This is a genomic window from Sporomusa sp. 246TCP1, from assembly GCF_057319775.1.
In genome coordinates this window covers 1,265,858-1,496,543 of the sequence record NZ_CM170492.1, presented here as the reverse complement: position 1 = coordinate 1,496,543, position 230,686 = coordinate 1,265,858, and the positions used below count along the sequence as shown (strand labels likewise).

Here is a 230,686-nt window from a genome sequence, read left to right as displayed (position 1 = left end):
TTATCATGCCACCCCTATGGAAGTGGTATTCCCGTTTTCCAACCCATGAAGGCGGCGGAACAGATGTTGGAAACCAGAAGTGATAGTCTTGCGACTCCAGTACTGCATTGGGAATGTATGTACTAGGCTTAAGCAACAACACCTTCTCATTGGCAAACCTTTTAACATTAGCCTTATAATGAGCCGGAATTTGATCCATAAAATGTCGAAAGACTGCTTCCAACAAACTTCCTCCTCCCTGGGCAAACAACGAGGGTCAGGCTTGCGTTATCTGTTTTTTTGATTTATTGCTACTTATTATCTTCGTAACCCCCGGCTTTTCAGCTTTTGGAGGCTTAGGGCCTAGACCTTTTGTTACTTTTAGGGCAATGCCAAAAGTAAACCCCTCTCCTTGTATTCCATTGACTCAACTTAAGACAAAGGACCGTGTTAGCGGTTTATCTTATTGCTCAGGGGCGGTAGGTAACAGGCTGGCAATAGCCGGCAAATCATCCAGACTTTTCAACCCAAAGCATTGCAAAAATTCGTTAGTTGTCCCATATAAAATAGGGCGTCCTATCGCCTCTTTGCGACCGATTTCCTTAATGAGAAAACGGTCAAGCAAGGTTGCAATTACTCTATCTGCGTTAACACCACGAATGCCTTCAATCTCCTGTCTGGTTACAGGCTGCTTAAAGGCCACGATTGCCAGTGTTTCCAATGCAGCTGCCGACAACCTGCTGTCTTGTATTTCAGCCAATTTACTGACAATAGAAAACCAAGTAGGCTTGGTACATAGTTGATATCCACCTGCTACCTCAACAATCGTTAATCCCCGTTTTTCATCAGCCATTGAAGCTGCCATGTCACTAGCTAGTGTATGGACATGCTCAATAGAAATGTTGAGTATCCCGGCAATTTTCTCTGGTGGAAGCGGTTGCCCGCTAGCAAACAATAGCGCCTCAATGGCTCCCCACAAATGCCGGTTCGACATATTATCCTGTCACTCCTTTAATGTAAGGCCAATAGGTGCAAACGGCTTCTGCTGATAAATGACTATCTGTTTCAAGCGGATTAGTTCCAGTAGTGCCAAAAAGGCAGCAATAAACTCCGACCGAGAACCTGTCCGGATAATAGTCCGGTTAAATTCCAACTGCCCATTGTTGTTTCGTAAGAGGGTAATAATATCTTGCATTTTATCTTTAACGCTAATTTGTTCAGGGGCAATTTCGGCAAATTCCGGGATAGAACTTTCCCATAGTGCGGCAAATGCCTTCAGGAGATCGTCAAGGCAAAGTCCTTCCGGCAGCGGGAATTGCTTGGCAAATTCCTGAGGAAAGCGGGTAACATACTGCTCCCGCTCGTGCCCTAATTTAGTAAGCAGTAATGAAATTTGTTTGAATTTACGGTATTCAATTAATCGTTCGACCAGTTCTTGCCGAGGATCAATACCTTCTTCGGTTGCTTCTAAAACAACTGGACGTGGTAATAGCATCCGCGATTTTATCTGTAACAGAGTAGCTGCCATAACCAAAAATTCGCTGGCCACATCAATGCTAAACTGTTCCATGGCCTTTAGATAATCTAAGTATTGCTCAGTTATTGTGGCTATGGGAATATCATAGATATCCACCTGATTTTTTTCAATCAGATGCATCAATAGGGCTAATGGCCCCTCGAAAGCGTCTAGCTTAATACTATAAGTCACAAGTTAGCTCAGATGCATAATTGACCGAACTTCTTCCATGGTTGCCGCTGCTATTTTCCGTGCGCGTTCAGCACCGTAAGCTAGTATTTCTTTTATCTTATCAGGTTTAGCGGCCATCTCTTTACGGCGACCGTGAACATCGGCAAGAGTAGTAATCATCTTTTGGGCTAACCGCTTTTTGCAGTCTACACAACCGATGCCGGCATTACGGCAATGGCCGGCAAGCTCACTGTGTTCAGGACTGAAAATTTTATGGAAGGTATATACTGTACAAATATCGGGGTCGCCAGGATCAGTTTTCTTGACCCGCTGGGGGTCGGTTATCATGAGTCTTACCCGGGCCTGCAGTTCATCCGGTTCAGCTGCATAAGGAATTTCATTACCGTAGGACTTGCTCATCTTGCGTCCATCAATACCTGGCAGCAGCGGACTTAAGATAGCCTGAGGTTCAGGAAACACCGGCTTGTACAAATTAGCAAACCGGCGAACAATCTCCCGTGTCAGCTCCAGGTGCGGTATTTGGTCTTCCGCTACTGGAACAGCATCAGCTTTATATAGCATGATATCGGCCGCCATCAGTTCAGGATACCCCAGGAAGCCGTAGGTATTAATTTCTTTACCCATTTCACCCAGTTGCTGTAATTTGTCTTTATAGGTGGGTACCCGTTCAAGCCAGGATAACGGGGTCATCATGGATAATAACAAATGCAATTCGGCATGTTCTTTTACATGTGATTGAACAAAGATAATATTTTTTTCCGGGTCAAGCCCCGCACTCAACCAGTCAAGTGCCATATGTTCGATGCGCTCAGGAATTCTGCTGGTATCTTCATACGAAGACGTAAGCGCATGCCAGTCTACTATCGCATATATACAATCATACTCTGCCTGCATGTTAATCCAATTGGCAAGCACCTGATAGTTCCCCATATGAAAATTTCCTGATGGCTGCATGCCACTAAAAATACGTTTTTTTGCCAAGTGTATCTCCTCCTGTTACAAAATTGTCATAACTATTGCATTAATTACATAAGACAAGCCTTTTTCCAGCGGATAAGTAATCATGCCAATAACGCCAAGATAGACAAGCCCCATTAATATAAATGGTCCATACTGTTCTATTTGTTCAAAAATTCGTCCCTGTTGACCAGGAAGTATGCTTGCCAATATTTTAGAGCCATCTAACGGTGGTATCGGTACCAGATTGAAAATGGCCAGGATGATGTTATAGGTATAGGTCATCCATAAAACCTTAACCCAGCTTCCGTCTAAAAGCTGCATTTTAGCCAAAATTCCAATAAGGAAAGCTGTTAACAGCGCAAGCAACATATTGGACACCGGACCGGCTAAGGACACGATTAACATATCCTGGCGATAATTCTTAAAGTAGCTGGGGTTGATAGGTACTGGTTTAGCCCAGCCAAATTTAAACAGCCAGAGCATAATAAGACCAATCGGATCAAGATGTGCGACCGGATTTAGCGTTAATCGTCCCAGAAGCCTTGGTGTCGGATCACCTAAAGTCACAGCGGCCCTCGCATGTGCATATTCGTGTACAGTCAGTGCAATCAATAGTGCCGGAATCCGAAATATCATATCTGCATCAAAACCAAACAATAGACAGCCTCCTTATAACTTTCGCTTAAACGTACTACTAAATTATACTAAAAAAGCAGTAAAAAGCAAAATGAAATAGACGATTATTTCTATACTAAAATGTGTAACACTTGTTCAGACTAAACATATGTGGCATAATGAATGAATTTTGCCTAAAAAAGAAGGAGGTATTTACTTAGATGCGGCTATCATTACCACTAAAATTTGGTATAATGTCTTTACTTTTCCTGACACTATTTCTAACCGGCTGTGGCTTTTTATCCGGATTGCTGTCTGAACCTGCTCCCAAACCAGAAATAGGTCCGGCAGGTAAACCAGTGGAGTCAAAACCAAACCCACCGTTTATCGAACGTTTTTTTTCAGCACCTGTTGAATTATATGACCTGGAAGCAACCGCCGGTGTTGTATTTGAGGGAATTAACAAGGAAGACTGGTCACAGGCTCAAGCAGGAGTTACTAATCTACAGGCTTTGTGGCAACAAGCTAAAGCCGCAGTCGGCGACAAAAAGGGCGTAAAAGAAGCCGATGCAGCGATGGAAGAATTATCGGCAGCCATCAATAGTAAAAAGGTAACCGGCGCCTACGAAAGTCTGATTAAGTTTATGGGTAGTGTTAGCGATATTGGTAAATCATATAAACTATCCCCGATTGCCGATATTATTGCTGTTAGCAATGGAATTCGTAATGTCAGCTTCTTTGTAGAAGATAAAAATTGGACAAAAGCTGCAGCTAAGGTAAAAGAATTACAGGGAACATGGGAAAAAGTAAAGCCAGGTATGGAAGAAATTGGTGTTTGGGGTGAGGTTACCAAGACACATGCAACAGTAAATCAAATGAAAGATGCTATTAATGCTGAAAACAAGGGAGCGTTTGAGGAACAAAAAGCTACTATCAATGAAAGCATGGGACGCATACGTCAATTTTTCCGAGGTAAGTGAATTCAACTTAAATGCCGCCCAGGGGGCGGCATTTTTTTATTTGTTTTTATTACCCTTATTCTTGTTAGTATCTTTTTGTTCGCCGGCACTTTTAAGTCGATCCTGATCTTGCGGTTTGAGCACCGCCGGACGTAGGATCTTGTTTGGTATCGGCAGACGAAATAATACATCTTTCATGGCACTAAAATTAAAAGGCAGCGCTGGCCATAAATAGGGAATATTGAAGGATTTTGTTGTTAGCATCAATAAGAAGACTGCTAATAACCCACCCAATAACCCTGGTATTTTAAACAGCATCACTAAAATGAGGATGATGACCCGGAAGAGACGTATTGCCATAGCAAATTCCATACTAGGAGTTGCAAAAGCACCGACTGCCGCTACGGCAGTATAAAAAATAGTTTCGTTGCCAAACAGCCCCACCTTGGTGGCAATGTCGCCTAGCATGAAGGCGCCGATAAAACCAAGTGCAGTAGACTGCGCTGTAGGAACATGCACAGTTGCCATTCTGACTAACTCCACGCCGAATTCTGCTAAGAGAAATTGGATACCGATAGGTATTATGCCAGGCTCCTGTGGGCCGAGAAACGCAAGCGACTCAGGCAATAACTGACGGCTTAATACGAATGCCAGCCATAAAGGCGGCAGAATTAATGACAATAACACACCAACTAATCTAATTAGCCGCAGGTAGGAACCAATAACCACATTTTGATGAAATTCCTCGACATGTTGTACATGATGCCACAGTGTTGTCGGCAAAATCATGATATTCGGCGAAGTATCCACAATTATGCATACATGACCTTCCAGCAAGTGGACTGCAGCTACATCAGGACGTTCGGTGTACCGCACTTTGGGTAACGGGTTCCACTTACTGCCACCGACAATGTATTCTTCGATAGCCTTTTCGGCCATCGGTATGCCATCAATATTGATATTGTTAAGCCTGTCTTTGACAGTAGTAATTAACTCTGTATTAGTAATATCTTTAATGTAGCAAACGGCAATGTCACACTGAGATCGCGTACCAACCTTAACAATTTCAAATCGTAGATTGGGGTCACGTAATCGTCTGCGGATTAGAGCCGTGTTAAATACGATCGTTTCGACAAAAGAATCACGCGAACCTCTGGTAACTTTTTCAATATTAGATTCGGCAGGAGCGCGGGCCGGGTAGGCACGAGCATCTAGAACTATAACTTGATCTGCACCATCAACAAAAAAGAGCATTTCTCCTGATAACAGACTGGTTATGGCATCATTCATAGTTGTTAATAGTTTGGCTTGGGAATGGGTTGCACGGGAATAAAATAATTTATCTAAGGTGTTAATCGTCATATCTTCCTGGTTATAGGCAGTCAATTCTTCAAGTACATTTGATAACACAACATCATTGGTCATGCCATTTATGGAAAAGGAAGCCGCACGTTTTCGACCTACTTTGTATTCACGGAAGACAATATCAAAGGTTTCGCCAACCCCCAGTTTGTCTTTAATATAATTTATATTGCTGTCAATCTCTTTGGCAATTTTTTTTTCATCAGCCATGAATAATGTCACTCCGTTTCAGTATCTCTTCAATCGCTCTCCGGGTGATTGGTGCACCCCGGCTAAGATCGTCATGTTTATCCATTTTTCCGATATCGCCTACACCGATAATAACCGGTATTTTGACATCATTAAGTACATCAACAGTATCACCCGTAATCATCGGATTGCAGTCACAATCCTTTTGTTTTTTTATTTCTCCTTTCTTATCAACTGACAGATCAATTACATGCCCCTGGCAGTCAATACAGGCATCCGCATGGACTCCGTCGATACCAGTAGTATTGGAGGCTACTGCTACTGCACCGAGTACTTCGATGTCAGGATGATTAGCAACATATTCAAGCGCCTGTTCTCCCTCCGCTTTTTCGCAGCGACCTTTATCATCAAACATAACTAACACCGGATCATAGGGGACGGTTTTCAAAAGCTCAACAATTTTTTTGCCGCTGATGGGTGTCGGATTGCCTGCTGAAGCTGAAATACATCGTAATCCCAAAGAGGCGCCAATCGCTTCAACTGCTTGCTGAGCTACTCTGTCACCATCGGTAACAAGAATAACACGGATTTTTTTATCAAGTTCAGTTACTTTCTCCAATTCAACACCTCATTGCTTTTGGTTATTTTCTTCTCCTAATAAATTGCTAATTTTATTAGCAATTTTTTCACTCTCACTTATTACTTGTTTGAGACTTTGCAGGCTTGCTTCTAATTCATTGGAAAGCTCATACTGTGCCTGGGATAGTACTTGTGCCGCTGTTTGTACAGCAATTGAGGAATTTTGGTTATTCTCCGTGGTGTTTTGTTCTTTTTGCTGAAGTTGTTGTTTTTGGCTGCTTGCATCTTCCGCTTGTTGATTGCCACCGGAGGCGGTTGCTTGTCCGCCAGTTGTAAGTAAAGTGCTAAATAATTTTTTTAATTCTTGTGACACCTCAGATTCAGCTGTTGAACTGGCAGTTGCTTGCGCGTTTTGCCCGGGTTGTATCTGTTGGCTGATTTGATTTTGCCCTGATTGCGGAATATTTTGCTGGGACTGATCATCGGCATCACTACTGGTAATAGAGCCTTGTAAACTTTCTAGTTTATTATTAATTTGGTGCAATAGACTTAGTACTTCCTGGGAATTATTCGTTTGCGGCTTAGGGTTATTTACCATATTAGCCTGTGTTTGCATAAAAATTTTGGCCATATCTTCGATAACACTCTCATCGATCTGTGAACGCTCCGGACTTTGCGATCGTAACTGGTTAGGCTTAACGTAACTTGCTATTTTAGAAACTCGCTTTGGCACACTTATCACCCCATCATTTACTAAAAAAAGACACTACCCCATAGTAATAGTGTTTACCCTTTCGGATCAAATACTAGTGCTATGGCCAGAGCGAAAACGATTGCAGCCGTTATTCCGGCTGCAGCTGCTTTAACAGCTCCGGTAAAGATTCCCCATAAACCTACTTTGTTTACTTCCTCAATCGTGCCAGATACCAGGGAATGACCAAACCCAGGCAACGGAACGGTTGCTCCGGCGCCACCAATATCAACTAACGGCTGATATAGACCTAAACCGCTGAGAACACCGCCTAAGACGACAAATAATACTAAGACATGAGCTGGTGTAAGCGGGGTGAGATCCATGAGTAGTTGCCCAAGTACACAAATCAAGCCGCCAATAACAAAGGCCATTAGATATGTTTGCAAATGTGGCTTACCTCCTTTACATTTCGAGTGCTACAGCATGCGCAATACAGGGTATAGATTCTTTTTGTTGATACGATGTCGTACTATGTAAACTGCCTGTTCCTACCAAAAGAACCCTATGCAGCTTTTGCTGCATAAGCTGCCGGTAAATATAGCCGGTAAATACTACAGCTGAACTGGCGCAGCCGCTGGCACCGGCATGGGCATCCTGATCTTCCTTGAAAATCATGCAGCCACAATCTTCGTAATTTACCGACAAATCAACACCCTTTGCTTTAAATAGATCAATCACCAGAGCTTTACCGACACTGCCAAGATCACCAGTGTATATCATGTCATAATAAGTAGGCTGGCGACCGGAGTCTTCAAAATGATGCCATAATGTATCAGCAGCGGCTGGGGCCATTGCCGGTCCCATAGCGTTAGGATCTTTTAGCCCCATATCTACTATTTTACCCACTGTTGCTGCTGTAATCCGTGGTCCATTACCAATGACAGAAATAACTGCAGCGCCTGAACCGGTCACTGTCCATTGTGATACCATTGGCCGTTGCACACCCTGTTCTGTTGGAAAACGGTACTGCCGTTCGGCTGCATCATGGTGGCTGGACGCAGCGGCAACAATCTTGTTGGCAAATCCTCCATCAATGAGCGTAGAACCAACTAGCATACCTTCCACCATTGTCGAGCAAGCGCCATACAACCCCAAAAAAGGGCGTCCAACGCCTCTTAGTGCAAAATGAGTACTCATTAACTGATTAAGCAAGTCGCCAGCAAGAACATAGTCAACATCATCAATGGCACTAGCTTCTTTAGTTACTGCTGTTTTTATCGCCCATTCCATCATGGCGGATTCACATTGTTCCCAGCTGGAATTATTATCAAGCGTATCACTAAGTATTCGATCATAAAACTCGGTTAAGAGGCCATCCCCTTCCATCGGCCCCACTATATTAGCTGTGCTTGTTATGACTGGTGGCGAGGCAAAAATAATACTTTGTTGTCCACGTTTTTTATTCATGCTGTTTCCCTCGCTTTTTATAATCGTAACCAATAAATAAAACCAATAAGTATGGCTGTTGAGATACCATATACGAGTACGGGTCCGGCAATGATAAACATCTTTGCGCCGATACCAAATACATAGCCCTCGCGTTTAAACTCCATAGCAGGAGCTACGATTGAATTGGCAAAACCGGTAATTGGCACAATAGAACCAGCTCCTGCCCTGCGGCCCAGTTCATCATAGATACCTAATCCAGTGAACAAAGCACTTAAAAAAATTAGTACAACAGAAGTGGGACCAGCAGCTTCTTTGTTACTAAACCCCAAACTCACAAAATAATTCACTAAAAATTGTCCTAACATACAAATTAACCCACCGACAATAAATGCCCAGATTACGTTTTTTAGGATCGGTGTTTTAGGTTTTAGTTGTTCAAATTTTTCCTGATATTGTTGTTGCTCAGCCTGACTGGCTTTACTCTTAAACATGTGCATGCACCTCCACTCGTGCGGGTACTTTTTAACAAGAAAAGACACCACAAGAGGTGTCTTTCTTGTATTTTATTTCTTAAAGAATCTTAGTGAACCTGAAAAGCAATTTTCACATCAGCTTTGTATTCTGCAATATGCCCCTTGCCTACATTCGCGGTAAAATTGGTGACTTCTACTCCCATAATGTCGTCGATCGTTTTAGAAGCTTCCATAACAGCATTGTCAACTGCCTCGGTCCAATTGTGGTGAGATGTTCCTACTAACTCAATGACTTTTACAACCATCGTATTACCCCCTATAATGATTATAGTTAATTAGCAATACTAGTTTGTGCATTATTATGATTGTTATGCCAAAGAAAAACTTGTTTAGCCCGCAGCGGAGTTTTCTTGGGAATGTCTGAACTAAAATAAAGCCAGGCGGCCGTGCTGGTGACCATCACTAAAAATACTATAAACAGGTAAATGAACCCTTTAATTTTGTAATTATCGATAATACGATCCATTATAATCACCTCTTATTTATTATGCCCGCAATTTTAAAAATAAAAACAGACCTCACTTATGAGGTCTGCAATAGTTTTCTAATTATTTTAAGTGCTTGCTTTTCTATTCGCGATACCTGTACCTGAGATAACCCAATTGTCGATGCAATTTCTGCCTGAGTTTTATCAGCAAAGAATCGTAAATAGATTACAGTGCGTTCCTTTACCGGCAGACGGGTTAATACCTCCCGCAAAGCTAATTTATCAAAATAACCACTATCCTGACCATCTGCTAATACGAGTTGGTCTAGCAGATGGATAGCATCGCCGCCATCACTACTTTGAAATGTCTGTTCATATAAAGATACTTGGGGCTGAACGGCTTCCAGTGCTGAAACAATTTCCTGCGGTGCGAGCGACAGTTCTTTGGCAATTTCAGTAATTGTTGGCTCACGTCCCAGGTTTCCCTGCAACTTTTCCTGTGTCTTATGGACCCGAAAAGCAAGTTCTTTTAACGGACGGCTGACTTTAACCGGATTATCATCTCTAATATATCGCCGGATTTCACCAATGATCATCGGCACAGCATAGGTAGAAAATTTCACATTAAAGCCCAGATCAAAACGCTCAATCGCTTTTAAGAGGCCAATACAGCCGATTTGGAACAAATCATCCCATTCATAGCCGCGATTGGTAAAGCGGTGCACAATGCTTCGTACTAGATTTAGATTGGTCTCAAGAATACGCTCTTTCGCTTGGTCACTTACCGATATGTCGGCAGATTGGGCCTTAGTTAGCAGTTCTTTAAATTCTTCTTCTTTGAGCATGCTCTTCACCTAATGCTCGGTACTTGGTACAAGCAGTTTAACCATTCTTATGGTTGTACCCTGACCGAGTTTAGACAGAACCTCCAGCTCATCCATAAAAGAATCCATAAAGATAAAACCCAGCCCCATGCGTTCCGGATCACTTGAAAATGAAGGTTGCCGCGCTTCTTCAATATTGGCAATTCCATGGCCATAGTCAATTATAATAAACTCAAGTTTATCTTGATACAAGTTCATTACTAATTCAATATAATTTTGCTTATGAGGATCACTACCATAACCATGAATGACGGCATTAGAGACCGCTTCTGAAACAGCGACTTTAATTTCATCAATTTCCGTGAGCGTCAAATCTGCCTGGGCTGAAAAAGCGGCGGTAGCGGCTCTGGCAAATCCCACATTTTCATTAATACTTAGGATTGCGAGCTTTATCTGATTTTTTATTTGGATTCCCACTGGCAAAGCCTCCTCATAGTAAATCTAATGCTTGCTCTTCTGATTGATAGGTTGTCAATATTTTCATTAATCCAGCCAATTCAAATATCCGCTTTATCTGTGGTTCAAGATGAACGACAAGTATTTTACCTCCAAGTTGAGCAATACGCTTGTACCGCCCAAGAACAACACCCAATCCTGAACTATCGATAAAACTAACGCCTTGCATATTAAGTAAGATATGTTTGGCACCTGTTGCAGCAAGCGCCTCGTCAACTGAAGTACGAAATTCGTTAGCCCCGCAAACATCCAACTCACCCTCAAGCCTTACAACAAGGATACCTTGCTTCATTAGTGTAACGACTTTCAACGATATAACCTCCTATGTTATCAGTATTCAATATAGTCAGTTCGATAAAAGGAAAAAATTTCCTGCTAAATAAAAATAAAAACTGCAGAAATTTTCCTGCAGTTCAAGAACAGCTAGATTACGAGCTAGTTAAATACAGTAAATAAATTCGTGATCATCGTCTGAAAAATGCGTATCAATCCAGCTTTAGGGATGGATTTTTCAGCAATCAGATTAACCTTGCCGACTTCTTTACCATCCTTGATTACAACAAGTTCGCCGCATTTTTGACCTTCGGTTATTGGTGCGTTAATACTTGAATCAGCTACTATTTTTTTCTGTAAGTTTTTACTTTGTCCTTTGGGGATAATTAGATTTAAGTCTTCAGAGGCTACCAATTGGATTTCCTTTTCAATACCCTTGTTGACTTTTAGCCGCTCTACTACTGTTCCCTGATTTACTATTGGTACAGCGGCAAAGTTAGCGAAACCCCAATCAAGTAATTTCATACTTTCTCTAAGGTGTGAGCGTGGTTCAGGTGTGGCAAAGACTGACGAAATAAGGCGGAGGCCATCCCGCTTGGCAGTTCCGACAAAACAATACTTTGCTTCTTCCGTCCAGCCGGTTTTTAAACCATCACCGCCTTTATACCACCACAGTAGTTTATTGGTATTAACAAGCCAATTCTTGCCGTCCCGCAGCCACGTTTCTTTAATGCCACACATGTCCATATATAATGGGTGTGTAACAGCCTCTTTAGCAATTAGCGCAGCATCATAAGCGCTCATATAGTGATCGGTTGTCGGTAATCCATTCACATTGTTAAAATGAGTATCAGCCAGACCAAGCGATTCAGCCCGGTTATTCATAGCTTCAACCGCTGACTGTTCACTGCCATAGATATGCTCCATCAGTGCTACGGCAGCATCGTTAGCACTCACAACAGCGATAGCTGACAGCAAATCCTTAACTGTCATCTTTTCTCCTGGTTCCAGCCAAATCTGCGAACCACCCTGACGCCAGGCAGTTTCACTGGTATACACATCGTCAACAAGATTAATGCGCCCTTGTTCAATGGCTTCAACAACTAAGAGTAAAGTCATAATCTTAGTTACACTGGCAGGTGGCAATCGCTTATGGGAGTCCTTCTCAAAAAGCAAAGTGCCATTTTCATCCATGAGAACAGCGGATACAGCACTTGTCTGTAACTGTGAATCTGCCGGTGGTTTTGCTGGTGCTGACGGAGCGCCAAGGACTGTGGTAACAGCAAATACAAATAATACTAATGTTGCCAGCAATGTTTTTCGAATCACTTTAGAACACTCCTTTCCTTTGAATTTATGATTTCCCGGATTAAAAAAGCTTAAACAAAATTAGAACAAAAAAAAATTGACTGGCGTTATATCAGTCAATTGCGAAATCCATGTTTATCAACAATTCCTATTAATAGTGGTAAAGGCACAGCTGGTTGGATATTAATCCGAACAGCCTGCTGAATCATTAAGCTAGCTTCTTCAATCCTTGATTTGTCATTCGTATAGATAGTTGCCAGGGGCTGCCCGCGCCTAATGGCTTGACCCAGCCGGCATTGCATAACAATACCTGCAGACAAGTCAATTGTTTGTCCTTTAAATTCCCGTCCTGCTCCAAGCCGCATTGCAGTATATCCAATCTGAGCAGCACTAATAGCTGTAACATAACCTTGTCCCAAGCTGCTTACTTCTTGAATAAAACGGGCCTGGGGTAATTTAGTATTGTCATGCACAATAGTGGAATCACCACTCTGAGCAGCAATGAATTCTTCAAACTTGGCTAAAGCCTGCCCATTATCGATCAAGGCGGCTAACTGCCGGTATCCATCTTCAGGGGTTGATGCTTTCTTACCTAACACCAGCATATGTGAGCCGAGTGTTAGGCAAATCTCTCTGAGCGCGAGTTCTCCCTGTCCTGATAATAATTTAATCGCTTCCTTAATCTCGAGGCTATTGCCAACAGCCATACCCAAGGGCTGCTCCATGTTTGTTACTATTGCTATTGTTTCCCGGTCAACAAATTGTCCTATACCAACCATCGTTTCAGCTAAGCGAATGGCATCTGTTTTATTTTTCATAAAGGCACCATTGCCGACTTTGACATCTAACACAATTTTGTCGGCGCCGGAGGCAATCTTTTTACTCATTATGGATGAGGCAATGAGCGGTATGCTTTCTATCGTGGCTGTAACATCCCGGAGCGAGTAAAGTTTACCATCTGCGGGAGCAATGGCAACTGACTGACCGGTTAAGGCAATATTATAAGTTAGCAGATTGGCAATAAATTCACGTTGCGTTAGTGTAGTCTTAAAGCCAGGAATCGCTTCCAGCTTATCAATGGTTCCGCCAGTAAAACCCAAACCCCGTCCGGACATTTTGGCTACAGGTACTCCGGCAGCAGCTACAAGGGGGGCAAGGATCAAAGTAGTACTATCGCCTACTCCACCTGTACTATGCTTGTCCACCTTTACCCCCGGTATTTGACTTAGATCAACCATATCCCCGGAAGTGGCCATCGCCATGGTAAGAGCAGCCGTTTCTTTGTCTGTCATGCCTTGAAAGAAGGCCGCCATCAGCCAGGCTGCCATTTGATAATCTGGTATCTCATTACTTGTATATGATTTTATCAACCACTCAATTTCATTATCTGAAAGTTCTGCGCCATCCCGTTTTTTGGTAATTATATCAGCAGCCCGCACTATTCATTCACCTCAGTAGGTCTTTTAGAAAACTTTGTCCATACACCAGCGGTGGTAACCCGAAATTATCAGCTATCGTTGCTCCCAGGTCGGCAAATGTTGATCGTACTCCCAGATTTGTCACCTGTCCCGGCAAGCGTTGGTGATAGGCTAAAAGCGGCACATATTCTCTGGTATGGTCAGTACCTGCCAGTGTAGGATCACACCCATGGTCTGCAGTTATACATAATAAATCATCCTCTGTGAGTGTAGCTTTGAAACCGGCTAAAGCAAGGTCAAACTCTTCCAGTGCCTGAGCATAGCCTGCTGCATCGTTGCGATGCCCGTAAACACTGTCAAATTCTACAAGGTTGGCCATTATCAGGCCATTTGTGAAATCTCTTGCAGCAAGGTCGGTAATAATTTCCATACCTTGCTTATTGGATTTAGTAGGATACGACTGAGTTAAGCCCCGATTGGCATAAATGTCGGCAATTTTACCAATACCAATCACTGATAAGCCGGATTGCTTCAGCATATCAAGCACTGTTGCTCCAGGTGGCTGTAAACTATAGTCATGACGATTAGCAGTGCGGGCAAAACTTCCCGGTTTACCAATAAAAGGTCTGGCAATAATCCGGCCAACAGCATGGTCACCAACGCAAACCTTTTCTCTGACTATTTTGCATAATTCATATAAACGTTCCAGAGGAATTACTTCTTCATGGGCAGCAATTTGAAAAACACTATCCGCTGAAGTATATACGATTGGTTGGCCTGTACGCAAATGTTCTTCGCCTAATTCCACGATAATTTCTGTACCTGATGCCGCTTTATTACCTAAGACATGCAGCCCGGTATAAGTGGTAAACTTTTCGATGACTTCAGATGGAAACCCGTTTGGGTACACGGGGAATGCGGTAAACAGCGGACAACCGGCCAATTCCCAATGGCCACTTGTCGTATCTTTACCAACAGAAATTTCAGCCATCTTCCCAAAAGCAGCAATAGGACGGGAAACTTCCGGAATACCAGCAATGGGTTCAATTAAACCTAACCCCATGCTAGCCAGTACCGGCAAATTCAGCCCGCCCTTATATTCAGCAATATGTACCAGCGTATTGGCTTTCGTATCGCCATAGTGAACAGCATCAGGCATAGCTCCAATTCCTACACTGTCAAGTACAATCACAAATATTCGTTTAAACAAATTTCTATAGCTCCTCTGTAAAGTAATATAGTACTATTATGCGCGCGGATGTGTTTTATCATATACTTCTTTCAAATGATTTTTAGTAACATGAGTATAGATTTGTGTTGTTGATATATCGGCATGACCAAGCATTTCCTGAACAGAACGCAAATCGGCGCCGTTTTCCAATAGGTGGGTAGCAAAGGAATGCCGAAGGGTATGAGGAGTAATGTCCTTGGTGATATTGGCTTCCAACGCGTATTTTTTAATAATTTTCCAGAAACCCTGACGAGTAAGCCGATTACCATGATGGTTGACAAACAAGGAAGACTCTTCATAGGTGCGAACCAGCTTAGGACGGCCTTTATTTATATATTCCTGTGCACATTTGGCAGCAATTGAGCCCAGCGGTACAATCCGTTCCTTAGCCCCTTTACCATAACATTTGATATACCCCATATCAAGATTTACATCAGATATATTGAGATTGATTAACTCTGAAACTCTGATACCTGTAGCATATAACAACTCCAGCATGGCTTTATCCCTAAGACCGGTAGGTTGAATGGTGTTGGGTTGTTTTAATAACTCTTCCACTTCAGCAATACTAAGAATCTTAGGTAATTTTTTCTCCAGTTTAGGAGACTCCAAGTTCACGGCCGGGTCTTTTTCCAGATGACGTTCGCGAACAAGATATTGATAAAATGATTTGATCGCCGCAAGATTGCGTGATATTGTGGAAACAGCCCGCCCCTTGCCTTGGAGATTGTTAAGATAACTTAGGATGGTGTCACGATTCGAGTTCCGTAAAAAATCTAATTGGCTATTTTGCAAAAACATCTGGTATTGCCTGAGATCCCGTCCGTAAGATTCTAGCGTATTTTGAGCTAATCCCCGCTCAACTGCAAGGTAGTTAATGAATTCATTAACATACGATTCCATTTTATTTACCACCCTTTTTTCTTCCCAGATTTCCGGCCAAGACATTACAAGTATCTGGTCTAGCTATTTTATTCAACACTAAGTTTACTTTTCCTTTATTTGTCTGCTATGTTTTGTATAGTTTTAGCATTTTTTTGTAAGAGCTGCTAATCTATGTCATGCCGTAAATGTCAACCAGACTAGAACTAGCCATAACCCGCAAAGGCTTTTCTAATAGATGCTGGTCGCGTATTTTCAGACCAGGACTGTTGTATTCCATTAGTAAGGTAATCAACGCAGGTAGAATATAGAAGATAATAAGCGTTAATAGAATAATCTTGATATATAATTTGGATCTTTTAAGGAAACTTCGCCAATAAAATGTTATTACCATGCGCCTTTACTCCCCTCCCACCGTAATTTGTTTACTCATTGCTGCTTAACTTAATAGTATAACTTATTCACCCCGTAGTAACTTTATTCTTATTTTGTAAATTCAATTATACTTATAAGAGGTAACAAAAAGGCTGAACATAGTTGTCAGCCTTTTTTCATGTACGGATAAGATGTGCTACCAGTTTCATAAATACCGGTGAAACAAATACTTCTATTAGTGCCGCGCCCAGCATTATCACAAGCATAGCTAAACAAAACACCGAATAGGCGATTGAGTTGTAAAGTAGATTATCTTTGCTATGATGCTTACGCCGCACTAACATTAAAGAAAAAGTTGTCGCCGCTACCCCTGTGGCTAAAATAGCGGGCACAGCTAAAAAATTGTGCGGCAACACAGCAACAATAGCAAATAATAACCCTTTCATTACATATTCGTTGACTAAGAACCCAACAGTAAACCCAATAACAAATCCTCGTAAACATACCATAAACAGAACAAATGGTATACCGACAATAGTAAAACCCAGCAACCACATAATACCAATTAATCTACTATTATTACCAATTACGCTAGTTAACAGGGATTGGGTATTACCGATTCCCACTGGTTGTTCCGTCAGACCTTGAAAGAATACTCGCAAATAGCCGACAAGTTCTATTTTTTGTTCATCAGGTAGTGTTTTTACAGCCATAGCTCCAATAACTATGCCGATAACAAAAATAAGTATCATAAAAAAATAAGCCACAATATTCGCGCGAATATAATCGGCGGCATTACGGCGAAAAAGTTTTAGCATGCATGTACCTCCCTGTCAGTACCTGCTACAATATATGTCTTGCTAAAACTGTTTAGACCTATTTGTCCACTATATTTAACATGCGACCATAAATGCCACCGCCGCCAGCACTAATTACTGCCGTTCCAACTCGTGCAGTCATAATAAAATTGGCAATTTTTGTACCAGCCACGGCAGACAAAGCTTCATACGTTACGTAGTGTAGAATATTCATTTCTGTGTCAAATTCTGTTAGCAGTTTAGCCATAACTTTTTTACCTAGTCCAGGGATAAATTCTAAAGGTATTTGATAGCAATACTGCGACCGGTGGGCAGGGGGATGTGGCTCAGCGTAATCGGCTATTTCATTAATACGTTCAAATACACCCTTAGTTAGGGCATTGCTGCAGCATTTTGGGCAGCAGGTATCAATTTTCAGACTAGCCTGGTTATCAGTAAAGCCACACTTGCGGCAAAAAGTACGGTGATACTTTCCTAAGCGGGGGTCAAGCCCATAGTTGGCTATAACCTGACGCTCTCCTGTACGGGATAAGGTTTTAGCTATCTCCTGAAATGACAAGGTTTCCATGGAAAAAATATTGTATTCACGGGCAATTTTATCGAGTGAGTGGGCATCTGAATTGGTTATAAACGTATAGCCGGCTAACTCACTGATTCTGTCGGCCATGTTGCTGTCAGCACTTAGTCCAAGTTCAATTGCCGCTACTTTACCCATATCCTGATCAGACAGAATATGAGATAATCTTTGGCAGCATACGCCAAAAAGGCTTTTGTGGGGAGTGAAAACATGAGCTGGGATGATAAGTGCCTCAAAACCGCCAGCAATCTGAATGAGCTGTTTTAGGGGAATATGGGCATTTTGTGAACTAAGATTAATGTTACGGATATATTGGCTCATATAAGCCGAGAAGGTCGTCATTGTTTTAAAATCAGGCACAAATATCAGGGTATGTGCCAAACCACCGTTTACTTCCCGGGTTTCAATCTCCGCCCCAAGTACAACGAGCGTATTATCCCGGTAGATATAACCACCACCACTAGCCGGCACAAGTACTTCTGCTTCGATAAGCATTTTTAAATCGTCAAGTACCAATGGCGATAAGGCATCGATAATACCGATAATATTCAAGCCTTTACGCTCAGTTGCTTCCTCTAAGATTCCGCTGACCGTTAACCGCCTAGATGTAGGAATTTTTACCCATTTACCGCTCTGGCTCATGCCTACGTGAATGTGCAGGTCAGTAAAATACTGATTTAACATAAATTTACATTCCTGCCAAACACAGTGCCACTAAGCTCTTGGCATCACATAGTTCACCACTGGTAATCATTTCCCGGATTTGTTCAGGTGTAAAGACCTCAGTATGAATAAACTCGTCTTCATCAGGCTGTTTATCTGATTCGATAAGATCTTCTGCCAAATAGATATGAATAATCTCATTGGAAAACCCCGGAGTTGTATACATGGATATCAACTTGCGCAATTTATTTGCCGTAAAACCAGTTTCTTCAGCTAATTCACGCACTGCACAATCTGCGGGGTCTTCACCTGGGTCAAGTTTTCCGGCAGGTACTTCGAGAATAATCCGGCCAATGGGATGACGAAATTGCCGTACCAGGATAATACTGCCATCAGTTGTTACCGGCACAATGGCAACTGCGCCAGGGTGTTCTACCACCTCCCGCATTCCAGTTCGGCCATTAGGAAGAAGTACCTCATCCCGACGTAGATTAATGACTTTACCCTCAAATAAACGTTCCGAGTTTGTTAACTTTTCATAAAGATCTATCTGGGTGTGTGACATATGATAGCCTCCTATTTTTATTAACATATTTGCAAAAATAGTTCAACTCTATTCATATACTTTCGCTTGCTCCTCACCACGCAATACCCGTAAAGCGCCTTCAACCAAAGCCTTAAGTTCGTCTTCTCCGGGATGGACGATCACCGGACCAATAAATTGCACACGACAGGTAATCATTTTGACCAGCATTTGTGAATAAGCCAAACCACCGGTAAGAACAATACCGTCCACCTGGCCGTATACGACAGCGGCCATAGCGCCAATCTCTTTTGCTACCTGATAAGCCATCGCCTCATAAATGAGAGCAGCTTTCGTATCGCCACTGGCAATACGGTTTTCCACTTCCCGGCCGTCACTAGTGCCGAGATGAGCCATCAAACCCGCATTGCCAATTAGCTTCTTCTTGATTTCATCAATGGTATACATACCGGAAAAACACAGGTTAAGCAAACCATAGGAAGGTACAGCACCAGCACGTTCCGGAGAAAACGGACCAAGATCATTAGGATTGGTTACATCAATCATTTTGCCATTTTGCTGCACACCAACAGAAATACCACCACCAAGATGAATTAGAATTAAGGTAAGTGCAGAATAGTCTTTATTTAAATCTTTGGCTACTCGATGGGCAACGGCTTTTAAATTGAGGGCATGAAACAAGCTGCGACGGGGTATCTCTGGCAAGCCGGTAATTCTGGCCAACGGTTCGAGCTCATCTACACTTACCGGATCTACAATAAAAGCCGGAATATTGTTCTGATCAGCGATGCCTCTTGCTAAAATGCCACCCAAGTTGGAGGCATGTTCAGTTTGTACTTCTTGTTTTAAATCATGGACCATTTTATCATTTACCGCATATGTGCCGCTGCCTAGCGGTTTTAACGGACCACCACGCCCGACAACAGCCGCTAAGCTATTCATGTTGATATGGTGGTCTGAGAGAGCTTTTTTCACTAACTGCAACCGGTAGTCATACTGATCATAGATTGTCGTAAAAGGCTTAAGCTCGTCAATACTATGACGGATAACTTGTTCAAAATCAATTACCTCATTAGTATAGACAGCGATTTTGGTTGAAGTTGAGCCAGGATTAATAGCAAGAATCTGATACTGCTGCATACTAAAGCCTCCGTAATGAGTTGAATAAAGATAAGCATGTTGTTATTTTATTCATTGCCTGGCTAAAAAATCCTGCAATAAATAAACAAACCCTCAAGACAATCGTCAAGAGGGTTTGCAATATTTGCTTAGCTAGCCCGCATTTCCATTCGCAGTTTATCGGCAATCATGGCCATGAATTCCGAATTAGTGGGTTTACCTTTATCCAGCTTGATAGTGTAACCAAAGATCTTATTAATCATCTCAATATTACCCCGGTTCCAGGCGACCTCAATAGCATGGCGAATGGCTCGTTCTACCCGGCTAGGGGTAGTCGAGTATTTCTCAGCAATCATGGGATAAAGAACTTTGGTTACAGCTCCTAATAACTCCACTTCTGCTACAATCATCATAATTGCGTCGCGAAGATACTGATAGCCCTTAATGTGGGCTGGAATGCCAATTTCTCTGATAATATTAGTAACTTCCACATCTATCGGGCGAGATTTGACTACAGGCATAGTGGCTGCAGCAGTAACCGGATGCGTCACACTTACCATACCGGCTAACTGCCTGATTCTACTAATAAGTACATCCATATTAAACGGTTTTAAAACATAATAGTCGGCACCTAGCTCGACCACTCGCTGAGTTATAGTCTCCTGACCAAATGCAGTCAGCATAATTATTTTAGGACGTTTCGTATTGTTAGAAAGATTAAGCCTCTCCAAAACGCCAAGTCCATCTAGATGTGGCATAATAATATCTAGAATAATAACATCTGGCATCTTTTCCTCAATAATGGACAATATTTGTTCGCCATTATAAGCTACACCGACTAATTCGATATCAGGTTCTCGGTTAAGACATTCTTGTAAAATATCCGAAAACTCTTTGTTGTCGTCAGCAATAGCTACTTTAATTGTTTCTCTCACCATTACTTCCCCATCCTCCCAGTACCTATTCTATGTATAATAAACACATTCGACAGCCATACGTCAATTCCTTCCTCCATTGGAAGAAAAAACCATATTATTTTAATTTGATCCAAAATACACCTTTAATTATATATGATTCAGATTGTATATGACAAGTAACAACTAATTCTTTAACTAAAAATAAAAAATACTGCCAGAAAAACTAAATAAATTTCTGGCAGCATGACGATCTTTTTTAGGAATTATACCACTCTCCATCAACATCCAATCTACAAAACAGCCATACCCGCTTGTTGGATCATGGACAAATACATGAGTTACAACACCAACAAGTTTACCATTTTGAATAATAGGACTACCACTCATACCTTGTACAATTCCACCAGTTTTTTCAATAAGTCTTTGGTCAGTAACCTTGATAACCAATCCTTTGCTTTCAGGGAATTCCTGGAGATTTATCTTTTGGATTTCGATACTAAACTTATCAATGGTTTGATCATCTACTACTGTTAACATTTCAGCCGGTCCTACTTGAATCTGGCTCATAGAAGCTATGGGAATTGATTCGGGGTATTTTTCATTTACTAATTTTGTATTTAACTCGCCATAAATTCCAAAGGGGGTATTTTTTCTGATGTTACCTAGTAATTGGTCTTCTTCAATAAAAATGCCAATTTTTTCACCGGGATGTCCTCTTTTGCCCTGTTGAATCCCTGATACTGTTGCCAGTACGATTTTCCCCTGATCACAATCGATAGGCTGGTTGGTGTCACTGTCGGTAATAATGTGACCTAAAGCACCATATGTTTTGGAGTCAGGTTCATAAAAAGACAAGGTTCCAACTCCTGCTGCACTATCACGCACAAATAATCCGATACGATAGCGTTTGGTATCATTACATAGAACAGGAGATACTGTGACATGCTGCTGCCCTTCGGTACGTTTAAGCAAAATATCAATATTACGGTTATTTTTACCACTTTCATCAATTATTTCGGCTACTTGGGCATCACTTTGCACAGCTATGCCATTAATGCTGATAATTACATCCCCTACCACTATGCCTGCATCTTTCGCCGGGGTGGTATATTGTCCCTGCATCGTTAATACCGGTGAGTTGCCAACAACGATGACACCTTGAGAACGAAGAACCACTCCAATAGAGTGTCCACCTGGAATCAGGCGGATAGGCGGTAATACATCGACCTGAACACTGCGAAATGGTATAATACCGAACAGTTTAAACTCCACGGTGGATTGTCCGAGCTTGATTGGTTGCAGTGATACGGAGCGTGATAGTGCCATAATTGGTAAAAATTCCGGAGTTTTTACCCGAATACTCTCGCTATCATGTCTAACAGTAACCGTAAGCGGAAAATTTACATCAAATAGCGCTGTTTCTCCTTCAATAATTCTGATTTGCAGGGGAAGACCGTAAATATTTCGGAATTGGGGAGAAAGACAAAATGCAAAGATTGCGCTGATAATCAACATTGCCCCAATTAGCCTGCTGTTGAATAACCGATTAAATCTTGTCATATTTTCCGCCATCACTCCCTTATTACATTCTTCCCCAAATTACTGTTTGACCGCTCACCTCTTAAATTATTTTAGTTTTAATTTACTGCAAAATTAGAGTTTCCCGAATTTAGAGGGGATTATTCCGGAATAATTAGCATTTATTGTCTTGGAAGCTGAATAGTAAGCATTTTTTCAATAAAAATAGCGCAAGCTCACGCTTACGCTTTATTTTTCCAATTTACTTTTTTTTGCTTAGCCATTTCTAGCATTTGAGCGGCATTATCCTTAGAAAGTTGTGTTATTTCACCGGAGGCCATCCTGGCCAATTCGGTTAACTCCTCATCTGGAGTAAGAGTAGTGACTCTGGTCATTGTTCGTTCCTCGGCGATAATTTTCTCAATATATATATGACAATCAGCCATTGCTGCAATTTGCGGCAGGTGGGTTATGCATAATACTTGCTTATCAACAGCAGCAATTCTAGCAATTTTTTCTGCTATTTTTTGGGCTGTTTGTCCGCCAATACCAGCATCGATTTCATCAAATACCATCGTCGGCGTTTCCTCACGCTGAGAACATACTGTTTTGATAGCCAGTGCTATCCGTGATAATTCGCCGCCTGATGCAATTTTTTGTAATAACTTAGGCTCCTCGCCCAGGTTTGCTGAAAACAAAAAAACAATGTCGTTAGCACCAGTAGCCGTGTAGTGTTGAGTCTGTTTAACATCTACTAAGAATTTGGCTTTAGGCATACCCAAATCAGCCAAATGGGCTGATATTTGCTCAGCCATTTCCTGACCTGCTGTCTTTCTCAGGTTAGTAAGTACCTCAGCCAATTGCTCAACTTCCCTGGCAAGGTTAATTTCTGCCTGTTCCAGCTGGGTTAGGCGTTCATCATAATTAGTGATAGCTGCCAGTTCCGCAGTAGCCTGTTCGTAATAAGCAAGTATGTCCGCAACGGTTGCACCATACTTTTTTTCAAGTTTGTGGATTATATCAAGCCGTTCTTCCAGTTTAGCTAACCTGGCTGGATTAAAATCAATAGTTTCCCGATAATCCCTGAGCGCTCCCATTGTTTCTTCCATCTGGTATAAAGAATCGGTCACGGCAACTAACTGCTCATTGATAGCAGTATCATAACGTACCGCCATTTCAAGATCGTGTTTAATATCGGCAAGGCAGGACACGACACCGCTGAACCCCTTATTTCCCTGGCTCAAAAGCATATAAGAACGCGATACGGCATTGATAATTTTTTCGGCATTAGCCAGAATTGTAATTTGACTTTCGAGCTTTTCCTCTTCGCCTACCGTCAAAGTGGCAGTGGCAATTTCCTGTGTTTGCCAGGCAAGCATTTCTTCGCGCTGCAGTCGTTCCCGCGAATCCTGGGTAAGTGAAGCTAGCTCTGTTTTAGTCTTGTGCCACTTTCTATAGGCTTGCCGGTATTCTTCAAGTTTGGGACTAATTTCCGGCACAAAGGTATCCGTGAGTGCCAGGTGGACATCAGGTCTCAACAAGGCTTGGTTTTCATGCTGCCCATGCATATCAACAAGTCTTTCACCGATTTTTCGCAAAGTGGTTAACGTTGCCTGACAGCCATTGATATGAATAGAATTTTTGCCATGCTTGGTGAGACGTCTTGTAAGGATTAATGTGCCGTCATCTTCCTGAGTAATGCCTTGTTCGTCGACAATATCGTTTATCGAATCAAGGTTAGCTATATCAAAAACAGCTTCGATACGAAAGTAATCAGCCCCAAAGCGAATGGAATCAGCGGAAGCTCTGCCGCCAACAATGATCGACAGGGCATCAATTAGAATCGATTTACCAGCCCCTGTTTCTCCAGTCAAAATATTGAGTCCTGGCACAAATTCAATATAGGCTTTATCAATAAGCGCAAAATTGTTGACTGTCAGCGATTTTAGCATCTCTTATCTCTCCTCAAAACGCTACATTCCACTGCCCATGAGTAATTGAAATTTAGCGATGACCGGCAAAACAGCTTCCAGCGGCTTAACCAAAACAAAGATCGTATCATCACCGGCTACTGTGCCGATAATTTCCGGCCATTTTACATAATCAATAGTATAGGCAACTGCCTGTGCAGTACCTGGCAGTGTACGCAAAACGACGATGTTTTGGCTGTAATCGATAGCTACGATAGAATCCCGAAACGTGCGTTCCAAACGGGCCTGGGAGAAAACAATAGTTTGCTCAGCTGGGAAAGCATAGCGATAGCGTCCATCGCCTGTAGGTACTTTAATCAGCATGAGTTCTTTAATATCTCTGGAAACAGTGGCCTGAGTAATAGCAATACCTTGTTTACTTAGTGCATCTGCCAATTCTTCCTGAGTTTCAATTATGTAGCGTTCAATAATTTCTTTGATTTTTGAGTGACGTAGAGCCTTCAAGCTATTCACTCCTTCTTTTTTCAATTACATAGAGAACTGGCGGACTGTTTGTCTGATTTACCATGCCCCAGCTGCCAATCGCAAATGTCTGTTGCCTTAAGCCTGTTAGATACTGGTGAACAGCCTGGCATTCACGCTTACCATGCTCATAACCGGGATACGCAGCGACAGTTAGTAAGCCACCAACAGCAAGCAATTGCAGGATCTGATTTATAGCCTCGATAGTGGTATCCGGACTAGTGCTTAGCGTGTGATCCCCGCCTGGCAAATAGCCAAGGTTAAACATAGCAACATCTACCGGCTGATCAATATAATTGGCAATATTGGCGTGACTATCTAAAATAAGCCGTATTTTATGTTGGAATTGATGTTGCTTTACTAATAGCTCTGTATTGGCAATCGCTTGTGGTTGGACATCGAAGGCAAAAATGGCAGTAGTCGCGGGAGTGTTCTTTGCCAAAAACAACGTGTCTTTACCATTGCCGGCAGTAGCATCAACTACGAGCTTAGCCGCTTGTAACCGGGAAATTATAAAATTATGAGCCATTTGAACGGCATTAACAACTACCATCCCGATCGCCTCGCCGTAGTTTAGTCCTTAGGGTTTCATAATAGCTTTTACCGGTAAATTTGATAAACCGTGCTCGAAAGGCTGAACGCCGCACAACTACGATATCATCAGGCCGCAAACTATATACCGTCTGGCCATCTACCGTAAGCACAATATCGTCATGAGTAGCCTGCATTCGTAATTTTATTTCCTCCCGTTCAGAAATGACCAAGGCGCGCGAATGCAGGGTATGCGGACAAATAGGGGTTATAACAATTACCTTTAATTCGGGGTTAATAATCGGTCCGCCCGAAGATAGTGAATAACCAGTCGAACCGGTTGAAGTAGCAATAATTAGTCCATCTGCCGGATATTCCGCCGTGAGCTCATCATCAATAAATAATTTTAATTTTATCATCCGGGAAAAACCGCCTTTGGCAACAACCACATCATTGAGTGCAGGCGAAATGTAGATGGGACTGCCATTACGGATAACAACAGCATCCAACATTAATCGTTCTTCGATATAGTAATCGCCTTTGACCAACCGGTCCAGGGCAACGCTCAATTCCGGCAACTCAATCTCTGTCAGAAAACCCAAATTCCCCATATTTATTCCACAAACCGGAATACCAACAGGAGCAATTTCCCGGGCCGTATTAAGGAGCGTACCATCTCCGCCTAAAGTAATACCAAAAGTAATTTCGTTTTTCATGCATTCCAGCTTTCCGGCTAGATGCATACAGTTAAGTTTTTGTGCCGCATCTTCCGGCAAAACCACTTTTACATTGCGTTCTTTAAAGTACTGTACAATCCAACCTAGTACAGTATTAATACTTTGCTTTTTCGTGTTAGGAAACAGCCCTACAGTCAACACACCTGTGTTCCTCCGTCATCCCGTTAAGTTGGTATGAGCCTCGGCGACCACCGCCGCAACACTTGACTCATCCATTATTTCCACGGCTGAATAATTAGCCAGATATAATAGGTATTCAATATTACCTTCCGGGCCTTTTACTGGTGAGTAAGTCAGTCCTAAAGGTGTAAGTAGTGTTAATTTAGCAGTTTTTATGACATTGTTAATAACTTCACGATGGATGGCCGGATCACGGACTACCCCTTTTTTGCCGACTTTATCCCGCCCTGCCTCAAATTGTGGTTTGATGAGTGCCACTACTGTCCCCTGAGGGCTCAGTAACGTTTTTACTACCGGCAATACTATATCAAGTGAGATAAAAGCCACATCAATAGAAACAAAATCCAGTAATTCGGCTAAATCTTCCGGACGCACATTACGAATATTCGTACGTTCCATATTTATTACTCGCTCATCTGTTCGCAGCGACCAGGCGAGCTGTCCATAGCCAACATCAATTGCATAGACTTTAGCTGCACCATTTTTTAAAGCGCAATCAGTGAAACCGCCTGTTGAAGCACCCACATCAGCCATAACTTTACCTGTTAAGTTAAGACCAAAATAAGTTATAGCTTTAGCTAGCTTGAGGCCCCCCCTGCTAACATACCCAATATTGTCACCATGAACAACAATATTGGCTTTTGTGGGGACAACAGTACCGGCCTTATCTATTTTTTGGCCATCAACAGTAACAAGGCCAGCCATTATATAGGCTTTGGCTCGTTCCCGGCTAGCAGCCAGCCCTTTTTCCATTACTAATATATCAAGGCGTTCTTTCGTACGCTCTCCAGTCATTTTCGCGCTCCAAACCGGCTGAGAAAAGTTTCAACACTAGCTGCAATGCCTTGTGCATGCAAGCCATATTTATTCAACAGGTAATTACGAGGTCCATGCTCAATAAATTTGTCAGGCAGTCCGAGTCGCAACACCTTTACCCAATTAAGGTGTTGTGAGTTAGTATATTCTAGTACGGCTGAACCAAACCCTCCTGTGATAACATTATCTTCAACCGTTACAATAATACCGGTATCACGGGCTATTTGACGGATCAACTGCCCATCAAGCGGTTTTATAAATCTACCGTTTACTACACCGGCCGCAATTCCCTTGTCAGCAAGTATTGCAGCAGCTTTTTGACAAGGTTCGACCAGCGCCCCGACTGCCAGTAATACTACATCTTTTCCTGAACTCAAATTCTCGGCCTTACCTATTTCGAGTTTAGTATATTCAGACTGTAACTCTACGCCAACACCGCTGCCTCGCGGAAAGCGAATGGCTACAGGGGCGTTAAGTTCAGTTGCCGTATATAACATATTTTGCAGTTCATTTTCATCTTTGGGAGCCATAATGACGATATTAGGAATATGCCGTAAGAAAGAGTAGTCAAATACACCGTGATGGGTGGCCCCGTCTTCACCGACAATACCGGCCCGATCCAGCATAAAAATAACCGGTAAATTTTGCAGACAGACATCATGAAGAATCTGGTCATAAGCACGCTGGATAAAGGTTGAATATACGGAAACTATTGGTATCTTTCCCTGGGTAGCCAGGCCGGCGGCCATAGTAACAGCATGTTGTTCAGCAATACCAACATCAAAAAAACGTTTAGGGAATTTTATGGCAAAATTTCTTAGGCCAGTGCCGTCAGGCATAGCCGCAGTTATGGCTACAATATTAGGATTGCGCTCTGCTAGCTTGACGATTGCATTACCAAATACCTGGGTATAGGAAAGCGGCGCTCCGCTTGGTTTTATTATTTCTCCAGTTTCTACACAAAAAGGTCCTACTCCGTGAAACTTATCAGGATTAATCTCTGCCGGTAAATAGCCTTTGCCTTTGTGGGTCACAAGGTGAACAATTACTGGCCCGTTAATACTCTTTGTTTTATCAAGTACATCCAAAATTAACGGAATGTTATGTCCATCAATGGGACCAAAATAAGTAAAACCTAGCTCTTCAAACAATATTCCCGGAACTAAAAGATATTTGAGGCTGCCTTTAAGGCGGTCAACCGCCTTAGCAACGCTTTCACCGATTGCCGGAATACTACGCAGCAAAAAATCAATATCACGTTTGACTTTTGAGTATGTCGGCGCTGTACGCATTTTGGCCAGGTATTCTGAAATGGCACCAACATTTTTGGCAATAGACATTTCATTATCATTTAGAATCACCGTAAGATTTACGCCAAGATGCCCGGTATGATTAAGTGCCTCATAAGCTTCTCCGCCTGTTAATGAGCCATCGCCGATTACGGCAACCACATTGTATTTCTCACCTGACATATCCCGCGCTAAAGCTATTCCCAAGGCCGCAGATATTGAGGTACTTGAATGCCCGGCACCAAAAGCATCATGCTCACTTTCAGCGCGTTTAGGAAAACCACTAATGCCGTCAGTAGTACGTAGTGTAGAAAAATTGGTCCGGCGTCCTGTTAAAATTTTATGTACATAGGATTGGTGTCCGACATCCCAAATGAATTTATCCTTAGGACTATCAAACATTTTATGTAAGGCCAGTGTAAGTTCTACAACCCCTAAATTAGGTGCCAAATGGCCGCCGGTAGTGGCAACTGTATGTATAAGAAGCTCGCGGATTTCTTCAGCGAGCTTTTCCAATTCGGCCAAGGAATAGTGTTTAATATCCTGTGGGCCATTAATACTGTCAAGCAGTCTACTCAAATTTGTTCCCCGCTTTCTCTGACTGGGGTCAGGTCTATCTTTACCACACATATTATAGCATATCTAAATATTAACATTCATCTATAAAATACATAAAATGCGTAGGCCACAAGTGTGCCATGAAGAGCTCCGGCCAATACTTCAAGCGGTGTATGGCCTAAAAGTTCTTTAAGACGGGTTTCTTTTACCTTATGTTCCACTCGCATCTCGTGTACCAATTTGTTAATTACCTTAGCCTGCCTGCCGGCCGCCCGCCGTACTCCTGCAGCATCATACATAACAATACCGGCCAATATTACCGCTACCGCAAACAGGTCTGATTTAATCCCTTCTCTAAGTGCGACACTGACAGCAAGGCTTACTACTAATGCCGTATGCGAACTGGGCATACCACCGGCACCAACAAGCCGTTCAGCATTAAAGGCACCATGCCGCCAGTATGCTGTCATGGTTTTTAATACTTGCGCTGTAAACCAAGCGGTCAAAGCTGTCATTAAAATAATGTTTTGTCCTATTCCGGCTAGGAACTCGGCCATTGACTACACCTCAGGCTTCCCGATTTATTAGATGTTCTACTAGTTCACGCAGTATAGCAGCTTCAGGTCCAAACCCGCGCAGACTGCTTAGAGCTTCGTTTACTGTTTGCTGAGCTAACTGTTTAGCTCCGGCAAGTGTGTAGAGCGTTACGTAAGTTGCTTTGTGATTTTTCACATCACTGCCTACAGGCTTGCCAATTTTATCCTGAGTGCCAACAATATCAAGAATATCGTCGGTTATTTGAAACGCTAAGCCAAATTGTAAAGCATAACTGGTCAAAGCAGCAAGCTGCTCCTGACTGCCACCGGCTAACAAAGCTCCTGAACGCAAAGCCGCTTTAAATAAGGCTCCGGTTTTAGCCTGATGGATATACTGCAGCGTTTTGGCATCAATGGTCTGACCTTCAGATATAAGATCAATGGCCTGACCGCCAACCATTCCCGCAGGCCCGGCGGCAGCAGCTATTTCATTAACCACTTGGATTAGTATTTGAGGTTCCACCTCGGTTTGTGACAACATCGTGCCAAAAGCAACTGTTAGCAGGCCATCACCAGCTAAAACCGCCATACCATCGCCATATACCTTATGGTTAGTAAGTTTTCCCCGCCGGTAGTCATCATTATCCATAGCCGGCAGATCATCATGAATAAGTGAATAGGTATGAATCATTTCCAAACCGCAAGCTACAGGCAAATAATCACTGCCTTTGCCGCCAACGGCATCTGCGGCTGCCATAAGCATAAGTGGCCGCAGCCTTTTTCCACCGGCAAGCAGGCTGTAACGCATTGCTTCATATATCGTGGGTTGATAGCTGTCAACCGGAATATATTGCGAAAGTGCGGCATCAATCAACTCTATTTTTTGCTGACAGTACTGTCCCAATGTTTCTGCTGTCATAGTTAGTTACCCTCCACGATTAACGGCTGCTCAACTAAACGACCTTGTTCTTGCTGCAAAATTTTATCAATTTGTGTTTCAGCAGCGTTCAATTGCTCAAAACATAACTTAGCGTTGGCTATACCTTCACCAAATTTATCTAACGCTTCTTCCAGCGGTAATTCACCTGCTTCTAATTGTTTTACAATTACTTCTAATTTACCAAGAGCTTCCTCAAAACATACATTATTTTGTTTGCTGCTTGTTTTAGCCATGAATATCCTCCTTTGCTTTACTAACCACAACAGTAAGGCGCCCTTGATGTAAAACTATTTCTAATGGTTGCTCAGGTTTTACCTGGCAGGTATTTGTTATAACTTGTCCCTCCAGAGTACGAACAAGACTGTAGCCCCGGGAAAGGACAGCCAAAGGATTCAATACTGCCAGTTTTTCCGTATTTATTTGTAAGACCTGTTGTTTAGCTGCAAGAATTTTTCGCATTGCTTGTCCCAACCGTTCGATATACGAATCAATACATTGTCTTTTATCAACAAAAAGTTTTTCCGGCTGAGTAAATACTTTGCTATCCCGCAATTGACAGACAGCCTGGCGGCGGTGCTTGATATATAACCGGATATTGTTTTCCAGCATGGATTGGAGTGTAGTAATGTATCTTTTGAGTTCGTAGACATCTGGTACCACAATTTCAGCTGCCTGTGACGGCGTTGCCGCCCGGCAGTCAGCAGCAAAATCAGCTAAGGTATAATCGGTTTGATGTCCGACGGCCGATACAATTGGGATGTGAGAAGCCGCTATTGCCCGCACCACTTGCTCATCATTAAAGGCCCACAATTCCTCGATAGAACCGCCACCGCGACCAACAATAAGTACATCTACACTTTTTAAACGGTTAAAGTCGCGGATAGCCTGTACAATCTGACCTGGTGCATCTATCCCCTGAACCAGAACCGGGTATAAGGTAAGCGGTATACCTGGGTGGCGACGTTTGGCAACTGTAATAATGTCACGCAGGGCAGCGCCGGTCGGCGAGGTGACAATACCGATTGCTTTTGGTAAAAGAGCTAACTTTTTCTTGCGGCTGTCATCAAACAGACCTTCTGCCGCTAATTTCTCTTTTAATTGATTAAACGCAATACTTAGTTCTCCTACACCGTCAGGGATTAGTTGCTCAGCATACAGCTGGTACTGCCCATCTCTTTCAAACACAGTAATCTGGCCAAAAGCTACTACTTTCATTCCATCACGGGGCTCAAATTTTAAGAATTGGGCCCGACTTTTGAACATGACTCCTTTAATCTGTGACCCAGCATCTTTAAGGGTAAAATAACAGTGACCAGAATAATGACTTTTGAAGTTGGAAATTTCACCTTTGACAAAAACGGAAATTAGTTTCGCATCCCGGTCAAATATACTTTTGATATATTTAGTTAGGTCACTAACGGTATAAATATTATTCATAAAAATACTCCATATTTTAATAGCTCTCTGCTGAGGAAAAAAAACCAGACATAAGTCTGGCTAAAGAGTTTTGAAAGCCTTCTGCCTGGCTTTTGTTTTTATTCCCTAAAAGCGGGTGCCAAAATAACGTTGCGCTGCATAGCCACCGACACTTCCCACCACGAACCAGAAAAAATACCCAGGGGGAATTAGATGTCCAATAACTGCACCAATTAACGCACCTGTCAGAATATAAGGTACCATAGTGTCACCTCCAGGCCTATAACCTTTTTGTATTCTATGCAAGAAAGGTGGCTATGGTGAGTTTATATGGTCACTAATCCTGGCTGGCTAAAGCAAAATAAGCAGCACCAGTTGCATTGTCAGGACTATAACTTGGCTCAGGAAAATACAATTTTGCCAGCAAGGATTCTTCAAGCTGATTGCTGAGATATTTTCTGATATATTGATTGGCAGTTACGCCGCCAACCAGCAATACATCAGTAAGTCCAGTGCTGGAGATAGCCTGTTTTATCATCGCTGTCACTGCCTTGGCAATACATAACTCGACGCTAGCGGCAATTATCGCTGGAGCTATACCTTGTGCTGCTAATTTGCGAATATGTGTCTCCGGGCCGGCAAAACTAACACAGGCTTTTCGTACCGTTATGGGAATTTTAATAGCCTGCTCATGGCTCTCTGCCGCTAAGGATTCCAGGTGAGGACCGGCCGGAAACTTTAAACCTAGAAGAACTCCGATACGATCGACCAGTTGGCCGGCATGAATGTCTAGCGTACCGCCCAGAATATCAATAGACAGACGCCGTGAGTCAGGTGCGCTTGCATCGTTAGCTACCCGGACAATTTCTGTTGTACCTCCCGATAAATGAACAGCTAAAAAGCTGGAAGCAACAGGGCCGCCAGCAGACCTGAGTCCGGCAAAAACATGATTTTCCTGATGGCTAATGCGATAAAGCGGTATATTCTGGATCAGAGCCAGCACTTTGGCATAGCCTTCACCTACCAGAAAAGCGGGCATATAGGAATCAGGCAATGGCCGTGGAAAAGCCGAGACCCCGATCGCTTTAAGGCATATAGGTTTGTCTAGCTTTTGGCAGGCCTGCAGAAAGAGTTCAGGCAGATTGCGCGTGTGCTGAAATACCATCTCTGATTGCTGCAGGCCGCGCTTTCCTGCTTTGACTGATAACATTCGCCGGCAATCAGCAACTAGCTGGGCATGTTCATCAAGTATTGCCACTGAAGTAGTATAACAGCTGGTATCTATCCCTAATACAACATTCGTCATAACTCTTTATTTTTTACAATTGACCCTAGAATACCATTAATAAAGCGGCTTGAGTCCTCAGTACCAAAGGTTTTAGCAAGTTCTACAGCTTCATTTATCGCAACCCCTGGCTGCATAGGTTCCGGACTATATTTCATTTCGTAAATAGCCATTCTGGCTATATTGCGGTCAACACCAGCCATACGGTCAATTTTCCATTCCCGTGACAAATCGGATATATATTCGTCAATTGCTGCAAGATTTTGCTTAGTCCCTTCCACCAATGACTGGGCATAAAGTCTGGTAGACTCATTGGTATCTTCCCGCTCACTCAATACAGAATTAAGTGCTTCATCACTGGTAGCACCAGAGTTAAAATCTAATTGAAATAGTGCTTGTACAGCCATCTCACGGGCTTTTCTGCGACTCATAATTTCCCTCTTTCTTTCAGCAACTACCGGTTATAACCTGGCGGCAGCAGCTTGTCCAGTATTTCCAGAATATCTTCTTTTTGATCAATGCGTTTACCAACAATATAACCAACTACAGCGCACAAAACTACAAATAGTGTACGGAAAAAGCCAAAAGATAGGACGAGGATGCCAAAGACGAAACCGAATACTACCCCTAGAAGTTTACCGCTGTGTTGTTGCCAGATTTCCTCCAAGAGTTTAGAATTCAATGCTGCCACCCCTATTCAACACGCTGCTTAGTTTTGAAATCATTGCTAATATTTTCTACCGTGACTTGCACATCGGCTAATTCAATACCAACCGTATTTTTTATGTATTCATGCACACGACTCTGAATGTCGCTGGCAACTGTTGGAACATGACTTTCCGGACTTACGACAGCGTTTAACTTCACCGTTATTTCCTGCTCAACTAGCGAAACTTTGACCTTAATGCCGCGTACGCCACGAATATGCCGTGCTACCTTCTCTACCAAATTTTCTACAGCTGTAAGAGAAATATGCACATCTCCTATGTCATTATGGTGAACAATGGTATCTTTCACTTTGCGGGAACGAAGACCAGCCAAAAGTAGTCTGATACTTACCAGAAAAAAAACGGCACCAACCAGCGAAGCTTCCCATTGACCATATACATAGGCAAGGCTCGTCCCCGCCATTTCCAAAGGAATAAGGCGTAAAGACAGGAGAATAACGACAATTGACAAGAATGCCAATAAAAATGTATAAATAGATAAAATGATGCGGTCAATGATTCCCATAGCGTCTCCTTTCTTTGGCCTTTCCTGATTATCTTACCCTAATATCTTCTTCTTTACCTTCTACGGCAAAACCTACGCCTTGAACATGAATGTTAACCTCAACAACATCAAGACCAGTCATAGACTCAATGCCGCGCTTAACATTTTCCTGGACCCGTAAGGCTACATCCGGTATGCGGACACCATATTCAACAATGATATATAGATCAACAGCTGCTTCCCGTTCGCCGACCTCAACCTTAACACCTTTGGAAAGGTTTTTCTTGCCCAGCATTTCAGCAATACCGCCAACTAAGCCAGCGCTCATGCCGGCAACACCAGCTACCTCTGTTGCTGCAAGTCCGGCAATTATGCCAACTACTTCATCAGCTATCCGAATAGAACCAACATCATTATGCTCAGTTTTTTCCAGGCGTTCTTTCTTTTCCACTCCAACCCCTAACGCTCAGCTACATACTACTAACTATTATATAAAGAGACAGATATCTTATAACTATATATTATACCAAGCTTTTTCCACTTTTACAATTTGGGTTAGAAAAATAAACCATAGCCATATGCTTTAGTTATGGTTTTGCACTAATCGTTATATCGCCAGGTTTAATCCCGGAAATACGACTGATTACTTCGGCCACCTGAACAACCTCTTCCTGGGTAAGTGCCGTTGTCTTAACTACTGCACTAACCGAATTGTCACGGACAAAGACCAGCGCATCAGCAAACCCTTTGGCTTTAATCAGGTTTTCCATTTCTACTTCCCGCTGTTTTTCCAAAGTCATTTTGAGAATTGTTTCCTGGGCCTGTTGTTTGGAATCCTGGGTGGGGGCATTCTGGATAATCTCTCGCAAAAGATCAGACCGTTCACTGCGTATTTTATCCCGTTCCAAACGATACTCGGTAAAAAAATCAGGAGCCATAACCGGTACAACTTGATCAGGAAATACCTGCTTTGTAACCTGCATCGCATTAGACCGGTTAGCCCTGACCTGAAGCATATCCTGGTAGTAGTTCCAGGCACCGCTGATTATCAGTAAAAGTATCCCTAAGGCTACGAGTAACGAGGCGAATTTTCCTAGTTTGTTTATGGAAAAAACGGATATTATTTTCATCTCTTTTAACCTCACTTTCTTTGGGGCAAAACAGTTATTTTATAGGCTGGAATTCCGAGGCCTGCTTCAATGGCTTTGGTTAAATTGGCTTTAACTACTGAGTCATAGGCACCCTCAGCCACTACCAGTACACCTTTAATGACCGGCTTATATTCCTGAACCATTACTGGTTTATCAGCTCCACTTTCTTTGCTTAATAACACTTGCTGCGATTCTTTCGTTTCCGTTGTAGTGCGGATACCACCGGTATTATCTTTTTCCTGAATTGTTTTTGTTTCCTTGGTGATATTTTGAGCATGCTCCTGCTTACCGCTTCTTTCGAGTGTTATACTTACAGATACCGCGCCTGCGCCTTTAATCTGCGCTAGTAAATTGCCTACCTTGCTCTCAAGAGCTTCTTCATAACTACGGTTCATCGCAGACGTATTTTTGACAGTTTCGACTGGAACAATCGGTTTGGGTGTCGCAATAAACGGTTCATAGACGCCGCCAAATACCAACAAGATAATTCCCAATAAGCCCAGCCATAGTAGCCTGGCGTTTACTACCCCAGCTTTTAGCAATTGGCTGGGTATAACTTTTTTTGCTCCTGATAGCCATTCCTTGAGAGAAGTTCCTTGCATACTCATAGCATTAACCTCCTTAATTCATCCACCTAACTTCAACTTGACCAGATCTTAGCTGATAGAGTTCTGTCACTACCCGGGTAACTTTATCTACTACCCCTGCAGGCAGTTTCTTTGCTTCAGGGGCCGCTTCAGATATAGAAACGCCAACAGTTACCTGGGAAATTTTTCGTTCACCGGCAGTAATTCCTGGTTCAAGATATACCACTACATGTTTTAATTTACCCATTGCTTTACTTGTTTTTTGGGGGCCAGTATCGCCATTATCAATAGTTACTACTACTTTAGCGTCAGCAACACCATCGACGGCCATGACAGTTGCTCTAATTTGTCTGGATAAATCTTTAACATATAAATCGCGGGCCAACTGCTCACGTTTTTCGGCAACATTGTTAGTGGCCTGTAAGACATCGGCAGCAGCTAAGTTACCGTCTACCCGTGCTGCCAGTACCGGCAATTGATCAGCCGTTAATTGATGCTCAATAACACCAATGATAGGATTTAATATCGCCAGCATTATGAATAAACCCATAATGACTCTAACAAAGCGTTGCATACTGTTATTAGGTAACAAAAGTTCGAGAAAGGAGGCAAACAATACTACAAATATAATGCCCTTTATCCAAACTGTAATGAAAGCTATCATATCCTATTTTACCAACCCCTATCGAAGCATCATGGCAACACTGCCCGCAGCAATAATCATGGTAATTACCAAAAAAAACATTAAGGCTACTGTAAGTAATGCGGCAAAAACTAATACTAGATTGTTTCCCATGGCATCAAGACACTTTGCCATTTTCTCGTCACCCATAGGCTGAATCAATGCTCCTGCTATCTTCATAACTACGATCAGCGAAAGAAGCTTAATAAGTGGTAGTGCACACAGTAAAGCAATGGCTACCACACCAAAGATACCTACAGCATTTTTTAGTAGCAGCGATGCTCCCATGACCAGTTCAACGGTATCAGCAAACATTTTGCCGACAACCGGTATAAATGTTGCTGTAGCATACTTGGCTGTCCGTAAAGTCAGACCATCAGCGATACTGCCGGCAACACCCTGAATACTAACGATGCCAATAAATACTACCAGCACAAATCCGAGAATCATCATTCCGGCCTGTTTAAGTACGCCGGTCAAATTACTGAGCCGATATGTGCCGGAAAGATAGTTTACACACTCCAACACAGCAGTTAAGAATAGTAACGGCAAAACAATATCTTTCACAATGACACTTGTTACACTAACAACCAGCAGCATAAGTGGAGTTAAGAGCGCCGCCGAGGTTAATGCTCCAACCCCGGCTAACAAGGATAATAAAAGCGGCAGCAGCGCCTCCATAAATCCGACCATGGTACCGACCGTTTCCCGGGCAAGTGTCAGCCCATTATAAAAAGCACTCAGGGAAATTACACATAAAAAAATAAAACACACACTATACGCTAATAACGAGATTGACGATTGTTCAAATGAATTTTGCAGATTTTGTAACAGTGCGCATAGTACCGCTAAAAATAACAACTTGCCCATAAGATGAATATTTGTTGCCAATTCTTTAAACAAACAAGAGAGAATGGTAGTACTCATTGTCTGCCAGTTAAAATTCAGACCTTTGGTGGCAATATCTTTAATTGTTGCCGCAGTTAAAAAAGGGATATCTTCATTCAGTTCCTTATTAATCGCCTGAATGAAATGGTTAATATCGGTAACTGATGAACCATCCAGCAGCTCAATAGGCAATTCCGGGGTGACATCAGGTGCCGCCCAGGCAATATTACTACATAAGATAAACAATAGTGCTAGTATACCTTTTTTCATGCGCATTCCACCTTAAGGAATGAGTCTTACGATGGTATCTAATACTAATGCAATGATCGGTACTGCCAGGACCATTACAAGAATTTTACCAGCAAACTCAATTTTGCCGGCAACTGCACCTTCACCAGCATCGCGACAAACTTGAGCACCAAATTCAGTTACATAAGCGATACCGATAATTTTAAGAATAGTATTCAGGTACATCTGACTGATATTGGCTTTTTCGGCTAAATCACGAAATAAATCAAGCACAACACTAAGCTTACTTAGTACCATTAAAAAAATAATTGCTGACAGTGTGAGCCCGAGCTGTACAGCCAGTTCGGGGCGTTGTTGTTTAATAATTAAAATCAACAAGGTAACAACAAGTCCCAACCCGATAATTTGGATGATTTCCATGGTGCTTACACCCCTTAGAACAACTTAAATACATCCTGTACAGTGGTAAACAATCGCCCCAACAATTGGACAACCCATAATAACACTAGCGCAAAACCGGCAAGCGTACATAAGTGAGCCATATCTTCTTTGCCGGCTTGTTTTAACGCTGTATGAAAAACAGAAATTAAGATACCTACCCCGGCAATTTTAAACAATACATCGATTCCCATTTCCAAGTCCCTCCGTTCTTGGTTACACTAAAATTATGACTATTGCTAAGCCACTGCAGAGCCCTAAGTATCTATACATCTTGACGTTTTGCTCACAGAGCTTTTCCGCCTCATATTGGATTCTGGATAATTGCTCCTGGACCAATTCCAGCGACTTATGCTGTTCCTCGCGGTCCATACTGCCAAGATTGGCACTAAATACCGTAAGAATTTCCCGTTCAGGCTGATTTAAAACAAGCTGTTTTGATTCCATTAGAGCCTGATCCATAGCAGCCTGCGGTGTTAACCAACCGTTATTGAGCAGCAATAATGACATCGTGTTAAAAAAGTCCGCTACTGGTCCGGCAATACCTGAGGTGCATTGCGACAATGCTTCCGGCAACGGTATTGCTGCATAATTAATGTGCGATTGTAAGGCCGACAAACAACTGATTAGCTGGCGGATTTGGCGGGGACGCTCAGCATAGCGTGCCGCAACACTAAAGCCCATAGCTGTACCGGCGACAACAATCAGCAGACTGCCCAAAATTTTCAGCCACATTCTCTCACCTCATTGGAACACGCATATACTGTCTTTTCCAACCGGGAATCAACTATTTCTTCAATTGTTCCCGGTCCAAAACGGTTGCTCAGGATAACATAGCGGTCAAACATTCTTTGTTGTACCAATTCACCAATATACGGACGTTCACGCAGTTCGTTTATTGTCCGGCTATGAACAGTGGCCAGCACACTTACACCGGCATGAATCGCTTCCCGCACTGCCGCAGCATCCTCTGCCCGGCCCAATTCGTCTGTTGCTATTACTTCCGGCGCCATTGAGCGGATAAGCATTAATAATCCGCTCGCCTTAGGACAAGCATCCAACACATCAACCCGGGGACCCAGGTCGATACTGGGAATACCATTTTCGCAGGCGGCAATTTCTGATCGTTCATCAACGAGACCAATTTGTACGCCCACAATGCCTAACGTCGCTTTACCAGTGCTCAACTGACGAATTAAATCCCGCAAAATTGTTGTTTTGCCACAGCGTGGCGGTGAAATAAGTAAAATATTATATATCCTTCGGCTAACACTATCAATGACAAAGGGCAAAATAATATCAGCGCAGCCAGGTATAGCTCTGGCTAAACGAATATTGAGTGAACTAATATGGGTAAGTGTTTTTACCGTTCCATTAAAAGCCGTTGCCTGTCCCGCCAGACCAACCCGGTGACCGCCCTTGATGGTCAGGTATCCTTGCCTTAATTCCGGCTCAAAAGCATATACGGAATTTTTACATAGTAGCTGAAAGGTTTTAAGCAAATCTTGAATGGTACAATAGTAAGCCTGAGCTTGGCTGGTTGCCTGTCCAAAGACATCAATCATAACGTCATGGTTACCTAATACTAATACTAACGGCTGATTTACTCTAATGCGGATTTCAGTTACTTTAGCCAGCAAGCTGACAGGTACTGCCATCAGTATTTGAGACAAATTGGGCGGCAGAAGCGGATAAATATGTTGCGTTAAGATATCTTGTGTATTTGTCATGCGTTTATCATTCCTTAGTTAATATTTCGGGATTGTATTCATCTCCACTATCTTTTCTTTACATAGATATGTTTTTAAAAATAATTTATGACAAAAAGAAAGACTTGGCTGCCAGGCCAAGTCAGTAAAGAGAATTAATTTTTCAAATAATAACTCTGGGGTTTTTCCGTGATTGTCAATGCTATCGGCTTAGAAGGTTTTTCAAATACCAGGATGCATAATATGGTTAGATTGCTCAGCCTGGAGGCTGTCGGTGGCAACAATATCTAAGGTGTTATCGTAGACTGTACCGCCGCAGTAAGGGCAAGTTACCTCAATATCATCATCTTCGTCAAGAATATCAGACTCAAAGGTAACTAGTTCATGACAGTCCGGACAACTTACTTCAACCATATCATCATCAAAAACATCTTCACAGCCGTCGTCGTCAAAAGCATCGTCTGCAGCGCTATCAAAGTCTTCATAAATCTGCTCTTCCAGGTCGGTCAAATCTTCGTCAATTGACTCCACATAATCCTCAAGGTCTACTTGTGCAACATTGACGCTTTGAACCTCATCAGCAAAAGAATCAAGTACATCAATAATATTGATTAAAAGTTTACCCTCAGAGGAATGTTCGCTAACATTAAGACCTTGTGTTAATCCATGTAAATAGGCCACTTTCTCCTTAAGATTTCTCATAAAAAAAACCCCCTTTAGCTATGTTCTGTTCTAAGCATTAGACACTATTTGTAGTATATCCAATGCTTATTAAAACATAACTTTTCGGAGGTTTCCTGGATTTAACTTTTAGGCGCGCTCGATATAGTCCCCGGTGCGGGTATCAATTCTCAGCACCTCACCAATGTTGATAAAGAGTGGTACACGCACAATATGCCCAGTCTCTAATTTAGCTGGTTTATTACCGCCAGTAGCAGTATCACCCCTGACACCAGGATCAGTTTCAACAACTGTCAGTTCAACCGACATTGGCAGATCAATACCGATAACAGTGCCTTGGAAAAACATTACGGCAATATTCATATTTTCTTTTAAGAATTTGGTAGCATCACCCATTTGCTCAGCTGACAATTCAATCTGTTCATAATTCTCATTATCCATCAAGTTGTACATACCGTCACTCATATAGAGATACTGCATTTCGCGGCGATCAACATGCGCTTTGGGTAATTTTTCACCAGCGTTGAAAGTGCGTTCAACGACAGCTCCAGTACGGCCATTTTTCAGTTTGGCCCTAACAAAAGCTGCACCTTTACCTGGTTTTACATGTTGGAAGTCAACTACGCTCCACACATCATTATCAATCTCAACTGTTACCCCTGTACGAAAATCATTAACTGAAATCATTAATATGCCTCCCCATGTTCGGTCAATTACTCTATTTCTAATAAGCTCTTGCTGCTGGCAGTAAGAACTGTGCAGCCGGCAGCAGAAACCACAACCAAATCTTCGATACGTACGCCACCCCAGTCGGGAAGATAAATTCCCGGTTCAACAGATACTACCATGCCTGCCGCCAGTTTACTGTCATTTGCAGGCGATAACCGGGGCTCTTCATGGATAGCAAGCCCAACTCCATGGCCTAGACTATGACCAAAGTACTCGCCATAGCCCTCGTCGGAGATTATTTGTCTGGCAGCCTGATCAATTTCTTTACCTGTTTTACCAGCTGCTACGGCTTTAATGCCTGCCAACTGAGCAGCTTGTACAATACTATATATTTTATGCTGTTTATCACTAGCCTTCCCTGCCACCACTGTTCGCGTCATGTCAGAATGATAGCCCTGATATACGGCACCGAAATCCATGGTAATAAAATCCCCCGCCTCAATGATTTTATCAGAAGCCTGACCATGCGGTAAAGCACTGCGATAACCGGAGGCTACGATAGTATCAAAAGCCGGTTTCTCTGAACCAAGCTTACGCATTTGGTATTCAAGGTCCAGTGCAATTTCCAGTTCAGTTATTCCAGGTCTAATGATGGTTACTACGTGATTGAAGGCGACATCGGCAATTTCAACAGCCTGGTGTAAGAGTGTAAGCTCAGACTGATCTTTAATTTCTCGCAAAGCATCTAATTGGACAGGTTGCCATTCCACCATAGTTAGCTGTGCAGCCTGCTTATGATAAGTGTCCCAGGTTATAAAGTCACTTTCAAAACCAATACGGGTAATTCCTAGTTTTTTAACTGTATCTGCCAGGGTAGCAAACATATCTGCTCCATGACGAACAATTTGATACTCTGGTGATTGTTTATTAGCTTGCTCAATATATCTAAAGTCAGTAAATAATAGCTGCCTTTGTTTATCAATTAAAAGTAATCCGGATGAACCGGTAAAACCACTAAAATATCGCCGGTTTTCCGGTTTGGTTACGATAATAGCATCAAGGCTATGTGTCGTCATAAGCTTACGCAAACCAGTTAAACGCTGTTGTATCATAGATTTGTACCCTTAATCAGATTCGCAGCCGCCTCTAGTGCCAGTAAATAGCTATTTGCCCCAAAGCCGGCTATTTGTCCAATGGCTACCGGTGAAATTACTGAATGATGACGAAATTCCTCTCTACGGTAAATATTGGATAAATGCACCTCAATTGCCGGCACATTTACGGCTGCCAACGCGTCACGCACCGCAATACTGTAATGAGTAAAGGCAGCTGGATTAATTATAATACAGGCATAGTTGCCCGGGGCTTGCTGGATGGCATCAATCAGTTTACCTTCATAGTTACTTTGAATAAAGACGAGTTCCAAACCCAGCTCTACTGCCCGTCCTGTTAACATATCATTAATATTCTCAAGCGTAGTCGTACCATATACTTCCGGCTCACGCTTTCCAAGCAAATTTAGGTTAGGCCCGTGGAGAACCAAAACTCGTTTTTTAAAAGCTTCCATCCCATTCATCTCCAGCGCTTACTTAATTCATGTGGGTACTTGTTGCTAGTAGCAAAAAACATCTTTGTGTACTAACTTTAACATTTTAGCATATATTTTGTATTTTGACTACAGAAAAACTATTTCATAGGTTAGATAGTTTGGTTAACTAGTTTTTAAGAATTTCGGTTGCTATGTCACGAAAGATGGGGGCGGCAACATTGCTTCCAGACATGCCTTCCTCTACAAAAATGACAATGACATACTTTGGATGCTCAAACGGCGTAAAACCAGCAAACCAAGCATGATTTATACCCTTCCCGGTGGTATTGGTTCGTCCTGTTTCAGCCGAACCAGTCTTACCTGCTGAACCAAAGACCTCCACATAAGCAGCTTGACCTGTACCATATTGTATAACAGCCAGCATCATGTTTCTTATTCTTTCCGCTGTTTGCCTGGATATTACCCGTATACCAGGATGGGGTTGAAACTTCTTAACAATAGTTCCATCTGGCGTTGTAAGGAGACTAACAATATATGGTTCAACCTTAAGGCCATCGTTTACAATTGTGGCTACCGTCTGCGCTACCTGCACTGGCGTAGCCTCACAAAAACCCTGACCGATAGCCAGATTAGCCAGATCACCCGGGTATAATTGATCAGCGGCTGGTAAGTTACCTTCACTCTCACCTAAAAAACCAAGATTTGTCCTAGAACCATATCCAAACTTTGCTGCCATATCAATGAGCTTTTCAGCGCCTAATTTCAAGGCAACCTCGATAAACACCGGGTTGCTGGAATGAGCCATGGCTTCCGTGATGGTAAGATACCCTTTGGGCGCCTCACCATAATCCCAGCCTTGAAAACGAACATTATTGACGTCAATATAGCCGGCGTCAAAAAGCACATCATTCATTTTTACTGTTTTGTTTTCAAGTGCGGCAGCAGCTACTACTAACTTAAACACGGAACCAGGCTGATAGGCCGAAATGGCACGGTTTAACAAAGGTGCACTGCTTTGCTCTAAATAACGACTAAGATTATTGGCATCAAATCCCGGCCTGGACGCCATAGCAAGTATTTCACCAGTACTTGGACGCATAACGACCACGGCACCCTTGACAATTGTGCGATCCATACAATTTTCGACCTTTTGCTGAATCTGTTTGTCAATAGTTAATACGATATTCGTTTCGTTATTACTAGCCGAAAGCTTTAGCCGTTTATAGCCCAGACCGGGGATGATTTGCTGACTTGCGTCAACAATGGCAGCAACATATTCAGGCTGATTGCCGCGCAGCAGCTCGTCATACATGCCTTCAATCCCGCTTACTCCCTTATTGTCAGCTGAATTAATGTAGCCTAGTATATGGGAGGCAAGCATTCCCTGTCCATACCGGGTTTTTTCGGCGATTGCTATAATACCTGGTATATGCAGATCATTAATTTTTTTTGCCGTATCACTGCTAATATCTTTAGCTAGTCTAAAGGGGTATTCACTGGTATGCTTACCTTGTAAGAAATACTCAAGCTGTTCGCTTGGTAAGCTTACAATAGCATTAAGTTTGCGCAATAATTGCAGCGGAGTATGTTCAACTTGTCCAGGAAAAACAACAAGACTATATTGTTGAGTGGTATTGGTTAGTGGTAGACGATTACAGTCCAGGATTTCACCCCTGGCAATCTCGACTGGTAATCCCTGAACACGAATATTAAGTCCTTCTAATGCCAATTGCTGCCCCTGGATAATCTGGAGATAAAATAATCGCATTACCAGCAGGCTGGACATGATCAAAAAAAATAAAACCAGTCGAAATATACGTGTACTGGAATAAGCCATACTGCCACCTTCTATTGTTGTTAGATAGGTATAGTATGGCTTACAAAGGCAGCCGGTTATTCAGAGCGTTCAACATAATGGATTTCAATCGGAATATGAGCTAATATGTCCCGAACTTCGTTAGCTGTATCAGGTGTTGCCCGGATTTGCAATATTCCCTCACGCCGGTCCCGAGTACTGACGACTCCTAAATACTCATATCCTTCCATAATTCGATTTACATAATTAACATATTTGGGTTCAACCTGGATATAAATCGGTTTATCTATTGTCGTTGTCATATTAATCGCTCCTGCCTTGCGGCCGCCTGAGCATAGCATAGGGCACCACCGGTTGCGACATTGGAAGGGTCACAATTTGCTGTGGATGAGGCGCTACACTGATCAAATTGCCTTCGGAATCAAACATTTGGCTAATTGTTTGTACAAAGTTGCTCTTACCCGGCTGCATAATTTCAATTTTTTCGCCAACCTTCATATTATTGCGTTGCTCTACTACTGCCATGCCGGTCGACGGGTTATATTCCTTAACAAGTCCGATAAAATTATGGGTTTGAATATAGCTGGAAGAAGTATAAATTTGATCTTGCTCTGTTGGCTTATTAAATGTAAAACCAGTTGTGTATTCCCGGTGCGATACTTTTTGTAGTTCATCAAGCCATTCCTGTTTGAGAGTAAAGAGTGCTGACGAACTGGCATAGCTGTCAATTGCCTCTCGATAAACCTTGATAACAGTAGCAACATAGTGAACACTTTTCATGCGGCCTTCTATTTTAAAACTATGTAAGCCGCTATCCATAAGTTCAGGTATATGGCCGATAAGACATAAATCTTTGGAATTAAATATGTATGTACCCCGTTCATCTTCCGCTACCGGCAAGTATACTCCCGGACGGCTTTCTTCCATGAGATGATATTTCCAACGGCAAGGCTGTGCACATTCTCCCCGATTAGCATCACGTCCGGTTAGATAGTTACTTATTAGACAGCGCCCTGAATAAGACATACACATCGCCCCATGGACAAAGGCTTCGAGTTCAATGTTAACCTTTTGCCTGATAAGTTTTATATCAGTAAGTGAAAGCTCTCGTGCTAACACTACCCGCGTTGCACCCAGTTCTTTCCAAAATTGGGCAGTGGACCAATTGGTGCTATTGGCCTGGGTACTAATATGAATAGGCAGCGAAGGTGCTACTTGCCGGGCAATGCGAAATACACCCAAGTCAGAAACCAGGATTGCATCAGCACCTATCTTGTCAAGACGCTTAATATACTCAGGCAAACCAAGCAAATCATCATTATGGGGAAATATATTAATGGTTATATATGCTTTTTTACCAAGACTATGAGCAAAATCAATCCCTTGCTCAAGTTCAGTATCATCAAAATTATCACCAAAAGCTCGTAAACCAAAAGCCTTTCCGCCCATATACACAGCATCGGCACCATAAATAAGTGCCATTTTAAGTTTTTCCAAGTTTCCGGCAGGAGCCAGAAGCTCTGGTTTAGTTATCATTTATTCGCCTCTCCCTGGTAACGCGATACGGCCATACCATCGCCGGTCTGGTGAACGACCGTGTCAAACCGCGCATCATTAGTAACAAAATCAAGATAAGCCTGTAGACGTTTAACAATTGTCCGAAAACGCCGGGGTGTTGCTTGGTTATCAAGCACCCAGCCTCTAAATAAAACATTATCAGCAATGACAATAGCTCCTGGAGAAAGTTTATCCATAACTTTATACAAATAATCAAGATATTGACCTTTCGCAGCGTCAATAAATACTAAATCAAAACTGTCAGTTAGTCCGGACACAACTTCGCCAGCATTGCCGGCAATAATTTCTATGTGGTCGAGGACACCTGCTTGCGCCAGAAAATGCCGGGCAACCAGTATCCGTTCTTCATCTTGCTCTAATGTCGTTATTTTTCCGCCAGGTGCGATATTGGCAGCCAGAAGTAATGTTGAATAACCAATTGCTGTACCTATCTCCAGGACAGACTTAGGGGTGGCAGTTGCGGTTACTGTCTGTAGCAACTGACCACTTTCCCGGTTGATGATTGGCACATTATGGGCAATAGCATACTCTTCCATTTCAGTTAACAGCGTAATAAAGTTGTCCCTCATAACTGCACCTGATTGATTGCCAGTAAATGTTCGGCATAGGAATTGCTAAAATGGTGCTTGCCTTGTTTATCGGCTACAAAATATAAATAATCGGTTTTGTTAGCCAAAAGCACAGCTTTGATAGCATCAGTCCCAGGATTGGCAATAGGCCCTGGTGGCAAGCCCATGATTTGATAGGTATTATAGGGCGAGACGATTTCAGTGTCCTGAATGGTAAGTTCAGCCTTAGGATAACCAAGAATATATTGAATTGTGGCACATGACTGCAAAGGCATGTTTTGCTTTATCCTATTGGCAAAAACTCCGGCAATGATTGGTTGTTCTTCATTGAGTTTGGCTTCTTTCTCCACAAGAGAAGCCATAATGATAACCTCCCGGACAGAAAGGCCAAGTTCTTCCGCCCGCTGCCTACTATCAGGAGTCATTTTTGCATCAAATTGTTTGACCATCATCGCCAGCAGCTCTTCTTCAGAAGTACCCCTGGCTAAACGGTAGGTGTCAGGAAACAGAAATCCTTCCACACTGTATTTGGTATCAGGATTAGCTGCCATATAGGGAAAAGGGGCAAAGTTTTTAGCCAATGCTTTAAATTTTTCAGGATTTGCCAGTTTCTTTTCGGCCAGCAGTTCAGCAATTTGGTCAACTGTATATCCTTCAGGAATTGTAAATTGTTGATAAGCAGTTTGTCCCTGAGACATCATCGTAAGCATTTGCCGCACAGGCATGGCCGGACTAATGGAATATTCTCCGGCCTGCAATGAATTCTCCAGTCCCTGCAGCTTAACTGCAACCCGAAATACAATCGCATTTTTTATTAATTTTTGATTCTCTAAATCTTCGGCTATAACTTTAGCTGGAGTACCTGCTTTAATACGTACAAGTATGGGTTCTCCTTTGCTGCTAACCGGCTCAGTCAGTGTCCAACCAACTAGTAGCGCGCCAAAGCTGAGAAAAGTGGCTGCCAAGATTCCAATTAGAATTTTTTTGGAAACCGAAATATTTAGTAGTAACATTCACTATCCCCTTTTTACATTCATCTAAGCTAGTACCATTATAATCGATAATGTCTTATGAGACAAATAACGCTGCCTATCCATCTGGAAAAAAAAGAAGCCTGGCGGCTTCTTTTACTCTTCCTCGTCTTCAATCAACTCTTCGTAGGCTTTACGAACTTCTTCAAATTCTTCATCAGTAGGGTCTACGTAAATTTCTTCGCCGCTTTCGTCAACGTCGATTCGGGCAATAAATACGTCAGTTTCTTCACCGCAGCCACAGTCGCAGCTTTCATCGTGGCAGCTACCATCGCACTCCTCTTCATCAACGTCAAATGGTACCAGTATAGCGAAGCGCTTGTCACCAACAGGTACGATCATGTCTTCACGGTAGTAGTATTCATTGCCTTCTTCATCAGTCATGACGACTACCGGCTCATCAAATTCCATACTTTCATCGTTTTCATTTTCAGTCATGTCTTTCACCTCTTTTTACACATACGCAACATAATTCTATCTTAGAAAACATATCCTGTCAAGGGACTCTCTGGAAAGTCAACTACCTCGTGGCAAACTGTCAAGATAGCCTTGTAAAATGAAGACAGCAGCCATTTTGTCAATAACCTGACGTCGCTTGGCCCGGCTGACATCAGCTGCTATCAGCGATTTTTGCGCAGCAACAGTAGACAAGCGCTCATCCCAGAATGTAATCTCAACATTGGGGATAGTCTGTATCAACATGCTGGCAAATTCCTTCACAAGTTCGCCTCTGGGGCCAATCGTGCCGTTCATATTTTTGGGTAACCCAATAACAACAAGCCCTACCTGATACATGGTTATCAGTTCATTGAGCCTAATGAAATCCTTAGTTGGCGATGTTCTTCGAATGACTTCGACCCCTTGTGCTGTTAGCTTAAGCTCATCGCAAACCGCTATCCCAATAGTTTTGTCCCCGACATCAAGTGCTAGTATGCGCATTTATCCTCCCCATTATCACAAAGAACTACTATTAATTAAGCTGTATCAATAAAATTGACCCCTGCATCAAGTGCTACCCGATAACGCTAGCAACCTTCAGCCAACGACCGGTTTGAATGCAAAGGGCCAATAGGAAGTCCGCCAAAACATAATCTCGATACAAAAAGACCTGTTTTCCAAGTAATGATAGTCCATCTTATTTGTCTTTTAGATAGGCACGTACCAATTCCTCAATAATCTCATCACGCTCTAACTTGCGAATCAGTCCACGGGCATTATTATAGCTGGTTATATAGGTCGGATCTCCGGATAAAAGATAGCCTACCAATTGATTTATTGGATTATAGCCTTTTTCCTTCAAGGATTGGTAAACAGTTGTCAGAATTACTTCGGCCGCGTTAGTCTCATCATTATTTACCTTAAACATCATTGTTTCTTGCGATATATTGGTCATGAAGCCTCCTCCTCTCTTATATTATCGACAAAGTATAGATCTATATATTCTACCTATCAGTATATTTTCCTGTTAGTTATGATAAATTTTTACAGGCAGGCCAAAAGCCTGCCTGTAAAATACACTATTTAATTTGTGATTTAATGATTTGCTCAGCCATTTTGAGAGCTTCGGACAATTTTTCCGGCTGTTTGCCACCAGCTTGTGCCATATCGGGGCGACCACCGCCGCCGCCGCCAGCTGCCGCCGCAGTTTCTTTAATTATCTTACCGGCATGAATGCCTTTAGCAACACAATCAGCAGTAGCCATAGCAACAAAGTTGACTTTGTCACCACTAATAGCGCCAAGTACCACAACTCCGGATTGCAAACGATCACGTACCATATCGCCGGTTGCCCGCAAATTCTCCATATCAGCAGCAGCTACCTGGCCCACTACTACCTGAATACCATTAATGGTGTTCGCAGCAGCTAAGAGATCCTGTACCTCATTTTTAGCGAGCTTGGTAGTTAAGCTACCAACTTCTTTTTCCAGTTCCCGGACACGTCCGTTGAGCGTATCAATTCTGGTAACGATTTCCTCAGGACGAGTCTTTAAAGCACTGGCTGCTTCTTTAATAAGTTCATTTTGCAGTTTTAAATACTCATGGGCACCATACCCGGTAACAGCCTCAATTCGGCGCATACCAGCGCCGATACCTGCTTCACTGACAATTTTAAATAGACCAATCTCTGCAGTTGATCCAACATGAGTACCACCACATAGTTCTTTACTAAAGCCATCTACGATGACTACCCGTACCCGTTCGCCATATTTTTCACCGAAGAGAGCCATTGCTCCCATTTCTTTGGCGACAGCTTGTGTTGTCTCAATAATGGCTAAAGTGGTATTACCTAAAATAACCTCATTTACCATTTGCTCAACCTCAGCCAACTGTTCGGCAGTAACAGGAGCAAAGTGGGTAAAGTCAAACCGCAGTCTACTGCTGTCAACAGATGATCCTGCCTGATTAACATGTCCGCCTAAAACCTGTTTTAAGGCAGCCTGTAATAAATGAGTAGCCGTATGGTTGCGGGCAATATGACGACGTCTGGTTATATCAACAGACAATTGTACAACTTCGCCGTTTTTCAAAGCTCCCTCACTAATATGGCCAATATGGTAGATGGTTCCATCTGGTAATTTGCGGGTATTATTGACTTCGATTTTACCAAGGGCGCCGGCAATGATACCAGTATCACCTACCTGTCCGCCGCCTTCGGCATGAAATGGTGTAACATCTAAAATTACAGCAACCTCGTCTCCGTCAAAGGCATCCTTAACTACTTTACCATCTTTCAAGATCAAAACGACCTTAGCACTTTCCGCTTCCGGATTACAGCTTAAGGTATCTATTACCAAACCGGATAAATCAGGTAAGGCCACACTTTCCTCACTGTCCTGGCGGGCGGCACGGGCCCGCTCGCGCTGCTCGGCCATAGCCTTCTCAAACCCCTGTTTATCCAAGGTCATAGTATGTTCACTTAATATTTCTTCAGTAAGCTCCCAAGGAAAGCCAAAGGTATCATAAAGTTTAAAAGCCATAGAACCATCAAGCACTGTTTGACCTGCCTGAGCAAGTTTCTGAACATGCTTGTTTAACAATTCAATTCCTTGTACCAAGGTAGTATGGAACCGTTCTTCCTCTAATTGAATTACTTTTTTTATGTAGTCTTTTTTGTCAGTGATATCAGGATAAGCCTGCGCAAAAATAGTGGCAGCAATATCAACAATATCAGTTAAAAACGGTTTTTCAATTCCCAGTAAGCGACCATGTCTGACAGCCCGCCGGAGAATCCGGCGTAAAACATAACCACGCCCCTCATTGGAGGGTAACACGCCGTCGCCAATCATAATCGTCATACTGCGGCCATGGTCGGCAATTACCTTTAATGAAACGTCATTTTTGGCTGACTGGCCGTAGGTAACACCGGCTACTTTAGCAGCATAGCCGATGATTGGGTACAATAAATCGGTTTCAAAATTAGAGGGTTTGTTTTGCAACACAGAAGCAATACGTTCAAGGCCGGCACCAGTGTCAATATTTTTCTTGGCAAGCGGGGTATAATTTCCAGCCTCGTCCCGGTCAAATTGAGTGAATACCAAGTTCCAAATCTCTAAATACCGGTCACAGTTACAGCCTACGGCACAATCCGGCTTACCACAACCGCGTTCTTCTCCTAAATCGATATGTATCTCTGAGCAGGGGCCGCAGGGGCCGGGACCAATTTCCCAGAAGTTTTCTTCCATTCTAATAATCCGGTCAGCGGGAACTTTTATATCGTTATGCCAGATATCAAAAGCTTCGTCATCATTCGTATAGATAGTAATCCAGAGTTTATCCTTTGGGAGCTCCAGATACTCGGTCAAAAATTCCCAAGCCCAGGCAATAGCATCTTTCTTGAAATAATCACCAAAGGAAAAATTACCCAGCATTTCAAAAAAAGTATGATGGCGTGCCGTCCGACCGACATTTTCAATATCACCAGTGCGAACACATTTCTGACTGGTAGTAATACGTGGGTGAGGCGGTTTCATTTTGCCGGTAAAAAAGGGTTTAAACGGAGCCATACCAGCGCCAATGAGCAGCAAGGTCGGGTCGTTTTCAGGAATAAGCGAAGAACTTGGTTGAATTAAATGATCTTTGCCAGCAAAAAAATCCAGAAACAGTTTTCTTAATTCGTTTCCGGTCAATTGTTTCAAATTAATCAGCTCCAATTATAAAAGTAATCCATTATTCTGGTGGAATTATACTACAATTTGAGATTTAGTGTCAATATTTGGTGTGAAGAGAACTATAATAAAAGCTTAATACTGTGTTGTAGCACTACCTTGCCCACTGCCGCAACCGGTACACCTAGCAGCATGCCCACAACGCCAAATAACTCACCGCCGGCAAATAAACAGAAAATCACAGTAAGCGGGTGCAGTCCTACGCTTTCTCCAAGAATTTTGGGACCAATTACGCTTCCTTCCAACTGATGAATTACAAAAAAAAGTAAAGCAACTTTCCCAGCAAGCAGCGGTGACTCCAAAAGCGCCAGGGTTATAGCCGGCGTGGCGCCAATAAATGCGCCAAAATAAGGAATGACATCAAGTAAACCGGCAGTAATGCCAATTAGTAAGGCAAACGGGACTTTAAAAAAGTATAAACCGACACTAACCAAAACACCGACAATTATGGCAACCGTAAGCTGCCCTCTAATTACACCATTTAATACTTTGTCAATATCTTTAAGTGCCAAAGTAAATTCCTGTCGTAAGTGGCATGGCACCAATAAAAGCAAGCCTTCTTTGATGGCTTGCCAGTCATGCAAGAAATAAAAGGCCAATATTGGTGTAATGGCAAAGCCAATGAAATAGGTGATAAGCCCCAGGATGCTGTTGGCTAAGTCACTGGCAAAGGACTGCCCTTCCTGTTGTAAGGATATTATTGAATTATCAATCGCCATGCGGATTGAGTAAGGTAAAACTGAATTTTGGTAGTGGCTCTGAATGAGATAAAATAATTCCTCACTTTTTCCCAGAATATGCGGTAATTCCTTGCCAAAACTTTCTAAATCTCTAATCAAAACCGGCAGCAGGCGAGTTCCGCCAAGAATAATAACAGTAAATAAAATTACATATAACAGCAGGATCGCTAACACTCTTGAAAAGCCTTTTTTCTCAAGATAACATACTGCAGGGTTGAGCAAATAGGCCAGCAGTAAAGCGATAATGAATGGGTACAAGCCACTGCGCACAAGCCAGAGAAAATATAAAGTTATAACCGCAAATATAAAAATAATAGTAAGTCTGAAATGTTTTTTTGTAAACTGCATATGTTCTCCTTGTCAATAATAAAAAAGCGCTATCGCGCCCTTGAGGATACGGCTCTAACCGCAGAGTACACTGAGAGCGCAGAGGGGAGATGTATATCGAGACATTCCCTCTGCGTACTCTGCGTCTCTGCGGTTCAAAAAACATAAACTTTCTTATCTTATAAGAAAAAGGAGCCTACATAGGCCCCCTATTACCGGACACTAATCCAGCTTTTTCATCAACCGCTTGCGCGCCCGGCGTGCATCCCGCATTAAATCACGGGTGGTATCAGCAACTGCATCAGCACTACATTCAAACAGCGGCTTTTTTTGTGGTTTAGCCCTGGGAACTATGATGGCGCCTAGTGCTGTTCCTACAAGTCCACCAAAAAACAATCCTTGCCAAAACCTGTTGCGCATCATATCACCCCTTTTGTACCTCTAAATTAACAGTACCCTGTGCCGTATCATCATATAGAGTTAACGTACCATCAACCTCAACATTATAGATTTTCAAATCCTGATTTCGTATCATAAACTCTACACAACAATCCCCGCAGTAGTACTGGTCGGCACCGACTTTACCTATATCCCGTTGCCCGCATATAGGACAAGTTGTCATAAACTACACCTCACACCTTATTCGATTCAGGTATAAGAAGATTGGTCATAGCATCGGGAATGATTAAGCGATCCTGACCAACGACTTGTGCTTGCGGCAGCGGCATAATTTTGCGGCCATATAACAAATCCGTAATAAGACCGTCAGAAATCTCATAAGCCTTTATCTCACCGGTAGTACTATCATAAAGAGCGTCCACCAAGATACCAAAGCTTAACCCTGCATCAGTATAAATTTGCTTATCCAGCAAATCACACAGATAATAAACAGTTCCCGGCATCCTAGCCTGTGTTAGCTCTTGTACAGCATATGTGGCCCGAAGCATTAAGGCATCTCTGCCAATCCTAAATACATCTTCAAACACAACGCCTTGATCATTAGTAAACCAATTAGCACCAGCAAGAACAATACCACGAACAGCAGCCTGCTCTAAGTCAAGAAGTACTTCTTTTACCTCGCCAATCTGCGCACCGGTTCCGGTAATTAACACCGGCAGGCCAAATAAATTACGCAGTTTTTGCATTAGTAGGCCTCCCTAACAGATTGTAATATTAGTATGGCCAAAAAAGTGACTGTTTATAGCAAGTATTGTCCTATATAAAAATTTATGGCCAGTTACTTTACTGTCTTTATTATAATTCCCCCGCCGACAACAATATCATCATGGTAAAATACAACAGATTGTCCAGGTGTAATAGCCCGCTGCGGTGTGGCAAATTTTACCTGAACCTGACCATTACCAAGTGGTGTTACCATAGCCTGGGCGGGAGATCCGCTATAGCGAATTTTAGCTTCCACGGCCAGCGGCTCTTCCAGTGTATCAATTGTAATAAAATTGAGGTCACCGGCAATAAGCTCTGAGGAAAAAACATCCCGGTCTGAGCCGACAACCACTTCATTACGTTCGGCGTCAAGTGCGATAACGTATAAGGGTTTACCAACTGCTAAACCAAGGCCTTTGCGCTGCCCAACCGTATAAAGCTGGACCCCCTGATGCTTACCTAGAATACTGCCGGTCAGATCTACAATATTACCCGGTTTCAGTAATTCAGGAATACGATTTTTTAAAAAAGCTTTATAATCATCATTAGGTACAAAACAGATCTCCTGACTGTCAGGTTTATCAGCAATCGATAAACCTAACTCTCTGGCCATTTTTCTGGTTTCAGTTTTCGCAAATTTCCCGAGCGGCATCAAAAAATGACTAAGCGTATGTTGATTCAGGTGGTATAAAGCATAAGACTGGTCTTTAGTGAGATCAATCCCTTTACGCAGAATATAGCGCTGGCGGTCTTTTGCATACATAATCTGTGCATAGTGTCCAGTAGCTACATATTGGGCCCCCAGTGCCAACGCTTTGCTTAGCAGACCCTCAAATTTTACATAGCGATTGCAGGCAATACATGGATTAGGTGTCCTGCCTGCTGAATATTCTGCTATGAAATAATTAACCACTGTGTCCTGGAACATATCCCGGAAGTTAAGCACATAGTAGGGGATTCCAATTTTATTAGCAACCCGCCGGGCATCATCAACAGCTGATAATGAACAGCAGCCTCTACTGTCAGGGTCATTATTTTCCTGATCCTTTTCCCATATTTGCATCGTAGCACCAATTACATCATAGCCTTGATGAACAAGAAGGGCGGCAGTTAAAGAACTGTCCACCCCTCCGCTCATGGCTACAAGCACTCTGGGCTTATCAGCCATTAATGAATCACTTTCCTTTTTTAGCAATATAGTCTTTAATCGCTTCATGCAACGCATCGGCTGCTAAATTAGAACAGTGCATTTTGGCTGGTGGTAAGCCACCTAAGGCTTCGGCGACTGCCTGGTTGGAGATTTCCAGAGCTTCATCTAAGTTTTTACCTTTAACCAGCTCAGTTACCATACTGCTGGTTGCAATGGCGGCACCACAGCCAAAGGTTTTAAACTTTACGTCGGTAATTATATCATTTTCTACTTGCAGATAAATTCGCATAATATCGCCGCATTTGGCATTACCTACTTCACCAACACCATCGGCATCTTTTATTTCGCCGACATTACGGGGATTGGAGAAATGATCCATAACTTTTTCATTATACATAGTTATTCTCTCCTCTAGTGCTAAATTAATGGTGATGACAGCTTGAGCATGGATTGGAAGGCTTGAGCTCAGCTGCACTACCATATAAAGGTGACATACTGCGCAGCTTTTCTACAATCTCTGGTAAGATTTCCAAAAAGTAATTAATATCTTCTTCGGTATTACCGCGTCCAAGTGTAACCCGCAGCGAACCGTGCGCTACCTCGTGAGTTAACCCCATAGCTAAAAGCACATGAGAGGGATCAAGTGATCCTGAGGTACAGGCAGAACCGCTCGAAGCAGCAATCCCCTTCATATCAAGATTCAAAAGTAAGGATTCGCCCTCAATGTAGAGAAAACTAAAGTTAACATTACCTGGTAATCTCAAATCCGGATGACCGTTAAGTTTTACATGCGGGATCTTTTCCATAATGGCAGCTATTACTTTATCGCGCAAACCTTTAATATAGGCATTCTTTTTTTCCATATCCCGCTTGGCAATTTCGGCAGCTTTTCCCAGACCAACGATTCCCGGTACATTTTCAGTACCTGCCCGTAGGTTGCGTTCATGACCGCCGCCATGCTGGATTTCCTCAATTTTTACACCACGACGGATATATAAGGCACCAACGCCTTTGCTGGCGTAGAATTTGTGTCCTGACATGGAAAGCAAATCTATATTTAATTCTTTTACATCAATTGGGCAGCTGCCAACAGCCTGTACCGCATCAGTGTGGAAATAAATTCCCTTCTCTTTGGCAAGTTGTCCAATTTCTTTTATCGGCTGGATTGTTCCTACTTCATTATTAGCGAACATAACGCTAATAAGTATTGTTTGATCTGTGATCGCATTTTTTAAGTCTTCCATACGTAGCATGGCATTTTCGTCAACAGGCAGATATGTAACTGTAAAACCATGTTTCTCAAGATATTCGCAAGTATGCAAAATAGCATGATGTTCAATGGCTGTTGTTATAATATGGTTGCCTTTCTTACGATTAGCAAAAGCCACACCCTTAAGTGCCAGGTTGTCACCTTCAGTGCCACCACTGGTAAAGAATATTTCATTAGGAGTGGCATTAATCAGCGCTGCAACTTTTTCCCGGGCTTCTTCCACTGCTTTGCGGGTTTCCCGGCCAAAAGCGTGGACGCTGGACGGATTACCGAATTTGTCAGTCATATACTCCAGCATCAGTTCGGCAACTTCCCGGTCAACCGGGGTAGTAGCCGAATGATCAAAATAAATACGTTTCATGCTACTCATCTCCTTATCACTTTTCTTTCTCTTCCTTGCATAAATCGGCAAGAGTAATTGAATCCAATACAGCAGTAATACTATCTCTTACCTTAGCCCATACACCACGGGTTACACAGATATCAACCCGTGAACAGAAAGTTCTGCTGGCATCATCAGCCAATAAACAGTCTACTGGGGCAATCGGACCTTCCATAACCCGGATAATATCACCCACCGAAATTTGCGCCGGTTCTTTAGTCAATGCATAACCGCCCTGGGCACCACGTACGCTTTTTACGTAGCCTGCCTTTTTTAGTGTACCCATTAACTGTTCAAGATAATGTTCAGATATTTCCTGACGCTGGGCGACACTTTTCAGTGAAATGGCACCTTGCCCATAATGGAGTGCCAAATCATACATCGCCGCTACACCATATCGACCTTTCGTTGACAGCTTCACAGCATCCTCCCGCCCCGGCTTTTCCATTCCCGACTATTATGATAGGTTTTCTTTAAAATAAATAATAGCAGAAACTAAAACCGTTGTCAAAGGATAATGTGCTAATTATTTTCCTATATATATATCATAAGCGCGAAAGATATCTATTATTTATATAATTGACAGTATATTGTACCCTGTGGTATTTTTTATATATTAAATCATAGGAGGTCTTATATGAGCAATACTAATGGCAACACACAATCGGTAAAAATCGTTACCGCTGATCCAGGTGGCTTAGGTCTGTTTGGGTTAGCAATGGTTACTCTGGTGGCTTCTTCACAAAAACTTGGTTGGACTACCGGCCTTGCTTTTGTCATTCCTTGGGCAGTATTTTTAGGTGCTTTTGCACAATTAATTGCCAGCTTCAATGATTTTAAACACAATAATACGTTTGGCGCAACAGCTTTTGCCGCGTATGGTCTGTTTTGGCTGGGGATAGCCACTAGCTGGTTGATTAAAATGGGGGTTTTTGGCGCAGCATTAGCCGCTGATGTTAATGGTGCACAACTTGGAATTGCATTCATAGGGTATTTCATTTTTACTGTCTTTATGACTATTGGGGCTATGGAAACGCATAAAGTTCTTTTTATTATTTTTTTCCTGATTGATATCCTTTTTCTCGGTTTGTCGGCAGATGCACTTGGTTTTGGGCATATCTGGCACACGATCGCCGCTTGGGCTGAATTTGCTATTGCGATTGTTAGCTTTTATGGCAGTGCCGCCGCTACTCTGAATACACATTTCGGCAAGAAATTTTTGCCGGTGGGCAAACCTTTTGGTATTTTTAAATAATTTACGTAGCAGTAAATAAACGAATGCCCTCGCAACTGCGGGGGCATTCGTTTATTTATTCGCTGTATAGCCCTTCGGGTTATGTTCACCTAAATGCCATTCATTGAAGATAATTTGGTTCGTTTGAATTTCTTCTGCTTTTTTCACCTTCTATTTTACTGTACATAGAATGAACTAGAGTTTATTTAGGAGGTAACTATTCTATGAGTCAATATCTTGATTCGGATTGTTCTTCCCCATACACTACTATACCATCATTAGAATATACGGTTGCTATACCAATTAACCTAGCCAAATCTCTGGAAGGAAAATATTTCGTAGGCTACGCCGATAACCTAACCTTTGGTCGCGGTACTAGCGCATGGGCTAGACTATACAATCCATGCAATTCCGGAGTAATTTTGCACGTGACCGTCTGGACTGTAAGCGATGTGTCTGAATCCACATTTCGAGCCCAAATCTGGTTTAACACCGATCCCCCCGAAAAACCCAAAAAATCCACACTAGTAACTCCCTCTAACATGGCTCTTTGTCCCCTTCCTCGTCCCAAAATAAATCTTCAGTATGCCTCACAGGTTGTTGGTGATCCAGAGGGCGGGGTTAAAGCCTTTGTTCGGCGTGGTCAGCCAGAAACTACGATAGTCGATGATGAACAGGGAAAATTCATGTTCTCACCTGGCGGCTCTTTTCTTATTTTCTTATCTAACCCTGAGTCACCAGAGCTAACAGCTGCCGGCAGAGTAGCTTTCGGCTGGTGGGAAGAGCCGATTGAGTAGTTATGTGAAAAGTGTTATTCAAATTTGATATTAATATCGACAATCTCTGGTTGATTACCAAGTCTTATTGGTGGGCCCCATGTACCAAAGCCGCAGGATACAATAAGTTGATATGCATCTTTTTTCAGATAGCCCCAGTCTTGTTCATATATTCCCTTGGTAATTAAATTGTTGGGAAAAAACTGACCCTTGTGCGTATGACCGGATACTTGAAGATCCACACCTTGTTGAGCCGCCTCATTGATACGTGATGGTTGATGATCTATTACTATTATTGGTTTCGTTTTATCAATACCTTGCATTATATCTGCGAGTGTCCCTGTTCCTCTGGAAGCGTATCGAATAGCAGATAGATCATCGCGGCCTACAATATAAATTGCGTCACCGATCATGGTCCATTGATCTTGAAGGACTGTAATACCGTTATTTTTTAATAATGAAACTGCCAATTCTGGTTGTCCGCTAATATATTCGTGATTGCCAAGAACTGCATATGATCCGAACCGCGCTTTTATATTTCGGAGTGGTTCTGCGATCTTGTTGTTTGCTACATATGCAGCGTCATCGTCAATTTGATCACCAGCATATATGACTATATCCGGACTCAGTTCATTTAAGGATTCTGCTAATCGTTCCACGCGATCAATTCCAACAACTCGCCCCATATGAATGTCTGACACCAAAACGATCTTCAAATGATCGATTCCTTCGGCCCTTTTATTGACTGATAGATCATAGCGGATTATTACTGGGTTGAGCGCATTCCAGGCACCATAAGCTAACATTCCCATAAGGATAAATAAAACTATATAACCCTGGTTGGTCATATCTTTAGCTATAACTGGCAAAAAATTCAATCGCTTATCAACGACTTTTATAATATCTACAATAAGCCACAATAGCACTGACCAATAGGTTATGGCTAACCACCAATCTCCAATAATAAATAAGCCTTCTGTCTTAGCTATACCCGCCCTTGCCAAAATACGTGCGAAGATAGGAGCGGTTGCTGCCAAAATAAAGATACCCCAGTAACATATTGGCGGAACAGATACTACTGTTCTTAACCAATAAAAAAAACGATTACCTATATATAAGTTGGCCAGTCCGTAGACCGCAAAGAAGGTTAGAAGAAATCCCATATTAGCCCCCCCTGAGAAATAATCACTTTTCCATAGTACAACAAATAAATAATAAAGACAAATATTTTAGGGAGTGCAAAAAATCATTACTTTGCTCCCCTTCGGGCTAGTGTCCCTAACGCGGGGGACGAGGGTACGGACGAAAGAAGCGCTATTAAATTGGGAGCGCCGTGCACAGCCTAGGGTGTCGAGGGGACGGGGTTATCGACATTGAAATAGTTGATAGATTGTTGTCAATAACTCCGTCCCCTCGACAACTACATTTAAGTTGCTCCAGCCTTTGAGCAGTCCCAAGGCTGGATACTACTGAGTGGCTGGCTAGGCCTTTTCAGGCGGGATTCACACCCACTACACTCCGTGCGCTTCTTGGCGCACGGGACGTTCCTTTTGGGTTTTGACTGTCTATCTACCGGGTGCGGTCGACGGCCAGCAGATCCATAAAAATGGCGACCGGAATCTCCAGCACCTCGCTACCGTCCCGGTAAAAAATCAGGCGGTATCCATCTGTTGCTACACTTCGGAACACATCCTGACTGCGCAGTAATCCGAACCGCACCGATTGCAGCCGCCGGTGCATATCCAGACGAACCGTGCTGCCGGATTCCATTTCCACCCAAAGGCAGCCGTCCTCCATGGGCGTCACTGCGCGAAAGATTCTGCTATTTTGCATGATAAGCCTCTTTTCCTCCGTTCTTCAGCATGGCGATGAAACACATTTCCAGCATACCGCGGCTTTTCGGCATGAGTATATCTCCCATCGGATATTTATTTTCAGATTTTCTTCGGCCCCAGCCAGTACCGCCTGCACAGAGCCGGCAGCACAGGCATGCCGGATTGCTTCTCCCGTGACTCTTCAGCAAGTGGGCAAGCGTCTCGCTATATTCGGCGCCGTCCGGAAGGGAAGCAAACACATATCTGTTTGTGCTCCTCCTCATAACTTATACATTTGTGTTTACAGTTTACAAGCTGATACCTCAATCCACCGAGACATTAATAGAAAACTCTTTTGTCCCGTCATCTACCGAGAGAGTTCCGGAAATCGTCGCCTTTCCAACTGCAACCGCCTTCACCATGCCTTTCTCATCGACCGAGACCACCGAAGGGTCGGAAGACTTTGCCGTCAGCGTATAGGGCAACTCCCAGGGCAGTACCGCAATAAGCGGACTTGATGAACCGATCGATAATGCCGTGCCGCTCTCCAGTTCTACCGAAGCCAACGGTTCATACGACCTCTCGGAGCTTACCCCGTCTTCCTCGGAACCTTTCGGTGCTTCCCAGCGGATTGTTTCTGCCTCCAGCATCGGTTGGGCGGAGCCAAAAATCAGCACCGGCGTGATGTCATCGTCCGCACGGTAAACAGCGCTAAGATCATTAGCGACCAGGAATTGTGCCAGTACCTTGCCGGTGTCATCAAAGGTCGCCTGTACTGGATAGAACCAGTCTGAGACCAGTGCTTCAGAGTACTGGATGGTGTAGGCGCCCACGTTGCTGTTCAGACTTGTTGCCGCTGTGGGCAGAGATTTGATAATCGAAGTCGCAGAGATATCAGAAACCTCCAGACTCGCATTCGTAAAGATATACACGCCGTCGGGTGAGATGTCCGTCTCACCTGTGTGGGTGACGTTCACCTGCTTCCCATCCTCCGACAGGACAAAGTTGATGGACAGGGGTTTCTCAGCGTCCGGATCGGATTCAAAGCGGCCCACGCAGTTATCGTCCACCAGCATCACAGCGGGAATCACCAGTTCACTCGACGAGGCCGCTGACTCACTGCCCTCCATCAGCCTAAACTCGAACATCACGCAGCTATCGGAGAGGTACTTCATCTGCAGAACGGCGTTTTTGTACTGGCTGGAATCCTGGCGGGTAAAACTACCGGATACCGCCTCCCAAATCTCCGAAGGGGCCCCTGAGGTAGGCTGTGACGACTGTCCGCAACCGACACAACATAGGAGAATAGGCAATAGGAGCCCGAAAATTCTTAATAATTTCTTCATCGTTCTTACCTCCTAGATAATTAGAGTATAGGTCTTTTGAATGCCGCTGGTACCACCCGTATAAAAAACCTCAACGGTATATTGGCCTGATTTGCATTTATGCTTTGAACCTACGTTCGCCCATCCGTCCCATTTAAGCCATCCGACCTCGTTGTCGGTTTTTCGCGCTGGTCCGGTGCCTGAGTAAACAACTTCCCCATTGCTGTCATAGATTTTAAAGGTCAGTTTTTGCCCTTTGAGATTTGTACATTGGATATTGAACCGCTGTCGCATCCCACCCTTTGAGTCTCTGATTTTTTCAAAGGATTTGAAGGAAATTGAGGGGGAGTACTTATGTCTAATCGTATACTTCCAACTCCATCTATCGTTATACTCGTTTTCGGCTGTCAGAATAAAGGTATACATACCTTTGGGAAGACTGGAATAATTGGCTCCGAAATTTCGGTTTTTACTTACTCCGGGCTGGTAGGTATAAGGAGACCATTTAGCTATAGTCTTTCCCGACGAGTTGACCACCTTGGCGCTGAATTTAATCGGCTCACCGTACGATCCTCCGTAGCCTGTCTTATTGGTGATATTTGCCAATTTGAAGCTCATCCAAAACTTGCCGTCTTTCGTATAGCTCTTATTTTGGCTCACAGTTACATGTTTTTTAGAGCTGCCTGAGGCCATTGCCGTTGCCGGTATGTACAAAGACATAGGCAGCGAAAATGTCACTATTAGCAATATAGAGAACATCAATATTTTTTTACAATACTTTTTCATCAAATTCCTCCATTTATTATGTTATTGCCCGATATCGGATCAACCAGGTCTCTTCATCTGATTTTATTAGTCAATACCGCCCAGCAACAGCATGGCGGATGCCAGATAAAACGCCGACAGCGCCGCCATCAGGCAGAAGGTAACGCAGGCTGCCACGGCTGAACCGGTTTGCCTATTTGCCTTTTTTTTCTTGCCGATGATCCAAAAACTGAAGGATGCGCCGGCCAGTCCCAACAGAAAAAGAATTGCTGCCATCCCTATCAGCATCATCTCCGCCTCCTGCTTATGTATTTATTCCTCCTACTATAATATGAATTATAGCAGTCGGGGTCGTATTCCCTTGATCGTTGAGCGTAATGGCGATTACCCTACAGCCAACGGCTCGTAGTATTATTGATAATATCCAGGATGTATATTTTACCATCGTCGGTTACGGCGTAATGTTCTTTCGCCGTAACCTTTTCCGCCGTATTTTTGCCAAAGGAAAAGGTCCAGCAATGTTGTCCCTCCAGATTGCCTTCGCCATTGGCGACAAGCGCTGTTCCTTCCATTATACGGTCGGTCAGCGCGGCGCTCAGCAAATCCATGGCCTTTTTTTTCGTCATGCCTGCGTTTGCATCAATCCCGGCCACGCTTTCGATATAAACAGCGCCCTCTTTCAGTGAATCATACCATCGGGAAGCTTCCTCGGAGCTGCTACATAGGATCTCTACATTGACAATCCAGTCTATATCCACCACCCAATATTGGGCGCAGGGGGTTAACGTCCCGGTTTCCTGATCCATGTCTTTGCTTTTAGCGATGACCACATTCCCTTCCAGTTCTTGTGATTCTTCAGCGCTGAGACGCTTGATAAATTCGGCGGAATTTTCTCCATAGGTGTTGGGTGTGACCCAATACAGCAGCGCCGAGCCATCCTGTTGGGCTGCAAAGCGAAGGATTCCCCTTTTATCCATCACTCCCTTGGCTGAGAACACATTGGGATAGGAGAGAAGAAGCTGGTTTTTCTCGTCTCTGTAAGTAAAATCAACGTCCTTATCGTCGCCCATGTTATCATTATGAGCAGAAAAGAACGTGCTTCCCTCATAGGGCTGATCCACCGGCAATTCCGCAAGCCCTGTCATATCCTTCAATGCAATCGGCTTGCCGCCATCCATGGAGTAATAGACCGTGCGAACCTTCAGGTTCTCCTTGATGGTTCGCGCCAGACTGTCCAGCATAAACCAGTTGAGGCTTTCCGCATCATGAAAATGGAACCCTTCTTTCTGTTTCCGGTCGTCCAGCCCGGCCAACAGGGTGGAGTTCGCCGCCCAGTCCACGGTCACGCTGTCCCCGGAAAGTTTTGCGCCGTTCAGCGCAAAGTCCAGCCCCGACCATTGGGAAAGTCGCTTCGCCAGCACCTCCACCGTCAGAGCACCCGAAACCGTCTGTTCCTCGCTCTTTATCAAACCCTGGTTTTCTGCATCTGCGGAGCCGGCGGAAAAATCGGCGTAAAGGGTGATCTTTGTTTCCACAGCCTGTGTACCTGAAGTGCTGTTCAAGGATGTTTCCTTCGTTCTCCCGTAGGTGCACAGCGCTACGGCAAGCACGAGTGTCACAGCAGTTAATAATAAAGTGCATTTTTTCATATTTGCGCTTAACATAACTCTACCTCCTCTGTTTTCTCTATTTTGGGGAAATGCGGTATCCCTCCTCGTATAATAGTTTTTGCAAGGAAATTAATAGATAGCGCAGGCTACACCTCATGTTCCGGCGCGAAGGGATTAGATTGCGTCCATGCTGGTCGCACATAAAAAAGACGCCGTACTATCAGTGTACGACGTCTTTTCAGCGTAAGGATATCCCCCACCGGGTATTTATTTTTAGATTTTCCCCTCATCCTTCAAGTCCTGAAGCTGCACACGTGAACGAGTGCCCAGCTTTTGAAAGATGCTTTTCATGGTTGTCTTGACCGTTTCCTGTGAGATAAGCAGCCGGGAGGCGATATCCCGGTTGGTCAGCCCTCCGGCGGCCAGCAGCGCGACCTCCCGCTCCCGCTGCGTCAACTGAACGAGCCGGGTGACTTTTCGGATTTTCTCCACTCCCAGCCTGTGCCGCCTGCACAGAGCAGACAGCCCGGTCATGCCGGATTGCTTCTCCCGTGCCTTTAGCAAAGGGGTAAGTGCCTCGCCGTATTCGGCAAAGGGGAGATGAACGCCGTCCGGCAGGGCAAGTGAAAGGGCGCGGTCCAGTGCCGACTCCGCCGCCTCTTGTTGTCCCAAGCGGTGGTGAGCAATGGAGCTGAACAGATGAAAATAGACCTGCGGCAAGATAAAGTGATGCTGCTCTGCCGCTGGAAGTGCTCCTTGCACGATCCCCAGCATCTTTGCGTCCTGTCCTTGGGACAGCAAGCAGCGCAGATACGTCAGCACTCCGAAAGAAACCGCCACATTATACAAAATCCCGGTGATCTGGTCCAAATCCGTGAGCCATTCGGGTACGGCATTCTCTCCAGTCAGGACAGAGACAAAGGACAGCGCCAGATCAGCCATTCTTTTTACCGCGGGTTCAACGCCGGTTTTGACCCGTCCCAGAATACTCTTTCTCACGTTCTCAAAGCCTTCCGCGTCCCCGCGAAGCAGGGCGATCCGCAAAAGGGTCATTTCGGCGGCAAGGCAGATGCTATCCTGCTCCTGGACGCCGGCAAGGTAAATCGCCTTATGGCACAGGGCTTCGGCGGTAGTGTCCTCTCCGCGCATCAAAAGAGCCTCCGCCCGCATGGCGCAGTCCGCCCCGGTCCCATGTCCCTCTGTCAGGCGGATATAGTAGGGCAGGCATTCGTCCATGCAGGCAAGCTCCCGATCAAGCGCCCCGCTCTCGCTCCAGAACAGATACAACACGGAGGGTTGGCCAAAGGTCCATGAATCGTTCCAGTCGGCACGGTTGGAGAAGGGGCCGCCCAGCACCTCCCACGCCCTGCGGTGCAGGGCGCTCATTTTTTCAATGTCGTTAAACGCAGCAAAGGATTGCAGCAGTGCAAGCTGCCCGGTCAGTATCCAGGTGTCCTCATCATGGAGCCCGTTCTGGTCCGGCTGGGAAATCATCCCCTCCATCAGAGAACAGCCTTTCTTGAACGCCGTATAGCTGCCCACCCGAAACATCTCGAAGGTAATCATGGACAATGTCTGAGGATGGCGAACGAGAATTTTCCTGTCACATTCCCTGAACACCCTCTCCAGTACTTCTGCACTGCCAGCCTCCGGATACAGAGAAAAATCCGCAACTTTGAGGGGCAGAGAAAGCAAGGCTTCCAGCTCGCCGGCCTCCAGATAGCCGCACAGGGCGTAGTAGTGCTCACCTACCGCCGCATAAGCGTCTGCGGCGAGTTTTTGCATCCCGCGTATTGCATCGGCAGACAGCCCCTTAAGCTCCTGTCTCAGAAAGCTTTGCAACAAACTGTGCAGCGTATAGGCACCGCTGTCCCGTTCATAATGGAGGAAGGAACCGCTGCCTAGCAACCGAACGATGCCGGCCGGAAGAGTATCCTTTCCTAACAGGATATACGCCTGCTCCACCGTGAAGCGTTCCAGCAGGGAAACGGCAATAAGGAAACTCTGCTCCTCCGGCTCTAGGCGCTTCCAGATGACGGCACGAATCAGGTTGTCCATGCTGTCGGTAGCCTCGAAATCTCCCGCCCGCAGGTAGCGGATCAACTGAAGGTTCAAGGCGGCCACCCATCCCTCGGACAGCATCTGAAGGCTGTTAAGCTCGTCCCGGCACAGTGCAATCTCATTGGCGCGGAAATAGGCGTCCGTATCCTCTTTCTGAAAAAAGAAGACGTCATTTTGAATGAGAACCGCCTGATCAGCCGGTATTGCGCCGACATCCATCGGGTCAATGGATTGGGTAATGACCACGAGATGCAGTCGTGGACAACCGTGGCGGGAGAGCGCATGGAGGATACACTCAGGCAATTCACCTTGTATGTATTGAAAATTGTCAAGGATGACCCATGCGTCCCCATCGACGTCGCACCCGCTCATGATCTCTGCGATATCCACGATGTTTTCCTGCGTCGGATATTCCAACGCCTCCAATTGCTTCGCCGCACTCCTGTCAATATGGGAGAAGGTCCTGCAAATGCCGTTCCATGCCTTGCGGACCGGCTCTCCCATACAGGTATACCAATAAACCTGATGCGCATCCAACTGGCGGAGATATTCACTGATGACCGTGGTTTTTCCAAAACCGGAGGGCGCCTGCAGGACGATAAGCGGATAGTTATGAATAGTTTCCAACCGCTTTAGCAACGCGGCTGGGATATATACAGTCGGTTTGAGTCTTTGGTTTTTATTCAGTGGCATAATTCCCCTCCCTCAATTGGATAGATTGACCCGTCCCCCGAAAAATACACAAGATTTATTTAGAGAAATCGAATAAAATGAGGCTAAGGGGGATAAGAAAACTCAACGACCCTGCACTGAAGTACAGGGGTTATTTTAGCGACTGGAAGTCGCATGTTACGGCTAAAGCCGTTTAAAATTGAGATTGAAAATCTAATGGAGACTAAAGTCTTTAATCTTATTAATCTTCGACCTTAAATATTTCTTTAATATCTTGTTTTTCTTGATTTTCTATATACTACTTTATCGTTTCTTCGGTTACCGCTCCAACAATTCCACAAAAGTAACCAGTTGCCCATAGATGCTGGCCCCAATATTTTTTTAAGTATTGGGAATTCTTCTTGTATTAATTCCCATTTGCTTTTCGTTTTTGCTAGAAGCTACCCGACTGGAAGTCGGGGGTTTTTACCTTGTGCATTGAAAATAATTTATTCCATAACACATCCAAGCTTCAGTGGTGATAAAATCATAGCTACTGAAGGTTTCTTCTTGAGATTAATGAAATACACAGAAAGCATGAACCATGTCATTCTACTTCAATTATGCGTGTAAATAACGTTCGTTTTTTAGACTTTTCCATCAGTGAGGAAATTTATATATTAAAATGAGCTAAATGGTGTCGCGGAGGCCTTTTTGTGCCCCCATAAGGTGGTCCCGGCACCCCCCGTAACTCCCGTAACCCTTCGGCCTTTGCCGGAAAAAGCGTTCCGCAGGAGAAAAGCCGGGTGGTATTCCGTTAAAAAATCCGTACTGTTTAAGCGTAGCGAGTTTACGGATTTTAGGAATATCGCCCGGCTTTTCAGCTTTTGGACGCTTAGGGCCTAGACCTTTTGTTACTTTTGGGGCAATGCCAAAAGTAAAACCCCTCTACTTTTACTTTTTTTGTTTAAGCTGCTTAAGCCGTTCAGCAAAACTAGCTTCAAAGCCATGGGCTGTAGGTTGATAGTAATCTCGCTCGCGTAATTTGTCAGGCAAATACTGTTGCTCAACAAACCCTTCTTCGTAGTTATGGGGATACAGATAACCTTTACCGCTGTCAAGCTTATGAGCGCCGGCATAGTGAGCATCACGAAGGTGCAAAGGTATACTGCCATAATCTATCTGGCGAACATCCTCAATCGCTTTGTCAATAGCTACATAGGCCGCATTGCTTTTGGGTGCGCAAGCTAAGTACGTTACAGCCTGGGCTAAGGGAATCCTGCCTTCCGGCATACCGATGAATTGAACAGCCTGAGCTGCCGCCATGGCTACTACAAGCGCTTGCGGGTCGGCATTGCCAATATCTTCTGCTGCACAAATGACCAGTCTGCGGGCAATAAATTTGACATCCTCGCCTGCTTCCAACATTCGCGCCAAATAATGTAAGGCGGCATTAGGGTCAGAGCCACGCATACTTTTGATAAAAGCCGATACTACGTCATAGTGATTGTCACCTTTTTTGTCATAAGCCTGCAGTTTTTCTCCGGCAACGGCTTCGATGATTGCAGCCGTTATTTCTTTAGGCTTCCCGGACTCAAGCATTGCTGACGCTTGTTCAAGAATATTAATAGCCGTTCGGGCATCCCCACCGGCAATTGCTGTAATCTTAAGCAGGCTATCTTGGTTGCAGGTAATCTCCTCTTGTCCCAGGCCGCGTTCTTTGTCAGTTAGCGTCTGTTGCAAAATACCGATAATTTCCTGTTCACCCAGGCGCTTTAACCGTACTACCCGCATTCGCGAAAGCAGCGGAGAATTTACTTCAAAATAGGGATTTTCGGTGGTCGCCCCAATCAAGATGACAGTGCCGTTTTCAACATAAGGCAGTAAGACATCTTGCTGTCCTTTATTGAATCTATGAATTTCGTCAACAAATAAAATGGTTCGACGCTGCTGCATTCGCAAGCGTTCTTTGGCACTTTCCACCACTTTCCGAATGTCTGCCGTACCGGCAGCTACCGCATTCAGTTTTTCAAAATGGCTGCCTGTTGTTTGGGCAACAATGTGAGCTAATGTTGTTTTTCCCGTTCCTGGTGGACCATACAGAATAATTGACGGTATGTTGTCAGCTTCAATCATTCGCCGTAAAAATTTCCCCGGGCCAAGAATATCTTCCTGGCCTTTGTATTCATCAAGCGTTCTTGGCCGCATTCGAACGGCTAATGGTCTATTATCCTTCAATTGGGGTTCAAATAAATTTTGCGAAAATAAGTCCACACTATCACCCTTTTATTCACTGCATATGTTCTCCTATAGTATTCTATGAAAAAACAAAAAATTCCTTGATGAACAATAAATTAAACATAAATAGACCATCACATCCGGTTATACACCAAAAATGATGGCCTATGCTGTAAATATAGACACTCATTCCCCACTATGCCGTATCGTCTCTGTTTTGAACCTGCCCTCGGCAGGTGGGTGCTCGCCTACTTATTTTGTGTGTCCCCTAAAACCAGGGCATACACGCCATAACCAGAGACAGGCTCCCGCAGTAAAAGTGTTGGCTCAAAACATTGACATTACACGCACACAGCAGGGGTATGAATGCATTTCTTAGTACGCTTTTATAGTATCAAATAAATCACGCAATTGCAATAGTTTCAATATTGGGATATTATTCCACTGTCGGAGTAATCTTATTTTTGGCAACAACAGCAGACTTAATATACAATTCCTTAAGCTGTTTCGAACCGACTTCCGACGGCGCTTGCATCATCATATCGGAAGCACTTTGTGTTTTGGGGAAGGCAATAACATCGCGGATGGAGGCCCGTTTAGCCATTAGCATAACCAAACGATCTAACCCAAAAGCAATGCCGCCATGGGGTGGAGTACCATACTCAAAAGCTTCAAGCAAGTAGCCAAATTTATCTACAGCCTCTTCCGGACTTAAGCCAATCGCTGTAAATACCTTTTCTTGAACGCTGCGATTATAAATACGAAGACTGCCACCACCCAGTTCAATACCGTTAAGTACCAGGTCATAGGCTTTGGCTTTAATCTTGCCGGAATCATTGCCTAAAAATTCTACGTCTTCATCGCGTGGTGAGGTAAACGGATGGTGCATAGCTACCCAGCGTTTGTCTTCTTCATCATATTCAAACATCGGGAAATCAATAACCCACAAGAAGGAGAGTTTATCGGGGTCGATTAAGTTAAGACGACGACCCATCTCTAAGCGAAGCTGTCCTAATGCAGCAGCTACAACTTTAGGTTTATCGGCGACAAACAAGATCAAATCACCAGATTCAGCTTGCGTGGCAGCCGTCATTTTATCAATCGTGTCTTGGCTGAAGAATTTAGTGATCGGCGATTTTAGACCCTCATCAGTGTAGCATATCCAAGCAAGGCCTTTAGCGCCATAGGTTGCAACAAAATTGACTAAACCATCAAGTTCGCGGCGCGGAGCATTGGCGTAGCCCTTGACATTAATAGCTTTAACCTGACCACCATTAGCTAATACTGTATCAAATACTTTGAAACCAGAATTCGTAAAAACACCTGACAAGTCAATTAGTTCCATACCGAAACGAAGATCTGGCTTATCAGAACCGTAGCGGGCCATAGCCTCGTCATAGCTTAAGCGAACAATTGGTGTGGTCACCTCTGCTCCAATACTCTCTTTAAAGATATAGGCAATCATTTCTTCTGTGAGGGATAAGATATCTTCCCGATCAATAAAGGACATTTCAATATCAAGCTGAGTAAACTCAGGCTGACGGTCAGCGCGGAGATCCTCATCACGGAAACAGCGGGCAATTTGGAAATAACGCTCCAGCCCGCCAACCATTAATAGTTGCTTATAAATTTGCGGCGATTGAGGCAGAGCATAAAACTTGCCCGGATTTACCCGGCTAGGGACGAGATAGTCTCTGGCACCTTCCGGCGAACTTTTGGTAAGTATTGGCGTTTCTACTTCGACAAAACAGTGCTTGTCTAAAAAATCCCGCATTGATTTGGTTACCCGGTGTCTAAGTATGAGGTCCTGCTGCATTTCCGGACGCCGTAAATCAAGATAACGATATTTCAATCGCAAAATTTCATCAACATCAATGTTGTCCTGGATATAAAAAGGTGGTGTTTTGGCTGAATTCAATATTCTTAACTCATTACCAAAAACTTCAATCGTACCTGTAGCCATATTAGGATTAATTGTACTTTCAGAACGAACCTTTACAATGCCGCGTACTGCGAGTACATATTCATTCCGAACAGCCTCAGCCTTACTAAAGGCGCCTTTATTAACATCAGGTGAAAATACCACCTGAACAATACCGGAACGGTCACGCAAATCAACAAAAATAAGTCCGCCATGATCACGCCGTCTTGAAACCCAGCCACACAGGGTAACTTCCTGTCCGGTATAATCCTGATTCAGAGCATTGCAAGCATGGGTTCGTTTTAAACCCTGCATGGTATCAAGTTTACTAGTAAGTTCATGATCAACTGTTTCCATTTGTGCCATTACTTCTCCATCTCCTCTAAAATCATCGGTACCAGTGCAGTCCTGGCTATTAGTTCCTGACTGCCTGTCTCCATATTTTTTACCATTACTTTCTGCGCTGCTAATTCATCTTCACCAAGAAGCGCCACAAATTTAGCGGGATATTTGTTAGCATACTTCATCTGCGCTTTCAAGCTGCGGTTCATAAAATCCATATCGGCAGCAATACCTGCATAGCGAAGTTCTGTTAGCAACTGAAAGGCCACAGCCCGGGCTTTAGTTCCCAAAGGGGCAACAAAAATATCAATTGCGGTATTTATTGACGGCAGTAATGCCTGTTTTTCCAAGGCTAACAGCACTCGCTCAATACCGGTAGCAAAGCCGATACCCGGTATTGGTTGTCCGCCGCATTCGGCAATAAGGCCGTCATAGCGTCCGCCGCCACACACTGCACTTTGTGCCCCTAAGGGTGAATACTGAATTTCAAAAGCAGTTTTTGTATAATAATCAAGCCCCCGCACTAAACGAGGATTTATCACAAAAGAAATTCCAGCTGCTGTCAGTAATTCTTGTAAGCCGGCAAAGTGACTGCCGCAGTCCTCACACAGGCAATCAAGCATATGAGGGGCGCCCTGGGAATACTCTGCACAGGTTTCATTTTTACAATCCAGGATACGCATAGGATTACGTTCATAGCGTGACTGGCAATCTGAACATAAATGAGAACGTTTTTCCTGAAAAAATTCTTGTAATTTAGCTCGATATACCGGACGGCACTGCGGGCAGCCAACAGAATTAATCAGTAATTTTAAATCACTTAATCCCAACTTATTGAGGAATGCTACCGCTAAGCTAATGACTTCAGCATCAATAGCCGGCCCCTGAGCGCCAATCGCTTCAATACCAAACTGATGGAATTGGCGGTAGCGGCCGGCTTGCGGCCGGTCATATCTAAACATCGGGCCAATATAATATAGCTTCGTGGGTTGAGGTCCACTATAAAGCTTGTTCTCAAGATACGAGCGAACAACAGACGCCGTATTTTCAGGCCGTAAAGTAATGCTGCGTTTAGCCCGGTCAGTAAACGTATACATTTCTTTTTCAACAATATCAGTTGTATCACCGATACCGCGCAGAAAAAGTTCAGTATGTTCAAAAACGGGCGTGCGAATTTCCTGATAAGCAAAATTAAAGCATACTTCACGAATTATTTTTTCAACATACTGCCAGTGTCCACTGCTGTCAGGCAATATATCTTTGGTCCCCCGGGGGCCGGTTGTCAGCATAGTTAATCCTCCTCATGGTCGCCATACAATCTTGAGAGCAAGGTATGTCTTTCGCTCAGATATATATCTAAATTTTTTATGTAAGAACCAACATCTTTGGCGTTATAGGAACTTTGCAACCGCCAGTTACTGGGGTTTACCGCCTTTGTACCAGCTGCTGGCCCAATGCCGATGATAGTCTGTCTTTCCTCCATAATTTGCATATTATACAGACAATCGGTATCCGGTTTGGCATAGCCAATGTTTTCAAGATTGCCTGTCATATACTTTTGACGATATAAATAATAAGGGTGCATATTCATATTGGCAGTATAATCTGCCGCCGTCTTAAGCATTGCCTGTGTAATTTCTTCATTAGGCAATGCTTGTCCGGTCATCGTACCAGAACTTAGTGATTCTTTGAGAATCGAACCACGTTTTAACGCCAAGGTATGGACCGTAATATTTTCCGGATTAAGCAGCACAATTTGCCGCATCGTATCTTCCATGTCAGCTTGGGTCTCTCCTGGCAGTCCGGCAATGACATCCATGTTTACTATCGGTATTCCTGCATGGCGAATTTTTGCGAATACGTCTATTATATCCTGAACAGTGTGTCGCCGTCCAATCTGTTTTAACGTTTTATCTTGCATTGTTTGTGGATTTATACTAACTCTATTTATGCCATATTGCCGTAAAACATCAATTTTTTCATCGTTAATACTGTCTGGCCGGCCAGCCTCAACGGTAAATTCTCTTGTTTGTGACCCACAAAGTTCTTGTCTTACCAAGGATAAAAGGGTGGACAAATCGGTTCCATCCAGACTGGTAGGCGTTCCGCCACCCACATATATATTCTCTACTGATAAATTAAATTTTGCTAGTAAACCAGCGGTACTTTCAATATCTTTAGTAATTGCCCGCAGAAAGACCTCAAGTTCGCGCCGGTCCGGCAGCACGTAAGCCGGGAATGAGCAATACAAACAACGGGACGGACAATAAGGTATGCCTACATAGATACTTACCTTTTTTCCGCCTGCAGGTTTATCAGGGGTAGCAATGAACGGACGTTGATGAATGGCTATGCCAGTAACAAGGTCAGCTTTCACCGGTGCTGCCGCATATTCTTTTATCAGCTTGGCAGCAATTTCAGAATGACTAAGACCTTGATCTAATAATCGATGAACAATTTTGGTCGGACGAACACCGCGTAGTATCCCCCACGGTCCGGGATTATGGCCGGTTATCTGTCGCATCAGCTTTAATACATTAAGGCGTACCAGTCGTTTTATAAGTCCTGTTAGGTCTTCCCCATCTTTATTTTTCATACTTTCCTGTGGCAGAGAACGACGTTCATATTCTGTCAGCTGATTCAATACGGCGTTGGAATTATAAAAGCTAATAGTTACTTTGACCTCTGTTGTATACTCATCAGATGTAACCGCACATTTTACTAACAAACTATCAGATTGCAGTTGGCTCAAAGAGGCTTCATCCTGCCAAATACCTGCCGCAGTAACATCAAATAGTGCCATAGTATCACGTATTGCGGCTAAAACATCAACATTCGTGCCAGTGGCAGCAGTAATCAAAAAATCCTTAATCATCACGTTTCATCTGGCATTCCTGACAATATCCATAAAACTTTACCTGATGATCTACGATGCTAAAATTGCTGTTTTGGGCGATGATGTTTTCCAGATCTTCCATTAAATCATCCGCAAATTCAATTACCCTGCCACAGGTAAGACAAATAAGATGGTGATGATGATGGGGGCTGCTGGTTTCATTAATTTCATAGCGGCTGCGCCCATCGCCAAAATCAATTTTTTGTAGGATTTCAAGTTCACTTAATAATTCAAGTGTCCGATATACTGTGGCCAAACCAATATCATTTGCCTGCTGACGCACAATGTTGTGAACATCTTCAGCACTTAAGTGTTTATCGCGATTATCGATAAACACCTGTAAAATGATTTGGCGTTGTGGTGTAAGCTTATAATCGCGGTCTTTAAACTTCTGGCGTAAGTTAGATAAATCAAAATTCATACATTTCACCTGTCTTTTTTATCATCATCAAGATACCAAAGGTGGCGAAGCAGCACTTTCAGGAGCGCTGCAACCGGTACTGCTAAAAACATGCCTGTAATACCATAGAATTGGCCGCCAATTAACAGGCTGATAATTATTAGTGAAGGGTGTAAATCTATAGTATGACCCATAATATGGGGAACAATGATGTTATTTTCAATTTGATGAATGATTAAATAAAAAGCAGCTACTTTTATTGCCAGTACCGGTGATACCAAAGAAGCCAATAATAAGGCTGGAATAGAGCCAATGATGGGACCAATGATCGGAATGGCTTCTGTCAGTGTGGCCAAGAGCCCTAAAACTAAGGGATAGTCCACTTTCAGAAAATACATACCGCTAAAGACCAAAAGCCCAATTATAACACTGATAACAACTTGTCCTCTGATATAGTTGCTTACAACGGCCGCCATTTCCTCAATTATATTAACAGCTTGTTGTTGTATGGAACCAGGAAAAAGAGTAACAACACCTTCCTTAAGACTCCGCCAATCTTTCAGAAAATAGTAAGCAAGCACAGGGACAATTAGTAGTTCTATCATCTGTGTTGCAAAAGAAAATACCGTATTAAAAGCATTACGGACCAAACTTACGGCATAGGAAGCTGCCCCTCCCAGTCCATTCTCGATAATCTGGCGGATATTATCAGGTATTTGTGCCAAATCTGCCTGTTGTTGTATCAGCATAATCAGGCTTTGGATTTTGGTCACAAGTCTGGGCAAATCACCAACAAACTTATTAAATTCATTGATAAACGGAAACAAAACAAAAGTTGTTATAAGAGTCAGCAGGAGGCCTGTCAGGAGAAATACTACCAGGATGGCAATGCCACGGGGTAAATGAACCTGCTTTGTTCCCAAGGGGATGGCAACTATGGCATTAACAAACGGATTAAGCACAAAGGTCACAATGATCGCTAGAATGAGGGGAAAAAAAATAGGTGTTATTTGGCTAAAAATATAGCAGCCTACTAGCAAAATAATAATTTTTATTACCACTGCAGGTGATTTAAGCATAGTAGTAATTCCCTTACTGAATAAAAGGGTTATGACTGCGTTCCCAGCCAATGCTGGTTTCCGGTCCATGACCTGGCAATACCCTGACGGTATCCGCAAGATTCATCAACTGACTTTTAATACTGTTGATGAGTTGACTATGAGAACCGCCAGGAAAATCACTGCGGCCAATTGATTCAGCAAACAAAGTATCACCTGCAAGCAGCACCTTATCAGTCAACAGACATATCCCGCCAGGAGTGTGTCCTGGTGTATGCAAGATTTTAAATTCAATATTGCCAATCGAAATTGTATCGCCAGCCTTGAGCAAGCGATCAGCCGACCGGCAACTAAAACTACCACCAATATATGTAGATAGGTTAAGCTCCGGATTTGTTAACATATCGGCATCTTCATGATGAATCAGAACTTTGGCGCCAGTTGCCTGTTGAATAGCATCATTAGCAGCAATATGATCAGCGTGCCCATGGGTATTGATAATATAATCAACAGTAAGTCTGGCCTTGTTAATTTCAGCAAGGATAGCCTCTGCACTTCCGCCAGGATCGATTACACCTGCTTGTAAGGTTTGCTCACAATATACTATGTAACAGTTAGTCCCCAACTGGCCTACTCCTAATTGAATTATTTTCACATCATCACTCTCCTATTAAAACAGCCGCTTACTATCCAGCAGCATTGTTACTGGTCCACGATTAGTCAGACGCACGATCATTTCAGCCTGAAACTGTCCGCAGGCTACCGTTATTCCCATGTTACGGCACAGTTGTACAAAGGTATCATAAAGTACAATTGCAGTTTGGGGCGGAGCGGCAGCATCAAAACTGGGACGGCGTCCTTTACGGCAATCGCCGTATAAAGTAAACTGAGAAACTACCAGCAAATCCCCACTTATATCTTTAAGTGATAGATTCATTTTTCCCGCATTATCCGGAAAAATCCGCAAATTTACAATTTTTTCCGCCAGGTAATTAACATCTGTTTCAGTATCTTCCGGACCTATCCCTAAGAAAACAGTTAAGCCTGTCCCAATTGCAGCAATTTCGTGCTCAGCGACCATTACGCTGGCACAATCGGTTAATTGAACAACAGCCCTCAATTAGACTCCTCCTATTTGAGTAGTGCGACGCACATTATAAACATCGGGAATCCGACGCATTTTATTGATAATGTGCTCCAACTGGCTTAGATTGCCAATATCAATATCCATATTAATGGTAGCGGTTTTATTTTTATGTACCCGGGCATTTAGAGAACCGACATTAATTTTGGCATCTGCCGCCACCATCATGACGTCGGAGAGCAGATTATGGCGATCCATGCCGGTGATTTCAATAGATACCCGATAAAGCGTATCACCAGGAACATCCCAATTGACTTCAATCATACGTTCATATTCTTCCGGATTATTCAGGATATTGAGGCAATCAGCACGGTGTACGGACACCCCCCGGCCTCTGGTAATATAACCCACAATAATATCACCAGGCAATGGATTACAGCAACGTGCTAATCTGACCATAAGTCCTGCTTCACCCTTAACTAAGATGCCATGGCTGACTTTGTTCTTGAGTCGTTTTGGTTTTAGTTCAGCCAGCATAGCCGAAACGTCAGGCGTCGTCGAACTTTTCAATTCCTTTTTATATAATTCAATCAGCTTGGCTATTACTCCATGTAAGGTAACTCCGCCATATCCCAGACCTTCAAAGAGGTCATCTTCACTTGAAATACTTAATTTTTTGGCAATCTCATTGAGGCGGTCACCTTTTACAAGATCACGCCATTCATAGCCGAGCTTTTTACTCTCGCGTTCGATCATTTCCCGGCCTTTGGCTATATTTTCTTCCCGTTTTTCTTTCTTAAACCATTGGCGAATTTTATTTCTTGTTTCCGATGAGCCAATAATATTCAGCCAGTCACGACTCGGTCCATTACCTTGCTTGGCGGTAATGATTTCAACAATATCACCATTAGTAAGCTTATATTCTAAGGGCACAAGTTTACCGTTAACTTTGGCACCGACACAGCGATGGCCTACATCGGTGTGAATGCGATAGGCAAAATCAATCGGAATCGATCCGGCAGGTAAATCAATAACATCACCGCGAGGTGTAAAAACAAACACTTCGTCGGCAAAAACATCCATTTTTACCGTCTCGATGAATTCGCGTGGATCCCGCAAATCGCGATGCCATTCTAAAAGCTGCCTAAGCCAGGCCAATTTTTGATCTGTATCTTTATGGGCAGCTTTACTGCCTTCCTTATAACGCCAGTGCGCAGCAATACCATATTCAGAAATCCGGTGCATATCGAGCGTCCGAATTTGAATCTCCAGTGGCTGTCCGGACTGTCCAATAACCGTAGTATGCAGTGACTGATAGCCGTTAGATTTCGGCATAGCAATATAATCCTTAAACCTGCCGGGTAAAGGCTTCCATAAAGTGTGAACAGTACCTAACGCCCCGTAACAGTCTTTCAATGACTGGACAACAATGCGGATGGCTGACAAATCATATATCTCACTGACATCCTGTTTGTGGTTTTTTTTCATTTTTTTATAGATACTGTAAAAGTGTTTGGGCCGCCCCTGGATTTCAGCGGTTATGCCGACAGATTCAAGACGTTCTTCCATCAACGCAATGGCGTCTGTAATAATCTTCTCACGTTCTTTGCGTTTTTGTTTTACCTGTTCCACAAGCCGGTAGTATTTTTCTGGTTCTAAGAATCGGAAAGACAGATCCTCTAATTCCCACTTTACGTTGGAAATACCTAAGCGGTGCGCCAGCGGGGCAAATATTTCCAGCGTTTCACGAGATATTTCCGCTTGTTTATGTGGAGCCATATATTTAAGAGTTCGCATGTTATGCAGTCTGTCCGCAAGCTTTATTAATACGACCCGAATATCTTTAGCCATAGCCAGGAACATCTTACGATAGTTCTCTAACTGCTGCTCTTCTTTAGATTTATACTCAATTCGATTTAATTTAGTGACTCCATCGACAAGCATGGCAATTTCCTTACCAAAATCTTTTTCCAATTGCTCTAAGGTAACTGACGTATCCTCTACTACGTCATGAAGCAAGCAGGCACTAATTGTGACAGCGTCAATTTGTAAATCAGCCAGTATAGTAGCAACCCCAATAGGATGACAGATATATGCTTCTCCTGATACCCTAAGTTGACCATCATGAGCACTATAAGCAAGTTGATAAGCTTTAGTAACTAATTGTAACGGCGCGTCAGGCTGGTAAGTTTTAATTTTGGCTATAATATTTTCTATAGTTGGTTTATTCCTTTTTGTAACCTGGATATCATTGTTGCTCATGACTCACCTCTTACACTAGTGCTGCTATAAATAGTTAACTATACTGACTCAAGTACTCTTCACGCATTTTTATACTTTCCTGAAAAGCAGGCGAGTTTATTAGGTCAAGCTTTTTCAGTGGTGATGGCGTAAGTTGAATAGTAAAAGTGTCTTGCTCTTTTGGTTCTTTTGTCAGTAAATGTAATTCAGCTAAAATGGTTAGAGCCATAGTAAGAACATGCTCTGATAAAACCACATTATAATTGCTCGAAATTTTATTTACGATAGTTTGCAAAGATAAATTATATTGTCCTAATTTATTATATTCTTTTAAAGTTAAATATACCTGCGCAATACAGGTACGATCAGGGGCAATTCTATTTAGCTCGGCTTGTGTCCGGCTATCTGGCGATTGGCGTACATCATGAGCGATCAATTGTACGTTTTTATGTCCCTGCCACTCATTGAATTTGGGAACAAACACTAAATCTATGGCTTTATCACAGGTAAGGATTGGCGACAGTTCAGCCATATTCCAGGCAATCACATCCTTAATTGCAGTATGTTTCAGTTTGAGTTTCAAATGGCGACTTTGCTGTCCTATGAGACGTTTTTCTTTCATTTCAATGTTATGACAAGCAAATACCGGACTGGGATTACCAAATCCATATGGTTCAAGACTGGCCAATTGTTCAAGAAATGAAGCACTGATCTCTTCGAGGGGCAGTATCGAATCAATAGTAAGAACAGGCACATAATCGACTGCGGATAGTGTTTCGGCTGCCAAGGAATTTAGCCGTTCCCGCAACAAAGGTATGTTTGACAGTGGTATGGACAATCCTGCTGCCTGGCGATGCCCCCCAAACTGAGTTAATAGATCAGAACAAGCAGTTAACGCTGTATACATGTCAAATGCGGGTATACTGCGACAAGAGCCCTTGCCTACTCCATCATGGATACTAATCATAACTACCGGTTTATAATATTTGTCAACTAACCGGGAAGCAACAATGCCAATTACGCCAGAATGCCATTCTTCACCAGCTAGTACCAGCACCTTGGCTGCACCTACATCTACTGTTTCAAGCTGTTCTTCCACTTTTGCCAAAATGCTCTTTTCTATATTTTGGCGGGCTAAATTTTCCCCATCCAGCAAGTTTGCCAGTTCGTGGGCATAATTAGCATCCTTAGTAATTAGCAGTTCCACTCCGGCAGCGGCCTGACTAACACGTCCTACAGCGTTAAGACGCGGCGCAATAACAAAACCGATACTGCCGCTGTCAATAACCTTGCCGCGTAAGCCGCATACCTCAAGCAAAGCTTCTATCCCTAAATTATCAGTAGTTTGCAGCTGTTTTAGACCTAGTTTCACCAGGACACGGTTTTCTCCAGTAAGCGGTACAATATCAGCAACTGTACCGATAGCTACAATATCAAGATAATCAAAAAATTTGGTTTCAAGTCCGTAAACATGTTGCCATAACCCCTGACATAACTTGAAGGCTACACCAACACCAGCCAAATTTTTTTCCGGATATAAACATCCCGGTTGTTTGGGATTAATTATGGCCACAGCAACAGGGAGTTCAACTGGCGGTTGATGGTGATCGGTTATAATAATAGCAAGCTGATCGCCGATAGCCGCAATCTCCTTAATGGCACTAATGCCACAGTCAACGGTAATAACTAATTTTGTCCCAGTATTTATTAGGTTATGTAAAGCCGCTGGATTAAGCCCATACCCCTCGCTTTGCCTGTCAGGGATATAAAACTCAACAATAGCACCCAGTCTGGTTAACGTCTTATAAAGGGTAGCACAAGCGGTAATTCCATCCACATCATAATCACCATAAATGGTAATCTTTTCTTTTATTTCAACAGCTTGAATAATTCTCTCAACAGCAGTCCTCATACCCTTTAGTGCATACGGATCGCCAATATGTTCAGCACCAGCGTATAAGAATTCGTCTGCCGCCTGTTCATTAGTAATGCCACGATTTATCAGTGCCTGCGCAATATACTCAGATATGTTTAGTTTCTGGCTGAGCTCGTTTGCCAATTGATGCCTAGCGGGAAACAATCTCCACTTTTTTTTTAGCTTAGCCATAATAACGTTATAGACCTCCAAAACAATGTACTAGAAACAATTGTAGTATACAGTGTAAATTTTTGCAACTTTACCTGAATTTTTCTCAGTTTTCCTGAGTTTCTGTTTGGTTTTCCGCATCAAATATGATCACACCCATAAAAAAAATATATATTGGATTACTATTCTCGCAAAAACTTCAATATTCCTTTAATATTATCGGCTGTAAAATAAATAAAGAAACCTTGGCTTCTGCCGAGCCTTCAGCGAAAGCCAAGGTTTTCAAAACCCATTATCGAAATATGTACAGATGTATAACGACAATCATAGTAATGCCGCAAACAAACCTAATAACAGCCACGCCGATCAGTCGGAGCAGTACCTGGAATACTGTATCTCTATGCGGCAAAAGTGTTTTACCGGCAACTAATTCCCATAGGAATAGCCCGAGAACAGATCCGAACAGGGCATCGCTTGCCAGTATACCGCCAAAATGACACACTGCACTATTGATGCTAAAATCGCGTGAAACCGGTAAGTTCTCAGTCAAATAGATTCGTAATATTCTTCCGCCTAACTCGCTTAATAGGGAAAGCAGTATCAATAACTTAATTGTTTCCGGAGTAAAATTCACGAAATTAGTTGATAAACCATAAATGACAGCCCCCAGCAGGATGATCAGCGTCCCCGAGAGCTTTACTGACATTGTACAAAAAAGACCTGCTATCATAATGAATGTTACTAAAAGTTCGACCCACAAAAGGCAATTACCCCGTTTCACCCGAATAGTACTGCTACTGTTATTGTAACTTGTTATCTCCTTGTTTATGTAGAAAGTAAGCTATCCAGCCAATGAAAACAATCATTAGTAAACCTGTTACACTCATAATCATGAGAATTAATTCTAAGCTGAACAAGCTGCCGCACCAGACTAATAGTCCTGCTAAGGCTAGCGCTGAGCTAAAATGCATTCTTGTAATTATACTGAGTTGTTTAGCATTGACCAGCATGGCTGGAACCATTGTGTTGAGTAATATACATACTAATATACTATTAAACCCGGCTGCCAGCCATGATCCAAAAACCTGATTGGCAACAATCGACAAAGGCATAAATCCGTATCCTCCGCCCAGTAAGACTATATGGGCCAGCAGCAAAGTAAAAAGCCCCTCAAAAAATTTTGCTAATACGGCTAGATAAATGCCGGCATAGTTTTGGTGGGCAAAATAAGTTCCCGCTTCTACCACCAGTACCGAATGCATGCCACCGGCATTATAGCCAATAAGAGCTAGTACCAGTGCCCAGCCGCTATAATCAAGTGATAGCAAGTTAGTAAAGGATATTGTTGTGAAAGTATCAGGCAGCATAAACACCATAACCCCTATTGCCGGGATAAGTAAGAGTGCTGCATAGTTAGAAATTATCAGTAGTTCCCTGCCATAACCGGCAGCCAACAAACAACATACCATTATACAGCAAGCAACAGTCACTACATAGGGGAGTCCTGTCAGGTGCTCTAGCAATTGTCCGGCAAAATAGCCGCCGGTTAATGCACTGGCTGGCAGTGATACAGCCAATATTGCCAGCGCCAGCAGTACTTTGCCGCGTATCCCAAACAGCCGCTTGACCACTGCGGTTAATTCGTGTCCGCTTTTTGTGCCTATCCAGGCTGACGTGCCGGCTACTATCGAGCCGAATATCATATACGCTAAAAATACTGTTGAATAAATACCTTGGCCGATTAGCGATGCCATAGCTGGAACAACAGCTACATTATCGCCGGCGATATGAACAAGTGCCAACGATAGTGCCGGTAGGATAACTCCCATATATATCGCCCCCTGCCTGCTTATAGGATATTGCAGCAGAGCCTTAATGGTGCAAAAAAGCCTGAAGCAATTTGCTTCAGGCTAAAAAACTAGTTTGCACCTTTGATTCGTTGTTCCATACGGCGTTTTTCGTCGTACTCTCTCCAGGTTATCCAGATTTGGCTGGCATTAAATATTGAAGAATAAGCACCACTGGCAAAACCAATCAACAGAGCCAGCGAAAAATTCTTGGTAGTCTCGCCGCCAAACACATAAAGCGCAGCAGTTGCAAAGATTACAGTAAGAACGGTATAAATGGAACGGGTCATTGTCTGCCAGATGCTGCGATTAACGAGCTCTGCCAGCCCCTCACTTTTCTTGTAGGTTTTCAGGTTTTCCCTGATCCGGTCAAAAATAACAATGGTATCGTTAATTGAATAGCCGATAATTGTCAAAATTGCTGCCACAAAAGTAGAGTCAATCTCCTTTTGCAAAATTGAAAATATACCCAAAACAATCAATATATCGTGCACAAGGGCGGCAATACCGGCAACGGCAAATTTAAACTCAAACCGGTAGGTAATATAGACAATTTCAAGCACCCAGGCCAGTAAAAGCGCGAGACCAGCCTGTTGTGCCAGTTCGGAGCCAATTACGGCACCGACCTTTTCGGCTCTCAAAACCTCAAAAGCTCCCAGTTTTGTTTCTAAGCCTTTAAGTACATTGCGGCGTTCCTCTTCACTGAGCACATGGGACCGGATTAATACATTGTTTGCCTTATCTTCCTGGCCTGTTAAAGCCAGTTGAATGGTACTACCTTCTAATTGATAATCTTTAAGTACCTCTCTTATTTCACTTACTGCCACCGGACGGGCAAATTTTAGGTCAAGCAACGTGCCACCGGTAAAGTCAATGCCTAAATTAAGGCCTTGCGTCGCCATAGATATCAAGCCAGGGATTATGATGAGCGCAGAGAGCAGAAACCACCAATAACGTTTAGCAACAATATCAAATTTCATGTTTTTCGCCCCCATAAACCCCATAAAACTTGCCATTTTTAAATACATTGGCGTTAATCAACATTTTGAGTACATATTTGGTAACCGTAATGGCGGTAAACATACTTAAAATTATCCCTAAGCCTAACGTAATAGCAAACCCCTTAATCGTACCAGTGCCCAAGAAAAATAGTACAGCCGCAGCAATTAAGGTTGTTATATTGGAGTCCAGAATAGTAGCAAAGGCCCGGCTAAAACCAGCATCCATAGCAGCCCTGAGCGTTTTTCCGTTCCGGTATTCTTCTTTAAACCGTTCAAAGATCAGCACGTTGGCATCAACGGCCATACCCACTGACAGAATAATACCGGCAATACCTGGTAAGGTCAATGTAGCGTTAAGCATTTTTAAACAAAATAACAACATCATTACATATAAGATAAGTGTTATAGTAGCGACAAAGCCAGAGGCCCGATAGAATAGCAGCATAAAGATAACAATGCCGGCAATGCCAATCACAAACGCTTGCATGCTCTTGGCTTTGGAATCTGCTCCCAAAGTCGGCCCAACAGTTCTTGTCTCCAAAACTTCAACTTTAACCGGCAAAGCACCTGAGCGAAGCAGTATTGCCAGCCGTTCCGCTTCTGCCATGTCCCGGTTACCGGAGATTACGGCCTTACCATTGGGAATGACTTCCTGAACAACAGGATTTGTTAATATCTGGTTGTCCAAAAGAATCGCAATATGTTTGCCAACACTCTTGGCAGTCAGGTCGGCAAACTTTTTGGCACCTTCATCAGTAAATTCGATCGCTACCAATTTCTGATTGCCTTTGTCAATTTGGGCTTTGGCATCTTTCAGGTCCTTACCTGTCAATACCACTGTACCACTTTCATCCTGAAATTCCATCAACGCCGTTTTACCAAGCATTTCAATGGCTTTTTCCGGATCTTTTACACCCGGAAGTTCGATAATAACCCGTCGTTCACCCTGGCGTTGGACAATGGGTTCAGTCAGTCCCAGTTCATTAATGCGGCGTTCCATAATTTGAACCACCCGCTGCATTGCATCATCATTTACTATTGCTTCAGGCGTATCTGAAGCTTCCATAACGACATGGGTTCCACCCTGCAGATCAAGCCCTTGCTTAATTGATAGAGACAGCGGCAACATATAAAAACCTGCAGCAACGAGAATTGCTAAAACAACCACCAAAAATTTGGCGAAATTATCCCACCTCAAGAAATTAGCCCCCCAATCTTGCATAATCCAATATTCACCTATTAGGACAACTACAATAGTTCATAATCATTAATTACCAACTTAAATTGGCAATCTAAAAATTCGGCTGCCCGCCGGCACATGACCATACGCAGTAAAAATATTTCAAAGTACTCCATGACAGGACAAATTGTCGTATCAATAGTAACAGCAAGCGTTATCTTACGCGATGCCCTGTCAATCAAGAGCTTGCTGCTCTCGGCAGCATAATTTACCCTGTCATGGATTTCAAATTTGGCAAAGTCGCGATTAGTAACCCGTGAGCGATGTACATCCGATTTATCTGCCAGAATGAGTGCTGACGCTACATGATTAACTGCATTACCACGTTCTTCCTCATGGTTACCAATAGCAGATATCACTAGTGCCACTTCTTCCGGGGGCATCCCCATCCGGGTCAGGATGGAAAATGTCATTATTGCACCTGAAACACCGTGATTGTACCGATTAATCATATTGGCGATATCATGCAGATAGCCGGCTATCGCCGCAAGCTCACAATCCCGTGTTGGGAAAGCTAGTTCCTGTAAAACCTTATAGGCCAGGGCCGAAACAATTCCGGCATGTCTGAGACCATGTTCGGTAAAACCAAGGCGACTAAGATATTTGGTACTACGGGTAAGGTAAACGGTTATTTCGTGATCTGCCTTTACTTGCACCAGGGTAATCGGTTGCTCAATAGTAGCTACTGACATTGACTAAACCTCCAGTTATCAAAAGTTAGCCTTTACTGTCAAATTCGTAGCACTATTACTAAGTGACAGCAGTAAGGCAAATGTAACTACTTACATTTTCCCTTACCTGCGTGTAAATATGCCATCTTCAGTAAGTAAATAATTTACTGGCCGGTCGTGGTCGTCAGTCGGTACTTTTTCAAGTATTTGTGCAGCCCAGGCTGCACCGATGAGCTCAGCTTTATTTGCTTGCGGTAAAAACCGGTCATAATAACCAGCACCCATCCCTAATCGCCGTCCGTCTTTGTCGAAAGCCACCCCAGGAACGATAATGAGATCCAATTCGCTGGGGTCCAGGAGTTTTAAGGTTGCCGGATTGGGAGTTAAGAGATTGAACTGCCCTACCACCAGATCGTCAAGATTAGCAATAATGGCAGCATCCATTAATCCCCGTGTCTCCCGCATATGCGGCACACAGATGGTTTTACCGGCACTTAGTGCATGGGAAATAACCTTGTCCAAATGAGGTTCATCAGGCATTGCCAGATAGAGCATAATAGTTTTAGCAGCTTGATATATGGGCCAAGAACATAAATGTTCGGCAAGCCGGGTGCTGCCGGCAGCCACTTCCTCCGGGCTCATTGACCGTCTTACAGCTAAAATATTTTTCCGCAATTCCTGTTTGGCATTTTTATTAGGTTCCATAATAGTTCCCCTCCCTATAAATACTCTCTTTTAACCAATGACGGCAGAAGCCGCCTGTACCTCAAAGGGGTATAGGCGGTAGCTGGTTATCTTTGAAAAGTTATTCAGGTTTCTGCTGATTTTGATTATGGCTTACAGCGGTACGAGCTATATCGACTTCTACTTTATCGGCAATTTTAATTGTAACAGTTTTTTCATTCAATGCCGTAATAGTACCGTACAAGCCACCAATAGTAACAATGCGTTCTCCCTTTTTGAGACTCTCCAAAAGTTCTTTACGACGTTGTTGTTCTTTTTTCTGTGGACGATATAGTAAAAAATAGAAGATTACGCCCATTAATACTATTGGCCATGAAGCCTGAATGGCTTGCATTATTTCGGGTGAAAGTGCTGGCATATATTTATCACCTCCTGTTTCTGTTACATTATATTCCACACGTTTATCATAAATCCTCTTATTATTTGCGGTAATGGGCCCAAAACTCTTCTCTGAAAGCTAAAAAGCGGTCATCAAGGATGGCTTTGCGCATCTCCTTCATAAAGTTCAATAAGAAATGTAAATTATGGGTAGTTGTCAGGCGCAAACCGAAGATTTCTTCTGTTTTAAGCAAATGACGGATGTAAGCGCGGGAGAAATTCCGGCAGGTATAACAGCCGCATTCGGGATCAATAGGACGAAAATCACGGGAAAATTCGGCATTTTTGATAACAAGACGACCACGACTGGTCATTACAGTACCATTACGCGCCACTCTTGTCGGGAAGACACAATCAAACATATCAATACCGTACATGACACCTTCCAGCAAACAATCTGGTGTACCAACGCCCATCAAATAACGTGGTTTATTTGACGGTAACAAAGGTACTGTATGATCAAGCATTTCATACATAAGTGGCTTTGGTTCGCCTACACTGAGGCCGCCAATAGCGTAACCGGAAAAGTCCAAAGCAATAAGATCCTGGACACTCATCGTTCTGAGGTCTTTATACATCCCGCCCTGAACAATACCAAACAGAGCCTGATCCTTACGGGTATGGGCTTTTTTACAGCGTTCGGCCCAGCGGGTAGTTCGCTGTGTTGATTGGCGGGCATATTCATGGTCTGCCGGATAAGGCACGCACTCGTCAAAGGCCATAATAATGTCAGCACCTAATGCCATTTGCACTTCAGTAGCCTTTTCTGGTGATAAAAAATGCTTAGAACCATCAATATGTGAACGAAACGTAACGCCTTCTTCGGTTATTTTGCGTAGAGGACCAAGACTAAATACCTGAAAACCACCGCTATCTGTTAAGATACCACGATCCCACTGCATAAATTTATGCAGCCCGCCTGCTTCGGCCACTAAATCATGACCTGGTCGCAAATACAAGTGATACGTATTACTGAGGATTATACCTGCTCCCATATCTTTAAGCTCATCAGGCGACATGGCCTTAACTGTGGCCTGCGTGCCTACCGGCATAAAAATAGGTGTATCAAATACACCATGTGGTGTATATAACCGCCCCACCCGCGCTCCGGTTTTCGAGCATTGTTTAATTAGTTCATATGTAATGGCCAATAGCTACACCTCTCGTATTAATAAAAATATACCTAGCGGATAAACATGGCATCGCCAAAACTGAAAAACCGGTAACGCTTATCCACAGCTTCCCGGTAGGCGTTAAAAATATGTTCTCTGCTGGCCAAAGCACTAACCAGCATTAACAGGGTGGATTTAGGAAGATGAAAATTAGTAATCAGTGCTTTGACAATTTTGAATTCATAGCCAGGATAGATAAATATCTGTGTCCAGCCACTTTTTGCCTCCAGTTGCCCGCTAGTACCTGCTGTCTCTAAGGTTCGTACTGCAGTAGTCCCTACTGCAATAACCCGGTTACCGGCTGCCAGAGTTTTATTGACAAGGGCAGCGGTCTCTTCAGGTACTGAATAATACTCGCGATGCATGACATGATCTGCTATGGTATCTACTGCTACAGGTCGAAAAGTCCCCAGCCCGACATGAAGAGTTACAAAGGAGAGATTCACTCCCATATGTTTACAGCTTTCCATAAGCTCCCGGGTAAAGTGCAGCCCTGCAGTAGGGGCTGCGGCTGAGCCACGTTCCCGGGCATACACCGTCTGATAGCGTTCCTTATCTGTTAATTTAGTTTTGATATAGGGTGGTAAGGGTGTCTCACCTAACGAATCAAGAATTTCTTCAAAAATCCCCTGATACTGAAAGCGTACTATCCTGCCGCCAAAATCCGTACTTTGCAGAACTTCACAGCGTAGGTTGTCGCTAAACTCAATAATAGTTCCCGGCTTAGCTTTTTTACCTGGCTTAACAAGTACTTCCCAATCATCATTAGTTATCCGGCTTAACAAAAAAACTTCCACTTTACCGCCAGTTTCCTGCTTAGCTCCAAATAACCTTGCAGGTATTACCCGGGTATCATTAAAAACCAGGGTATCCCCTGGTTTTAAATAGTGCAGCAGATTATGAAACTCATTATGCTCAATGCATCCAGTTTCCCGGTCAAGCACGAGCAGCCGTGACTGATCGCGTGGTTCTACCGGCTGTTGTGCTATTAATTCTTCAGGTAAATAATAATCAAAATCAGAAACCAGCATGGTACTCCCTCATTATGGCCTATCAGTAGGCTTTTTTTATTTCTACATCTTGGTAGTAGTGTTTCAAGATATCCTTGAAATATTCCGTGTTTCCGGGTGGAGCCTTTTCTGCCATGGCTTTTGCCCCCCATTGCGAAAGCCCTAAACCATGTCCCCAGCCAAAGCCGGTAATTACAACAAAATCAGTTGGTTTACCAGCGACAAGCGGAGTGTGACTTTTTTTTCTATCCTTACCAGCATAAACTGGCATAGCCAACTTGGGGTGTTCTTTACTTATAGTAATATCAAACAAGGTACTTTTTAAGTTTAGCATGTTTCTTACTTTTGTGCCTGCTAGCTGTATATTCCCGGTAGTTCCCTTGAAGTATACGCTTTTTACCCGTCCTGACACCCCGCGGTCAAAGCTTGCAACCGGCGGACTGGAAAGTGGTGATAATTCAACCGCTTGCAGATAACCAATGTTGTAACCGGCCTTACTGATAGCCTGATTTAGTTCAGCCAGCGTCAGCTTCTCTTCCCATTTATAATATGGGCTGTTTTGATCGAAATCAGCTACACCGCGAAGATACGGCTGCTTCACTGACCAAACATTTTCGCTATTTTCAGTGTAACCACCTGAACTGCTGTGAAAATAGGCGGAAATTAGTTTTCCTTTATAGGTAAGCACCAGTCCCCGTGTTGCATCAACTGCTTGGATTGCTTTAGGCGCTTCACTCTCCCGCCCGCCGTATACCTGGCAATCAGTAGTAGCACACAGTTCAAAACCATCAGCTGTATGTTTATTGTGGTTAGCCAACGCATAAGTACGTGCTGCTACCGCCTGAGCTTTAACTGCTTCCAATGGCCATTCAGGAGAAATTTCATTTTTAATGACCCCATATAGATATTGTTCAACCGGCAGGGTATTTATCACTGTCATCCCTGGCTTACCGATGGTGCGCTGAATACTCAGGCCACCTCGATACCGCCGTTTATTGGCATATAGATATTGTTCACTGTAAACTAAGGAATGCGCTTTTTTCATAACAACAGCCAGGCCAATAGCCTCTACTGGTCTGCCATTAATGGTAAAACCACTTTCGCGTACAGCAATTGTTACAGGTTCCTGGGCAGCAAAATCCCCCATTACTTTAGTGGTGCCGGTACTAACAATAGCAAATTTAGCATCAGCGGAAACTTCAATACTATGCTGGTTAGTTAAAATCCCCACCCGCAGGTTAGGTTCAAAAGCCGACACGACTCTATCGCCTGAATGGGCGTATCCAGATAAGGGAAAAATAAAAAAGGCAATTACCATTAACCATTTTACCATATGTCTACACACTCGCATACCTCCGGCGCCATTTTCCAGTCGGAAAGTACTACTATCTTATCTTGAAATCAGATTCAGGATTATTGTTAGAATAATGCTAAGAATAATTGATGTTACAATAGGAAAATGAAAGCTGAAGTTTCCCCATTCCATATGTATATCACCTGGCAACCGGCCCAGACTTAAGAATTTACCCCCAAAATGAAATATGGCTCCGGCAACCAAGAGGATGAGGCCAAACAGCATCAGTGTTTTACCTATGGAATCAAGTCCTCCGGGCATTAACCTTGCCCCTTTCCTGGCTTATAATAACGGTCTCGCTCGCTAAAAACACAGCCGCAATAAGGCTGCCGGTACATTTCCAGCTCTCTGCTTATCTTGACGCCTTCCTGCCAGCCGGGACGGAAGTCGATATAGCGGAACTCGATTTCTGCGGCAACAGCAGCCTTATTAGCAGCTACCCTTATCAAATCATGCTGCTGGTAAGGGCTTACTAATAGTGTGGTACTAAAACAGTCAAAGCCCTGTTCTTTGGCATAGCGTGCTGTTTGGTTCATTCGCAGGTCATAGCAGTGAGTACAGCGCCCACCTGGGGCAGCTAATGCTTGCCGCAAAAATTCTTCCAGGGTATAACTTTCATCAATGATTAGTCTGGTAAGACCAATTTTATCAGCAAACGTTTTGAGAGTATCCAGACGTTTGCGAAACTCTTTGTATGGGTGGATGTTCGGATTATAAAAATAGCCGGTAATTTCATACTCCGGATACTGTTCCTGCAAGTGCTTCAGGGGAAATACAGAACACGGGCCGCAACAGATATGCAGCAACATACGCATAATTTAGTCACCTACCATAATTTTTCTTGAACGCTGGCTTTATCTTCGTAAGATATATTGAGATGGGTATAAGCAGCCTGGGTAGCTACCCGCCCACGCGGCGTCCTGGCTATAAACCCCATTTGCAATAGAAAGGGTTCATATACATCTTCAATTGTTTCGGTCTCTTCACTGATTGAGGCAGCCAATGTATCCAGCCCCACAGGTCCGCCGTTAAACTTTTTAATAATCGCCGTAAGCATACTCCGGTCAGTTTTGTCCAGTCCGCGTTTGTCTACTTCTAACAGATCAAGAGCTTTATCAGCGATAGCAGCTGTAATTATCCCATCGGCTGTTACCTGAGCAAAATCCCGTACCCGCTTTAAAAGACGGTTAGCAATACGTGGCGTTCCCCGTGAACGTTTGGCAATTTCCAGTGCACCGCGGGGTTCAATGTCTACTTGCAAAATTTCAGCAGCCCGGTTTACAATACATTCCAAATGCTCTGTTTCGTAATATTCCAGACGGCAAATAACTCCAAAACGATCTCTAAGCGGTGCGGCTAGGGCACCAGCCTTGGTTGTTGCCCCTATCAGCGTGAACTTGGGTAAATCAAGACGAATAGAACGGGCAGACGGGCCTTTGCCGATGATAATATCAAGGGCATAGTCTTCCATTGCCGAATACAAGACTTCCTCTACCGCGCGCGACAAACGGTGAATTTCATCAATAAACAGCACGTCTTTTTCACCCAAATTAGTCAAAAGTGAGGCCAAATCGCCTGGTCGCTCAATGGCCGGACCTGATGTAATCCGAAAATTAGCGCCAAGTTCGTTGGCAACAATACCGGCTAATGTAGTTTTACCCAATCCAGGCGGGCCATATAATAAGACATGATCCAGCGCTTCCTCTCTGGCCATTGCTGCCTGAATAAATATAGAAAGATTATTTTTTACTTGATCTTGTCCAATATATTGAGCAAGACGACGCGGCCGCAGACTATATTGCCAGGAATCAACATCCTGTTCATCTGGTTCCACAATACGTTCTTCCACCAGTTAGTTACCTCCCAATTACCTCCGGCCAAACTCCTTTAACGTAAGTCTAATTAACTGTTCTAATGATATTTCTGTCTGAGTTGTACCTTCGTTTTGATAAATTTTCTTAATGACTGGCGTTATCTCGGCATGGTTATACCCTAATGCAATTAGCGCCTGAATGGCCTCTTGCCGGATATCTCCCGGCATAGTAATGTCTGCTGCCATCTGGCCTGAAACACTGGCGTCTAACTCTGTACCGATTCCCACTTTATCTTTTAGCTCAAGAATAATTCTTTCCGCCGTTTTTTTGCCAATACCTGGTAATTTTGTCAAGATAGCTGCATTATTGGCACTAATTGCTAAGCGGAAATTTGGGGGTGTGATGGCAGACAAAATGCCAGCCGCTACTTTGGGGCCAATCCCTGATACCGAAATAAGACTGAGAAAAAGATCATATTCTTCCTGCGTATAAAAACCGTGCAGCGTAAGTGCATCCTCACGTACATTCAGATAGGTAAACAAGGTAGCTGATTGACCAATTGCCAGCTTTTGCCTGGTAGAATTAGGTATGAATATCCGATAGCCGATTCCCTGAACATCCACAAAACAATAATCGGTAAATAGATGTGTAACTACGCCTTTAACATAACCTATCATTGGTTACCCTCATTCTATTTATACTTCCGCAATGTATGGTTGCAATAGCGATAGCTAAAGCATCGGCGGCATCATCGGGATGTGGTTTCTTCGGCAGGCTTAATAATCGTTGGGTCATATAGATAACTTGTTCTTTGGTTGCTTTGCCATACCCGGTTACCGCCTGTTTAACCTGTAGCGGTGTAAATTCATCAATGCTAAGTTCATTTTGAGCTGCCGCCAGTAGGATTACCCCTCTGGCTTGCCCTACAGCCATTACAGTACGAACATTTTTATTCATAAACAACATTTCAACACCCATAATATCTGGCTGATACTGCTTAATCAAAGCATCAATTTCCTGATGGACTTTTCTAAGCCGCATGGCAGCCTCCATGTCGGGGGTTGTCTCAATAACCCCATATATAATGGGCTTTAATCTGCTTCCTTGTGCTTCGACCAAACCATAACCGCATATTGCTGTGCCGGGGTCGATTCCTAATGCAATCATCTGTTTCCCCCTTTTTACTTCCTACTACTTTCGACAACTTTACCATATATTCCTGTTGCAAAAAACAAAAAGAGAGGTTGCCCTCTCCTTAACGTGCCTGCATTCCCTCTAGTGTTCGTAATAATTCCTCTTTAGACTGCACAATTAACCCTTGCTGTAACTCTTGCACATCCTGAGGCATTAAGCTACTCACAGGTATGTTAGTTACTTCTTTTACAATGGCCTTGGGACCAGGTACTCCATAGAATACAGTGACATAGTCGTTTTTGATACCAATAAACATATTATTAGAATGCTCGCGGCATAAGCTATCCACCGTTAATGTCATTTCTACTTCTTTGGTATCAAATTTTTCTATACTCCAACCTGAATAGATCTGCTGTACCTGATTAAAAGTAAGCCCAACTAAATTATCAGGTGGTTTGGTCCGGAATACTTCCTGGTCTTTGCACTTGGTGTAGGTGATTTTTTGTACTAAATCGGTATCTGCGGAAATCTTAATCTTGCTGTCTTTTTTAGCAACCTCACTGCCTTGATGTGGAAGTGGCAGTTTTACGTTCGGGTCTGCTAGCAAAGAATAATAACCGATACCAGACAGTAATAGAATTAGTCCACCAATAAGTACAGGTTTTACAACTATAGATTTACCACAGACTTTTTCCTGATACAGGGAAGACAATTTAGCAATAAGTTTGGAAAACATAGTGACAACACGCCTTTCTCTAGTGTTGTCACTATGTTTTCCAAATAATGCAAGTTTTATTCGTGCTGTTTATCTATTTACCGTTACTATCCAAAATAATACTAGCGGGTCTTTGCCTCCTGCTGCCTGAATAATAAAAATTCTTCCAATACCTCCCCAAATCTCCGGATAGTGTCTGTTGTATCTTTTCCCTCTTTATCCAGCCGATCAAGTTCTTCAGATAGTTCCCAAATTTCATCATACAGCTCAGTCTCTTGTTTCTTACAATCCAGGTGTCTGATATTCATAGTCAGTTAAATCCACCCCTCCTTATTTTATCTGGAGGCTTCTATGTCCTCCTGTAATCACCCATGAATGGGAATTTTACAGGAGGAAATTAAAAAGGATCACATCTGCAGGATTATTTCTACCCTACACATGCGATCCTAATCGATCTTTGCAACAGTATCAAGATACAGAAAGTAACCCAAATAACAGAACCCGTAAGCGTGTCCTGCCAAACCTGTATCAAGATATGATACCATCGAATATTGCATGCAGTCGCACAGCCCCTGCCTTAACGCGCCAATCATTACGCCCCAATTGTAAAAACTTGTAATCCAGCTCACAACCGGGTATAATAAGAGTGTCGTCGTGGACAGTTCGCTGTTACGTGTAGGTGTTGCTGCACCTGCTCGTGCCTATAGGTGTTCCACCACCTATGGGACACGGCGACCTTACTTTTTAATTTCCACCTATTACTAATATTAGTACTCTTTTACATGAATTGCAAGCGTATGAAGGTAAAAAGATTGGTTTTCTATTAAGAAATTTACACCGTCCTTGTCAAAAACTCAAACTGTTATTCCACCGTAAATAGAACAGCAAAAACGGGTCTAATATATATAACACTTGTTCACGCCATTCTATCGTGTCTAGTTTAGGCGCCGTTTCCTGCATAATTCTTTCCACATGCATTATCGTATTGGAAGTCACCAATGACGTAGGTAATTTTTCAGATTCATCAATAATTGTTGCAAACCTTGCTTTAATATCATCCATATGCAGGGATAGTACAGGAGGGTCAATACTGATACCTTTTAAAAACAGATGATAGATGTCCGCTTTTGTTTTATCCTTAAAGGTATATTGCGTTCTTTTATCCCGACCCTGTGCCGGTCCACGAAGAACTTTCTGCAAAATGACATCATAATGAGAATAATTAATCACCGTATCATGAAATGCTTTATGAACTAATTCAGTAGTTACAGCATTGGTTTCGACAACCGCTATTCGATCTGCTAAATTAAAACAGTTTTCCTGCATGAGCTGAGGTGATGCTATGCTTTCTTGTGCCAACAGATTTAAGTCATGTTCATCAATTTTATATCGTAATAAAGCGAAACCCTTGCGACCAATTTCGGTCAACTCCCCCATTGACCACGGCGCAATTTCAATAAAAGACGTTCTGCCAATCAAATCCGGATTATGGCGAATTGCATCATTGGCTCTGTGTGGCAGTGAAATAATAATTGCTTTCAAACCGTTGAACAACTCAGTCTTTAAGATGCGTGCAATATACATTTGCAGGTCATTGGCAAGATAATGAAAATCATCCAAAACCAAGACCTTATGATTGGCAATTAAGTATTCCATAATGGTCGTATTACTGCGAATTTCTTTTTCAGCAATATTTTGCCCTGTAGAGTGATCATAACCAGCCTGACCGCTCAAATCAGCCGCTGCCACAAAAGGAATCTTACCTGATGCGCCAGTTCTAGCATTTATACTCACTTTATTTGCTACCGTCTGCGTAACCTGTACTTCTAGCGGCAAACGGATTTTTTCAGCAATTTGATTCCAAAAATCTGCCTGCGATTGAATTTGCGCTCCGCTCAAATCAATAATGCTGCTTTTATCAATGACTTTATGACATAAAACCGTCTTACCGGATTTTGACGATCCGGTAATGGATATCAATCGTCCAGGGCTTCTAAGCGCCTTCTTCAGTCTTAATTCATAGGTATCATCTGTTGAAATTGCCCGATCAATATATGTATGCTGTGGAAATGAGGTAGGTCTAAATATTTCTTCTATTGCATATTTACTGTCACTCATTACATTACCTCCCACAGATATTTATTTTATTATAACATGGAAAAAAATAGTTGTAAAAGTAAGGCATCACACCTTTTGATGTGATGCTGTTTTTCTTAGTTTTCCCAAATAATGTTTTTCTAACCTGCACAGCAGCAGCCTTTTTTATCTTAGTACGCGAGTCAAGACTCCCGCCTCTACAGGCGGCGTTAATTCAGGTGGAGTAGACTTTCCACCTGAATCCCAATGTTTCAGCTATGCTGAAACGAGTTCACTGCTATAGTTATGGCTGCAGCCGATCCAATTTGTCTACTTAGGCATATGAGGAATAATTATGCCATCTAATGCACACCGTCAGTATCACTGAATACGCTTTATCGCTGAAGTAAGCTTTCTTACGGAGATAAAGCTGCCAAACAGACTAATTACAACCCCTAAAACTATCCAAACCGGAGAACCAATACTTCCCGTTGCTTCAGCTCGAAGCAGCTGATAGTTGATGATGGTAAACAAGAGCAATATAAATAGATTGATCATGCTGATAAAAACGGCACTAAGCAGCCTGATTTCCTTCTTTTTTTCTTCTGGCAACTTTAGCATCTTTGTTTTGTCTAGTGTCGGCAAATTGAGGTATGCCAGTGATCCTGGCGAATAGACGGACCAAAACGTTAAGGCAGCCATTAAGGCAAACACGCCTAGTTGAATCAGAGGCAGTTGTAGCACAGAAAAACGCGGGGACAGGGACTATGTTTCAGGCTTTCCACAGAAAAATGCGGGGACAGGGACTATGTTTCAGGCTTTCCACAGAAAAATGCGGGGACAGGGACTATGTTTCAGGCTTTCCATATCCTTGTGACTGATAACCCTGTTATGCGTGCTATCTGGCGTATATTTGTGCCAACAACCTTTTTCATTGCTTTCAAAATATCGTCTTGTTTTTCTTTCTTTTCATTGCAAATTTTCAGTGCGTCAATTCCGAATTCTTGTCTAACCCTTTGTTGAAGGTGGTCATCACTCACAGTTACTTTGATTCCCGGAATTTCAAGACAGACATCTCCGTTCACTTCTCTTGTGAATTTTGTAAATCGCATGACTGCTTCATCGGGTTTGTCGGAAAACATATTTAAGGCATATTCTTTATCAATAATCCGTCTGCTCTCTGTATATTCTCTATAGCTACTCCATTTATAATCGTTTACATCTTTTACGATTTTTGCCTTTACAGGGTTCTGGTGGATATATCTCAGTACGGTTAAGAAATAGCTGTCTGTTTCTACAGCCTCGCTTTTAAATCTCTCTTGAAATAAATGCCCGCATCGTTCGTGCTTACTATTATACCAGAGAACATAGCTAGAACTGAATCGTTGAATTATCATGCTAATGGGTTCTTGGGTTTCTTGTAATAAGATGTGCACATGATTATCCATTAAACAGTAGGCAAAAATCCGACATTGACTAATTTCTTTATATTTCGCCAAAACCTCGATTAGTTTCAGCCGGTCTTCATCATCTTCGAAAATGCTTTGCCGGTTGATCCCGCGTAATATGATATGATATATTCCACTTCTGCTTTTTTCTCTTGGTTTTCTTGCCACATCTTTCACCTCTTAATCTATTTTATCACCTCTTCTTTTGCGAAACAATGTCCCTGTCCCCATGTTTTCTCCAAAAAAACAAACAAACCCATCCTCATAGATCCCATAATACTTCGAGGCCAATATCAAAATACCTGTATTTCTTCCCATAAAAACGCGGGGACAGGGACTATGTTTCAGGCTTTCCATATCCTTGTGACTGATAACCCTGTTATGCGTGCTATCTGGCGTATATTTGTGCCAACAACCTTTTTCATTGCTTTCAAAATATCGTCTTGTTTTTCTTTCTTTTCATTGCAAATTTTCAGTGCGTCAATTCCGAATTCTTGTCTAACCCTTTGTTGAAGGTGGTCATCACTCACAGTTACTTTGATTCCCGGAATTTCAAGACAGACATCTCCGTTCACTTCTCTTGTGAATTTTGTAAATCGCATGACTGCTTCATCGGGTTTGTCGGAAAACATATTTAAGGCATATTCTTTATCAATAATCCATCTGCTCTCTGTATATTCTCTATAGCTACTCCATTTATAATCGTTTACATCTTTTACGATTTTTGCCTTTACGGGGTTCTGGTGGATATATCTCAGTACGGTTAAGAAATAGCTGTCTGTTTCTACAGCCTCGCTTTTAAATCTCTCTTGAAATAAATGCCCGCATCGTTCGTGCTTACTATTATACCAGAGAACATAGCTAGAACTGAATCGTTGAATTATCATGCTAATGGGTTCTTGGGTTTCTTGTAATAAGATGTGCACATGATTATCCATTAAACAGTAGGCAAAAATCCGACATTGACTAATTTCTTTATATTTCGCCAAAACCTCGATTAGTTTCAGCCGGTCTTCATCATCTTCGAAAATGCTTTGCCGGTTGATCCCGCGTAATATGATATGATATATTCCACTTCTGCTTTTTTCTCTTGGTTTTCTTGCCACATCTTTCACCTCTTAATCTATTTTATCACCTCTTCTTTTGCGAAACAATGTCCCTGTCCCCATGTTTTCATTTTGCTCATTAGTTCAGTGATACTAAGGTCAAGTCCATAATTCTTCATACTTTCATCTTTATTTAAATAAATCATATCGTCTGAAAAATCTATGTCAGCTTTATGAGCTTTTAAAATAAGTTCATAAACCGAATCAAAGTCCAAACCAAAGTCCAACTTATGAGCTATTTTATTTCTAAGCGTATTAATACTCAATAATAAGTCTTCCATCTCTGTAGTTAACCGCCCAACTGCCCTTACTAATTTAACTTTCCTATAAAACATAACTGATATGTCATTTAGTGCTTGCGGCTCCGGGTATGATCTTAGAATTATCTCGCCAAGCAGAGCCTCAAGATAAAGATGTCCCCGAATGAATAGAAAGGATTCTTCTTTTCCCATCTCACCTATAAAATTAATAATATTTCGTTTTTCTTCCACTATATCAGCCTCTTTCATTAATTAGTCGGGGTTCCATTTTGACTATAGCCACTTTCTAGGATTTCTGCGGCTTTTCCCAATTAGGCTATAGTCATTTATTCGCAGTTGACTCCTATGTAAACTCTTTCCATATCAAGCAATCTTACAAGAAAAAAACAAACCCCATTCTCATAGATCCCATAATACTTCGAGGCCAATATCAAAATACCTGTATTTCTTCCAATGAATTCAACTATTGCTTTCTATCCTAAAACAAAAAGAGCCTTTCGGCTCTTTATATACTCTTGCACAATTTCATGTATAAACTAATTTGCATATCTAGCAGTTGACTTGCTTTAAGTACTTTCGGATGGGATACCCCAAAGATAAGGGCATTGTCATGCATTTTAGAGCGTAGTTTTTCAATCCTTTTACAAATTGATACTAACCTTCTGTTCAATACATTCCCCTCCCAAACTTAATTTTCAAAGAGCTATTGTCTATATTTTACACATTCGACATAATATTGTAAATTTCCTCCGTGGAAGAACTATATATCTTTGTTCACTACTTACATTTTGTTTGAACTTCAGGATATTCTTTATCCATAGCGTTTTTGGCCTTTCCCCGGTATTTACTAAATAAGTACTTTTGAGAAAGATACGCTATCAAACAACCGATTATAAGCATAAATAATCCGGTAAAAACAGCAAATAAGTTATAATAGTTACTCTTTTCCATGATTAATACTCCTGTAATTATCATATCGTTGGCCACGTTTGTTTAAAACTAAGGCTGCAATAAACAAAAAGATTTCCAATCCTGCCTCCACAAATGCAGCAAAGATGGGAAAGGTGTATTCGGCAAAACGTATATGTTCCATGGTACTATTAAACGACGTTAAGGCCAGCATCCCGGTCAGCAAGGCAGCAGGGTATATCAAAGGCTTATAAGTGCTTAAATCCAAGATCTGTGACATTCCTAAACTAAAAGCCCAGAGCAAATTGGCTGAAGCAATTATTCCGGCGCCAGTGATAAGCAGTAGCCAAATTATTTCCAGCCTGTCCAAATAATTGCCGTAAGATATCATTCTGGATAGCTCAAGGCCAGGAGCATGAATATTAGCTGCCTGTTCATAACCAAAGACTGCCACACTTAAAACCACAATAATAGTTACAAACACGGCTCCTAGACTGACCGCAATGAACTTGGCCAGAAATCCATTTTCCGGGCGATTGCATAGTGGAATGAACATTGCCATCATAATACAAATTCCGTAAAAAGTCAGCAGTAAGGGTGAGCCAATAAGAAAAGAATACATTCCGTCATCAAACTGCGGCTTAAGTCGGTCAAATTCTGCGCTGGGACTGACCAACAGGCCTATGACAACAATGCTCAGTAAGTATAACGGGCCAAGCACTTCGGTAACCCGGCCAATTACCTCAATTCCTTGACGAGCTGCATAGCCGGCGACAAATAATCCGGGAATCATAATTGCCATTATAGAAGTCGTGGGGAAAAAGTAAGAGTTAACTAGTTGACTGAAGCCGTGAATTGAAAACATGCAAGCCAATAAAAAGAAGACCGGGAACAGAATTCCTACTATTCTCCCCACAGTTTTTCCCAGAATGGTAATACTGTATTGTACAAAATTCTGGCCTGGGAAGCGTAGTCCCATATAAGCATAAACCACAGCTAGCGAGACATCCAATATCCAGCCGCCAATTACTGCTAACCAAGCATCCCGGCCTGCCTGAGTTATTAACAAGGCAGGTACTTGGATCGCGGTAAATGAGGTGATAATAATAAACAACATCCAGACAAACTGGTTTGTATTGATGATTCCTTTTTCTTGCATAACTGCACCGCCTTTTTCCGGGAAATGTTATCTTAGCGTGCGAGTCAAGACTCCCGCCTCTATAGGCGGCGTCAGTTCAGGTGGAGTGGACTCTCCACCTGAACCCCCAATGTTTCAGTTTGGCTGAAACGAGTTCACTTAAAAATTGTCTGTCCAATCGGACCAAGCAGTTGTTCCAACAAATTAATCGGCATTGGCATACCCCACATATCTGCGATTCCCAGGAAAGCGGCTAACCCGATAAGCATACTCAAAGCGCCTAGTTCTCGCCAAAGTTTGTTTTTAAACAGCGGTAATCCTTCATATAGGACAATAAGGATTACCGCCAACAGAAACGGAGCTATCATGAGCTATTCCTCGTTGTTTCTTAAAGTCGCTGAACCCTTGATGATTCCGGCTTTGCGCATTGTTACGTGGAAGGTAATAGTATATTGTATTTCGGGAAAACGTTGATCCCAGTCTGCTTTGATTAGGCGCCATTCAGTTGGATTATAATTGTGGATTTGGTTGCCAAAACCAATGAAATCGGCTTTTAGATCGTGTTGTGACCGGACAATAGTTTGTTCTACCTGCGCTTTTAGTATTTTTTCCGTTTCTTGCTCAAGTTGCCTGTACATCTGCAAATCTTTTAGCTGTTCCCTAAGGTAGCCCGCTTCACGCAGTTCAGCTTCACCTGTACAAACTACTTCCATGGTAATTCCCTTGTCGGTTATATGGGGGATGATTTTGCTGTTTCCTTTTAATATTTCTACAGAAAATTCCTTATCTTTGTCAGCTATTTGGAAAGGAATAACTACTGTATCTCTTTTCAGCTTATTACTTAACCATAGTAAGCCTATCGACTCCTGTTCATTGAGTGTGCCGACCAAACGATTATTCTTAAAAATCGCCATTTTATCCAGATATAGTTTGGCGGAACCTTTTGCTCCCGAACTTTCTCCCGCTTTTCCTGCAGCTTGTTCCTGCTGTACGTAATTTCCCTGGGTCACATCCTGCAAACTCACTACTGGAGCATAACTTACTCCTATGTCAGTTTTTAAATTCAGCAAAAAATCATTGATATTAACCGGATAAATAAATGGTTGATTTTTGGCAACAAGCATGTCGTGCAGACCTAGCGCCGGGAGCTTCTCCATATCCAACTTGGTTTCTAAAACTTCTTTGGCTGTTTGCTCCGCGACCACTATCAGGTTGGTTCGGCGGAATTCCCGATTACGTTGAATATAATCCATTGCTTCAGATACGTCTGAAGCGGTAAAATTTTTGCCTAGCACAACTATTTTATTGTGGGAAAAAAATAATTTACGAGAAGAAGTCTTTGCTAAATTACGCTCCGCGTCTAATAAAGATTTTCCTTGGCTTGTTAAGGTGATAAACGGTGTATCTTGACCGCCGCTTCCTTCACCGCCAGGGCCTTTAGCTGAAGTATTAACAATCTGGACGGTTAAGAGAATGGGTTCTGTTCCAGGTACACGATCAAGGCCTACACTCAGAACAATTGCTAGTTCATCCACATTATTCATATCCCGGCAGCCACCGATAAATACATTCAATAGCACAAACACACTGAATACTATTGTTAAATTACTCTTCATAATTAAACATCTACTTATCGTTGGCATTGGGTATACGGGGTTTTAGAAAAAACTTCTGTCTTTGCCGGTTACTCGTTGGAATGGAATAAGGTCTTTCGGTCATCGCCCACCAGGGAAGCCTGAACATTACATCTTTCATGTCCTGCAGTTTAAAGGGAGCAAAAGGAGCAAAATATGGCACGCCAAAAGAGCGCAAGGAGATGATATGTATAAGCAGTATAAGCATTCCCAGCATTATTCCGTATAATCCGGATATAAATCCCAGGAAACCGAAGACGAAACGCAAAATACGCAGGCTCCAGGAAAGGTTATAGGACGGCAGGGCAAAAGATGAAATACCGGTAAGAGCCACAACAATGATGGTCGCAGGTGAGATGATCCCTGCCCGCACAGCGGCCTCCCCGATGACCAAACCACCGACGATACTGACAGCCTGGCCTACTGGCTGCGGTAAGCGTACACCTGCTTCCCGCAAAGTTTCAAAGGTAAGTTCCATCAGTAATGCCTCAACATAAATCGGAAAGGGAACTCCTTCATGGGCACCAGTGATACTGATCAGCAAGGCAGTAGGAAACATTTCCTGATGATACATGGAAATAGCTACATAAACACCTGGTAGCAATAAGGCTATGGTGCTAAAAGCAAAACGGATTACGCGAACTAACCAAGTGACAGGATATCGCTCGTAGTAATCTTCGCTGGATTGCCAAAACTGAACCATAATGGTGGGAACAATTAAAACAAAAGGAGTGCCGTCAACTAAAATTGCTACCCGTCCCTCTAGGACTGCGGCTGCCACTTTGTCAGGCCGTTCACTGTGTTCGATTTGAGGAAATACTGTATAAGGGGTATCTTCAATTAGTTCTTCAATATAAGCGCTTTCGAGAATTGAGTCAACATCAATCCTTTCGATTCTTTTGCGCACTTCTGCCACAACTTTAGCATCAGCTGTTCCTAATAAATAGGCGAGATTGATTTCAGTTTTGGTTATTCTCCCCACAATATATTTTTCCAGCCTAAGCTCCGTCGACTTGATTTTACGCCGCAGCAGGGCGGTATTAGTACGAATGGTTTCGGTAAAACCCTCCCGGGGACCTCTGACTACACTCTCGGTAACCGGTTCGCCCACATCCCGGCCTCGCCAGCCCTTGGTAATGATTCTTAAGGCCTGAGCCGCTCCGTCTACCAACAAAATGGTATCGCCAGTTAACACAGCATCGGTGATTTCACCAACTGTCATGAGCTCACTAACCTCAACTGCTTCAAGAAAAACTTTGTTTATCAACTTGATAAGAAGCTCTGGGCTTGTGGCTTGCGCCGGTGCATACTGGATTTTCATCAACGATTTCATGATCTGCCCGTTAATGATATCTTTACTCCCAAGACCATCTATAAAAATAAGAATAGCGGAAATTTGCTCTTTGCCAATAACAAATTCGCGGAAGCTTACATCAATGCAGTCACCAAATAAATGCTTCAGCACCTGCCGGTTGTTGAAAAGAGACCTGCTTACAGGTATTGCTTCCGCTTTTTCAGAGGAGTTTGGCATCATCAGTTTTTGAGCAATTTGATTGATTTCTTCAGCAATTGTATTGCTTTCGACGGTTAACTGCTTGAGCGCGTCCAGGTTCTCCCGGGTATCGGCGATTAAAGCCTTCGGCATATGTGCTGAAAGTTTTTTTATATTATCTACACAAGGGTAATTTCTCCTTTTCATAATCCCCTTCCCATCTTTGGGTTATTATTCCTTTAGTATGGTATAAGGTATTAGTATTTATGTATAAAAAAGTAAGCAGACCAAAATAGCCTGCTTACTTTTCACTTCTTTCTTTATGTAGGTTAGCATTAATCAAATGCTTATAAACCCTTGATTTTCCTACTCTTCCTCATCCTCTTCAGGCATGTCGAAGTTAGTGTAAACTTCCTGAATATCATCAAGATCTTCCAAGGCTTCGATAAGCTTCATCATCTTTACTGACTCATCGCCCTCTAGGCTAGTGGTAGTCTCCGGTACCATCGTAATCCGAGAAACCACAGTTTTTATATTGTTTTTCTCTAATTCTTCCTGAACTTGTTCAAAAGCGTCTGGTTGGCTGGTTATTTCAAACTCACCGTCAGTTGCTTCAAAATCTTCTGCACCAGCATCAAGTGTCAGGAGCATGAGTTCTTCTTCGTCAAGCTCATCTTGTTCAACAACAAATAGCCCCTTCTGCTTAAACATCCAGGAAACACAGCCAGTTTCCCCCAGATTACCGCCATATTTAGAAAACAAATGCCGTACATCAGCAGCAGTCCGGTTACGGTTGTCGGTCATGGCCTCAACCATAATAGCAACCCCGCCAGGTCCATATCCTTCGTAATTTATTTCTTCATAACTATTACCATCAATCGCGCCTGCACCTTTTTGAATAGCCCGCTGGATATTCTCTTTAGGTATGTTATTTTCTCTGGCTTTTTGCAATGCCAATTTTAAACGCATATTCCCTGATGGATCTGAGCCGCCCATTCTTACTGCAATAGTAATCTCGCGACTGACTTTGGTAGTAACTTTGCCGCGTATGGCATCTACCTTACCTTTTTTATGCTTAATATTCGCCCATTTTGAATGTCCTGACATGTAAAATACTCCTCTCAGCTAAGTCAATCGCCAATATTGTAACATAATAGAAAGTAATTGGCAAAGATCTATTTTAAAATTAACTCAGAAAATAGTAATAGTAAAAAACCTGCAAAATGAAACCACTTTGCAGGTTCGATTACTTGGTAGAGCTACCTAGACGTTTTCGTTTTGTCTGGTTAACACTGTCTCGAAATCCAAATACCGTTTCATGAGCATAGTGCCGCCGCCTTCCGAAACAATGCGTAGTATGGCATCAGTATCACATACCCGTGATCCAGCGACGTGGGTGATTTTTGTATCCTGGAAGACGTCGCCGCACAGGGGTGAAGAAGGGCCTAGTACCACGGCCGCACGAGGCTCTCCCAGTCCGGCAATCAGTTCGTCAAAGGTTCCATTGATAAGCGACGTGCCGGTAATGATGGCTACGGTACAAGCGCGTAGGGCGTCGCCAGATTTTTCAGGAGGAAGCGTATCGCTGTGGTTATTATTCAGTTCCAGGATGTCGAGCTGACATCCTGTCTTGCGCAATTGGGGTATTACCGGGCCGAAATAGCCAACCATTGCTACCCGGTCATTGTGAGTAATGTGAAGCGATGAGATGACTTCTTCTTTCAAGGTCGGGGGGGACGGCAGCGAGGCAAGCACAGCATTTGCCGTCGCTAGACCGACCGCCCGCGTCAAGTCGGACACCTCGTTGCCGAGCATTGTCAGTAACTCTTTTACCGGACGCCCGATAAGGGTTCCGGCGCTTTCAAAATAGGTACAGGAAGGTGCCAACGAATTCGGTGTCCATGCCACTCCTCCATGACCACTGCCAAGCTTTACGGCAGTGTATCCCAGTCCGATGCGTACATCGCTAATTGTTACGTGCTTTGTATGGGGCAGTAGGAAATCGATCAGGCGTTTTTGTACAGTCAACAATATGATTTCTCCTCCTTTAGGTTAAAACAAACACTAGCTATCAATACTAAAATTAAATTAATATTCAATACCGTTATATTGTGTTTTTCTTGAATATTGAATTCTGCAGCACAAAGGAGAATCCTGCTCCTGGAAAGAATATTTAGTGACTGTTTGTATATAATAATGTTATTTGGCGCAGTCTCTCTGTTTTCCTAAAGTGACTCACCGAAGAGATACAGATAAAAAATTATTTATTGAATGAGAGTATACAAGCCACTAATGAGTTAGATTTTTTTAATACATACCCTAATATATTTATATTTTATTGCCTGATCATAGTAATAAGTAGTATAATCTTATTATAGTTAAAAAAATTATCTAGGAGGACACTATATTGAACGAAGTAAGTGTTGGTATTATAGGCACCGGCTCATATGTACCTACCAGAATTATGACAAACCAAGAATTAGAACAAAAAGTTGATACATCTGATAAATGGATTATTGAACGTACAGGAATTAGAGAGAGAAGAATTACTTTAGAAGGCCAAGCTACATCTGATTTAGCCACAGAAGCCGCAAAGCGGGCGTTGGATAACGCTGGTATCTCTGCCGATGAGCTTGATTTAATCATTGTCGCTACCATAACACCGGATATGTTGTTTCCATCAGTTGCTTGCCTTGTACAAGCTAATCTAAAAGCTACCAAAGCCGCCGCTTTTGATTTATCAGCAGCTTGCTCCGGTTTTGTTTATGGCTTAGTTACTGCGAGTCAATTTATCAAATCCGGTTTATATGAAAAGATATTAGTGATCGGCGCCGAAAATCTCTCAAAAATACTCGACTGGACTGATCGTAATACTTGTGTTTTATTTGGCGATGGAGCGGGTGCTGCCGTAGTAGCAAAAACCCTTCCTGGATACGGCATTCTTGGTGTAAATTTAGGTGCGGATGGATCTGGAGCTGGTTTTCTTAATATGCCAGCAGGTGGTTCCCGGATACCAGCCTCAGCGGAAACAGTAACTAATCGGCAGCACTTCTTACAAATGAACGGACCTGAAGTCTATAAGTTTGCAGTAAAAATTATGGGTGCGTCGGCACTAAAAGCAATAGCTAACGCTAACATGTCTCCTGCAGATATTTCTTATGTTGTCCCCCATCAAGCGAATATCCGCATTATAGAATCTGCCGCAAAACGTCTTGGAGTTTCTATGGACAAAGTGGCAGTTAGTGTTGCTAAATACGCTAATACATCATCTGCTTCTATCCCGATAGGATTAGATGAAGCATTTAGAAGTGGCAATATCAAAAAAGATGATATTGTCGTAGTCGTCGGATTTGGGGCCGGCTTAACTTGGGCAAGCAGTGTTATAAAGTGGAGTATATAAGTCAGAGGTATAATACGATAGCTTATCTACAACGCTTATACGGCGTGAGAATAAAAAGCGTCAATGACTATAGCAGGTTTCCCGTCTTAAAGTCATTGACGCTTTTAAAATTATGAATATGCGATTTGTACAACTATTGTCTTGACTAGAATAAATTTAGTGTTATACTGTAATCAATAATATTACTATTCAGTAACATTATTGATTGAGTCAGGAAACTGCTAAGGAGGAATCTATCATGTTTCAAGACAAAATATTAACCTGCCGTGACTGTGGTGTCGAATTCGTGTTTTCTGCATCAGAACAGGAGTTTTACGCTGAAAAGGGCTTTACCAATGATCCCAGCCGTTGCCCCGAGTGCCGGGCCGCCCGCAAGCGTCAAGGAGGGTACAACGGTAATAGTGGCAGTAGTAGGCCACAAAGAGAAATGTATGATGCAATCTGTGCTGAATGCGGTGCAAAAACCCAGGTCCCTTTCCGTCCTAGCGGTGATCGTCCTGTGTACTGCAGAGATTGTTTCGATAAACGAAATAGACGATAAAAGAAGTTTAACTTCTTCTGGATATAAACCATAATAAAAGGGTTTGCAGAGATGCAAACCCTTTTATTATGTGGTGGAGATAAGCGGGTTCGAACCGCTGACCTCTTGAATGCGAGCCAAGCGCTCTCCCAACTGAGCTATACCCCCACATTACTATTTCAAAAATAAGTAATATTCTCTTTTGCATTCCCTCAAAACCAAACAATGTAAGAGTATTAGACTATCGATTTTCAACCTGCGACTTTCGAAAAAGGCAAGCTTTCTATCTTTCGTCTTGCATCTGCCAAATGTACCGACCTGGAAGTTGATTCGTGTTTATCGTCGAAGATCGAAGGTCGACCTTCGAACGTCGAATCGGTTCTCCCTAGAAAGGAGGTGATCCAGCCGCACCTTCCGATACGGCTACCTTGTTACGACTTCACCCCAATCATCGGCCCCACCTTAGACGGCTAGTTCCATTGCTGGTTACCCCACCGGCTTCGGGTGTTGTCAACTTTCGTGGTGTGACGGGCGGTGTGTACAAGGCCCGGGAACGTATTCACCGCAGTATGCTGACCTGCGATTACTAGCGATTCCGACTTCACGGAGGCGAGTTGCAGCCTCCGATCCGAACTGAGAGCTTGTTTATGCGTTTGGCTTACCCTCGCGGGCTTGCTTCGCTTTGTTTAAGCCCATTGTAGTACGTGTGTAGCCCAGGACATAAGGGGCATGATGACTTGACGTCATCCCCGCCTTCCTCCGCATTGTCTGCGGCAGTCTCCCTTGAGTTCCCGCCTTTACGCGCTGGCAACAAAGGATAAGGGTTGCGCTCGTTGCGGGACTTAACCCAACATCTCACGACACGAGCTGACGACAGCCATGCACCACCTGTTTTCGTGTATCCCGAAGGATAGGAACTAATCTCTTAGCTTTTCACTCAATGTCAAGTCCTGGTAAGGTTCTTCGCGTTGCGTCGAATTAAACCACATACTCCACCGCTTGTGCGGGCCCCCGTCAATTCCTTTGAGTTTCAACCTTGCGGCCGTACTCCCCAGGCGGGGTACTTATTGCGTTAGCTTGCGGCACAGAAGGGGTCGATACCCTCTACACCTAGTACCCATCGTTTACGGCCAGGACTACCGGGGTATCTAATCCCGTTCGCTCCCCTGGCTTTCGCGCCTCAGTGTCAGACACAGTCCAGAAAGTCGCCTTCGCCACTGGTGTTCCTCCCAATATCTACGCATTTCACCGCTACACTGGGAATTCCACTTTCCTCTCCTGCACTCAAGATCTCCAGTTTCCTGCGCCTATACGGGGTTGAGCCCCGCACTTAGACACACGACTTAAACATCCACCTACACGCCCTTTACGCCCAATAATTCCGGACAACGCTTGCCACCTACGTATTACCGCGGCTGCTGGCACGTAGTTAGCCGTGGCTTCCTCCTTTGGTACCGTCATTAGAATGCATTATTCACACATTCCACGTTCGTCCCAAACGACAGAGCTTTACAATCCGAAGACCTTCTTCACTCACGCGGCGTTGCTCCGTCAGACTTTCGTCCATTGCGGAAGATTCCCCACTGCTGCCTCCCGTAGGAGTCTGGGCCGTGTCTCAGTCCCAGTGTGGCCGTTCATCCTCTCAGACCGGCTACTGATCGTCGCCTTGGTGAGCCGTTACCTCACCAACTAGCTAATCAGACGCAGACCCATCTCTAATCGGTAGCATATTCAGAGGCCACCTTTCTTATCCTAGTCATGCGACTAAGATACCACATTCGGTATTAGCACCACTTTCGCGGTGTTGTCCCCAGTTTAGAGGCAGGTTGTCTACGCGTTACTCACCCGTTCGCCACTTGGAGTTACAAGTAACTCCCCGTTCGACTTGCATGTGTTAGGCACGCCGCCAGCGTTCGTCCTGAGCCAGGATCAAACTCTCCATAAAAAAATTTATGAAAAGCCAATTGGCTCTTTAAAGCTATTAAGAAATTGTTTTGGTTTAGTATATCGCAAGCGACATACTACCGCACATCTGGCTTTTTTGATGCATTTCTTACATTGTTCAGTTTTCAGGGAACGGTGCACATGAATGTGCCAATGTCGACTACTTCGGGATTCATTTCATTATAGCGACGACATTTACATATGATATCACGTTGTCCCTACTATGTCAATACTTCACCCGCCGGCGCTGAAACTTTTTAATGCCGAATATATAGTACCGTCAGTAAGAGCAGGATTAATTCTTAGTACTGCCGTTACCACTACCCGCATTATTTCCACTTAGGAGGTCACTATCAAGCGGGAATGGAAATTGAACATACGTATTTGGCACTTCACCAACGACAACGTATTCTGCGATAGGAACCTGTGTGTTGACACTAACACTTTGGCTTACTAGTGGAACTACAATACGGATTTGCGTGGTAGCAGCCAAGTAGACCATATGCCTGGTCTGATTAATACCGGCTTGTTCAAATTTATCAACTACTTTAACCTGGACTGTGCCTACAGGAATAATGGTAACCGTGATTTTAGGTCCCATACTGGCTAGCATCTGACTGCCTAATACCTGACCAATCGGAATATTGATTTTTTCTTCAGTTATCTCTTCCAACGCATCCTGTACCTTCATGGTAGTGTCTGCGGCTAATCGGTTAAACTCCATCGTATTAGGTTGAATAAGTACCACTCGTCCATGTTCATCCAATGTAACATTTACCAGTGTCTTGGGATCAACAGTAAGACTTACTCTTTCATTAATAACATTGTTAATGGCTTGAGTTGCAATTCGAGTTGCCCTTGTTTCAGCAATAGCCATGAGAGTTGGTTTTAAATGCGTTTCCATCCTCCAGAAAAAGAACACCATTAAAATTATCAAAACAGCTGCTATTAATGGGAAGAGTGGTATTACGCGTCTGCGTCGAACAGAAAACCGCATTTCTCCCCCTCCTCCTGTTACTCTTTCTCCGGTTGATTATATATATGGTCAAAGATGGTTATTGGTTACTAAATATTTGATTTATTATAATTTAATTTGTTGAAATGCTATATTGAATTACGATAGTTAGGTTCTTTGGATTTGCACACATAGATATTTGGTCAATGGAATACAAGGTGAAAGCCTTTTACTTTTGGCGTTGCATCACCATAAACGAAAACAATGTTGTATAATTAAAGTATGGCATAAGGTCGATACTTTTTGAGCTAAGAACTCGACCCCAAAATTGATATGACTTCAAAAGGTCTAGGCCCAACGCCTCCAAAAGCTGAAAAGCCGGGCGATATTCCTAAAATCCGTAAACTCGCTACGCTCAAACAGTACGGATTTTTTAACGGAATACCGCCCGGCTTTTCTCCTGCGGAACGCTTTTTCCGGCAAAGGCCGAGGGGTTACGAGGGTTACCGCGAACCACCTTATGGGGGTACAATCACTTTAAGGCTTCCGCGACTCCCAATACTTATACTATTCTATGACAATACGATGATAATTCTTTTTTCCTTTACGGATAAGGAGATTATTATTTTCAAATAGAGTAGCTGTCAAGAGCAAGTCAGGATCAGATACCTTGGTATCACCAATATAGAGTCCACCTTGCTGAATCAATCGCCGCCCTTCGCTTTTGGATGCAACAATTCCTGTACTTGCAAGAACATCTACTAGCTTTGCACCCAGACTATCAGTAGTTATCGATACAGTTGGAACATTATCCAAATTCCCTGCTCCGCCAAACAATGCTTTTGCAGCCTGCTCAGCCTTCTCAGCCTCATCCTGTCCATGAATTAGTTTAGTCACCTCGAAGGCCAGTGTCGTTTTGGCAATATTAATATCTTTATCTTTAAGAGCACCCAGTCGCCGAACTTCTTCCATTGGCAAGAAAGTTAGCAAGGCCAGACATTTTTCTACATCGGCATCATCAACATTGCGCCAGTATTGGTAAAAATCATAGGGGGAAGTCTTTTCAGCATCCAGCCAGAGAGCGCCTTTTTCTGTCTTACCCATCTTTCGCCCATCACTGGTGGTCAATAGAGTAAAGGTCAGCCCATAAGCAGGTTTAGCTTCCTTACGCCTGATAAGGTCTGCACCGTACAAGATGTTGGACCACTGGTCGTCACCGCCCATTTGCATGATACAGTTGCATTGACGGTTAAGTTCCAGAAAATCATAGCTCTGCATCAGCATATAGTTAAATTCCAGGAATGACAAGCCTTTTTCCATCCGCTGTTTGAAGCATTCGGCAGTTAACATGCGATTAACGGAGAAATGCACGCCGATATCTCGCAGAAACTCTACATAATTAAGTTTTAATAGCCAGTCAGCATTATTCAGCATCAATGCTTTGCCCTCGGAAAAATCAATAAACCGCTGCATTTGCCTTTTAAACCGCTCGCCGTTATGGTTGATAATTTCTGCGGTCAACATTTTTCGCATGTCAGCTTTGCCAGAAGGATCTCCTACCATCGCCGTCCCACCACCGATGAGGCAAATAGGACGGTGTCCGGCCTGCTGCATATGAGCCATCACCATCATTCCCAAAAAATGCCCGACATGCAGGCTATCAGCAGTGGGATCAAAACCGATATAAAAAGTAATGTTTTCTTTATCCAATAACTCCGCGATTTCATTTTCGTGCGTTAGTTGCTGAATAAATCCTCGTTCCCTGAGAACATCTAATACAGACATTGTTAAAATCCTCCTCATTGACCGGGTTCAAGCACTGGTAAATAAAGACAAATAAAACCGTCCCTAGTTCGGGGACGGGAGTAAACCCGCAATACTTTCCATTATTTTAATATATTAGTGACCACATTGTCAATTTCAGCAATACTATATCAATAGCTAAAACATATGTAAATTTTAATAGGAAAAATTACCATTTTTAGCTGCATTATAACATAACAAATTTAATATTGCAAACAAAGAAATACCTATCATTAGATTTTTTATGATATAATGGTTAGCGAATCAAATCCTTTAAATCTGCTCAAAACATTTTTTAAGTGTCATTATGATTGAATCTGTAAGGGGATGAAAGTATGCAAGATAAAAATAATGAAAATCAAGAAACTAGTCGGCGACGCTCCCAGAAAAATTCCCGAAGATTTGCGATTATTGCGACTCTCGTGTTCTTGGTTATGGTGATGGGGGCCGGATTGGGTTTTATAACTGCTAGTATTCATACCATGCCCAGCTTAAAAGGCGACATACGCCCCGCCGTTTCTTCCCAAATTTTTGATGCTAATGGAAAACTTATTACCACAATTCACTCGGTTGAGAATCGTCTACCGGCATCTATCAATAAAGTACCAAAAAATCTGCAGCATGCTTTTATTGCTACTGAAGATGCCCGTTTTTATCAACATAGTGGTGTTGATCCTCGTGGTATTTTGCGTGCTGTCTGGTCTAATTTGACAGACAAGGGAATTTCTGAAGGCGGCAGTACGATAACCCAGCAGCTCGCCAGAAATGCCTTACTTTCTCAAGATCAAACAATCAAGCGTAAAATTCAGGAAGCATTTTTATCATTACAAATTGAGCGGCAATATAGCAAAGAAGAAATACTAGAAATGTATATGAACCACATCTATTTTGGGCAAGGTGCTTATGGGGTTCAGACAGCAGCGCAAATATATTTTGGCAAGAATGTCGAAGATTTAAACTTAGCTGAATGTGCTATGATTGCCGGTATACCGAAAAGTCCTAACTATTATTCACCTGCAAGCAATTTAAAAGCAGCTAAAGAACGACAAGGTATTGTGCTTGAACAAATGGTCAAATATGGCTATATTGATTCTCTTTCGGCTGCTAAAGCAAGAGCAACTGAAATTAAACTAGCTGCCCGTCCAAAAACCACTACTACACCTGCTGCGTATTTTACTGACTATGTAATACAAGTTCTTATTGATAAATATGGTGCTGATGCCGTATATAAAGATGGTCTTAAAGTATATACAACATTAGATCTTGAAATGCAAAACAAGGCAGAAGAAGCCATGAAGAAGCTGCCAACAATGAAAACAGATGAGAATGGTATTAAACAACCGCAGGGAGCACTTGTCGCCATTGAGCCACATAATGGTCATATAAAAGTAATGGTTGGTGGTCGGGGCAATGATCAATTTAACCGGGCCGTTTTAGCAGAACGTCAACCAGGTTCGGCGTTTAAACCATTTGTTTATTTAGCAGCTATTGAAAGTGGTTTTACACCAGCGAGTGTTATTACTGATAGCCCTGTTACCTTTGGCAACTGGTCGCCTGTGAATTATGATCGCAGTTTTCGTGGTTCGGTAACAATGCGAACTGCACTTGAACAGTCGTTGAATGTAGTTACTGTTAAGCTGGCGCAACAAGCTGGTATTGATAAAACGTTATACTATGCGCAGCAGATGGGGATCTCTACGCTAGTACTTGATGGTAATACTAATGACCGGAATTTAGCCATGTCATTAGGTGGTCTTACCAGGGGCGTTACCCCGCTGGAAATTGCCAGCGCCTATGGGGTACTGGCAAATAGCGGCATTCGGGTTGAGCCTACGGCCATTGTCAAGGTAATTGATCGCAATGGCAAAGTAATTGAGGAATATGTTCCGAAAGAAAAAATCGTTGTTAATGAACGCAGTGCATTCCTTCTCACCGATATGCTGAAGGGAGTTATGACCAATGGCACAGGTACAGGTGCTTACTTTGGCCGCCCGGCTGCTGGTAAAACAGGTACAACCAGTGATTATAAGGATGCTTGGTTTGTGGGCTTTACTCCTGATTTAGTGGCCGCTGTCTGGCTGGGTTGTGATAATCCGGATTATTTAAACGGCATTACTGGCGGCACAATCCCTGCTAGTATTTGGAAAAGTTTTATGAGTGGTGTTGCAGACAAATATGTGGCGCGTGATTTTGTCAAACCATCTGGCATCATAGCTGCCAGAGTCTCAGCTAAAGATGGTCTGCTAGTAAACGATCCTAATAATAAGGACGGTCGCAGTGAGATTTTCGTTGAAGGTACTCAGCCTACTAAACTGTCAACAGTTTCTGCAACAAAAGATAGTAAGGATGGCAAGGATAATAAAGACGGCAAAGGTAAAGATGGTAAGAATACTAATACCGACAGCACGGCTGCAGGCGAGCAGACTTTGCCACCACCTCCCGCAAGAGGCGATAATACTACGATAGCACCCCCGCCCCCACCTAAACCTAATGATGGGAAAAAGAATTAGAAAAAGAATTTTAAAAAAACACGCGTAAAAAATTACGCGTGTTTTTTTCTGTTTGCGCATATACATTACCATAGTTTTTATTAACCAGTAATCCCAGTATCCTCTTCAACCATAAAGAATAGTAAAATGATAATAATGATAATAATTATCCAACTACTTCCAAATCCACCACAACCGCCAAATCCTCGTGCCATTGTTATTTCCTCCTTCCCATCATAGTTAAAAAGATCCTTCTCTTTAATACAATATATGAACTTTGCTTTTTTGAGGTCACTCTCCCTGGGAGCCAACAATAATGGATCGTAATACCTCATTAAACTGGAAACACGCCTTGTAGCGTGTCCCTAGATGTAAGTAAAAAAATTATAGAGTAGTGTCATCACCTTCAAAGAAGAATAGCAGCAGAATAATGATGATAATCCAAATACCACCAAATCCATGACCGCCAAATCCACAACGAGACATTCAAACTACCTCCTTACCTATCATTAATAAAGGCGAAGTACGGCCCGCCCTTCTACTCCAATATATACATTTTACTGGCAAAGTGTTACTGGTCTAAATTGAGATTTTATCACTAAGGTTCCCTTGTTTCAAATAACCTTCTAATTTGTTTAGGCGCATCGGTAGCCACTTTAACTGATTGCATGGTATTGTTTATGACGTCGGTCATATTGCGAATTTTATCGACAGTCGATGACATGGAAGTAATACCTCTGTCCATGGGAAAATTATCTGAGGCCAAAGTTAAAACAATTATCATTAGCTGAACATTTAGATTGGGGTTTTTCATTATTTTTCTAAATAATGCGGCAGGCCCTCGCGAGTTCAGTTTCTGTGAGTCTTTTGTAGACAGAACTGTAGGTGTTTTTTCGACTATAGGTTTCTCAAAGCCCGTTTCTTGCTTTACATCGTGAACTGGTTTTTCTATCAAAGTTTTTTCGGTGTTTCGGTGATATTTCCGCACACGCATATGTTCATCACCTTTCAAATAACATTTTTCTACTCCAATATATGAAATACATCTAGATTTGCTCTCTCAATGTTTGTTTGGACACTCACAAATTTTGGGTAATTGAATAAATTAGATAAGAAATATAGGAGGTGCATAACAGTGTTTGAACAATTTGGTAATATTATGGAAATGGTAAAAAAGGTTCAACAGAATGTTGATATCGCGCAGGAGCAACTTAAACAAGAAAAAATTGAAGTGTCTAGTGGCGATGTTATTAAAATAACCGTTAATGGACAGCAAGAACTTATCGCTATTCAATTAAACAGCAAATATTTAACTGCTGATAACGCCGCTCTGCTACAAGATTTATTACTTGCTACGATAAATAACGCCTTGGCAAAATCCCGTGATTTAAATCAAGCTGCAATGGGCAAACTTGCCACTGATTTAAATCTACCTAAAATCCCTGGCGTTTTTTAAGGAGGAGGTTTTATGTCGAATGACACCGATAATACCGGGTCTTCGTCACTACTGAGTTCAATAACCAGAATGTTGGACACTAGTATTACCACTGGTACAGGACTGGACAGTATCATAACTATAATATCACTGTTATGTCTATTTTCGATAATGACCCGTACTCAAGCTATCAGAGAGCCACAGCAGATCAAGCCGGCAACAACTAGTAATCCGTTACATAAACTGCTGGGTGATTTAACCAAAGGCGGTGATGGCGGTGGTTTTTCTCCTGATACCTTGATGTCTTTACTGCCGTTATTAAATAACCCCCAGCTTAAATCGAAGCTTAATCCCAGCACTATCGGAACTGTGATGGGATTAATAAACAATCTCGGTGGCCTGGGTGGCAGCAGTCCGCCACATGAAAAAGGGGAACCTGAGACTAAAGGCGAGCCTCACACGAAAGCTTCAAAGCAGCCAACAGAATCAGAACCTCCTCCACCAACAAACGCTGTACAGCAACCGCCACTTAACAAACAGCCTCCTCCCCAGCCAAGTGAAGAAACGGAAGAAAAAAACTATGGGCGATATTTAAACTGGAAAAATAATTTTTAAACAAAAACAAGGGCTCCAAAGGAACCCTTGTTTTTGTTTACCTATCCTAAGCCAATCTAACTACAGTAGCGCCTGTGCCACCTTCATTGAGATCGGCAATGCGTATTCCTTTAATATGCGAATGATTTTCCAGATATGTCTTTACCCCTTTGCGCAAAACACCTGTCCCTTTTCCGTGAATAATAAGTACCTCATTTAATCCTGATAGGATTGCATCATCAATATATTTATCCAGTACAATTTCTGCTTCCTCAATTGTCATGCCCCGAATATCAATTTGTCTTGCTGTAGAATCTCTTATAGTTAAGGTAACATGTTTGGTAGCTGATTGTTCTTTGGGTTTACCTGATTCAGACAGTATTTGGCAAGCAGCAGCAGCTACTGTCATTTTCAAAATTCCCAGCTGTACAGTTACTGTTGAGTCATTTACGGTTAGCACTTGGCCTTTTTGTTTTACTGTCGTAACATAAACATTCATTCCTGGTTTAATTTCGTCTGCCGACAATTCAGTTGAATTTTCCTGACCATCAATATCAAATTCGTTAATTTCCGCAGTGCTTGCCCTTAGCTGCCGACGAGCATTTTCAATAGCATGCTGTCTTTCCCGGCCACTGTGCTCAGAAAACTGTGCTTTTAGTTCGCCAATTATTTCTTCCGCATTGCGCCTGGCCTGGCGAATAACGGCAGCAGCTTCTTCCTGGGCTTTAGCTAATACGGTATTCTTTTTTTCAGCAATAGCCTGTTCTCCCGCAGTGATTTTTGCTTTTACTTTTCCCATTTCCTGCTCCAAACGAGTTAGTTCATCCAATCTTACGCTATAGGACTTCTTCTGTTCTTCCAGCGCATGGAGAACAGTTTCAAACTCGGTATGCTCTTTATGAATTAACTCTTTAGCGCGGGCGATAATTGTGTCTGATAACCCCAGCCGTTGACTGATGGCAAAGGCATTACTGCTGCCAGGGATACCGATCAAGAGCCGATAGGTCGGCCGCAGGGTTTGGATATCAAACTCGACACTGGCATTTTCTATTCCCTGTCTGGTATAAGCAAATGTTTTTAACTCACTATAATGGGTAGTTGCAATGGTTTTGGCACCAATTCTATGGATATATTCCAAAATTGACATAGCCAGGGCCGCGCCCTCACTCGGGTCAGTTCCAGCGCCAATTTCATCAATCAGTACCAAATCACCAGCGCTTATCTGCTGTAGTATTCCAACCAAATTGGTCATATGGCCGGAAAATGTGCTCAAACTCTGTTCAATGCTCTGTTCATCGCCAATGTCGGCAAAAATATTGCCGATAATCGGCATTTCAGAATCAGGTGCAGCAGGAATAAACAACCCAGCTTGCGTCATAAGCGCAAACAAACCTACTGTCTTAAGTGTTACTGTTTTACCACCAGTGTTAGGGCCGGTAATAAGTAAAGTAGTAAAATGGCGGCCAAGCTGTACGTCAATTGGTACCACGTGCTCTACAGCTATCAATGGATGCCGGGCCTGGATAAGATTAACATAGCCTTGCCGATTGATAATTGGCTGAATTGCTCGCATATCAATACTCAGCTTAGCTTTAGCAAAAACAAAGTCCAGGTGAGCTAAAATTGCCAGATTATCTTCGAGGCTCCCGGCAACTTTTGCTATTTGCCCGGTTACTACTGTTAAAATTCGTTCAATTTCATTCTTTTCAGCAGCTAGAAGTTGTTTTATATCATTATTTAAGTTAACGATAGCAATTGGTTCAATAAATAAAGTAGCCCCACTGGCTGATTGATCATGGACAATACCTGGAAAATTATTGCGAAATTCATGCTTAATTGGAATAACATACCTGTCACCACGCATGGTGACTAACGCATCCTGAAAATACTTTTGATACTCACCGGAGCGCAAAATACTATCCAATTTTTCTTTTACCCGGCTTTGGGCTTGTTTTACTTCCCGCCTTAGCTTTAAAAGTTCACTGCTGGCATCGTCACGAATTAAACCTTGTTCAGTAACGGTAGCCTCAATTATGGTTTCGATGTTTCGCAAGACGATGATTTGACTGGCCTGCAAACTCAAAAGGGGTGTTTCAACAGGCAGATCGGTAAAGAAACCTTTTATCCGTCTGGCGGCATAGAGCACACTGCCTACAGCTAAGAGTTCATGCGGTTCTAAGATAGCACCAAGTTCAGCTCTTTTTATTGTGGCCCGCACATCGCGAATTCCCCCTAACGGTACAGTGGGGACATTGTTCATAATCTCGCGGGCTTCGGCTGTTTCGGCAAGACGATCTTGTACTTGTACCCCATCCTTGATTGGTACCAGTTCCTGGGCAAGTTCCCGCCCCATAATGGAACCGGCACGCTCGGCAAGCATATTCCGGATTTTGTTATATTCTAATGTTGACAATACGGCTGCTTCCATATAAATTCTCCTCTAACAAACTATAGTACCCCCCGGAAATAATGTCCCCGGGTAATATTTTCATGTTCGGCACTGGAAATTTCATCTTCCACAAGTAACGGATGATTTTCTCCGAGGTCAATTAATGCGCGATACAATCCAGTAATTCTGGCAACTTCGTTAACCGGACTATATTTAGCCTCAAACCTGAGCCGGTTAAGACCGGCCCGCAAAAATCTGGGGATATGTGGCAGCATGGATAATTCCTTGGCATTTAAAATATGCATCCGGCAAAATTGGTCAGTAACTATCGGGAATACTTCCTCTTTTCTATCCTTTAACCAATACTGACTACGCTGACAGGCATGATTACACTGCTTACTATCCGGGCCGCCTAAAAAACTGCCAGGCATACAATATTCGGAAATCATCAGTGTCAAATGGCCATGTACTAAACATTCCAGCTGAGCCAGTTTTTTCTCAGCTAACTCCTCGACTTGGGCAAAGGTAAGCTCTGGTGACAGAGTCAGACTGGTTAACCCTAATTTTGTTAAATAATTAGCGGCGATGCTATTATAGATATTTAAAGGATAATCACCATGCAAGGGTACTGAAGAAAGTTCCTGAAGCAGCTGGATGGTACCAATATTGCCGACACTGATTGCCTCAGGCTTCAGCTCATTAAACAGCAAGATATTCTCTTTTAGTGCAGCCAGTTGACCTTGCTGCACTAAACGCGGTGTATTAAAAATAATCTTACGGCCATGCTGCCTGGCATAAGCTGCTGCCTGGCGATAATCTTCGCCAGATAATGAACGGTTCCCAAAACATTCGCCGCCAAACATAACAATATCGGCGCCATTATCTACGGCTGCTTTGACTTTATCTATGCTGTCAACATTTACCACCAGCGAAGGTTGGTTTTTGCTTGGTATTGTTCGTACTTGCGGCCATAACTCGCCAATAGATTTATCTTTAATAAGTGGTGCTCGTGCAAACTTAGCCAGCCTGGCAGCTTCCACTTTTTCGATTGCCCGGCGTCTGGCATCATTAATCTCACTGACAGGCACCATTACTTGGCCCTCAATCTGGCAGTCCAATGTAGCAAGTGCAAAAATGGTAGTCCCTAACCGTTCAATTTGTTTTGCTACAGAATCTGGTGTAAGTGGTCTTTTTAGTGCCTTTTCGGCAATAAAAGTAGTTTGGGCCTGACCAGTGAAACCCTCGCTGTCTGTTATGCTAATTGTCAGCGGCTTACCTTCACCAACAGTTACGGTAATATCGACAGGTATCCGGCGTACGGCCTCAGCTCTGGTAAAGTAAGCTCTGGCTCGCTCCATCAGCTTAGCATCAAAAACCTTAAATACCCGGTCATTCACCCGAACCGGTGAACTTACTGAAATGGCTACTGCAGTATGAGCCTGCGCCTCAGTAACCGGATTACCGTCAACAGTCATAGTGTGAACTGTGACATTCACCCTGCCGCCTACCTTAACCCAAAATTCAATAATATCTCCGATGGCAAGTGGTTCATCCAATTTTATAACCGCTATTTTACCGCTATGCTGATAAGAAAGTACCCGTCCAACCCGGACACCACGGTTATTTGGGCGTCTGTCGCTCATCATCGACCGTCCGTTTTTGCCATAAAGGTGTGCGGTTGTAAAATCACGGTTGAAGATCTGCGCTAAATCCTTTTGATCTTGCTCACTAATAGTATATTCATCACCGTTTAGCTGGTAATTGTCAATTGCCCGCCGGTAAGCATCAACAACAACGGCAACATATTCCGGACGTTTCATCCGTCCCTCAATTTTTAAAGATGTTACACCAGCTTGAATCAGTTCAGGAAGTGCTGCTATTGTGTTAAAATCTTTGGGACTAAGCAAATATTCGCCGGCATCTGCTTCCTTTAATAGATCATTACCAGCAGCATCAACAAGCGTATATGGCAGACGACACGGTTGGGCACAGCGCCCACGATTACCGCTGCGGCCACCAATTATACTGCTCATTAGACATTGACCTGAATAGGAAATACATAGTGCGCCATGAATAAATGTCTCTATTTCTACTGGGGAGTTTTTACATATATATTCAATATCTGTAAGCGGTAATTCACGTGCCAACACTACGCGTTTAAAGCCCATATCAGCTAAAAAGGTAACTCCTGCTAAATTGTGAGCCGTCATCTGAGTACTGGCATGAAGCGGTAAGTTAGGCACTATCTTGTTAGCGATTGCGGCAACTGCCAGATCTTGCACAATAATGGCATCTACACCGATCACATATAAATGCCGCAAATAATCAACTAAAACAGGGAGTTCCTTATCATCAACAAGAGTATTCACAGTAACGAATACCGATACTCCGCGTAAATGAGCAAACCGTACGGCCTCTGCCAATTCTTCATCCGTAAAATTGGGGGCGTACTGTCTGGCACCAAACATTCTTCCTCCAAGATAAACGGCATCTGCACCACTTTCCACTGCTGCAACCAAAGCCTCTTTACTGCCGACGGGTGCGAGTAATTCAATCACATGATTCATCCTTTCCCAAAACCTCTATTATTGCAGGCGCAATACCCGTTAAATCAGTAATACCGCTGATTGTTTGTTGTGCTTTTGGTCCAAACGCAATAAGCGGAACTTTATTTACCGTATGGGTCTTAACACTCATATCTTCAAAATTACCATGGTCACTTGTTACCAGCAGCAATGTATCACTAGGCAATTGCTGATAAACTGTTCCAATAAATTCATCGATTGTATTGATAATCTTCTGGGCATATTGCCAATCTTGCTTATGTCCGGCACGATCTGTCTGGAAATATTCAAAGATTGTAAAAGAATATTTCCTGGAAATATTAACCAAATTAATAGCAGCCTCACTTGGCGCCACTTGCGGAATATTTTCTATGCCGAAGCCTGGCAGCATTGCATTGGTAATATCCTGGTATACGGCTTGCCCCTTATGCATTTCCGCTACTGACCGCAGTGACATACCTGTGCTTAATGCCGCTAAGGTAATCGCAGAATGACGGCGTTTACGTTTGGCCACAAGTTCAAAGTAATCTGGCGAATACATATTAGCTGAAGTTACCGTCAGATTACATGTACACAGTTGTTTCATTAGATTATTCTCTACAATAATCTTTGATAACTCAGGGCCGGGAAAAGCCTGAATATGACGTCCCATCATCCGGGAAGTATTTAAACCGGTAAGAATAGCAGCCTGACCGGTAGCGCTTTGCGGCAGGCCGTCTACCCCAAGTGTGGCATCAATCGGCACAATGTAACTCTCTGGCTTCCCAGTGGGGCCAATATTCTCATTTAAAGGGCAACCAAACAACCTGTTGATCGTAGGTAATTCGAACCGGATAAATGGATTAGTCTCAGGGTTACAGCTGCCTAAGCCTATACCGTCAATAAATATCATCACTACCCGCATTTGTTAAACCGTCCTTACAATCATATATAGAGTAAAGAAAGAAGAAGGGGCATCCCTTCCTCTCGTTAATGGAACTCTTTTGCTTTATCAACAATTGGTTGCCCGGCAGTCGTATTTAATCCTTGTTGTTCACGTAAATGGGTAGCCAGCAATTGAACATCATCCATAAATTGTTCAAATTTTGTCCATTTTTCACCAGCCAGACTTAGCGGGTTATCGTAGATGCTCTTGATATAATTTTCAAACTCATTCTTAGTCAATGGTTCATTTTCAGGTGTACGAACCATAGTAAACTCACCGCAGCTTTCCAGGCGAGCCGTTTCAATCATATTCAAGTCAGACATATCAAGGCCTTTTTTATGAAGTTCCTGGCGTAAGTCATCATAGTTAAAATGGGTTTTAGAAAAATTTTCTTTAATAAGGCGACCTCTTTGCACTAAGGTCACAGGTGTACCTTCAAACCATTTGCGCAAAGTTTTATTCTTCAATGCCAAATACCCGATCAACTGCTGCAGTGCAAGTAATATTAATAAACTCTCAATGCCTGACTGTAGTGTAGGATTTTGATCCATAGTGCCTGCGACAATAATATCCCCAATACCGACCATAATAACAAAGTCAAATGGCGATAGTTGACCGACCGTACGGTTACCCATCAATCTGACAACAAGTAAAGCGACTGTACATAGTAATAGCAGGCGAAATAAAACCTGACTTATTGAGGTGCTGTCAAACACGGTACCACTCCTTTTCTGTCTGTATTATTAACCTGACAGAAACGTGTTATACCGAAATAACGACAAAGTGCTATTTGTCTTCTTTTATCAGTTCAATAAGCTCCAGGTAATCTTGCTCTAATCGCAAGAAATCATCGGCGATATTTAATGCTGTCAATACAGCTATTTTGGTTGGCGATAACCTGAGATTAGCTTTAGCTGTCTTATTCATGCGCTCATCCAGCATAGCAGCCAAACGCATAATACGTTCTGGTTCAATATTGCCTTTTAGAGCATAGCTTTCGCCATATATCTGAACAGTTACCTTGTTTTTTTTATCTGACATAGTCCACCTAAAACGATATATTTTTAAAGAGTATACTTCTCCCAACCAAAAACTAATTCCTGCATAAAAAAAGAAAAAGCGGAATAAACCGCTTATATAGTGAGTAAATTGCGTTAGTCACGAAGTTTGGCTGCAAACGTTTTTTCTAAATAGACAACTATATTTTTGTAGTGTTCGTCAATTTCAATATCAGTCAACGTACGGTCACTAGCCTGGAAAGTCAGTGAAAAGGCCAAGCTGCGTAATCCTTTTTCTACTTGCTGCCCAGTATACACATCAAATAATTGAACCTGAGTAAGTAGTGTACCGGCATTTGCCCTGATAGCCTCAGTCACAGTAGAGGCCGCAATAGCTTCAGGCAAGAGAACAGCCAAGTCACGGGTAATTGCCGGAAACTTAGGCAGCGATTGATAACTGGGATTAATGGTCGCATACTTAACTAATGCTCCTACAGTTAACTCAAATACGTAAATTTTCTTGCTAATTCCATAAGCATCAAGTACCTGCGGATGTACTTCGCCAAAACTGCCTAATAACTCGCCGTCTTTTTTTACTACTGCTGTTTTGCCAGGATGCAATGATGAATTTTTTCCTGCCTCCACGCTATAATCACTAATTCCCAGTCCTGCTAAAATGGCCTCAACGGTTCCTTTGGCATCATAAAAATCCACCATATCTCTTGACTGATTCCAGGCAAGGGTATGGCGCTTGCCGATCATGGCACCACACAACATAACTGGTTCCTGGGGTAAATCCTGGAGTGGTAATTCTTCCGGCAAAAATACTGCGCCAATTTCAAATATCTTTAAGTCCTCATTTTTGCGGGAAAGATTACGGACAATAGTATCCATTATTCCCCCCAGCAAGGTAGTACGTAAATGAGGAAAATCGTCGGTAATCGGGTTTAAAACCTCAATAGCATGGCGCAGCGTACTTTCAGATTCAATATTGAGTTTATCCAATGAATCCGGATGGAAAAAACTCAAAGAAAGGATCTCTGAAAAGCCACTGCTTGTCAGCAAATTCTTAATTTTATCAATAGTGCTTAGGGTATTGCTTTGTTTGCCTTGCGCCATGGTGCCTTCAGGTGTAGTTGAAGGAACTTTGTCATAACCATATATTCTGGCAATTTCCTCGCAAATATCGGCCGGCAAGGTTACATCGCCCCGCCAGGTAGGTACTGTCACAGTAATTATCTCTGAACCTGCTTCTACATCAAATTCAAGGCGTTTTAATATCGCGGTCATAGTTTCTGCCGGTATATCGGTCCCTAAATAATTATTTATTTGTTTTGGGGTAAATTGTACTTGTTTTGGCAGCTGTATATCAGGGTATACATCAATAATACCGGAGCAAACTTCACCAGCCCCCATACTTTCAAGCAGACTGGCGGCTCTGTCAAGCGCTCTAATAATATTCACAGTGTCTACCCCGCGCTCAAACCGGCCGGAGGCCTCTGAACGAAGTCCCAGGGCACGCGAAGTCCGGCGAATACTTGAGCCCTTAAATGCGGCGGCCTCCAGTAATACATTTTGTGTGCTGGCGGTAACTTCTGTGGCAAGTCCCCCCATGACGCCGGCAATACCAACAGCCTGAACGGCATCAGCAATAACCAGCATATCTGGCTCAAGCTCCCGTTTAATGCCGTCAAGCGTAGTCAACTTTTCGCCAGGGTTAGGTTTGCGAACAACCAGACTGTGACGGGCAAGCAGGTTATAGTCATAGGCGTGCATGGGCTGACCAAATTCCAGCATCACAAAGTTGGTAACATCAACAATGTTGTTAATGGGCCGCATACCGGCCGCCTGAATACGCTGTTGCATCCAGACAGGTGATGGTCCAACTTTTATGTTTTTTATAATTCTTGCAGCAAATCTTGAGCAAAGCTCAGAGTCAACAATCTGAATATTTGCCAGCGAGGCCGCTTTCTCTGGGCAGGTTTCTTTTAAATTAAGCATCGGTTTTTTCAGGGTAGCACCTGTTAGTACAGCAATCTCCCGGGCAATACCAAGCATGCTAAAACAGTCTGCCCTGTTGGCAGTAAGCTCAAAGGCAAGCACAACATCATCAAGTCCCAGTGCCACGCGAATATCAATTCCCACGGCTGTATCAGCAGGCAATATAAAAATACCATTTCTCGCCTCAGGCGCAACCAGTTTGCTATCAATGGCAAGCTCTTCTGTCGAGCATAGCATACCACTTGACAGCAATCCCCTCAGCTTTGTTGGCTGAATACTCATTCCGTTAGGCAGCTCGGCACCAACGGTAGCTACCGGCACAATATGTCCCTGGCGGACATTGGTTGCCCCAGTAACAATTGTCAGCAGATCGGTGCCAATGTCAATTTTACATACCGACAATTTATCCGCATTAGGATGTGGGGTAATCCCAAGTACCTTACCTGTGACTACACCAGAGATATTTTGCCCTAACTTTTCCACCGCTTCTACCGGAATACCGGCCATTGTCAGCATATCTGCCAGTTTTTCAGGTGACTCATTTATTTCAACATAATCGTTAAGCCATTTAATTGACGCTCTCATAACCTTCCCCTTTCACTATATACAACGTGTTAAATTTTTGCAGGCGAGTACACCACCCGCCTGTGCCTGAAAACTTTTTCAATGTGGAATATATAGCTTAGAATTGGCGCAAAAACCGCATATCATTGTCAAAAAACAATCTGAGGTCATCAATACCGTAAGTTAGCATCGCAATCCGTTCTACTCCCATACCGAAAGCAAAGCCGCTGACTTTATCCGGATCAAAACTGCTCATTTCAAGTACACGCGGATGGACCATGCCGGAACCCAAAATCTCCAACCAGCCTGTGCCTGAACATACACGACACCCTTTGCCATCGCACATTACACAGGAAATATCCACTTCGGCGCTTGGCTCAGTAAACGGGAAAAAACTAGGACGAAACCGTACATTAACCCTGTTGCCAAACGTTTCTTTTAAGAATAACTCAAGTGTGCCTTTTAAATCGGCAAAACTAATATTTTTATCAACTACCAGGCCTTCCACCTGTTGGAACATTGGTGAATGGGTAGCATCATAATCCCGCCTGTATACTTTTCCGGGAGCAATAATTCGAATTGGTTGGTTAGGTTCTGCCGACTGCAATGTCCGGACCTGTACAGGTGAAGTATGCGTTCTAAGCAAGAACTCTTTAGTGATATAAAAAGAGTCTTGCATGTCACGGGCAGGGTGATCTTGCGGCAGATTTAATGCTTCAAAGTTATAGTAGTCTTTTTCCACTTCCGGACCCTCAGCAATTTCAAAACCCATTCGCATAAAGGTGTCTTTAATCCGGTTTAAAGTCAGTGTCAGAGGATGCAAATGACCAATCTCAGTGGAACGGCCTGGCAAGGTTACGTCAATAGTTTCTGAAGCCAATTTGCGGGAGAGTTCAGCCTGCTTCATGGCACCCAGCTTACTAGCAATAATGTCTTCAATCTCATTTCTGATTTCGTTGACCACTTGGCCTATCCGTGGTCGTTCTTCAGGGGTTAATGCCCCAAGCCCACGCAGCATACCAGTTAGTAGACCTTTTTTACCTAAATACTTAATTTTTAGATCATTAAGCGCTTCTTTATTGTCGATTGCGGACAACTCATTAAGCGCTGTGTCCCTTAATGAATTAAGTTCTTGTTCCATACATGCCTCCTAAAGAATATAAGAATAAAAATAAAAAGACTCCCAGCCCCAAGGGGCGAAAGTCTTGATTTCGCGGTACCACCCTAATTATACTCTATTTCCTGTAACGCGGAAAAAACGCCAGACCTACACAAGAATATCTCTTCAGTCCAGGTACTCAGAAGTGAACTTCTGTTAACTGTTTCAGTGCCGCTCTCAATCCCTGGCAGCATCCTCCCTGTAGAAAACGTGGCTAACATACTCTCTTCCTCATCGCACTGCATAAAGTTTATTATAAAATTATTGTAACCTTAGCCGTTTATACCATAAATACGCAGCAATGGAACCTGTAGCTTCAAACAATCTCCAGAAGAATTCGGCGGTCATCATCGTAAGACCACGCCCTCTCTGCCCTAATGGCAATTTCCGTCATTGCTAAACGTATTATATCATAGCAGTTTAGAAATTACAAGGTTGTCCGCTGCCTTACTGCCTCATACAATATTACACCGGCAGCTACGGCAACATTAAGCGACTCGGCATGACCAACAAGTGGTATATTGAGGCAGGCATCAGCGGCGCTGATAAGCTCCGGACTAATACCCTGACCTTCGTTACCTAAAATAATAGCTGCGGGACGGTTAAAATCAGCTTGGAAATAAACGTCTGATTGCTGTAAACAGGTTGCCAGCAGCTTTATGTCAGCCTGCTTGAGGCTTTGTATTAATTCAGCAGAAGACAGGCCTTCCATTACCGGCAGGTGAAATAAAGAACCCATTGTTGCCCGTACAGTCTTGCCGGCATAGATATCAGCAGACCCCTTCAGCATAATAACCCCGCTGCAGCCGGCAGCATCTGCAGTACGAATAATAGTTCCTGCATTGCCCGGGTCTTGAACACCATCCAAAACAACAAGCAAGGGCAGCTTATCTTGTCTAAGAAGCAGCTGTTCAATAGAAAACTGACGTTTTTTTACAACCACCATAATTCCTTGTGGCTGCTCAGTATCTGAAATCTTATTATAAATATCTTCCGATACTACGACCATTCGGCAAGTTGCAGCCCCTAATCGTTCAACGACAGCCGCTGCCCGTTCACGCGCAGCGGCTTCTTCGGTATAAATGCATATCTCTACAGGCCAGGAAGCGTTAGCACATTCTTCGACCAGACGCACCCCCTCTGCCAGAAACATGCCCAGCCTATCCCGGTATTTTCGTTGACGAAGCGAGGCTATTTCCTTAATCAGCTTGTTAGTAGCGCTGGAAATATACTCGCTCACTCTAATTCCTCCAGCTTTTGAATACCTTTAGTTTGCCCTACTAAAATTAGTATGTCCCCTGCCCTAATTTTCTCGTCCGAAGGGGGTGGTACAAGTAGTACTTCATTCCTTTTTATCGCGACAACATTTAGTTCATATTTTACCCGCAGATTGGTCTCTGCCAAACTGTGGCCTACCAATATTTTCGGCGCGGTAATTTCGGCAACACTCAAATCTGGCGACAATTCAATATACTCTAACACGTTAGTTGATACTAAGCTATGGGCAACTCTCAGCCCCATATCACGCTCAGGATAGACAACACGGTCTGCACCGATTTTGGCTAACATTTTACCATGAAGTTCATTAATGGCTTTGGCAACAATGTATTTTATGCCAAGCTCTTTTAAAAGTAATGTCGTTAAAACATTAGCCTGAATGTCTGACCCAACAGCTACAATGACAACATCATAATTGCGAATACCCAATGCTTTTAACGAATTTTCATCAGTGGTGTCTGCCTGAACAACATGGGTCACAGTTTCGCTAATTTTCTGGACTTGCTCTTCATTCACATCAATTGCCAATACATCATAGCCAAGCTTAAATAATGTGGTGGCAACACTGGTACCAAAGCGTCCTAAGCCAATTACCGCAAATTGCTTATTTTTATTATTTTTCATTCAATTTCTCCCTTTAACCAATGAGTAATTTTCCTTCCGGATACTGTAAATTTCCCTTACGGCTTTTTAAAGCCAATGCTAACACTAAGGTAACTGGCCCAACCCTCCCGGCAAACATAGTTATGATGATCCAGATTTTACCTGATACTGTCAACGTCGGTGTAATCCCTGTTGTTAGACCAACCGTAGCAAACGCCGACGTAGTCTCAAATAGTAAATTAATGAAAGGCTGATTTTCCGTAACACTCAACATCATGGTCACAAAAATAACCAAAACAGCTGAGAGCAGCATTACAGAGAATGCCTTATAAATAATGGATTGAGGAATACGCCGTTCAAACAATTCCGCATCCTGGCGGCCTCTAATTAAGGCCCAGGTGGCTGCTGCCAAAACACCGGTTGTCGAAGTCTTAATACCACCGCCGGTAGAAGTCGGAGATGCACCAATAAACATGAGTAGTACCATAAAAAATAAGGTCGCATCAGTAAATTTACTTAAATCTACGGTATTAAAGCCAGCAGTACGTGCTGTCACTGACTGGAAGTAGCTGGCCAAAACTTTCTCCTGCCAGGATAAACTACCTAATGTAGTAAGGTTATTATATTCGAGTAAAAAAATCACAATCGCACCAAAGACAATCAGCACTACGGTCGTTAGTAAAACCACCTTAGAATGAAGCGATAACCTATCAAACCGGCGGTTTGTCCACACATCAGCAATAACAGTAAAACCAATACCACCTAAAATTATTAGCAGCGAAAGTACTACATTAATTGCAATATCATCAACATAGCCAGTTGCGCTGGAAAACTGGCCGGTTACACTTCCCAACAAGTCAAACCCCGCATTGCAAAAGGAGGAAATCGCATGCCAGTAACCAAAATAGATACCTTTCAAACCGAAGTCCTGATACCAGCGGATTGCAAGGAGGGTACCACCAATAAATTCGATCAGCAACGTCACTTTAATGATATATTGGGTTAATCGTACAACTCCAGCAATCGTAAACTGATTCAACGCCTCTTGCATAACCAGACGTTGCCGCAAATTAATTTTTTTGCCAATAAGTATTGCCATTAGCGTAGACATGGCCATTATACCCAGACCACCGGCTTGAATTAAACTTATTATCACAAGTTGGCCAAATAGCGAAAAGTATGTACCGGTATCGACCACTACCAGCCCGGTCACACAAACCGCCGATGTCGCCGTAAATAAGGCATCTATAAAGCTTAAGCCTGTCCCTGCCACCGCCGCAACTGGCAGCATTAGCAAGAGCGTCCCGCTCAATATCAGCCCGGCAAACCCCAATACCAATATCTGGTACGGGGTAAGCTTCCATTGCGTGATATCGAGTAGGTTAACAAATTTTACCCCCAAAATGCTCCACCCCTAAATCTAGTAATACGTAACGATTATACTCAAATTCAGAAAACTAAACAACCCCCCGCTCGCGCTATGCGCCGGGGGGTTATAGGCGTCTATTGTTGTCAGCTATATTGCTTTTGAGATGCAGTCGAAGGATAACATATATTTACGGACTGAATCTTTAACGCCATTTTTAACCATTGACATTAAGTAAATATAATTGGCAGACTGATTTTTAGCCAATTCAGCTTTTACTGTTTCGGCGGCAGCCAGCGACATATCTGTAGCAATATTGATTTTTGTTATGCCAGACTGAATTGAGCTATAGTAATCATCTTTAGTAAGTTTTGAGCCACCATGCATTACAAGTGGTACATTAACCGTACTATTAAGTTCGGAGAGCCGCGAGAAATTTAGTTTGGGACTGCCGCGATAAACCCCATGATTTGTCCCCACTGCTACGGCTAATGCATCCACTTTGGTTTTCTCTACAAAAGCATGGGCCATCTCCGGTTTAACAAGATTTTCCTCATTTATATCTTTTATATTACCATAACAACCAACATAGCCCAATTCACCCTCGACTGATATACCGAGAGAATGGGCTATGCGAGTAATTTCCTTAGTGCGTTTTAAGTTTTCCTCGAAAGACAATGCTGAACCGTCAAACATAACAGACGTAAATCCCCAGCGAATGGCTTTCATCACCCCTTCATAAGTATGTCCATGGTCAAGATGGAGAGCTACAGGCACAGAAGCCTTTTGGGCAGCTCTACTCATAGCAGCACTCAGGGTATCAACATCGACAAATTTAAATAACCGCTCAGGAATGCCAAGCACCAGGGGAGTCTTTAGTTCTTCTGCCACCTCAATAACAGCGCCTAACGTCTCAAAGTTAAATACATTAAAACCACCAACTGCATACTTTCTTTTTCTTGCATCCTGGAGTAATTCTTTCATTGCTACTAGGGCCAAGGTGAACTCCTCCTTTTGTTTTATTAAACAAATTTTAAATTGCCAATTAATTGTTTGTTATATAATGTTTATTCGCCATGAGCCAAAAAAAACCTGCCAATTATCTCAAAAATCAAATTTTTCAAGTCAGCGTCTGCTAACTGGATTTGTTTACTAGTAATACCAATATTTATAAATATTATACATAAAAAAACTCCCGAAAATTCTTCGGGAGTTTTTGTTATTTCAGTTGATCTTTAGCAGCGCTTACTAACTTGCCAAATGCGGGCATATCGTTAACTGCCATGTCGGCCAACATTTTACGGTTAACTTCTACACCAGCTTTTTTAAGTCCGTTAATAAGCTGACTGTAAGAAATACCACTAATACGGGCGGCAGCATTAATCCGGGTAATCCATAGTTTACGGAAATCGCCTTTTTTGGTGCGGCGGTCAGCACGTGCATAGTACAGTGCTTTCATCACGGTTTCGTTAGCTTTTTTGAACAGCTTGCTCTTGGAACCACGATATCCTTTGGCTAATTTAAGTATTTTTTTATGACGTCTATGTGCAGTAACGCCTTTTTTAACTCTTGGCATGACAGATACCTCCTGATGTACTTATAAATTGTTTATAGTTTTAAGCGTAAGGAATCATTTTCACTACGCGATCATGGTCAGATTTGCTAACCAAAGTTGCTTTACGCAAATTGCGTTTACGGGACGGAGATTTTTTCTCAAGAATGTGACTTTTGAAAGCTTTGGAACGTTTAAATTCACCGCTACCGGTTACTCTGAAACGTTTAGCAGCGCTTCGGCGTGTTTTCATTTTTGGCATAGTAAGATATCCCCTTTCTATTTAGGTGCTAGATTGTGTAGTATTGGGCTTAGGAGCTACAATCATAATCATATTTTTACCTTCGAGCTTGGCATCACGTTCGATATTAGCCATTTCCTTAAGTAAGGTAGCCATTCGCACCAGCACTTGTCTGCCCAGTTCAGGATGAGAAAGTTCCCTTCCTCTGAACATGATTGTTACTTTGACTTTGTCGCCATCTTCTAAAAAGCGCTGGGCATTTTTTAGCTTCACATTAAAGTCATGATCTTCAATATTGGGACGCAATTTAACTTCTTTAATGGAAACTACCTTTTGCTTTTTCTTGACTTCTTTATCGCGTTTTTGTTGCTCATACCGGAATTTACCAAAATCCATGATCCGGCATACCGGCGGTTTAGCAGTTGGTGCTACTTCTACTAAATCAAGATTTTGCTCCCCCGCTATACGCAACGCGTCTCTTAGCGACATAATCCCTAATGGCTCATTTGTGCTGCTGGTTACGCGAACATCCTTTGCCCGAATCTCTTCGTTAATCTTTAAAGTCTCTTTGCTAATTGCCGCTCACCTCCTGATATACTTTGTTTCAATTAAAATAAAAAACGGGTGGCATAGACCACCCGCACAATAGCATAACTAAATCGTTTTGCTTACTATAACCTTACCAACAACAGTGTACTGCGCTGTAAGGTGAGAAGTGGATGGCTTCTGCTTAATGCAATATTTAAATCACTTGATTATAATAACATCTAATTTCAGGTAAGTCAAGCTATTTTCGACAGTACATTAGCTTTTGGCAGCAATTTCAGCAATTGCCATTGTAATGAAATCATCAACAGGCATTGCGCCAACATCCCCTTGCCCCCGTTTACGAACAGCCACAGTCCGGGTTTCCGCTTCTTTGTCACCCACCACAAGCATGTAAGGTAATTTTTGCATTTGACCTTCGCGAATTTTGTAGCCGATCTTTTCGTTGCGATCATCTACTTCGACGCGAATATCCTGGTCAAACATACTTTGTGCAAGTTCTCTGGCATACTCAGCATGACGTTCACTTATTGGTAATATCTTAACCTGTACAGGTGCTAACCATATTGGAAATGCTCCGGCATAATGTTCAATTAAAATACCGATAAAGCGTTCTAAACTACCATAAGCTACCCGGTGAATCATTACCGGACGATGTTTAAGTCCATCTTCCCCGATATAATTCAGGTCAAATTTTTCCGGCATCAGCATATCCAATTGAATGGTACCACATTGCCAGGTACGACCGATGGAATCTTGAAGGTGGAAGTCAATTTTAGGACCGTAGAAAGCACCATCTCCCGGATTAATTTTAAAAGGCATTTCCAGTTCTTCTAGTGCTTCTTTAAGAGCTGTTGTCGCCGTTTCCCATATTTCATCAGAACCCATGGCTTTTTCCGGCTTAGTACTTAGTTCGGCATGATAGGATAATCCAAAAACGCTGTATACTGTATTGAAAAGCTCAATAACCTTCTTGATTTCAGCCTTAATTTGTGATGGCAACATAAAAATGTGAGCATCATCCTGGGTGAAGCTGCGTACCCGCATCAGTCCATGCAGTGCTCCTGAAAGTTCATGACGGTGAACAAGTCCTAACTCACAGGTCCGTAGCGGCAGGTCCCGGTAGCTGTGGTGCTGCGTACGATATACCAAAATCCCCCCGGGGCAATTCATCGGCTTAACTGCATAGCCTTCTTCGTCGATCTTAGTGAAATACATATTTTCACGGTAATGGTCCCAGTGACCGGATTGTTGCCAGAGTTTTTGGTGAAGGATAATGGGGGTTTTAATTTCCTGATAACCAAATTTTAGGTGCAACTTACGCCAGAAAGCCTCAAGTTCGTTACGAACAACCATCCCTTTCGGATGGAAAAAAGGAAATCCCGGACCTTCTTCCTGAATACTGAACAAATCAAGCTCGCGGCCTAGTTTGCGGTGGTCACGTTTGGCCGCCTCTTCCATCATAGTGATATAGGCATCTAAATCAGCTTTCTTTTCAAAGGAAGTTCCATAGATACGTTGCAGCATCTTGCGTTTTTCGTCCCCACGCCAGTAAGCACCGGCAATACTCTGCAACTGAATAGCCTTAACCCGGCCAGTAGCTGGAACATGAGGTCCTGCACATAGGTCAACAAATTCGCCTTGCTTATAGAGAGAGATCGCCACATCTTCCGGTAAATCGTGAATAAGCTCCTGTTTATATACCTCATCTTGTGCTGCGAACAGCTGAAGGGCTTCTTCGCGACTAACTGTCCTGCGCTCAAGCGGCAAATTTTCTTTTACTATTTTCTCCATCTCAGCCTGGATTTTTACTAAATCTTCAGGGGTAAACGTATGAGCAGTATCAAAGTCATAGTAAAAACCATTGGCAATTGATGGGCCAATGCCCAATTTTACATCACCGTACAGACGTTTAACGGCTTGAGCTAGAATATGTGAAGAGGTATGGCGCAAAGCAGCTTTGCCATCCTCATCGTCAAATGTTAAGAATTCAACATTAGCGTCATTTTCCAATTTGGCAGTTAGATCAGTCACTTGACCATTTACCTTAGCAACCAATGCTGCTTTTTCCAAGTTGCGACTAATGGATTTTGCGGCTTCAGCCAAGGTTATTCCCTGTTCAACCTCACGTACGGCTCCGTCCTTTAATATCATCTTAATTTTACTCATGTTTTGGTAGCCTCCTTAACCCAAATAAAAAAACTCTCATTCCCTATAGGGACGAGAGTTTATACCCGTGGTTCCACCCTGTTTGGCTAATAGCCATCTCAGACTTTGATAACGGGGGGTATCCCCGGCTAGGCTTACTTGTTGTTCAGCGAAGCAGTTTCAAGGTGGTAATACTATTGGTTTGCGCAAAGATGCTTACAGCCTGCGGCATCTTTTCTCTGAAACGCCTTTCACGATAGTATCTTGTCCTCGGCATTACTGTTGATAACAATGTTTAATTACCAAAGATTATATACAAATCTAGTAAGAATGTCAAGTTTATGACTCAGTATGATTTGACTTGCCGGCATAATCAGTTGAACACAGTTCGCAACCCTTGCAGACTACTACCCGGTCATCAAATACACTTTTTATTGTGTCTAAAAGGTCTTTGTCTCTGAGTCGATTAGTACTATGTATCATAATATTCCGTGGTGCAATAGTTATTAAAGTACTTATTAACATATCTTCATAGTTAAGGCTGTCAAAACTATCGCCGGTTCTATTTGGCAATACCTTATCGTCCATATATTGATTAGCAATTACTTTGCCATGTGAATCAAAAAGGGTAAAAACATTATCCTTGATAACTACATGAGCTTCCTCTTCGCGTGGCTCCTGAACATCGACAAAATAACGTAACAGCCGAATAAACTCCTTATATTCCAGTTCCATCATAAAGTCATCAACAACATTATCAATAATCTGTGATAGCTGCAAGCGGTAATCTTTTAGCCGGAAATTCAAAAAGCCATCAAGTACTAGTTCATGGTGATTCTCAAGATAATCTAAAATTCGGGTTAGTATTAGCTTATAACGGGCCGAACTGCCGGCAAGCACTCTCAAAGCATTTGATTCCACTGTAGCGCGTTCGTCATGATTAAAATAAAAATAGTTGTTGGCAACAATTTTATTTATAAGCCGCTGTTCTTCATTGGTAATAATCCAATCTGCAAGTATTTGAGATACACTGTTTTTTAAAACTGCTTTTATCCTTTCATAATTGCGAAAAGATAATTCGCCATCAATAATATTTATGCCCAAGAACTTGTAATTGCCTCGATCCAGTTCTTCGATAACTACCCGGAAGCCTTCATGAGTCAGTATGTTACAATCCTGTTCCAACTTTTCCTTGATATTCCCGGTCGTTCCATTCAGGCCGATGGAAAGCAAATTCACCACCATCACTCCCTTCTCATATAGTATATGTTTCACAGCTTATTTGCATACAATGACAATGAAGAGAGTGAGATGATTTATATAGTTAGTCAACTATGTCAATCTGTCTTTGAATGGCCTTAAGCCATTCATTACGGCCTTCTACAATAAATTTAAGTACTTTATCTTTGATAGTAACTACCTTAAGCACATTGGGGATAACAAAAAAAGTCTTTTCCGGCAGTACTTCTTTAATATGAGCCAGCGGTATCTCATCCATATATTTGTTGGTAATGTTAAGGACATAGCCGACAAATACCAAACGCTGATCTGTCAGGTAAAGTGCTCCAGTTAAAACTTCTCTATTACTAGCATAACTGGCGAGACATTTCTTCTTAATAACTTCATCAGTCTCTAGCGGAAAGGTATACATAGCCTTATGCCCCCTCAGACCTGCTGTGCGTCTTCAGGCACGACCAGGAATTCTACTTCCGGATTCCGTTCTACCACCCATCTAAGCTGCCACTCATTACTGATTAAGGCAACCGGTCTGTTCTTGATGTCTTGCACCAAAAGACCACTATCCATATTTTTCAAAGCTTTTACATCAAGATTTTCGCCAATAATCCAGCGGGCTATCGAATACGGTAATTTATTCATTAAAATATCTACACCATATTCGTGTTTCAGACGGTATTCAAGCACCTCAAATTGCAATGAGCCAACAACGCCAACAACAAAAGATTCTACAGGATAGTCAGGCTGATGAAAGACCTGTACAGCTCCCTCTTGTGTCAGTTGGGTCATTCCCTTAACAAATTGCTTTCGTTTCATAGTATCTTTAGCTTGAATGCGAGCAAACTGTTCCGGAGGGAAAACAGGAAAGTCCTGGAATGTAAAGACTGAACCTTCCTGACACAAGGTATCACCAATACCAAAAATTCCTGGATCAAATAACCCAATGATATCGCCCGGATAGGCTTCATCAATAATTGTTCGTTCTTGCGCCAGAAATTGCTGGGGCTGTGCCAGCTTTATTGGCTTTTTAGACTGTACATGATACACAGTCATGCCCCGTTCAAATTTTCCTGAGCATATCCGCATAAAAGCCAAGCGATCCCGGTGAGCCGGATTCATATTGGCCTGAATTTTAAATACAAAAGCTGAAAATTTATCATTATCAGGAGCAACAAAGCCTTCGGAAGACATTCTTGGTACAGGTGGTGGTGCCATTTCTAAGAAATCCTCTAAAAACAAACGAACCCCAAAATTAGTCATAGCACTGCCAAAAAACATCGGGGTAAGTTCCCCGCTGGTTACTTTGTCAAAATCAAATGTTTCACCGGCCACATCTAAAAGCGCAATATCATCACACAATGCCTGATGAATTTCTTCCCCAAGCAGTTCTTTAAAAGCCGGATCATCTACACTGCCCTGCGTTGACGGGAGTGCCCACTGTCCATGCTCACCGCTGCGTTCAAACAATTCTATCTTAGCTTGCTTACGTATATAAATGCCTTTATAATTACCATCAATTCCAATTGGCCAATTCATTGGATAAGCGCGAATACCCAGAACCTTCTCTATTTCTTCCATAAGTTCAAAAGGGTTACGTCCATAGCGGTCAAGTTTATTTACGAAGGTGAATACTGGTATCCCCCGCTGTTTACAAACTTGAAATAATTTTTTAGTCTGGTCTTCTACACCTTTAGCCACATCAATCAGCATGACTGCGCTATCAGCAGCCATCAAGGTGCGATACGTATCTTCACTAAAGTCCTGGTGACCAGGAGTATCTAGAATATTAACGCGATAACCATCATAATCAAACTGCAAGACACTGGACGTTACTGAGATACCACGCTGCTTCTCAATCTCCATCCAGTCAGATACAGCATGCTTTTGGGCTTTTCTCGCCTTGACCGAACCAGCCAGACGAATAGCTCCACCATATAGCAATAATTTTTCTGTTAATGTTGTTTTACCGGCATCAGGATGGGAAATAATTGCAAAGGTACGGCGTTTACTAATTTCGGGAACAAGATTTGACATTGTTTCCTCCTAAAGTTAATTCTATTACATTTTATAGCATAACTGTCATGTTAACGGGAAATAATCTTAGCAAGGCTCTAGGGGATTACACTCTTAATAACGTAAACAGTACAATAATTTAATATACACCATTAAATAACAGTAGTCAATGCTAGGTTGCCTTCCAGTAATTACTGGGCTAATTACTGGACCATTTGACCCAAAAGAAATTGACATCTGACTCGCTCTACTATATAATCTACTCTGTGGCAAAAAATCAATATCGCGGGATGGAGCAGTTGGTAGCTCGTCGGGCTCATAACCCGAAGGTCGCAGGTTCAAGTCCTGCTCCCGCAACCAATGCTGGTGTAGCTCAGTCGGTAGAGCGTATCCTTGGTAAGGATAAGGTCACCGGTTCAATCCCGGTCACTAGCTCCATTTACTATTTTTTTATACGGCGGCGTAGCTCAGTTGGCTAGAGCATGCGGTTCATACCCGCAGTGTCCGGGGTTCAAATCCCTGCGCCGCCACCAAAAAAACTTGTCTATATTTACATAGGCAAGTTTTTTTTATATAACCGGTTTATCGAGAAATTTTTCGTACGCTACCGGGCTACACTCACTAGCTTCAATTTGAACTCAGATTCATCTGGCTCAGCCTGCCAGATTTGTACATGTTGAAAAGAATCTGATGTTAAAACTGCCAGGATCTCCTGCTTTTTATTGTTGGTCATTTTACAGCCTAAAATAACTTCTTTGATTGCAGTTGCCGGAAATTGAAAAAGATAAATTGGATAGGGCTGATTCTGAACAATTTTACTATTATCTTGCAGGGGGCGTATAATCCGCCATTCCTGCTCATAACTCCACTGGGTACTCTTTACCAGAAAAACGTCTGTACCTGTCAGAGCTGTAACAGCGAACGCAGGGCGATTTTCACGATATTCAACTTTACGCAAGTAACCTAATTCCGCTTCTGTTCCTTGCTTATCAAAATGAGGATGAGTTGAATCAAATCCCACTACAAAGCCTTCGTGACTTGCTGCATAATGAGCCCACATTAAAAGATTATCCGGCGTTTCAGTTAAAGAAAAAATTCCTAACATGTCACTAAACTTATCCGGATACATCTTTCGAACCACTGGGGTAACCCATTCTTCCATTTGGTAAAATGCTTTTTTAAAAGCTACTCCCAATTCTTCCCGGACTTTTTCATAAAACACAGTAAAGGATATTTGATCTTGTAATTGCCGCGGTTGCAAATCATAATACTCACGTAGCACTTCAGGGATAAGTTCCTCAAATTTTCTAAAGGTTACATGCTCATCTTCAGTAATTTTGGCTATGTAAGGTTTAACTTCAAATGGATCATTAAATGCTTCAGGCTGAGTATATCTAACCATACAATTTCTCAAAACATCTACTCTGTCTGGCGCAAGATATTTATATAGCATCGCAAACTCCCCCTTGTAATCAAACATCCGGAAGCATAACTAATACATATATTTACATACACGCCGATGAATTCCTGCTGCATATGTAAATAAAAAAGCCGCACCCCGGAGGATACGGCCAAAATACTACTATATGTTAGAATTACTCCCTTATTGTAAAAAAATAAGTGCAACTGCTATGCCTAACACAATTATAAAATACCGTTTTCAGTTAACTCTTCGACTATATCATCTCTACCTATTCTCTCTAGCACTTCTTTTACATCTAACAAGGACTTACCCATATCATAGATTGACATTGCTCCATCTTGGAACAAATAAACAGTGTCATGTTTAACAATTGCTTCTTTACTGTCATCATTTATCCAAATAATTTCCATTGGCTCCATTCAATCAACCCCTCTCTTATTTACTAAATTTATATAAAGTTCGACAAAAAATAAATAATTCCTGCAAAAACAAAAGATCCCGAAGGCTCTCATCCGCAGGACGGCTTACCCGTTATAATCATTCATAAAATCAGGGAAATCTTCATCCTTGCCGAAATCTGTTAATCTCTTTCTAGCTTCATCGACAGTAGTCCCAATTCTTGTTGATTCTCCATTTTTATTAATCAACAAAACTTCTCCATTTCCAATCACTATTTGCTCTAAGTCATCCAAACTCATCCAAAAATATTGAGACTCCATACCTTTCTCCTTCACTCATTTTTTTAAGTTATAAAGCTTTATCTGCAGCACTAACTACATTTTACCATGATTTGCTGCGTATTACATCACTCTAACACCTTAATCTTCTATTTTACCCGCCGCCAGAGTTACTCAATAGGCTATAAGTTCAATTAAGAAAACCGAAACACATGCTAACAAGGAAACATTAAATAGACTCTGGCCCCGATACGCAAGAATAACCGCAACTATAAATCCACCCAAAGCCGACCATCGATTTGCGGTAGAATCCAGTATAGCAGGAAATGTCATAACAGCCAGTGTCACAAAGGGCACATAATATAAAAAGGATTTTATATACTTATTCTTGATTTCTTTTCGTATTAAGGTTAAAGGTATCAGCCTTATCAGATAAGTAACTACAGCCATAACCAATATATACAAATAGATATTATTGCTCATTCGGCTCCTCCCTTTTCAAGGACAGGCGCAACGCACTGTCCAAAGTCTTCCTTCTCCTTTTCATTCTCTTCCTCCTTTACGGGGAAAAGCAACGCTGCTATTCCTGCAATTAGTAACGTCAAAATTATGATTTTAAAACCCGCTGAAATATGGGAAAATACCGAAAGCTTGGCAAACAACAGACTCATAAACATAGATATCAAAATTATACAAGCTAATAGCTTATTGCCTCTAGCCGGGGGAAATATTATTGCTAAAAACATACCATAGATAGCAATGCTCAAAGCACTTATTATTCTTTCCGGCAAAATGCTCCCGGAAATAACACCAAGCAGTGTGCCAAATGTCCAGCCTGGGACAGCAGCGCTCATCAAACCATAATTATAAAACGGATTTAATGTGCCGGTTTGGCAAACCGACACTCCAAATATTTCATCTGTAACCCCATAAGCAACTAAAAACCTATGCAGAAAGGGTTTTTTTGAATTCAGTTTTTGCGAAATTGAGCACGACATCAGACAATATCTTAAGTTCAAAATTAGTTGCGTAACTGCCATTTCAACATAGGTTGAAGATGCTCCAATTAATCCAAGCGCGGCAAACTGCCCTGCTGACGTTAGGTTTGTTAATGACATAAAAACGGCTTGGAATGGTGTAAGCCCAGCATTTTTAGCCATAATACCAAAAGTAAACGAAACAGCCAAATAACCAAGACAAATTGGAATGCCGTCTTTAATACCTTTTTTCCAATGTTGAATATTATCGTTCATTTGTTTTCTCCTTGATTTTTTCTTATTTTAACATGCAGATTGACAATAAGTAAAATGAATACTTATAATATTTATATAAGATATTCTAATGTATTAGGAGTAAGCAATGAATCGCTATAACGCATTTATCGTTATAATTGAAACTGGCAGCTTTACCAAAGCAGCTGAAAAACTCGGCTATACACAATCAGCCATCAGTCAGATGGTACGTTCCCTGGAACAAGAACTGTCTACTAAGCTTTTGCTTCGCTCACGCAAAGGCATTGCGCTCACATCGGATGGCGAGGAATTATTGCCTTATATAAGAAAATTGCATAATTCTTACTGTGAGCTTATGGAAAAACGCAAAGAAATGCAAGGCCTACAAAGCGGTATTGTTCGTATAGGAACTTTTACAAGTGTTTCCTGCCATTGGCTGCCGAAATTGATGAAAGATTTCAAAGAACATTATCCATCTGTTAATTTTGAACTTCATCAAGGTGAATACACAAGTATAGCACAATGGATCAAGGAAGGCAGCGTCGATTTCGGTTTTGTTAATCCAGATGCCGTTTCTGATCTCACTACAATACCTTTACGGCAAGATGAAATGCTGGCCATACTGCCGAGCAATCACCCTTTAGTTTCCCACGAAAAAGTTTCTTTAAAAGAATTATCCAATGAACCATTTATCCTTCTGAATGAAGGTGAATTAAGCGAACCATTGGAATTTTTCAAACAAAGTAACTTACAACCAAATATTCAATACCGTGTTATTGATGACTATACCATTATGTCCATGATTGAAAATGAGCTGGGAATTTCTATTTTGCCTAAACTGGTGTTAAACAGAACCAACTATAACATTATCACCAAAGAAATATCGCCGCCTATTGTCCGCACTATCGGGATCGCATTTAAACATAAAATGGCACTGCCAATAGCAAGCAGATATTTTATCGATTTTCTTGTACAGCAATTTGAATGAAATCAGTTCATACTCCCGCTATTTCCGACAATTTACAGGAACAGGCCAGAAAAATGATCGAATGGGCTGGCTTTGGTCCCGATATTTATCTGCAACCAATGAATGGTAAAAAGGAGAACTGACCGGCGTCACCTAATTTATAAAGGAAGATATGACAGACACTAAGGGGGATTTAAGTTCATGCACCATTTATCCTTTTACGAGTTTATTTATTATGGCCTGGTAATTACCAGCTTACTTCTTTACCTACCGCTATATGTAAAAAGACGCCATGAAATTATAGCTGAACGGCGTAATTCATCACGCTGGGGGATAGTAGTATCCTTTGCCATTATTGGCATTATTAGTGTAGCTGCTAACCTGGTTAATTGGTTGCCCGCATTAGTAACGACTATTATCTCTTGTGCAATTGCTTATTATGTAGTTTTTGTTAAGTATAAAGATTAGCGTCTGAATGGGTTCCCGGCATTAGCCGGGCTTTTCTTTTGCTCTATAGTGGAAAGGACTTCGAAAAATTGCTCGACTACTTTTCGGCGGCTAAGTGTGGTGGCTACCGGAGTGAAGACTGCCACTGTCCCATAGATTGTACCGTCAAAACATGCCACAAGGAGCAGGGAGTAGACTTCTGCTTCCAGTGTAGCCAATTTCCTTGTGATAAGAGCCTATTCTCGGAGAACCTCCGTGAGCGCTGGCTGCAAGCCAATAACTGTATGAAGGAAATTGGAACGATGGAATTTTACGTTGAGCAGGGTAAATTACCAAGGTATTAAGATACCCTTTTTTCAAAGTAAACACTAAATAAACACTAGCATTTAAAACCGCTAACGCGATCCTTTGTCTTAAGTTGAGTCAATGGAATACAAGTAGAGGGGTTTTACTTTTGGCATTGCCCCAAAAGTAACAAAAGGTCTAGGCCCTAAGCCTCCAAAAGCTGAAAAGCCGGGCGATATTCCTAAAATCCGTAAACTCGCTACGCTCAAACAGTACGGATTTTTTAACGGAATACCGCCCGGCTTTTCTCCTACGGAACGCTTTTTCCGGCAAAGGCCGAGGGGTTACGGGAGTTACGGGACTTTTTCGGAAAATTTCTCTTGGGATTAAAGTCTTTCTCCCAATACGAAAACACGGAAATTTAGGATTGTTTTTTACCTGCCAGTAGATTTTCCTTACCACGATTTAAGACACACTTAGAACGGCTTAAACAAATATTCTACTTCACTCAAATTATTGGAACCAGCTTCACCCATAGGACTCCCTCCCCCCCAAAGAGTTACAAGAACACAAATATGCAAAAAACTTCGCAGTATAACTGCGAAGTAAGTTTCGGTTTGGTGGGGTTAGGCGGACTCGAACCGCAGACCTCTTCGATGTCAACGAAGCGCTCTAACCAACTGAGCTATAACCCCATGTGTAATTAAAATAAGGGGTAGTAAGGACTACCCCTTACGTTCTAAACATATTATAGTTCAGTCACTTGGTAATAGTAACCTAACCATGTCAACGTAGTACTCTAACCAACTGAGCTATAGTCCCTAAACACATATGTATTATATTACGGTTAACTACTAAAGTCAAGTATCAAAATTATAAATTAGTACAGGATATTATTAGCAATAACCAGTCGCTGTATTTGATTGGTACCTTCATAAATTTGCATAATTTTAGCATCACGCATATATTTTTCTGCCGGATATTCTTTGGAATAGCCATAACCGCCCAGTACTTGGACGACATCAACCGTAACCTTCATGGCAGTGTCAGCGGCAAAGCACTTGGCAATGGCTGATTCTTTGGAATAAGGAACTCCCTGGTCTTTCAACCAACAAGCCTTGTATACCAGTAAACGGGCAGCTTCAATTTGCATAGCCATGTCGGCCAGCATGGCCTGAACAAGTTGAAATGAGGCAATGGGCTTATCAAATTGTACACGTTCTTTTGAGTATTTAACGGCTAGCTCGAATGCAGCTTGTGCTAGCCCAACAGATACGGCACCAACAAATGGCCGGGCAGCATCCAGTGTTTTCATCGCAATTTTAAAACCTTCGCCTTCGCGGCCAATTCTATTTTCCACAGGAATACGTACGTTTTCCAGAATTAATTCGCAAGTATTTGACGCTCTGATGCCCATCTTTTCTTCTTCCTTGCCAACAGAGAAGCCTGGTGTGTTCCTGTCAACAATAAAGGCTGTCAATCCACGGATACCAGCAGTTTTGCGAGTATTGGCAAAAATAATATATATTTCAGCAATACCACCATTGGTAATAAAACATTTTGTACCATTAAGTATATACTCGTTCCCGTCTTTAACAGCAGTTGTTGCAACTGCTCCGGCATCTGAGCCTGCACCTGGTTCAGTTAGTGCAAAGGCGGCCAAATTACCATCATTTATGACACTAAACATTTTGCGTTTTTGCTCTTCGGACCCCAAGAGTACTACTGGGTAGGAAGCTAAAGCATTTGCAGCGGTTGTTGTAGCTACACCAGCACACCCTTTACCTAATTCTTCATAGATGAGAGCAATTGAGAGTGCATCAAGACCTGGTCCATCATATTCTTCCGGTACAGTTAAATTAAGTAAGCCTGCCTCATCAAGCTTTTTCCATAAATCAGAGGGAACTATACCTTCTTTATCCATTTCTAAAGCGTGAGGCGCAATTTCTTTCGCTACAAAATCTCTTACCATTTTTTGCATATCCAATTGATCGGGAGTAAAGTTAAAATCCATGCCTTGCCTCCTTGTGTTAGTACATTACCAAAAAATCCTAATGATAAGTATACCGCATAATTTTTTTTTTGTTAACACCTTAATTAAGAAAAAAATAAAAAAAACTATTTTAATAGCAGTCTAGCACCAACTGCGAGTAATACCAAGCCAATTAGCTGCTTGGGACTGCAAGCCATACGTTCAAGACCAAATCCCCCCAAGTAGTCAATTATGATTGCTGTTAATACTTGTCCAACAATAATGGCCGTAGTGGCATTGGCAACACCGACACTGGGAATGCTGGCGACTACCAAATAGATTATGGCAACACCAAGAATACCTCCTAGCCAGGAATACCATGGTGCCTCCTGCCATGCAGACAGATTGCCTTTGCCCAGATTACCGATAAACAGTAGCATCATGACTAAAATAGTTCCCGTAAGTTGAACAACAAACGTAGCCTCGAGCAGTCCAATAACCTTACTCAAACCACTATTAATCGATCCCTGCACTGCCATTAACACCCCAGATACAAAAGCCAGCACCAACGGCAGCATTTCACTTGAGATAAAATTCAATCCTAACCAACCCCCATGAAATTCTCAAATTCTATCAGTAGTATAGTACTTGATGCTTCTTAATATTCTTGGGGGATAATAACATTAGCTGCTATCAGTAAACAAAAAAAGCAGGCCGCAACCTGCAATTTATCCGTCAACTACATACACAGTTACTCTTTGCACGCCAAAATTCAATGCCTCACGGCGATTATCAAATGCTAAATCGATACGCTGGCCCTTTATTGCACCACCAATATCGTCAGCTATTGCATAGCCATATCCTGGGATATATAGCCGGGTTCCTAAAGGAATAACTGCTGGATCGACAGCAACCAAACCCTTACGCAAAAGGTTTCCGCCATAGGTATAGCTGCCATTACCCGGGTCATACGCAGAGTAGGCCGATGCTTTCATACTAAGGGCACGGCTATACCGGCTTGGCACCCCAGCCAGCCGTCCCAAATAGGCAAAGGTTTCTTTATCAACAATACCATTTACGTTAAGAGAGGAACTATGTTGAAATTCTTTTACAGCCTTTGCAGTAATTGGACCAAATATACCGTCAATGTCTCCTGAATAAAAACCACTGTCAGCCAAATATTTTTGTACAATCCGCACATTATCGCCGCGTGCCCCGAGCATTATAGTGGGTTGCTCCTGTGGTCCCGCAGCCATGCTCACCGAGGGAATGCTTACGGCTATCAGTAAAGAAAGCAAAAAAAAGACCTTTAAAAAAAGTTTTCCCAATCGATCACCTCTCTTTTCAGTATGCCTCTAAGGTTAGCTGTCATGCACTGCAAAGCAAAACACAAAACCTTAAGCATTAGCCTCCGGGGTTAGCTGTCGGATTCGGGCCAAAGAGAAGAGCTTAAGAACGCCCTACCGCGTTAGCGGATTCACCCCTATATGTGTATTGGGTCCCCCGTACCTTATAAGGATTCGGCATTATACATAGAATACACCGGAATATCAGTTTGGTCAAATCCAGTACTAGGTTGTATTTTACACTTATCTGCTATTTTCGTCAACTTCTTGATATTCTGATAGAATTTCTTACTAATTCTATATCCCTAACGCGGCACAAAACTCTTTGGTAGCTACACCGGTAGTGGTAATTCCCTTATCTGCCTGATAAGCCTTAACAGCTTCTTCAGTCATAGTGCCAAACAAGCCATCTGCTCTACCCTGAAAGTAGCCAAGTTCTTTGAGTTTCATTTGTAAGGCAACAACATCAGATCCTGAAGTTTTATATTTAAGGTTTCTTTTAATTATAGCCTTTCGACCATCAATACGCACCGGAGTCCCAATCGGAATCCATTCAAACAATTCTTCAACATCTTTATTACGCAGTCTAATGCAACCATGACTGGCAAATTGACCTATTGACCAGGGTTTATTTGTCCCATGAATGCCATAAGTGCCCCAAGGAACATTTAATCCCATCCAGCGTGTTCCAAATCCAGTTCCCCAATTATAGTCTTTCCATACCACATTCCACTCCCCGATCGGCGTCGGGGTTTTGCTTTTGCCTACTGCAATCCTGTATTTTTTATATATCTGGTCATCATTATAAACTTCAAGTACTTTAGATTGAGTATTTATTACTATACTCACTTTGCCTGTGGGTGCGTTGGTTGGTTGACTGGTGGTATCTATTGATGCCAGTTCTTGTTCATCCATATACTCAAAGCCAATAATACTAAAAACAATACTCAAAATCGCAAAAATTGCTATACCATAAAATATCGGTGATTTTCTGAATCCAAATGATAAAATGGAATTCACTTTGTCCCCTCCTTGTAGATAGCATATTCATTCCCAAATATATGCAGCCACCCAAAGGGATATGAGCAAAGAAAAGCCGGCCGAAGCCGGTTATTTAAGAACATATACTTTCACATTTTGAATCCCATAATCCAGCGCTTCTTGTCTGGTATTAAACGCTAAATCAATACGATTGCCTTTAATCGCACGGCCTTGATCGTCAGCTATAGCTTGACCGTAACCTTCAACCCAAAGTTTGGTTCCCATAGGAATAACAGCAGGATCTACGGCTACTACCCCTTTCTTAACCTTACCGCCTACATAAGTCAGGTCATTCCATTTACCATTATCGATTGAACCTGGACCATAAGCTGTCGCAGTCATGTTAATCAGCTTACTATAGTTTTGCGGCGCACCAGCAAGGGAATTATTATTCTGTACGGCTGTAGGTGTCAGGCTATTATTGCTGTTGAGTAATGTTGACAGCAGAGCAACTTCATCCTGGTATCCTGCCAGACGAGTAGTTACCGCTTCTTTAACCGTTTCATCTACTTTGCTGCGCACAGCCGTTTCTACTGCTTTAACAAGGTTTGCTTTAGCAGCTGCTTGATCTTGGGTTGACAGTTGCTGCGACAAAGCAGTTAAAGTATTTACCATATCAGCTTTTCCGGTATTCTCGATTGCTGTCTTGGCAAGTGTTCCCCATAAAACCTGCTTATCATCTTGTTTGAGAGTCTCACGTAATTTTAGTAACGCTTGTATTTGGTCAGCAGTTGAGGTTCCTGTAACGACTTCAGCTAGTTTATTGTCCCACACTGCGGCTTCTGCCCGGGGCATTGCTGATGAAAACAGCGGCATTGCAAAAACCATCAAAAGGATAGCGACTACCTTCTTTTTCAATAAAAATACTCCTCTCGTGTAATGGGTGGAATCCGAGGCTATTCTATCACATAGCTTACATAAATAATAGCGGTAAAATAAAGAAACCATAGTCCCTATCCCTATTTTATCAATCCTTTTTTCTTTAGTTCACTATACACACCCTTCGTTTTATCTTCTTTATCAGTCAAAATGATTTTGCGAAATAAAGGCTGCAATATAAAATATTTTATTAGCCTGCTGTAAGGATTTTGGAGTGGATACTGTTTTCCCCGAGTTATATCCCGAACAATTTTCCTTCCCAAGTCACGTGCCTTTTTTAAAGTAGCGGTATTGTTTGCAACCTCTTTTCCGCCAAGTCCAACTCCAAGAATACCAGATATATAGCCCCTGTTGAACACTCCTGTTGTTGCAAAACCAGCGAGCTCTTTGGCGGTCTTCTTATGCCCCATGCCAAGGGCGGCTGATATTCCGACGACATACTTGCCCCCTGCTACAGAACAAGTCAAAAACTCAAAAAATCCTAGTCGATCCCAAAGAGTCTTCATAATTGAATTGAAAGTGAAAGCATGCGTTGGCGAACCTAAAATAATCCCGTCGGCATCACACAAAACATTTCGTATCGTTTCAAAGTCGTCAGTGATGTGGCATTTTCCTTCGGCCAAGCATCTAAAACAGCCAGTACAATGTTCAATCCTATATTGGGGTAGAAATATTTCTGTAATTATTGCGCCTTCATCCTCTGCGCCCTTAAGAGCCTCACGAACAAGTGTAGCGGTGTTGCCATTAAATTTTGGACTACTGATAATCCCAGCTATTCTTATGTCTTTTGTCATTAATTTATCCTCCTTGCGTGCACACGTTGTGCGCTTCACATATATTTCACAGAAATCAAAACTCCTGCGTTGCGATGTAAGACAACCGACTAACCTCATGCGAAAGCCGCTGGGGGACGTAGCATGCCGGTAAAGTCAGGATTAGACAGCAAGTGCTATTAAGTAGCCTTGCGAGTCAAGCCATAGATGGTAAAGCCTATGGGCTGAATCCGTCTGTGGCTAGATATAAGCGTTCTTAAGTAAAGCAACGTTAGACTATCCAGCAGGCTTCGCCTTCTCTGCTTCCTCTGACAACCCCACTTTATCAATCATGCCTAAGCCAATCAAATCAATCGCGGTTTCAATCATTTTGTCAAGACTAACCTCTGATCGCTGCAATATACCCGAACGGCTCGAAAAAAACACTCCTTCCGCAACAGAATATAAGTAAATAGCCAATTGACGGGGGGCAATGGGCCGTAGCTCATGACGGGAAATACCTTCTCGGATGATATCCTCCATAATTTGAATCAGTACCTGTGATTTTTCGTTCAGCGTCTCTGCCAGTGGTTGGGGAAGATTAATGCCTGCCATAGGATTTGTCGCTAAATGCATAATTTCAAAGAATTGCGGCTCTTGATAATAAAAAGACTTATACGAATAGTAAATGTCCCGAAGGCGCAAGGCGGCGTGTCCGTTTTTTTGGGCAACCCGATGGATATCGGCAATCAGACAATCAAACGCCTCACTGCAAATTTGAAAGAATACCTCCGCTTTATTGTAGAAGTGAAAGTACAACGGGCCGGTTGAAAGGCTTGCAGCCTCGGCAATAGCCCGCATCGTGGTTTTGTGATAGCCCAACGATAAAAAAAGTTCGCGCGCTCGTTCCAAGATGACTGTCCGAGTATTTTGTGAATCGTCGTTTTCCGTCATAGCGCCTCCGTAAGAGTGTAACTGGTTGTGTCTATACTATAACAATGTTATAGTATAGGGTACATTATAACAACGTTATAGTATGGATGTCAATATGACGAGATATTTTTGTCCATCTTGATCATGAAGAAACAAGAAAGCAAAAATAATAAATTATAAACCATTCAAAGGCAGCAAGGTCTGATCGCAAACCGCCCATTGAACGAGTGGGAACGAATCGTTGCCATACCCCTGAAAAAATTATACATTATATTGGGATTAGAAAAAGCCCGCGTTGCATTGGAGCACTCGGGCTTTTTAAGAAGTTTGAATTTATCTTGGATACGAGTCAAGACTCCCGCCTTTATAGGCGGCGTTAATTCAGGTGGAGTAGACTCTCCACCTGAATCCCCAATGTTTCAGCTATGCTGCAACGAGTTCACTCACTTATGCAGTTATAGCGTTTGCTGCAAATACCGGAGCAACAGCTATTGTGTCTTGTTTCAAACATAAAGCAACATCTTTTTCAAAACCTATATTACATAGATAATCTGCATGTGACGATTGGGATACTCTTGTAAATAAATCGGCAGCAAAATCCCGATACATAGCTTGCACTGCTAATGCTGTATCACTTAGCTCAGCTTCATGACTGAGGCAATCTGCCGCCAGACCGGCACACAAAGCATCTTCTAATGAGAATTTCCCCTCCGAACCAGCGCATACAATAATCGTATTTTCTTGTGCTTGGTGTAGAGCGGTAACTATGGAAGCAGCATTAGCAAAAGCCATTACATATACTTTTTGAGCAGCAGCTGCTTTGTTTAATGCCAATGTTCCGTTAGTTGTTGTCATAACAATTATTTTTCCGGATATACGGTCTTTAGTGTACTCAAAGGGTGAGTTTCCCAAGTTAAACCCGGGAATAAGCAAACCGCTGCGTTCCCCGGCTAATACTGCATCAGGATTTTGAGCTTTTAGTGAAAACGCTTCTTCTACTGTTTTCACAGGTATTACACACTGGCAGCCATTGGCGCACGCAGTGGCAATACTAGTAGTTGCTCGCAGCACATCAATAACCACCGCATGGTAACCATAATAGTCTTTACTAGTAAAATCGTTGGGAGTAAAACAAACATCGATTTTCAAAATTATACCTCGCTTTAAAGAAATAGCTTTTATAACCTATTTGGCTAACTGATATAGGATTTCTGTTAATACATCCAGACCAGCTGCTATGTCATCAGGAGCTGCATCTTTGCAAGCATTGTAGCTAATACCATCATCCTTGCAGGGAATCAATAATACGCCTGCAGGCGCAATATGTGCTATATTCATAGCGTCATGGCTGACACGGCTATCAAGCCGTAAACTGGTTTGCTTTAATTTACAACAAGTAGCTTCCATGATTTGATTTATAGTATCATCAAGAAGTATCGGCTTTTCTGATGACAATACTTCAATTGCAACAGGGGTATTATAATTATCGGCAATGGAACTGACAGCATCTTTAATTTCCTGTAATATTTCAATTACGCTTTCATGCTCTGTACCCCGAATATCTACCCACATTTCAACCTGACCTGGAATTACATTAATAGAGCCTGGATAGGTTTTTAAAATTGTTACAGTAGCCACCGCACCCTGGTACTCATATTCGGCGGCAATATTTCTAACAGCCAGAATAATCATGGCTGCGCTTACAAGCGCATCCTGACGTTCCTCAATGGGGGCAACACTAGAATGACCAGCTGTTCCTCTTACTATTATTTTCAATCTAGTAGGAGCGGAAACTTTATCAACAATACCAATACGAATTCGTCCTTGTTCTAAGACTTGCCCCTGTTCAATATGCAGTTCTACAAAGCCTTTTATACTATTTTTAGAGCGGCTCGCAGTGGAAATCTGTTTAGTCTGAAAGCCGATAGCAGCTAGTTCTGCTGCTAAAGCGATACCGTCCTGATCCTTAATCGCGTTCAGGGTGGCAGCAGTAACCAACCCAGCCATAGCTTTACTTCCTATAGTTGGCAAGTTAAAACGGCTGGATTCCTTAGCGGCAAAAACGATCACTTCCAGAGGATGCCTGATATCACTACACGCTTTTAGACGGTTAATTGCTGCTAAACCGCAGACTATGCCAAGGACACCGTCATATTTGCCGCCTGATGGCACTGTATCAAGGTGAGAGCCTGTTGCAACAGACGGACTACTATCTGTGCCCTCTGGTACAAATCGTCCTATGATGTTGCCGATGGCATCAATATGTACGGTAAGTCCACTTGTTTGCATAAGGCTAATGATATAATTTCTGGCCTGATAATCGGCGGGAGTGAATGCAAGGCGGGTAATGCCAGCATTATCCTGGCTAAATTGGGATACTTGTTCTATCTGTGTAAGGACCGATTTTATATCATATAAATTATTAGCTTGAATAGTAATCGCCCCCTTAAGCAACTCTCTATAGACAGTATAACGCTATTTTGTAAAAATTTCTATAAACCTTGTTAAAAAGATAAAGCGCCTGACGAGCAGGCGCTTTATCTTTTTAATAACTGAGACTTATCTTTTAACCTAATATTCCTTTTTTTACCGTCTCAAGACCAAGACGGTCTATCATCATACCAAGGCGTTCATGCTTACGGGCAGTTTCTTTGTAGTAAGCAATTATCTTATCAATAATCGGCTGTACTTCTTCCTGAGGGACTGCTTCAATTAACAGATCGGCAATCCTGGGTTTAGCACCGGCACAGCCGCCAATTACAATTTTCCAGCCTTTAGTCGTACCAACAAGACCAACATCTTTAACCCAGCTTTCCCCACAGGAGTTAGTACAGCCGCTAACGCCAAATTTCATCTTACCAGGCAATTCCATCCCATGATATGCTTTGTCAAGAGCAAAACCTAAGGTTAGACCATCTTGTTGTGCACGTTTACAGAAATGAGTTGCCGGACAAATTTTCACACTCCGGACACAAAGGCCAACAGCAGCACCTTTATCCATCCCAAGTTCTTCCCATACAGCGTCAATCTTATCTTCAGGAATACCAACAATAGCGATCCGCTGCGCCGAGGTCAGCTTAAGCGCCTTGGCACCATATTTTTCAGAAACATCGGCAATTTTTCTAAGTACATTAACATCAAGAATTACACCACCAGGAATATGTGGAGCAATTGCATATGTTTCTCTGTCACGTTGAACGATAGCACCTTTTTCAAGTAAATCTGTTTTAGTTTCCATTATTAAAGCCTCCCATAAAATAATAATATGTAATAGAGTATAATTATAAATTAGATATAAACTATAAAAATCCTGCTAAGCTATAAAAATTTTTATAAAAAAATAAAATAGCGCTATCGCGCCCTTGAGGATACGGCTCTAACCGCAGAGTACACAGAGAGCACAGAGGGGAGATGTATATCGAGACATTCCCTCTGCGAACTCTGCGTCTCTGCGGTTCAAAAAACTTATACTTTCTTTATGTATTAAAAAACAGCGTCCAAAAGACGCTGCTTTTTGAATTCAATTTACAAACTATCCAGCATTTCGCGAAGTTTTACTACATGAGTCTGTTCTTCTGCTTTTAGCAGATTAAATACATTGCGGGTTTCTTCAAATTTAGCACATTTAGCTAAAGCATCATAAAATAGAATAGAATCTTTTTCATCCTGGATAGCAGCCCGCAAAATTTTGGCAGCGGTCTTTAGCTCAGGGAGTTCTATTTCTGCTTTGTCTTTTGGAAAAATATGCGGCTCTGCAAGAACTGTTAAATATTTTGAAGTTTCCTGGTCAAATAAATAGTCATTGGAATCCGGAAGCTTATCCGTTTTAATTTTATTGTACAGTTGCGTAAATTGATCAAAATGGGTGGTCTCTTCATTCATGAGTAGCATGAACAACGCTTTATGTTCTTTATTATCTGTGTTCGCAGCTGCATTTTTATAAAAATCACGACCACGGGCCTCCATATCAACGGCTATCCTCAGTCCTTCCAGATCACTAAACAAGTTGCCCATATCACAAGCATTTTTTTTCATAGTTGTACCCTCCTTCAAGCTAATATACTGCTATATTCCATATTTCTAGCATAATTCCTGTTGTCTTTATGTCATTTAAATTTATTATTTAATGTATCAGGATAAGCACAAAAAATCCAGTACTGTCTACTGGATTTTTTGCAATTTTAACGTTGAACGTTCTAACAAATATGAATCATATTTTTCTTGTATTCGCGATAAAGCATCTCTAATTCGCCGACTTTAGCTGACATTTCAATTTGCATTTCCGATACGGCATCAAAATCACCAGTTTGAATCGCTTCTTTAATGCGGGTAAACAAGCTTTTTTGCAACATACAGTCTTTCGCTAAATACACGCGAATGGTATTGATTTTATCCCAATTGGTCAAATCAAGGTCACTGGCCGAATCAGCCTCATGTAACGCTTTAGCCTCTTTAACAATGCTCAGGTTTTCTGGAATAATACGGTTTAATAGTTCAGCTTTCCAACGAACCAATGCCCCGGCGGCGAAGGCTTCAATGAGTTCTTGTCGGAAAGCATTGCCGGCAGTAAGCGTTTTAACTTTTTCTGGATACTTTTTAATGTTCTGCATGTTCTCCCAAACAGTTGCCGGCGGTTTAGAAAACAGGCGGTCACGTTCTTCAGCAGAATAATCATCAAAGACGTCGTGTTCGCTACGGTATGCCCGGTTTGTTTCAAGATAAAAACCCTCTTTGCCCGCCTCTTTGGATAATTCTACATCAAGCTCTTCTACCGTTTTACCAGAGTTAACTGCTGCTTTGATACCATCAAGCATACTCATATAGAAGGCTGTTAAGGCAGTATAGGTGTTTGTGTATGGATTAGGAGAACGAACCTCAAATCTAGTAGCCATTGGACTATTAACATCACGCACAAGACCGGCTAAAATAGTTCTGTTACGGGATGGTGTAGCCGGATTATGTCCTAGCGATGTTACAATGCATACAGGCGCTTCAAAGCCTGGTTTTAAACGGTTAAGCGAATCATTAGTAGCAGAGATAAACGGATTTATTACCTCATAGTGCTTTAAGAAACCCATAATGGCACCATAACCAATAGCACTTAAGAAGTATTGTTTCATATCGGTTGGTGAGAATAGGTTGACAATTTTGCCTGATTTAAGTTTTGCAGCAAAACCAACATGTGTATGTTCACCGCTGCCAGCAACACCAATGATTGGTTTTGCTTTAAAGGTTACTTCAAGACCATTTGCCCGGAAAGCTTCTTTAACTAAAATTCTAGCTTGCAGTTCATTATCAGCACATTGTAAGGCATTAGAGAATTTCCAGTCAATTTCAAGCTGTTCCATAACATGATTCAAATGACCGGTTTCATCAATCTGGGCTTTAATGCCGCCAACTTCTTTATGCCCCATTTCTGGTTCAAGCCCGTAATTTTTCATCATCATCAGAGCCTGTTCCATTGCAGTGCGGACATTGCCGCGAGTACGCTGCCAATATTGCTCTTGCATCACCTGTGAAGCAGAAAGATCTTCAACGTCAGCCTTATTCGCAGGGGTTTTTACCCAAAACTCAAGTTCTGTAGCAGAGGTAAAGATAATATCTTCTACATCGGCCCCATTAATATGTTCCAGGCCGGCAATCTTGGCATTCTTTTTAAAGAGGTCTAGCAGCTCACCTTTAATATATTCCAAGCTTTGTGCCAAAATTGAACGCGAATCAACTCTGAGACCATTATGTACCAGATAAGCAGGAATACGAAGTGTGCCGATAGGCTTACCTGTCTCTTCATCAATATGTTCAAAATTATAATCTACAAACCAATTTACACTAGCGTCGGCAAGCATATCTACTTTGGCATTGTTTAATACGGCAATGCCAGTAAGAACAACAGACGAGCCATCTGTTTGTACTGCTGTGCCATTATAGAAATCGTCCATATCCTTAATAAATAATTCGATAGGAATTTTCTCATCAGTATCGTTGCCTGCCAAATCAATACCAACAAGTGAGGCAAACTTAATTTCAGGATGATTTGTGAGCAGGCTTGCAATTTCTTCTTTACCATACTTACCGGCAGGAATTAGATACACTAAATCTTTTACCATTTTCCTTCACCTCGTACACAAAATGTCTTACAATATAGTTTTTCACATTTGTCCTGGTCAATACAACTAAAAACCAAACTCTTCCCACTTTTGTAAGGAAACTTCATTGACTCAGATTTAAAATATGTTTTTATTATAGCATAAAAATACATTTTGTCTAGGAGACTGTCCCCAGTATACAAAGCAGGAAGCGTCAATATCTACGTCGAACGTAAATCTCAAACAATCAGCCCTTTACTCAAATAGAACTTATGTGGAGGTTATACCGATGATTCGCTATCTAGAATACAGTGATTTAACGGCTATCTTAGAAATATATAATGAGGCAATACTCAATACCACAGCAGTCTATGATTATAAACCCCATACCCTTGAAGATAGGACATCATGGTATGAGCAGAAGGTAACAGACGGATTTCCTATCCTGGTGTTTGAAGAAAACAATACCGTCGTTGGCTTTGCCACATTTGGGTCCTTCAGGGCGTGGCCTGCGTATAAGTATACCATAGAGCATTCAGTCTACGTCCACAAAGACCATCGAGGAAAACATATCGGGAGTTCACTACTGAAAGAGTTAATAAAGATTGCTAACACCAAAGGCTATGCTACAATGGTAGCTGGTATAGACGCGAGCAATGAAGGTAGTAGATTAATGCACGATAAATTAGGTTTTAGCCAGTCTGGTACAATCCGGAAAGCTGGTTATAAATTTGGTAAATGGCTTGATCTGATTTTTTATCAATACCAACTCCAGGGACCTGAAATACCAATAGAGGAATGACATATAATATAAAAAAAGCACTGGTTTAAATGCCAGTGCTTTTTTCAATAGGTTAATGCAATTATAGGGGGGTTTTTCATCAAACTAGGCTTGGCCTATATTACAAATTAAATAATAAGTCTCCATAAGTTGGCATTGGCCATACATCTTTATCTACTAGAGTTTCAAGTGTATCAGCAACTTTTCTTAAAGCATCCATCTTTTCAAATACATCAAATCTGAATAATGAAGCTTGCTCGTAAGCCTCTCCATGAGCATTTGAAGCTTTGTCTACAGCTTCCTCAAGAACAGCAATATTTTTCTTTAAGGCTGCAGTTAATGAAGATACTTCTGTAAGCAATTCAGTTTGAGCAGTTAGATCGGCTGCTATTCCTGTAGCTTTGATTGTATTAATTGATTTAGCAAGGGTGGTAGCAAATTTGATAACTGCAGGAAGTATCTGTCTCTTAGCCATTTCGATCATAGTTAACGCTTCAATGTTAATAGTCTTGATATAATTTTCAAGAGCTATTTCATAGCGGGACTCCATTTCTACTCTGCTTAGTACGCCATGTTTTTCCATTACTGCTAAGTTCTTTTCGTCAATTAATGCTTTAGTAGCTTCTACAGTAGTCTTTATGTTGGGAAGTCCTCTTCTTTCAGCTTCAGCTACCCATTCAGCTGAATATCCATTTCCGTTAAATACTACATTCTTATGCTTAGTTACATATTCGGTAAGAATTGCTTTAACTTCAGCACATACATCTTTAGCGGTTTCTAATCGATTGGCAACTTCGCTTAATACTTCAGCTACTATAGTATTTAAAATAAAGTTTGGCTCAGCGATGGAGGCAGAAGAAGGACACATCCTAAATTCAAATTTATTACCGGTAAATGCGAATGGTGATGTTCTGTTTCTGTCAGTTGCATCTTTGGGTAAAGCTGGAAGTGTAGTAACACCTATTTCCATATGACCGCCGGTTTTAGAACTTGTCGCTCCACCCTTTTCAATTTGTTCTAAGATGTCTTGTAATTGCTCTCCTAAGAATATTGATATTATAGCTGGAGGAGCTTCGTTAGCACCTAGTCTATGATCATTCCCGGGATTTGCAGCTGATACTCTTAATAAACCCGCATATTCATCGACTGCTTTTATAACAGAGCACAAGAATACCAGGAACTGTTTATTATCATGTGGAGTAGAACCTGGCTCAAGTAGGTTCATTCCATCATCTGTTGCCATTGACCAGTTATTATGTTTACCAGAACCGTTGATTCCAGCGAATGGTTTTTCATGTAATAAGCATACAAGATCCTGTCTTAAAGCAACTTTTTTCATTATATCCATAGTGAGTTGGTTATGATCTGTTGCAATATTTGTAGTACAAAATATTGGTGCTAATTCATGCTGTGCCGGAGCAACTTCGTTATGCTTAGTCTTTGCAGCAATTCCAAGCTTCCAAAGTTCTTCATCCAGTTCCTTCATGTATGCAGAAATTCTTTCTTTGATTGATCCAAAATAGTGATCTTCTAATTCCTGTCCCTTAGGAGGTTTAGCACCAAAAAGTGTTCTTCCGCTAAATATTAAGTCTTTTCGTTGTTCAAATGTTTTCTTATCAACAATAAAGTATTCTTGTTCTGGTCCAACAGTTGTAATAACTTTGCTTGTAGTTGTATTACCAAGAGCTTTTAATACACGTAAGGCTTGTTTGGATAAAGCTTCCATTGAACGTAATAATGGCGTTTTCTTGTCCAAAGCTTCACCTGTATATGAACAAAAAGCAGTTGGTATACATAAAGAATCATCTTTTATAAATGCCGGTGATGTACAATCCCAGGCAGTATAGCCTCTGGCTTCAAATGTTGCTCTAATACCACCAGATGGGAAGGAAGAAGCATCTGGTTCACCTTTAATTAATTCTTTACCTGAAAATTCCATTATAGCCTTGCCATTGGCAGTTGGTGCTATAAATGCGTCATGTTTTTCAGCAGTTATGCCTGTCATTGGCTGGAACCAATGAGTAAAATGTGTTGCGCCTTTTTCAAGTGCCCAATCTTTCATTATGCTTGCTACGACGTCTGCAACTGCCGGGTCTAAAGGAAGACCGTCTGTAATTGTCTTCTGTAAAGCTTTGTAAGTAGCTTTAGGAAGGCGCTCTTTCATAACAGCATCATTAAATACATTTGAACCAAAAATTTCACCTAGGTTGCTCATCAAAAAAACCCCTCTCAATTTTTCATCTTACCATTAAATTTGAATAATTTATGCTGTAAATTTTTGAAAATATTATAACGTGTTATTTTTATACACTAGCACAATATAAGAAATGAAGAAAAAAATAGACTCCTACACATAACTTAATCATGTGAAGGAGTCATCATTGACTCAGTAATTTAATTATGCTTTTATTATAGCATAAAAATAGCATTTGTCTAGAGAGTAAAATACTTTTTTAAAAATATGATGATAGTAGCTCCTGCAAAAGTGTGTTACCATTACTCGTTCTAGCAACCAAGAATATTTCAACCTAGATAAAAGAAAATACGAAACCCGCAAACAATAAAAAAAGTCTGCGGGTTTTACTATGCTCAATTCTGAGTAGTCAATAAGCCGAGTTCTGTTCCGCTTTTGGCGGCGACGATCATTTATCTGGATTGCCAGTTACCTGACAACTCTAGCGACACACCCGGAAGGTTCAGCGGGCCGCTTCATCCCTTCCCTATTTGGTCTTGCTCCAGGTGGGGTTTACCTAGCCAGCCAGTTACCTGACTGCTGGTGCGCTCTTACCGCACCGTTCCATCCTTACCTGACAAAACGTCAGGCGGTCTACATTTCTGTGGCACTATCCCTAAGGTCGCCCTCGCTGGACGTTATCCAGCACCCTGCCCTATGGAGCTCGGACTTTCCTCAGATGCCTCAAACATCTGCGATCATCTTTCGTACTCAGAAACCATATTATTATAAAATGTAATTATAACACTAACGACAAAACAAATCAATAAGCGGCAAATACATCTTTGCCTGAATTATTAGCAATTATTTCTACAGCCCAACCATTTTCACAGGCTTGTTTATCCAGATAGGCAGCTACACATTGAACCACCGGCTGTTCGGTAGCAAAGTGACCGGCATCAATAATCGCAAGCCCTTGGGCAAGGGCTTGCTGCGCTTCATGATACTTTACATCACCGGTTACCAGAACATCGGCCCCTGCTTTAATGGCATTTCTAATAAGGCTTGCCCCGCTGCCACCACATACTGCCACTTGATTTATTATTGCATCGGCTGACCCAGCCACCTTTATTGAATTAACCATTAATAAATGTTTTACTTGATTACTAAAATCCCGTAACGACATGGCTTCACCAAGTCGTCCAATTCTTCCTAAACCGCAGTTAGGCCCTTTGTTTTGTAATAAATATTCATCATACGCAACTTCTTCATAAGGATGAGCCGCTAACATAGCATTAATTACGCGACAGCGCAATCCTGACGGGACAATCGTTTCAATTCGACTTTCATCAACAAATTCAAGCTGACCTTCTTTACCGATAAAAGGAGTAGTTGCCGCTAATGGCAAAAAGGTTCCGATACCCTTGGCCTGAAAGGTACAATGACTATAGTTGCCAATATGGCCTGCGCCAGCCTCACTCATAGCTATTCGTACTTTTTCAACATGAGATGCTGGAACGAATACTACTAATTTATATAACTTTTCCTGATACACTGTTGATAGCGGCTTACTATCTTTAAGTTGAAATTTTTGGGCTAAAATATCATTCACCCCACCAGGAGCACTATCCAAATTGGTATGAGCGGCATATACGGCTATCTTATTTTTAATCAGATCAAATAGCATGCTGCCTAACGGTAAATCAGTTCGAATATTGGTAATACCTTTAAACAGTACCGGATGATGGGACACAATCATGTCAGCACCTATAGCGATGGCCTGATTGATAGCCACTTGGTCTACATCTAGAGTAATCATGATTTTATGAATAGTTTGCTCAGGACTACCAACTAAGAGACCAATATTATCCCACTCCTCCGCCAAATGCTTTGGTGCTAATTGTTCAAGCTTGGTAATAACTTCATGGCATTTTACAGACATGTGCGCTTGTCCTCCAAATCCTTAAGTTTATCGGCAAATTCTCTATATTTCGCAGAATGTACGGCTTCAGCACTTCCTGCCATCGCCGCCAGCACACCGCGTAAATGCACAATTAACTCCTCAATGTGCAGCAGCAGCAGCGGATGTCTTGACTGCCAGAGCAGCGGACCTATTTCATAGAGTATGGGCTCTAAGGGCTGACTTTCACCAGGCTCTGCCGCAATAATCTGATATAACTTACCATCTTCCTGAATAAGCTGTTCACTGATTATTTGCCAGCCATTGGTCTGCAGCCACATTCTGACCGCCGACGCCGCTATCATAGGTTGTAAAATAAGGCGCTTGAGTGTAGCTGTGACCTCCGGCCGCGAACGTAAGATATCAATAATATTCAAACCACCCATACCGGCAATAACGACAGTTTCAACTTCCCCCAGACGTACTACCTCAAGCCCGTTACCGCGCCTAACTGAGATGAACTCTTCTAACCGTGCGGCAGCAACAGCATTTTTAGCCGATAGATAAGGGCCTTGGTGAATATCGCCGGCGATTGCACGGGCAACAACACTATGGGAAATAAGATATATTGGTAAATAAGCATGGTCGGTGCCAATATCAGCCATGGTCACTCCGACAGGGACCATATCGGCAATTGCTTGTAAACGTTCTCCTATTTTCACGTGCATAGTCCTCCAGTAAATTTCCCTGTTAGTATTTCGCCTTATGGCTAAATACTCCTAATAATGTATGTATAACAAAAACCTGCGAATTGCTTCGCAGGTTTTTAAGGTGTGGTGGGCGATGACGGGATCGAACCGCCGACATCCTGCTTGTAAGGCAGGCGCTCTCCCAGCTGAGCTAATCACCCATAATCGACTCTCGATGTTCGATCTTCGACTTTCGACAATGGTTTATCGAGCGTCGAATGTCTAGTGTCGAATGTCAAGAATGGTGACCCGTGGGGGAATCGAACCCCCGTTATCGCCGTGAAAGGGCGGTGTCTTAACCGCTTGACCAACGGGCCATGTTCGATGGTCGACGTTAGACTTTCGACTGTCGATAAATAAAGTATCGAAAATCGAATGTCGTAAGTCGAATATCGAAATTGGTGGGCCCACCTGGGATCGAACCAGGGACCAGCCGGTTATGAGCCGGCTGCTCTACCGCTGAGCTATAGGCCCTAAAGAGATATTAAAACAGGTTTTCCGAAGAAAGCCTGTTCTATCAGCTAATAACTGGCTCCTCGAGTAGGACTCGAACCTACGACAAATCGGTTAACAGCCGATTGCTCTACCAACTGAGCTATCGAGGAATATCGCCAACGTTGACTATTATAAAACAATGTCCGTATTACGTCAAGAGATTATTGCGTTTTATTCTAGAAAATCTTTTAATTTTTTACTGCGGCTGGGATGGCGAAGTTTGCGAAGTGCTTTCGCCTCTATTTGACGAATACGTTCCCGGGTAACTCCAAAAAATTGCCCGACTTCCTCTAAAGTACGAGCCCGCCCATCATCTAAACCAAAGCGCAGGCGCAATACCTTTTCTTCTCTGGGAGTAAGCGTTTCCAAAACGTCTTCCAGCTGTTCTTTAAGCAACATAAAAGAAGCAGCTTCTGCCGGAGCAGGGGCATCCTGGTCTTCAATAAAATCACCTAGGTGAGAATCTTCTTCTTCGCCAATTGGCGTTTCCAGGGATACAGGTTCTTGGGCAATTTTCATAATTTCCCGGACACGCTCAACAGTGACTTCCATAGCTTTGGCCACTTCTTCCGGTGATGGTTCCCGTCCTAATTCCTGTAAGAGTTGACGCGATACCCGAATCAGCTTATTAATAGTTTCAACCATATGAACCGGAATCCGGATAGTACGGGCTTGATCAGCAATAGCCCTGGTTATTGCCTGACGTATCCACCAGGTAGCATAGGTACTGAATTTATAACCCTTATTATAGTCAAACTTTTCTACAGCCTTGATTAAGCCTAAGTTACCTTCCTGAATCAGATCCAGAAACAGCATGCCGCGGCCTACATAACGCTTAGCAATACTAACAACTAACCTTAAATTCGCTTCGGCCAGCCGCCTTTTCGCTTCTTCATCACCTTGTTCCATACGTTTGGCCAGTTTAATTTCCTCATCAGCAGTTAAAAGTGGAACCCGGCCAATTTCCTTAAGATACATTCTAACCGGATCATCAATACTAATGCCTTCAGGAATGGTGAGATCAATATCTACTTCTTCGGCCGTTGCTTCCATCTCTGGATTCTCAATGAGTTCAGCATCCGGAGCTTCATCAATAATTTCAATGCCTTTATTACTGAATATTTCATACATATCTTCGATTTCTTCAGGGCTCATGTCTTCCGTTTGCATAGTATCCATAATTTCGGTATACGTTAACACTCCGCGCTTTTTGCCTTTATGCAAAAGCTCATTTACGTGCTCGACCGGCGTAGTTTTCTTATCGGCCACAATTCCCCCCCCTTCCTTTGGCAATTAACGGTAGTAGCTTTATCCATACTTGCTTATTAATGATGTAATTTGCTAATTTCATGTTTAATTCGCTGACTTTCCGCTAATTCCTGCAGAAAGTTACTATCCCCCATGCGTTCTAATTCATCGGCCATTAGCCGGTGTTGTTCATATAATACAGTCAAATGTGCTAATCGAATCGTCTTTATACAGTCATCAACCAGTTGGACGACATCATCAAACTGGTTTTCCATCAACATAATCTGTGAAAACTCGTTGTTTGCTTTTTCACTTAAGCTATTTACACCAGCAGTAAACGCTGCTTGCGTTACTTGGTTTTCCATATTATACGCATTAACTATGAAATTAATTATCTCCTGTTGAAGAGTTCCTTGTATTTCTTGTGGTGAAAGCTTAGCTAAAATATAAGGGATAAGTGATAAATCATCGCACATTAATCGAATCAACTGACGTTCTGCCTGAATTACTGCGGGAGTTGGTTGCTTGTATAATAGTGCAATATTTATAGGCTTCCCTGATTTTACATTTTTATCCTTTTTAAATTGAACAATATACTTTCTAATTTCGCTCCGTAAAGCGCTTTCATCAACAGCAAGCACTTGCGATAAACGGGTAATATGGGCATTAACTGCTACAGCATTATCCGTCTCGGCCAGAATAGGTGTCAACTTACCAACAACGGCGATTTTACCCTGAACGGTAGAGTAGTCATCAGATTTTAGCGCTTGGTCTAGTTGGTAATCTAGTAGCGGCTGAGCCGATTGGAGTAACTCCTGGAACGATTGACTGCCATGCTTGCGAACGAATTCGTCGGGGTCTTTGCCATCTGGAATCGTTACTACTTTAATGGTTCCCCCTAACGAGCGAGCAGTATCTAGTGCCCGAACAGTGGCATTTTGGCCAGCAGCATCGCTATCATAAGAAAATAATAGTTCTGCATTAAGTTTAATCAAATTTCTGGCTTGTTCAGGTGTAAAAGCCGTGCCTAAGGAGGCAACTACATTCTTAATACCCTGAGTATAAAGAGTGATAACATCCATATACCCTTCGACAATAACCACTTGGCCTAAATCCCGAATATGTTTATAAGCATTATCAAATCCATACAAAACGTGGCGTTTGTTGAAAACCTCAGTTTCCGGCGAGTTGAGATATTTGGGCTGACTATTATCCAAAACTCTACCGCCAAAACCAATAATCCGACCTCTTACATCACTAATGGGAAAGATAATACGGTTGCGAAATCGGTCATACACACCATCACCAGAATTTCGTGGAGCAGATAAACCGGATTTGAGAAGTATATCAAGGGGAATACCACGCTCACCCAAGGTTAATGATAGTTTATCCCATAACGGCGGAGCAAACCCCAATTTCAAAAAGTCAATGGTTTCAGCAGATATGCCTCGGTTAGTCAAATATTCACGGGCAGGTATTCCATAATTAGTTTTGGTCAAGCAGGCGTGAAAAAAATCTCTGGCTAGTTCATTTACTTGATAGATTCTGGCAAGTTCTAGTTCTTTGGCTTGTTCACGCGGTGTTTTTTCTCTTTCCGGCAAAGGAATATTTAGCTTAGCAGCTAACAGTTTTACCGCTTCAAAAAAAGTAATATTTTCCACTCGCATCAGGAAATTAAAAACATTGCCACCAGTCTGACATCCAAAACAATAAAAAAAACCTTTATCCTGATTTACTGAAAACGACGGTGTTTTCTCACTGTGAAAAGGGCAACAGCCCCAAAAATTTTTTCCTTTCTTTTTTAAGGATACATAATCGGAAACAATACTAACAATATCGCTTTCTGACCGCAATCTGTCGATAAAATCATCGAAAACTGCATCTTTCATATAACTCACCTTATCCAGGCAATGACAAATTTCCCGCTGTGTTTTAGGTTTGCAGAATATGCAAATAGTTCCAAGCTTTGACTTAATTCTACATTCAGGTTAATATTCCTGCCAAAAGTATGTAACTACCTGCAAAGTTATGGACACAGTCTTTATCATCTTTATTTTAATAATTATTATTCAATATAAATGATAAAATTCCTCTTTTACATCTTGACAAAAGTAATAATATTTGTTCAAAATACAAAAGCAGAGCCTATGTAAGCTCTGCTATAATTGGGGTATTCCCCAGGTTGCAGGAATGAATAGTTTTTCAAATTGTTTTATTGCATACAAATCAGTTAGACCAGCAATGTAATCAATAACTATCGTCTGTAATCCCCAGTGCTCTTCCCGTTCCCAAAATTCCTGTGGCAAGCTGCCAGGGTTATCCATATAATATTCGAAAAGCTTACTAACAACATACTTGGACTTTTTTCGATCAGGCTCGAGTTCGGCTGAGTGATAGATTTTTTTAAACATAAACTCCCGAAACTCATCCATAGCCGCTTTAACCCTGCCAGACATAAGTATTTCGTTTCTTCCTTCTGATTCGGTAATAATATCAGAAACCATTACGGTGATCATACTTGATGGATTTGTACCTAAGACATTACTAACATTTTGCGGTAAATCAGAAGGTTTTATCATACCAGCGCGAATACCATCATCATAGTCATGGCACAAATAGGCAATACGGTCACTTCTGCGAACAATGTTACCTTCCAGGGTAAACGGCTTATTATCACCAGTATGGTTAAGTATGCCATCTCGAACTTCTGCAGTCAGATTAAGCCCTTGTCCTCCCCGTTCGAGATGTTCTACTACCCGCAAACTTTGTTCATTATGATTGTAATGACCAATAAGTTCGCGTAATGCATATTCGCCGGCATGGCCAAACGGAGTATGCCCTACATCATGGCCTACAGCAATCGCTTCAGTCAAGTCTTCATTGAGCATTAGACCACGGGCGATAGTGCGGGATATCTGCGCAACCTCCAGGCTATGTGTCATACGCATCCGATAATGATCGCCCGGAGCTATATACACCTGTGTTTTATGTTTAAGACGTCGAAACGATTTACTGTGAATAATGCGATCCCTGTCGCGTTGAAAGGCGGTGCGGAAATCACACAAATCCTCTTCCCTGTCCCTGACGGCATCGCGGCTTTTCGCCGCATAGGCTGATAAGATTTTAAATTCCTGCTCTTCAATTCGTTCACGGACTTTCATGCTAAAAGCGCCTCCTTCCTTAGGTATATTATAACATTATTTGCCTGTGGCATTACAATGTTAATTTTTCATTACAGGCTACGCAGGATTAAAACTTATTTGTTATAATATTTTTCCCGTACCGGCCTAACGATTAACGTTGATAGGGTAGACTTATGTAAACGTTAAAAAAGCGCTACCGCGCCCTTGAGGATATGTTTAACCGCAGAGGACACAGAGAGCGCAGAGGGGAGATGTATGTCAACCATTCCCTCTGTGTCCTCTGCGGTTCGACAACTTATACTTTTTTTAACTATTTGCCAGTTTGTTTTTCTGAACAACTTCTAATATTCGATTGGCTGTCTCTTCGATTGCCTTGTTTGATACATCAATGACCGGACATTCCAACCGTCGCATAATAGTACGGGCATAATCCAGTTCTTCATTGATCCGGCTAATATTAGCATAGCTGGCATCTGGTGCCAAGCCCATGGTTTTTAGACGTTCACTGCGGATTTCATTAAGTTTAAACGTGTCAATAATCAGGCCGACAATACGATGCGAAGGTACTTTGAATAGTTCCTGCGGCAACGGTGCTTCCGGCACAAGCGGCACATTGGCCACCTTTACTTTTTTATGCGCCAAATACATACTAAGGGGAGTTTTGGAAGTGCGTGATACCCCAATAATAACAATATCGGCTTTTAACAGACCTAAGGGGTTTTTCCCATCATCATATTTTACGGCAAATTCCACAGCCTCTACCCGTTTAAAATATTCCTGGTCTAGTTTATGAACAAGCCCTGGCTTCAGTCGCGGTGTCATTTCTGTAATATTTTGAACAGCATGAATCATCGGCCCCATAATATCTACTGTTTGAATATTGTGTTCCTGAGCTTGTTCCAACAAGGCGTCCCGCAAATCAGGTGATACCAAGGTGTGACAAATAATGCAGGTATGTTTTGTTGCCTCCCGCACGGTTTCGGCAATTTGTTCCACCGAGTTGATATACGGAATTCTAATAATATCAAATTCTCCGGAGTTAAATTGACTGGCTGTGGCTCGCGCCACCTGCTCGGCTGTTTCACCAATCGAATCAGACAATGCGTAAATAATCGGTAGGTTAGCTATAGTGTTCTCCTCCTCGTCCCTCGCCCAGTTCAACGAACAATCTGGCGATATTGGTTTTGGTTAGTCGTCCGATTACTTCATAAGCTTTTGTTTCCTGATGATCAGCAATCGCTACAACCGGCAGACTGTCAACTTCATTATCAATAATTTTTTTTGCCGCTGCTAGTACAGATTCATCGGGAGAAATTACCACGATTTTCGGCATAGGTGTCATAAGTACTTTAACCGGCATCTTATGCAGATCACTGCCTCCCAGAGCTACTTTTAGCACATCTTTGCGGGATACCACGCCAGTGAGAATACCTGCCGGCTCAACAATAAAGACTGAGCCAACATCTTCGAGAAACATGGTAACGACAGCATCATAAACACTTGTACTGGCAGTAATAACAACAGGAACTGACTGAATATCCCGAACTTTAATCCTGCTTATTTGATCAGTAAGCATACTCATTACATTTTTTCCAGTATAATAGTAACCTACTTTAGGACGAGCTTCTACCATACCGGACATCACTAGGATCGCTAAATCAGGTCTGAGCGCGGCCCTAGTTACATTAAGACGTTCAGCAATTTGTTCCCCAGTAATCGGTCCTAAACTTCTGACCATCCCCGCAATTTTCTCTTGGCGCGGCGTTAAGCCCAATCAATCTCCCCCCTTTTTGCCCCGGTATACTCAGTTACAAGACCACTATTTTAGTCAAATCAGCAGTCTGAGCTGCTAGTGTTGCTATGGATTTTAATAAAGCTAAGCGATTATTTTTAACCTTATCGTCTTCAACCATAACCATAACTGCACCAAAAAATGCATCAATCGGTGCAGCCATAGCCGCCAGCACAGTAAGTATTCCCTGATAATTTTTTTCCGCATGATAATTGGCTATAACTGTGCGCGCATCAATATAGGCTTTATACAAAGCATGTTCGGCATCAGCAGTGAACAAGCTGACATCAATAGATTCAGAAGTGGCATTTTTCGCAAGATTCCCCACCCTAACAAGGGCCTGTACGGCTTTTTGCATTGCCACTGTACCTCCCTCTACAGCCATAGCATTAGCACGCAGCCAGGTATCATAAATATCATCGTTGCCTGTAGCCAATACAGCATCAATCATATCATAACGCAAATTTTCTTCGGTTAAAATATTTTTAATACGCAAACGGAAAAATTCCTGAATATCTGTTACTAATTTAGTCCTTCGCTCATTATCAGTAATACCGAGCAAATCCATGGCCTGAGCGGCAATGGCACTTAAAGAAACATGATACTTAGCATCAAGTAAAATATTAACCATACCCAGCGCCTGGCGCCTCAGCGCATAGGGGTCCTGAGAGCCAGTAGGAATAAGGCCGCGACTAAAGGTGGCAACAATATTATCCATTTTATCAGCGATACTAATTAACCGGCCCGCAGTAGTCTGTGGCAAACCATCACCGGCAAACCGTGGCAGATAATGTTCAAATATAGCTTCGGCGACCTCGGGACGTTCACCACTCAGCTTAGCATACTCCCGGCCCATAATACCCTGCAGTTCAGTAAATTCACACACCATCCCTGTTACCAAATCAGCTTTAGATAACTGAGCACCGCGCTTGGCAATAGTAAGCTCATCCTGACTAACGCCCAGAATTTGACCACATCCAGTGGCTAAGCGTTCTAAGCGTAACACTTTATCATAAAGTGTACCCAATCCTTCCTGGAATACAATTGTCTTAAGTTTTTCTACCCGTTCTGCTAATGGCAGCTTTCGATCTTCTTCAAAAAAGAAACGGGCATCAGCAAGTCTCGCCTTAAGTACTCGCTCATTGCCATGACGAACAACATCAATATGTTCAGAGCCACCGTTCCTGACGGTTATAAACATGGGCAACAGTTTTCCATCTTTTCCAGTCACCGGAAAATAACGTTGATGTTCACGCATGGGAGTAATAATAGCTTCAGGGGGCAGACTAAGGTATTTAGCTTCAAAATCGCCACATAGGGCTGTCGGATATTCTACCAAATACACTACTTCTTCTAAAAGTTCCTGGTCAATGGTTGCCGTGCCTCCCCGGCTGACGGCTAGGTTCTCAACTTGCTCCCTGATGATCTGGCGGCGTACATCTTGATCAACCATAACGAAATTTTCGCTAAGGCAAATAAAATAGTCTGCCACAGAATTGACAGTTACCTCTGCCTGCCCAAGGAAACGGTGACCTCGCGTAATCTTACCGGAAGTTACTCCCGGTAAAGTAAACGGCACAACTTCATTGCCAAATAACGCTACCAGCCAGCGAATTGGACGGACAAAACGCATATCCAAGTCGCCCCAGTGCATACTCTTAGGAAATGACAGGCTTGTTACTATGTCAGCCAATAAACCTGGTAACAGTTCGGCAACCGGGCGGCCTTTCTCTTGGACAACGGCATATACATATTCATCTTTAACAACCAATGTCGCCGGATCAACACCCTGTCCCCTGGCGAAGCCTAAAGCAGCTTTGGTGGGAGTACCATCTTGGCCGAAAGCAATTTTTATCGAGGGACCTTTGTTTTCACTATGCTTATCTTCTTGTGTGATAGCCGCTTCTTTAACAATAACTGCCAGGCGGCGTGGTGTACCCACAGCCCGAACCGTGCCAAAACTAATTCTAAGTTCTGTGAGTTTTGCTTTTGTCGTATTTTCAAGCTGCGTTAAGGCAGCAGGCATAAACTTGGCTGGTATTTCTTCGGTGCCAATTTCTAATAGTATATCTTTGGTCATGATTACTTACCCCCCTTTAGGAGTGGATAACCCAGCTTCTCACGTTGCTCCAGATAGCCCTGTGCGCATAGTCGTGCTAAGTTGCGGACCCGGCCGATAAAACCGGTACGTTCACTCACACTAATCGCACCACGGGCGTCCAGGAGATTAAAACTATGAGAACATTTTAAAACATAATCATAGGCCGGCAGCACATAACCTAGTTCGATAACCCGAAGAGCTTCTTTTTCATACATATCAAACAGGGTAAATAGCATTGTTGTGTCAGCAATTTCAAAATTATAGTGCGAATGTTCCACTTCATTGCGGTGGAATACATCACCATAAGAAATGCCTGCTACCCATTCGATATCAAAAACATTTTCTTTGCCTTGAATATACATAGCTAAGCGTTCCAAGCCATAGGTAATTTCTACCGCTACTGGCTTAACATCAATACTGCCAACTTGCTGGAAATAGGTAAACTGGGTAATTTCCATACCATCAAGCCATACTTCCCAGCCTAGGCCCCAAGCACCCAAGGTCGGCGATTCCCAGTTGTCTTCAACAAAACGAATATCATGTTTAGCTGGATCAATTCCCAACTGGGCCAAACTGGCTAAATACAACTCCTGGATATTGGCTGGTGACGGCTTCATAATGACTTGATACTGGTGATGCTGGTACAGACGGTTAGGGTTATCGCCATAACGTCCGTCAGCCGGACGACGTGACGGCTCAACATAAGATACATTCCACGGTTCAGGCCCCAATGCCCGGAGGAAAGTTGCCGGATTCATGGTTCCTGCCCCTTTTTCCACATCATAAGGTTGTTGAATAATACAATGTTGCTTGGCCCAAAAATTTTGCAGAGTCAGGATAATCTCCTGGAATGTCATAATTTTACCTCCTAAAAAATAAAAACACCTTGTCCTCGTAACTTGTAATTAAGTTACAGGGACGAGATGTTATTCCCGCGGTTCCACCCTGATTGGGCGTAAAACGCCCCACCTCAAAAATTATAGCAAGTTTTACTTTCTCACAAACTGATTCGAAGCAGCCCAGAGATTTCCTCTTGCAGCTTGGGAAGGCCTTTCACCTTTTGTATTACCAGGCTTTCACTATTCCTGGTTCGCTGCCTTAAAAAGGCTACTTCTTTCCCTCATTGCCGTGATTTTCGACTTTAATCGTTACCTAGTTTTATACTAGCTATAGTATCCAATATATAAAATTTTATCATGGAAATATAGGAAAATCAAGGGCTTACAATGATTCAGCCTAGATTCTCAATTAAATCTGTTAAGCCTACTTTAAAACAGACATCTTCGCAGTGGATTCCACTGCTTTTAACCGGTCATTCACATTTTTACTTATCAGTTTATATATCGTCGCAGTGACCGGAACACCTAGGAAAATGCCAGTAATACCCATCAATCCCCCGCCGATCGTTACCGCAGCGAATAACCATATTTCAGGTAGGCCAATACTTTTCCCGACCACTCTCGGATAAATCAGATTTCCTTCTATTTGTTGAAGGATGATAATAAAAATAATGAACAATACGGCTCTAATCGGATCGATGGCCGCAATCAGCAAAAAGCCCACTATTGCGCCAAGATAAGCCCCCAAAATGGGAACCAAAGCTGTCAGTCCCATCACCGATCCAATTACAGTTGCGTAAGGAAATTGAAAAATCAGCATCCCCACCGTGCATAAAATTCCGAAAATAACTGCTTCTTTACACTGGCCAACAATATAACACCTAAAAGTATCATCCATAATCTTAAAACTTTCAATTAACTTCTCCCTGTGATCAAAGGATAAAAAAGCATGAGCCAGTTTGTTTATTATCCGCTTTAGATCATCTTTGTAAAATAAAATATATATGGCAAATATTATAGCAAATACCAAATTAAATAAGGTTCCAAAAATCGAACCGATAAAAGAAACTGTTCCTCCAGCCCAATTCCGGAGCCAGCCTAAAGACTGGTTTATCATTGATTCCTGATTGATTCCAAGTTGTCTAATTTTAGCTTTGATTTCCGGAATATCATTAACGCTTTGCTGGCTCCATTCGACTGCCTTATTATACATATCGGGAACTCCACTTGAAAGCAGAGATATCGACTGACCGACCTGAGGAACAACAATGTGCAAAAACATCACAAGAATCAGAACGATTGTCAGTATCGCTAATATAATAGCGATACTTCGACGATTACGAAGTAATAATTTATTTTTACTCCTGGGAAAATAAATCATTTCATAGCCGGAAACTAAAATATTTATGATATAGGCAATTCCCAGCCCCAGAAACAGAGGATAAAGAACGTCATATACCTGCTTGACTGCAGAAGCAGCACTGGAAAAGTTCAAAATTATCAGGAGCATGATGCCAGCCAGAAGCATGATTTTGACAATAAATTTTTGCTTTTCCCTATCCAGCTCTTTCATAACATAATTCCTTTCCGTCATGTCAGATTTTTGTTTTTAGTCTTAGACATAACCTATTAAATCTCTGATGATAAATAGTTTTGTATTTTGATTGATTTAACTGGACAACGACCCCAGCCGCGTGACCCAGTTCATGTCTCAGTTTAATTGCTTTTAAAGTATTTTGCAAATAAAAATATGTTCTTTTAACTAAGCCCTAAATTTCAAGGGCAAAATATACACGATAATTGCTAGTAAACAAATTAAATTGAAGGGGTCACTGATGCCACCAAAAAATATTCCCACAATCATCCTCACCAACCAAAATAGAGAAACAGATACCAGCATGCTTTTTCCTAGCTTTGTTGTTATTATTTCATTGGCATGAACTAGTGAAAGATAGGCCACTACAAAAAACACAAAAATAAGACACAAATTTAAACCCTGCATGATAAAAGAGTTTTCGTAGGTTAATAATGCCAACTCCGTTTTCCATTGAAACAACTGCCAGAAAAACACATGGAAAACGCCAATGGCAATATGTAATAATCCTCCGAATATCAATAAATTCCTGTATAACTTCATGATCAAACTCCCCCCTATTAGATAATCTAAAATCTACGTAAAACTCTCCCCCTTTCTGATATTTGTCAAAACACCCATCATTCTGCTGCTTCTTTCACCATTCTTAACATTTCGAGTCGTATCCAGCCGCTAAAAGGTCGTACAATCAACCAATACGGCGGGAACAACAGTTTTGCCAATCCTAAACACAAAACCCTGGTTTCAGTCGACAGGGTTGTAGTACCGTCAGGATTACCGGTTATATAGAAGTTCCATACACCTTTGCAGTAACCTGGAGGACTAAAATTGAGAAATTCTGCAGGGGTAAGATCGCGGATAAATGCAACCGCCGGTTGCCAACACTTGCCGACAAAGCCAAAAAGAATCTCGCAGTTGACGTTTTCGACAAGCGGAATAAAACCTGTTGTAGCTGTTAGCTCAGCTAATGTCCCCACTTTTATTTGGGATAGGGAATTATTCGAGAGAAGTGATCCATATCTCTTACGCATTTTTATAAGTAACTGTATGATACTTGATTTGCCTATATCAAAGTCGTTAACAGTCCGAAATACCTGTTCTGTTGATGCATTTATAATGATGTTATGTGTTTCTGAAAAATAGTATTGAGGTAAATACTCATCCAGTCTTCGATTGGCACAGTTTTCTTTATGTTCATGTTGCATCACTTTTTCTACCTCCGAACTCGATTTTTAGCAAGCCGTCTTCTATCCTGGCGGCAATAGCATTCCGGGCCTGCAGTTTACGGGGCAAGTAAATATTACGTTTGTAGCCTCCTATCCTGACTGTAATCTCGTCACCCTTTTGCGATAGCGCGACAATTTCCTTACTTACAAAAGGCAAAGATAATTCAAGAAGGTAGCCATTGTCCATTCGGCTAATTCTTTGCGATTGGCCCCGGTATAGAAAATCGTCCGGAGGTGTGATGCCGAAACACTGATCACCCATTCTTTCCAAAGCCACAGATCCTATAACTTCCTCAGCAAAAAGAGGTACGGCTAATACAGGTACAGGATGAAACTGTTCTTTTATGTATTTCAGATATGTGATATGTATTTCATTCCATTTTTCGAAATAACAGCCCAAATCAGCGGTAGGCAGCAGGCGATTAACGATTATTGCGTCAGTGTTAAACCCGTATAGATTCAAATACATAAAGCTTCGTTGGGCTTCCTTGATGACCATTTTTTCAGGATTTACCACTAGCCTGATGGAGGTAACCGTATGGTCTGTCAATAGTTCATGCATTTTTCTGACGCGTAGAGCGAGTTCACCAATACTGTCTAGCATTTCGTCGGGTGGCAGCGGCGCGCCGATTAGGGGTTTGGCAATAGGACGGGCAATTTTCAGCAGCAGTTTTTCCACAGGGAAAACTTTCTCCAACCACCATTTTAATACTTCCGGAAAACAGAGCAATCTAAGCGTCTCGCCGGTAGGGGCACAGTCGACAAGGACAACATCGTACTTTCCTTCCTGGTAGTGGGTAAGGATCTCCAGCAGGCAGAAAAGCTCTTCTAATCCTGGAAAAACCATGAGCTCCTCGGTTGTTATATCTTTAACGTTTTGTGACAACAGCAGGTAAGAGAGATATTTCTGTATCTTGCCCCAGTGTTTTTCTGTGCTGGCTAGAGTACTTACCTCCTGGCCCCACAGGTTTTCTCGAATTTTAATTGGTTCACCGGCAAGGTCAAGATCAAAGGCATCTCCCAAGCTATGGGCGGCGTCTGTGCTTATCACAATCGTTTTTTTCCCCGTTCTAGCAGCGGCAATAGCCGTTGCCGCCGCTAAGCTGGTCTTGCCAACACCGCCTTTTCCAGTGTAAAGAATTATTCTCATACCTAACACTTCCTAACATTTGCTTAGGATATTTTTATTTCGTATGACGAAATAAAATTTCAAAAAAATTAAAGCTATTCAATTGTAATACTTCGACTAGGTTGGGCGGGTTGCTGTTCTGATTCCGGTTTCGCCTGCTGCTTTTGCAGTCCACAAATTACTTTTCGCATCAATTCCAGCATCAGTTCAAATTCCTCGTCGGTAACTGTATTGCGTACCCTAGCGATAAGGTTATGGAAGTGGTCTTTAAATTTTACCACTAGTGCAGTGCCTTCTGCTGTCAGGAAAACGGTTACAACCCGACGGTCTTCGGTACTGCTGCCCCGAGCTAGTAGGCCTTTTTTTACCAGTCGATCTGTAACTCCGGTGGCAGTGCTCATTGGCACTGCCATGCTTTGCGCCAAATCACCCATGGTGCTGTATTTCTGGCGTTGCACAAGTAACAAGGCCAAAAGCTCAAGCTTGGATACTGACAGATCAATACTAATAATTTCCTCTGGCATCATGACTTTTCTAATATTATCAAGGACAAACTCATAAATATCATGACTGCTATTCAAGATAAACACCTCCATAAATATATTTCGCAAAACGAAATATCCTTAATATGAAATATATTCCTATTGAAGTGATTTGTCAAGGATAAATTGTGTAAAATCCTGTGTTTTGTTATACATGGGTGTTTCTTATTTTTTATCTAAATTTAGTAAACTCTTTCCAATAAGTCAATTTTTAAAAATAACTCAAGCCTGACCCCACATGCTCCCTTGCTTGAGTCAATAGAGTACAAGGAGCGGGATTTTACTTTTGGCATTGCCCTAAAAGTAACAAAAGGTCTAGGCCCCAAGCCTCCAAAAGCTGAAAAGCCAGGCGATATTCCTAAAATCCGTAAACTCGCTACGCTCAAACAGTACGGATTTTTTAACGGAATACCGCCTGGCTTTTCTCCTGCGGAACGCTTTTTCCAGCAAAGGCCGGGGGGTTACGGGAGTTACGAAGGGCGCCGGCCGCCTGTGCCGGGTTTTATACTTGACACTCCTTGTTTTATAAGACCTCCATAACTCTCAAAAACTTATACTTATCTTATAAAAAAACACCCCTTTCTCGCGAAAAGGGTGTTTTTTTGTTAAGCTGCAGAAATTACGTGTAGCAGTTTATACTACATATTTTGCGAGGACTTGTCCACCTCAGCTTGTGAATCTTCCCTGTCAGTTTCAGGCGGCTCGGTATCTTCGCGTATCACCTCGATAGTACACCGCTTAAACACGGCAACTAAAACGCCCACAGCGGCCAATTGAGGCAGCACCACAGCACCAATGGCGCCAAGAGCTACAGGTATGTCTGCCAGCACCCGTCCTTCATGCTTGACGCGAATCTTATTAACATTGCCTTCGCGAATAAGTTCTTTCACTTTGTCAATGACCTCGGTGGAGCGCACCGAAAATTCCTCGGTCCACTTGGTGCTGCTTTTACTTTTATCTTCAAGTTCAATTAGGGTATCAATTACGTGGCCATCATTACGTTCCAGAGCCTCTTTAGCCTCCCGATACGAAACACCGGTGCGTTCACGAATCAAATCAATATTTTCCAAAGTAATATCCATTGTATACCCTCCACTAATTTAGGATTAGTCTTCCCTGTTTGAAAAATGTTATTCTAATTATAGGGTATTAAGCTTATTAATAAAATCTAATGACTTAAGTGGACGTTCTAACTGGTGTCGTACAAAACCGTACAGCAGACTCTCAGCGACTGACAAGACCGTAGCAGTCACGGCAAATTGACCAGGTTGTCGCAAATCCAAAGATAACAACTTAGCTAAAAAATCCTTGTCAGGCTGATCGAACTTACTTGTGCCGGACGGGCTGCAATGTACACATGTACCGCCGCCTTCGGTAAAACTGAAATAGGCCGGCAAACTCAATTTGGAACCACAGTGCGCGCAACACTCATATTCAGGTTGAAAGCCTGCCAAGACCATCAACTGCCAGGCACCTGCCAGGGCAGCAATGCGCGGGTTGCGCTCTGCCAGAAGCGTTAGCACTGCTAACAGCATATCAAATGCTGCTGACTCAGACTGATGCTGCGGCCATAGCCCTAGCGTTAACTCAGCAATGAAATTGGCATAGGCTAATCTAGTTAAATCTTCCCGAATTTTTCGAAATGAAGTTACAACTTCACACTGCCTGACTAAGTCCATGCCTTTGCCGCCAGCTAGCAACAAGTTTAAATGAGTAAACGGCTGGAGACCACCACTCAACTTACTTTTAGGTTTGCGGGCACCATAGGCCATCACAGTAACAATGCCGCGCTCGCGGGAAAACAAAGTGACCATTCTGTCAGCAGCGCTCCAGTCGCGTGTTGCTAACAGAATGGCTTCTGACGGATACTCTAATGCCATTTAACCTCACGTAATGAATCTTTTGAAGAATATTTTTCTGCAAGTAGTGATTGTGTGGTTTCATCGTCTGACTGCTGTTGGTTGCTACAATGACAATCTGAACAAGCACGATAGGCAAGGTAAGCATCGATATTACCGGTACTAAAAAAAATTTCCCATAAAGTTTCCCGTAATAACACTCGACATCATCCCTTCAACTTATATTGACAAACAGGACTAGCCACATAACCAATTAACTTATTCCAAACTATCATTTGCCGCAGCTTCTGGAAAAAGCGGTACTGCCTTAACTCTTACAATTCGGAAGCCGGTAACCTGAAGTACCTCAAATGAATAGTCACCAATATTTACTATATCACCAGTTTCCGGACGACGTCCCAACATTCCAAATATATAGCCACCTAGTGTATCTTCCTCATGATCTTCCAAACGAATATTCAGAAGTTCAGTCACATCATCCAGGAGAACTCCACCGTCAAATTCATAACTGCCATCAGACAGACGTTGAATTTCAATATCTGCTACCTCATCATGCTCATCCTGAATATCACCAACAATCTCTTCAATTACATCTTCCAGCGCTACAAGTCCGGCTGTACCGCCATACTCATCCGCAACAATAGCCAGGTGGGTACACTTGCGGCGCATAACTTGCAGCAGATGAGCTACTGACATTCCTTCAGGAACTACCAGTACTTCCCGGACAATAGCAGTTAAGTCACGCTCCCCTGGTGCGCACATATCAAAATCCATCAAATCACGAACATGAACCATACCAATTATATGGTCTTTGTCTTCCACACATAATGGATAGCGTGTATGCACGGTTTCCCGTACCACTCGCATATTTTCCTCAAATGGATCGTCCGTAAATAAACATACCATATCTTGTCTTGGCACCATAATTTCCCGCGCCAAACGATCAGCAAAATCAAAAACATTGTCAATAAGTTCGCTTTCCATCTGATTAAGCACACTGCCGCGATGACTGGCACTGACAATCATCCGTAATTCTTCTTCCGAATGAGCCAGGTCAGCTTCACTAGCCGCTTTCATTCCAATTGCACTTAAAAGCAACTTAGCTGTACGGTTAAACAGCATAATAAACGGATAGCTGACTTTGTGGAAAATAGTGAGTAACCATATACAGGACAACACCATACTTTCCGAACGCTGCACCGCCAGTGATTTCGGGATAAGGTCACCTAAAATAATGTAAAAAAATGTAATGCCAGTAAATCCCAGGACAATACTAACGGTAGTAATCAGCCCTTCTGAAACAGGAAAATAATTCATTAGAATAGGTTTTATCAATGAGGATATAGCCGGTTCACCCAACCAACCAAGTGCTAAGGATGATAAAGCAATACCGAGTTGCGTAGCGCCAAGGTAACTATCAAGTGAAGCTACTACCTTTAAAGCTAGTTTAGCCCGGGCATTACCTTGCTGAGCAAGTTCTTCCAGTCGAGTTTTACGAATTTTGACTAATGAAAACTCGGATAATACAAAAAAACCATTAATTAAGACAAGTAACAGAGCGGCCGCCAACTTAACCGAACTGAATAATGGCGAATCTATAAAGCATCTCTCCCTAGTTATTGGAATCATTACTGCGCGGCATAATAGCACCGGCGGTAATAACATATTGCAGTGCGCTTTCGCTTGTTACGTCTAAAGGTATTATGTCCCGACTGGGCAGAATAATATTAAAGCCAGAGGTCAGATTAAGACTCATGGGAACAAAAACGCACACATGTTCTTCTGTAAATTTATCAGCCAATGGCACCGATAATTCAGGCATAACAAAGCCTAATGCCTTAACTCCCGGATGTGGATAAGGTACTAATACTGCATGTTTTAGCAGTTCCTGAGACTCAAATACGGCTGTAGATATTTGTTTTACACTGTTGTAAATAAATTTTACCACCGGTATTGAGCCTACCAGGCGTTCCCCATACCCAATTACTTTTTGCAAAAGCCAATGTGAGGATAGCCAACCGACAAGGACAATCAAAAATAATACGACAATCAGTGACAATCCGGGAAAATGAATCGGCAGATATTGACCTAGCAGCTGCTCAGTAAATGAAAAAATATTAATAATTACAAAGGTTGTAATGGCAATAGGTACAATTACAATTAATCCATTGATAAAATACTTAGAAGCCCAATTCATTTATTCACCTCTCTAACAAATGATACCATTATGCGCGGTATTGGTCAATAATTGAAATAAGCTACCGCACAGCGGTAGCTTGTTTTATTGTTTAAATTTACTCAAAGCCAAAACTTTTTAACACATTAGGCCGGTTGCGCCAATCTTTTTTTACCTTGACCCATAGATCAAGATATACCTTAGAACCCAAGAGATTTTCAATATCACCCCTGGCCAGGCGGCCGATATCTTTAAGCAGGTGACCACCGGCACCGATAACAATCCCTTTTTGCGACTCACGTTCAACATAAATAACAGCTCTAACATACAAATTATCATTAGGTCTGGTAACAATTTCTTCAATGTCAACAAGTATCGCGTGGGGAATCTCCTCTTTGGTTAAATGTAACACTTTTTCTCTGATTAGCTCGGCAATGACAAGACGTTCGGGCTGATCGGTAATCATATCTTCGGGATAATATTGTGGCCCCGGTTCAAGATGTGATTTGATCTCACTAACCAACTCTGCAAAATTGGTGTGATCAAGTGCCGAAATCGGTACAACCGCGGCAAATTTAAATTGTGCTGTATATTTTTCAATAATAGCAAACAATTTAGTTTTTTCAATTTTGTCTATTTTATTTACTGTGAGAATAACTGGTGTACGAACATTTGCCAGATTATCCAGTATATAGCGTTCTCCTGCCCCCATTTCGGCGGTAACATCGACTACAAATAAAATAACATCTACATCCCGCAGAGAGCCTTCCGCTTCCTTGAGCATGTATTCGCCTAACTTGTGTTTGGGTTTATGCATACCAGGAGTATCAATAAATAAGATTTGCGCATCATTTTGCGTAAGGACACCCATAATTTTATTTCTGGTTGTTTGAGGTTTATCAGACATAATGGCCACTTTCTGACCAATTAAATTATTCATCAGCGTTGATTTACCAACATTAGGCCGACCAATAACCGCGACAAAACCTGATTTATAGTTTTCTTCATTCATTATTTTTCCCACCATCTTTTCTAATATCACCTTTGGCAAAACTAAAAGGCAAAAGTTCCTCCATAGTAACCGTCCGCTGCTTACCGTTTAGGTTCGCTAATAAAATTTTTCTAATACCAAACTCAGCCATAACCTGCCGACAAGCACCACATGGCGATACCGGACCGGGCGTATCAGCCACTACGGCTATGGCAATAAGCTCTTGTTCACCTTCGGATACAGCCTTAAAAATCGCAGTACGTTCAGCACAGTTTGATAATCCGTAGGAAGCGTTCTCAATATTGCAGCCACTATAAATACGGCCACTTATTCCTTGTACCGCCGCCCCAACTTTAAATCCCGAATACGGCACATAAGCCTGTTCTCGGGCGCTAATTGCAGCCTTAACCAGTTCCTCCATATCTTCCTCACCTATTTTAGTATTTTGTCCCAAAATAGAACATAGCCAACACCTAAAGCAGCCACTGCCTGAATGAGAACGGCTCCCGCAGCAGCATCTTTGGCTATCTTGGCCAACGGGTGAAACTCAGGTGAAACTTTATCAACAAGAGCTTCTAATGCAGTATTAAATATTTCGGCTGTAATGACGCCGGCAATCGTCAAAAATAAAACACCCAACTCAATTCCGCTTAACTCAAACCGCCATGCTAACCCTAATGCCCCCAGGGCAGCCAGCAAATGAACCTTCATATGCCGCTGGGTGTGTATACAGTAAAAAATACCAGCGATGGCGTACCGAAAAGCCATTATTATCTGCATGGCAGCACCTATTGTTCACGGGTAATACCGAGCAGTGATAAAACGTATTCTTCTTCCTGACGCATTTCAATTTTCTCTGCTTCAACCTCATGGTCGTAACCTAAGAGGTGTAACATCCCATGGACAGTCAGATAGGCTAGCTCGCGTTCTAAACTATGATTGAATTCTTCCGCTTGTCTGGCTGTGGTTTCCAGTGATATTACTATGTCTCCCAGCAAAATTTCAATATCATCAGGAGTATCGGAAATATCAGGCTCATGCTCGCCTGCACACTGGTCATTCATTGCGAATGACAATACATCTGTAGGTGCATCTTTGTTACGGTACTGACGATTAAGCTGATGAATGTATTCATCATCAGCCAGCACCACACTTACCTCAGTTTGCGGCTTGAGTCCATAAACCTCAGCCGCTTTATTTAACACTTGTATCAACATTTGTTCCATTGCAGTGGTTACTATCATCTTTTCCTGCCGGTTGTTTATTACTATTTCCACCTTTAGTTTTTCTCCTCTCAAGCTCTTTGAGAGCTTCGGGATATTCAATTCGACTATGGAACATGCTGGATAATAGTCGAATATACACATCACCAATAATTGTAAGGTCGCGTAACGTTAGGTTGCATTCATCAAGTTGCCCGTCTTGCAGTCTTTCCCTAATGATTTTTCGTACAGTGGCCTCAATGCGATTAACGTTAGGCTTACTAATGGAACGCACCGCCGCTTCACAGGAATCGGCCAACATAACAAGGGCTGCCTCTTTGGTCTGTGGTCTCGGTCCCTCATAGCGAAAATCTGATTCAATAACACATTCACCATGTTCAGTTTCCGTAGCCCGTTTATAAAAATAGGACGCCAGTGTAGTACCATGGTGTTGCTGAATGATATCTACTATTACCTGTGGTAATTTGTACTCCTTACACAAGTCAAATCCATCTTTGATATGGGATATAACAATGAGCGTGCTAAGTGACGGCGCAATTTTGTCATGCGGGTTTTCACAGCCTGATTGATTTTCAATAAAAAAATATGGCCGTTTAAGTTTACCAATATCATGATAATAAGCGCCAACCCTTACAACCACCGGATCTGCCCCAACCGTTACCGCCGCGGTTTCCGCCAAATTGCCCACAAGTACACTGTGATGATAGGTCCCTGGAGCATTTAATAACAGACGCTGCAATAGTGGGTGGTTAGGTTTTGCCAAGTCCAACAGCTTGATTGGCGTAGTAATATTAAAAACATGCTCGAGATAAGGTAAAAGACCGGTAGTAATAACTGCGGAAGCAATCCCGCTAATGGCACCAAGCATTCCCTGAAATAGTACTTCTGTGCCATTAAGCTGTTGGATGAGACCTGTCGAACCAATTACTAAGAAATTAATTACCGCAATCCAGACTCCACCCCGCGCGAGACTATAACTGTGAGCCATTTTGGTTACACTATACACCCCAGCCATACCACCAATAAGCGCAGCAACTACTGCGCGCAAGTCATGATCCACAATCACACCAAAAAACATCGCCATAATCACACTAATTAAGATCCCTACCCGGGGATCAATCAAAATGGCCGTTAACAGTGCTCCAGCCGCAATTGGTGCGGCAAAGTCTGAATAATAATGAGCAACCTTAGCAATCAGCAAGGTAACTAAAACAATTAAACCTAATAAGATTAAATACATATTATTATTATAAATAGAGTTTGCAAAGCGATATAAATAGCCTAAGGAAATCCCCATTACTATAAGCACAAACAAAGTAAGCCCCAAAACTCTTACTTCACTGATATTTCCAGCATATAAGCCTAATTCCTCCATAACATGAATCTGCTCTGTAGTTACGATATCACCACGTCTTACTAAGATCTGCCCTTTGCGAACAGTTTCCCGCACCGATTCAATATTAGCCAGTGCCGATTGCTTACGCTTGTCTGATTCTCGAACATTTAGAATAAAATTAGGCCTAATGAGTGTTTGTGCAATACCAGCTACAACAGCTTCTGCATTTTTACCAAGACCTAATTCTTCTGCGTCAAGCACAACCTGTTTTCTGGCGATATCAATGTCATCATCTCTGATGCCGCGTTGTAAATACTTGCGTAAGATAGATTTCGTATAATCTTCCGTTTTTAATAAGCCCGTATCATCCAAATTCAGCAGCCCGTGAACCACTGTACTAGACAATGCGACTGGTAATTCGCGAGTAAGTTTTTCCATTTTTTGTTCAGCGGTCAGTGATTTGTCTGCTTGAATGGCTTGTGCTGTACGAAAAATGATTTTGACATCATCCTCGGCTTTGGCCATGACAGCAATATCCATATCATAGACATTAGCCACACTGGCCATAACTTCCAACTCAAGTTTCTTAGTTTTTACATTGTCAATATAAGACACTGTTCTCGGTGCAATTACATCCCGGTCACTAACCTGACCAATTTGCAGTGATATTTTTTCCGGAATAAAATCAGCTGATAAACAAAGCATATATAAGGCAAAGAAAATGAAAAATACCACGGTTCGGCGTACTATTGAATGGGTCTGTATATTGACCGGCTGCGCAAATAAATCCCGCAACTTATTATTAACCGATATCATCTTTTCTTTCACTCCATACCACTGCTCAGCGTTTTGTAGGACCAACGCGAGCTATAGTTATTGCTTTTGATCATACTGTGCGTAAGCCTTGATGATACGGCTGACTATTTCATGTCGTACTACATCACCTTCGTTTAAAGTAAGCATTGCAATACCAGGTACCTCTGCCAGCACAGCTTGGGCATGCTTAAGACCTGATTTAACTCCTGTTGGTAAATCAATTTGAGTTATATCACCGGTTATTACCATTTTTGAACCAAAGCCCATTCTTGTTAGAAACATTTTCATTTGCTCAGCAGTTGTGTTTTGGGCTTCGTCCAAGATGATAAAGGAATCCTCAAGTGTACGTCCACGCATATAAGCTAAGGGTGCCACTTCAATAATATTTTTGGCCATATACTTTTGTACAGTATCTATTCCCATGATATCATACATGGCATCATACAAAGGCCGCAAATAAGGATCAACCTTTTCTTGTAAATCCCCAGGTAAAAAACCAAGCTTTTCACCAGCTTCCACCGCTGGACGAGTCAAAATGATTTTTTCTACTTGCTTATTTTTCAAGGAAAATGCTGCCATAGCAACCGCAAGATAAGTCTTCCCTGTTCCTGCCGGCCCTATTCCGAAAGTAATATGATTGCGGCGAATGGCCTCCAAATAGTAGCTCTGTCCAAGGGTTTTAGGCTTAATATGGCGACCTTTGGCTGTGACCAAAACAGTATCGGCAAACATTTGATGAAGAAAATCCGCCTGACCGGCAAGAATCATCTGAATACTATATCGTACATCATGGCTTGTTACCGGATTGCCCTCCCGGTACAGATAACTAAGCTCATTAAACAAACGAGTAAGCTGCTCGACTTCACCATCTTGGCCATCCAAAATTAATTCTGTTCCCCTTGCTGTCATTCTACAGGAAAAATGTTGGTTAATTAATCCTAGATATTCGTCATTCCTTCCTAAAACAGCGATAGCTTCCTTAGTATCTACAAAATTAATTCGTTTTTCCAAAAAAACAATGCCCCCTACTAGAATAATTCACTGGTAAATATTAATAGTTTGCCCAATATCTTCGATGGTTTCCACATTTACTTTTACTCTAACTATGTCCTCTGCCGGAGTTTTTAATACTTCATAATTGCGCGATACTATTTGGGCTGTTTCAGGAATACTACTTTGCACTGCCTGAAGGGCTTTGGCATGAGCCTCATTGCGTGCTTCTTCAAACGATTTTTCTTTATGTTCGGTGTTTATTTCACGGTATATTGTAATAGTTGATTCGACAACTACCTCCCTATTCCTCCATAGTGGCAATTGTTTATATATAATCTCGGTCTCATACTCTGGGTATAGCTGCTCTGGAAGCTCATTAAATGATACCTCAGAGTTGCCAATTTTCATAGCTACCGCTATATGCTGATTACCGGTACGGGTAACTGTAGTTTGTTTCAACTCGGTTTCCGCATAGCCCTCATACCATATCCGGGCTTTGATAATACCTCTGGCGCGAAGTTCTTTTGGTATGTTACTAATTGGCGGCTGACCTTCAAGTGCAGCTGGCGCAGGTTCAAGAAAGACTCCATTTATTAGCAGATCACCTTTCTTGACGGTATCACCATTTTTTACTGCCGCCTGCCCGGCTAAAACAATAATTTCAGTAATTACACCATCTTTGACGGCAACAAGGTGCGCCGGGGCTTTATCTTCCTGTTTAGGCATGGTTTTTTCAACGATTTCTACAACTGCCCGGGTTCCGGTAAAATTAATTCCTACCCATGCTACTTCCGGAACCTGTAATGCTATTTCCCGTTCAACCGCTTTGCTATTAATATTATTTTTTATGGCACCCGCCTTCAAACCATACTGCTCGGCAATAGTTCTTACTTCTTGTTCAGGTATATTTTTAAGACCGGTAATCTCAACAAACCAAATGTAAGAGGACAGGGTATAGAGCAAAGAAAAAAATAAAATAGCTCCTAGCAGCAGCATTTTTCGCTGTTTGATGCGTTTGATAACAAAAGGCAAACCGCGATATGCCAGTACTTTTACTTTGATATGACTGCATATCACTAAAGGTCGAATGCGAAAAAAATCATCCAACCTGATCCAGGCAATCAAATCTTCGTCAGTTTTAGTGATACCCCATAGTAAAATATGTTCAACAATACAAAGGTTAATAAACCGCTCAGGCATAGGACCGCTAAGGCGGATCTTCACGGCGCCACGCAAGTAATTCGCATTAAATATCATAATTAACCTTTTGCACCACACCTTCAACTAGAATTTGCTCAGCCTGGAGATTTCCCAGGGTTAACATTTGACCGTAAATAAACAATTCTCCCTGACTGAGTTTTATCCGAACAAGCGAAGGGGTATATTCAATTATCCCTTTGTGGTTTTCAACTAACAGTTGTTTATTGCCAAGCATCGTTATGCGCGGCAAATCCATCACAATATCTTGTGGTATTTCCAAAAATCCAGCCAAAGATTGTAATCTTCCCTTACGGCGTAACATGTGAAATCCCCCCTCATATACCAATGTATGCCTAACAATAGGCTAATTAGTACATGAGAAGGGGAGTTTCAGTAAAGTACGCAATTTCAAATTGCTAATGCTGATTGTGCTAGGACAACAGGTACAGGTGAGGCAGGCATATCGCTATAAACGCGGGTTAAATACTCCTCAAATTTGTGAACCTTTACCGGAGCAGCAAAGCGCATATAATTTGTAGCGATAATCATTTCCCCGCAATCCAGATTTTTAATTTCATTGCGCTGCTGCAATATATCCTTACGGCACATAGACTCCAGTTTACCTCGATCCGCTTTGGAAGCCAGGCCCAATATAAATAAAGTATTTAGTTGTGACAATACTTTATCTGCTAATAGGCGGGGCTGTTGGTCCACAACACATAACCCTATATTAAATTTCCGGGCTTCGCTAACCAGTCTGGCAAATACATTTTGAGTGCTTTGCTCTTTTTTACCCAGGAAACGATGCGCTTCTTCAAGCACAATCAATATTGGTTTAGCCTCGGAACGCGCCAATTCGGACTTATTGGCATAATGGTGCAGCAGCTTTTTGGACAGCAAGGTTGACAACGCCTGCTCACCGACAGGGGAGATATTTTTAAGTTCAATCAATACCACTTTTCCTTGTTCCAAATCCTTTAGCATTTGCCCAACTGCAGTTATTTCTCCAGAATCATCAATTTCAGTAGTAATATTCAATTCTTGCTCTAAGTTCCAGCAAATACTTTTAATCTTACTGATTGTACGGGATTGAAATTTTTGACCAGTACAACCGGCTATCTCTTCAATAATATCCTCAGACTCATATTTTAAAATATACTCCATCCAGCGATCCTGCCAAACAGACGACAGCTTATAAATAGCATCAAGCTGCGGGTCACTGAAGGTTGCGCAAGCTGTAATATCTTCAGGATCAACTTCATTATAGTTTAATACCAGTTTATTCACATTTTTCCGTTCAGGTTCAGGGTTGGTATTATAAACTACTAGACGATCATTCACTTTAGGATGGAGTGACAAATCGCGGTAATACTCATTATGAACATCGAAAATTAGCAATCCATAGTTGTTGCTGTCAATAATCGAACTGGAAAGTACTTTTACAAGATTACTCTTCCCTGAGCCGGTTGTGCCAAAAATGCCGATATGTTCGGTAATAGCTTTGGAACCAAATATCCCAACAGGTAACTTAAGGACTTCCCGGCCGCTCTTTAAATAACCAACTTCGAGGTCACCCTTCATTTCATCCAGTAAAGCAGTATCATCAGCAGTTAAACCACGAACCTCACAAAAAAAATCCGGACAAGTTTTTGGATTAAATATCTGCCCCTCAGCATCAACATAACAAAGCTGTTCGGCAATACCAATTTTAACAGTATGGTTACCACCCAAGTAAAAGTCAAGCTCTTCCTGGTTAGCCACTTGCCCATTTTCATCAAGTTTGCTCATCAAATAGCTGACACCATTCATTCCTGACCAACGTGACTTAATCTTAAAATCATACGCGCGAATATAGAATCGATCCTGGTTTTTGCCTTCAACAACTAAAATATTGCCAAAATCAACATCTTGATTAGGAGCAACGACAAATTCCATATAGGTGCCTTTTGCATAAGTAAGGCGGCCTTTATACTCTGACATATGTTTTGCCCCCTTAATTTATTATTATTTGCTTGCAATTTTAGTGTGTACGAAAAGCAAAAAATAAAACAGGGGATTATTTCACATAATATTATTTACCAGCAGTTGCATTTTTTGATAAGAAAACTGCTAATGCGATCCTTTGGGCCCCCGTCCCTCACCATAATCACAAATTTAGCAGCTCTTTTATTCTATTGATCGCCCTCTCATAGTTTTCCACATGACCAAAACCATACTTTGCAAAGATAAAAGGAATCTGGGCCATTTGTGTTGCCTCATAATCCCCCTGAGTATCGCCAACATATACAACATCGGTTAAATTATTTCTTTTCATTAGTAGCATGATATTTTCGCCTTTTCCTTTGCCGGTGTTACCAAAGCATTCCCAATCCTTAATATACAGTTCAATACCCGCCTTTTTCATAAACAATTCAATATAGCCTGCTTGGCAATTACTTACAATGAATAAACGATATTTCTCGGAAAGTTTTTTTATGGTTTCTACAACATCGTGAAATAGCAGGTTATCCGTATTTTCTTCCAATGCCTCATGCTCATATATGCAACACTTTTCCATTAGTAACTCTTTAGTTCTCTCATCGGCATCATAAAATAAATTATCGGCGATGACCTTCATCGTCTTACCGAACTCTTTCTTTAACACAGCATCACTTACCACTGCCGCAGTTCCGCCGACTTCAGAAATTGCCTTGTTCCAGGCTTGAGCTACCACTTCCGTTGTATCCCATAAAGTACCGTCAACATCAAATATTATGTTCCGTATGATAAAAACCTACTTTCTGCTTCGTATTCTGAAAGTATAATACAAGATAATGAGCAAAGGATACAAGCAATTCTCTTTTTGGCGATATCTAGTTTCAATACATCCATGTTACGGTTAAAGCGATGAAGGAAATTTCGGGGTTAAGCTTGCAATATTAAGAAATTGCTTTATTATAGAGTGGATCTAACGCAATTCCTTGAATAACGCAAGCCTGACCCCACGTCGATTCCTAATAGGCTCGGCCCCAAAATACCAGACACTTTGCCGGTTTCCCACAGCACAGACAAGTCCCATTGGATCTCTCCTGTTCAAAAGGAATGCACCTTGAAGTAGCGGCTGCCACTTCTTTAACTTTGTCTTCGCAGGCCTGGTCTCCACACCACATAGCTTTACCGAAACCGGACTGATGGTCAAGTTCATCCCTTAGTTCTTCCATCGTTTGTACGGTGAACGTTTTTTCATTTTGAGCCTGACGAGCTTTTTCTAGAAGGGCGATCTGTATACTAATCAGTAGTTCTGACACTTTCCTTTCCACATCAGCCATGGCGACAATCGTTTTTTCTCGAGTATCTCGCCGAACTAGAACCACCTGATCATTTTCAATATCTTTTGGTCCGACTTCTAATCGTAATGGAATGCCTTTCATCTCGTATTCACTGAATTTCCAACCTGGCATTTTATCGGAAGCATCAAGCTTAGTTCTGGCCACTTTAGAAAGTCTGTTCCGGAGTTCTTCAGCCTTTGCCGTCACTCCTTGCTTATGTGTCGCGATTGGTACAATAATCAACTGAACTGGTGCAACTTTCGGCGGTAATACTAGGCCGTTGTCATCCCCATGTACCATTATTAGTGCACCGATTGATCGTGTAGTGAAACCCCAGGAGGTCTCGTGTACATATTGCAGCTTGCCATTCTTGTCCGTATATTGGATGCCGAAAGCCTGGGCGAATCCATCGCCGAAGTAGTGAGAAGTACCGCATTGCAGAGATTTACCGTCGTGCATCAGGCTCTCAATCGTGTAAGTTGCGACTGCACCAGCGAACTTCTCCTTATCAGTTTTCCGACCACGTATCACTGGGATGGCCAACAGATTCTCGCAGACATCAGTATACACGTTTAACATTTGGATGGTCTCGTTTTCGGCCTCCTCGGCAGTAGCGTGAATGGTGTGACCTTCCTGCCACAAAAACTCAAGCGTTCGCAAGAAGGGGCGAGTGGTCTTTTCCCAGCGTACCACCGAGCACCATTGATTGTACAGTTTAGGTAAATCTTTATATGAATGGACAATTTTGGCCCAGTGTTCGCAAAACAGAGTTTCTGAAGTTGGGCGCACACAAAATCGCTCAGTCAGTTTTTCTTCGCCACCATGTGTCACCCAGGCCACTTCTGGAGCAAATCCTGCGACGTGGTCTTTTTCCTTTTGCAGCAGACTTTCTGGTATAAACAATGGCATATATACATTTTCGTGACCTGTAGCCTTGAAAGCATTATCAAGATACTGTTGGATGTTTTCCCAGATCGCGTAGCCGTAAGGCCGGATAATCATACAGCCTCGCACACTGGAATAGTCGCATAACTCTGCCTTTAAAACGACGTCTGTATACCATTGTGCGAAGTCTTTATCCATAGGTGTAATCGCTTCCACTAATTTTTTACCCTTTTCCACGGGGGTTCACTCCTCGCGCTATATTTCGAAAGGGGACAGGGGACGGTGGTGCTGTCTTGCAAACGACACAACCCCCGTCCCTCGTCTACCTCCGGTTGAGTGGATTTGAACCTAGCACCGACCAGTTAGGAGCCAAATGCTCTACCAAGCTCATTATTTTACTTGACAAAAGCTTTGTGCTGACTTGTGTTCTTATATTATGTACCATTCGCCATTTTTGTATTGTACCAGTCCTGCACCTTGCAAATGAACCAGTGCATCGTGCAAAACACTCATTTTCTGATAAAATAACTCATATTCATGCGAAGTCGGAAACGAACTGTCACACATTTCTTTTTGAAAATTCCAATCACTGATGATACTGTTCAGAGCATCCTTAAGTGTTAGCATATCAATCACCTCCATACAAATAAATACTTTCGTTATTTTAAAATTATTAGAACATCATGGCTGTAAGGAGACAAGGTTATTGACATAAATTATACTGGTATATAGTAGACAGACCAATGATGATTTGAGAAACAACTTGACGTTCTCATTAATACTTTTTTGCTATACTAGTCGAAAATGCGAATCCAAGTATCAAGTACCTTTTAAGAAAAAATGGTAAAATAGCTGCCACTGGTTCAATTATCCGCTTTATTTTATGATTTAAGAGAGCAATTTTATTAAAATTTAGAATGTATTTTTTTGCAAATAGATTATAAATGTATGGACTACTAATAACTTTAAATCCATTGTTTTCTAGAAGATCTGTCACTTCATTGTATGTATATTCTTTAAAATGGAATCCTTTAGCTTCCGTTCCTTGAGGATGAAACTTAGCCGTAATATCGGTAGGCCGTAAATGCCAATTGGGAGTAATCGTAATTATTATGCCATTATGGGACAGTTTGGAATAAATCATTTCCAATAACGGATTAATTTCGTCAACTGCAATATGTTCAAATACATCATTCCAGTAAAATATATCAATACTTGAGTCAGGTAACGTACTCAATATTTCATAAACCGCCCCCTCATACACCTTAACATTGTCGGGGAGAGAAGAGGCAAAATCTATAATTATGTCACATCCACTAACATTAATGTTATCTAGTAATGCCAATTCTTTTAAAATTGATCCTGTCCCAATTCCGGCCTCAAAAAATTGTATGACTTTTCGATTAGACTGTAAATCCTTTTGCCTATATTCGTTTAAAACTTTTATGATAATTTCAGAATAGATTTTTCTGGAGCCAAGGTGTAATTTCTTGCCTGTTTTTGTAGCGACTTCTTTCATTATTTCAGTAATAAATTTATATCCTTCTCTCGCTAATAGTAGTCTTCTTTGACTAAAGGGTTGTGCCTTTAGAATCTCATTAGCATATGCTACCTCTTCCTCATAATGAGTTCTGTTTAGATCTTCAATAGATAAATTAGCTATGTCAATTTTTTCTCCCGTAAGCCTTGTAAGAACATTGGACATCCGGTATTCCTCCCTAATTTTTCTAGACTACTTAATTTATAATAAAATTAACCCAGGCAGTTGGAAAGCCGTAAGTACTAAAAGGCTCTTAGATCCTCATTCGCGAGATATCGACTCTTTCTTTCAAATAACCTGCCTCAACTGACAATTGGGGGACGTTCCCGCTTTGTCAAATTTATGACAAATGATAAAAGAGGAACGTCCCCAACTGGCACCCATGAGACGTACCTTTTCTTCTGCCGCCAGCTTTCCTTTGTTCCACATAATTTTACCCCCAGATAGGTCAGTTTTTCTTTTTCACTGTCCTATCTAGGGGTAACATATCAAACCCGGCAGGCGGCTTTGATTCCACCTATTCTTACTTTCTTCCAAAACATTAGCAATTCGTTGCAATGCTTTATAAGCCCGGTTTCCCCATGACTTAATCTTTAATATATTTTTTTATTTTACCCGTAAAAAGACTTAATTGACGTTTCAGTACTGCGTATTTTATCTGTGCCCAAATAATTACCCTTCTATAAAAAGGTTTACAAAAATCATTAGTCTCCCCACGTGCATAAGGCATAAGAACTGCTATTCGAGATACAGCCTTTGCATCAATTAACATATCCGAATATATAAAGGACTTTTCATTTTCATTTTCATCGTATTGAGTAACACCTTTAAGCCAAATTTCAGTATTACTGGGACTATCAGACACCATAAATACCTGTTCCGCTCTCCACTTAGAACTATCCGTCATTGTAATCATAACTTTGTTGTTCGTAACTTCTTTTCCTATATAAATAAAAAACTCATCCCATATACGCTCATACAGCGTAACTCCAGTAATTAGTTTCAAAAAATTGGATTTAGCTAAAACTACACTAAAAATACCCGCAATAAAAGAAGTTACTATAACAATGAAAAAATCTGACCAAAAATCTCTAGTATCAAATAATGGATTATTGATATTTTTAAAATTCACAAAAAAAAATTCAACATTAAATAAATTAATCGGTATAATTGCTAAAGTGGAATATAAAACACAACTGCATACAACACTTTGCGTGACAATATCAACATTTGAAACTGGATTTTTGACTAATGCTTTCCGATAAAAGGATGAAGCTATATATCCAGGTAAAACGAAAAATACAGTCCAAGTAATAATAATAATAATTTTATTCGGATCAATCATTATTTTTATTGGCTCTCATCATAGTATTGTAAAAGCTACTAGCATTGATATACTAATCATTATTAATAATATAGGTATAAGACATCCTCCCGAATCTATAGCTGCTTGTACCACCCTTCCAGTAAAACTCTGTTCATGATCAGACATATTTATCCCCCTTTTTTCCTTAACAATTTTATTAAATTTTTTATATTTTACTCTCAGATAAAATCATAACCTAATATTGCCTTTTTTTCAAGTTTTTCTACATACATTTGTAAGTAGAAAAAATATAAAGCCCCCGGTTTCTCCAAGGGCTACAATCAAAATAATATAAACAACTTAACTTTCGCAGAGTCGAAAACGGGTTAAAGTCACGAAGGGATACAAAGGGACGGTTCTTGAAGGTATCAATCGGAAGTTTTGCGCGCAAAAAGGCTCAATTAACAGCTCCCGGCTGCCAGTTGAGCCACAAAACTATCTACGCGCAAAATTTTTGATTGCCTCAGAAGAATGAAGTCGCGGGCTGCCCAGCTATGGAATTTCAATCTTTTTCTCTTGGTTTTTGATCGTTAATTTTTTCTGTTTTCGTACATTTTTTGTGCTTTACTTTGCTGATTTGTAATAAATTGGGCTTCATTTGTCTTGATTGGACATACCTTCCCCCTCCCCACAAACGGGTCTTGGCAGTATCTATTCAATTTTTGCAACTATTAAGGCGATGCCTCTTTGGGTAACGAATAGCTTGCCTGTAATTTACCTTTTCCACATACAGGACACCTCGTTACATCCCGGCCTACAAGAATGCATAGAATCTCAACAGTTGTAAGACCTTCAAATTTTGGTTTGTAGGTTGGACTTAACGTTAGTTTTCTGCTTAGTTCCAGCTTGGTCTTTTTGTTTCGGTTGGCAAGGAGTCCATAATGCCTGATTTTGACAAAACCTTTGGGAAGTACATGCAGTAAAAATCGCCGGATGAATTCAACGCCACTGAGCGTTAGCGTTTTTGTCTGGTTGTTGTCGTTAGAGTCTCTTACGGTAATTGTCACCGTATGTTCATCCATGGCGACAATGCGCGTATTGGATAAGGCTATCCGGTGCGTGTACCTCCCCAAATATCGGACAACAGCGAGTGGTCCGGAAAAAGTCTTTTTAGAGTAAATGTACCAGTTTTTGGCATAACACTGTTTGAGTAAATCCCGGAAACATTTTGGCTGTTGATATTTCTGGGCATCTCCATAAAACATCAGCAAGTTTTGGCGGTAGTATTGCTTGATGTGGTGAAGAAATTTACCTCGAAACTTTTTAGCTAACACCTTTACTGGAATGAAGAACTTCTTGCTGCTGTTTCGCCATTGATTGTTTTTGGTTAGTCCACCTGCCAATACCACAGTATGGATGTGCGGATGATAGTGCAAATCTTGTCCCCAGGTATGCAGCAAGGAAAAAAGCCGATCTGTGCACCAAGATATTTGGTATCTTGGGAAAGTTCCGCCAAGGTTTGGGCTACCGCTTTATACAACAAGCCATAAAGCAATTCCTGGTTTTGATAAACCAATGGCTGAAGCTGTGATGGTAAGGTAAACACAACATGGAAGTAAGGGGCATTGAGGATATCTTTGCTTCTTGCGTCTACCCAAACTGCCTTATTAATACCCTGACACAAAGGGCAGTGCCGATTTCGGCATGAATTGTAACGAACAACCATATGGCCGCATTCTTCGCATTCAAACGTATGACCACCTAAAGCTGCTGTCCTGCAGCGCATGATATCATTAGCGGCTTTGGCTTGTTGTATGTATGGAGCATAGCTTTGTTCATACTGGGGATAAAACTTAAGGAAAACATCCTGTACCGTAGTCATTTGGAGTTGCTGTTTCCAGTATCAAGAGGGCTCTTAATGCCCATAAGGCTTTTCGATGTCATGTGCAAGTATGTCATTGTAGTCTGAAGATTTTTGTGCCCCAGCATTTGCTGGATAAACACGGGATCGACCCCATCCTCTAAGGCATGTGTAGCAAAACAATGCCGAAGCGTATGGGCAGAAATATTTTGATTTATTTGCAACTGGTTGCGCAGCTTAATCATGGTATTTTTGATGGACTTGACGTTAATGTGCTCGCTTTTGTGTTGTCCTGGAAACAACCAATCGTCCATTTGGTAGCTTGAAAAATATGCCCGGAAGTACTTTCGCAATACATCAAGGGCCAGTTCTGACAAGATGGTGTATCGATTTGTATTATGTTTGGCGTTTTCTACCCGTACGCGCATACTTTTACTACAAATGTCACAAATCTTCAATTTAGCTACTTCGCTGACCCTGAGACCACTACCGTATAGTAATGCTAAAATAGCTTTATGCTTTAGATTCGCAGCTTTATTTAATATTGCCAGCACATCTTGCTTAGGTGGGATGACTGGAAACTTACGTATTCTTTTCATACGGGGAATTTTTAAGGGGTTCCACTCTTTACCTATGATACAGGTATGAAAGAATTTCACAGCGGAAATGTAACAATTAATGGTTCCAGCTGACAGACCCTTTTCCTTTTTGAGATAGAGGATATATTGTTGGATATCGCTATCTGTAACGTTTTCCATGCATTTGTGCTGATTTTGCATATAATTGATGAAGGCAAAGATTCTTCGCAAATAGGATTCCCGTGAAGATTCCGGAGTCCCTTTAAGTTCAAAGTATAGCTCAATCTCTTGTTTATATTGTTGCATAGACATACTACCTCCTGATTTTTTGGTTTTGTGAAGCCAATTCATGGCATCAGGAGGAGCTCTAGCTGTGTTAAAAAACGTATGTATTTCAGTCTTAGGACATGGTATAATCATAAAGTAAAAAGTACGTTTCTCCTTTCTGGTTTGTTTGGTTTGGCGATTAAACAATACCACAAAAGGGCGTACTTTTTACATTTTTCATGAAATTTTTATTTACGGGAGACTACCAAGGCCATCGCGTGAGCGATTTCGTTCTTCTCAAAGGCGTGCGCACTGTTCCTGGACAACCTGTGCAGAAATGAGCAATAAAACCAGGCGCATAAAGCGAATTTTACATTCAAATTGGCAGGAGCATTACCTGCTATGGACTGAATATCGGCAGACCATCCCTAATACTCCGACGTGACTTAAGTAGATTATCCTGCTGAGGTACGAAGCTCGGTGAAGACGGCGAAAAGCAGACCTGTGAAGTGGTTAGCGAAGTAGTCGGGGGCTATAAAGTGATCATGCCTACTCATCAGGAACTTCCGTATGTACGACCCGTAAAGAACAAGATACCTAACTGAAGGTATTTACTCCCTTCGTGGAGTCCAAGCGCAGGAATGGAAATTCCTTTTTTCATTCCTGTTCCAAACCCAATGATAACCCAATGAGGTTTGGAGTCTTACGACCGCCGATAATGGTCAAAAAGATGATTGGCGGGCCAAAGGAAGAGGTTAAAGTCACTATGTAAAGCTAGAATGTAAGAAACAGTGGAACTTCGGACGAGAATGCTAATGCAGATAAAAGCAGATGACTCGAAATGGGAGGAAATGCCCGTTGTATCTGGAGGGCGGCAGCCCGTAGTAATGATGAAATGGAGTAATGTCCATGGAGTGAAGGGGCATAGTCAATATTTATATGAAAGTCAACACAACCTGCTAGGGAAGGCGTGGAGCCATACCTGACATGAAACCAGCTGGCCAAATCGAAAACGAGGAGGCTGATGCTTGGAACAACAATCTAACTATCCCGTCCTAAAAGTTCCTGCCGACGAAAAGGAACTGTATCAATACCTTGACCAGTTGTATACAAAGACCCAGAAAGCAAAAAAAGATAGAAAAGCTATAAAACATAACGGTCTGCTGGAAATCATCATATCAGGGGTTACCATACAAACCGCAGTCCACAATATTAAAGCAAACCGTGGAGCTGACACGCCGGGAACCGATAACGAAACCATGCGGCAAATCCTTGAATTACCCTATGAGCAAGTTATCGATACAATCCAGAAACATTTTAGCCAGTACCAACCTCGGATGATACGCAGAGTGTACATCCCCAAACCGGGAAAAATAAGCCTTCGACCGCTGGGAATACCCGCTGTTACAGACCGCATTATCCAAGAATGTGTTCGCATCGTCATAGAACCAATCCTCGAGGCTCAGTTCTATAGTCATTCTTATGGATTTCGACCCTACCGAGACACACATATGGCTTTGGAAAGAATAGCAGACATCGTCCATAAAACTGGATACCACTGGATCGTCGAGGGAGATATAAAAGCTTATTTCGATACCATAAATCATACCCGGCTGATCAAACAACTTTGGCATATGGGTATCAGGGACAAACGAGTCTTGATGATAATTAAACAAATGCTTAAAGCCGGAATTATGGGCGAAGTTAAGCGAAATCTAATGGGAGCCGCGCAAGGCGGAATCATATCGCCGCTACTGGCAAATGTGTATTTAAATCGATTCGACTGGTCAGTTGCCAATGCCTGGGAAGAAAAGAAAACCCGGTATGCATACACGCGAAAGGATGGTAAGTTACAAGCCTTACGGGAGCGTAGCGCACTAAAACCGGCGTATGTTATCCGCTATGCGGATGACTGGGTACTTGTCACCAACACAAAAACCAATGCAGAAAAGTGGAAATTCCGCCTACAGACAGAATTTATGTCCAAATATAAACTGGCACTATCAGAAGAAAAAACAAGAATCACGAACGTCAGGAAAAAACCAATAGAATTCCTGGGGTTTACCTTCAAGGTCATTAAGTTCGCTAAGGCGCGTAAAGGATACAAGACAAAAACAAGACCCAATCCCTTACGGCTTAAAGACAAAATAAACAGCCTACGCGAACCCATACGGCAGATAAGTAAACAAGGGACGCCAGAACAGACAATAAAGCACATCCATCTGCTAAACAGTCAAATTCGGGGAATCATCAATTACTATGACAAGGCGACTCAAATCACAACGGATATAAACAAACATTCTTGGAATCTTATGTACCTTGCCCGCCGTGAAATGAAGAAAATTGGTGGTCGGTCGATTCCTGCGAATCAGACTGACAATTTATCATCGGTGCATAGTCAATATACAACAAAAATACCGATGCTAGAAGTAAACGGACAGAAAATTGGACTTACCTCTCTGGCCTTTTGCAAATGGCGAAAAACCAAACTGAAAAATCAAGAGGAAACTCCATACACGCAGGAAGGGCGCGAGAGGTATCAACAACGGACAGGAAAGACCAAGGGATTATTTCGCCAAGACAAATTGCTCAACGCGAGCAAAATTGCGAGTCAAACAAACGGTTTAGGGTATAACTTTGAGTATCATTTAAACTGTGCGTATGCATTTAACCGGGATAAAGGGACATGTAGAGTGTGCAAAGTAAAGCTTGGGAGTGAAAATGTGGAATTTCACCGCATTCGACCATCTTTGTCTTTGAAAGACCTTAACCGTGTCCCAAATTTAGCGAGTGTTTGTAAAACGTGTCATGAAAGAATCCACTGGACTGCGGTACATCCGAAATTACCTGTAAAATCGGAGAAAAAGCTTAACAGGATGAGAGAAAAGTTGTTGTTGACTAACCATAAAATATTGATGGAACGCGCGGTGAAGCGAAAGTTTCACGCCGTGTGTGAATCAGGGGAAAAGGGAGTCCGAACGGCGCAAAATGCGTGCGAGGATGCCCCTTACCTACTGGTACTTCAATCGGAAGTTTTGCGCGCAAAAAGGCTCAACTAACAGCTCCCGGCTGCCAGTTGAGCCACAAAACTATCTACGCGCAAAATTTTTGATTGCCTCAGAAGAATGAAGTCGCGGGCTGCCCAGCTATGGAATTTCAATCTTTTTCGACTTATTTCGACGTTTTCTTAAATTATAAATGTATACATTACAATTTTATCTTATCCAGGCTGAACTGTAAATAAGCCATCGCGGGAGCGATTTTGTTCTTCTTCTTGTATCATCATTTAGTGCCCTGATCCTTTTTCTTCATTTCCGATTCTAGCTGGTGGAGGTACTCTAACCCTACCAAAACAGTAAAAAACCCGCGAAATTCGCGGGTTCCAAGTATTCCAGATCTGCGAGCCGTACCGAATCGTATGTACAACTTCCATTGAGCAATATAGAAGAAGACTAAAAATGATTTAGCAATGAGAAGTTCCAACTTACGCCAACTATCATATCTAGCGTTTAATACGTAAGTCCTCACTGCTATTATCCACGAAGTTGAATTCATACGGTACAAGACGATATTCGAATTTACCCTCAAGATTCGGTGGAAGCTCCTGATAGTCCCTGCTACCCTCAATACATACTATTTCTCTGCTCTGACCAGGAGACAGTGGTGGTTCAAGCCGACCATACATTGAAAAATCCCATATTGCATTGTTATCGCCCGCTTCTCTGATGAGTCCCAGGAATCTAACACCTTTGATATCTCGATCAGTCTTGTTGGTTAGTAAAACCTTAGCCCTTAATTCTTTTGTTGTTCTGAACTTATCGTCTTCCACAAACCAAGAAACAACCCTCAAATCTAAATAATCTTTGGACTTAGGGGCAATGGATTCAAAATCAGGGAAGCTCTGGGCAAGGTCAGCCATATGGTTTCTAAAATTTAGTATTGCAGTTTTTAAATCGGCACATCCCGCCACTTCGAAGTGATCGTCATCTTTTTTCATTTGAAATTTTCCGTAAATAGGTTTATTTCTCGGCATCACATAGACCCTCACATTGCTATATATTTCCTTGTTTAGTCTATGAATATCATACTCATCCAAGAAAATTACATACTCTTTATATATTATGCGACGCTGAATTGCTTCGTTATCAACAACGAATTTTCCATTTTGGATATCCTGCAAGATAGTAGATATTATCAGCTCATCGTCAGGCTGTTTCATGACCGTGTTGACATCAACATACTTTGATAACAATTCAGTATCCTTAGTTTTCAAGGCATATGCAATTTGACTCAGAGATTCCTGTGGCGACCCATGTTGTGGAGGAAAATATCTACTGTACTTGGTATATGGTAGTTCATTCCACAACGATCTTGCTGCAAATATAAAGATGATAGCAACAAAGATTGAAAAATCGAATAATATCTTATCATCAGTACCGATTGAGCGTTTCTTTTGCTGGATGACACGGAGTATTCTATTGAACATGTAATGAGATAAAGGGATACAGATAAGCGAAAGTGGGATATAGGCAATAAAGAAATATACACCAGCTGCAAAAGCATCCTGTCCTTCTATCCAGTGGTAAAGAAAAACTATAAAAATTAAGTAAGCAAACTGCGAGAATATGAAAGCATCCAAAAACTCATGTATCTTAATGCTGGGACATTTCTTTTGCAAAAAAACATATCTTCCAGCGGCAATTAAACAGATTATTATGAATGTAACGATAGCATATACCGGCAGCAAGGATAGCAATAACTTCTGAGCAGTCGGACTCATACTTTCAATTAAACCCAGAGTCTTAGCATTAAATTGAACAATGAGCATTATGATGGGATTAAAGGTCGATAAAACATATAGCAAAATAAATCGAGTAAAATTGCCCAATCGTAACATATTACTTCCACCTTTCAAACTGAGCATATCAGTTCCGTTCCCAAATAACAATTTATCTTTAACTGTAAATTCATCCAAACAGTTGAAATTCCTTCATTGACTAATGCCGTAAATTTGCCTCCCTTCGGGCAATATGCCAAGCACACCTGCGGTGTAACTCGGTATGATGCTACCGCAGTTCTTCTGGCATTGGATTTGCTAGCCAATCAATACCACACTCAACTGGAATGGTTATCATGTTTGACAGTAGGGGACGTTCCCGTTTTGTCAAATTTATGACAAATGATAAAAAAGGAACGTCCCTACTGTCACCCCAATGATAAAAAAGGAACGTCCCTACTGTCACCCCTGCCTGTTTTTTCACCACGCTAATCGCGACACACTATTTGTCTACCAGCCTGCAGTTTGCTATTACATATTGGTACAACTGCTCAACACAGCTTTCCACACTATATTGCTCAGTATTAATAACCAGTTCCGGCTGCTCCGATGTTTCATATATATCGTCAATACCAGTAAACTGGCGGACAATGCCTTGACGGGCTTTGGCGTATAAACCTTTAACATCACGTTGCTCACAAGCATTTAGCGAGCAGTTAACAAAGACCTCGATAAACTCCCCTGGCAGCAACAATTCACGAACGCTGTCACGGTCGTTGGCATAGGGAGAAATAAAGGCGGTAATCACAACAAAACCTGCGTCCACAAACAATTTGGCCACTTCGCCCACGCGCCGAATGTTTTCCCGCCGTCCTCCAGCAGAAAAGCTAAGATCCTGGTTCAAGCCGTCACGAATATTGTCACCATCCAATACATAGGTCTGAATCCCGGCCCTAAACAGCTTTTCCTCCAAACCACGCGCCAGTGTGGATTTGCCTGCGCCGGACAAGCCTGTCAGCCATATGACAAAAGAATGGTGGCGATTTCTTTCCCGCCGTTCTTGTAAGCTGATGTAGTTAGACTCGTTAAACGGTACAGGACTTGTCCCTGTAGTTTGCTGTTCATGAAAAAAACGTGTAAAATTCTGCCGTTCACCAGCAGCCGTCGCCAGCACAATGCCGCCCCCGGCAATTTGGTACCCGTCCACCAAAACAAAGCGGCCTGTCGCCGGAATAGACGAAAACTCATCAAACATGATCGGCTGATCCGTCATTAGCAGTCCTTCACCGACAAACCCTGCCGGCACGCCGGCAAGACTGGCATCCTGCAAATTGCCAATATCAATCACCCTGTCAAACCGCTCAAACCAGGCACCGACTTCCTGACAGCCGAGTTTCAGTTTATATCGTCTTTGCGCCCCTGTGACCCGGGGCATCAGAAGTGACAGTAGGGGACGTTCCCGTTTAAGTGACAGTAGGGGACGTTCCCGTTTTGTCAAATTTATGACAAATGATAAAAAAGGAACGTCCCTACTGTCACCCCATTGCAATTGTTTTCCCTTTAAATAGCTGCGTTTTTTCAAATTTTTGTTTGATTAAATTCAGGATAGGCATTCTTTTCTTTACCCATTCAATTTTTTCAAATCCAGAACTAGCCAATTCTATATCACGAATACTTGATTCCTCTTTAAATTCACTCTATTTCCCTACTTTCTCTTAAATAATTCTCTGTACGATTTTCTGTGATTCTTTTAACACTTCCTTTATGTCAAAAGACGTTATCTCCCTATCTTTCATAACAATCTTCCCATTAATAATACTGGTTTGAACATCAAATCCAGAAGCAGCATAAGCTAAATTAGCCTTTAAATTATCAGTCTTAGGATAAAGATGAGGTTGCTCGCTATTAATTAAAATAATATCAGCCTTCTTACCTTCTTCCAAACTTCCGACCTGGTCTGCAATACCAAGCACCTTAGCCCCTTCAATAGTAGCCATCTGTAATATTTTCTCTGCATTAATAGCTGTAGGATCTTCAGTTTTATTTTTATGCATCCATGCAGTAGCTTTCATTTCTTCAAACATATCTAAGGTCGTTGCACTACCTGCTCCATCCGTACCCATTCCTACTGTAATTCCTAATTCCATCATTAACAATATCGGTGTCACACCACATCCTAATTTCATATTGCTTACTGGATTATGAGATACCCCTCCTTTAATTCCTTTCAAGAGAAAAACATCATCCTTCGATAAGTTTACAGAATGCGCTAATAGTACATGATGTTCTAAAAGTCCTAAATCTGATAAATATTTGGTTGGAGACTTTCCATACTTTTCATACATAATATCTACTTCTTCCGAGGTTTCCGCCAAATGAATATGTATAGGAACTTTATGTTTTGTGGCACGTTTCATTACCTCTATTAAGTAATCAGGCGGACATGTAAATGGTGCGTGAGGACCAAACATGCAGGTAATTCTGCCATCTGATGAATTGTTAAATTTTTGAACAAACGCTTCAGCTTCATCAATATTCGTCGTTCCCTGAGTGTTGGAATATACCATCCCTCTGGATAAAGACGCTCTCATTCCTGATACATCTACGGCTTTTGCAACTTGATCCATTGAAAAGTACATATCAGCAAAAGTAGTCGTTCCCGAACGAATCATTTCTGATATAGCTAGCAAAGTGCCCCAATATATGTCTTCAGGATTCAACTTCTCCTCTGCAGGCCATATTTTTTGACCAAGCCAATCCATCAATCTCAAATCATCTGAATATCCTCGAAACAATACCATCGCAGCATGGTTATGACAGTTAATTAATCCTGGCATTGCGATCATACCAGTCGCATCAATTACTTCATTCGCTTCTTCAAATAAATCTTTCCCCATTTTTTTTATTATTGATCCTTCGATGAAAATATCTCCCTGAAAAACTTCTTGAGAATCAACCATAGTAACAATTTGTGCATTTTTAATTAGAATTGACATATATATCCTCCCTCTCATCCCTAAATTATTAGTGACAGTAGGGGACGTTCCCGTTTTGTCAAATTTATGACAAATGATAAAAAAGGAACGTCCCTACTGTCACCCCCTATTACCAACTCCAGCCCCCAATCCTTGACAATACGATCCCGATGCGCAATCATTTCTGGGATTTTAAAGGTAGTATCAATATGTATCAACGGCAGCGGGCAATAGCCAAGAAACGCTTTACGCGCCAGCCATAACAACACTGTCGAATCCTTGCCAATAGACCACAAAATACCCGGCTTACGGAATTTAGCATAAGCCTCGCGGATAATATAAATGCTTTGCTGTTCCAGTTTATATAAGCGATCATTTCTCATGCCCTAAATCTCCTCGTTTTCTTTATCTACTGCCGCATCAGCAAACTTCCCTACGATAGTAAAACGCTCCAGCCCCTTGCCCCCGGTTAGGATTATTTTACCGCTTCTCAACCAGGCATGGGCAATCAACGCATTCCTTTCGTCCTTGCCTACTCCCAAATACAGCGTATTTGAAATACCCTGACGACGAAGCAAAATCTTACCCACCATAGCCTGAACAAGACATTTACTTTCCCAGGGCGTATACCGGCTTACTCGTTCCACCATCTTGCCAATCTGCCTGGCTTCATCCTGGTTAACTTTTACTTCTTCGGTTTTAGATTCCTTCCTCGACAGCCCAAGCACTGGCTGCAGCCATCGAAACGGCAAAACTAAAATAGCCAGCCGAACTACACCTGTCATAAAAAATACTACGAAAAACAATCGCTTTTCACACCATGGCAGGCTGAAAAATTTTTGTAGCTGTTTAATCAATAGTGAGGTCCTCCATACGCATCTGTTTTGTGCTCCTGTTTTTTTACATTCTTTATAATTATTTAAAAACCTGCATTAATTTTACCAGTAAGGAATTTTAAACCAGCCAACCTCCGTATTTCTCCTCAATTCAAGAAATATCTGTTCTATTAACCTGCCGCGATTACATCTCTAAGTATAAGTCTCTTTGATAATTCTTTGTGGGGTCATAATCTTATCGGACAAAATTGTTTACATTTAATTTCCTAAACAACACATCAGAACAGGCCTAATCGCGCCTTACGTACTCATCTTCGAAATGTGATACTAATGTTGGACATAAAAAAAAGACTCCTAAATTAGCGAAAGTTTGCTAGTTAGGAGCTTTACGTGTCGGACGTGTCGGGGGGGACGGGGTTACTGACATAAATTGTACTAGTATATAGGAAACAGACCGATGATGATTTGAGAAACTTACCCACAAATTAGTTTTTCTGAGCTGCAATAAGTTCTGCAATTCCGGTCTCTTTTACTATTTTCGATAGTTTTTTATTATCCTCTATCCATCTGTCACTAAAATCCTCAGGCCCCATATACTGAACTGACATTCCCAGTTTTTCCATATTCTCTTTGAATTCAGGGTCATTGACCATTTCCCTTAGTCCGGATATCAGTCTGGCCTTTTCGGCTAGCGGCATTTCTTTGGGAGCCGCGATTCCACTCCAAAAATTGAAAGCAACATTGATTCCCTGTTCCTTGAAGGTTGGCACATTCTCAAAGCCAGGGAGGGTTAATCTATTTTCCTCTGCTACCCCCAGTATTCTGATCGTACCGCTTTGTACATGGTCTTTTAAAGCTGCCGGATTATATACTCCAATAAGCTGCACATGCCCGCCCAAGAGAGCCGCAATGGCTTCCGATCCACCCCGGAACGGCACTTGCTTGATCGTAATACCGGCTTCTCTGGCAAATATTTCTTCTGTAATATGCACTGACGTACCCAGTCCTGAATGACCAACCTTGATTTCACCAGGATGCTGCTTGGCATAGCTAACTAATTCACTCAAGTTTTTCCATGGTTTATCAGCAAGAGTAGCCAGCATTACAGGTGAAGATGCAACATTAACCAAAGGTTCCAGGGCAGAAGGATAATGGTATCTTGTCTGCCCATAAAGCGGTTGCAATATTACGCCCGTACCAACCATTCCAATTGTATAGCCATCAGGTTTGGCACCGGCAAGTTCATTCATGCCAAGGGTGGCTCCGCCGCCAGGCACATTGACTACCACCAGCGGCTGACCCAGATGCTTATAGGCTGACTTTTCCATCGCCCTTGCTATTATATCTGTGCTGCCGCCAGCGACAAACGGCACAATTATCGTAATGGGTTTTTCCGGATATTTTTCAGCAACCATACTTTCTTTTGCTCCCATGCTACACCCTCCTAGCGTGATTGTCATACCTAACAGGCTGGTAATTCCAATAAGTAAAATCCGTTTTCCATTCATTAACCTAATTCCCTCTCCTCTTATAATGGCTTTATGAAATGCTTTTTCTTGGGGATTCTCTCACTTAGCATCACCTCTTATTAATTACTCATTTCTTGCAAAATTGTGTAATATTATAATTACTACCACAAAATAGCAGTAAATTCCTGCTTTTGACAAAAAATAAATAAACATGGAAATAGCCGGGATTGATCGGCTGTTCTTAGCCGAATCTGTCGGGTACAGCTTTTTTTGTTTTTGAATGCCTTGATTAGCTGGTTTTGAAATATTACAATAGTATTAAACCATTACTAGTAGTATAGAATGAGTAAAACCGATGATAGAAAGGAGCGATTCCATGAAAAAATGGAGGATTTTATTTATTACCTTGTTAGGTGCTTTTTGTTTTTGTAGTAGCACATTGGCATCATCATTTCCCCAGAAATTCGATGATCGGCCGCTTGAGCTTATCCCGGGCAAGATTATAGGCTATTTTTTGTGGCAGGATAAAGAAGGCGTGCATTTGCGAATGACAACTGATGGAAGCGCGCATAATTTCAACGGAACTATCAGTACTGATGGTAATTTTGAGGATGTTTTTGGTAAGTACAACAAAGACAATAATGATTGCTTTCAGATTAATAAGAAGGGCAAAGAAATCACCTACAAATTTACGACTTCAGGAGATGAGCGAGCAATTGACTTTCACATATCAAAAGGAAAGTATGTGAATTTTAGGCTGTCTATGGATGAGAACGATGTTGATCCTAAATACATAACTATTGGCAAAGACGGCTGGCATCCTATCAGTAACGAAGTTGTTTTACGGTATAAAAAGTACAGTGAGCACGATGAGCCGAATGTAGTTATTTTTGAGCGAGATATCTGGTGGCCTTATGGGTATTACAATCATAGGTATTACCATCATAGGTATTGGCGCGAACCGAGATTCCGTTAAAAAAATAGATGATCATACCTGTATAGATTTTAAAGGGGCACAAATAATGCTAGAATTACTAGATCTAATAAAGGACTATCTTATGTGGGCGGCGATTATTTCTGTTGCTGTAATTATTGCTAAATTTAATAATTTTCGATAACTTATCTATATATTTAGGCCCCTGGCGTATACCGGGGGCCTAAATATTATAAAACTTGAAGATCTTTTAAGATTAATTTCGTAATCTCTCTGGCCTTTCCGCCAGTTGCGCCATCTAATGCTTGAATATTGGTGGCGAAGAAATAGCGATTTCCCGGTTTTTCCACACAGCCCACAAACCACCCTAATAGCCATTTATCTTCCTGGAATCCCGAACCAGTTTTCCCCATGAATCGCACATCATCATGCTCCGACAAAGTAATATTCTTTTTCACTATCTCCACATTTTGGGGAGAAACCGGTAATTTCCCCGAGTATAATTTTTGCAACAAGTCCACTTGTTCACGCGCTGAAATCTGTAATGAAGACCGAAGCCAGAATGTGGTCAATCCGCCTGAAATGTCCCGATTCCCGTACTCTAGCATATTAAGATATGTCTGCATTCTATCTGTTCCAATCCGGGATGCAAGCTCTTGGAAATACCAGACAACCGAATCCCTCGTGGCAGATGCCAATGTTTGATCATGGTTCCAAGCAGGAAAGCTATATTGCGTTCCATTCCATTTAAATAAAGTATATACATCTTCCTGGTCTAAGACACCTGTTTCCAACCCAGCTAACGAATTATATAATTTAAAGGTGGAACACGGTGACAAGCGTCTTACACTTTGAGGTTCATTGAATACTGTATACTGGTCATTGGTCTCATCGTACATAACAAACGTACCAGTGGCAAATTCCGCAAAGTACTTTCCAAAGTCTGCCCTTTCCACGCAAGCCGCTGCATTGGCATTAGTCAATGAACCAAAATTAACAAGGACAATAATCAATACTACTAAAAACCATCTTTCCATTTCAAACATCCTTCCCTATTCTAATTGTAATCGTTTAGTAACAATCGGGTTTCTTTATTCCATGCGGCGAGTATTGGTAAGAAACCAATCATAGATTTCATGGTTTTTATATACACCAGCTATGTAGTGTCCCTGTTCAGGCAAAATCGTGAACCGTGGCGTACCTCCCTGTATGCGTAGTGCATTAATCATTGCTTCATCATTTTTCAATGGATGAATGGGATCTTTTTCACCATGAAAAGCCCATATTGGCATAGCAATCAGCTGTTTATTCCAACTGTCGGGAATTATTGGTTTTGAGGCTAGCGGGGCTATTGCGGCAAAGTATTCTGGATGTTGACCAGCCAGACACCATGTACCATTCCCTCCCAAACTTGTTCCAGTCATATAAACTTTATCTTGATCTATACGATATTTTTTATAAACATCATCAAGTAGTGCAGCCAAAATATCTGACTTATTCATCCAATCTTCACCCTCGGCACATTGTGGTGCAAGAACAACGAATGGAAAATCTGTGTTTTGTTCTGCAACCCAAGGAGGCCCATAATTTTTTACCAGGTCTAAATCTTGTCCGCACGAAGACCTTCCATGTAAAAATAAAATCAGCGGCCAGCGATTTGTAGTTTGGGTGTATCCCGCAGAAAAAATAAGCAGGTATTGAATTTTTTGATCGCTATACGTAAAAACACTTCTTTTTTCTACATAAGTACCTGCCGGTTCAATTGATTCAGAAGTATTTGGCGTAAGCATAGATGGTTCACTAACTTTATCCTTTTGCTCGCTGCTATTTAAAGCCGTCACCTCAAAACAAAATACTATTACAATTACCAGACAGATAATGATCCCGATTACTTTCTTCAAAATTAGCCCTCTTACCAACATAATCTCCCCTTATTCAATGATTACATTTGTAGTCCTTATATTAAATATTACACTTGTAATCCTTTACTGTCAATATAACCACCTAATTGTTATAAAAAATTAGGTGGTTATTAGTCAGGCCCTCTATACCTATAAAAAACCTGGGGAAGAACAATGCCGGCTTCTAAACAGAGAAACGTGTGGCAATACCCACACGTTTCTCTGTTTACGAATTTCTATAGAATATTTTTATCTTTAAGGATTGAACACGTTATATTTTTGGCATTTGCCCCGTCTGCCCGATCTTTTCCCTGAATATTTGTTGCGAATATATAGACCTTACCTTCACTTTCCACATACCCTACAAACCACCCATTGATGCTATTGCCGTTCACAATTCCGGTGCCGGTTTTCCCATATAAAATTCCTCTGTCCTGCTCCGACACTTTGATTACCTTTTTAACGATGTCGATGTTCCTGCGAGAAAATGGCATTTCATAAGTATATAGCTTTTTGAGCATCTCTACCTGTTCTATAGGTGAGATTTCCAAAGAAGATTCCAGCCAAAAATCATTAATGCCGCCAGAAAGATCATAATTGCCATATCCAATTTGTTTTAAGTAGTTCTCAATTATAGTTTTACCCACAATAGAGTCAACTTTTTGAAAATACCAGCTTACCGAGTAAGCCATTGCGGAAGCTAGTGTTTGGTCACTGTTCCAGCGTTCGATGGAATAAGTAGTTCCGTCCCACTCCAATCGAGTAGTTTCATCTGTCAGAACTCCGGTCTCAAGACCAACTAAAGAGCTGATGATCTTATACGTTGAATTGGGAGATACGAGCTTTCTGCTGTTGTCGTCATTATACACCTGATAGCGATCTCTTTCCAGGTCAAGTAAAACGAAAGTTCCATTGTATCCCCTAAAATAACTGCTCAAATCTTCATATGCAATATTTTGATTTAGCTTTAGTGATTTTCCGGTCTGAGCTGCACCATATGTTCCCTGTGCACTTGTGAGCACAAAACACCCCGCCAATAGAAATAGAAGTATTCCCCAGATGACTCTGGCTACAGTCCCTTTTTTATAGGATGCAATCATGGCGATTCTGTTCTTGATATGACCTTTACCGCTTGTAAACCCGGCTATCGTGTAACTCCAAGCTGGATATGAGTATTTTTCTAACAAAGAGATAATCGTAGCGCCATAGCTTTTATACTCATCAGGTTTTAGGGCAGAAAGCACATATGCGTCGCAGGCCACTTCCCGATCCTGTCTCATTTGGTAAAAGGCATACCAGATAAGTGGGTTAAACCAGTGAATGATCTGTAAATAGACTATAAGCCAATTGATGTAAAGATCTCCACGTTTAAGGTGGGCCAATTCATGCAATAGAATAAATCGTAATTCGGATTTGCTTAAACTATCGATAATTCCGCTCGGCAGTATGATATGCGGCCCAGTTGCTCCCACTGCCATCGGGCTTCGTATTGCCGCTGATTCAACTAGCAATGGACTGCCTTTAACGTTAATCGTGTGCTTACACTCCGCAAACAATCTGATAATGCCACTATCCTTTACTCTGAGGCTATTCTTAATAATGACTTTCTGTTTGATGGTCATTTTAATCAAGTAAGCGGTTAGGCTTATTACCCCAATTAACCAGACCGCAAATACAACACCATCCCCAGAGTCGAAGAAAGTTCTGTTTACCGATAATGCATAATCGTCAGAGGTATACCATAATTTCGTTATCGGGGACTGTTTATCCGTATTCCGCTCTATCTTCTCAGTATCCTTGGTCTCAAAGTAATACCCGGTGGTTAGATGATTTAAGATGTTGAACACGCTAAAGGAGCTTTCAGGTGCATAGGGAATTAGTAACTTGAAAATTAACAAAAACCATATCAGGTATTGCCAATTAGCACCCATCCTGTTTTGGAAGACCAATCGAATAACTATGATGAACCCTATTAAAATACTCCCCATAAGTGAAGAGTATAACAACCAGGAAATAAAGGAATTCAGTCCCATGAAGAGCCCTCCGTTATTTTTCCTTTTGTTCAATGATACGCTTTAGTTCCGCTATTTCTTCTGTTGATAATTTTTGTTCTTCCAGGAAATTGGCAAACATCACATTGAGGGCTCCGGAGAATACTTTTTCTAAAAAAGACCGGCTTTCCGCTTTCACACACTCATTTTCTGTAACGAGCGGGTAATAAACGTATGCCCGGCCATCCTTATTAAACGCAATTGCTTTTTTCTTAACCAGTCGCCCAAGCAGCGTTTTCACTGTCTTTGGCTTCCACGACGTAACACCTTCACATTTCTTAATAACTTCGTTGGCGGTAAGCGGTGCGCTTATCCATAAAATCTTCATGACTTGCCATTCCGTATCAGAGATTTGTGGTAATTTATTCATAGATTTCACCTCCTAGGATTACAAGTGTAGTATTATAATTAATATAGCTGTTTGTTACCCACTTGTCAAAAAAAATTTGGTATTAATAATGCAGCCATCAGTTTAATTTGATGGCTGCATTATCTTTACTAGTTCAGGTAGGTTCTAGAGTTCACCCGTTACTTAGCAGTTTCGGCACTCTGGGTGCCCTTAAATGCGAAGGTATTTGTAATCCAGACCCCAGTAAAGGCCTGATATATAATCTAAAGGCGTCTGTGACATGGTTGCCTTCCTCATTAATAAACTCATCTGCCATAACCCTTGTTTTTGCTGCAATTTCTTCCACCCCAGCCAAGCGATAGTCAACCGAATAATTGCCGGTTCGCTGAATAGTGAGTGATCCATTAACATTATTCCAATAAGCCATTTGAACGGCTCTTTCACCTACTTCCCTCGCCTCGTGTTGGTCAATATCGGAAACACAATCCACAAATGATCGCTGCAGGTAACCGAATGTATCACTCCGAACCCGGGAAATTCCCAGCCGGGCCTTCACTTGCTGTGCCAATAAATCTCCTATGGCACCTGTGCCGGAGAGACTTACATTACCATGAGCATCGATTTCGAGATCCTTGCGCATAGTAGCGATAATCGGCACACCGCCAGCATCACATATTCCTTCTGAAACAGCGATAATACACATCCCATGACGGTCATACATCTGTTTAACATCTGCTAAGAACTTTTCCATAGAAAATTCCCGTTCCGGAAGATATATAAGGTGTGGTCCATCATCCGGATACTTTTGGGCAATAGCGGAAGCCGCGGTCATAAAACCCGCGTGCCGCCCCATCACAACACCAATATAAACGCCTCTCAGGGCTCTAACATCCAAATTGATTCCCATGAAGGCCTGAACTACAAATCTAGCCGCTGAACCGTAACCAGGGGTATGGTCGTTTAGCACTAAATCATTATCAATTGTTTTTGGAACATGAATAGTTCTTAAATCATAATTAACCTTCTTGGCCTCTTCGCTCACGATCCAAACAGTGTCAGCAGAATCGTTGCCTCCAATGTAAAAGAAATACCTGATATCGTGGGCTTGTAATACTTGAAAAATCTCATGGCAGTATTTGCTATCCGGCTTTATCCGCGTAGACCACAAGGCTGACGATGGTGTCATTGCAACCTGTTCCAAGTTATGACTCGTTTCCTGCGTCAAATCTAAGAAATTCTCGTTAACTATACCTTCTACGCCATGAATCGCTCCATAAGTTCGGGTCATTTCTCCATATTTTCTCGATTCTAAAACAATGCCTGCCAACGTTTGATTGATAACCGCTGTAGGACCCCCGCCTTGCGCAATCAGCACTTTTCCTTTCAACATCATCATATCCCCCCCATTTTGTTGTCGCATAATGCATTTAACAATCTTTTATTGAACTACCACTACGCAAAATTGAAATCCGTTCTGCACAATGACCATCTCACTTTGCTTATTGCAACGGCAGGCTACTTGACTGATTGCTGCGCGTACAACCGGTATGGTGGAAACTCATGAATTCAGTTTCTGAGCAATCACAGCGAACAGGATTATCAGGCCGTACTCCCCAAATATCCATAGCATATTTGGTAAATACCCGATCTGCGGCAAATCTCCCCGAATGAGCAATGTTAGCAATACACATTTTTGACCACACTTTACGATCCTTATACCGGCTGTCAAGCAAATTCTGAGCTTCAACATAAGAAGCAAAATCTTTGAGCATAAAGTAACGGTCGTTGTGATAGAACAAGGAGTCGTACAGCACTTTAAACTCTTCCCGTCCCTGCGGAAAAAAGCCATTAATAAGCTGCTCGGTAACGGTTTTGATTCTTATATCGTTGTTGTAGAGATCCCATGAATTGTAGCCGCCATGCCGGTAATAATCCAGTACTTCCCGGGCAGTAAGTCCAAAAATAAAAATATTTTCATCGCCCACAATATCGCGAATCTCAATATTGGCTCCATCTAATGTACCAATGGTAACGGCACCGTTCATCATTAATTTCATATTGCCGGTACCGCAAGCCTCCCTGCTGGCAGTAGGAATCTGCTCACTGACATCAGCTGCAGGAATAATAAGTTCAGCCAATGAAACGTTATAGTTTTCCATAAATACCACTTTTATTTTGTCACGAATGGTTTTATCGTTATTTACCACATCGGCCAGTGCATGAATTAGTTTAATTGTACATTTTGCCTCAAAATAGCCTGCAGCCGCTTTTCCTCCAAAAATGAAGGTTCGTGGCGTGATATCAAGCGACGGACTATCTTTTAACCTGTTGTATAAATCCATAATATGCAGCACATTCATAAGCTGCCTTTTATAGGCATGGATACGTTTTACATGCACGTCGAAAATGGAATTGGCATCAACATTTACACCATATTTTTCTTTAATATGCCGAGTCAAATTTAGTTTGTTCTGAAATTTGATTTTGGCAATATCCTGCTGCAAACCGGCATCATTGGCATAGCTCATTAACTGCTCCAGATCGCAGGGATATTCAATCCAATGCGACCCAATCTTATCATTTATCAGTGCAGTCAGCGACGGATTGCTCAGTATGAGCCAACGTCGGTGAGTAACACCATTGGTAACATTTTTAAACTTAACGGGTGAAAAATGATAAAAGTCTGCCAGAACCTGCTCTTTGAGAATTTTGGTATGAAGTTTTGCCACCCCATTTACGCAATGACTGCCTACAACAGCCAAATGAGCCATATGAACTTGTTCATCGGCAATCACTGCCATATGGTGAATATGCTCCCATTCACCAGGATATTGGCCCCACAATTCCCGGCAATACCGCTCATTGATTTCGTTAATAATCATAAATATGCGCGGCAACAAAGTTTTCACCATTTCGACCGGCCACTTTTCCATGGCCTCCGGCAATATCGTATGGTTAGTATAAGATATGGTCTTAGTGGTAATATCCCAGGCTTCGTTCCATCCCAGTCGCTCTTCATCCATCAGTATCCTCATAAGTTCAGGAATAGCCAATGCCGGATGCGTGTCATTGATATGAATAGCTATGTGATTAAATAATTGACCGACATCGGTGTTTACAGCCTTATAATTCCGGATAATGCTTTGCAACCCGGCTGATACCATAAAGTACTGCTGCTTTAGCCTGAGAACTTTACCTTCATAAGTACTATCGTCAGGATAGAGGATAGTTGAAATAGTTTGCAATGTTTGGGTATAATCAACTGTTCCCTGACAATCATCACGACTAAACCCGGAGCATACCAAGTTTTGCAATTTTGCTTCCGCACTCCATAACCGTAGCGTGTTAGCAATATGATTATGGTAACCGACTACAGGAATATCATAGGGAATCGCCATAATTAATTCGTAATTTTCATGAATGTACTCGGTTTTTCCGTTAATCTGTATTCGTATGTTGCCGCCAAATTTAACTTCCACTGCTTCATCCGGTCGTCTGTATTCCCACGGATAGCCATTTTTTAACCAGTTGTCCGGATACTCCTGCTGATATCCGTTAACAATCTTTTGTTCAAAAAGTCCGTATCGGTAACGTATACCGCAGCCATGCCCCGGAATATGTTCAGAAGCCATAGAATCAAGATAACAAGCGGCTAGACGGCCAAGTCCCCCATTACCAAGTCCCGCGTCTTCTTCCTGAGCTTCTATTTGCGCCAAATTAATCCCCAACTCATCCAATACTTCCTGGCAAATATCTTTTATTCCCAAATTTAACAGGTTAGACCCCAATAGTCGGCCCAGCAAAAATTCTATGGAAAAATAATATACCTGTTTGCTATGCGTATCCGCATAATGCTGTTTGGTGGCAATCCAGTCTTTACTGATATAGTCCCGCACTACACTGGCTAATGCACTATACCTTTCCCAATCAGAAGACGCGGCTAGTGTTTTTCCATGCAGACTTTTTAATCTATCTAAAAAATGCGCCTTAAACCTTTCTTTCTCAGTCTGGTTTTTCAATTCACCCAATTCATTTCCCAAACCTTCCATGGCTAAAGTTGTCTCTGTTTCTACAACCGTCTTTCCATGCCGCTCTTTGCTTTTAATCATCTTTTGTTTCCTCCTGTTTCTAAATACAAGTTGTCGTGTAGCAATTGATATTGCCTTGCCAGCCGCCATCAATAATCCAACGCCATAGCGTTTTTCATCATTCATGTCCAGACCTCGCTTTTACAGACCAGTCTTATTTTTGCTTGCCTTCAAGTATTTTGGCAGTATTTGTTTCATCTTCTCATCAAAGAAGGACTGCCAAAATCCAATGTTGAATTGCTTTTTATTTTAGATATAGTCTGTTTTACCTTTTCGCGACTGTCGAGTGCATATGGCAAAACATCAGGAATGGTAGAATTCTCACCAGCTACTGCAATCCGCGAATAGCCATCAATATCCCCCAATAAGCTGTAACCATCTCTAATATATGCCCCAGGTCCAACAATCGCTCTCTCAACACATGCCCCCTCACCAATTACAGTTCCGGGCATAACTACAGAATTTTTAATACTGGCATTTTTCCCAATATATACGTTAGAAAAAATAACTGATCCATTAATTAATCCGTTAATTGAACTACCGCTATGTAAAAGCGAATTTCTTTCTTTATCAAATAAAATAGCAGTCTGTGCCACATCTCCTGTCATGGCAGAAAAAACAGGCCAGCTGGCATCTACGAGAGTAAGTGCGGGTGGCTCTCTTAGCAGGTCCATATGCGCATCATACAAACTTTCTACTGTCCCCACGTCTTTCCAATATCCTTTGAATGAATAGGCATACATTTTTTCTTCCTGGCTCAGCATAGTCGGGATAACATCTTTACCAAAATCATGGCTGGATTTTTGATTGCAATCATCTTGTAAAAGATATTTTTTCAAAGTTGCCCAAGTAAAAATATAGACCCCCATAGACGCAAGATTGCTTTGGGAATTAGTTGGTTTTTCATTAAATTCTGCGATAGCTCCATCTGTCTTAGTAGTCATGATACCAAACCGATATGTCTCAGCCCATGGAACAGTCGTAACTGCAACGGTTGCCACTGCTCTTTTTTCCCTGTGATAATCAAGCAGCTCAGTATAATCCATTTTATAAATATGATCACCCGATACTATTAAAATGAATTCCGGGTTGAATTGATCAATAAAATCCGCATTTGCATGTACAGCATTAGCAGTTCCAGTATATTCACTACTACTTTGCAATCTATTCATTGGCGGTAAAGAATAGATTGTCGAACTGGCATCTTGCCGTTTAATTAGTTTTGGAAGCTTAAATGGTTTAGCTGGTGTCAAGACACCTATCGTATCAATATGGGAATTGAAACAATTGCTCAGTGTGAAGTCGATGAGACAATGATTTCCGCCAAACGGTACTACCGGTTTGGGAATAGCTAAAGTTAATGAGCTAAGGCGGGTACCTTTTCCTCCGGCAAGTACCATAGCAATACAATCTTTTTTTTTCATATGCAGCCTCCTCACAAAATAATACAACTGCCAATATTGTTCCCACTGAACTGAAAATTTACATGCACTGTTTATTTTTCTATTATTAATGCTTACCAGGAATCTACAGGAATGATGGAATTTGATTTTGAAATACTAAACTATATGCGATAGAAAGGAGATGAATTATTGAAACGCCAAAAACTCAAGAGCTAATCACCAATAACGGTCTCTTGTATCAAAATGGCACCTCCGAGGTCTATGCTCACGTAGGTTTTGTCCCTTGATTATGAAGCTGAAATATGCAAAGTATAAGGAGGAAATACTATGATCTTTAAGGCAAACAGCAACGAGTATTTAGCGAACAGTGTGATTATCAGCCCTACCAATCCCCGTCCAGGTGAAGATGTGAAAATCTGCTATAACGGATTATTACCCCAAAGTGGTGCTTCCTGTGTTCATGCCCATATTGGCTACGGCTTTGAATGGCAAAATCCTCAGGATGTGCATATGACCAGAACACCTTCTGGTTTTGAGACTACTGTCACAACTAACAACCATGATACCTTATGCGTCTCCTTTAAAGATTCAGCAAATAATTGGGATAATAATAACGGTCTGAACTATAATTTCAATATTCATCAATGATCTCCAAAAGGGGCTGTCTTAGTGCGACAGCCCCTTTGTTTGGTTGAAAAATAAATACAAGAGGCGGATTCTGCAGAACCCGCCTCTTGAGTGTGCCTAATTAATCTTTGTGTGCCTTTAGCATGCATTCACGGAGCTATAACCTTAGACTTCGTCGTTCTTCCCGGTTTAAACCAGCCGTTTTTTCTTTAAACATTGCCTCCCACCGCTGCTGAAAATGGCGGTATATCACCGGATATCGTTTCTTTAAAAAAATAATACCGGCAGCATACTCTTCATCCATATCTGAAATTTTCTCGCCTAACTCCGGTGGTAGCCAATATTTCATGTCTTCCAACTCATCTTCCAGTATGTGGAATTCTTCACTCACCCAGCGCAATGCTTCAATTACAACACCTGGAAACAGTTTTCTATCGTCAAAAATACGCTCATACTCCCGTATTATCTGCACTACCGTTTGAACTTCCAGCGCCTGTTGCTGTAAATCCGAATTTTTCCGGTCTGCCATAATGGCTAAATCAATGAACAGCTTAGCACCCTGATATTCACTTGCCTCACGGCATTTTTCATATTCTTTACTAAAGATCTTTGAAATACCTGCCAAATCTGACAGATTAGTAAAATTCTTTAGCCACTTTTTCGTGGCACTCAACACTCTGTCCGTTTTTTTTCCGCTCTCGTCGAAAGCAATTATCACCTGAATCCAGGCTACATACAGCTCAGCATTAGCCTGTTCGGGTGTCTCAATAGCTTTTATAGCCGCTTCAACCTCTGCCAGCAGCAGCTCTTCTTCTCCTGCCTCGCCATAGACATTTATGTATACAGGCCAAATTTTCTTAATAGCATCCGGCTGCCTTGCGGTTACTTTTTGCAATTCATCAAATGCAGCTGTTATCCGTCCCACTTGCAACAGCTGTGTGATTTTGCTTCCCATTATGTTAAGCCACTTATCCGGCCCGGCCTGCCTCATAAGTTCGAAAAACTGTCCCTCAAAAGCAGCTACCTCATCACGGTAAATATGTGCATAAGCAAGTGCCAAGCGGGCCTTGGTATGCAGGGGATCAATCTTAACTGCCCGTTCCAGCAGCTTAACCGACTGGGCTGTTATTCCCCTTCTACCAATTGCCTCATCTAATAAATCTTCAATTGATTCGCCGTATTGACGTACAATATCATATTCTTTACGTTGCGCAGCATCCCGTAATGTATCATAGGCTCTGCGGATCTGTTCAAACTCTGCCGGATAGTTCTCAGGCGGGTACTGCCTAAGCTTTTGCAAATATCCCCGCTTGATATCCGCAACTTCCGCATCTTGGTTTATCGCCAGCAGTGCATAATAATCTTCTACCTCACGGTTGGCCTTTTTACGCCGCCTTACTCCCGCCTTGCCGCCTGGCTTCCCGGTAGCAGTCTGTCCGGAAACAGGGCTTTCCTCTTGGGGAAGCAACTCTGCAAACAGCACTTCCTGCTTTGGCATTATTCTTCAGCCTCCATCTCCAAATCAATCAACAGATCTGTCGTCTCGTCGAGAATTTCTTGGATGTCTGCTGTAGTTTCCAGCAGTTTGGCCTCTTCCAGTCTGCGTGTAAGCTTATCCAATTTTCGCCGTTGAAGCTCGTTGCTATCTTGCATTATTACTGCTAGCCGGCCCTGCAGGCTGCTTAGTTCCTCGCGCAGTTCTTCGATAGAAGCCTCTCCTGCCTCATCCTCATCATCTTCCTCAATATCAAAATCAGGTAAATAAAATTCACTTTCCTCATCTATTTCCTGTTTCGGCGCATTTTCATACAAGGCTTGCAGCTTGTCCAGACTTTGCACAAATTGCTGCTTGGAATCCCTTGCTAAAGCATCATGGACGGTCAGTGTCGCTTCCCGGTCATTGCTGACACATTTAGCAGTAACTTCCAGGATGCCATTCAAATTATAGCGGTAGGTGATATCAATAGGCTCCACTTTCTTATAATTAGCCGGAATATCTTCCAGCAAAAACTCTCCCAAACTGTGATTATATTTTACCAGTTCGTGCTCTCCCTGATAAATATCAATCTCAACGGCGGTTTGCCCTGGCATGGCTGTATAAAACCGTTCGGTACGCGTGACTGGTATAGTAGTATTGCGGGGAATGATTACACTGAACAGACCATCGCGGGTTATCCCCTGACGCTCGCCTAGAACACTGGTTCCTAACGAGAAAGGAGCCACATCAGTAATAATCAAACCACTGTCTGCTAGCTCACCTGATTTTAAACCAGCCTGCACCGCTGCCCCTAAAGCCACAGCTTCGTCAGGATTAACATCACAACGCGGTTCTTTGCCAAAAAACGCGGTCAGCAGCTCGCGCACACGCGGTATGCGGGTTGAACCGCCTACCAGCAGAATTTCCTGAATTTCAGACACGTCTACCTTGGCGTCAGCTATAGCTCGCCGCACACAGTCCACAGTTTCGGTAAGCATGCCCTCAATGAGGTCAACAAAATCTTGCCTGGTAATTTCGGTGGACAAACCCACCGGACGGTTATTTTTCATCAATACTAACGGCAAATGGATGGCTGTTTTTTCGGCAAAAGACAATTCAATCTTAATCTTTTCGGCCTGTTCCTTAAGCAAGCTCTTAGCACGGATATCCTTTAGCGGATCAATTCCATGGCTTTTTTTAATCTTACTTGCCAGCCAATCTACTAACAGCCAGTCAAAATCTTCCCCACCCAGTTGATTATTACCGGTTGATGCTTTTACCTCCAAAATACCACTCATCATCTCTACAACCGAAACGTCAAAGGTACCACCGCCTAAATCATATACCAGGATATACTTGTCTTCCTCAAGCCGTTCTAATCCAAACGCCAAGGCGGCTGCCGTTGGTTCATTAACAATCCGGTCTACCACAAATCCGGCCAATTCCCCCGCTTGCTTCGTTGTCCGGCGCTGCTCGTCAGTAAAATAGGCAGGCACAGTAATAATAGCTTCTTTTTCCCCTTCACCAAACGCACTATCCACATAGCTTTTGAGTTCCTTTAAAATCATGGCCGAAATTTCCTGGGGCGAAAAAGCCTGCTCTGCCATATATACCGGTTCATTAGAGCCCATTTTTCGTTTAACTGCCGCTACAACCCGATCCGGCATAGCTACTTGTGACGCCTTTGCCGCGTCACCGACAATAATTTTACCCTGCATATCAAGCAGAACTACCGAGGGAATAATTTCCTGTCCCTGCGGCGACGGAATGATCTTCGGTTTGCCGTTAACTATGTATGCTACTGCCGAATTTGTCGTTCCCAAATCAATACCTACTACCGGACGTGCTTTATCATTCATTGGAACCTGTCCCCTCCTGATATGTAATCACCTGTGCCTTACGTAATAACTGTCCTTCGCCAGTAATAAAACCACGTTTTACAACTTCTGCTACTTCATAGGGAGTGACAGCCGCCAATTCCGCCGGTCTGGTCACACTGCTCACCCCAACAGCCATTTGAGGGTCAAATACCTTGCCCAGGACAGGAATCTCATAAATTCCCATTTCAGCCAATGCGGTTATTATTCGCTGCGCCCACTCCTTAAACAACGGTTGCCAGGCATTATCTTCAGTATGAATAAGCCCGGCAGAAACACTATCAATGTCATCAAGCTGCGTCAGTAATACCTCTAGTGCATATTGACGCTGTTGCTTTAACGCCGCAACACGTTCTTCACTCGCAACAGGCTGTTGCACCGCCAGCAAGCCCTGGGCTAATTGCTCCAGTTTACTCTGCGTTTCCTGTCCGGATTTATATTGCAGACGCATTAATTTTGTCAGTTGCCCACGACTCTCTTCCTGCTGCTCCCAACACTCAGTAACCGTATTACTCACATCAAGCATTATATTTTTTATTTGCTGCAGACTTTCATCCAGCTGCTCTATTCGGGTATCCATTTCCTTATAGTTGTTGCTTTTCCAAAAAAACCAGTTCATTTATACGCCTTCCTTTTCTACAATTGTGCAGAACTAAGATATAGTATACCATATTTTTAAAAGACATTTCACCCTATAAATGCCTGATGTCAAGGTCAGCAGGATACAACAAGGGACATTTCATGAAAAAAATCTCATTAATGAAGGTCTGGCACATTCACTACCAGTTTCCAAAGATACCGCTGGAAAATTCCTAATAACATTTAGATAATCTTCAATCGTTTTGCATGAGCTAAATTGACAGATAGTTGAAACCATAACCTCAATACAGTTTTCATATATCGTTTTTAGAGATTCCTCAATTACTTTTCCTGATGAAGGATGTTGATACCATTCCGTATTGTCAAACAATTGACGATATGTAGGTTCAATCGACTTAGGATAAAATAATGCACTTATTTTTTTCATTTCATCGTTCGCTAAGCCAACAATACGCAATAGGCATTTTATAAAATAATTACTGAATAAACCTTGATATTTAATGTAATTATTTAAACAGTTCTGAGTCATATCAACTTCTTTAACTCCTGTATTTCCAAAATACAACAGAGCTAAGATTGTTATTAATGTAGGTCTATGTAATTGTTCAACTATCACTTTGGCACTTACCGGACCAGTGTATCCTGTCTTTTCTAAATAATACAAATCCAGGTGGGCTTCTATTTCCCTATGTTTAATTATCGCATGGTTTCTTTTATTACTGTCAGCTTCATAATAACCTGTAAAAAAATATATAAAAGGATGAAATTGGCTATCAATTATGATATGAGTAACGCACCCTAATGCGAACGCAATTACCGTTTCACGGCAATCATCGCCATAACTTTCAAGTAATTTTATAATCGGTTCCCAAACATCACAAGTTTTAACACCATGAAGTTCATTGGCTTTTTCTGTGAGAACATGACTATATTTTCCTCTACCGAAATATGGAATATCATAGGCAATTGCCCCAACTAAGAATGAAGCATAGTTATTGCTAATCAACCTTTTTATGTGTTCATCCCGTAGCCGGTTACTAATTTCCGATGCAAGTATCCAATGGGTTTTATCTTTCGGCATTCTACTATTCCTCCCAAAATTCAGTAACCTAAATCTATTTATTTGCATAGCGCACGGTTTTCAATATTATAAAAATGGTATATTATAGAAATGGATGTACTCTGTATTATATAACCAAAGTATAGCGAGTAGGAAGTGAATATTGATGAAAAAAATAATACGGGCACTGTTTTGTGTATTGGCAGTAAGCCAAGCCATCTGGATGCCGGGCATAGCTGCAGCAAAAGACGCTGCCGACCAATCGCAAGCGCAGAAACCAACTATCTGTGGAGACTACGCAGGAACCCTCGGCCCCCTGCACATAAAGCTACATCTAATCGTCGATGCAGCAGGCACAGTGACAGGCACTCTTGACAGCACCGATCAAGGCGCTATCGGGCTCCCCTGTTCCGACTTTTATCTCGACGGACAATCCATTACCTTCTCTGTTCCCGCCGTCCAAGGGACGTGGAAGGGCATCGTCACAGCCGACGGACTCACTGGTACCTGGGACCAGGGAACACCACAGCCCCTGAACTTCGTTCGCGACACTTTTATTCCTGCCGCCAAACCCGCCCCCGTCGATGGCATCTGGTTGGGGACCTTGCAGGATAACGGTGCTGCACTGCGCATCCAGCTACATGTGAAGAGCGATAGCGCCGGGCACGAGTTGTGCACCCTTGACAGCCTGGATCAGCACGCAATGGGTTTCGAATGTGCCAATGTTGTCTTCTCGGGTGACGCTTTCTCCTTCGATGTTCCAATGGTTCTTGGACACTGGAACGGTAAACTCTCCGCTGACGGAAAGGACTTGATTGGTACATGGAACCAGGGCAGCTCGTTATCGTTGAACTTCACACGCCAGTCGGTCGAACTAACCGCCACTCCCATTCCTCCGCCCACCTACGACCCTGCTCTATCCCCCGTAGCAGTGGCCGACCTTCAATCGGCCTTGAGGCCAATCTTCATCCTGCAGCCTTCAAGCCCATTGCTAAATCCACCGCGGCAGCCACACTCTCCGCCGCGCTCACTCAGCAACATGAACTGCGCGCTGATGCCTTTCCTGGAACACGCATCGCACTTGCCTGGTTCTACGATACTGAATCAGGAAACTACTGGCACAACGGCGCAACCGGCGGCTATAGTTCCTATGCCTTCTTCAATACCAAAGGCGACTATGCCGCCGTGGTATTGCTCAATACTTCTATCGGCAGCACTGGAAGTTTTGCAGACCGTTTGGGCCAACACATCAGCCAGAGATTGGCTGGCACACCTGCCATATCCCTCACTAAATGAGCAGTTGAGCCTAGCTTTTTCAAAAGCCGTCATATTATAATATTTATAGTAAACCACAAAAGAAAAAGCCTATAACCCTAGAAATTACAAAAGGTTATAGGCTTTAATTCATTTACTTTTTCCAGCAAACTATTTAGGTCGCCGCCAAATAGGACGATAGGCACGCGGCGGCTGAATTATTTCTGAAAAAATCAGGCCATTTTCCACCATCTGTGGTGAAAGCTTGCCTTGCCATGGTGAATCTGCAGCTGTGATGTGTGGTACGTTTACAGGCGCAGGCATCGTTATCGCTGGTTTTGGAGAAGCAGCCCAGCTTTTCGGAGCTTCTACGCTAACATCCGTTATTGGTGCAGAAGCAGGCTTACTAATTATATCAATTGGTGGTCTATGAGATGGTTGAGGCACTTTATCCGGAATATCAGGATATTTATAGTCTTTAGGATTTTTTCGCCGTTTTAATAACTCAGGTACAAGATACAATACCAGTAGTAACAGCAACGGAATTAAATTTTCCATAGCTTCACCTACCTATTTTTAGGTTCATCTGTCTTTGGCGCAGTCGAGGTTTCTACCGGCCCTGCTTGGGCAATGGTTTCGCGCATTTGCGTATCTGCCAGCACATTGTTCATATTATAGTAGTCCATCACGCCAATACGGCCTTCTCGTAAGGCCACTGCAAGCGCTTTAGGTACATCAGCTTGTGCTTCTACTACTTTAGCCTGCATTTCCTGTGTAAAGGCCTGCATTTCCTGTTCCTGGGCTACTGCCATAGCGCGGCGTTCTTCGGCCTTGGCTTGCGCAATACGCTTCTCGGCTTCCGCCTGGTCGGTCATCAATTCGGCGCCAATATTGCGGCCAACATCAACGTCAGCGATATCAATGGAGAGAATTTCAAACGCAGTACCGGAATCCAACCCTTTATTCAGTACAGTATGCGAAATAAAATCAGGATTAGCCAATACATCCCGATGGTCCTCTGTTGAGCCAACGGTAGTAATAATACCTTCACCAACACGGGCTATAATTGTTGCTTCGCCCGCGCCACCAACCAACCGGTCAATGTTAGCCCTTACAGTAACCCGTGCTTTTACTTTGAGCTCAATACCATTTTTAGCTACCGCTGACACAAGCGGAGTTTCAATAACTTTGGGGTTAACGCTCATTTGAACAGCCTCAAGAACGTTCCGCCCAGCTAAGTCAATGGCCGCAGAACGTTCAAACGGTAACGGAATTTCAGCACGATGAGCGGCAATCAGAGCATCAATTACCTTATCAACATCACCGCCTGCCAAATAATGGGCTTCAAGCTGATTAACATTTACACTAAGGCCTGCTTTGTTAGCCTTAATCAATGGAAGTACAATATTACTTGGTGGCACCCGTCTGAGACGCATGCCGACAAGGGTAAAAATACCAACATTTACTCCAGCCGCTAACGCTGAAATCCACAATCCAAGGGGAACAAAATGCAGAAACAAACTGATAGCAACAATCACTAGCACTACAATAAACGCACTACCTAATAAAGCTGACAAATACATTACCTCCCACTATTTTATTATTTAACAAGTCGTACTACAATACGATTGCCGGTTATACTCACCACCTTTACTAATTTATTAGGCGCAATATACTGGCCCTCAGAGACTACATCAAGTTGATTGCCATCAATTATTATCGTTCCGGCAGGACGAAGCCCTGTAAGGGTTATTCCCGTTTTATCCAGGTATAGACTATAATCAAGGCTGCTGCTAAAACCAGCACTCTTAGTCTCACTTTCATTTAAAATAAGCTTTGACCACAATTTACTTGAAGGCAGACGTTTTACCAATACTAAAAAAACGATAATGGAAATCACTAAACTAATAGCTAAAAGATTAATGGCGGCAGCATTGGCCCCTAATGTCAAAAACAAGCTGGCAAAGATCGCAATAATGCCGCTAATTCCAAATAGACCTACACCTGGTGTATAAAGCTCAAGGAATACCAGCAGAATACCTCCCAAAAACAGAAGGATCTCCAGCCAGCCGGCAATACCGGTAATCCACTGGCTGCCAAAAAACAGTGCCGCCGCCAGTATCCCAATAAGGGCAGCTACCCCCAGCCCCGCGGTTTTAATTTCTGTCAAAACCGCTAAAAATATAATTGACATTAAAAAAGATTTAACTGTCGGATCAGCCAGCCAGCCTGCCGCTTTTTCCTGCCAGCCTAATGAATATTCTATTACCGGGCTGCCTGCAAACCCAAAATGCGTTAGTACCGCATCGCGATCAGAGGCCACGATATCAGCAAAACCAACCTTAGTTGCCTGATAATCAGTAAGCGCCAGTATTTGACCTGGTTCGGCATAACCTGGGAAGCCTAACGATTTGTCTACCATGGCTTCAGCTACCTGGGGATTACGACCGGTTTTGTTCGCTGTTGCAGCAAATTCAGCTTTTAAGGCAGCCACCGTTTTCTCTGTAGTCGGTATTGGTTCTGCTGCGCCAATACTACCACCAGGTGCTATCGCAATATGCTTATGAGAAATAGCAATAAGTGCTCCTGCCGACCACGCCCGATTTTTTATATAGCAAATGGTTGGCACCGGTGAGCTTATAATCATATCCCGAATACTAACAGCTGCGTCAACCAAACCGCCAAAGGTATCAATTTCCATTAAAATAGCCTGTGCCTGTTTACTTTCAGCATCAGCCATAGCCTTGTGAACAAGAGCGGCCTGCCCGCCATTAATCTCTCCTTTAATGGCGATGCTAATTACTGGTCCGGTTCCAGCTGCTTCAGCCGGCCTGTCCACAATAAATGAGAAAAACAAAGTCACTAACAGTACAAATAAAATTTTATTTACAACGGTATACCGCATAGATTCACCTCACCTTTTGTTGATTGTCTTGCCTTACTAGTATATTCGTCAGCAAATAGCAGCATTCCTGTTTTTCCCTAAAATGTGTTTTGTCGAAAGTTTGAAAATTTTAACTTATTGTTCGCCTATTGACATGTCGATTATTGTATGTTATTGTCTTAATATAGTTTGAGTGAAGCCTTTGAATCACTTTTTTAGCAAACCTATCTCTATGATTGCCCAAATTAAACATAGCCTATATGTAGTAACTGTCTCTGGTACCTGTACAATTTAACACAGCCTTTATGTAACAACTAACTCTATCACTTATAGAACGTAAACACAACTATAATGTTGCAGCTATACTAGCACTTTTATACTCGCTTTTAAATTATGTCTATACTACTACTAATGAAATAACGTACTACAATTCCTACCACAAGTTACAGTATCTGTTATAGCAACAACATAGAATTTTGCTTCGCTAACTATAAAATAAGACAAGCTTTTGCTTGTCTTATTTTTTTGATACCCTACAGCTGGCTACAAAATTTCTGCCAATCCCCCCACCTGCCTGCATCTGTAACTTCTTACTGGAAATAGTAAACTAAAATCCGGCGCTTTTAACGCCGGATTTAAATCTGTTCTACTTATTTAAGAACTCGCGCACAACGGTATTTACTAACTTACCATCAGCGCGCCCTTTTACTTTTGGCATCAGCACAGCCATAACCTTGCCCATATCTTTAGCGCTCACAGCTTGAGACTCTTTTACAGCTTCAGCCACAAGCACACGTAACTCTTGTTCGCCTAATTGTTGAGGAAGGTACTGCATCAGAATATCGATTTCGTGTTCAAGGTTCTCCACTAAATCAGGACGATTGCCTTTTTTGAACTCTTCGATCGAATCCCGCCGCATTTTGACTTCTTTAGCCAGTACATCGAGAACCTCCTCTTCAGAAAGTTCTCTTTTTTTGTCAATCTCTACATACTTGATATTAGCACGAACCATACGGATAACAGAAAGCCGTAATTTTCCGGCTTCTTTTGCCTTCATGGCCAGCTTCATATCTTCAGTTAATCTGTCTTTAAGAGACATGAAATTACTCCCTCCGAAACTAGTTAAACTTACGTTTACGTGCTGCTTCGGATTTTTTCTTGCGTTTTACGCTCGGTTTTTCATAATGCTCGCGTTTTCTAACTTCTGCAAGCACCCCGGCTTTTTGGCAAGTGCGCTTGAACCGGCGGAGTGCGCTGTCAAGCGTTTCATTTTTGCCTACTTTAACTTCAGACATCTGATCTCCCTCCCTCCACTAGAACCATTACGAGGAAGTGTACTTGAATAACATACACCTAACTATTATACACTAGCGCACTGATTTTTGTCAATATTAACCTGGAGGCCAAGTCATGAATTTACCGCCCAATACGTGGAAATGAAGGTGATAAACCGTTTGTCCACCGTTATCTTTGGTATTGATAACGGTGCGAAAGCCATCCTCTGCTAATCCAGCAATGGTTGCTATCTTGGGAATAGTCGCCAAAATATGTCCAAGTAAAGCAGTATCTTCAGGAGCCGCCTCAAGTATATTGTCAATATGCTTCTTAGGTATTACCAACAAATGTACCGGTGCCGCGGGCTTTATATCAGGAAAAGCAATAAGATATTCGTCCTCATAAACGGCATTTACCGGAATGGTTTTCGCTGCAATTTTACAAAAAATACAGTCCTGCTGCATGGGCATTCCCTCCGCAGTAGATAGTAATATACACTTACTATCTAAAATATTCTGCTTAATTTTATAAACTCCTGCTGAAAATATGGTATTTAAGAAAAATATTCCGTTATTTGACCCCAAAGACCATTTTGATAAAATTGTTCCAGCTTAACCGCAGCAATTCTCCCAATACTTTCCTGGTTACCAACTGCATATATGCGTGCATAATTGCCTGTTAAGCCAGAGATAATCCCCTTAGCCTCTACGGTATCAAATAATACATCCAGCTTTTGTCCCAAAAATGCCTGGTAAAACTCGCTACTCTGCTTGTCAGCAAGCCGCTGCAAGCGGTGTACACGAATTTTCTTATCTGCTGCCGGCACCTGCTCCGAAAACTCGGCAGCAGGCGTACCAGTACGACGAGAATAAGGAAATACATGAATTTTGGCAAAACCTATTGTAGCAACAAAATTCAAGGTATTTTCAAATAGTTCATCAGTTTCACCAGGAAACCCTACAATGATATCTGTTGTAATAGCAATTCCCGGCACCTGGGCTTTTATATTGATAATTAATTCCCTGTACTGAGCTGTAGTATACTGTCTGTTCATGGCCGTTAAGATCTGGTCATCACCGGATTGTAATGGCAAATGCAGATGCGGACAAAGACGGTTATCGGTTTGCATTAAAGAAATCAATCGATCAGAGAGCTCTATCGATTCCAGTGAGCCCAGTCTAAGGCGCATGAGTCCTTTGACGCC

The 230,686-nt window shown here is 42.2% G+C and carries 233 protein-coding genes, 9 tRNA genes, 1 rRNA gene, 2 other RNA genes, 2 pseudogenes, 1 riboswitch and 1 other annotated feature (2 of these 249 cut by a window edge); of the genes and pseudogenes, 19 read left to right on the top strand and 228 right to left on the bottom strand.

Translation table 11 applies throughout. The features are described 5' to 3' along the window. The 5 genes from AC1ECB_RS07515 to AC1ECB_RS07495 all read right to left on the bottom strand — a co-directional run. Positions 1 to 223 carry the start of a helix-turn-helix transcriptional regulator gene (locus tag AC1ECB_RS07515; RefSeq protein ID WP_485668129.1) on the bottom strand. Its footprint begins 650 nt before the window's first position, so 223 of the gene's 873 nt are visible here — the first part of the coding sequence; it begins with the start codon at positions 221 to 223; its stop codon lies beyond the left edge, outside the window. Between the two features lie 219 nt (positions 224 to 442). Then, positions 443 to 973, bottom strand: a complete 531-nt coding sequence (scpB, locus tag AC1ECB_RS07510) for an SMC-Scp complex subunit ScpB (RefSeq protein WP_485668128.1) — start codon at positions 971 to 973, stop codon at positions 443 to 445. Positions 974 to 982: 9 nt separating this feature from the next. Beyond that, positions 983 to 1,636: a segregation and condensation protein A gene (locus AC1ECB_RS07505; RefSeq protein ID WP_051171683.1), complete on the bottom strand. Its 654-nt coding sequence runs from the start codon at positions 1,634 to 1,636 to the stop codon at positions 983 to 985. Between the two features lie 54 nt (positions 1,637 to 1,690). Continuing rightward, complete coding sequence (gene trpS / locus AC1ECB_RS07500) at positions 1,691 to 2,668, bottom strand: tryptophan--tRNA ligase (RefSeq protein ID WP_485668127.1); 978 nt, start codon at positions 2,666 to 2,668, stop codon at positions 1,691 to 1,693. A 15-nt stretch (positions 2,669 to 2,683) separates the two neighbouring features. Then, positions 2,684 to 3,304, bottom strand: a complete 621-nt coding sequence (locus AC1ECB_RS07495; RefSeq protein WP_485668126.1) for a site-2 protease family protein — start codon at positions 3,302 to 3,304, stop codon at positions 2,684 to 2,686. A 179-nt stretch (positions 3,305 to 3,483) separates the two neighbouring features. On the opposite strand from AC1ECB_RS07495, the gene AC1ECB_RS07490 reads away from it, so the two are divergent. Beyond that, a complete protein-coding gene (locus AC1ECB_RS07490) occupies positions 3,484 to 4,242 on the top strand; it encodes a hypothetical protein (RefSeq protein WP_485668125.1) in 759 nt (252 codons plus the stop codon). Between the two features lie 36 nt (positions 4,243 to 4,278). On the opposite strand, the gene AC1ECB_RS07485 is transcribed toward AC1ECB_RS07490, so the two are convergent. The 67 genes from AC1ECB_RS07485 to AC1ECB_RS07155 form a co-directional block, all read right to left on the bottom strand. Beyond that, positions 4,279 to 5,793, bottom strand: coding sequence for a spore germination protein (locus AC1ECB_RS07485; protein ID WP_485668124.1), 1,515 nt, complete (start codon positions 5,791 to 5,793; stop codon positions 4,279 to 4,281). After that, complete coding sequence (spoVAEA, locus tag AC1ECB_RS07480) at positions 5,786 to 6,391, bottom strand: stage V sporulation protein SpoVABEA (protein WP_485668123.1); 606 nt, start codon at positions 6,389 to 6,391, stop codon at positions 5,786 to 5,788. The genes AC1ECB_RS07485 and spoVAEA overlap by 8 nt, the downstream gene beginning before the upstream one ends. 9 nt (positions 6,392 to 6,400) lie before the next feature. Beyond that, a complete protein-coding gene (locus AC1ECB_RS07475) occupies positions 6,401 to 7,084 on the bottom strand; it encodes a hypothetical protein (RefSeq protein ID WP_485668122.1) in 684 nt (227 codons plus the stop codon). 53 nt (positions 7,085 to 7,137) lie between these two features. After that, positions 7,138 to 7,491 (bottom strand): stage V sporulation protein AE, encoded by a 354-nt coding sequence (gene spoVAE, locus AC1ECB_RS07470; protein ID WP_485668121.1) that lies wholly within the window; start codon positions 7,489 to 7,491, stop codon positions 7,138 to 7,140. Positions 7,492 to 7,507: 16 nt separating this feature from the next. After that, entirely contained in the window at positions 7,508 to 8,512 is a 1,005-nt protein-coding gene (gene spoVAD, locus AC1ECB_RS07465; RefSeq protein WP_485668120.1) for a stage V sporulation protein AD, read from the bottom strand. A 17-nt stretch (positions 8,513 to 8,529) separates the two neighbouring features. Further along, positions 8,530 to 8,985: a stage V sporulation protein AC gene (gene spoVAC / locus AC1ECB_RS07460; RefSeq protein ID WP_485668119.1), complete on the bottom strand. Its 456-nt coding sequence runs from the start codon at positions 8,983 to 8,985 to the stop codon at positions 8,530 to 8,532. An 89-nt stretch (positions 8,986 to 9,074) separates the two neighbouring features. After that, on the bottom strand, positions 9,075 to 9,272 hold the full coding sequence (locus AC1ECB_RS07455; RefSeq protein WP_021170090.1) for a dodecin family protein: 198 nt from the start codon (positions 9,270 to 9,272) through the stop codon (positions 9,075 to 9,077). Positions 9,273 to 9,298: 26 nt separating this feature from the next. Further along, the gene (locus AC1ECB_RS07450) at positions 9,299 to 9,493 is read right to left on the bottom strand and encodes a hypothetical protein (protein WP_485668118.1); all 195 of its coding nucleotides are present in this window, start codon (positions 9,491 to 9,493) and stop codon (positions 9,299 to 9,301) included. A 56-nt stretch (positions 9,494 to 9,549) separates the two neighbouring features. After that, positions 9,550 to 10,299 (bottom strand): SigF/SigG family RNA polymerase sporulation sigma factor, encoded by a 750-nt coding sequence (locus AC1ECB_RS07445; RefSeq protein WP_485668117.1) that lies wholly within the window; start codon positions 10,297 to 10,299, stop codon positions 9,550 to 9,552. Positions 10,300 to 10,308: 9 nt separating this feature from the next. Then, on the bottom strand, positions 10,309 to 10,755 hold the full coding sequence (spoIIAB, locus tag AC1ECB_RS07440; RefSeq protein WP_021170087.1) for an anti-sigma F factor: 447 nt from the start codon (positions 10,753 to 10,755) through the stop codon (positions 10,309 to 10,311). 13 nt (positions 10,756 to 10,768) lie between these two features. Beyond that, on the bottom strand, positions 10,769 to 11,104 hold the full coding sequence (gene spoIIAA / locus AC1ECB_RS07435; protein ID WP_485668116.1) for an anti-sigma F factor antagonist: 336 nt from the start codon (positions 11,102 to 11,104) through the stop codon (positions 10,769 to 10,771). 125 nt (positions 11,105 to 11,229) lie between these two features. Continuing rightward, positions 11,230 to 12,396, bottom strand: a complete 1,167-nt coding sequence (locus AC1ECB_RS07430; protein WP_485668115.1) for a D-alanyl-D-alanine carboxypeptidase family protein — start codon at positions 12,394 to 12,396, stop codon at positions 11,230 to 11,232. A 95-nt stretch (positions 12,397 to 12,491) separates the two neighbouring features. Next, complete coding sequence (locus AC1ECB_RS07425) at positions 12,492 to 13,814, bottom strand: pyrimidine-nucleoside phosphorylase (RefSeq protein WP_485668114.1); 1,323 nt, start codon at positions 13,812 to 13,814, stop codon at positions 12,492 to 12,494. 7 nt (positions 13,815 to 13,821) lie between these two features. Further along, complete coding sequence (locus AC1ECB_RS07420; protein ID WP_485668113.1) at positions 13,822 to 15,003, bottom strand: phosphopentomutase; 1,182 nt, start codon at positions 15,001 to 15,003, stop codon at positions 13,822 to 13,824. 36 nt (positions 15,004 to 15,039) lie between these two features. Further along, entirely contained in the window at positions 15,040 to 15,927 is an 888-nt protein-coding gene (gene xerD, locus AC1ECB_RS07415; RefSeq protein WP_485668112.1) for a site-specific tyrosine recombinase XerD, read from the bottom strand. 151 nt (positions 15,928 to 16,078) lie between these two features. Then, positions 16,079 to 16,300, bottom strand: a complete 222-nt coding sequence (locus AC1ECB_RS07410; RefSeq protein ID WP_485668111.1) for a hypothetical protein — start codon at positions 16,298 to 16,300, stop codon at positions 16,079 to 16,081. 157 nt (positions 16,301 to 16,457) lie between these two features. Next, positions 16,458 to 17,099 (bottom strand): stage II sporulation protein M, encoded by a 642-nt coding sequence (gene spoIIM, locus AC1ECB_RS07405; protein WP_485668110.1) that lies wholly within the window; start codon positions 17,097 to 17,099, stop codon positions 16,458 to 16,460. A 58-nt stretch (positions 17,100 to 17,157) separates the two neighbouring features. Continuing rightward, positions 17,158 to 18,360: an endonuclease Q family protein gene (locus tag AC1ECB_RS07400; RefSeq protein WP_485668109.1), complete on the bottom strand. Its 1,203-nt coding sequence runs from the start codon at positions 18,358 to 18,360 to the stop codon at positions 17,158 to 17,160. A gap of 4 nt (positions 18,361 to 18,364) precedes the next feature. Continuing rightward, positions 18,365 to 18,904 (bottom strand): NUDIX hydrolase, encoded by a 540-nt coding sequence (locus AC1ECB_RS07395; protein WP_485668108.1) that lies wholly within the window; start codon positions 18,902 to 18,904, stop codon positions 18,365 to 18,367. A 48-nt stretch (positions 18,905 to 18,952) separates the two neighbouring features. Further along, positions 18,953 to 20,023 carry a butyrate kinase gene (gene buk, locus AC1ECB_RS07390; RefSeq protein WP_485668107.1) on the bottom strand — a complete coding sequence of 357 codons (1,071 nt, stop codon included), beginning with the start codon at positions 20,021 to 20,023 and terminating at the stop codon, positions 18,953 to 18,955. Positions 20,024 to 20,151: 128 nt separating this feature from the next. After that, a complete protein-coding gene (spo0A, locus tag AC1ECB_RS07385) occupies positions 20,152 to 20,940 on the bottom strand; it encodes a sporulation transcription factor Spo0A (protein ID WP_485668106.1) in 789 nt (262 codons plus the stop codon). Positions 20,941 to 21,114: 174 nt separating this feature from the next. Then, positions 21,115 to 22,479, bottom strand: a complete 1,365-nt coding sequence (gene spoIVB, locus AC1ECB_RS07380) for a SpoIVB peptidase (protein WP_485668105.1) — start codon at positions 22,477 to 22,479, stop codon at positions 21,115 to 21,117. Between the two features lie 200 nt (positions 22,480 to 22,679). Continuing rightward, positions 22,680 to 24,389 (bottom strand): DNA repair protein RecN, encoded by a 1,710-nt coding sequence (gene recN, locus AC1ECB_RS07375; RefSeq protein ID WP_485668104.1) that lies wholly within the window; start codon positions 24,387 to 24,389, stop codon positions 22,680 to 22,682. Positions 24,390 to 24,410: 21 nt separating this feature from the next. Next, complete coding sequence (argR, locus tag AC1ECB_RS07370; RefSeq protein ID WP_485668103.1) at positions 24,411 to 24,872, bottom strand: arginine repressor; 462 nt, start codon at positions 24,870 to 24,872, stop codon at positions 24,411 to 24,413. Position 24,873: 1 nt separating this feature from the next. Then, positions 24,874 to 25,443 (bottom strand): tRNA 5-(aminomethyl)-2-thiouridylate-methyltransferase MnmM, encoded by a 570-nt coding sequence (mnmM, locus tag AC1ECB_RS07365; protein WP_485668102.1) that lies wholly within the window; start codon positions 25,441 to 25,443, stop codon positions 24,874 to 24,876. Further along, positions 25,430 to 26,299 (bottom strand): NAD(+)/NADH kinase, encoded by an 870-nt coding sequence (locus AC1ECB_RS07360; RefSeq protein WP_485668101.1) that lies wholly within the window; start codon positions 26,297 to 26,299, stop codon positions 25,430 to 25,432. Before AC1ECB_RS07360 ends, mnmM begins: the two co-directional genes overlap by 14 nt. A 15-nt stretch (positions 26,300 to 26,314) precedes the next feature. Next, positions 26,315 to 27,133 (bottom strand): TlyA family RNA methyltransferase, encoded by an 819-nt coding sequence (locus tag AC1ECB_RS07355; protein ID WP_485668100.1) that lies wholly within the window; start codon positions 27,131 to 27,133, stop codon positions 26,315 to 26,317. After that, a complete protein-coding gene (gene dxs, locus AC1ECB_RS07350) occupies positions 27,130 to 29,022 on the bottom strand; it encodes a 1-deoxy-D-xylulose-5-phosphate synthase (protein ID WP_485668099.1) in 1,893 nt (630 codons plus the stop codon). The genes AC1ECB_RS07355 and dxs overlap by 4 nt, the downstream gene beginning before the upstream one ends. Positions 29,023 to 29,099: 77 nt before the next feature. Next, complete coding sequence (locus AC1ECB_RS07345; RefSeq protein WP_021170067.1) at positions 29,100 to 29,558, bottom strand: divergent PAP2 family protein; 459 nt, start codon at positions 29,556 to 29,558, stop codon at positions 29,100 to 29,102. 10 nt (positions 29,559 to 29,568) lie between these two features. Further along, positions 29,569 to 30,456 (bottom strand): polyprenyl synthetase family protein, encoded by an 888-nt coding sequence (locus tag AC1ECB_RS07340; protein ID WP_485668098.1) that lies wholly within the window; start codon positions 30,454 to 30,456, stop codon positions 29,569 to 29,571. 2 nt (positions 30,457 to 30,458) lie between these two features. Next, positions 30,459 to 30,710: an exodeoxyribonuclease VII small subunit gene (gene xseB, locus AC1ECB_RS07335; protein ID WP_485668097.1), complete on the bottom strand. Its 252-nt coding sequence runs from the start codon at positions 30,708 to 30,710 to the stop codon at positions 30,459 to 30,461. Continuing rightward, the gene (gene xseA, locus AC1ECB_RS07330) at positions 30,703 to 31,914 is read right to left on the bottom strand and encodes an exodeoxyribonuclease VII large subunit (protein ID WP_485668096.1); all 1,212 of its coding nucleotides are present in this window, start codon (positions 31,912 to 31,914) and stop codon (positions 30,703 to 30,705) included. The genes xseB and xseA overlap by 8 nt, the downstream gene beginning before the upstream one ends. 105 nt (positions 31,915 to 32,019) lie before the next feature. Next, positions 32,020 to 32,157 carry a hypothetical protein gene (locus AC1ECB_RS07325; RefSeq protein WP_021170063.1) on the bottom strand — a complete coding sequence of 46 codons (138 nt, stop codon included), beginning with the start codon at positions 32,155 to 32,157 and terminating at the stop codon, positions 32,020 to 32,022. Positions 32,158 to 32,230: 73 nt separating this feature from the next. Next, positions 32,231 to 33,199, bottom strand: a complete 969-nt coding sequence (locus AC1ECB_RS07320; protein ID WP_485668095.1) for a Kae1-like domain-containing protein — start codon at positions 33,197 to 33,199, stop codon at positions 32,231 to 32,233. Continuing rightward, positions 33,196 to 33,609, bottom strand: coding sequence for a transcription antitermination factor NusB (gene nusB, locus AC1ECB_RS07315; protein ID WP_485668094.1), 414 nt, complete (start codon positions 33,607 to 33,609; stop codon positions 33,196 to 33,198). Before nusB ends, AC1ECB_RS07320 begins: the two co-directional genes overlap by 4 nt. Before the next feature lie 23 nt (positions 33,610 to 33,632). Then, complete coding sequence (locus AC1ECB_RS07310) at positions 33,633 to 33,869, bottom strand: DUF2273 domain-containing protein (protein ID WP_236614588.1); 237 nt, start codon at positions 33,867 to 33,869, stop codon at positions 33,633 to 33,635. Positions 33,870 to 33,871: 2 nt separating this feature from the next. Continuing rightward, positions 33,872 to 34,411 (bottom strand): alkaline shock response membrane anchor protein AmaP, encoded by a 540-nt coding sequence (gene amaP / locus AC1ECB_RS07305; protein ID WP_485668093.1) that lies wholly within the window; start codon positions 34,409 to 34,411, stop codon positions 33,872 to 33,874. A 28-nt stretch (positions 34,412 to 34,439) separates the two neighbouring features. Next, complete coding sequence (locus tag AC1ECB_RS07300) at positions 34,440 to 34,841, bottom strand: Asp23/Gls24 family envelope stress response protein (protein ID WP_485668092.1); 402 nt, start codon at positions 34,839 to 34,841, stop codon at positions 34,440 to 34,442. A 136-nt stretch (positions 34,842 to 34,977) separates the two neighbouring features. Continuing rightward, the gene (locus AC1ECB_RS07295; protein ID WP_485668091.1) at positions 34,978 to 35,520 is read right to left on the bottom strand and encodes a SpoIIIAH-like family protein; all 543 of its coding nucleotides are present in this window, start codon (positions 35,518 to 35,520) and stop codon (positions 34,978 to 34,980) included. Positions 35,521 to 35,531: 11 nt separating this feature from the next. Next, entirely contained in the window at positions 35,532 to 36,149 is a 618-nt protein-coding gene (locus AC1ECB_RS07290; RefSeq protein WP_485668090.1) for a hypothetical protein, read from the bottom strand. Between the two features lie 13 nt (positions 36,150 to 36,162). Beyond that, positions 36,163 to 36,792 (bottom strand): stage III sporulation protein AF, encoded by a 630-nt coding sequence (gene spoIIIAF / locus AC1ECB_RS07285; RefSeq protein ID WP_485668089.1) that lies wholly within the window; start codon positions 36,790 to 36,792, stop codon positions 36,163 to 36,165. A gap of 18 nt (positions 36,793 to 36,810) precedes the next feature. Further along, complete coding sequence (gene spoIIIAE / locus AC1ECB_RS07280; protein WP_485668088.1) at positions 36,811 to 37,968, bottom strand: stage III sporulation protein AE; 1,158 nt, start codon at positions 37,966 to 37,968, stop codon at positions 36,811 to 36,813. Positions 37,969 to 37,980: 12 nt separating this feature from the next. Beyond that, complete coding sequence (gene spoIIIAD, locus AC1ECB_RS07275; RefSeq protein ID WP_021170053.1) at positions 37,981 to 38,367, bottom strand: stage III sporulation protein AD; 387 nt, start codon at positions 38,365 to 38,367, stop codon at positions 37,981 to 37,983. A gap of 14 nt (positions 38,368 to 38,381) precedes the next feature. Continuing rightward, on the bottom strand, positions 38,382 to 38,579 hold the full coding sequence (spoIIIAC, locus tag AC1ECB_RS07270; RefSeq protein WP_021170052.1) for a stage III sporulation protein AC: 198 nt from the start codon (positions 38,577 to 38,579) through the stop codon (positions 38,382 to 38,384). 22 nt (positions 38,580 to 38,601) lie between these two features. Continuing rightward, a complete protein-coding gene (gene spoIIIAB / locus AC1ECB_RS07265; protein ID WP_485668087.1) occupies positions 38,602 to 39,120 on the bottom strand; it encodes a stage III sporulation protein SpoIIIAB in 519 nt (172 codons plus the stop codon). After that, a complete protein-coding gene (spoIIIAA, locus tag AC1ECB_RS07260; RefSeq protein WP_485668086.1) occupies positions 39,111 to 40,115 on the bottom strand; it encodes a stage III sporulation protein AA in 1,005 nt (334 codons plus the stop codon). The genes spoIIIAB and spoIIIAA overlap by 10 nt, the downstream gene beginning before the upstream one ends. A gap of 201 nt (positions 40,116 to 40,316) precedes the next feature. After that, complete coding sequence (locus AC1ECB_RS07255) at positions 40,317 to 40,796, bottom strand: CD1247 N-terminal domain-containing protein (RefSeq protein WP_485668085.1); 480 nt, start codon at positions 40,794 to 40,796, stop codon at positions 40,317 to 40,319. A gap of 108 nt (positions 40,797 to 40,904) precedes the next feature. Then, entirely contained in the window at positions 40,905 to 41,462 is a 558-nt protein-coding gene (gene efp / locus AC1ECB_RS07250) for an elongation factor P (RefSeq protein WP_021170048.1), read from the bottom strand. A gap of 26 nt (positions 41,463 to 41,488) precedes the next feature. Further along, on the bottom strand, positions 41,489 to 42,556 hold the full coding sequence (locus AC1ECB_RS07245) for a M24 family metallopeptidase (protein WP_485668084.1): 1,068 nt from the start codon (positions 42,554 to 42,556) through the stop codon (positions 41,489 to 41,491). Next, on the bottom strand, positions 42,553 to 43,011 hold the full coding sequence (gene aroQ / locus AC1ECB_RS07240; RefSeq protein ID WP_485668083.1) for a type II 3-dehydroquinate dehydratase: 459 nt from the start codon (positions 43,009 to 43,011) through the stop codon (positions 42,553 to 42,555). The genes AC1ECB_RS07245 and aroQ overlap by 4 nt, the downstream gene beginning before the upstream one ends. 148 nt (positions 43,012 to 43,159) lie before the next feature. Continuing rightward, complete coding sequence (locus AC1ECB_RS07235) at positions 43,160 to 44,830, bottom strand: peptidoglycan D,D-transpeptidase FtsI family protein (RefSeq protein ID WP_485668082.1); 1,671 nt, start codon at positions 44,828 to 44,830, stop codon at positions 43,160 to 43,162. Positions 44,831 to 44,886: 56 nt separating this feature from the next. After that, the gene (locus AC1ECB_RS07230) at positions 44,887 to 45,111 is read right to left on the bottom strand and encodes a DUF4911 domain-containing protein (protein WP_485668081.1); all 225 of its coding nucleotides are present in this window, start codon (positions 45,109 to 45,111) and stop codon (positions 44,887 to 44,889) included. Position 45,112: 1 nt separating this feature from the next. Beyond that, complete coding sequence (locus tag AC1ECB_RS07225) at positions 45,113 to 46,345, bottom strand: peptidase U32 family protein (protein ID WP_485668080.1); 1,233 nt, start codon at positions 46,343 to 46,345, stop codon at positions 45,113 to 45,115. Beyond that, positions 46,342 to 46,956 (bottom strand): O-methyltransferase, encoded by a 615-nt coding sequence (locus AC1ECB_RS07220; protein WP_485668079.1) that lies wholly within the window; start codon positions 46,954 to 46,956, stop codon positions 46,342 to 46,344. The genes AC1ECB_RS07225 and AC1ECB_RS07220 overlap by 4 nt, the downstream gene beginning before the upstream one ends. Beyond that, positions 46,953 to 47,969 (bottom strand): endolytic transglycosylase MltG, encoded by a 1,017-nt coding sequence (gene mltG, locus AC1ECB_RS07215; protein WP_485668078.1) that lies wholly within the window; start codon positions 47,967 to 47,969, stop codon positions 46,953 to 46,955. Before mltG ends, AC1ECB_RS07220 begins: the two co-directional genes overlap by 4 nt. A gap of 114 nt (positions 47,970 to 48,083) precedes the next feature. After that, a complete protein-coding gene (locus tag AC1ECB_RS07210; protein WP_485668077.1) occupies positions 48,084 to 48,425 on the bottom strand; it encodes a DUF1292 domain-containing protein in 342 nt (113 codons plus the stop codon). Positions 48,426 to 48,503: 78 nt separating this feature from the next. Then, positions 48,504 to 48,926 carry a Holliday junction resolvase RuvX gene (gene ruvX / locus AC1ECB_RS07205; protein ID WP_485668076.1) on the bottom strand — a complete coding sequence of 141 codons (423 nt, stop codon included), beginning with the start codon at positions 48,924 to 48,926 and terminating at the stop codon, positions 48,504 to 48,506. 196 nt (positions 48,927 to 49,122) lie between these two features. After that, positions 49,123 to 49,380, bottom strand: coding sequence for an IreB family regulatory phosphoprotein (locus tag AC1ECB_RS07200; protein WP_145100205.1), 258 nt, complete (start codon positions 49,378 to 49,380; stop codon positions 49,123 to 49,125). A gap of 124 nt (positions 49,381 to 49,504) precedes the next feature. Further along, positions 49,505 to 52,123, bottom strand: a complete 2,619-nt coding sequence (alaS, locus tag AC1ECB_RS07195) for an alanine--tRNA ligase (RefSeq protein ID WP_485668075.1) — start codon at positions 52,121 to 52,123, stop codon at positions 49,505 to 49,507. A gap of 92 nt (positions 52,124 to 52,215) precedes the next feature. Further along, positions 52,216 to 53,241, bottom strand: a complete 1,026-nt coding sequence (locus tag AC1ECB_RS07190; RefSeq protein WP_485668074.1) for an AI-2E family transporter — start codon at positions 53,239 to 53,241, stop codon at positions 52,216 to 52,218. A 201-nt stretch (positions 53,242 to 53,442) separates the two neighbouring features. After that, a complete protein-coding gene (locus AC1ECB_RS07185) occupies positions 53,443 to 53,643 on the bottom strand; it encodes a hypothetical protein (protein WP_144034004.1) in 201 nt (66 codons plus the stop codon). Position 53,644: 1 nt separating this feature from the next. Beyond that, positions 53,645 to 53,842 (bottom strand): hypothetical protein, encoded by a 198-nt coding sequence (locus AC1ECB_RS07180; protein WP_021170034.1) that lies wholly within the window; start codon positions 53,840 to 53,842, stop codon positions 53,645 to 53,647. Between the two features lie 10 nt (positions 53,843 to 53,852). Then, the gene (locus tag AC1ECB_RS07175; protein ID WP_485668073.1) at positions 53,853 to 54,365 is read right to left on the bottom strand and encodes a PRC-barrel domain-containing protein; all 513 of its coding nucleotides are present in this window, start codon (positions 54,363 to 54,365) and stop codon (positions 53,853 to 53,855) included. A 92-nt stretch (positions 54,366 to 54,457) separates the two neighbouring features. Continuing rightward, entirely contained in the window at positions 54,458 to 55,552 is a 1,095-nt protein-coding gene (gene mnmA / locus AC1ECB_RS07170) for a tRNA 2-thiouridine(34) synthase MnmA (protein ID WP_485669293.1), read from the bottom strand. A 7-nt stretch (positions 55,553 to 55,559) separates the two neighbouring features. Next, a complete protein-coding gene (nifU, locus tag AC1ECB_RS07165; RefSeq protein WP_485668072.1) occupies positions 55,560 to 55,931 on the bottom strand; it encodes a Fe-S cluster assembly scaffold protein NifU in 372 nt (123 codons plus the stop codon). A gap of 25 nt (positions 55,932 to 55,956) precedes the next feature. After that, a complete protein-coding gene (gene nifS, locus AC1ECB_RS07160; RefSeq protein ID WP_485668071.1) occupies positions 55,957 to 57,165 on the bottom strand; it encodes a cysteine desulfurase NifS in 1,209 nt (402 codons plus the stop codon). 16 nt (positions 57,166 to 57,181) lie between these two features. Beyond that, a complete protein-coding gene (locus AC1ECB_RS07155) occupies positions 57,182 to 57,607 on the bottom strand; it encodes an RrF2 family transcriptional regulator (protein WP_485668070.1) in 426 nt (141 codons plus the stop codon). 216 nt (positions 57,608 to 57,823) lie between these two features. On the opposite strand from AC1ECB_RS07155, the gene AC1ECB_RS07150 reads away from it, so the two are divergent. Further along, on the top strand, positions 57,824 to 58,441 hold the full coding sequence (locus tag AC1ECB_RS07150) for an acetate uptake transporter (RefSeq protein ID WP_485668069.1): 618 nt from the start codon (positions 57,824 to 57,826) through the stop codon (positions 58,439 to 58,441). A 203-nt stretch (positions 58,442 to 58,644) separates the two neighbouring features. Then, a complete protein-coding gene (locus AC1ECB_RS07145) occupies positions 58,645 to 59,217 on the top strand; it encodes a DUF6143 family protein (protein ID WP_485668068.1) in 573 nt (190 codons plus the stop codon). Between the two features lie 14 nt (positions 59,218 to 59,231). Here the strand turns inward: AC1ECB_RS07145 and AC1ECB_RS07140 are convergent, their stop codons facing one another. The 49 genes and pseudogenes from AC1ECB_RS07140 to AC1ECB_RS06900 form a co-directional block, all read right to left on the bottom strand. Continuing rightward, the gene (locus AC1ECB_RS07140) at positions 59,232 to 60,359 is read right to left on the bottom strand and encodes a metallophosphoesterase (RefSeq protein WP_485668067.1); all 1,128 of its coding nucleotides are present in this window, start codon (positions 60,357 to 60,359) and stop codon (positions 59,232 to 59,234) included. 406 nt (positions 60,360 to 60,765) lie between these two features. Continuing rightward, complete coding sequence (locus tag AC1ECB_RS07135) at positions 60,766 to 61,029, bottom strand: hypothetical protein (RefSeq protein WP_485668066.1); 264 nt, start codon at positions 61,027 to 61,029, stop codon at positions 60,766 to 60,768. A 304-nt stretch (positions 61,030 to 61,333) separates the two neighbouring features. Continuing rightward, positions 61,334 to 62,356 (bottom strand): Ig-like domain-containing protein, encoded by a 1,023-nt coding sequence (locus AC1ECB_RS07130; RefSeq protein ID WP_485668065.1) that lies wholly within the window; start codon positions 62,354 to 62,356, stop codon positions 61,334 to 61,336. Between the two features lie 12 nt (positions 62,357 to 62,368). Beyond that, positions 62,369 to 63,121 (bottom strand): flagellar hook assembly protein FlgD, encoded by a 753-nt coding sequence (locus tag AC1ECB_RS07125; protein WP_485668064.1) that lies wholly within the window; start codon positions 63,119 to 63,121, stop codon positions 62,369 to 62,371. A 66-nt stretch (positions 63,122 to 63,187) separates the two neighbouring features. Beyond that, positions 63,188 to 63,391 (bottom strand): hypothetical protein, encoded by a 204-nt coding sequence (locus AC1ECB_RS07120; RefSeq protein ID WP_485668063.1) that lies wholly within the window; start codon positions 63,389 to 63,391, stop codon positions 63,188 to 63,190. 98 nt (positions 63,392 to 63,489) lie between these two features. Continuing rightward, complete coding sequence (locus tag AC1ECB_RS07115) at positions 63,490 to 64,764, bottom strand: hypothetical protein (RefSeq protein WP_485668062.1); 1,275 nt, start codon at positions 64,762 to 64,764, stop codon at positions 63,490 to 63,492. 219 nt (positions 64,765 to 64,983) lie between these two features. After that, on the bottom strand, positions 64,984 to 67,464 hold the full coding sequence (locus AC1ECB_RS07110; RefSeq protein ID WP_485668061.1) for a LuxR C-terminal-related transcriptional regulator: 2,481 nt from the start codon (positions 67,462 to 67,464) through the stop codon (positions 64,984 to 64,986). Between the two features lie 277 nt (positions 67,465 to 67,741). Continuing rightward, positions 67,742 to 67,831: pseudogene (locus tag AC1ECB_RS07105) on the bottom strand (transposase); the annotation flags it as partial. A gap of 545 nt (positions 67,832 to 68,376) precedes the next feature. After that, a complete protein-coding gene (locus AC1ECB_RS07100) occupies positions 68,377 to 69,696 on the bottom strand; it encodes a replication-associated recombination protein A (protein WP_485668060.1) in 1,320 nt (439 codons plus the stop codon). 150 nt (positions 69,697 to 69,846) lie between these two features. Further along, a non-coding RNA gene (gene ssrS / locus AC1ECB_RS07095) (6S RNA) lies at positions 69,847 to 70,024 on the bottom strand. Between the two features lie 72 nt (positions 70,025 to 70,096). Beyond that, entirely contained in the window at positions 70,097 to 71,947 is a 1,851-nt protein-coding gene (aspS, locus tag AC1ECB_RS07090) for an aspartate--tRNA ligase (RefSeq protein ID WP_485668059.1), read from the bottom strand. Further along, positions 71,947 to 73,212, bottom strand: a complete 1,266-nt coding sequence (gene hisS, locus AC1ECB_RS07085) for a histidine--tRNA ligase (protein WP_485668058.1) — start codon at positions 73,210 to 73,212, stop codon at positions 71,947 to 71,949. The genes aspS and hisS overlap by 1 nt, the downstream gene beginning before the upstream one ends. 2 nt (positions 73,213 to 73,214) lie before the next feature. Continuing rightward, on the bottom strand, positions 73,215 to 74,798 hold the full coding sequence (hemZ, locus tag AC1ECB_RS07080; RefSeq protein ID WP_485668057.1) for a coproporphyrinogen dehydrogenase HemZ: 1,584 nt from the start codon (positions 74,796 to 74,798) through the stop codon (positions 73,215 to 73,217). Then, entirely contained in the window at positions 74,791 to 75,240 is a 450-nt protein-coding gene (locus AC1ECB_RS07075) for a Fur family transcriptional regulator (RefSeq protein WP_485668056.1), read from the bottom strand. The genes hemZ and AC1ECB_RS07075 overlap by 8 nt, the downstream gene beginning before the upstream one ends. 5 nt (positions 75,241 to 75,245) lie before the next feature. Continuing rightward, on the bottom strand, positions 75,246 to 76,298 hold the full coding sequence (locus AC1ECB_RS07070) for an AI-2E family transporter (RefSeq protein WP_485668055.1): 1,053 nt from the start codon (positions 76,296 to 76,298) through the stop codon (positions 75,246 to 75,248). Positions 76,299 to 76,311: 13 nt separating this feature from the next. Beyond that, positions 76,312 to 76,932 (bottom strand): MBL fold metallo-hydrolase, encoded by a 621-nt coding sequence (locus AC1ECB_RS07065; RefSeq protein ID WP_485668054.1) that lies wholly within the window; start codon positions 76,930 to 76,932, stop codon positions 76,312 to 76,314. Between the two features lie 15 nt (positions 76,933 to 76,947). Then, positions 76,948 to 77,397 (bottom strand): D-aminoacyl-tRNA deacylase, encoded by a 450-nt coding sequence (gene dtd / locus AC1ECB_RS07060; protein ID WP_485668053.1) that lies wholly within the window; start codon positions 77,395 to 77,397, stop codon positions 76,948 to 76,950. Further along, entirely contained in the window at positions 77,398 to 79,623 is a 2,226-nt protein-coding gene (locus AC1ECB_RS07055) for a RelA/SpoT family protein (protein ID WP_485668052.1), read from the bottom strand. Positions 79,624 to 79,657: 34 nt separating this feature from the next. Continuing rightward, positions 79,658 to 81,709 carry a single-stranded-DNA-specific exonuclease RecJ gene (gene recJ / locus AC1ECB_RS07050; RefSeq protein ID WP_485668051.1) on the bottom strand — a complete coding sequence of 684 codons (2,052 nt, stop codon included), beginning with the start codon at positions 81,707 to 81,709 and terminating at the stop codon, positions 79,658 to 79,660. A gap of 271 nt (positions 81,710 to 81,980) precedes the next feature. Then, entirely contained in the window at positions 81,981 to 82,394 is a 414-nt protein-coding gene (locus tag AC1ECB_RS07045; protein ID WP_485668050.1) for a DUF456 family protein, read from the bottom strand. 94 nt (positions 82,395 to 82,488) lie between these two features. Then, a complete protein-coding gene (locus AC1ECB_RS07040) occupies positions 82,489 to 83,517 on the bottom strand; it encodes a hypothetical protein (protein WP_485668049.1) in 1,029 nt (342 codons plus the stop codon). An 89-nt stretch (positions 83,518 to 83,606) separates the two neighbouring features. Then, positions 83,607 to 84,515, bottom strand: a complete 909-nt coding sequence (gene secF / locus AC1ECB_RS07035; protein WP_485668048.1) for a protein translocase subunit SecF — start codon at positions 84,513 to 84,515, stop codon at positions 83,607 to 83,609. Continuing rightward, on the bottom strand, positions 84,505 to 85,734 hold the full coding sequence (gene secD, locus AC1ECB_RS07030) for a protein translocase subunit SecD (protein WP_485668047.1): 1,230 nt from the start codon (positions 85,732 to 85,734) through the stop codon (positions 84,505 to 84,507). Before secD ends, secF begins: the two co-directional genes overlap by 11 nt. A 50-nt stretch (positions 85,735 to 85,784) precedes the next feature. Next, positions 85,785 to 86,468: a phosphohydrolase gene (locus AC1ECB_RS07025; protein WP_485668046.1), complete on the bottom strand. Its 684-nt coding sequence runs from the start codon at positions 86,466 to 86,468 to the stop codon at positions 85,785 to 85,787. 102 nt (positions 86,469 to 86,570) lie between these two features. Then, on the bottom strand, positions 86,571 to 87,152 hold the full coding sequence (locus AC1ECB_RS07020) for a 5-formyltetrahydrofolate cyclo-ligase (protein WP_485668045.1): 582 nt from the start codon (positions 87,150 to 87,152) through the stop codon (positions 86,571 to 86,573). A 100-nt stretch (positions 87,153 to 87,252) separates the two neighbouring features. Continuing rightward, on the bottom strand, positions 87,253 to 87,549 hold the full coding sequence (yajC, locus tag AC1ECB_RS07015) for a preprotein translocase subunit YajC (RefSeq protein WP_485668044.1): 297 nt from the start codon (positions 87,547 to 87,549) through the stop codon (positions 87,253 to 87,255). Between the two features lie 61 nt (positions 87,550 to 87,610). Then, positions 87,611 to 88,720: a tRNA guanosine(34) transglycosylase Tgt gene (gene tgt, locus AC1ECB_RS07010; protein WP_485668043.1), complete on the bottom strand. Its 1,110-nt coding sequence runs from the start codon at positions 88,718 to 88,720 to the stop codon at positions 87,611 to 87,613. A gap of 32 nt (positions 88,721 to 88,752) precedes the next feature. Further along, positions 88,753 to 89,772 carry a tRNA preQ1(34) S-adenosylmethionine ribosyltransferase-isomerase QueA gene (gene queA, locus AC1ECB_RS07005; protein WP_485668042.1) on the bottom strand — a complete coding sequence of 340 codons (1,020 nt, stop codon included), beginning with the start codon at positions 89,770 to 89,772 and terminating at the stop codon, positions 88,753 to 88,755. Positions 89,773 to 89,794: 22 nt separating this feature from the next. Further along, entirely contained in the window at positions 89,795 to 91,102 is a 1,308-nt protein-coding gene (locus tag AC1ECB_RS07000; RefSeq protein WP_485668041.1) for a SpoIID/LytB domain-containing protein, read from the bottom strand. Between the two features lie 39 nt (positions 91,103 to 91,141). Further along, the gene (locus tag AC1ECB_RS06995; protein ID WP_236614600.1) at positions 91,142 to 91,330 is read right to left on the bottom strand and encodes a DUF2905 domain-containing protein; all 189 of its coding nucleotides are present in this window, start codon (positions 91,328 to 91,330) and stop codon (positions 91,142 to 91,144) included. A 35-nt stretch (positions 91,331 to 91,365) separates the two neighbouring features. Further along, positions 91,366 to 91,920, bottom strand: coding sequence for an epoxyqueuosine reductase QueH (locus tag AC1ECB_RS06990; RefSeq protein WP_485668040.1), 555 nt, complete (start codon positions 91,918 to 91,920; stop codon positions 91,366 to 91,368). An 11-nt stretch (positions 91,921 to 91,931) separates the two neighbouring features. Continuing rightward, a complete protein-coding gene (gene ruvB, locus AC1ECB_RS06985) occupies positions 91,932 to 92,954 on the bottom strand; it encodes a Holliday junction branch migration DNA helicase RuvB (RefSeq protein ID WP_485668039.1) in 1,023 nt (340 codons plus the stop codon). Positions 92,955 to 92,972: 18 nt separating this feature from the next. After that, positions 92,973 to 93,596, bottom strand: a complete 624-nt coding sequence (gene ruvA / locus AC1ECB_RS06980; RefSeq protein ID WP_485668038.1) for a Holliday junction branch migration protein RuvA — start codon at positions 93,594 to 93,596, stop codon at positions 92,973 to 92,975. Continuing rightward, positions 93,580 to 94,086 (bottom strand): crossover junction endodeoxyribonuclease RuvC, encoded by a 507-nt coding sequence (gene ruvC, locus AC1ECB_RS06975; RefSeq protein WP_485668037.1) that lies wholly within the window; start codon positions 94,084 to 94,086, stop codon positions 93,580 to 93,582. Before ruvC ends, ruvA begins: the two co-directional genes overlap by 17 nt. Positions 94,087 to 94,174: 88 nt before the next feature. Continuing rightward, positions 94,175 to 94,789 carry a BofC C-terminal domain-containing protein gene (locus AC1ECB_RS06970; RefSeq protein WP_485668036.1) on the bottom strand — a complete coding sequence of 205 codons (615 nt, stop codon included), beginning with the start codon at positions 94,787 to 94,789 and terminating at the stop codon, positions 94,175 to 94,177. A 101-nt stretch (positions 94,790 to 94,890) separates the two neighbouring features. Beyond that, a complete protein-coding gene (locus tag AC1ECB_RS06965; RefSeq protein ID WP_485668035.1) occupies positions 94,891 to 95,076 on the bottom strand; it encodes a hypothetical protein in 186 nt (61 codons plus the stop codon). Between the two features lie 538 nt (positions 95,077 to 95,614). Beyond that, on the bottom strand, positions 95,615 to 96,886 hold the full coding sequence (locus tag AC1ECB_RS06960; RefSeq protein WP_485668034.1) for a hypothetical protein: 1,272 nt from the start codon (positions 96,884 to 96,886) through the stop codon (positions 95,615 to 95,617). 339 nt (positions 96,887 to 97,225) lie between these two features. After that, on the bottom strand, positions 97,226 to 97,546 hold the full coding sequence (locus tag AC1ECB_RS06955; protein WP_485668033.1) for a hypothetical protein: 321 nt from the start codon (positions 97,544 to 97,546) through the stop codon (positions 97,226 to 97,228). A 152-nt stretch (positions 97,547 to 97,698) separates the two neighbouring features. After that, positions 97,699 to 98,460: an REP-associated tyrosine transposase gene (locus AC1ECB_RS06950; protein WP_485668032.1), complete on the bottom strand. Its 762-nt coding sequence runs from the start codon at positions 98,458 to 98,460 to the stop codon at positions 97,699 to 97,701. Positions 98,461 to 98,636: 176 nt separating this feature from the next. After that, on the bottom strand, positions 98,637 to 99,398 hold the full coding sequence (locus tag AC1ECB_RS06945) for an REP-associated tyrosine transposase (RefSeq protein ID WP_485668031.1): 762 nt from the start codon (positions 99,396 to 99,398) through the stop codon (positions 98,637 to 98,639). 17 nt (positions 99,399 to 99,415) lie between these two features. Further along, positions 99,416 to 99,889: a hypothetical protein gene (locus AC1ECB_RS06940; protein WP_485668030.1), complete on the bottom strand. Its 474-nt coding sequence runs from the start codon at positions 99,887 to 99,889 to the stop codon at positions 99,416 to 99,418. Between the two features lie 274 nt (positions 99,890 to 100,163). Then, positions 100,164 to 100,328: a Spo0E family sporulation regulatory protein-aspartic acid phosphatase gene (locus AC1ECB_RS06935; protein ID WP_485668029.1), complete on the bottom strand. Its 165-nt coding sequence runs from the start codon at positions 100,326 to 100,328 to the stop codon at positions 100,164 to 100,166. Positions 100,329 to 100,435: 107 nt separating this feature from the next. Beyond that, positions 100,436 to 100,609: a hypothetical protein gene (locus tag AC1ECB_RS06930; RefSeq protein ID WP_485668028.1), complete on the bottom strand. Its 174-nt coding sequence runs from the start codon at positions 100,607 to 100,609 to the stop codon at positions 100,436 to 100,438. Beyond that, a complete protein-coding gene (locus AC1ECB_RS06925) occupies positions 100,596 to 101,726 on the bottom strand; it encodes a GerAB/ArcD/ProY family transporter (RefSeq protein ID WP_485668027.1) in 1,131 nt (376 codons plus the stop codon). The genes AC1ECB_RS06930 and AC1ECB_RS06925 overlap by 14 nt, the downstream gene beginning before the upstream one ends. Positions 101,727 to 101,860: 134 nt before the next feature. Then, complete coding sequence (locus tag AC1ECB_RS06920) at positions 101,861 to 102,073, bottom strand: hypothetical protein (RefSeq protein WP_485668026.1); 213 nt, start codon at positions 102,071 to 102,073, stop codon at positions 101,861 to 101,863. Between the two features lie 3 nt (positions 102,074 to 102,076). Then, complete coding sequence (locus AC1ECB_RS06915; RefSeq protein ID WP_485668025.1) at positions 102,077 to 103,321, bottom strand: Ger(x)C family spore germination protein; 1,245 nt, start codon at positions 103,319 to 103,321, stop codon at positions 102,077 to 102,079. Between the two features lie 10 nt (positions 103,322 to 103,331). After that, positions 103,332 to 105,038: a spore germination protein gene (locus AC1ECB_RS06910; protein ID WP_485668024.1), complete on the bottom strand. Its 1,707-nt coding sequence runs from the start codon at positions 105,036 to 105,038 to the stop codon at positions 103,332 to 103,334. 159 nt (positions 105,039 to 105,197) lie between these two features. Beyond that, on the bottom strand, positions 105,198 to 105,938 hold the full coding sequence (locus AC1ECB_RS06905) for a YebC/PmpR family DNA-binding transcriptional regulator (RefSeq protein WP_485668023.1): 741 nt from the start codon (positions 105,936 to 105,938) through the stop codon (positions 105,198 to 105,200). A gap of 156 nt (positions 105,939 to 106,094) precedes the next feature. Further along, positions 106,095 to 106,859 carry a Rossmann-like domain-containing protein gene (locus AC1ECB_RS06900; RefSeq protein WP_485668022.1) on the bottom strand — a complete coding sequence of 255 codons (765 nt, stop codon included), beginning with the start codon at positions 106,857 to 106,859 and terminating at the stop codon, positions 106,095 to 106,097. Between the two features lie 379 nt (positions 106,860 to 107,238). On the opposite strand from AC1ECB_RS06900, the gene AC1ECB_RS06895 reads away from it, so the two are divergent. Together AC1ECB_RS06895 and AC1ECB_RS06890 are read left to right on the top strand one after the other, a co-directional pair. Further along, positions 107,239 to 108,231 (top strand): beta-ketoacyl-ACP synthase III, encoded by a 993-nt coding sequence (locus AC1ECB_RS06895; protein WP_485668021.1) that lies wholly within the window; start codon positions 107,239 to 107,241, stop codon positions 108,229 to 108,231. A gap of 238 nt (positions 108,232 to 108,469) precedes the next feature. After that, positions 108,470 to 108,772 (top strand): zinc-ribbon domain containing protein, encoded by a 303-nt coding sequence (locus AC1ECB_RS06890; RefSeq protein ID WP_021169997.1) that lies wholly within the window; start codon positions 108,470 to 108,472, stop codon positions 108,770 to 108,772. 71 nt (positions 108,773 to 108,843) lie between these two features. Here AC1ECB_RS06890 and AC1ECB_RS06885 read toward each other — a convergent pair. From AC1ECB_RS06885 to tyrS, 4 genes are all read right to left on the bottom strand, one after another. Next, positions 108,844 to 108,919, bottom strand: a tRNA-Ala gene (locus tag AC1ECB_RS06885). A 221-nt stretch (positions 108,920 to 109,140) separates the two neighbouring features. Continuing rightward, a 16S ribosomal RNA gene (locus AC1ECB_RS06880) occupies positions 109,141 to 110,696 on the bottom strand. A gap of 294 nt (positions 110,697 to 110,990) precedes the next feature. Next, positions 110,991 to 111,692, bottom strand: coding sequence for a sporulation protein YunB (yunB, locus tag AC1ECB_RS06875; protein WP_485668020.1), 702 nt, complete (start codon positions 111,690 to 111,692; stop codon positions 110,991 to 110,993). A gap of 525 nt (positions 111,693 to 112,217) precedes the next feature. Further along, entirely contained in the window at positions 112,218 to 113,435 is a 1,218-nt protein-coding gene (gene tyrS, locus AC1ECB_RS06870; RefSeq protein ID WP_485668019.1) for a tyrosine--tRNA ligase, read from the bottom strand. 353 nt (positions 113,436 to 113,788) lie between these two features. Here tyrS and AC1ECB_RS06865 point away from each other — a divergent pair, with 353 nt between their 5' ends. Next, complete coding sequence (locus tag AC1ECB_RS06865; RefSeq protein ID WP_485668018.1) at positions 113,789 to 115,963, top strand: transglycosylase domain-containing protein; 2,175 nt, start codon at positions 113,789 to 113,791, stop codon at positions 115,961 to 115,963. Positions 115,964 to 116,540: 577 nt separating this feature from the next. Here the strand turns inward: AC1ECB_RS06865 and AC1ECB_RS06860 are convergent. After that, positions 116,541 to 116,954: a hypothetical protein gene (locus AC1ECB_RS06860; protein WP_485668017.1), complete on the bottom strand. Its 414-nt coding sequence runs from the start codon at positions 116,952 to 116,954 to the stop codon at positions 116,541 to 116,543. A 123-nt stretch (positions 116,955 to 117,077) separates the two neighbouring features. Here AC1ECB_RS06860 and AC1ECB_RS06855 point away from each other — a divergent pair, with 123 nt between their 5' ends. Together AC1ECB_RS06855 and AC1ECB_RS06850 are read left to right on the top strand one after the other, a co-directional pair. Continuing rightward, positions 117,078 to 117,398: a YbaB/EbfC family nucleoid-associated protein gene (locus tag AC1ECB_RS06855; protein ID WP_021169990.1), complete on the top strand. Its 321-nt coding sequence runs from the start codon at positions 117,078 to 117,080 to the stop codon at positions 117,396 to 117,398. Between the two features lie 12 nt (positions 117,399 to 117,410). Then, the gene (locus AC1ECB_RS06850) at positions 117,411 to 117,992 is read left to right on the top strand and encodes a hypothetical protein (protein ID WP_485668016.1); all 582 of its coding nucleotides are present in this window, start codon (positions 117,411 to 117,413) and stop codon (positions 117,990 to 117,992) included. 46 nt (positions 117,993 to 118,038) lie between these two features. Here the strand turns inward: AC1ECB_RS06850 and AC1ECB_RS06845 are convergent, their stop codons facing one another. The 18 genes from AC1ECB_RS06845 to AC1ECB_RS06760 all read right to left on the bottom strand — a co-directional run bounded on the left by AC1ECB_RS06845 (position 118,039) and on the right by AC1ECB_RS06760 (position 139,575). Continuing rightward, positions 118,039 to 120,399, bottom strand: a complete 2,361-nt coding sequence (locus AC1ECB_RS06845; protein WP_485668015.1) for an endonuclease MutS2 — start codon at positions 120,397 to 120,399, stop codon at positions 118,039 to 118,041. Between the two features lie 20 nt (positions 120,400 to 120,419). Then, positions 120,420 to 122,918, bottom strand: a complete 2,499-nt coding sequence (locus AC1ECB_RS06840) for a U32 family peptidase (RefSeq protein ID WP_485668014.1) — start codon at positions 122,916 to 122,918, stop codon at positions 120,420 to 120,422. Next, positions 122,911 to 123,828: an alkaline phosphatase family protein gene (locus tag AC1ECB_RS06835; protein WP_485668013.1), complete on the bottom strand. Its 918-nt coding sequence runs from the start codon at positions 123,826 to 123,828 to the stop codon at positions 122,911 to 122,913. The genes AC1ECB_RS06840 and AC1ECB_RS06835 overlap by 8 nt, the downstream gene beginning before the upstream one ends. A gap of 65 nt (positions 123,829 to 123,893) precedes the next feature. Further along, positions 123,894 to 124,565 carry a DUF421 domain-containing protein gene (locus AC1ECB_RS06830; protein ID WP_485668012.1) on the bottom strand — a complete coding sequence of 224 codons (672 nt, stop codon included), beginning with the start codon at positions 124,563 to 124,565 and terminating at the stop codon, positions 123,894 to 123,896. 70 nt (positions 124,566 to 124,635) lie between these two features. Next, positions 124,636 to 124,890, bottom strand: a complete 255-nt coding sequence (locus AC1ECB_RS06825; protein WP_485668011.1) for a cell division protein ZapA — start codon at positions 124,888 to 124,890, stop codon at positions 124,636 to 124,638. Positions 124,891 to 125,003: 113 nt separating this feature from the next. Further along, positions 125,004 to 127,433 (bottom strand): phenylalanine--tRNA ligase subunit beta, encoded by a 2,430-nt coding sequence (pheT, locus tag AC1ECB_RS06820; RefSeq protein WP_485668010.1) that lies wholly within the window; start codon positions 127,431 to 127,433, stop codon positions 125,004 to 125,006. 97 nt (positions 127,434 to 127,530) lie between these two features. Further along, a complete protein-coding gene (gene pheS / locus AC1ECB_RS06815; RefSeq protein WP_485668009.1) occupies positions 127,531 to 128,553 on the bottom strand; it encodes a phenylalanine--tRNA ligase subunit alpha in 1,023 nt (340 codons plus the stop codon). 445 nt (positions 128,554 to 128,998) lie between these two features. Next, entirely contained in the window at positions 128,999 to 129,811 is an 813-nt protein-coding gene (locus AC1ECB_RS06810; RefSeq protein ID WP_485668008.1) for a TrmH family RNA methyltransferase, read from the bottom strand. Then, positions 129,808 to 130,473 carry a potassium channel family protein gene (locus tag AC1ECB_RS06805; RefSeq protein ID WP_485668007.1) on the bottom strand — a complete coding sequence of 222 codons (666 nt, stop codon included), beginning with the start codon at positions 130,471 to 130,473 and terminating at the stop codon, positions 129,808 to 129,810. Before AC1ECB_RS06805 ends, AC1ECB_RS06810 begins: the two co-directional genes overlap by 4 nt. 13 nt (positions 130,474 to 130,486) lie before the next feature. Next, positions 130,487 to 131,854, bottom strand: coding sequence for a TrkH family potassium uptake protein (locus AC1ECB_RS06800; protein WP_485668006.1), 1,368 nt, complete (start codon positions 131,852 to 131,854; stop codon positions 130,487 to 130,489). Between the two features lie 114 nt (positions 131,855 to 131,968). After that, positions 131,969 to 132,817, bottom strand: coding sequence for a class II fructose-bisphosphate aldolase (locus AC1ECB_RS06795; protein ID WP_485668005.1), 849 nt, complete (start codon positions 132,815 to 132,817; stop codon positions 131,969 to 131,971). A 220-nt stretch (positions 132,818 to 133,037) separates the two neighbouring features. Continuing rightward, positions 133,038 to 133,394, bottom strand: coding sequence for a 50S ribosomal protein L20 (rplT, locus tag AC1ECB_RS06790; RefSeq protein ID WP_021169976.1), 357 nt, complete (start codon positions 133,392 to 133,394; stop codon positions 133,038 to 133,040). A gap of 40 nt (positions 133,395 to 133,434) precedes the next feature. After that, on the bottom strand, positions 133,435 to 133,632 hold the full coding sequence (gene rpmI, locus AC1ECB_RS06785; protein WP_021169975.1) for a 50S ribosomal protein L35: 198 nt from the start codon (positions 133,630 to 133,632) through the stop codon (positions 133,435 to 133,437). Positions 133,633 to 133,653: 21 nt separating this feature from the next. Next, positions 133,654 to 134,187 (bottom strand): translation initiation factor IF-3, encoded by a 534-nt coding sequence (gene infC, locus AC1ECB_RS06780; RefSeq protein ID WP_072137560.1) that lies wholly within the window; start codon positions 134,185 to 134,187, stop codon positions 133,654 to 133,656. A gap of 30 nt (positions 134,188 to 134,217) precedes the next feature. Further along, positions 134,218 to 134,349: a sequence feature (ribosomal protein L20 leader region), on the bottom strand. 66 nt (positions 134,350 to 134,415) lie between these two features. Then, positions 134,416 to 136,326 carry a threonine--tRNA ligase gene (thrS, locus tag AC1ECB_RS06775; RefSeq protein ID WP_485668004.1) on the bottom strand — a complete coding sequence of 637 codons (1,911 nt, stop codon included), beginning with the start codon at positions 136,324 to 136,326 and terminating at the stop codon, positions 134,416 to 134,418. A gap of 318 nt (positions 136,327 to 136,644) precedes the next feature. Next, positions 136,645 to 137,544 (bottom strand): sporulation protein YtxC, encoded by a 900-nt coding sequence (gene ytxC / locus AC1ECB_RS06770; protein WP_485668003.1) that lies wholly within the window; start codon positions 137,542 to 137,544, stop codon positions 136,645 to 136,647. 85 nt (positions 137,545 to 137,629) lie between these two features. Further along, the gene (locus AC1ECB_RS06765) at positions 137,630 to 137,956 is read right to left on the bottom strand and encodes a GRAM domain-containing protein (protein ID WP_485668002.1); all 327 of its coding nucleotides are present in this window, start codon (positions 137,954 to 137,956) and stop codon (positions 137,630 to 137,632) included. A 14-nt stretch (positions 137,957 to 137,970) separates the two neighbouring features. Then, positions 137,971 to 139,575 (bottom strand): peptide chain release factor 3, encoded by a 1,605-nt coding sequence (locus AC1ECB_RS06760; RefSeq protein WP_485668001.1) that lies wholly within the window; start codon positions 139,573 to 139,575, stop codon positions 137,971 to 137,973. A gap of 263 nt (positions 139,576 to 139,838) precedes the next feature. On the opposite strand from AC1ECB_RS06760, the gene AC1ECB_RS06755 reads away from it, so the two are divergent. From AC1ECB_RS06755 to AC1ECB_RS06745, 3 genes are all read left to right on the top strand, one after another. Then, positions 139,839 to 139,914, top strand: a tRNA-Met gene (locus AC1ECB_RS06755). Positions 139,915 to 139,916: 2 nt separating this feature from the next. After that, positions 139,917 to 139,992 (top strand) — tRNA-Thr (locus tag AC1ECB_RS06750). An 18-nt stretch (positions 139,993 to 140,010) separates the two neighbouring features. Further along, positions 140,011 to 140,087 (top strand) — tRNA-Met (locus tag AC1ECB_RS06745). A 71-nt stretch (positions 140,088 to 140,158) separates the two neighbouring features. Here AC1ECB_RS06745 and AC1ECB_RS06740 read toward each other — a convergent pair. From AC1ECB_RS06740 to AC1ECB_RS06720, 5 genes are all read right to left on the bottom strand, one after another. After that, complete coding sequence (locus AC1ECB_RS06740; protein ID WP_485668000.1) at positions 140,159 to 141,007, bottom strand: DUF2971 domain-containing protein; 849 nt, start codon at positions 141,005 to 141,007, stop codon at positions 140,159 to 140,161. A gap of 191 nt (positions 141,008 to 141,198) precedes the next feature. Continuing rightward, a complete protein-coding gene (locus AC1ECB_RS06735) occupies positions 141,199 to 141,396 on the bottom strand; it encodes a hypothetical protein (RefSeq protein ID WP_485667999.1) in 198 nt (65 codons plus the stop codon). Positions 141,397 to 141,501: 105 nt separating this feature from the next. Next, positions 141,502 to 141,696: a hypothetical protein gene (locus tag AC1ECB_RS06730; RefSeq protein ID WP_021169967.1), complete on the bottom strand. Its 195-nt coding sequence runs from the start codon at positions 141,694 to 141,696 to the stop codon at positions 141,502 to 141,504. 132 nt (positions 141,697 to 141,828) lie between these two features. Then, on the bottom strand, positions 141,829 to 142,137 hold the full coding sequence (locus AC1ECB_RS06725) for an AzlD domain-containing protein (protein ID WP_485667998.1): 309 nt from the start codon (positions 142,135 to 142,137) through the stop codon (positions 141,829 to 141,831). Next, the gene (locus AC1ECB_RS06720) at positions 142,134 to 142,907 is read right to left on the bottom strand and encodes an AzlC family ABC transporter permease (RefSeq protein ID WP_485667997.1); all 774 of its coding nucleotides are present in this window, start codon (positions 142,905 to 142,907) and stop codon (positions 142,134 to 142,136) included. The genes AC1ECB_RS06725 and AC1ECB_RS06720 overlap by 4 nt, the downstream gene beginning before the upstream one ends. A 106-nt stretch (positions 142,908 to 143,013) precedes the next feature. Here AC1ECB_RS06720 and AC1ECB_RS06715 point away from each other — a divergent pair, with 106 nt between their 5' ends. From AC1ECB_RS06715 to AC1ECB_RS06705, 3 genes are all read left to right on the top strand, one after another. Continuing rightward, entirely contained in the window at positions 143,014 to 143,874 is an 861-nt protein-coding gene (locus tag AC1ECB_RS06715) for a LysR family transcriptional regulator (RefSeq protein ID WP_485667996.1), read from the top strand. Positions 143,875 to 144,054: 180 nt separating this feature from the next. Further along, a complete protein-coding gene (locus tag AC1ECB_RS06710; protein WP_485667995.1) occupies positions 144,055 to 144,321 on the top strand; it encodes a hypothetical protein in 267 nt (88 codons plus the stop codon). A 38-nt stretch (positions 144,322 to 144,359) separates the two neighbouring features. After that, positions 144,360 to 144,644 (top strand): DUF3795 domain-containing protein, encoded by a 285-nt coding sequence (locus AC1ECB_RS06705; protein ID WP_485667994.1) that lies wholly within the window; start codon positions 144,360 to 144,362, stop codon positions 144,642 to 144,644. 559 nt (positions 144,645 to 145,203) lie between these two features. Here the strand turns inward: AC1ECB_RS06705 and AC1ECB_RS06700 are convergent. From AC1ECB_RS06700 to AC1ECB_RS06640, 13 genes are all read right to left on the bottom strand, one after another. Further along, positions 145,204 to 145,280, bottom strand: a tRNA-Val gene (locus AC1ECB_RS06700). 185 nt (positions 145,281 to 145,465) lie between these two features. Beyond that, positions 145,466 to 146,599: an acyl-CoA dehydrogenase family protein gene (locus AC1ECB_RS06695; RefSeq protein ID WP_485667993.1), complete on the bottom strand. Its 1,134-nt coding sequence runs from the start codon at positions 146,597 to 146,599 to the stop codon at positions 145,466 to 145,468. 104 nt (positions 146,600 to 146,703) lie between these two features. After that, a complete protein-coding gene (locus AC1ECB_RS06690; RefSeq protein ID WP_485667992.1) occupies positions 146,704 to 147,156 on the bottom strand; it encodes a DMT family transporter in 453 nt (150 codons plus the stop codon). A gap of 129 nt (positions 147,157 to 147,285) precedes the next feature. Beyond that, complete coding sequence (locus tag AC1ECB_RS06685; protein WP_485667991.1) at positions 147,286 to 147,885, bottom strand: peptidoglycan-binding protein; 600 nt, start codon at positions 147,883 to 147,885, stop codon at positions 147,286 to 147,288. Between the two features lie 63 nt (positions 147,886 to 147,948). Then, positions 147,949 to 148,093, bottom strand: a riboswitch (cyclic di-AMP (ydaO/yuaA leader). A 107-nt stretch (positions 148,094 to 148,200) separates the two neighbouring features. Further along, entirely contained in the window at positions 148,201 to 148,923 is a 723-nt protein-coding gene (locus tag AC1ECB_RS06680) for a L,D-transpeptidase family protein (protein ID WP_485667990.1), read from the bottom strand. Positions 148,924 to 149,013: 90 nt separating this feature from the next. After that, positions 149,014 to 149,802 (bottom strand): 3D domain-containing protein, encoded by a 789-nt coding sequence (locus tag AC1ECB_RS06675; RefSeq protein ID WP_485667989.1) that lies wholly within the window; start codon positions 149,800 to 149,802, stop codon positions 149,014 to 149,016. A gap of 101 nt (positions 149,803 to 149,903) precedes the next feature. After that, positions 149,904 to 150,617 carry a flavodoxin family protein gene (locus AC1ECB_RS06670; protein WP_485667988.1) on the bottom strand — a complete coding sequence of 238 codons (714 nt, stop codon included), beginning with the start codon at positions 150,615 to 150,617 and terminating at the stop codon, positions 149,904 to 149,906. Between the two features lie 255 nt (positions 150,618 to 150,872). Beyond that, complete coding sequence (locus AC1ECB_RS06665; protein ID WP_485667987.1) at positions 150,873 to 151,529, bottom strand: TetR/AcrR family transcriptional regulator; 657 nt, start codon at positions 151,527 to 151,529, stop codon at positions 150,873 to 150,875. Positions 151,530 to 151,955: 426 nt separating this feature from the next. Further along, entirely contained in the window at positions 151,956 to 152,657 is a 702-nt protein-coding gene (locus AC1ECB_RS06660) for a 2-phosphosulfolactate phosphatase (protein WP_485667986.1), read from the bottom strand. A gap of 36 nt (positions 152,658 to 152,693) precedes the next feature. Beyond that, positions 152,694 to 153,962 (bottom strand): hydantoinase/carbamoylase family amidase, encoded by a 1,269-nt coding sequence (locus AC1ECB_RS06655; protein ID WP_485667985.1) that lies wholly within the window; start codon positions 153,960 to 153,962, stop codon positions 152,694 to 152,696. A 112-nt stretch (positions 153,963 to 154,074) separates the two neighbouring features. After that, positions 154,075 to 154,746 carry an NAD(P)/FAD-dependent oxidoreductase gene (locus tag AC1ECB_RS06650; protein ID WP_485667984.1) on the bottom strand — a complete coding sequence of 224 codons (672 nt, stop codon included), beginning with the start codon at positions 154,744 to 154,746 and terminating at the stop codon, positions 154,075 to 154,077. A gap of 287 nt (positions 154,747 to 155,033) precedes the next feature. Continuing rightward, positions 155,034 to 155,543 (bottom strand): ferritin family protein, encoded by a 510-nt coding sequence (locus AC1ECB_RS06645; RefSeq protein WP_485667983.1) that lies wholly within the window; start codon positions 155,541 to 155,543, stop codon positions 155,034 to 155,036. Positions 155,544 to 155,704: 161 nt separating this feature from the next. Further along, positions 155,705 to 157,615, bottom strand: coding sequence for a glutamine synthetase (locus AC1ECB_RS06640; RefSeq protein WP_485667982.1), 1,911 nt, complete (start codon positions 157,613 to 157,615; stop codon positions 155,705 to 155,707). A 268-nt stretch (positions 157,616 to 157,883) separates the two neighbouring features. Here AC1ECB_RS06640 and AC1ECB_RS06635 point away from each other — a divergent pair, with 268 nt between their 5' ends. After that, complete coding sequence (locus AC1ECB_RS06635; protein ID WP_485667981.1) at positions 157,884 to 158,396, top strand: GNAT family N-acetyltransferase; 513 nt, start codon at positions 157,884 to 157,886, stop codon at positions 158,394 to 158,396. A gap of 100 nt (positions 158,397 to 158,496) precedes the next feature. Here the strand turns inward: AC1ECB_RS06635 and AC1ECB_RS06630 are convergent, their stop codons facing one another. From AC1ECB_RS06630 to AC1ECB_RS06425, 42 genes and pseudogenes are all read right to left on the bottom strand, one after another. Then, positions 158,497 to 160,590, bottom strand: a complete 2,094-nt coding sequence (locus AC1ECB_RS06630; RefSeq protein WP_485667980.1) for a glutamine synthetase III family protein — start codon at positions 160,588 to 160,590, stop codon at positions 158,497 to 158,499. A 377-nt stretch (positions 160,591 to 160,967) separates the two neighbouring features. Further along, positions 160,968 to 161,322: RNase P RNA component class A (gene rnpB, locus AC1ECB_RS06625), an RNA gene on the bottom strand. Between the two features lie 49 nt (positions 161,323 to 161,371). After that, positions 161,372 to 162,490, bottom strand: a complete 1,119-nt coding sequence (locus AC1ECB_RS06620) for a Nif3-like dinuclear metal center hexameric protein (protein ID WP_485667979.1) — start codon at positions 162,488 to 162,490, stop codon at positions 161,372 to 161,374. Then, on the bottom strand, positions 162,481 to 163,176 hold the full coding sequence (locus tag AC1ECB_RS06615; RefSeq protein ID WP_485667978.1) for a tRNA (adenine(22)-N(1))-methyltransferase: 696 nt from the start codon (positions 163,174 to 163,176) through the stop codon (positions 162,481 to 162,483). The genes AC1ECB_RS06620 and AC1ECB_RS06615 overlap by 10 nt, the downstream gene beginning before the upstream one ends. A 106-nt stretch (positions 163,177 to 163,282) precedes the next feature. Then, a tRNA-Val gene (locus AC1ECB_RS06610) sits at positions 163,283 to 163,358 on the bottom strand. 81 nt (positions 163,359 to 163,439) lie between these two features. Beyond that, positions 163,440 to 163,514, bottom strand: a tRNA-Glu gene (locus AC1ECB_RS06605). A gap of 82 nt (positions 163,515 to 163,596) precedes the next feature. Then, positions 163,597 to 163,671, bottom strand: a tRNA-Ile gene (locus tag AC1ECB_RS06600). A gap of 55 nt (positions 163,672 to 163,726) precedes the next feature. Then, a tRNA-Asn gene (locus AC1ECB_RS06595) sits at positions 163,727 to 163,802 on the bottom strand. Between the two features lie 61 nt (positions 163,803 to 163,863). Continuing rightward, positions 163,864 to 164,961 (bottom strand): RNA polymerase sigma factor RpoD, encoded by a 1,098-nt coding sequence (gene rpoD, locus AC1ECB_RS06590; protein ID WP_021169944.1) that lies wholly within the window; start codon positions 164,959 to 164,961, stop codon positions 163,864 to 163,866. A 56-nt stretch (positions 164,962 to 165,017) separates the two neighbouring features. Next, positions 165,018 to 166,829 (bottom strand): DNA primase, encoded by a 1,812-nt coding sequence (gene dnaG, locus AC1ECB_RS06585; RefSeq protein ID WP_485667977.1) that lies wholly within the window; start codon positions 166,827 to 166,829, stop codon positions 165,018 to 165,020. A 270-nt stretch (positions 166,830 to 167,099) separates the two neighbouring features. Then, positions 167,100 to 168,101, bottom strand: coding sequence for a deoxyguanosinetriphosphate triphosphohydrolase (locus tag AC1ECB_RS06580; RefSeq protein WP_485667976.1), 1,002 nt, complete (start codon positions 168,099 to 168,101; stop codon positions 167,100 to 167,102). Between the two features lie 288 nt (positions 168,102 to 168,389). After that, positions 168,390 to 169,211: a pyruvate, water dikinase regulatory protein gene (locus AC1ECB_RS06575; protein WP_485669292.1), complete on the bottom strand. Its 822-nt coding sequence runs from the start codon at positions 169,209 to 169,211 to the stop codon at positions 168,390 to 168,392. Continuing rightward, positions 169,204 to 169,857, bottom strand: coding sequence for a transcriptional regulator CcpN (ccpN, locus tag AC1ECB_RS06570; RefSeq protein WP_485667975.1), 654 nt, complete (start codon positions 169,855 to 169,857; stop codon positions 169,204 to 169,206). The genes AC1ECB_RS06575 and ccpN overlap by 8 nt, the downstream gene beginning before the upstream one ends. Positions 169,858 to 169,891: 34 nt before the next feature. Next, positions 169,892 to 171,955, bottom strand: coding sequence for a glycine--tRNA ligase subunit beta (gene glyS / locus AC1ECB_RS06565; protein ID WP_485667974.1), 2,064 nt, complete (start codon positions 171,953 to 171,955; stop codon positions 169,892 to 169,894). Between the two features lie 2 nt (positions 171,956 to 171,957). Then, on the bottom strand, positions 171,958 to 172,833 hold the full coding sequence (gene glyQ / locus AC1ECB_RS06560; protein ID WP_094606227.1) for a glycine--tRNA ligase subunit alpha: 876 nt from the start codon (positions 172,831 to 172,833) through the stop codon (positions 171,958 to 171,960). Between the two features lie 406 nt (positions 172,834 to 173,239). Continuing rightward, entirely contained in the window at positions 173,240 to 174,388 is a 1,149-nt protein-coding gene (locus AC1ECB_RS06555) for an AI-2E family transporter (protein ID WP_485667973.1), read from the bottom strand. Positions 174,389 to 174,577: 189 nt separating this feature from the next. Beyond that, positions 174,578 to 174,952: a hypothetical protein gene (locus AC1ECB_RS06550; RefSeq protein ID WP_485667972.1), complete on the bottom strand. Its 375-nt coding sequence runs from the start codon at positions 174,950 to 174,952 to the stop codon at positions 174,578 to 174,580. A 77-nt stretch (positions 174,953 to 175,029) separates the two neighbouring features. Beyond that, positions 175,030 to 175,617: a hypothetical protein gene (locus tag AC1ECB_RS06545; RefSeq protein WP_485667971.1), complete on the bottom strand. Its 588-nt coding sequence runs from the start codon at positions 175,615 to 175,617 to the stop codon at positions 175,030 to 175,032. Beyond that, positions 175,604 to 176,785, bottom strand: coding sequence for an ArsA family ATPase (locus AC1ECB_RS06540; RefSeq protein WP_485667970.1), 1,182 nt, complete (start codon positions 176,783 to 176,785; stop codon positions 175,604 to 175,606). The genes AC1ECB_RS06545 and AC1ECB_RS06540 overlap by 14 nt, the downstream gene beginning before the upstream one ends. Positions 176,786 to 176,859: 74 nt before the next feature. Continuing rightward, positions 176,860 to 177,345, bottom strand: coding sequence for a MarR family winged helix-turn-helix transcriptional regulator (locus AC1ECB_RS06535; RefSeq protein ID WP_485667969.1), 486 nt, complete (start codon positions 177,343 to 177,345; stop codon positions 176,860 to 176,862). Positions 177,346 to 177,944: 599 nt separating this feature from the next. Next, on the bottom strand, positions 177,945 to 178,388 hold the full coding sequence (locus AC1ECB_RS06530) for a DUF4342 domain-containing protein (protein WP_485667968.1): 444 nt from the start codon (positions 178,386 to 178,388) through the stop codon (positions 177,945 to 177,947). 57 nt (positions 178,389 to 178,445) lie between these two features. Next, positions 178,446 to 179,186: a DNA repair protein RecO gene (gene recO / locus AC1ECB_RS06525; protein WP_485667967.1), complete on the bottom strand. Its 741-nt coding sequence runs from the start codon at positions 179,184 to 179,186 to the stop codon at positions 178,446 to 178,448. Further along, a complete protein-coding gene (locus tag AC1ECB_RS06520) occupies positions 179,177 to 179,365 on the bottom strand; it encodes a YqzL family protein (protein WP_485667966.1) in 189 nt (62 codons plus the stop codon). Before AC1ECB_RS06520 ends, recO begins: the two co-directional genes overlap by 10 nt. Positions 179,366 to 179,423: 58 nt before the next feature. After that, positions 179,424 to 180,794, bottom strand: a complete 1,371-nt coding sequence (locus AC1ECB_RS06515) for a hemolysin family protein (protein WP_485667965.1) — start codon at positions 180,792 to 180,794, stop codon at positions 179,424 to 179,426. Next, a complete protein-coding gene (locus AC1ECB_RS06510; protein ID WP_485667964.1) occupies positions 180,778 to 181,362 on the bottom strand; it encodes a DUF502 domain-containing protein in 585 nt (194 codons plus the stop codon). Before AC1ECB_RS06510 ends, AC1ECB_RS06515 begins: the two co-directional genes overlap by 17 nt. A 97-nt stretch (positions 181,363 to 181,459) precedes the next feature. Next, positions 181,460 to 182,353 carry a GTPase Era gene (gene era / locus AC1ECB_RS06505; RefSeq protein ID WP_485667963.1) on the bottom strand — a complete coding sequence of 298 codons (894 nt, stop codon included), beginning with the start codon at positions 182,351 to 182,353 and terminating at the stop codon, positions 181,460 to 181,462. Then, entirely contained in the window at positions 182,346 to 182,753 is a 408-nt protein-coding gene (locus AC1ECB_RS06500; protein WP_485667962.1) for a cytidine deaminase, read from the bottom strand. The genes era and AC1ECB_RS06500 overlap by 8 nt, the downstream gene beginning before the upstream one ends. Before the next feature lie 11 nt (positions 182,754 to 182,764). Continuing rightward, on the bottom strand, positions 182,765 to 183,112 hold the full coding sequence (locus AC1ECB_RS06495) for a diacylglycerol kinase family protein (RefSeq protein WP_485667961.1): 348 nt from the start codon (positions 183,110 to 183,112) through the stop codon (positions 182,765 to 182,767). A gap of 8 nt (positions 183,113 to 183,120) precedes the next feature. Next, the gene (ybeY, locus tag AC1ECB_RS06490) at positions 183,121 to 183,576 is read right to left on the bottom strand and encodes an rRNA maturation RNase YbeY (RefSeq protein WP_485667960.1); all 456 of its coding nucleotides are present in this window, start codon (positions 183,574 to 183,576) and stop codon (positions 183,121 to 183,123) included. Next, the gene (locus tag AC1ECB_RS06485) at positions 183,527 to 185,719 is read right to left on the bottom strand and encodes an HD family phosphohydrolase (protein ID WP_485667959.1); all 2,193 of its coding nucleotides are present in this window, start codon (positions 185,717 to 185,719) and stop codon (positions 183,527 to 183,529) included. Before AC1ECB_RS06485 ends, ybeY begins: the two co-directional genes overlap by 50 nt. Positions 185,720 to 185,764: 45 nt before the next feature. Continuing rightward, entirely contained in the window at positions 185,765 to 186,718 is a 954-nt protein-coding gene (locus AC1ECB_RS06480) for a PhoH family protein (RefSeq protein WP_485667958.1), read from the bottom strand. Between the two features lie 27 nt (positions 186,719 to 186,745). Then, positions 186,746 to 187,957: a sporulation protein YqfD gene (yqfD, locus tag AC1ECB_RS06475; protein WP_485667957.1), complete on the bottom strand. Its 1,212-nt coding sequence runs from the start codon at positions 187,955 to 187,957 to the stop codon at positions 186,746 to 186,748. Then, on the bottom strand, positions 187,947 to 188,222 hold the full coding sequence (gene yqfC / locus AC1ECB_RS06470) for a sporulation protein YqfC (RefSeq protein ID WP_485667956.1): 276 nt from the start codon (positions 188,220 to 188,222) through the stop codon (positions 187,947 to 187,949). Before yqfC ends, yqfD begins: the two co-directional genes overlap by 11 nt. Before the next feature lie 86 nt (positions 188,223 to 188,308). After that, entirely contained in the window at positions 188,309 to 189,880 is a 1,572-nt protein-coding gene (locus AC1ECB_RS06465) for an ATP-binding protein (protein WP_485667955.1), read from the bottom strand. Positions 189,881 to 190,046: 166 nt separating this feature from the next. Beyond that, positions 190,047 to 190,652 carry an HAD family hydrolase gene (locus AC1ECB_RS06460; protein WP_485669291.1) on the bottom strand — a complete coding sequence of 202 codons (606 nt, stop codon included), beginning with the start codon at positions 190,650 to 190,652 and terminating at the stop codon, positions 190,047 to 190,049. A gap of 241 nt (positions 190,653 to 190,893) precedes the next feature. Then, positions 190,894 to 192,330, bottom strand: coding sequence for a proline--tRNA ligase (gene proS / locus AC1ECB_RS06455; RefSeq protein ID WP_485667954.1), 1,437 nt, complete (start codon positions 192,328 to 192,330; stop codon positions 190,894 to 190,896). 192 nt (positions 192,331 to 192,522) lie between these two features. Next, the gene (locus AC1ECB_RS06450; protein ID WP_485667953.1) at positions 192,523 to 192,720 is read right to left on the bottom strand and encodes a hypothetical protein; all 198 of its coding nucleotides are present in this window, start codon (positions 192,718 to 192,720) and stop codon (positions 192,523 to 192,525) included. A gap of 148 nt (positions 192,721 to 192,868) precedes the next feature. Then, positions 192,869 to 193,798, bottom strand: a complete 930-nt coding sequence (locus tag AC1ECB_RS06445; RefSeq protein ID WP_485667952.1) for a class I SAM-dependent methyltransferase — start codon at positions 193,796 to 193,798, stop codon at positions 192,869 to 192,871. Positions 193,799 to 193,921: 123 nt separating this feature from the next. Next, entirely contained in the window at positions 193,922 to 194,062 is a 141-nt protein-coding gene (locus AC1ECB_RS06440; RefSeq protein WP_485667951.1) for a hypothetical protein, read from the bottom strand. A gap of 157 nt (positions 194,063 to 194,219) precedes the next feature. After that, on the bottom strand, positions 194,220 to 194,978 hold the full coding sequence (locus tag AC1ECB_RS06435; protein WP_485667950.1) for a hypothetical protein: 759 nt from the start codon (positions 194,976 to 194,978) through the stop codon (positions 194,220 to 194,222). Between the two features lie 692 nt (positions 194,979 to 195,670). Further along, positions 195,671 to 196,821, bottom strand: a pseudogene (locus AC1ECB_RS06430) (IS91 family transposase). Next, entirely contained in the window at positions 196,818 to 197,690 is an 873-nt protein-coding gene (locus tag AC1ECB_RS06425; protein ID WP_485667949.1) for a tyrosine-type recombinase/integrase, read from the bottom strand. The pseudogene AC1ECB_RS06430 and the gene AC1ECB_RS06425 overlap by 4 nt, the downstream one beginning before the upstream one ends. Positions 197,691 to 198,673: 983 nt before the next feature. Between AC1ECB_RS06425 and ltrA the strand changes: the two genes are divergently transcribed. Then, the gene (gene ltrA, locus AC1ECB_RS06420) at positions 198,674 to 200,704 is read left to right on the top strand and encodes a group II intron reverse transcriptase/maturase (protein ID WP_485664615.1); all 2,031 of its coding nucleotides are present in this window, start codon (positions 198,674 to 198,676) and stop codon (positions 200,702 to 200,704) included. A gap of 443 nt (positions 200,705 to 201,147) precedes the next feature. On the opposite strand, the gene AC1ECB_RS06415 is transcribed toward ltrA, so the two are convergent. The 6 genes from AC1ECB_RS06415 to AC1ECB_RS06390 all read right to left on the bottom strand — a co-directional run bounded on the left by AC1ECB_RS06415 (position 201,148) and on the right by AC1ECB_RS06390 (position 207,666). Beyond that, complete coding sequence (locus tag AC1ECB_RS06415) at positions 201,148 to 202,620, bottom strand: hypothetical protein (protein WP_485667948.1); 1,473 nt, start codon at positions 202,618 to 202,620, stop codon at positions 201,148 to 201,150. Positions 202,621 to 202,924: 304 nt separating this feature from the next. Further along, positions 202,925 to 203,971 carry an adenylyl-sulfate kinase gene (gene cysC / locus AC1ECB_RS06410; RefSeq protein ID WP_485667947.1) on the bottom strand — a complete coding sequence of 349 codons (1,047 nt, stop codon included), beginning with the start codon at positions 203,969 to 203,971 and terminating at the stop codon, positions 202,925 to 202,927. A 166-nt stretch (positions 203,972 to 204,137) separates the two neighbouring features. Continuing rightward, on the bottom strand, positions 204,138 to 205,418 hold the full coding sequence (locus AC1ECB_RS06405; protein ID WP_485667946.1) for an amidohydrolase: 1,281 nt from the start codon (positions 205,416 to 205,418) through the stop codon (positions 204,138 to 204,140). Between the two features lie 20 nt (positions 205,419 to 205,438). Beyond that, positions 205,439 to 205,780: a phosphoadenosine phosphosulfate reductase domain-containing protein gene (locus AC1ECB_RS06400; protein ID WP_485667945.1), complete on the bottom strand. Its 342-nt coding sequence runs from the start codon at positions 205,778 to 205,780 to the stop codon at positions 205,439 to 205,441. Positions 205,781 to 205,783: 3 nt separating this feature from the next. After that, positions 205,784 to 206,254, bottom strand: coding sequence for a lasso peptide biosynthesis B2 protein (locus tag AC1ECB_RS06395; RefSeq protein WP_485667944.1), 471 nt, complete (start codon positions 206,252 to 206,254; stop codon positions 205,784 to 205,786). 464 nt (positions 206,255 to 206,718) lie between these two features. After that, positions 206,719 to 207,666 (bottom strand): Bug family tripartite tricarboxylate transporter substrate binding protein, encoded by a 948-nt coding sequence (locus tag AC1ECB_RS06390; protein WP_485667943.1) that lies wholly within the window; start codon positions 207,664 to 207,666, stop codon positions 206,719 to 206,721. Positions 207,667 to 208,078: 412 nt separating this feature from the next. Here AC1ECB_RS06390 and AC1ECB_RS06385 point away from each other — a divergent pair, with 412 nt between their 5' ends. Beyond that, the gene (locus AC1ECB_RS06385; RefSeq protein ID WP_485667942.1) at positions 208,079 to 208,678 is read left to right on the top strand and encodes a hypothetical protein; all 600 of its coding nucleotides are present in this window, start codon (positions 208,079 to 208,081) and stop codon (positions 208,676 to 208,678) included. A gap of 188 nt (positions 208,679 to 208,866) precedes the next feature. On the opposite strand, the gene AC1ECB_RS06380 is transcribed toward AC1ECB_RS06385, so the two are convergent. The 7 genes from AC1ECB_RS06380 to AC1ECB_RS06350 form a co-directional block, all read right to left on the bottom strand. Beyond that, on the bottom strand, positions 208,867 to 209,673 hold the full coding sequence (locus AC1ECB_RS06380; RefSeq protein WP_485667941.1) for a penicillin-binding transpeptidase domain-containing protein: 807 nt from the start codon (positions 209,671 to 209,673) through the stop codon (positions 208,867 to 208,869). Between the two features lie 54 nt (positions 209,674 to 209,727). Beyond that, on the bottom strand, positions 209,728 to 210,537 hold the full coding sequence (locus AC1ECB_RS06375; RefSeq protein WP_485667940.1) for a carboxylesterase family protein: 810 nt from the start codon (positions 210,535 to 210,537) through the stop codon (positions 209,728 to 209,730). A 236-nt stretch (positions 210,538 to 210,773) separates the two neighbouring features. Then, entirely contained in the window at positions 210,774 to 212,570 is a 1,797-nt protein-coding gene (locus tag AC1ECB_RS06370; RefSeq protein WP_485667939.1) for a BlaR1 family beta-lactam sensor/signal transducer, read from the bottom strand. 13 nt (positions 212,571 to 212,583) lie between these two features. Beyond that, a complete protein-coding gene (locus tag AC1ECB_RS06365) occupies positions 212,584 to 212,958 on the bottom strand; it encodes a BlaI/MecI/CopY family transcriptional regulator (protein WP_485667938.1) in 375 nt (124 codons plus the stop codon). 151 nt (positions 212,959 to 213,109) lie between these two features. Beyond that, positions 213,110 to 214,333, bottom strand: coding sequence for a 6-phosphofructokinase (locus AC1ECB_RS06360; RefSeq protein WP_485667937.1), 1,224 nt, complete (start codon positions 214,331 to 214,333; stop codon positions 213,110 to 213,112). 103 nt (positions 214,334 to 214,436) lie between these two features. Beyond that, positions 214,437 to 216,986 (bottom strand): glycogen/starch/alpha-glucan phosphorylase, encoded by a 2,550-nt coding sequence (locus AC1ECB_RS06355; RefSeq protein WP_485669290.1) that lies wholly within the window; start codon positions 216,984 to 216,986, stop codon positions 214,437 to 214,439. A 233-nt stretch (positions 216,987 to 217,219) separates the two neighbouring features. Beyond that, positions 217,220 to 218,449, bottom strand: coding sequence for a sugar phosphate nucleotidyltransferase (locus AC1ECB_RS06350; RefSeq protein ID WP_485667936.1), 1,230 nt, complete (start codon positions 218,447 to 218,449; stop codon positions 217,220 to 217,222). A 306-nt stretch (positions 218,450 to 218,755) separates the two neighbouring features. Here AC1ECB_RS06350 and AC1ECB_RS06345 point away from each other — a divergent pair, with 306 nt between their 5' ends. Further along, complete coding sequence (locus AC1ECB_RS06345) at positions 218,756 to 219,076, top strand: carbohydrate-binding protein (RefSeq protein ID WP_485667935.1); 321 nt, start codon at positions 218,756 to 218,758, stop codon at positions 219,074 to 219,076. Positions 219,077 to 219,212: 136 nt separating this feature from the next. Here AC1ECB_RS06345 and AC1ECB_RS06340 read toward each other — a convergent pair whose 3' ends face one another. The 4 genes from AC1ECB_RS06340 to AC1ECB_RS06325 all read right to left on the bottom strand — a co-directional run bounded on the left by AC1ECB_RS06340 (position 219,213) and on the right by AC1ECB_RS06325 (position 224,090). Then, positions 219,213 to 220,553, bottom strand: a complete 1,341-nt coding sequence (locus tag AC1ECB_RS06340; protein WP_485667934.1) for a J domain-containing protein — start codon at positions 220,551 to 220,553, stop codon at positions 219,213 to 219,215. Beyond that, positions 220,553 to 222,391, bottom strand: a complete 1,839-nt coding sequence (locus tag AC1ECB_RS06335; RefSeq protein ID WP_485667933.1) for an Hsp70 family protein — start codon at positions 222,389 to 222,391, stop codon at positions 220,553 to 220,555. Before AC1ECB_RS06335 ends, AC1ECB_RS06340 begins: the two co-directional genes overlap by 1 nt. Beyond that, a complete protein-coding gene (gene grpE / locus AC1ECB_RS06330) occupies positions 222,384 to 223,028 on the bottom strand; it encodes a nucleotide exchange factor GrpE (RefSeq protein WP_485667932.1) in 645 nt (214 codons plus the stop codon). Before grpE ends, AC1ECB_RS06335 begins: the two co-directional genes overlap by 8 nt. Positions 223,029 to 223,148: 120 nt before the next feature. Then, the gene (locus AC1ECB_RS06325) at positions 223,149 to 224,090 is read right to left on the bottom strand and encodes a zinc dependent phospholipase C family protein (RefSeq protein WP_485667931.1); all 942 of its coding nucleotides are present in this window, start codon (positions 224,088 to 224,090) and stop codon (positions 223,149 to 223,151) included. A gap of 145 nt (positions 224,091 to 224,235) precedes the next feature. Between AC1ECB_RS06325 and AC1ECB_RS06320 the strand changes: the two genes are divergently transcribed. Continuing rightward, positions 224,236 to 225,405, top strand: coding sequence for a hypothetical protein (locus AC1ECB_RS06320; protein ID WP_485667930.1), 1,170 nt, complete (start codon positions 224,236 to 224,238; stop codon positions 225,403 to 225,405). Between the two features lie 89 nt (positions 225,406 to 225,494). On the opposite strand, the gene AC1ECB_RS06315 is transcribed toward AC1ECB_RS06320, so the two are convergent. From AC1ECB_RS06315 to mtaB, 7 genes are all read right to left on the bottom strand, one after another. Then, on the bottom strand, positions 225,495 to 225,881 hold the full coding sequence (locus AC1ECB_RS06315) for a hypothetical protein (protein ID WP_485667929.1): 387 nt from the start codon (positions 225,879 to 225,881) through the stop codon (positions 225,495 to 225,497). Between the two features lie 8 nt (positions 225,882 to 225,889). Continuing rightward, complete coding sequence (floA, locus tag AC1ECB_RS06310; protein ID WP_485667928.1) at positions 225,890 to 226,906, bottom strand: flotillin-like protein FloA; 1,017 nt, start codon at positions 226,904 to 226,906, stop codon at positions 225,890 to 225,892. A 17-nt stretch (positions 226,907 to 226,923) separates the two neighbouring features. Beyond that, positions 226,924 to 228,228, bottom strand: a complete 1,305-nt coding sequence (locus AC1ECB_RS06305; RefSeq protein WP_485667927.1) for an NfeD family protein — start codon at positions 228,226 to 228,228, stop codon at positions 226,924 to 226,926. A gap of 625 nt (positions 228,229 to 228,853) precedes the next feature. Continuing rightward, positions 228,854 to 229,306, bottom strand: coding sequence for a GatB/YqeY domain-containing protein (locus AC1ECB_RS06300; RefSeq protein WP_485667926.1), 453 nt, complete (start codon positions 229,304 to 229,306; stop codon positions 228,854 to 228,856). Positions 229,307 to 229,325: 19 nt separating this feature from the next. Then, positions 229,326 to 229,502: a 30S ribosomal protein S21 gene (gene rpsU / locus AC1ECB_RS06295; RefSeq protein ID WP_021167731.1), complete on the bottom strand. Its 177-nt coding sequence runs from the start codon at positions 229,500 to 229,502 to the stop codon at positions 229,326 to 229,328. A 96-nt stretch (positions 229,503 to 229,598) separates the two neighbouring features. Beyond that, complete coding sequence (locus AC1ECB_RS06290; protein ID WP_094602900.1) at positions 229,599 to 229,946, bottom strand: histidine triad nucleotide-binding protein; 348 nt, start codon at positions 229,944 to 229,946, stop codon at positions 229,599 to 229,601. Positions 229,947 to 230,035: 89 nt separating this feature from the next. After that, a protein-coding gene (mtaB, locus tag AC1ECB_RS06285; RefSeq protein ID WP_485667925.1) for a tRNA (N(6)-L-threonylcarbamoyladenosine(37)-C(2))-methylthiotransferase MtaB crosses the window boundary here: on the bottom strand, positions 230,036 to 230,686 show its 3' portion. Its footprint extends 684 nt past the window's final position; only the last 651 of its 1,335 coding nucleotides appear in the window; its start codon lies beyond the right edge, outside the window — the gene reads right to left on this strand; its stop codon occupies positions 230,036 to 230,038.

What these genes read in the sequence shown, in the direction of transcription:
- AC1ECB_RS07200 (WP_145100205.1), bottom strand. Translation starts at nt 49,380, where the DNA reads ATGACCAATATATCGCAAGAAACAATGATGTTTAAGGTAAATAATGAT.
- floA (WP_485667928.1), bottom strand. Translation starts at nt 226,906, where the DNA reads ATGTATTTGTCAGCTTTATTAGGTAGTGCGTTTATTGTAGTGCTAGTG.
- AC1ECB_RS06385 (WP_485667942.1), top strand. Translation starts at nt 208,079, where the DNA reads ATGAAAAAATGGAGGATTTTATTTATTACCTTGTTAGGTGCTTTTTGT.
- AC1ECB_RS07020 (WP_485668045.1), bottom strand. Translation starts at nt 87,152, where the DNA reads ATGGAACCTAATAAAAATGCCAAACAGGAATTGCGGAAAAATATTTTA.
- AC1ECB_RS06390 (WP_485667943.1), bottom strand. Translation starts at nt 207,666, where the DNA reads ATGGGAGCAAAAGAAAGTATGGTTGCTGAAAAATATCCGGAAAAACCC.
- nusB (WP_485668094.1), bottom strand. Translation starts at nt 33,609, where the DNA reads ATGAGTCGCAGAAAAGCCCGTGAGATGGCTGTACAAGCACTATTTCAA.
- AC1ECB_RS07150 (WP_485668069.1), top strand. Translation starts at nt 57,824, where the DNA reads ATGAGCAATACTAATGGCAACACACAATCGGTAAAAATCGTTACCGCT.
- AC1ECB_RS06445 (WP_485667952.1), bottom strand. Translation starts at nt 193,798, where the DNA reads ATGTCCAATGTTCTTACAAGGCTTACGGGAGAAAAAATTGACATAGCT.
- AC1ECB_RS07180 (WP_021170034.1), bottom strand. Translation starts at nt 53,842, where the DNA reads ATGACAACTTGTCCTATATGCGGGCAACGGGATATAGGTAAAGTCGGT.
- yunB (WP_485668020.1), bottom strand. Translation starts at nt 111,692, where the DNA reads ATGCGGTTTTCTGTTCGACGCAGACGCGTAATACCACTCTTCCCATTA.
- secF (WP_485668048.1), bottom strand. Translation starts at nt 84,515, where the DNA reads ATGAAATTTGATATTGTTGCTAAACGTTATTGGTGGTTTCTGCTCTCT.
- era (WP_485667963.1), bottom strand. Translation starts at nt 182,353, where the DNA reads ATGAATGAAGAAAACTATAAATCAGGTTTTGTCGCGGTTATTGGTCGG.
- AC1ECB_RS07490 (WP_485668125.1), top strand. Translation starts at nt 3,484, where the DNA reads ATGCGGCTATCATTACCACTAAAATTTGGTATAATGTCTTTACTTTTC.
- AC1ECB_RS06465 (WP_485667955.1), bottom strand. Translation starts at nt 189,880, where the DNA reads ATGTCAGAGTATAAAGGCCGCCTTACTTATGCAAAAGGCACCTATATG.
- xerD (WP_485668112.1), bottom strand. Translation starts at nt 15,927, where the DNA reads ATGGAATCGTATGTTAATGAATTCATTAACTACCTTGCAGTTGAGCGG.
- xseA (WP_485668096.1), bottom strand. Translation starts at nt 31,914, where the DNA reads ATGAATAATATTTATACCGTTAGTGACCTAACTAAATATATCAAAAGT.
- AC1ECB_RS06510 (WP_485667964.1), bottom strand. Translation starts at nt 181,362, where the DNA reads ATGAATTGGGCTTCTAAGTATTTTATCAATGGATTAATTGTAATTGTA.
- spo0A (WP_485668106.1), bottom strand. Translation starts at nt 20,940, where the DNA reads ATGGTGAGAGAAACAATTAAAGTAGCTATTGCTGACGACAACAAAGAG.
- ruvA (WP_485668038.1), bottom strand. Translation starts at nt 93,596, where the DNA reads ATGATAGGTTATGTTAAAGGCGTAGTTACACATCTATTTACCGATTAT.
- AC1ECB_RS07245 (WP_485668084.1), bottom strand. Translation starts at nt 42,556, where the DNA reads ATGATACAACAGCGTTTAACTGGTTTGCGTAAGCTTATGACGACACAT.
- AC1ECB_RS07025 (WP_485668046.1), bottom strand. Translation starts at nt 86,468, where the DNA reads ATGTCAGTAGCTACTATTGAGCAACCGATTACCCTGGTGCAAGTAAAG.
- pheS (WP_485668009.1), bottom strand. Translation starts at nt 128,553, where the DNA reads ATGGAACAAGAACTTAATTCATTAAGGGACACAGCGCTTAATGAGTTG.
- recN (WP_485668104.1), bottom strand. Translation starts at nt 24,389, where the DNA reads ATGCTAAAATCGCTGACAGTCAACAATTTTGCGCTTATTGATAAAGCC.
- AC1ECB_RS06450 (WP_485667953.1), bottom strand. Translation starts at nt 192,720, where the DNA reads ATGCTAACACTTAAGGATGCTCTGAACAGTATCATCAGTGATTGGAAT.
- hisS (WP_485668058.1), bottom strand. Translation starts at nt 73,212, where the DNA reads ATGCTGACAACCGGCCCCCGGGGGACCAAAGATATATTGCCTGACAGC.
- AC1ECB_RS07295 (WP_485668091.1), bottom strand. Translation starts at nt 35,520, where the DNA reads ATGAAAATAATATCCGTTTTTTCCATAAACAAACTAGGAAAATTCGCC.
- AC1ECB_RS07410 (WP_485668111.1), bottom strand. Translation starts at nt 16,300, where the DNA reads ATGGTAATAACATTTTATTGGCGAAGTTTCCTTAAAAGATCCAAATTA.
- buk (WP_485668107.1), bottom strand. Translation starts at nt 20,023, where the DNA reads ATGCAGCAGTATCAGATTCTTGCTATTAATCCTGGCTCAACTTCAACC.
- spoIVB (WP_485668105.1), bottom strand. Translation starts at nt 22,479, where the DNA reads ATGACAAGATTTAATCGGTTATTCAACAGCAGGCTAATTGGGGCAATG.
- AC1ECB_RS06805 (WP_485668007.1), bottom strand. Translation starts at nt 130,473, where the DNA reads ATGAAAAATAATAAAAATAAGCAATTTGCGGTAATTGGCTTAGGACGC.
- glyS (WP_485667974.1), bottom strand. Translation starts at nt 171,955, where the DNA reads ATGACCAAAGATATACTATTAGAAATTGGCACCGAAGAAATACCAGCC.
- AC1ECB_RS06760 (WP_485668001.1), bottom strand. Translation starts at nt 139,575, where the DNA reads ATGTCAAATCTTGTTCCCGAAATTAGTAAACGCCGTACCTTTGCAATT.
- AC1ECB_RS06380 (WP_485667941.1), bottom strand. Translation starts at nt 209,673, where the DNA reads ATGGAAAGATGGTTTTTAGTAGTATTGATTATTGTCCTTGTTAATTTT.
- AC1ECB_RS07230 (WP_485668081.1), bottom strand. Translation starts at nt 45,111, where the DNA reads ATGACAACGACAATAGATAAACCGATTTATATCCAGGTTGAACCCAAA.
- grpE (WP_485667932.1), bottom strand. Translation starts at nt 223,028, where the DNA reads ATGAACTGGTTTTTTTGGAAAAGCAACAACTATAAGGAAATGGATACC.
- aspS (WP_485668059.1), bottom strand. Translation starts at nt 71,947, where the DNA reads ATGGCACAAATGGAAACAGTTGATCATGAACTTACTAGTAAACTTGAT.
- AC1ECB_RS07135 (WP_485668066.1), bottom strand. Translation starts at nt 61,029, where the DNA reads ATGCAAAATAGCAGAATCTTTCGCGCAGTGACGCCCATGGAGGACGGC.
- AC1ECB_RS06890 (WP_021169997.1), top strand. Translation starts at nt 108,470, where the DNA reads ATGTTTCAAGACAAAATATTAACCTGCCGTGACTGTGGTGTCGAATTC.
- AC1ECB_RS06765 (WP_485668002.1), bottom strand. Translation starts at nt 137,956, where the DNA reads ATGTATACCTTTCCGCTAGAGACTGATGAAGTTATTAAGAAGAAATGT.
- AC1ECB_RS06500 (WP_485667962.1), bottom strand. Translation starts at nt 182,753, where the DNA reads ATGGAGGAACTGGTTAAGGCTGCAATTAGCGCCCGAGAACAGGCTTAT.
- AC1ECB_RS06905 (WP_485668023.1), bottom strand. Translation starts at nt 105,938, where the DNA reads ATGTCAGGACATTCAAAATGGGCGAATATTAAGCATAAAAAAGGTAAG.
- AC1ECB_RS06440 (WP_485667951.1), bottom strand. Translation starts at nt 194,062, where the DNA reads ATGTGGAACAAAGGAAAGCTGGCGGCAGAAGAAAAGGTACGTCTCATG.
- AC1ECB_RS06615 (WP_485667978.1), bottom strand. Translation starts at nt 163,176, where the DNA reads ATGCACGTGAAAATAGGAGAACGTTTACAAGCAATTGCCGATATGGTC.
- AC1ECB_RS07255 (WP_485668085.1), bottom strand. Translation starts at nt 40,796, where the DNA reads ATGAGAAATCTTAAGGAGAAAGTGGCCTATTTACATGGATTAACACAA.
- xseB (WP_485668097.1), bottom strand. Translation starts at nt 30,710, where the DNA reads ATGGCTAAAACAAGCAGCAAACAAAATAATGTATGTTTTGAGGAAGCT.
- AC1ECB_RS06995 (WP_236614600.1), bottom strand. Translation starts at nt 91,330, where the DNA reads ATGCTGTTTGGCCTCATCCTCTTGGTTGCCGGAGCCATATTTCATTTT.
- AC1ECB_RS07355 (WP_485668100.1), bottom strand. Translation starts at nt 27,133, where the DNA reads ATGACTGGAGAGCGTACGAAAGAACGCCTTGATATATTAGTAATGGAA.
- AC1ECB_RS06915 (WP_485668025.1), bottom strand. Translation starts at nt 103,321, where the DNA reads ATGAAGAGTAATTTAACAATAGTATTCAGTGTGTTTGTGCTATTGAAT.
- AC1ECB_RS07120 (WP_485668063.1), bottom strand. Translation starts at nt 63,391, where the DNA reads ATGATGCTGATAGGGATGGCAGCAATTCTTTTTCTGTTGGGACTGGCC.
- thrS (WP_485668004.1), bottom strand. Translation starts at nt 136,326, where the DNA reads ATGAGTAAAATTAAGATGATATTAAAGGACGGAGCCGTACGTGAGGTT.
- AC1ECB_RS07450 (WP_485668118.1), bottom strand. Translation starts at nt 9,493, where the DNA reads ATGGATCGTATTATCGATAATTACAAAATTAAAGGGTTCATTTACCTG.
- spoIIM (WP_485668110.1), bottom strand. Translation starts at nt 17,099, where the DNA reads ATGCTAAAACTTTTTCGCCGTAATGCCGCCGATTATATTCGCGCGAAT.
- AC1ECB_RS06845 (WP_485668015.1), bottom strand. Translation starts at nt 120,399, where the DNA reads ATGGAAGCAGCCGTATTGTCAACATTAGAATATAACAAAATCCGGAAT.
- hemZ (WP_485668057.1), bottom strand. Translation starts at nt 74,798, where the DNA reads ATGATTAAGGATTTTTTGATTACTGCTGCCACTGGCACGAATGTTGAT.
- glyQ (WP_094606227.1), bottom strand. Translation starts at nt 172,833, where the DNA reads ATGACATTCCAGGAGATTATCCTGACTCTGCAAAATTTTTGGGCCAAG.
- AC1ECB_RS07115 (WP_485668062.1), bottom strand. Translation starts at nt 64,764, where the DNA reads ATGTTAAGCGCAAATATGAAAAAATGCACTTTATTATTAACTGCTGTG.
- AC1ECB_RS06720 (WP_485667997.1), bottom strand. Translation starts at nt 142,907, where the DNA reads ATGAACGATAATATTCAACATTGGAAAAAAGGTATTAAAGACGGCATT.
- AC1ECB_RS06555 (WP_485667973.1), bottom strand. Translation starts at nt 174,388, where the DNA reads ATGAAAGAGCTGGATAGGGAAAAGCAAAAATTTATTGTCAAAATCATG.
- spoVAC (WP_485668119.1), bottom strand. Translation starts at nt 8,985, where the DNA reads ATGTTTAAGAGTAAAGCCAGTCAGGCTGAGCAACAACAATATCAGGAA.
- pheT (WP_485668010.1), bottom strand. Translation starts at nt 127,433, where the DNA reads ATGAGAGCGTCAATTAAATGGCTTAACGATTATGTTGAAATAAATGAG.
- AC1ECB_RS06370 (WP_485667939.1), bottom strand. Translation starts at nt 212,570, where the DNA reads ATGGGACTGAATTCCTTTATTTCCTGGTTGTTATACTCTTCACTTATG.
- AC1ECB_RS06735 (WP_485667999.1), bottom strand. Translation starts at nt 141,396, where the DNA reads ATGGAGCCAATGGAAATTATTTGGATAAATGATGACAGTAAAGAAGCA.
- AC1ECB_RS06650 (WP_485667984.1), bottom strand. Translation starts at nt 154,746, where the DNA reads ATGGAAACTAAAACAGATTTACTTGAAAAAGGTGCTATCGTTCAACGT.
- ybeY (WP_485667960.1), bottom strand. Translation starts at nt 183,576, where the DNA reads ATGATAGTAACCACTGCAATGGAACAAATGTTGATACAAGTGTTAAAT.
- AC1ECB_RS06865 (WP_485668018.1), top strand. Translation starts at nt 113,789, where the DNA reads ATGCAAGATAAAAATAATGAAAATCAAGAAACTAGTCGGCGACGCTCC.
- AC1ECB_RS06920 (WP_485668026.1), bottom strand. Translation starts at nt 102,073, where the DNA reads ATGATAGCTCCGTTTCTGTTGGCGGTAATCCTTATTGTCCTATATGAA.
- spoVAD (WP_485668120.1), bottom strand. Translation starts at nt 8,512, where the DNA reads ATGAATAAAAAACGTGGACAACAAAGTATTATTTTTGCCTCGCCACCA.
- AC1ECB_RS07070 (WP_485668055.1), bottom strand. Translation starts at nt 76,298, where the DNA reads ATGCTTAAATCACCTGCAGTGGTAATAAAAATTATTATTTTGCTAGTA.
- AC1ECB_RS07185 (WP_144034004.1), bottom strand. Translation starts at nt 53,643, where the DNA reads ATGATGCGCAACAGGTTTTGGCAAGGATTGTTTTTTGGTGGACTTGTA.
- AC1ECB_RS06960 (WP_485668034.1), bottom strand. Translation starts at nt 96,886, where the DNA reads ATGAGTGACAGTAAATATGCAATAGAAGAAATATTTAGACCTACCTCA.
- AC1ECB_RS07485 (WP_485668124.1), bottom strand. Translation starts at nt 5,793, where the DNA reads ATGGCTGATGAAAAAAAAATTGCCAAAGAGATTGACAGCAATATAAAT.
- AC1ECB_RS06970 (WP_485668036.1), bottom strand. Translation starts at nt 94,789, where the DNA reads ATGTTTTCCAAACTTATTGCTAAATTGTCTTCCCTGTATCAGGAAAAA.
- yajC (WP_485668044.1), bottom strand. Translation starts at nt 87,549, where the DNA reads ATGCCAGCACTTTCACCCGAAATAATGCAAGCCATTCAGGCTTCATGG.
- AC1ECB_RS06435 (WP_485667950.1), bottom strand. Translation starts at nt 194,978, where the DNA reads ATGATTGATCCGAATAAAATTATTATTATTATTACTTGGACTGTATTT.
- ruvC (WP_485668037.1), bottom strand. Translation starts at nt 94,086, where the DNA reads ATGATTGCATTAGGAATCGACCCCGGCACAGCAATATGCGGTTATGGT.
- AC1ECB_RS06850 (WP_485668016.1), top strand. Translation starts at nt 117,411, where the DNA reads ATGTCGAATGACACCGATAATACCGGGTCTTCGTCACTACTGAGTTCA.
- AC1ECB_RS06640 (WP_485667982.1), bottom strand. Translation starts at nt 157,615, where the DNA reads ATGGTAAAAGATTTAGTGTATCTAATTCCTGCCGGTAAGTATGGTAAA.
- AC1ECB_RS06825 (WP_485668011.1), bottom strand. Translation starts at nt 124,890, where the DNA reads ATGTCAGATAAAAAAAACAAGGTAACTGTTCAGATATATGGCGAAAGC.
- AC1ECB_RS06550 (WP_485667972.1), bottom strand. Translation starts at nt 174,952, where the DNA reads ATGAAGTTATACAGGAATTTATTGATATTCGGAGGATTATTACATATT.
- mnmM (WP_485668102.1), bottom strand. Translation starts at nt 25,443, where the DNA reads ATGGTAGTTGTTAATGCCGTTCAAATGGCTCATAATTTTATAATTTCC.
- AC1ECB_RS07000 (WP_485668041.1), bottom strand. Translation starts at nt 91,102, where the DNA reads ATGCGAGTGTGTAGACATATGGTAAAATGGTTAATGGTAATTGCCTTT.
- AC1ECB_RS06710 (WP_485667995.1), top strand. Translation starts at nt 144,055, where the DNA reads ATGCACCATTTATCCTTTTACGAGTTTATTTATTATGGCCTGGTAATT.
- AC1ECB_RS07325 (WP_021170063.1), bottom strand. Translation starts at nt 32,157, where the DNA reads ATGGTACCTTATATTCTGACAGGTGCGTTAATTGGTGCAGTTATTGGA.
- AC1ECB_RS07125 (WP_485668064.1), bottom strand. Translation starts at nt 63,121, where the DNA reads ATGAAAAAGTATTGTAAAAAAATATTGATGTTCTCTATATTGCTAATA.
- AC1ECB_RS07395 (WP_485668108.1), bottom strand. Translation starts at nt 18,904, where the DNA reads ATGTCACACACCCAGATAGATCTTTATGAAAAGTTAACAAACTCGGAA.
- AC1ECB_RS06320 (WP_485667930.1), top strand. Translation starts at nt 224,236, where the DNA reads ATGAAAAAAATAATACGGGCACTGTTTTGTGTATTGGCAGTAAGCCAA.
- spoIIIAD (WP_021170053.1), bottom strand. Translation starts at nt 38,367, where the DNA reads ATGGAAATCATCCAAATTATCGGGTTGGGACTTGTTGTTACCTTGTTG.
- mltG (WP_485668078.1), bottom strand. Translation starts at nt 47,969, where the DNA reads ATGTTACTACTAAATATTTCGGTTTCCAAAAAAATTCTAATTGGAATC.
- efp (WP_021170048.1), bottom strand. Translation starts at nt 41,462, where the DNA reads ATGATTTCAGTTAATGATTTTCGTACAGGGGTAACAGTTGAGATTGAT.
- AC1ECB_RS06350 (WP_485667936.1), bottom strand. Translation starts at nt 218,449, where the DNA reads ATGAAAAAAAAAGATTGTATTGCTATGGTACTTGCCGGAGGAAAAGGT.
- AC1ECB_RS06910 (WP_485668024.1), bottom strand. Translation starts at nt 105,038, where the DNA reads ATGAAAAGGAGAAATTACCCTTGTGTAGATAATATAAAAAAACTTTCA.
- AC1ECB_RS06645 (WP_485667983.1), bottom strand. Translation starts at nt 155,543, where the DNA reads ATGAAAAAAAATGCTTGTGATATGGGCAACTTGTTTAGTGATCTGGAA.
- AC1ECB_RS07190 (WP_485668074.1), bottom strand. Translation starts at nt 53,241, where the DNA reads ATGCAGTTTACAAAAAAACATTTCAGACTTACTATTATTTTTATATTT.
- AC1ECB_RS06345 (WP_485667935.1), top strand. Translation starts at nt 218,756, where the DNA reads ATGATCTTTAAGGCAAACAGCAACGAGTATTTAGCGAACAGTGTGATT.
- AC1ECB_RS06835 (WP_485668013.1), bottom strand. Translation starts at nt 123,828, where the DNA reads ATGCGGGTAGTGATGATATTTATTGACGGTATAGGCTTAGGCAGCTGT.
- AC1ECB_RS06300 (WP_485667926.1), bottom strand. Translation starts at nt 229,306, where the DNA reads ATGTCTCTTAAAGACAGATTAACTGAAGATATGAAGCTGGCCATGAAG.
- AC1ECB_RS06400 (WP_485667945.1), bottom strand. Translation starts at nt 205,780, where the DNA reads ATGAGAAATGATCGCTTATATAAACTGGAACAGCAAAGCATTTATATT.
- recJ (WP_485668051.1), bottom strand. Translation starts at nt 81,709, where the DNA reads ATGGCTAAGCTAAAAAAAAAGTGGAGATTGTTTCCCGCTAGGCATCAA.
- AC1ECB_RS07225 (WP_485668080.1), bottom strand. Translation starts at nt 46,345, where the DNA reads ATGATAACTAAACCAGAGCTTCTGGCTCCTGCCGGAAACTTGGAAAAA.
- tyrS (WP_485668019.1), bottom strand. Translation starts at nt 113,435, where the DNA reads ATGTCTGTATTAGATGTTCTCAGGGAACGAGGATTTATTCAGCAACTA.
- AC1ECB_RS07175 (WP_485668073.1), bottom strand. Translation starts at nt 54,365, where the DNA reads ATGCAAAAACTGCGTAATTTATTTGGCCTGCCGGTGTTAATTACCGGA.
- AC1ECB_RS06665 (WP_485667987.1), bottom strand. Translation starts at nt 151,529, where the DNA reads ATGACGGAAAACGACGATTCACAAAATACTCGGACAGTCATCTTGGAA.
- AC1ECB_RS07235 (WP_485668082.1), bottom strand. Translation starts at nt 44,830, where the DNA reads ATGGCTTATTCCAGTACACGTATATTTCGACTGGTTTTATTTTTTTTG.
- AC1ECB_RS07220 (WP_485668079.1), bottom strand. Translation starts at nt 46,956, where the DNA reads ATGAGGGACAACTTTATTACGCTGTTAACTGAAATGGAAGAGTATGCT.
- AC1ECB_RS06425 (WP_485667949.1), bottom strand. Translation starts at nt 197,690, where the DNA reads ATGTCTATGCAACAATATAAACAAGAGATTGAGCTATACTTTGAACTT.
- AC1ECB_RS06725 (WP_485667998.1), bottom strand. Translation starts at nt 142,137, where the DNA reads ATGAGCAATAATATCTATTTGTATATATTGGTTATGGCTGTAGTTACT.
- AC1ECB_RS06715 (WP_485667996.1), top strand. Translation starts at nt 143,014, where the DNA reads ATGAATCGCTATAACGCATTTATCGTTATAATTGAAACTGGCAGCTTT.
- AC1ECB_RS06360 (WP_485667937.1), bottom strand. Translation starts at nt 214,333, where the DNA reads ATGATGATGTTGAAAGGAAAAGTGCTGATTGCGCAAGGCGGGGGTCCT.
- AC1ECB_RS06925 (WP_485668027.1), bottom strand. Translation starts at nt 101,726, where the DNA reads ATGCAAGAAAAAGGAATCATCAATACAAACCAGTTTGTCTGGATGTTG.
- AC1ECB_RS07445 (WP_485668117.1), bottom strand. Translation starts at nt 10,299, where the DNA reads ATGCTCAAAGAAGAAGAATTTAAAGAACTGCTAACTAAGGCCCAATCT.
- AC1ECB_RS07210 (WP_485668077.1), bottom strand. Translation starts at nt 48,425, where the DNA reads ATGACTGAAAATGAAAACGATGAAAGTATGGAATTTGATGAGCCGGTA.
- AC1ECB_RS06635 (WP_485667981.1), top strand. Translation starts at nt 157,884, where the DNA reads ATGATTCGCTATCTAGAATACAGTGATTTAACGGCTATCTTAGAAATA.
- AC1ECB_RS06540 (WP_485667970.1), bottom strand. Translation starts at nt 176,785, where the DNA reads ATGAGAATAATTCTTTACACTGGAAAAGGCGGTGTTGGCAAGACCAGC.
- yqfD (WP_485667957.1), bottom strand. Translation starts at nt 187,957, where the DNA reads ATGATATTTAATGCGAATTACTTGCGTGGCGCCGTGAAGATCCGCCTT.
- rplT (WP_021169976.1), bottom strand. Translation starts at nt 133,394, where the DNA reads ATGCCAAGAGTTAAAAAAGGCGTTACTGCACATAGACGTCATAAAAAA.
- AC1ECB_RS06290 (WP_094602900.1), bottom strand. Translation starts at nt 229,946, where the DNA reads ATGCAGCAGGACTGTATTTTTTGTAAAATTGCAGCGAAAACCATTCCG.
- AC1ECB_RS07345 (WP_021170067.1), bottom strand. Translation starts at nt 29,558, where the DNA reads ATGGCCGAGTTCCTAGCCGGAATAGGACAAAACATTATTTTAATGACA.
- AC1ECB_RS07140 (WP_485668067.1), bottom strand. Translation starts at nt 60,359, where the DNA reads ATGGGATTTCTTCTAACCTTCTTTGCGGTCTACGGACTGGCCAACTTA.
- AC1ECB_RS06990 (WP_485668040.1), bottom strand. Translation starts at nt 91,920, where the DNA reads ATGCGTATGTTGCTGCATATCTGTTGCGGCCCGTGTTCTGTATTTCCC.
- AC1ECB_RS07400 (WP_485668109.1), bottom strand. Translation starts at nt 18,360, where the DNA reads ATGTTAAATCAGTATTTTACTGACCTGCACATTCACGTAGGCATGAGC.
- AC1ECB_RS06340 (WP_485667934.1), bottom strand. Translation starts at nt 220,553, where the DNA reads ATGCCAAAGCAGGAAGTGCTGTTTGCAGAGTTGCTTCCCCAAGAGGAA.
- ruvX (WP_485668076.1), bottom strand. Translation starts at nt 48,926, where the DNA reads ATGCGCATACTAGCACTTGATGTCGGGGACAAAACTATTGGGATAGCG.
- AC1ECB_RS07040 (WP_485668049.1), bottom strand. Translation starts at nt 83,517, where the DNA reads ATGGGAGTTATCCTACCGGCACTATCGTTGGCACTTGTTCATATCGCC.
- amaP (WP_485668093.1), bottom strand. Translation starts at nt 34,411, where the DNA reads ATGGGAATCATTGACCGCATCATTTTATCTATTTATACATTTTTATTG.
- nifU (WP_485668072.1), bottom strand. Translation starts at nt 55,931, where the DNA reads ATGTATAATGAAAAAGTTATGGATCATTTCTCCAATCCCCGTAATGTC.
- yqfC (WP_485667956.1), bottom strand. Translation starts at nt 188,222, where the DNA reads ATGTTACGCCGTAAGGGAAGATTACAATCTTTGGCTGGATTTTTGGAA.
- AC1ECB_RS06530 (WP_485667968.1), bottom strand. Translation starts at nt 178,388, where the DNA reads ATGGATATTACTTTGGAAAATATTGATTTGATTCGTGAACGCACCGGT.
- AC1ECB_RS06355 (WP_485669290.1), bottom strand. Translation starts at nt 216,986, where the DNA reads ATGGAAGGTTTGGGAAATGAATTGGGTGAATTGAAAAACCAGACTGAG.
- AC1ECB_RS07340 (WP_485668098.1), bottom strand. Translation starts at nt 30,456, where the DNA reads ATGACAGCAGAAACATTGGGACAGTACTGTCAGCAAAAAATAGAGTTG.
- spoIIIAF (WP_485668089.1), bottom strand. Translation starts at nt 36,792, where the DNA reads ATGATAGCTTTCATTACAGTTTGGATAAAGGGCATTATATTTGTAGTA.
- spoIIIAC (WP_021170052.1), bottom strand. Translation starts at nt 38,579, where the DNA reads ATGGGAATCGATGTATTGTTTAAAATTGCCGGGGTAGGTATCTTAATT.
- AC1ECB_RS06325 (WP_485667931.1), bottom strand. Translation starts at nt 224,090, where the DNA reads ATGCCGAAAGATAAAACCCATTGGATACTTGCATCGGAAATTAGTAAC.
- AC1ECB_RS06630 (WP_485667980.1), bottom strand. Translation starts at nt 160,590, where the DNA reads ATGAGCAACCTAGGTGAAATTTTTGGTTCAAATGTATTTAATGATGCT.
- AC1ECB_RS07145 (WP_485668068.1), top strand. Translation starts at nt 58,645, where the DNA reads ATGAGTCAATATCTTGATTCGGATTGTTCTTCCCCATACACTACTATA.
- rpsU (WP_021167731.1), bottom strand. Translation starts at nt 229,502, where the DNA reads ATGTCTGAAGTTAAAGTAGGCAAAAATGAAACGCTTGACAGCGCACTC.
- AC1ECB_RS06495 (WP_485667961.1), bottom strand. Translation starts at nt 183,112, where the DNA reads ATGCAGATAATAATGGCTTTTCGGTACGCCATCGCTGGTATTTTTTAC.
- AC1ECB_RS06670 (WP_485667988.1), bottom strand. Translation starts at nt 150,617, where the DNA reads ATGACAAAAGACATAAGAATAGCTGGGATTATCAGTAGTCCAAAATTT.
- AC1ECB_RS06955 (WP_485668033.1), bottom strand. Translation starts at nt 97,546, where the DNA reads ATGGCTGCCTTAACGTTTTGGTCCGTCTATTCGCCAGGATCACTGGCA.
- AC1ECB_RS06515 (WP_485667965.1), bottom strand. Translation starts at nt 180,794, where the DNA reads ATGATTCCAATAACTAGGGAGAGATGCTTTATAGATTCGCCATTATTC.
- aroQ (WP_485668083.1), bottom strand. Translation starts at nt 43,011, where the DNA reads ATGGAAGCTTTTAAAAAACGAGTTTTGGTTCTCCACGGGCCTAACCTA.
- spoIIIAB (WP_485668087.1), bottom strand. Translation starts at nt 39,120, where the DNA reads ATGTGGCTGAAAATTTTGGGCAGTCTGCTGATTGTTGTCGCCGGTACA.
- AC1ECB_RS06580 (WP_485667976.1), bottom strand. Translation starts at nt 168,101, where the DNA reads ATGAAAGTCCGTGAACGAATTGAAGAGCAGGAATTTAAAATCTTATCA.
- AC1ECB_RS07055 (WP_485668052.1), bottom strand. Translation starts at nt 79,623, where the DNA reads ATGAGCAACAATGATATCCAGGTTACAAAAAGGAATAAACCAACTATA.
- AC1ECB_RS07505 (WP_051171683.1), bottom strand. Translation starts at nt 1,636, where the DNA reads ATGCATCTGATTGAAAAAAATCAGGTGGATATCTATGATATTCCCATA.
- scpB (WP_485668128.1), bottom strand. Translation starts at nt 973, where the DNA reads ATGTCGAACCGGCATTTGTGGGGAGCCATTGAGGCGCTATTGTTTGCT.
- AC1ECB_RS07075 (WP_485668056.1), bottom strand. Translation starts at nt 75,240, where the DNA reads ATGAATTTTGATTTATCTAACTTACGCCAGAAGTTTAAAGACCGCGAT.
- AC1ECB_RS07110 (WP_485668061.1), bottom strand. Translation starts at nt 67,464, where the DNA reads ATGCCACTGAATAAAAACCAAAGACTCAAACCGACTGTATATATCCCA.
- spoIIIAE (WP_485668088.1), bottom strand. Translation starts at nt 37,968, where the DNA reads ATGAAAAAAGGTATACTAGCACTATTGTTTATCTTATGTAGTAATATT.
- spoIIIAA (WP_485668086.1), bottom strand. Translation starts at nt 40,115, where the DNA reads ATGACAAATACACAAGATATCTTAACGCAACATATTTATCCGCTTCTG.
- AC1ECB_RS06695 (WP_485667993.1), bottom strand. Translation starts at nt 146,599, where the DNA reads ATGGATTTTAACTTTACTCCCGATCAATTGGATATGCAAAAAATGGTA.
- AC1ECB_RS07130 (WP_485668065.1), bottom strand. Translation starts at nt 62,356, where the DNA reads ATGAAGAAATTATTAAGAATTTTCGGGCTCCTATTGCCTATTCTCCTA.
- AC1ECB_RS06965 (WP_485668035.1), bottom strand. Translation starts at nt 95,076, where the DNA reads ATGAATATCAGACACCTGGATTGTAAGAAACAAGAGACTGAGCTGTAT.
- dnaG (WP_485667977.1), bottom strand. Translation starts at nt 166,829, where the DNA reads ATGAAAGATGCAGTTTTCGATGATTTTATCGACAGATTGCGGTCAGAA.
- recO (WP_485667967.1), bottom strand. Translation starts at nt 179,186, where the DNA reads ATGGCATTAGAGTATCCGTCAGAAGCCATTCTGTTAGCAACACGCGAC.
- AC1ECB_RS06740 (WP_485668000.1), bottom strand. Translation starts at nt 141,007, where the DNA reads ATGCTATATAAATATCTTGCGCCAGACAGAGTAGATGTTTTGAGAAAT.
- AC1ECB_RS06620 (WP_485667979.1), bottom strand. Translation starts at nt 162,490, where the DNA reads ATGTCTGTAAAATGCCATGAAGTTATTACCAAGCTTGAACAATTAGCA.
- AC1ECB_RS06315 (WP_485667929.1), bottom strand. Translation starts at nt 225,881, where the DNA reads ATGGAAAATTTAATTCCGTTGCTGTTACTACTGGTATTGTATCTTGTA.
- AC1ECB_RS06930 (WP_485668028.1), bottom strand. Translation starts at nt 100,609, where the DNA reads ATGGAAAAGAGTAACTATTATAACTTATTTGCTGTTTTTACCGGATTA.
- nifS (WP_485668071.1), bottom strand. Translation starts at nt 57,165, where the DNA reads ATGAAACGTATTTATTTTGATCATTCGGCTACTACCCCGGTTGACCGG.
- AC1ECB_RS07290 (WP_485668090.1), bottom strand. Translation starts at nt 36,149, where the DNA reads ATGAGTATGCAAGGAACTTCTCTCAAGGAATGGCTATCAGGAGCAAAA.
- AC1ECB_RS06730 (WP_021169967.1), bottom strand. Translation starts at nt 141,696, where the DNA reads ATGGAGTCTCAATATTTTTGGATGAGTTTGGATGACTTAGAGCAAATA.
- AC1ECB_RS07045 (WP_485668050.1), bottom strand. Translation starts at nt 82,394, where the DNA reads ATGTCAGTAAAGCTCTCGGGGACGCTGATCATCCTGCTGGGGGCTGTC.
- AC1ECB_RS06305 (WP_485667927.1), bottom strand. Translation starts at nt 228,228, where the DNA reads ATGCGGTATACCGTTGTAAATAAAATTTTATTTGTACTGTTAGTGACT.
- AC1ECB_RS07320 (WP_485668095.1), bottom strand. Translation starts at nt 33,199, where the DNA reads ATGACGAATGTTGTATTAGGGATAGATACCAGCTGTTATACTACTTCA.
- AC1ECB_RS07455 (WP_021170090.1), bottom strand. Translation starts at nt 9,272, where the DNA reads ATGGTTGTAAAAGTCATTGAGTTAGTAGGAACATCTCACCACAATTGG.
- AC1ECB_RS06335 (WP_485667933.1), bottom strand. Translation starts at nt 222,391, where the DNA reads ATGAATGATAAAGCACGTCCGGTAGTAGGTATTGATTTGGGAACGACA.
- rpmI (WP_021169975.1), bottom strand. Translation starts at nt 133,632, where the DNA reads ATGCCAAAAATGAAAACACGCCGAAGCGCTGCTAAACGTTTCAGAGTA.
- AC1ECB_RS06365 (WP_485667938.1), bottom strand. Translation starts at nt 212,958, where the DNA reads ATGAATAAATTACCACAAATCTCTGATACGGAATGGCAAGTCATGAAG.
- mnmA (WP_485669293.1), bottom strand. Translation starts at nt 55,552, where the DNA reads ATGGCTGATAAGCCCAGAGTGCTTGTAGCCATGAGCGGAGGGGTGGAC.
- queA (WP_485668042.1), bottom strand. Translation starts at nt 89,772, where the DNA reads ATGCTGGTTTCTGATTTTGATTATTATTTACCTGAAGAATTAATAGCA.
- AC1ECB_RS06405 (WP_485667946.1), bottom strand. Translation starts at nt 205,418, where the DNA reads ATGTCAATTCTAATTAAAAATGCACAAATTGTTACTATGGTTGATTCT.